The 181,010-nt window shown below is 31.9% G+C and carries 158 protein-coding genes (1 of these 158 only partly in view); 44 read left to right on the top strand and 114 right to left on the bottom strand.

Features of this window, described 5'->3' with window-relative positions; translation table 11 throughout:
* Positions 1-146 precede the first annotated feature (146 nt).
* The 10 genes from DK442_RS16550 to DK442_RS16505 form a co-directional block, all read right to left on the bottom strand.
* Entirely contained in the window at positions 147-1,232 is a 1,086-nt protein-coding gene (locus DK442_RS16550) for a serine hydrolase (protein ID WP_160114222.1), read from the bottom strand.
* A gap of 125 nt (positions 1,233-1,357) precedes the next feature.
* Positions 1,358-2,161: a helix-turn-helix domain-containing protein gene (locus tag DK442_RS16545; protein ID WP_109437003.1), complete on the bottom strand. Its 804-nt coding sequence runs from the start codon at positions 2,159-2,161 to the stop codon at positions 1,358-1,360.
* A 126-nt stretch (positions 2,162-2,287) separates the two neighbouring features.
* Entirely contained in the window at positions 2,288-2,815 is a 528-nt protein-coding gene (locus tag DK442_RS16540) for a hypothetical protein (RefSeq protein ID WP_109437002.1), read from the bottom strand.
* A gap of 102 nt (positions 2,816-2,917) precedes the next feature.
* A complete protein-coding gene (gene blaOXA / locus DK442_RS16535) occupies positions 2,918-3,757 on the bottom strand; it encodes a class D beta-lactamase (protein ID WP_109437001.1) in 840 nt (279 codons plus the stop codon).
* Between the two features lie 291 nt (positions 3,758-4,048).
* Positions 4,049-4,597 carry a hypothetical protein gene (locus tag DK442_RS16530; RefSeq protein WP_109437000.1) on the bottom strand — a complete coding sequence of 183 codons (549 nt, stop codon included), beginning with the start codon at positions 4,595-4,597 and terminating at the stop codon, positions 4,049-4,051.
* Between the two features lie 191 nt (positions 4,598-4,788).
* Positions 4,789-5,451 (bottom strand): class I SAM-dependent methyltransferase, encoded by a 663-nt coding sequence (locus DK442_RS16525; protein WP_109436999.1) that lies wholly within the window; start codon positions 5,449-5,451, stop codon positions 4,789-4,791.
* A gap of 145 nt (positions 5,452-5,596) precedes the next feature.
* Positions 5,597-6,727 carry a right-handed parallel beta-helix repeat-containing protein gene (locus DK442_RS16520; protein ID WP_109436998.1) on the bottom strand — a complete coding sequence of 377 codons (1,131 nt, stop codon included), beginning with the start codon at positions 6,725-6,727 and terminating at the stop codon, positions 5,597-5,599.
* An 84-nt stretch (positions 6,728-6,811) separates the two neighbouring features.
* Entirely contained in the window at positions 6,812-7,240 is a 429-nt protein-coding gene (locus DK442_RS16515) for a hypothetical protein (RefSeq protein WP_160114221.1), read from the bottom strand.
* 185 nt (positions 7,241-7,425) lie between these two features.
* Complete coding sequence (locus tag DK442_RS16510) at positions 7,426-8,928, bottom strand: S41 family peptidase (protein WP_109436996.1); 1,503 nt, start codon at positions 8,926-8,928, stop codon at positions 7,426-7,428.
* Positions 8,929-9,131: 203 nt separating this feature from the next.
* On the bottom strand, positions 9,132-9,569 hold the full coding sequence (locus tag DK442_RS16505; RefSeq protein ID WP_109436995.1) for a hypothetical protein: 438 nt from the start codon (positions 9,567-9,569) through the stop codon (positions 9,132-9,134).
* A gap of 395 nt (positions 9,570-9,964) precedes the next feature.
* Between DK442_RS16505 and DK442_RS16500 the strand changes: the two genes are divergently transcribed.
* Positions 9,965-12,670 carry a leucine-rich repeat protein gene (locus DK442_RS16500; RefSeq protein WP_109436994.1) on the top strand — a complete coding sequence of 902 codons (2,706 nt, stop codon included), beginning with the start codon at positions 9,965-9,967 and terminating at the stop codon, positions 12,668-12,670.
* Between the two features lie 243 nt (positions 12,671-12,913).
* Entirely contained in the window at positions 12,914-13,531 is a 618-nt protein-coding gene (locus DK442_RS16495) for a hypothetical protein (RefSeq protein ID WP_109436993.1), read from the top strand.
* A gap of 617 nt (positions 13,532-14,148) precedes the next feature.
* On the opposite strand, the gene DK442_RS16490 is transcribed toward DK442_RS16495, so the two are convergent.
* The 7 genes from DK442_RS16490 to DK442_RS16460 form a co-directional block, all read right to left on the bottom strand.
* The gene (locus DK442_RS16490; RefSeq protein ID WP_109436992.1) at positions 14,149-15,366 is read right to left on the bottom strand and encodes an MFS transporter; all 1,218 of its coding nucleotides are present in this window, start codon (positions 15,364-15,366) and stop codon (positions 14,149-14,151) included.
* Between the two features lie 162 nt (positions 15,367-15,528).
* A complete protein-coding gene (locus DK442_RS16485) occupies positions 15,529-16,056 on the bottom strand; it encodes a toxin-antitoxin system YwqK family antitoxin (RefSeq protein WP_109436991.1) in 528 nt (175 codons plus the stop codon).
* A gap of 174 nt (positions 16,057-16,230) precedes the next feature.
* Positions 16,231-17,235 carry a hypothetical protein gene (locus DK442_RS16480; protein WP_109436990.1) on the bottom strand — a complete coding sequence of 335 codons (1,005 nt, stop codon included), beginning with the start codon at positions 17,233-17,235 and terminating at the stop codon, positions 16,231-16,233.
* 191 nt (positions 17,236-17,426) lie between these two features.
* Positions 17,427-17,840: a hypothetical protein gene (locus DK442_RS16475; protein ID WP_109436989.1), complete on the bottom strand. Its 414-nt coding sequence runs from the start codon at positions 17,838-17,840 to the stop codon at positions 17,427-17,429.
* Between the two features lie 6 nt (positions 17,841-17,846).
* Positions 17,847-18,194, bottom strand: coding sequence for a hypothetical protein (locus DK442_RS16470; RefSeq protein ID WP_109436988.1), 348 nt, complete (start codon positions 18,192-18,194; stop codon positions 17,847-17,849).
* A gap of 119 nt (positions 18,195-18,313) precedes the next feature.
* Entirely contained in the window at positions 18,314-19,144 is an 831-nt protein-coding gene (locus DK442_RS16465; RefSeq protein WP_109436987.1) for a trypsin-like serine protease, read from the bottom strand.
* Positions 19,145-19,394: 250 nt separating this feature from the next.
* Positions 19,395-19,859 (bottom strand): hypothetical protein, encoded by a 465-nt coding sequence (locus DK442_RS16460; RefSeq protein WP_109436986.1) that lies wholly within the window; start codon positions 19,857-19,859, stop codon positions 19,395-19,397.
* 339 nt (positions 19,860-20,198) lie between these two features.
* On the opposite strand from DK442_RS16460, the gene DK442_RS16455 reads away from it, so the two are divergent.
* Complete coding sequence (locus DK442_RS16455) at positions 20,199-20,903, top strand: hypothetical protein (protein ID WP_160114220.1); 705 nt, start codon at positions 20,199-20,201, stop codon at positions 20,901-20,903.
* Between the two features lie 384 nt (positions 20,904-21,287).
* Here the strand turns inward: DK442_RS16455 and DK442_RS16450 are convergent, their stop codons facing one another.
* From DK442_RS16450 to DK442_RS16375, 16 genes are all read right to left on the bottom strand, one after another.
* Positions 21,288-22,355 carry a DJ-1/PfpI family protein gene (locus DK442_RS16450; protein WP_109436984.1) on the bottom strand — a complete coding sequence of 356 codons (1,068 nt, stop codon included), beginning with the start codon at positions 22,353-22,355 and terminating at the stop codon, positions 21,288-21,290.
* Between the two features lie 88 nt (positions 22,356-22,443).
* Entirely contained in the window at positions 22,444-23,388 is a 945-nt protein-coding gene (locus tag DK442_RS16445; protein WP_255412241.1) for a GlxA family transcriptional regulator, read from the bottom strand.
* A gap of 99 nt (positions 23,389-23,487) precedes the next feature.
* Positions 23,488-23,946 (bottom strand): hypothetical protein, encoded by a 459-nt coding sequence (locus DK442_RS16440; RefSeq protein ID WP_109436982.1) that lies wholly within the window; start codon positions 23,944-23,946, stop codon positions 23,488-23,490.
* Positions 23,947-24,061: 115 nt separating this feature from the next.
* Complete coding sequence (locus DK442_RS16435; RefSeq protein ID WP_109436981.1) at positions 24,062-24,676, bottom strand: hypothetical protein; 615 nt, start codon at positions 24,674-24,676, stop codon at positions 24,062-24,064.
* The gene (locus DK442_RS16430; RefSeq protein ID WP_109436980.1) at positions 24,666-25,163 is read right to left on the bottom strand and encodes an RNA polymerase sigma factor; all 498 of its coding nucleotides are present in this window, start codon (positions 25,161-25,163) and stop codon (positions 24,666-24,668) included. Before DK442_RS16430 ends, DK442_RS16435 begins: the two co-directional genes overlap by 11 nt.
* The gene (locus DK442_RS16425) at positions 25,156-25,995 is read right to left on the bottom strand and encodes an alpha/beta fold hydrolase (RefSeq protein WP_109436979.1); all 840 of its coding nucleotides are present in this window, start codon (positions 25,993-25,995) and stop codon (positions 25,156-25,158) included. Before DK442_RS16425 ends, DK442_RS16430 begins: the two co-directional genes overlap by 8 nt.
* A gap of 194 nt (positions 25,996-26,189) precedes the next feature.
* Entirely contained in the window at positions 26,190-26,897 is a 708-nt protein-coding gene (locus DK442_RS16420; RefSeq protein ID WP_109436978.1) for a DUF2490 domain-containing protein, read from the bottom strand.
* Positions 26,898-26,899: 2 nt separating this feature from the next.
* Complete coding sequence (locus tag DK442_RS16415; RefSeq protein ID WP_109436977.1) at positions 26,900-27,469, bottom strand: hypothetical protein; 570 nt, start codon at positions 27,467-27,469, stop codon at positions 26,900-26,902.
* Positions 27,470-27,492: 23 nt separating this feature from the next.
* Complete coding sequence (locus DK442_RS16410; protein WP_109436976.1) at positions 27,493-27,945, bottom strand: nuclear transport factor 2 family protein; 453 nt, start codon at positions 27,943-27,945, stop codon at positions 27,493-27,495.
* Positions 27,946-27,986: 41 nt separating this feature from the next.
* A complete protein-coding gene (locus DK442_RS16405) occupies positions 27,987-28,457 on the bottom strand; it encodes a nuclear transport factor 2 family protein (protein WP_109436975.1) in 471 nt (156 codons plus the stop codon).
* Positions 28,458-28,600: 143 nt separating this feature from the next.
* Complete coding sequence (locus DK442_RS16400; RefSeq protein WP_109436974.1) at positions 28,601-29,710, bottom strand: helix-turn-helix domain-containing protein; 1,110 nt, start codon at positions 29,708-29,710, stop codon at positions 28,601-28,603.
* Between the two features lie 61 nt (positions 29,711-29,771).
* Entirely contained in the window at positions 29,772-30,473 is a 702-nt protein-coding gene (locus tag DK442_RS16395; RefSeq protein ID WP_109436973.1) for a hypothetical protein, read from the bottom strand.
* A 172-nt stretch (positions 30,474-30,645) separates the two neighbouring features.
* On the bottom strand, positions 30,646-31,803 hold the full coding sequence (locus tag DK442_RS16390; protein WP_109436972.1) for an FAD-dependent monooxygenase: 1,158 nt from the start codon (positions 31,801-31,803) through the stop codon (positions 30,646-30,648).
* Positions 31,804-31,812: 9 nt separating this feature from the next.
* Positions 31,813-32,238: a DUF1330 domain-containing protein gene (locus tag DK442_RS16385; RefSeq protein WP_109436971.1), complete on the bottom strand. Its 426-nt coding sequence runs from the start codon at positions 32,236-32,238 to the stop codon at positions 31,813-31,815.
* A gap of 122 nt (positions 32,239-32,360) precedes the next feature.
* The gene (locus tag DK442_RS16380) at positions 32,361-32,684 is read right to left on the bottom strand and encodes a hypothetical protein (protein WP_143915267.1); all 324 of its coding nucleotides are present in this window, start codon (positions 32,682-32,684) and stop codon (positions 32,361-32,363) included.
* Positions 32,685-32,746: 62 nt separating this feature from the next.
* Positions 32,747-33,235: a hypothetical protein gene (locus DK442_RS16375; protein ID WP_109436969.1), complete on the bottom strand. Its 489-nt coding sequence runs from the start codon at positions 33,233-33,235 to the stop codon at positions 32,747-32,749.
* Between the two features lie 482 nt (positions 33,236-33,717).
* Between DK442_RS16375 and DK442_RS16370 the strand changes: the two genes are divergently transcribed.
* Complete coding sequence (locus tag DK442_RS16370) at positions 33,718-34,182, top strand: hypothetical protein (RefSeq protein ID WP_109436968.1); 465 nt, start codon at positions 33,718-33,720, stop codon at positions 34,180-34,182.
* Positions 34,183-34,358: 176 nt separating this feature from the next.
* Here DK442_RS16370 and DK442_RS16365 read toward each other — a convergent pair whose 3' ends face one another.
* The 12 genes from DK442_RS16365 to DK442_RS16310 form a co-directional block, all read right to left on the bottom strand.
* Positions 34,359-35,231 carry an ATP-binding cassette domain-containing protein gene (locus tag DK442_RS16365; protein WP_109436967.1) on the bottom strand — a complete coding sequence of 291 codons (873 nt, stop codon included), beginning with the start codon at positions 35,229-35,231 and terminating at the stop codon, positions 34,359-34,361.
* Complete coding sequence (gene modB, locus DK442_RS16360) at positions 35,228-35,899, bottom strand: molybdate ABC transporter permease subunit (protein ID WP_109437018.1); 672 nt, start codon at positions 35,897-35,899, stop codon at positions 35,228-35,230. The genes DK442_RS16365 and modB overlap by 4 nt, the downstream gene beginning before the upstream one ends.
* Positions 35,899-36,297, bottom strand: coding sequence for a molybdopterin-binding protein (locus tag DK442_RS16355; RefSeq protein WP_109436966.1), 399 nt, complete (start codon positions 36,295-36,297; stop codon positions 35,899-35,901). The genes modB and DK442_RS16355 overlap by 1 nt, the downstream gene beginning before the upstream one ends.
* A complete protein-coding gene (gene modA / locus DK442_RS16350; protein ID WP_109436965.1) occupies positions 36,294-37,076 on the bottom strand; it encodes a molybdate ABC transporter substrate-binding protein in 783 nt (260 codons plus the stop codon). Before modA ends, DK442_RS16355 begins: the two co-directional genes overlap by 4 nt.
* Positions 37,077-37,113: 37 nt before the next feature.
* Positions 37,114-37,767, bottom strand: a complete 654-nt coding sequence (locus tag DK442_RS16345; RefSeq protein WP_160114219.1) for a hypothetical protein — start codon at positions 37,765-37,767, stop codon at positions 37,114-37,116.
* Between the two features lie 276 nt (positions 37,768-38,043).
* Positions 38,044-38,946 (bottom strand): DUF1963 domain-containing protein, encoded by a 903-nt coding sequence (locus tag DK442_RS16340; RefSeq protein WP_109436963.1) that lies wholly within the window; start codon positions 38,944-38,946, stop codon positions 38,044-38,046.
* A 134-nt stretch (positions 38,947-39,080) separates the two neighbouring features.
* Positions 39,081-39,299, bottom strand: coding sequence for a hypothetical protein (locus tag DK442_RS16335; RefSeq protein ID WP_109436962.1), 219 nt, complete (start codon positions 39,297-39,299; stop codon positions 39,081-39,083).
* Positions 39,300-39,344: 45 nt separating this feature from the next.
* A complete protein-coding gene (locus DK442_RS16330; RefSeq protein ID WP_109436961.1) occupies positions 39,345-39,752 on the bottom strand; it encodes a hypothetical protein in 408 nt (135 codons plus the stop codon).
* A 15-nt stretch (positions 39,753-39,767) separates the two neighbouring features.
* Positions 39,768-40,301, bottom strand: coding sequence for an RNA polymerase sigma factor (locus DK442_RS16325; protein ID WP_109436960.1), 534 nt, complete (start codon positions 40,299-40,301; stop codon positions 39,768-39,770).
* 223 nt (positions 40,302-40,524) lie between these two features.
* The gene (locus DK442_RS16320; protein WP_109436959.1) at positions 40,525-41,277 is read right to left on the bottom strand and encodes a hypothetical protein; all 753 of its coding nucleotides are present in this window, start codon (positions 41,275-41,277) and stop codon (positions 40,525-40,527) included.
* A gap of 11 nt (positions 41,278-41,288) precedes the next feature.
* Positions 41,289-41,780 (bottom strand): hypothetical protein, encoded by a 492-nt coding sequence (locus DK442_RS16315; protein ID WP_109436958.1) that lies wholly within the window; start codon positions 41,778-41,780, stop codon positions 41,289-41,291.
* A gap of 309 nt (positions 41,781-42,089) precedes the next feature.
* Positions 42,090-43,289 (bottom strand): hypothetical protein, encoded by a 1,200-nt coding sequence (locus tag DK442_RS16310; RefSeq protein ID WP_109436957.1) that lies wholly within the window; start codon positions 43,287-43,289, stop codon positions 42,090-42,092.
* A gap of 232 nt (positions 43,290-43,521) precedes the next feature.
* Here DK442_RS16310 and DK442_RS16305 point away from each other — a divergent pair, with 232 nt between their 5' ends.
* Positions 43,522-44,553, top strand: a complete 1,032-nt coding sequence (locus DK442_RS16305) for a sensor histidine kinase (protein WP_109436956.1) — start codon at positions 43,522-43,524, stop codon at positions 44,551-44,553.
* Positions 44,543-45,310 carry a LytTR family DNA-binding domain-containing protein gene (locus DK442_RS16300; protein ID WP_109436955.1) on the top strand — a complete coding sequence of 256 codons (768 nt, stop codon included), beginning with the start codon at positions 44,543-44,545 and terminating at the stop codon, positions 45,308-45,310. Before DK442_RS16305 ends, DK442_RS16300 begins: the two co-directional genes overlap by 11 nt.
* Before the next feature lie 4 nt (positions 45,311-45,314).
* Here DK442_RS16300 and DK442_RS16295 read toward each other — a convergent pair whose 3' ends face one another.
* From DK442_RS16295 to DK442_RS16235, 13 genes are all read right to left on the bottom strand, one after another.
* A complete protein-coding gene (locus DK442_RS16295; RefSeq protein WP_109436954.1) occupies positions 45,315-45,689 on the bottom strand; it encodes a superinfection immunity protein in 375 nt (124 codons plus the stop codon).
* Between the two features lie 202 nt (positions 45,690-45,891).
* Positions 45,892-46,371 carry a nuclear transport factor 2 family protein gene (locus DK442_RS16290; RefSeq protein ID WP_109436953.1) on the bottom strand — a complete coding sequence of 160 codons (480 nt, stop codon included), beginning with the start codon at positions 46,369-46,371 and terminating at the stop codon, positions 45,892-45,894.
* 394 nt (positions 46,372-46,765) lie between these two features.
* The gene (locus DK442_RS16285) at positions 46,766-47,290 is read right to left on the bottom strand and encodes a GNAT family N-acetyltransferase (RefSeq protein WP_109436952.1); all 525 of its coding nucleotides are present in this window, start codon (positions 47,288-47,290) and stop codon (positions 46,766-46,768) included.
* 110 nt (positions 47,291-47,400) lie between these two features.
* Positions 47,401-47,580, bottom strand: a complete 180-nt coding sequence (locus DK442_RS16280) for a hypothetical protein (protein WP_109436951.1) — start codon at positions 47,578-47,580, stop codon at positions 47,401-47,403.
* A gap of 117 nt (positions 47,581-47,697) precedes the next feature.
* Positions 47,698-48,627: a carbon-nitrogen hydrolase family protein gene (locus DK442_RS16275; RefSeq protein WP_109436950.1), complete on the bottom strand. Its 930-nt coding sequence runs from the start codon at positions 48,625-48,627 to the stop codon at positions 47,698-47,700.
* 11 nt (positions 48,628-48,638) lie between these two features.
* Positions 48,639-49,142: an endonuclease V gene (locus DK442_RS16270; protein ID WP_109436949.1), complete on the bottom strand. Its 504-nt coding sequence runs from the start codon at positions 49,140-49,142 to the stop codon at positions 48,639-48,641.
* A gap of 40 nt (positions 49,143-49,182) precedes the next feature.
* On the bottom strand, positions 49,183-49,908 hold the full coding sequence (locus tag DK442_RS16265) for a sulfite exporter TauE/SafE family protein (RefSeq protein ID WP_109436948.1): 726 nt from the start codon (positions 49,906-49,908) through the stop codon (positions 49,183-49,185).
* A gap of 33 nt (positions 49,909-49,941) precedes the next feature.
* Positions 49,942-50,982 carry a zinc-dependent alcohol dehydrogenase family protein gene (locus DK442_RS16260; RefSeq protein ID WP_109436947.1) on the bottom strand — a complete coding sequence of 347 codons (1,041 nt, stop codon included), beginning with the start codon at positions 50,980-50,982 and terminating at the stop codon, positions 49,942-49,944.
* Between the two features lie 9 nt (positions 50,983-50,991).
* A complete protein-coding gene (locus DK442_RS16255) occupies positions 50,992-51,786 on the bottom strand; it encodes a hypothetical protein (RefSeq protein WP_109436946.1) in 795 nt (264 codons plus the stop codon).
* A gap of 2 nt (positions 51,787-51,788) precedes the next feature.
* A complete protein-coding gene (locus DK442_RS16250) occupies positions 51,789-52,598 on the bottom strand; it encodes an arginase family protein (protein ID WP_160114218.1) in 810 nt (269 codons plus the stop codon).
* A 4-nt stretch (positions 52,599-52,602) separates the two neighbouring features.
* Entirely contained in the window at positions 52,603-54,225 is a 1,623-nt protein-coding gene (locus DK442_RS16245; protein ID WP_109436944.1) for a M1 family metallopeptidase, read from the bottom strand.
* 57 nt (positions 54,226-54,282) lie between these two features.
* A complete protein-coding gene (locus tag DK442_RS16240) occupies positions 54,283-55,215 on the bottom strand; it encodes an alpha/beta hydrolase (protein WP_109436943.1) in 933 nt (310 codons plus the stop codon).
* A gap of 181 nt (positions 55,216-55,396) precedes the next feature.
* Entirely contained in the window at positions 55,397-60,475 is a 5,079-nt protein-coding gene (locus DK442_RS16235) for a Calx-beta domain-containing protein (RefSeq protein WP_160114217.1), read from the bottom strand.
* A gap of 434 nt (positions 60,476-60,909) precedes the next feature.
* Here DK442_RS16235 and DK442_RS16230 point away from each other — a divergent pair, with 434 nt between their 5' ends.
* Positions 60,910-61,203, top strand: coding sequence for a hypothetical protein (locus DK442_RS16230; RefSeq protein ID WP_109436941.1), 294 nt, complete (start codon positions 60,910-60,912; stop codon positions 61,201-61,203).
* 37 nt (positions 61,204-61,240) lie between these two features.
* Here DK442_RS16230 and DK442_RS16225 read toward each other — a convergent pair whose 3' ends face one another.
* Both DK442_RS16225 and DK442_RS16220 read right to left on the bottom strand, forming a co-directional pair.
* Complete coding sequence (locus tag DK442_RS16225) at positions 61,241-62,578, bottom strand: M28 family peptidase (RefSeq protein ID WP_109436940.1); 1,338 nt, start codon at positions 62,576-62,578, stop codon at positions 61,241-61,243.
* A gap of 80 nt (positions 62,579-62,658) precedes the next feature.
* Positions 62,659-64,395 carry an amidohydrolase family protein gene (locus DK442_RS16220; protein ID WP_109436939.1) on the bottom strand — a complete coding sequence of 579 codons (1,737 nt, stop codon included), beginning with the start codon at positions 64,393-64,395 and terminating at the stop codon, positions 62,659-62,661.
* 325 nt (positions 64,396-64,720) lie between these two features.
* Here DK442_RS16220 and DK442_RS16215 point away from each other — a divergent pair, with 325 nt between their 5' ends.
* From DK442_RS16215 to DK442_RS16200, 4 genes are read left to right on the top strand one after another with little or no spacing between them, the layout of a single operon-like run.
* Positions 64,721-65,470, top strand: a complete 750-nt coding sequence (locus DK442_RS16215; RefSeq protein WP_109436938.1) for a hypothetical protein — start codon at positions 64,721-64,723, stop codon at positions 65,468-65,470.
* A gap of 4 nt (positions 65,471-65,474) precedes the next feature.
* Complete coding sequence (locus DK442_RS16210; RefSeq protein ID WP_109436937.1) at positions 65,475-68,243, top strand: TonB-dependent receptor plug domain-containing protein; 2,769 nt, start codon at positions 65,475-65,477, stop codon at positions 68,241-68,243.
* A 4-nt stretch (positions 68,244-68,247) separates the two neighbouring features.
* Entirely contained in the window at positions 68,248-69,510 is a 1,263-nt protein-coding gene (locus DK442_RS16205) for a DUF4249 domain-containing protein (RefSeq protein WP_109436936.1), read from the top strand.
* A gap of 50 nt (positions 69,511-69,560) precedes the next feature.
* Positions 69,561-71,336 carry a hypothetical protein gene (locus DK442_RS16200; RefSeq protein ID WP_160114216.1) on the top strand — a complete coding sequence of 592 codons (1,776 nt, stop codon included), beginning with the start codon at positions 69,561-69,563 and terminating at the stop codon, positions 71,334-71,336.
* 99 nt (positions 71,337-71,435) lie between these two features.
* Here DK442_RS16200 and DK442_RS28455 read toward each other — a convergent pair whose 3' ends face one another.
* The 6 genes from DK442_RS28455 to DK442_RS16170 all read right to left on the bottom strand — a co-directional run bounded on the left by DK442_RS28455 (position 71,436) and on the right by DK442_RS16170 (position 81,929).
* Positions 71,436-72,962 (bottom strand): nuclear transport factor 2 family protein, encoded by a 1,527-nt coding sequence (locus tag DK442_RS28455; RefSeq protein WP_200825119.1) that lies wholly within the window; start codon positions 72,960-72,962, stop codon positions 71,436-71,438.
* Positions 72,963-73,187: 225 nt separating this feature from the next.
* The gene (locus DK442_RS16190; protein WP_109436934.1) at positions 73,188-74,552 is read right to left on the bottom strand and encodes a DUF4302 domain-containing protein; all 1,365 of its coding nucleotides are present in this window, start codon (positions 74,550-74,552) and stop codon (positions 73,188-73,190) included.
* Between the two features lie 13 nt (positions 74,553-74,565).
* The gene (locus DK442_RS16185) at positions 74,566-75,414 is read right to left on the bottom strand and encodes a putative zinc-binding metallopeptidase (protein WP_109436933.1); all 849 of its coding nucleotides are present in this window, start codon (positions 75,412-75,414) and stop codon (positions 74,566-74,568) included.
* Between the two features lie 26 nt (positions 75,415-75,440).
* Positions 75,441-76,922, bottom strand: coding sequence for a RagB/SusD family nutrient uptake outer membrane protein (locus DK442_RS16180; RefSeq protein ID WP_109436932.1), 1,482 nt, complete (start codon positions 76,920-76,922; stop codon positions 75,441-75,443).
* 12 nt (positions 76,923-76,934) lie between these two features.
* The gene (locus DK442_RS16175; protein WP_235010975.1) at positions 76,935-80,636 is read right to left on the bottom strand and encodes a SusC/RagA family TonB-linked outer membrane protein; all 3,702 of its coding nucleotides are present in this window, start codon (positions 80,634-80,636) and stop codon (positions 76,935-76,937) included.
* A 120-nt stretch (positions 80,637-80,756) separates the two neighbouring features.
* Positions 80,757-81,929 carry a FecR family protein gene (locus DK442_RS16170; RefSeq protein ID WP_109436931.1) on the bottom strand — a complete coding sequence of 391 codons (1,173 nt, stop codon included), beginning with the start codon at positions 81,927-81,929 and terminating at the stop codon, positions 80,757-80,759.
* 136 nt (positions 81,930-82,065) lie between these two features.
* Here DK442_RS16170 and DK442_RS16165 point away from each other — a divergent pair, with 136 nt between their 5' ends.
* Positions 82,066-82,602 (top strand): RNA polymerase sigma-70 factor, encoded by a 537-nt coding sequence (locus DK442_RS16165; protein ID WP_333968549.1) that lies wholly within the window; start codon positions 82,066-82,068, stop codon positions 82,600-82,602.
* 23 nt (positions 82,603-82,625) lie between these two features.
* Here the strand turns inward: DK442_RS16165 and DK442_RS16160 are convergent, their stop codons facing one another.
* The 3 genes from DK442_RS16160 to DK442_RS16150 all read right to left on the bottom strand — a co-directional run bounded on the left by DK442_RS16160 (position 82,626) and on the right by DK442_RS16150 (position 87,207).
* Positions 82,626-83,780, bottom strand: a complete 1,155-nt coding sequence (locus tag DK442_RS16160) for an MFS transporter (RefSeq protein ID WP_109436929.1) — start codon at positions 83,778-83,780, stop codon at positions 82,626-82,628.
* 199 nt (positions 83,781-83,979) lie between these two features.
* Complete coding sequence (locus DK442_RS16155; RefSeq protein ID WP_109436928.1) at positions 83,980-84,774, bottom strand: sugar-binding protein; 795 nt, start codon at positions 84,772-84,774, stop codon at positions 83,980-83,982.
* Between the two features lie 138 nt (positions 84,775-84,912).
* A complete protein-coding gene (locus DK442_RS16150; RefSeq protein ID WP_109436927.1) occupies positions 84,913-87,207 on the bottom strand; it encodes a starch-binding protein in 2,295 nt (764 codons plus the stop codon).
* A 620-nt stretch (positions 87,208-87,827) separates the two neighbouring features.
* Between DK442_RS16150 and DK442_RS16145 the strand changes: the two genes are divergently transcribed.
* The 3 genes from DK442_RS16145 to DK442_RS16135 all read left to right on the top strand — a co-directional run bounded on the left by DK442_RS16145 (position 87,828) and on the right by DK442_RS16135 (position 89,963).
* Positions 87,828-88,298 carry a DinB family protein gene (locus DK442_RS16145; protein ID WP_109436926.1) on the top strand — a complete coding sequence of 157 codons (471 nt, stop codon included), beginning with the start codon at positions 87,828-87,830 and terminating at the stop codon, positions 88,296-88,298.
* Between the two features lie 47 nt (positions 88,299-88,345).
* A complete protein-coding gene (locus DK442_RS16140) occupies positions 88,346-89,038 on the top strand; it encodes a helix-turn-helix transcriptional regulator (RefSeq protein WP_109436925.1) in 693 nt (230 codons plus the stop codon).
* Positions 89,039-89,165: 127 nt separating this feature from the next.
* On the top strand, positions 89,166-89,963 hold the full coding sequence (locus DK442_RS16135; RefSeq protein ID WP_109436924.1) for a hypothetical protein: 798 nt from the start codon (positions 89,166-89,168) through the stop codon (positions 89,961-89,963).
* Positions 89,964-90,036: 73 nt separating this feature from the next.
* On the opposite strand, the gene DK442_RS16130 is transcribed toward DK442_RS16135, so the two are convergent.
* From DK442_RS16130 to DK442_RS16080, 11 genes are all read right to left on the bottom strand, one after another.
* Entirely contained in the window at positions 90,037-93,960 is a 3,924-nt protein-coding gene (locus DK442_RS16130) for a T9SS type A sorting domain-containing protein (RefSeq protein WP_109436923.1), read from the bottom strand.
* 405 nt (positions 93,961-94,365) lie between these two features.
* Positions 94,366-95,898 (bottom strand): RICIN domain-containing protein, encoded by a 1,533-nt coding sequence (locus tag DK442_RS16125; protein WP_109436922.1) that lies wholly within the window; start codon positions 95,896-95,898, stop codon positions 94,366-94,368.
* A 302-nt stretch (positions 95,899-96,200) separates the two neighbouring features.
* Positions 96,201-98,012 (bottom strand): acyl-CoA dehydrogenase family protein, encoded by a 1,812-nt coding sequence (locus DK442_RS16120; protein ID WP_109436921.1) that lies wholly within the window; start codon positions 98,010-98,012, stop codon positions 96,201-96,203.
* A gap of 30 nt (positions 98,013-98,042) precedes the next feature.
* Positions 98,043-99,233: an acetyl-CoA C-acyltransferase gene (locus DK442_RS16115; protein ID WP_109436920.1), complete on the bottom strand. Its 1,191-nt coding sequence runs from the start codon at positions 99,231-99,233 to the stop codon at positions 98,043-98,045.
* Between the two features lie 12 nt (positions 99,234-99,245).
* Entirely contained in the window at positions 99,246-101,651 is a 2,406-nt protein-coding gene (locus DK442_RS16110; protein WP_109436919.1) for a 3-hydroxyacyl-CoA dehydrogenase/enoyl-CoA hydratase family protein, read from the bottom strand.
* Positions 101,652-101,668: 17 nt separating this feature from the next.
* A complete protein-coding gene (locus tag DK442_RS16105) occupies positions 101,669-102,124 on the bottom strand; it encodes a MarR family winged helix-turn-helix transcriptional regulator (protein ID WP_109436918.1) in 456 nt (151 codons plus the stop codon).
* Positions 102,125-102,317: 193 nt separating this feature from the next.
* Positions 102,318-104,090: a long-chain fatty acid--CoA ligase gene (locus DK442_RS16100; RefSeq protein WP_109436917.1), complete on the bottom strand. Its 1,773-nt coding sequence runs from the start codon at positions 104,088-104,090 to the stop codon at positions 102,318-102,320.
* Positions 104,091-104,546: 456 nt separating this feature from the next.
* Positions 104,547-108,233 (bottom strand): phosphoribosylformylglycinamidine synthase, encoded by a 3,687-nt coding sequence (purL, locus tag DK442_RS16095; protein ID WP_109436916.1) that lies wholly within the window; start codon positions 108,231-108,233, stop codon positions 104,547-104,549.
* 250 nt (positions 108,234-108,483) lie between these two features.
* Positions 108,484-108,924: a hypothetical protein gene (locus tag DK442_RS16090; RefSeq protein ID WP_109436915.1), complete on the bottom strand. Its 441-nt coding sequence runs from the start codon at positions 108,922-108,924 to the stop codon at positions 108,484-108,486.
* Between the two features lie 2 nt (positions 108,925-108,926).
* Positions 108,927-109,220: a hypothetical protein gene (locus tag DK442_RS16085; RefSeq protein ID WP_109436914.1), complete on the bottom strand. Its 294-nt coding sequence runs from the start codon at positions 109,218-109,220 to the stop codon at positions 108,927-108,929.
* A 136-nt stretch (positions 109,221-109,356) separates the two neighbouring features.
* On the bottom strand, positions 109,357-110,571 hold the full coding sequence (locus tag DK442_RS16080; protein WP_109436913.1) for an RsmB/NOP family class I SAM-dependent RNA methyltransferase: 1,215 nt from the start codon (positions 110,569-110,571) through the stop codon (positions 109,357-109,359).
* 76 nt (positions 110,572-110,647) lie between these two features.
* On the opposite strand from DK442_RS16080, the gene DK442_RS16075 reads away from it, so the two are divergent.
* On the top strand, positions 110,648-111,712 hold the full coding sequence (locus tag DK442_RS16075; RefSeq protein WP_109436912.1) for an oxidoreductase: 1,065 nt from the start codon (positions 110,648-110,650) through the stop codon (positions 111,710-111,712).
* Positions 111,713-111,763: 51 nt separating this feature from the next.
* Here the strand turns inward: DK442_RS16075 and DK442_RS16070 are convergent, their stop codons facing one another.
* The 8 genes from DK442_RS16070 to DK442_RS16035 form a co-directional block, all read right to left on the bottom strand.
* Positions 111,764-112,210: a hypothetical protein gene (locus DK442_RS16070; RefSeq protein WP_109436911.1), complete on the bottom strand. Its 447-nt coding sequence runs from the start codon at positions 112,208-112,210 to the stop codon at positions 111,764-111,766.
* A gap of 9 nt (positions 112,211-112,219) precedes the next feature.
* Positions 112,220-112,750 (bottom strand): hypothetical protein, encoded by a 531-nt coding sequence (locus DK442_RS16065; protein ID WP_109436910.1) that lies wholly within the window; start codon positions 112,748-112,750, stop codon positions 112,220-112,222.
* Positions 112,751-112,781: 31 nt separating this feature from the next.
* Positions 112,782-113,330, bottom strand: a complete 549-nt coding sequence (locus DK442_RS16060) for an RNA polymerase sigma factor (RefSeq protein WP_109436909.1) — start codon at positions 113,328-113,330, stop codon at positions 112,782-112,784.
* 1,240 nt (positions 113,331-114,570) lie between these two features.
* Positions 114,571-116,397 (bottom strand): ABC transporter ATP-binding protein, encoded by a 1,827-nt coding sequence (locus DK442_RS16055; RefSeq protein WP_109436908.1) that lies wholly within the window; start codon positions 116,395-116,397, stop codon positions 114,571-114,573.
* Between the two features lie 32 nt (positions 116,398-116,429).
* The gene (locus tag DK442_RS16050) at positions 116,430-118,160 is read right to left on the bottom strand and encodes a phospho-sugar mutase (RefSeq protein ID WP_109436907.1); all 1,731 of its coding nucleotides are present in this window, start codon (positions 118,158-118,160) and stop codon (positions 116,430-116,432) included.
* Positions 118,161-118,295: 135 nt separating this feature from the next.
* A complete protein-coding gene (locus tag DK442_RS16045; protein WP_109436906.1) occupies positions 118,296-119,243 on the bottom strand; it encodes a glycosyltransferase family 2 protein in 948 nt (315 codons plus the stop codon).
* Positions 119,244-119,246: 3 nt separating this feature from the next.
* Positions 119,247-119,771, bottom strand: coding sequence for a DUF4199 domain-containing protein (locus DK442_RS16040; RefSeq protein ID WP_109436905.1), 525 nt, complete (start codon positions 119,769-119,771; stop codon positions 119,247-119,249).
* Positions 119,772-119,966: 195 nt separating this feature from the next.
* On the bottom strand, positions 119,967-120,494 hold the full coding sequence (locus DK442_RS16035; protein WP_109436904.1) for a DUF4199 domain-containing protein: 528 nt from the start codon (positions 120,492-120,494) through the stop codon (positions 119,967-119,969).
* 329 nt (positions 120,495-120,823) lie between these two features.
* Between DK442_RS16035 and DK442_RS16030 the strand changes: the two genes are divergently transcribed.
* The 3 genes from DK442_RS16030 to DK442_RS16020 all read left to right on the top strand — a co-directional run bounded on the left by DK442_RS16030 (position 120,824) and on the right by DK442_RS16020 (position 123,610).
* Positions 120,824-121,291: a hypothetical protein gene (locus DK442_RS16030; RefSeq protein ID WP_109436903.1), complete on the top strand. Its 468-nt coding sequence runs from the start codon at positions 120,824-120,826 to the stop codon at positions 121,289-121,291.
* Between the two features lie 125 nt (positions 121,292-121,416).
* A complete protein-coding gene (locus tag DK442_RS16025; protein ID WP_027392055.1) occupies positions 121,417-121,668 on the top strand; it encodes a type B 50S ribosomal protein L31 in 252 nt (83 codons plus the stop codon).
* Between the two features lie 763 nt (positions 121,669-122,431).
* Complete coding sequence (locus DK442_RS16020; protein ID WP_109436902.1) at positions 122,432-123,610, top strand: GlmU family protein; 1,179 nt, start codon at positions 122,432-122,434, stop codon at positions 123,608-123,610.
* A 115-nt stretch (positions 123,611-123,725) separates the two neighbouring features.
* On the opposite strand, the gene DK442_RS16015 is transcribed toward DK442_RS16020, so the two are convergent.
* Both DK442_RS16015 and DK442_RS16010 read right to left on the bottom strand, forming a co-directional pair.
* Positions 123,726-124,799, bottom strand: a complete 1,074-nt coding sequence (locus DK442_RS16015; protein WP_109436901.1) for a hypothetical protein — start codon at positions 124,797-124,799, stop codon at positions 123,726-123,728.
* A 122-nt stretch (positions 124,800-124,921) separates the two neighbouring features.
* Entirely contained in the window at positions 124,922-126,547 is a 1,626-nt protein-coding gene (locus DK442_RS16010) for an ABC transporter substrate-binding protein (RefSeq protein ID WP_109437016.1), read from the bottom strand.
* Positions 126,548-126,685: 138 nt separating this feature from the next.
* On the opposite strand from DK442_RS16010, the gene mtaB reads away from it, so the two are divergent.
* Positions 126,686-127,996 (top strand): tRNA (N(6)-L-threonylcarbamoyladenosine(37)-C(2))-methylthiotransferase MtaB, encoded by a 1,311-nt coding sequence (gene mtaB / locus DK442_RS16005; RefSeq protein ID WP_109436900.1) that lies wholly within the window; start codon positions 126,686-126,688, stop codon positions 127,994-127,996.
* 79 nt (positions 127,997-128,075) lie between these two features.
* Here mtaB and DK442_RS16000 read toward each other — a convergent pair whose 3' ends face one another.
* Complete coding sequence (locus DK442_RS16000) at positions 128,076-128,378, bottom strand: GNAT family N-acetyltransferase (RefSeq protein WP_109437015.1); 303 nt, start codon at positions 128,376-128,378, stop codon at positions 128,076-128,078.
* Positions 128,379-128,679: 301 nt separating this feature from the next.
* Here DK442_RS16000 and DK442_RS15995 point away from each other — a divergent pair, with 301 nt between their 5' ends.
* The 3 genes from DK442_RS15995 to DK442_RS15985 all read left to right on the top strand — a co-directional run bounded on the left by DK442_RS15995 (position 128,680) and on the right by DK442_RS15985 (position 130,792).
* Positions 128,680-129,351, top strand: a complete 672-nt coding sequence (locus DK442_RS15995) for an alpha/beta fold hydrolase (RefSeq protein ID WP_109437014.1) — start codon at positions 128,680-128,682, stop codon at positions 129,349-129,351.
* A 64-nt stretch (positions 129,352-129,415) separates the two neighbouring features.
* Entirely contained in the window at positions 129,416-130,363 is a 948-nt protein-coding gene (locus DK442_RS15990) for a lytic transglycosylase domain-containing protein (RefSeq protein WP_109436899.1), read from the top strand.
* A gap of 60 nt (positions 130,364-130,423) precedes the next feature.
* Positions 130,424-130,792, top strand: a complete 369-nt coding sequence (locus DK442_RS15985; protein WP_109436898.1) for a sulfite exporter TauE/SafE family protein — start codon at positions 130,424-130,426, stop codon at positions 130,790-130,792.
* A gap of 8 nt (positions 130,793-130,800) precedes the next feature.
* Here DK442_RS15985 and DK442_RS15980 read toward each other — a convergent pair whose 3' ends face one another.
* The 3 genes from DK442_RS15980 to DK442_RS15970 form a co-directional block, all read right to left on the bottom strand.
* Positions 130,801-131,685, bottom strand: coding sequence for a hypothetical protein (locus DK442_RS15980; protein ID WP_109436897.1), 885 nt, complete (start codon positions 131,683-131,685; stop codon positions 130,801-130,803).
* Positions 131,686-131,825: 140 nt separating this feature from the next.
* Complete coding sequence (locus DK442_RS15975; RefSeq protein ID WP_160114215.1) at positions 131,826-132,635, bottom strand: redoxin domain-containing protein; 810 nt, start codon at positions 132,633-132,635, stop codon at positions 131,826-131,828.
* Between the two features lie 147 nt (positions 132,636-132,782).
* Positions 132,783-133,298 carry a hypothetical protein gene (locus DK442_RS15970; RefSeq protein WP_109436895.1) on the bottom strand — a complete coding sequence of 172 codons (516 nt, stop codon included), beginning with the start codon at positions 133,296-133,298 and terminating at the stop codon, positions 132,783-132,785.
* A gap of 178 nt (positions 133,299-133,476) precedes the next feature.
* On the opposite strand from DK442_RS15970, the gene rpmH reads away from it, so the two are divergent.
* The 19 genes from rpmH to DK442_RS15875 all read left to right on the top strand — a co-directional run bounded on the left by rpmH (position 133,477) and on the right by DK442_RS15875 (position 162,055).
* Positions 133,477-133,635 (top strand): 50S ribosomal protein L34, encoded by a 159-nt coding sequence (gene rpmH, locus DK442_RS15965; protein WP_081414554.1) that lies wholly within the window; start codon positions 133,477-133,479, stop codon positions 133,633-133,635.
* A 105-nt stretch (positions 133,636-133,740) separates the two neighbouring features.
* Entirely contained in the window at positions 133,741-136,593 is a 2,853-nt protein-coding gene (gene carB / locus DK442_RS15960) for a carbamoyl-phosphate synthase large subunit (protein ID WP_109436894.1), read from the top strand.
* 198 nt (positions 136,594-136,791) lie between these two features.
* On the top strand, positions 136,792-139,068 hold the full coding sequence (locus DK442_RS15955) for a glycoside hydrolase family 3 N-terminal domain-containing protein (protein WP_109436893.1): 2,277 nt from the start codon (positions 136,792-136,794) through the stop codon (positions 139,066-139,068).
* A 105-nt stretch (positions 139,069-139,173) separates the two neighbouring features.
* Entirely contained in the window at positions 139,174-139,731 is a 558-nt protein-coding gene (locus DK442_RS15950; protein WP_109436892.1) for an RNA polymerase sigma factor, read from the top strand.
* A 175-nt stretch (positions 139,732-139,906) separates the two neighbouring features.
* Positions 139,907-140,917 carry a FecR family protein gene (locus DK442_RS15945; protein WP_109436891.1) on the top strand — a complete coding sequence of 337 codons (1,011 nt, stop codon included), beginning with the start codon at positions 139,907-139,909 and terminating at the stop codon, positions 140,915-140,917.
* A 132-nt stretch (positions 140,918-141,049) separates the two neighbouring features.
* Entirely contained in the window at positions 141,050-144,502 is a 3,453-nt protein-coding gene (locus tag DK442_RS15940) for a TonB-dependent receptor (protein WP_109436890.1), read from the top strand.
* An 11-nt stretch (positions 144,503-144,513) separates the two neighbouring features.
* Positions 144,514-146,280 carry a RagB/SusD family nutrient uptake outer membrane protein gene (locus DK442_RS15935; RefSeq protein WP_109436889.1) on the top strand — a complete coding sequence of 589 codons (1,767 nt, stop codon included), beginning with the start codon at positions 144,514-144,516 and terminating at the stop codon, positions 146,278-146,280.
* 76 nt (positions 146,281-146,356) lie between these two features.
* A complete protein-coding gene (locus tag DK442_RS15930; protein WP_109436888.1) occupies positions 146,357-149,686 on the top strand; it encodes a VCBS repeat-containing protein in 3,330 nt (1,109 codons plus the stop codon).
* A gap of 126 nt (positions 149,687-149,812) precedes the next feature.
* Positions 149,813-150,166: a T9SS type A sorting domain-containing protein gene (locus DK442_RS15925; protein ID WP_109436887.1), complete on the top strand. Its 354-nt coding sequence runs from the start codon at positions 149,813-149,815 to the stop codon at positions 150,164-150,166.
* Between the two features lie 661 nt (positions 150,167-150,827).
* On the top strand, positions 150,828-151,346 hold the full coding sequence (gene gmhB, locus DK442_RS15920; protein WP_109436886.1) for a D-glycero-beta-D-manno-heptose 1,7-bisphosphate 7-phosphatase: 519 nt from the start codon (positions 150,828-150,830) through the stop codon (positions 151,344-151,346).
* A gap of 10 nt (positions 151,347-151,356) precedes the next feature.
* Positions 151,357-152,355, top strand: coding sequence for an ADP-glyceromanno-heptose 6-epimerase (rfaD, locus tag DK442_RS15915; RefSeq protein ID WP_200825118.1), 999 nt, complete (start codon positions 151,357-151,359; stop codon positions 152,353-152,355).
* Positions 152,352-153,725, top strand: a complete 1,374-nt coding sequence (rfaE1, locus tag DK442_RS15910) for a D-glycero-beta-D-manno-heptose-7-phosphate kinase (protein ID WP_109436884.1) — start codon at positions 152,352-152,354, stop codon at positions 153,723-153,725. The genes rfaD and rfaE1 overlap by 4 nt, the downstream gene beginning before the upstream one ends.
* Complete coding sequence (locus DK442_RS15905) at positions 153,722-154,285, top strand: SIS domain-containing protein (RefSeq protein ID WP_109436883.1); 564 nt, start codon at positions 153,722-153,724, stop codon at positions 154,283-154,285. Before rfaE1 ends, DK442_RS15905 begins: the two co-directional genes overlap by 4 nt.
* Positions 154,286-154,398: 113 nt before the next feature.
* The gene (locus DK442_RS15900; RefSeq protein WP_109436882.1) at positions 154,399-155,517 is read left to right on the top strand and encodes a glycosyltransferase family 9 protein; all 1,119 of its coding nucleotides are present in this window, start codon (positions 154,399-154,401) and stop codon (positions 155,515-155,517) included.
* The gene (locus tag DK442_RS15895) at positions 155,514-156,905 is read left to right on the top strand and encodes a radical SAM protein (RefSeq protein ID WP_109436881.1); all 1,392 of its coding nucleotides are present in this window, start codon (positions 155,514-155,516) and stop codon (positions 156,903-156,905) included. Before DK442_RS15900 ends, DK442_RS15895 begins: the two co-directional genes overlap by 4 nt.
* 7 nt (positions 156,906-156,912) lie before the next feature.
* On the top strand, positions 156,913-158,430 hold the full coding sequence (locus DK442_RS15890) for a glycosyltransferase family 39 protein (RefSeq protein WP_109436880.1): 1,518 nt from the start codon (positions 156,913-156,915) through the stop codon (positions 158,428-158,430).
* Positions 158,427-159,386 (top strand): glycosyltransferase, encoded by a 960-nt coding sequence (locus DK442_RS15885; protein ID WP_109436879.1) that lies wholly within the window; start codon positions 158,427-158,429, stop codon positions 159,384-159,386. The genes DK442_RS15890 and DK442_RS15885 overlap by 4 nt, the downstream gene beginning before the upstream one ends.
* On the top strand, positions 159,370-160,635 hold the full coding sequence (locus DK442_RS15880) for a glycosyltransferase family 87 protein (RefSeq protein ID WP_160114214.1): 1,266 nt from the start codon (positions 159,370-159,372) through the stop codon (positions 160,633-160,635). Before DK442_RS15885 ends, DK442_RS15880 begins: the two co-directional genes overlap by 17 nt.
* Entirely contained in the window at positions 160,628-162,055 is a 1,428-nt protein-coding gene (locus tag DK442_RS15875) for a B12-binding domain-containing radical SAM protein (RefSeq protein WP_160114213.1), read from the top strand. The genes DK442_RS15880 and DK442_RS15875 overlap by 8 nt, the downstream gene beginning before the upstream one ends.
* A gap of 163 nt (positions 162,056-162,218) precedes the next feature.
* Here DK442_RS15875 and DK442_RS15870 read toward each other — a convergent pair whose 3' ends face one another.
* From DK442_RS15870 to DK442_RS15815, 12 genes are all read right to left on the bottom strand, one after another.
* Positions 162,219-162,893, bottom strand: coding sequence for a methyltransferase (locus DK442_RS15870; RefSeq protein WP_109436876.1), 675 nt, complete (start codon positions 162,891-162,893; stop codon positions 162,219-162,221).
* A complete protein-coding gene (locus tag DK442_RS15865; protein WP_109436875.1) occupies positions 162,893-164,413 on the bottom strand; it encodes a radical SAM protein in 1,521 nt (506 codons plus the stop codon). The genes DK442_RS15870 and DK442_RS15865 overlap by 1 nt, the downstream gene beginning before the upstream one ends.
* Positions 164,410-165,087: an FkbM family methyltransferase gene (locus tag DK442_RS15860; RefSeq protein WP_109436874.1), complete on the bottom strand. Its 678-nt coding sequence runs from the start codon at positions 165,085-165,087 to the stop codon at positions 164,410-164,412. The genes DK442_RS15865 and DK442_RS15860 overlap by 4 nt, the downstream gene beginning before the upstream one ends.
* A gap of 135 nt (positions 165,088-165,222) precedes the next feature.
* Positions 165,223-166,101, bottom strand: a complete 879-nt coding sequence (locus tag DK442_RS15855) for a glycosyltransferase (RefSeq protein ID WP_109436873.1) — start codon at positions 166,099-166,101, stop codon at positions 165,223-165,225.
* Complete coding sequence (locus tag DK442_RS15850; RefSeq protein ID WP_109436872.1) at positions 166,098-167,783, bottom strand: ABC transporter ATP-binding protein; 1,686 nt, start codon at positions 167,781-167,783, stop codon at positions 166,098-166,100. Before DK442_RS15850 ends, DK442_RS15855 begins: the two co-directional genes overlap by 4 nt.
* 46 nt (positions 167,784-167,829) lie before the next feature.
* Complete coding sequence (locus tag DK442_RS15845) at positions 167,830-168,933, bottom strand: hypothetical protein (RefSeq protein WP_109436871.1); 1,104 nt, start codon at positions 168,931-168,933, stop codon at positions 167,830-167,832.
* Between the two features lie 4 nt (positions 168,934-168,937).
* Positions 168,938-170,254 (bottom strand): B12-binding domain-containing radical SAM protein, encoded by a 1,317-nt coding sequence (locus tag DK442_RS15840; protein WP_235010974.1) that lies wholly within the window; start codon positions 170,252-170,254, stop codon positions 168,938-168,940.
* 56 nt (positions 170,255-170,310) lie between these two features.
* Positions 170,311-171,102 (bottom strand): class I SAM-dependent methyltransferase, encoded by a 792-nt coding sequence (locus DK442_RS15835; RefSeq protein WP_109436869.1) that lies wholly within the window; start codon positions 171,100-171,102, stop codon positions 170,311-170,313.
* Positions 171,095-172,564 carry a radical SAM protein gene (locus DK442_RS15830; RefSeq protein ID WP_109436868.1) on the bottom strand — a complete coding sequence of 490 codons (1,470 nt, stop codon included), beginning with the start codon at positions 172,562-172,564 and terminating at the stop codon, positions 171,095-171,097. The genes DK442_RS15835 and DK442_RS15830 overlap by 8 nt, the downstream gene beginning before the upstream one ends.
* A complete protein-coding gene (locus DK442_RS15825; RefSeq protein ID WP_109436867.1) occupies positions 172,557-173,456 on the bottom strand; it encodes a nucleotidyltransferase domain-containing protein in 900 nt (299 codons plus the stop codon). The genes DK442_RS15830 and DK442_RS15825 overlap by 8 nt, the downstream gene beginning before the upstream one ends.
* 114 nt (positions 173,457-173,570) lie before the next feature.
* On the bottom strand, positions 173,571-174,107 hold the full coding sequence (locus tag DK442_RS15820) for a YceI family protein (protein WP_109436866.1): 537 nt from the start codon (positions 174,105-174,107) through the stop codon (positions 173,571-173,573).
* Between the two features lie 22 nt (positions 174,108-174,129).
* The gene (locus DK442_RS15815; protein ID WP_109436865.1) at positions 174,130-174,495 is read right to left on the bottom strand and encodes a hypothetical protein; all 366 of its coding nucleotides are present in this window, start codon (positions 174,493-174,495) and stop codon (positions 174,130-174,132) included.
* A gap of 123 nt (positions 174,496-174,618) precedes the next feature.
* Between DK442_RS15815 and DK442_RS15810 the strand changes: the two genes are divergently transcribed.
* On the top strand, positions 174,619-175,002 hold the full coding sequence (locus tag DK442_RS15810) for a hypothetical protein (RefSeq protein WP_109436864.1): 384 nt from the start codon (positions 174,619-174,621) through the stop codon (positions 175,000-175,002).
* Positions 175,003-175,034: 32 nt separating this feature from the next.
* Entirely contained in the window at positions 175,035-175,889 is an 855-nt protein-coding gene (locus DK442_RS15805) for a DUF5777 family beta-barrel protein (protein ID WP_109436863.1), read from the top strand.
* A 6-nt stretch (positions 175,890-175,895) separates the two neighbouring features.
* Here the strand turns inward: DK442_RS15805 and DK442_RS15800 are convergent, their stop codons facing one another.
* The 8 genes from DK442_RS15800 to DK442_RS15765 form a co-directional block, all read right to left on the bottom strand.
* Entirely contained in the window at positions 175,896-176,273 is a 378-nt protein-coding gene (locus DK442_RS15800; RefSeq protein ID WP_109436862.1) for a hypothetical protein, read from the bottom strand.
* A 75-nt stretch (positions 176,274-176,348) separates the two neighbouring features.
* Entirely contained in the window at positions 176,349-176,891 is a 543-nt protein-coding gene (locus DK442_RS15795) for an acyl-CoA thioesterase (protein WP_109436861.1), read from the bottom strand.
* Between the two features lie 76 nt (positions 176,892-176,967).
* Entirely contained in the window at positions 176,968-177,330 is a 363-nt protein-coding gene (locus DK442_RS15790) for a 6-phosphogluconate dehydrogenase (RefSeq protein ID WP_109436860.1), read from the bottom strand.
* Positions 177,327-177,641, bottom strand: a complete 315-nt coding sequence (locus DK442_RS15785; RefSeq protein ID WP_109436859.1) for a hypothetical protein — start codon at positions 177,639-177,641, stop codon at positions 177,327-177,329. Before DK442_RS15785 ends, DK442_RS15790 begins: the two co-directional genes overlap by 4 nt.
* Before the next feature lie 2 nt (positions 177,642-177,643).
* Positions 177,644-178,804, bottom strand: coding sequence for a serine hydrolase (locus DK442_RS15780; protein WP_109436858.1), 1,161 nt, complete (start codon positions 178,802-178,804; stop codon positions 177,644-177,646).
* 16 nt (positions 178,805-178,820) lie between these two features.
* Entirely contained in the window at positions 178,821-179,150 is a 330-nt protein-coding gene (locus DK442_RS15775) for a hypothetical protein (RefSeq protein WP_109436857.1), read from the bottom strand.
* Between the two features lie 360 nt (positions 179,151-179,510).
* Positions 179,511-180,860 (bottom strand): DNA recombination protein RmuC, encoded by a 1,350-nt coding sequence (rmuC, locus tag DK442_RS15770; protein WP_109436856.1) that lies wholly within the window; start codon positions 180,858-180,860, stop codon positions 179,511-179,513.
* Between the two features lie 79 nt (positions 180,861-180,939).
* Positions 180,940-181,010, bottom strand: the 3' end of a protein-coding gene (locus tag DK442_RS15765) for an MmcQ/YjbR family DNA-binding protein (RefSeq protein ID WP_109436855.1). It continues 289 nt past the right edge of the window; only the last 71 of its 360 coding nucleotides appear in the window; its start codon lies off the right edge, out of view — the gene reads right to left on this strand; its stop codon occupies positions 180,940-180,942.

Raw genomic sequence — 181,010 nt, 5'->3', positions numbered from 1 at the left:
TCGATTGCAGTATCAAATAAGTTATTGAAACAGGCTTTTGCAATAGCAAAAAGTGGATTGCCTTATGATGAAAATTATATTTCAAGATTAAACTAAAAAGACTTGCTTTTTAACTCAGTTCTTTGTTGGATGCAGTTTTTCAAATTTTAATCAATTAATTTATTGATAAGCTTTAAAATAAATGATGTTAATTGACCTTCAGAACTATTATTGGATAAAATAGCAACACCAATCATTTTTGAAGGAACAATAAGAACAATACTTGAACTACCATATGTTCCTCCATTGTGAAAATACATAGTTTCGTTTTGGATGGTATGGATACCCCAACCCAAACCTACTGCTTGTTCATTGTTTTTTAATTGATTTTCAAGAACAAGTTCTACGGTGTTTTTTATAGCCACAGGCTTTTTTAAATGTATATCTAGAAAACTTAATAAGTCCGGCATAGAAGTTTTAATACTACCTGAAGGACTCATTCCTGCCAAATGAATTAATGGCATTTTTTCTAATTTTCTGTGTGGGATAGCAATATCGGTTAAATACCTTTCTGGAACACTTAAATAAGTCGATTCCAGACCTTGGTTTTTGACAATATATTTCATAAATAAATCAGAAAAACTTGTGTTTTGAGATTTTGCCATTGCATAACCTAAAAGCCCAATCCCAAAGTTAGAATATCTTATTTTTCCATAGTTATTTAACGTATCTGTTTTTTTCAAAATATCTAACATAAAATCTTCTGTGAACAATCCATAAGGATCATTTTCATCGAATCCTTCAATACCGATTAAACTTTTTGTACTTTCAAATTGTGGAAGTCCAGAGGTGTGAGTGGCCAAATCCACTAACCGAACTTTAGAGCCCCATAATTTATCATCAGTAACTCCCTGTGGTAAATATTTCGATAAAAGATCAAAACGACTAATCTTATTTTCAGTCTCAAGTGAAGCTAAAATGAAGGATGTGTAAAGTTTAGTTACAGAGCCGATTTCAAAGAGCGTGGCACTATCAATATCTTTTAGATTATGAACGTATTTTCCACCATAATAATATTCTCTTATAGAATCATTTTCAATAATTCCAATACTCAATCCTACATTAGCACTGTCCTGAAAGTGTACTTTGGCAATGCTATCGACAAGAACTTTTATGTTTTGCGCAATAGTATTTTGACAACAAGCAAATAGTAGAAAGAAAGAAGCTTGCTTGGTAATTACAGAGATATTCAAATTTCCAATGTTTTTATATTAATGAATTTTTTTAAAACACCGTTGTATAGTGTTTACGTATTTACGACTGTATAAATCCGCATTCAAAAATAAATAGTCAAATGATTATGAAATTGTAAAAAATGTTACCGGACTATTTTTAGTTGCTCGTAAAAGAAGTTCTTACTTTTAGAAAATTTTGACGGTGTAACACCAGTAATTTTTTTCATATCCTTTATAAAATGGGATTGATCAAAATAACCGAATTTATAAGTTATATTGGTTAAAGATTCTTGAGGATTATTTGTACGGTAAGTCATTATCGCCCGTAATCTTGTATACAATGCAAATTCTTTAATTGAATTGTTAGTTTGGTCAAAAAACAACTGGTTTATTTTTTGTCTAGAATATGAAAATTGAGAAAGCATATCTCTAATAATAACATTCCCATTGTTTTGATAGATATAATTACAAATATATCTGCTAATTTTTGTGTTGGCTACATCTGGCAGTATTTGCTTACTGAAAAAAAGTTCTGCGTGTTTAATCTGTTCTTCAAAACTATTAGAATTAAAGATTTCACAATGAAGACTATAAATATCTGAATACAGTGTTTCTGATAAATCAGTTATTGATGCAATACCCTTAGGAAAAAAAAATGAAGATACCCAAGGTTGAAGCTTAATTGTAAAATAAGTCAACGTTGATGGTATTATTAATTTATATGGTTTAGGTAATTTACCAAATCCAAAGGCTTGTGGTAATTCTATTTCTGCACTATTGTGCTTAATGAGTATGTCTTTTTCTTTAACAAAAGAAAATTCAAATAAACCGTCTTCAATAACTATTCCTGTGTTTTTTTGTAATTCTTGTTGTTCAATTGAGCAAAAATGATAAGACTTAAAGATATCTTTTAATGTTTTAGTAGGATATGCTTTTAATACGTTCATATATTGTTCTTTACTTAGGACTAGGCATAAATTGCATACAACGTCTCGGGTATGTTGTCGTAGCTGATGTTAGGAAGCTATGCAATATACCCATTGTTGTGGTGTCGTTTTTATTCAGTTATATATTCAATCTTTAAATGGTGGTGGTGGACAAGTCTTAAAAAGATGTTTTTCAGGTATTTTTTTAATTAATTTACTTTCATAAAACCCAAAAGTTTTAAGCCACCAATTTTTCAAACTCTTCTTCTCCGTGAACAAGTATTGATTTTTCATTTTCGCATTATCATTTATAATTTCAAATGATACAATTGCTACAAAATAATAGAAGTTCTTTTTTTTGTCATATGCAAAAAGATTATAAGAGTAAAATTTTTCATCAGCACTTGGCATTAGTATTTCGCCATATATGATATTGTCGGAACCCAGTTGGTTTTTATATTCTTCTAATTTTGAATACAACCAAGTATCTTTTGGTGGATTTGCATTCTTCAAAGATTCAATTCGCCCTTGTTTAAGAGGCGTTGTAAACGATTTTCCTCCGTCATATATCTTTTCAAGAGTTTCTTTACTCAAATCTTGCGATAATGCAGGTTGAAGAAGGAAAATCAACATCAAAATTGTTAATATTTTTATATGTAGATTGTTAAAAGTCATTTGATCTTTAATCTATGATTTTGCGGTTTTATTAAAAAGCTCTAAACTTTTAGGTTAAGCACCAAAACCCGTATTAACTATAGTCATTGTTAGCACCAGTATTTATTTCAGAACATTCAATTTTCTAAGACCGAGAAGAGTTAAATCCAACCTTTTTTCAATAAAAGAGTCAATATCAAACTCTTTTTTAGGCTCCAGATTTGTGGCAAATAAGTATGTATTGTTTTTAAATTCAACAAACCCAACAAACCAACCATTGTATTTTCCGTTATTATTTGATAAACCAGATTTTCCACTAAGTTTATATTGGTCAGTTTCTTCAATGAGCATAATATTTCGCATTATACTCTCAGTTCTTTTGGAAATAGGAAGTTCAAAGTTGTAGAGCCTTTTCAGAAAGTCAATTTGTTCCATTTGACTTATTCTTGATTCTCCTTCTAACCAAAATTTATCGATGTTGGTAGAGTCAATTTCTAGATTTCCATAGTTAAGTTTTGATACATAATCATTCATTTTTTTTGAACCGACTTTTCTTGCAACTTCTTGATAACAATGAACACAAGAAAATTGAAAAGCATCTCTAAGAATTAAATCTTGTTCCCAATTTTTTAACCATTTCTTTTCCCCGTCCCATTTAAATATGATACTATCATTTTCAATCACGCCAGTTTCAAGTCCGATAATTGAATTTACGATTTTGAATGTAGATGCTGGTAAATTCCCCTTATTTGACCATTCAAAGTCATTTGAATAGTATATGGCCTTGTTTAAATCGTAAATTAATATTGAACCTTTAACATCAGAAGAATCAATAATTGACTGAAATTCAGGTTTTACTATTTTATTATTATCAGGTTTTTGTGTTTCAGTCTTTGCAATTTGACTTCTGTCTTTACAAGAGAAACATAGAAGTAACAGAAGTGTCAATGTGGTTATCTTCATTTTTTTATATTGTTGCTAACGTCTCGGCTATGATTAGTGCAGGCATTAATAAGCGATTAATTTCCGATTAAGCATTTATCCAAAACTTTTTATTTTGTTTTAATTTTTTCTATTTCAAGCCAAATCAAAAGATTTGGCGGACATTATAAAAGTACACTAAACTTTGGATTAAGTACTAAACCCGGTATTAATTATAGCTTTTGTTGTAATGTGCTTTTATATCTGTCTTTATTTAGCGTTTTTATCTATAGGTTCGTTCGTTAATTAATGAAAACATGAAAATTCATATAATTAATTTTTTACTTGCCTTTTAGTTTTATCCAGATCACTTCGTAATACTTTTCTTTTTGTAGTATAGCTTATACATCCTGTAGATATTGCTTTACTGTTAATTGTGATTTCTCTTTTTCCTCCTTTTCCTAATTCAATAGTTCCTATTTTTTTATATTCACCCAAATCTCCATTTGATTCAAAGCTTTGAACGAAATCTTGTACAAAGATATCATACGTGTTATTTTTTACAGAAATAGGTAGTTGAAAATCAAATATAATTTCATATTTAGCTAATTGACTTTCAAGTTTGATGGCATTTGGAAAAATTTCTGGTTCAGATTGAGGTCTTTCTGAATCAACTATCTTAAATGTTAAATTATTAAATTCAGAATTGTCTACTTCTATGAGTTTATTTTCTATTATTTCATACTGATATTTATTATAGCATTCACCGTTTTCTTCTTCAATCTCAATATACTTAGATTGAAAAATAGCACAACTTGAAATTAGGAATAATCCTAAAATCAAAAATGTAATAGATAATATGGATGTTTTTTTCAAATGCATTATAACGCCTTTTGTATATGAATGGTAGGGTAGAAGATAAGCATTACATTTCAGGTTTAATACTTAGCTAAATATAAATGTTTTGCTTTTATTTTCTGTTTAAATGCTAAATTTATATTTAGCGGGCTATGTAAATAAACACAGAACTTTGGAGGTAGTACAAATGCCCTATGTTTTTTATACATTGTTAGCTACAGTTTTTTAATTTTCACTACAGAATAAATTCTTTCGACTAATTCTCCTGACTTACTTTTTATTTTTTCAGACATATTTTCAGTTTCGATTATATTAAATCCTGTTTTTTTGATGAGTAATTTTAAGTCATTATTGTCATAAAGACTAAATTTATCCTTAACAAAAGGAAGCTTTTTCATGAAATCCTTTTGAGCAAATGTCAAAATCAATATTCCATTTGTTTTTAATACTCTATAGATTTCAATTATAAAATCTAATGGGTTTTCCCAAAAATAAATTGTGTTAACTGTGAATATTTTATCAAAATAATTGTCAGGAAAAGGTATTTTAATTCCGTCATACAAATAAAAACTAATCTGGTTATTTTGTAATAACTTTTTATTTATTCTTTCAGCTTCATATTTCATTGTTTCGGATATTTCTAACCCGAAATATTTAACTCCATTTGTGTCACGGTATATTTTTTCAAGATGTCCACAATTACCGTGACCAATTTCTAATAAAAAATCAGATTTAAGTAATTTCAAGGATTTAATTGAGTCAATAGTCATTTGAATATTAGACTCATTCATATTTTTAGCAATTTCAATTCCAAATTCTCCTTCTGGGTTTGATAATTGCTTTTCAATTCCTTTTAATTCGTCTTGAGTAAGTTTCATTTTGCAATTTTAGCTAACGTTCAGTATATGAAAAGTAGGCGATTTTAAAGTTCGGAACTTTTGATTAAGAACAAGTTTGATATAGGTCAAAACCCTTGAATTCATTGCTAATTCGCCTATTTTTTATATACATTGTTCACTAATGTTATTTAATATCAATTTTTTTTATTTTGTTTTTTCTAGTGAAATAAAAATGCCATACTTCCGTATCTCCTTTATCTTTATTTACAATAACGTTGTTATTATTTACAACCTTAAAACCACTTGTTTTGATCTGCTTCTTCTTTAATCCGTAATAGAAGGAAAGAAAATTATCAAAACTTGTTCCATTTTTATGTACGATTTTATAGTTCTTTATGAAAAAACTTATAAATTCATTATTGTGATTGTCATGGTCGCTACCTAACTCTTGTTGTAAGTACTTCATAAATAATTCCAATGTCTTTTTATGTTCTTCTTTGTTAGAACTAACATTAATATAATTTTTGTTATCATAACCAAAGGTGTTTTCTTCAATTATGCAGTTTTTAAAATTGATGTATGAATAACCCTTTAAAAAAGAATAAACCAGTTTTTTTGACTGATTATTGTTTATGCTACAATTCTTTAATGTTAGGTTACTTCTGTCTGAATAAATAAGCGACTCACCCCAGTCATGGTTGTCATAAATATCACAATCTTTAAACATAGTATTAGTTGTATTCACAGCATAAATACCGTAAAAAACATTGTTGAAAATTTGAACATTGTTGAATGTTATATTATCAGCCCCTATTAAATTAGCTCCAATACCTCCACTCCCATTTAGATTACAATTATTTACGAATACATTGTTGGATAATAGTATGGATAGTACGGCACCATTACATGTTGCTGGTGTGTGATAAATCGAAAAGCCTTCTAGTGTAATTCTTTTACAGTTCTTGAAAGTTAAAATTCTATCAGCTTCATTATTTGATATAATATTCGTGTGTTCCACACTTCTAATGGTTAAATTTTCATATCCATTTAATATTATTCCTGAGGCTATATAATAGCTTTTAGGTATTGATTTATAAGGTTCGTCATCTGTCCAGTGTTCGTAGAAATTCTTAATGTCTAATTCAACTTCTAAATTTTCTCTAGTAAAGTTTAATGTTTCACATTCAACGATAATTTCAGTGTTGTTATCCAACGCTTTAAAAAACTCTTTCACATTATGTACTGTAACTTGTTTGTTAAATGAATAGGTATAGAGAGAAGTAAATAATGTAATTATTATAAAGTATTTTTTCATTTTGAATATTTGCTAACGTTTAGTATAACAATTGTAGCCTGCCGAAGGCGGCTATGATTTGTTATACAGTGTTATTAGCTGTTTTTATTTCCATTTTTTTATCATTTGTCCAGAGTCATATTTTAATGAACTTACACTAAATCCCCGCTTTATAATATCCGAATTATATTCTTCCTGTTCTTTAATAGAACTCTTGGGGTATAAGTAGAAAATTCCAGCAAGTCTTTCAGAATCATAATCCCAAAATATCATAAAATGCTTGAATTCAGAAGTAACCCAATTCAACACTAACTTTTTAGCAGCACTCTTCTTTAAGTTTTCTACGGCAGATTCCCAATTAGATATCTCATCTTCTTTAAACTTATCCTTATTTATATCTTTTGCCATATTTAACCTTAAGTCATATAGACTAGTTAATTGTTCTTTTTCTTGTTCAAATCCTGGATTAAAAAGAACTTGTCTACTGAGCATTTCATTCAAACATTCTTGAGCAATAGAATTGTTCTTTTCCAATTTTAGATTTTTAATGGTGTTTTCGAAATTCATTTTTTCAAATTGCTCCTAACGGTCTAATATAAGAATAGTAGCGGATTTTATGCACTTACTTTTCTGTTTATTACTGTTAATTGATTTATAAAATTCATTTTCGTTTTAGCGACTTAACCGCTATTATTTTTATACAATGTTAGGCACAGTTTCTATTCCGTTTTTATTATTTCAATTAGTCTATTCAATTGATAATCTTCTTTTATGAAAATTTGTTCTAAACTTCTTTTGATTTTTATGTCTGGCTCTGTTCCAATACCATCTAATATTTTACCATTCTTTTGAAAAGAAACCATTGTACTTATTTTTCCACGAAGCCCTGAATTTGGTAGTTCAAATCTCTGACTGTTGCCACTCGAACCATCTGTGTTTACTCCAACTGTTTTTATGTTTGGTAAATCTTTAAACACAGAAACTAAAACAGAAGCTGCACTAAAACTTCTTTCATTTGCAAGTATATAGATTGGCTTATCGTAATGATATTTGTCTTTAGTAATTTTTTGACCGTTCAGAACATAGTAGTAATATTCGCTGAATTTTTCCGTACTTAAATCATACATTGGCTCAAATGAAGTCATAAACTTGTCAACTGCATTTTGCTCTATAATATTTAATTCATCTTTTGAGTATAAATAACGACTATGAAGTCTTTCTTTAAGCTCTATGCTTAATGGTAATTTTCCTCTTTGTCTGGTTGTGTTAACAACATAAATAGAATCAGGATGAATAAAATAACCAGCTAATTCTTGAATTAAATCACGTGTACCACCACCATTATCTCGTACATCAATAATTAGAGCATCAGTTTCTTTTGCTTTTTGCATAAAATTATTGAGAAACTCAAAAAATAATGGGCTGTCGTCTTTTCCAAGCATATCGACAATCTGAATATATCCGATATTGTCTTCTGTAGAAAAAAATTGTTTGATAATCTCTTTGTCTTTGAGCTTTTCCTTCTTATAAGAAAAGTAGAAGTTATTTTTATGAAATCGCTCGTCCCATAAATATCCCTTATTGTCATCCGTTGCTAATTTAACATTTAATTGTTTCTCAATTCCTTTTTCATTTGTTAGTGTTATAGGCAGTGGATTAGGTATTTCAATATTCAATATGCTAAAAACAGTTTCTATATCTCTCAATTCTCTTACTGCTCGAAGTAAGTATGATTTTTTTGGTGCAAGTTTTTCGTTAGGAAGGGTTTTTGATAAAATTTCCTCTATCGGAATATGATTGATAGATTTTAGATAGGGGAAATCTGAATTCCAAAATGCATATTTTTTATTAGTTTTATTATAATCGAGAACTAAAACTCTGTTTTTGTAGGGCGCAAAAGAAATTTGAAAATAAAGGGTTTCGGGTAAATCATAGCCTTTTATATATGAATGTCTATCTCCAATTTGTCCAATAGTTTTAGATAAGAACAGACCAAATTCGGATTCAGTAATTTTTATTCCATCAATTTGCTTTAAAAATTTATCAAAATCTAATTGGTAATCAAATCCATTTAGTCCTTGATATGAAGATTGATTCTTAAAGATGCTGTCAAGAAATTTTAAATCATTTTCAATTTCACTTTTTGATATGTATTCCGTTTTATTTTGGGCATTGCAGAATGTTGTGAAAATTAATAATAGAACTATGATGTTTAATTTCATTGACAATGTTGGTTTAAATTGTGCCTAACGTTTAGTATATATGTCGTAGCAGAGCAAATTGTAACCCTGTTTTCTGGTTTTTCTACGCATTGATTGCTAACTTTTACTTCCTGCAAGCATTGCGCCTTCATAAATATACAATAACCAATCGGTTGATTACTTAGTTCCTATGATCACATATATGTTGTTGTCTACAGTGTTTTTTAATTTTGAAACTCACCATACTTGCTATTCTTTTCCAACCACAAGAAATATTCACCAAATAAAGTTCCCGAAAATAATTCCGTTGTAATGTTTTCAACTTTTTCACCATTTATTGTGAGTCCAATACTTTCATTTTCTTCCAGGTTCTCCTCAATTTCACGTAAAAAGTTAAATGCGCTTGAGTCTAAAACACTTAGAATTATTCGCTTTAAAATTTCAGAATCCTTTTGACTTAAGCGATTTAAAAAATCAAATCTTTCATCCTGTAATTTTTGCAATTCTTTATCTAAGTTTGGATTTCGAGGTTTTTTCCAATATTTCTCAGAAGATATAGATTTTGCAAAATCCATACTTTTTGAAAAGGTCTCAAAATTTTCGTCTCTTAGTTTCCTTACAATTATTTCGGCAAGTTCTTTGTAGTTTTTTGAATTTTCCAATTGGTTAATAGTTAAGTTAGGAAATCTTTTTTTGCATTGTAGACAACCGTATGTATATAGTTACTAAAGGTAACTATATTTCTCCTACATGGAGTTGTAATTGTTTGTAACTAATTGTAAGTGCTTGTAAACCCATAAATGTTACCCTAAGAACTCAAAAATATTCAATCTTAAACTTTGATAGACTAAAGTTCGAACCATCTTGCCTAAATTTTAGCTTCTAAAGCCTAATGTTAGCCCACCAAAGGGGATTGCTAGATTCCCATTGTCCCCAAAACATCATATAACATCCCGTTTTTAACGTGGTTGGGCACTAATTGTTGGGTACTTTCTTTTTGTAAAGGTTTTTTGTTATAAAATAATATTCAAAAGTTCATACTAAAAAACCTTCTAACATGAAAAATCAAGTACAATTAATAATATCCACCATTATTATGGTATGGATGAGCCTGGCTGGATATGGCCAAAATGTAGGGGATCAATTTACGGTTGATGCTATTAAATATGAAATTACTTCAATCACTACACCCGAAATTAGGATTGTGGTTTATGAGGGTTCGGCCACAGAGGTGGACATCCCCGGAACGGTCCTTCATGATGGTGAAACCTACACAGTGACCCTCATTGGTGAAGATACCGATACTTTTCAGGGGAGTGTTATTCGACCTTTTATCGGAAAGGGACTGACCCATGTCACCATACCCAACACAGTGACCACTATTGGACTTGGGGCTTTTACCAACAATAAATTGACCGAGGTAGAAATACCGAACAGTGTCACTCATATAAGAAGGTGGGGCTTTTCTGGAAACAGTATAGAAGAGCTGACGATACCAGCCAATGTGGAATATATTGGGCCTGGGGCTTTTTTTGGAAGTCAAAACATTCCCATTGTGAGGTCCTATCGCAATCCACCACCAGAAATTGATGAAACAGCCTTTGGCCATCCTCTCGGCCCGAGCTTTATAAAAATGGATCTTGTGGTGCCCTTTGTTAGTATACAGGCTTATGAAGATGCAGGCTGGAAGGACTTAGGGTTCGAGAATATTACCTCCGGAGTCACCAACTTGGATGGCGTTAGGTACGGAATTATTAACACTCCAAACGAAGTAACGGTGATTGGTAATGCAGGTGGTGTAGGCTTTAATATGACCATTCCTCCAACGGTGGAGATTGATGGGAGTACCTATCCAGTGACCGCTATAGGAGATGGAGCTTTTCGTGGCATAGGTGCGTTGCTAACGGTTATCATACAAGGCAATGTAAAAAGAATCGGGTTTCAGGCCTTTCATTCGCCAGACCTTAATCGGGTGACATTGAATTCCACAGATCCACCAATGCTAGATGCAGATGCCTTTGAGTATCCACAACGTCACGACAAAATAAAGGTGATCGTGCCCAAGGGCAGGGTGCAAGCTTATAAAGATGCAGGGTGGACAGGTTTTAATGACATCTTTTCGCTCATTGGACAAGAACACAATAATAGTGGCTTTATATGGGAAGTCACATCGACATCCCCCAATGAAGTAAAGCTCAAAAATTATATAGGCCTTAGCGGAGTTCCTACCGGAGGTCATGTAGAAATCCCCTCAGAAGTCCATTACCTCCCAAACAGTGAGAATGACAATATATATACGGTCACGGCTATAGGGGATAATGCTATGCGGAATACAGATTCAAGGAGTTTTACGGATGAACCGGAACCAGTTGACAGAACATTAAACACCGTACAAATTCCCGAAAGTGTTACCAAGATTGGAGAAGGTGCTTTTGCAGACAACCAATTGACCCATGTTGATATACCTGATGGTGTGACCTATATAGGAGAGTCTGCTTTTGCATATAATCAATTAACCGAGGTAGACATACCAGGCAATGTTAAAAGTATTGGGAAAGATGCATTTTGGCAAAACCAATTGAGCGGTGTTGAGATTTCAGAAAGTGTGACCAGTATCGGGCAACGGGCATTTGGACATAACGAATTGACGGAGGTCATCATACCCGATGGTGTGACCAGGATTGAACAGTGGATCTTTTCCCGAAATAAACTAACAAAGATTACTATACCGTCAAATGTGGAACATATTGGTTACCAAGCCTTTTTCGACAACCAATTGACAGAGGTAACCATATCAGGTAGTCTGAAAAACATTGATTTGTATGCTTTTCAGAATAACCCAGACCTTCACTTGATGACAGTGGAGGCTAACGATCCTCCATCGCTCCATGAGGATACATTTACAAATCCAAATCGTGACCAAATAGACCTTGTTATACCCACTGGCAAGAAACAGGAGTATTTAGATAATGGGTGGCACGGGTTCAGATCCATCAGCAACGGAATCTTTACCGTGGATGACATAAAATACGGAATTACCTCTCGAACTGAAGTTATGGTGGTGGACTATATTGGCATGGCCAAAGACGTGAGTATTCCTGAAACAGTGGATCATAGTGAAGAGCCCTATATAGTGACCGCTATCAAAGAAAATGCTTTTCAAAATAAAGAACTGGCTAGTATTGAGATTCCATCCGCTGTAATCAGTATCGGAGAACTAGCGTTCGGTAACAACCAATTGACAGCTATTGCTATACCGAACAGTGTGGAACGTATAGATAGCCACGCTTTTTATAACAATCCTGACCTTAGCTTGGTAACGGTAGAAGCCAATGATCCACCAGCACTCGATGCCACTGCCTTCGCCAATGCAAATCGACACCAAATTGACCTTGTGGTACCCACAGGTAGAATACAAGCTTATAAAGATAATGGTTGGGGCGGCTTTAGATCTATATCAATATCAACGGAAAGTATCCTTTCCCAGCCTATTGCGGATTTTAATAGAGGGTTTTCACCCAACGCCGATGGCATTGCCGATACCTTAGTGATCGAAGATCTTGAAAAATACAAGAACAACGTGGTCAAGATATACGACCTGAACCAACGCTTGTTATTCAGTGCCCATTACGGAGGACCCAGTGATGCCTGGGATGGTACTTATAATGGCAGTATGGTACCCGTGGGCTCCTATGTATGTGTAATCGACTATAATGAACCTGGGTTGGACCACGAAGCAAAAATGATCTATGTTAATTATTGATGTTTTTGTTTCTCCAAATAACCGGGCTTCGAGAGCCTCAGCCCTCGTATCCGAACCCTGAGGCTCTCGAAGGGTAAGTAGTACTAAGCATTATCCCGGGTTTCGACTCCGCTCAACCCTCGCCTCGAACCCTGAGCCGCTGCACTGAGCTTGTCGAAGTGGTAGTCGAAGGGAGAGTTACTCCTTATTTCCAAAAAATGCCCCCTCACAACTTATATAAATTATAAACCATAAATAATACATATGTCCAAACAAAATTTTGAAAAGAAATTAACCGAATTAGAAAACATACCACAAGAATTAGTTAAAGCACCATCACAACCCGTAGATGTCACTACACAAGAAGCCGAAGACCTATTTGTTTGGGCGCAAGAAGATAAACAAGTACTAGTTAGTATAGGATTGGATTGGAGCAAATATGTAATAGATCTACCAATACGTACCGGAGCGTGCCGATATGCGCAAGCCATTTGGAACAAAGAGCGCTATAGCCAGGAAGAAGCTGCCAAGGCCTGGAAAGAAGAATCGCCCAAAGCTTATGAGTTTAGAAACGATCTGTTGGCTGATATGCGCTTTGCGTTTAGAAAACGTCCAGATCTATTAGGACGAGTACGCACTATTGCAGGAGGCGATGGCAATGCCGATATGATCCAAGACCTTATGGATATTAGCGTGCTAGGAAAAGGAAATCTTGCCGAGTTTGATGCAATTAAATATGACCTATCCCGCTTTGATCTTGCTGAGCAAAAATCAGACAGCCTGGCCGAGCTATTAGCCAAAGCCAATGGTACAACTTTAGACAATTCTAAAGCCAAAGACATTCGTGACCGTGCGTTTACGCACCTTAAAGAAGCAGGATGAGATTAGAGATACGGGTAAATATGCTTTTAGAAAAGATCCAGAACGCTATAAAGGTTATATAAGCCGTTATCGACGTAGGTGAGACTATTCATAGTTGATGGTTGATGGTTGTCCGAATTGAATACTTTTTAAGTTCTCATATTTTTTAAAAGCTTATTACCACTGGCCCGCGCACTGGGTTGGGGTCTCCGCGCCATGTGGACGCCTCACCTTGGTATGCGGGTCTCTTTTTACTCTGTGCGGAAGCATCGCTATATACTGCTGATCGATACATCTTGTGCGAGGAAGGGTGACCTAACTGTGCGGAGTAGCTACCGAGTGCCGTTGGTCGATAAAAATGTGCGGACATCAAGCCGTAACACAAATAAGAATAGTTCCTTTTTTTTAACCAAACTATAAATGCAAAGAATAAAGGTATTATCGCTGAAGTTACAATTGAGCCAAAAAGATATCTAAAAGACTAAATTCGTTTATGCATCTCTTCTTAAAAAATAAGGCTGAAACTCCAATAATGATTAAATCAAAAATGTAATTAACTTTTGATAATCTAAATCCAAATTTCTTTACTTTCATATGGTTAGTTTAAATGACGCACAACGTTTTGTATAAAAACCGTTTTAATGGTTTTTATACCTTGTTGTAGGTAGTTTTTCATCTATTATTATAAACCCAATTATTCCAATACTTACTAGAATCATTGCTATTATTCCAAATTTTACGCCCAAAATTGGATTGTCATAAATTCTCTCATGAAATAAACCAAAAATTAGAGCAAATATTTTTGTTGGAACAAAAACTAAACTAATTAAAATAGCAAGATATTTTGGGTTTGAATGTTTTGTCAAAATTGAATGAATGATTGGTGCAATATGTATTTCTGATATTGCTAGAAATAGCAATGATGCTATAAAATAAAATGTATGTTTTTCTTCTGGAACTTCTGGAATGAAAAGTATAATTCCGAATGCGATTGCCCCAAAGATGAATCCAATTAGTAGTTTGAAGAATTGAGAATTATAAAAGTAAGTCCAAACAATAATTGCAATTATACTAATTGGTAACGTTAAAGTAGAATTCAAGGATTGCCATATACTTTTCGGGATATCTAATGTTGAAATTTCAGCTAATTTAAGTTGTAAGTCAAAAATCCGAATATTGGATATTTCATAAACTCCCCAAAAAAGTCCAACAAATATAAAAGCCAATGCTATTGTTAGTATTCGCTTTCCAATTGCTGTTTTCTCCTTTTCTGGAAATTCCTCTTCTTTTGTTTTAAGAATCGGAATCAATGAAAGTAATGTCAATAAACCACAAATTACAAAGCCAAAATTGTATCCATATTCTTCTCCAGAATAACCGATTACTAAAGCACCGAGAAATGCACCTATATTTATAGCTAGATAAAAAATCGTAAATCCAGCGTCCAGTAATTGAGTTTTATTCAAATACGATTTGCCATAATTAGCAATTATATTTGGTGTAAAAAAACCACTACCTAAGGATACAAGGAATAGTCCTAGATAAAGTCCAGTTATTGAAGGTATACATAAACTAAATGCTCCAATTGCTTGAATAATTCCACCAATAATTACTGATTTTTTATTGCCAATAAGCAAGTCTCCAAAAAGTGCTCCGATGATTTGAGAAAAAACTAATGAAGCTGTAAGCCAACCATAGACGCTTAATGCTTCTGTTCTTTCCATTTTCAACGTTTCTCCAATCATGTACAGAACTACAAGAGCTCGAAGACCATAATAAGATACTCTTTCGAGCATTCGTGATAAAGCATAGTAAAAAGTTTCTTTTGTATGCTTCTGATTTTGAATTTTTTCCATTCAGTTTCTTGGATTGGTACATTACCTACAACGGTTTGTGTATGATTAGTTGCGAGAAAGTACGCGAGTACTTTCCGCCGTTGCTAAAGATAATTAATGTGAGTAAATTTCCGTTGAGGAAATTCCGCTGCAATTAATTCATACACCTTGTTAAGTACAGTATTATTTTTTAATTCCTTTTTCATAAAATTCCTCTTTTTTTATTTTCCCATCATTAAAGAATTCCAGTTGTTTTCCATGTAGTTTATTGTCTAGAAAATTTCTAATTCTAATCAGTTTTCCATTATCATTCCAATCTTTCCATTCTCCGATTCGTATGGAAGATTCAAAATGTTCATAATCTTTATATTCGTATTGATATTCTATTACTAAAATTCCTTTCTTGTTCCAGTATCTTTCGTATCCATTTTGTTCTCCTTTTAAGAAATTATATTCACTTAATTTACTTCCATCTAAACGAAACTGAATTGATTTTCCGTCCAGCTTACCGTTTTTTACTTCAAATATACTAGCAACTTTAGATGCATCTTCTTCAAAATAACTTATCCATTTTCCGTCTTCAGGAAATTGACCATATCCGCTTGGCGGAAATGCGAAAGGAGTGTTGTTGTCAATGTCTACAGATTCATATTTCCAGTAATCTTCTCCATTAAACGAAATATGTTTTATATGATTTTTTTGAGCAATCATATAAAAACATGAAAAGATAAATGTGAATAGAAATATTTGTTTCATATTGTACCTAACGGTCTCGTATAAGAATAGTAGCGGAATTTTATGCACTTACTATTCTGCTCAGATTGTTTTGATTTATATATTTGACTTTTCCTTTAGCGATTAAACCGCTATTATTTTTATACAATGTTAGATATTGTTTTCTGGGAGATCTCTTATTATTTTTTCTATGTTATTACTTTTTTGAGAATCAAATCCTGCATAAATTAAAACAAAGGGGATGTGTGAATCCTGATCAGCATATACCTCAATTCCCTCAGTTTGCTCAATTTCAAATAATGCCAATACAACATCTTTTAAATTACGATCAAAATTTTCCGTGGTAGTAGGAATATTATCTTTTGCCGTTAACATATCTGTAGCTGTAAGAATTATTTTGTCTATAAAATCATAAAAAGGAAGAATCACTGGGTATCCAATAAAATTAGCCCAAGGGGTAATTGTAATAATTTCAGAATCATATTCTAAAACTTGTGGTTTACTAAAATAAACTCCTTCTCCATATTCTTTTCTCAAATTAGCTTCCCCTTCAAGATATAAACGACAATAAGTCTCTTTATCTAGATGAGTCTCATCCCAATCTAGAAAACTAACGAACTTCCCTTTTTCTAGTACCAAAACTCTATTAGTTATTCTATTTTTTGAAGTATCATTATCAAACCAAATATTCCAATGTAATTTTAAGAATTCCTCATTAGGATTGGACGTGATAAAAATACTTCCTTTTCTTGCTATAGATATAAATATCTCGTTAGCATTTAATTTTTTATGAGCCTCTAACATTAGTTTTTCACTCATAAAAATTTCATTAGAGTATTCACATTCATTTACGGTTAATATTTCTTGGTTAGAAATAAAATATTCAAATTTAATTTTTAAAGCATTAAGATTCTTTATAGAGATTTCTTGAATCTCTGTTAAATTTCTATTAAACATTTCTGATGCTTCATTAATGGTAACTTTTAATGATTCAATATCATAACTATAAGTAACAACAAATGCCGGGTTACCTCCAGATGTATTGTATTCCAAAAGGTATAGGGAGTCAGAATAATCTTCAGATAGAATAGTTGAGGGTTTTAGAACAGGAAAAATTTTAGTAGACCTTTTAATTTTATATAAGATTTCTTTCATTTTTTAATGATATCTAACGTTTAATATATGTGTCGTAGCAGGGCAAAATGTTACCTTGCTTTTTGATTTTTCTGCGCATTGGTTGCTAACTTTTACTTTCTGCAAGCATTGCGCCTTACCAAAAATACTATAACCATTCGATTTATCACTTAGCTGCTATGATCACATATATGTCGTTGTGCGTTCGTTTTTTATTTTTCCACTGTTAACTTAATTTCTCCACATCCGATTCGGATTACTTTTCCATCCTCAAAAAACAACATTAAATCATCATTTTTTTTCGGTCTGACTTGAGGAATAATTCCATTGTTTATTTCTCGGAAATTGGCTGGGAAAAATGTAATTTCTCCAAGGCTTTCTGTATCTTCTTTCAAAGCTTCTGGATCTCCATTTTCGTAATATTCATAAGAGACATTTTTGAATTCAAAATTTAGGTTTTTAAACTCGTTACTTTTTATCCATTCGCCTTCTGTTTTTTTAAAATTAACTGAAATATTGTTTCCATTTTTAGAGAGTCCGATGTAGTCAAAATTATTATGAAGATCAATATGCGTTCCGTTAAATCGAACCGCATAGTTTTCTTCTATCTCAAAATTTGTTTCCATTCATTTTTATGTTTTAGAAATTACTAGAGGATAACTGATTTTAAGTATTTCTTCCACTTTCGGAGCAATTTCATCTAAATCTGGATTGTACTTATTCCAAAATGTATTTAAGTCTTGTTTTTCAAATCGATCTATTCCAATGGCAATTTTTTCACTTTGTATAGATTTTTTAATTATTTCTCTAGTTGAAAGAACCACTATTAATTTCACTTTAGCCGTTATAGCACCATCTGTTGAATTTAGTTTAATTCTATCATTTGTTGTTATTTCTCCAGATTTCACGAATCCGTGAAATACAGTACAAGTATTCCAAATAAAGAAACCTTCATCTGTAACAAATTCAAATTCATTCATAGAGTATATTTTAAATTAATTTTGGGGATGACGCACAACGTTTAGTATATGTTTAGTGGCTTGGCTGTAGCGTTGGCTTTTAGCGGCCATTGAACATATACAGTGTTGTATACAGTGTTTTATTTTTTTTCAATAACAGAGTCAATCCACTGGTTTGCGGTTGAAACTCTTGCTAAAGCCATTACGGCCCCATATTTTATTTGTCGATTTAGTGCCCCAGAAACTATTCCAACCAGATACGTTTCACCATTTTCTTCTATGAAAATTCCTCCTCCGCTATCTCCTTTTGAGCCTCCAATTTCTAATTCCAGTGGAATAGGTGAACCAAAGTGATTGGATTCAGCGTTATCAGGATTATCAAAGTCACAAACCATTACGTCTGTGCTGAACTTTCTATCCTCAAATGTCCCGCCAATAGCGTCTATAACGTTTTGACCTCCAAGTTTTTCTTGTTTTCTCGGGTTGTCCATTCCATCTTTTCCGTTACCTACATATCCATATCCAACTTTGGTTATGGTTTGTCCAAGTTCCTCGTTTCCATAATAGCGTTTAGCCGGGATAATATCCAAAACGGGTTTGTCCAGTTCTATTAATGCCATATCCCACCCATTCCATTGTGCTTCTTCAGAACCAGGTTTTAATTTGGGATGTTTAATTATTCGCTTGGTTTTATAAAAATTATCTCCAAACTTCCAGAAAGATGTGTCCTGTACAAAATGAGATGCAGTCAAAACCCATTTGGGCGAAATTAAAATTCCAACTGCATAATCATTGCTTTCTATGGATTCAGAATAGCGACCAACACAGTCATATTCTGGTTTATTTCCTAGTTCAATATATTTTTTAGTGTCTTTGTCGTGTCTTATAATTCCAAAGAGTTTTAAACTATCTTTTGGAAAAGTAAATGCGGTCAGTGTGAGAATGGGTATTAAAATCAAAAATTTTTTCATAGTTGGATTTAAAAGTGATTGATGAAATTATGACGATTAACTTTCTTGTTTGTTACATTTCTAGCATTGTATACAACGCCAAATATATGAATCGGAGCAAGGCAAGAAAGCCTGAACCAATCGATTTATCTGCGCATTTTTATTTCTTGTTAATTTATAAAAATTTAGTGCCACTGCAAAAAGGGAATGACCTTTCGATCTAGTACTAAACTTTTGCTCTGATTTCATATATAATGTTGTATGCAGTTTTTTAATGATGTAACGGTTCATTTTCCATTATGTGAAATCTCAGACTTGGTTTTCGTCCGTTGTAAAAGTCAGAGTAAATTGAGTCTGCATTTTTAATTCCACCAAAACTTTTGTCCAATTCTATTCTTTTCAGAGAATCAGCTGGTTTTTTATATTCGTAAGAGAGGAAAATCCATTTGTCCTTATCAAATTGCACGTTTTCAATTCGCTTTAATTCTGTATTTGAAACCTCAAAAATGATTTTGTGTTTTCCTTTAGTCAGTTTTTTATCCTCTATATATTGTAAATCAGGTGCTATATTTGAGTATTTAGCGTTTTGATCAAAAATTGTATCATTATCCACAATTAATCGCAAAGGAATTTCAGATTGGTCTTTACTTCCATTTGAGATATAAAAAATTCCATTAACTTTTGATTCGCAACCCAAAAGTGAAATTAACAATATAAACGGTAGTAGTTTTTTCATTTTTCAAATTGCATACTACAATTGAATATAGTTACCAAGGTAACTATATATCCTAAATATTAAAAATATAGTTACCATCAAAAAAGCAAAATAAGCTCATATCCTTACGATATACTCCCAGATCAACATGCATAATAGAAAGATGTGTTAGCCGCAGAAATCTATAACACAGTATCATTTGTGTTAGTATGGGGTTCCTAATACAAATATTACTTCTTTATAGACTCTTGTAATGACTCTCTTATACTTTTCTTATAAAAAATCTCAGTGTCGAAAAATGAAACTGGTATGCCTTATCCTTGTTTTTAAATTAATAATAACATTTTAAAATCAACAATGATGTCTAAAGACAATTTTGAACAAAAGCTCCCTGTATTTAATGCCATACCGGCTGATGAAGTAAAAACACCTAATATACCGGTAGATAACGTCCTGCAAGAAGCAGAAAACCTTTATGTGTGGGCTACTCATGATAAAAATGACCTGGTGAATAACTCGGGCTTAGCCTGGGATAGCTATGCAGAGGAGTTACCTGTTCGTGCTGGTGCATTACGTCATGCACAATCGGTATGGGTTAGTGAACGCTATGGGCAGGAAGAAGCCAATAAAACCTGGAAAGAAGAATCTCCAAAAGCTTATGACCTTAGAGATGATCTGCTAGACGATTTTAGATATGCGTTTAGAAAACGTACCGATTTGCTAGGTCGAGTACGTGAGATCGCCAATGGGAGTGGCAATGCCGATATGATACAAGATCTAAGTGATCTTAGTGTATTGGGAAAAAGTAATACCAAAGAACTTAACGAGGTAAAATTTAAACTTGCCAAACTAGATACAGCAGCAAATTTATCTAATACTATGGCAGAACTGCTGGCCAAGGCTAACGGAGCTATACTAGAAAACTCTTCTGCCAAATTGGTGCGTGATAAAGCCTTTACACATTTAAAAGAAGCAATAGACGAGGTGCGAGATGCGGGTAAATATGTGTTTAAAGATCAACCCGAGCGATTTAGAGGATATACCAGTAGGTATTATAAAAGGTAATCCCTTGATATCACTCGCCCCGGCAGTAGTTTACTGCTTCCCGGCATAGAGATGACCCCTCCCGGTGACTATCTCATGCCTCCCGGCAGTAGATTGATAGCTCCCGGCACTCTGGCTATACTTCCCGGCATGATGATGATGCGTCCCCGCTGCCGGGAAACTTGCTTTTGGTGCAGGGGTTTACTTTGCATATTCCGGTGAGTACTATATGGACTACAAGGGGGCTTAAGTATATCGCTGGCAAGCTTCTAATCGTCTCAGGAAGTATATCGACCTCGCTATTTTTTAGAAGCAATAAAAAGTTATCTCATCTTATACATTAGAAAATCGATTATATCACGAAGTGCTAATGTATGAGAAGGGTTGAATAATTTAAAATTATAATTACTTGCTTAATTTATGAAATAGGGTATTAGGGTGTTCTGAGGATGTAAAACCGGTGATATCTTTATTTTTATCCATTATAAAAGTAATTTCATGATCGGCTATATTTGTAAATGTAGTATTCTTTACATGAAAAATTGGATAGTTCATACCGTCGACTACAGCATAAAGTGATTTTTCTCTTGTATTCATTTTTAGTTCTACTGTAGTGTTGTTTAAGTATTTATATATTCCTGTGTAGGTTTCTAAATGTTTACTGTTTTTTATTTTTTCATATGGGTTGTCGTCTGATAGTATTAATCCTTCTCCAGGAGTCCATTTGTCATATTCCATATGATAGGCTATTTTTCTTGCTTCATTAAAACCTCTTAGTTTTGCTACCAGATGTAATGCTCCATCGATACCCGCAGAAATACCGGCAGTAGTGATTACTTTTCCGTTATCTACAAACCGTACATCTTTTCTAACATTGATTTCTGGGTATTCTTTTTCTAGTTTGTTTAATGCACTATGAAACGTAGTGGCCGTTTTACCATTTAAAACTCCTGATTTAGCTAGAGCAAAGGCTCCTGTACATACAGAGAAATGATACTGAGTTTTTTGTTGAGTCTTGATCCAATTAATTACTTCTGCATCATTAAAAGCCGTTGAGCTGTTCCCTCCAAAAAAAGCTAAAATATCAGCTTGAGGGGCATCCTTAATATCATAGTGGGGTAGTATCTTTAATATTCCTTGGGATACAATAGGGTCTTTGGTTTTAGAAACAGTAAATACTTCAAAATTGGCATAGGCAAATACTTCCATAGGTCCTGCAAAATCCAGTATTTCTATTCCTGGTTGTAGATAGAAAGCTATTTTTTTTCTTTTAGGGGTACTTTTTTTTAATTGTTCTTTTGAGATCAGTTTCATGTTACAGTGAGTACAAGTTCCTGGTTTTTTAAATTCTATAGTATCACAACTACTGGCACAAGGAGGACATACATAAATTTTATTTGGGTTCTGTACTGATGTTTGTGATAATACTGATATGCTGATAAAAAAGATGAATGATACGATTAACTTTGACATTGTTTTTTGATTAATTATTTATGCATATAAAGTTAAGCTTCTGCATACTCTTGTAGAAGGACAAGTATACGCAGTATTGGGACAGGTATTATAAAGAAGTAATACTTGTGGGTAAAGCGTTTTGATGTTTTTTTAGTAAAGACCTTAATTGATTGGTACTTTTTAATCCACAAAGATGAGCCACGTAGCTAACTTTATTTCCTTCTGCCAAAAGATGTATTGCTTTATCTACTCTTAGTTTTTCGTGGTAAGCTCCAATCGTTACTCCAGTAGTTTTTTTAAAAAGCCGAGTGAGATTGCGGCTGCTCATATGTATATCTTCTGCTAAATCTTCTAGTGTAAAAGAAGAATGTAAATGTTTGATCATATAGTCTTGCACATCATGAATGCGAGTATCCAAATGATTTCTATATTGTAAAAACACACTTAACTGAGGATCTGATTCTCCACGACGAAAATATAAAACCACCTCTTTGGCAATGTCTATGGCAAATTTTGGTCCGTATAGCTGTTCAAGGATATATAAGGAAAGATCAATACCAGAGCTTACTCCTGCACTAGAATATAAATTGTTATCGACTACAAAAAGTCGATTATTGATAAGTTCTACAGATGTAAACCTATTCTCGAATTCTGTTAAATATTTCCAATGTGTTGTACATGTATTACCGTCTAATATTCCGGATTCTGCAAGTAAAAATGTTCCGGTACAGACAGAACAAATATTAACGTCATTGTTATATTGCACTCTTAACCAATCAAAGAATGTTTCACTTTTTTGTATAAAAACAGGATCAGAGAGGAGTTGAAACTCTACTCCCGGGATAAAAATAAAGTCATTTTTTGTTAATGTAAATTGAGAAAAAGAAGAAAGTTTTGTGAAATATAACCCAGCGCTACTTTGAATTTCTTTTTGATTGTCTATAGAAACAAAATGAAGATCAATATCAGCACCATACTCTTTGGCTTCATAAAAAAGATGCGCCGGACCATTTATGTCCAGTAAATGTACTTTGGGCGGTATTACAAAAATGATATTTTTGATTCTCGGATTTTTAGTAAATATAAGATATCTTCAAAAAAGTGTTTAAAAATCTAAATATACACGCTCTTTAATATTTGTTTTTTTGTTTTACTCGCAGGGAAGTGCCTTAATTTCTGAAACGAATACTTCTTGAGTGACCAGAGGATTTAGATTAATAAAATTAGTTTCGGTATTATAATCGATAGAAATATCTCCATTACATATTTTTCCATTGTTGTCATTATCCCATTCGATATTTATATAATATGAGATATTTCTATTTGATGTATTAAGGTCTATCATAGACTCTGGATTAGGAGGGATGGTAAGGGTTATAGTTACCGGTAGTTGATTAGACTCAAAGTTTTGAGTACTGATCAGTGTAGCCGCAACATCTGCATAACTATTATCAAAGCCATAGACCAAAATGGTAAATTTTGGATTAGTAATGCCTATTGATGCTGCACTTTTTAACTCTAGTCTTATTGCACTATTGCCACCATCATCATCAGAATTACATGATGTACATATTAATGCTGTTAACAATATTCGAAGTAAAATTTTCATAACATAACAATTCGTGATGTGTAACCTGATTGTGCATTTTGGACATTGCCATCTAAAATGCACATTGGTTTATATACCATAGATGTGTGATCATATGAAAGGTTGCGGCTTATTTTTATAATGAAACTGTTTCTGTTTCTTCGACCATTTTATTTCTTAACTCAATAATTTCTAATAATGTTTTAATTTCTTTTTTAATACTTTTTCTAATAAAACTAATAAAGATAATAGCTCCGATAATATAGGAAACATCTATGAGAATCATTTTCCAGGTACTGAAATACAGACTAAACTCTGGAGTAATCATATAAAAGCCTATAGTGTATAACGCAAGAATAATAATGGTCACAGGGCCATGAATTTGTTTTCTAAATTTATAAAAAGCAATAGTGTTATTTGTTGTTTTTAATACGTTATCTATGATATCAATTTTCTTTGATTTTGATACACTAATACACTCTATAACAATCCTGGTTAGTAACCCTCCTATCATTAGTACGACTCCGATTCGACTTAAGATTTCTTGCACAGGAGCAAGGAAGTAGAAAAATGCAGCAATACCAATTAAAGTAACAGATAATACTGCGATGTTGCCATAATGAAACTGTACACTAGAATTTTTCTTTGTAGTGATAGCGGCTAAAGTTTCATTAATTATTTCAGTATTATTTTCAATATCTTTTTTTCCTTTTTGCCATTTGTTTTGTAATTCATCAAATTCATTTTCCATGGTCTAATATTTTTTTAAGTCTTTTTTTTATTCTGTGAATTTTTACCCTAACATTAGTGGGTTTGATACCCAAAATATTGGATATTTCATCATAATTCTGCCCTTCTAATACCATCATGATCATCAATCTATCAAGTTCTTCTAATTGTCCGATGGCTTTATATAATCCTTGTTCCTGATCAGGTTCTGGATTTTGAGATTCATCTACTAATGCATGTTCTATTTTATCTATAGATAATCGTTTCTTCTTTTTTTCTTTTCTAATGTATTGAAGGCATGTGTTTACAGTGATTCGATATACCCAGGTTTTATGGGTGGATTGTCCTTTGAAGTTAAGGAGCGCATTCCAGATATTAATAAATACTTCTTGCGAAAGATCATTAGCCAGATCAATATCTCCTTTCATAAAACCCAGGCACATCTGTCTTACCATAGGATAACATTCTCGATATACAGTTTCGAAAAGCTGTTGATTCTTTTTACTCATTTGTTAAGAATGCATTTACTTGTGCATAAAACCACTCTGGTTGATCAAACATGATGAAATGTTTACTATCTGATGCCATTTCTATCGTTTTGTTTGCTAAAGTAGCATATTGTTTTTCATAATTGGATTTTGCAATTTCTACAGTAGGGAATGATGCGCCTAAAATTAGAGTCTTTGCAGTCACTTTATCTAATACTTTTCTTAAATCTAATTTTAATAAATCGGTATATCCATATACATAGGTTTTACGATCTGCCTCCATAATCCAATGGATCAAAGTATCTACTTTTTCTTTTTTATTCGTCATATTTTGAGCCATCATAGTCGCAGTTTGTTTAAATTGTGCTTCTTCCATAGCAAGCATCTGCTTATTATAAGGACTTTCGTATTGTATATTACTTTCTGGGACTCCTGGCATCATAAGCTCACGCATACAGGGTATTGCATCTACGATAATCATACGAGTTATAGTATCAGGTAATGCTGCAGCAAGATCGGTAGCTAGATTTCCTCCCATACTATGTCCGATTATTTTGACATTAGTTAGGTTTTTAGTTTTGATATAGGTTATCAATTCTTTTTTTATGGTGTCATACCAAGGCATTGGGATAGGTTGATTACCATTAAAACCTGCATAAGAAATAAGATGAGCCTCATTTTTTGAAGTTAAATGATCAACAGTCTCCTCCCAAATAGATCCGGGAGTTGTAAACCCAGGTAAAAATAATACCGGAGTTCCTTTTCCTACAACTTTAACTTTAAAAGCTGATGTTTGACCAAATCCCAAACTAACGATTGCTAATAATACAATGGTGATTTTTAATGTTTTCATGTTTTTTATTGTTTTTAAGATTTATTTTTCCCTTTGATGCAGAACACAATGAATTGTTACACGCAAGAGTGAAAAAAAATAGAAAACATGTCGGTAAGAGGTGAAAGCCTGTGTTTACAAAGGAAAAGGAGAAGAAGAATTTATGAAGTAATAAATATTTTCCTTGTTGAGGTAAATAATACTAAGAATAAAAGTTATTTCTTTTTACGTATATCAATGGTATAGAGCCAATGTATACTTACCCAAAGTTTATGTTTGGTATCAGAATTAAAGAAATTACTAATTCGATAGTCTAAACCAAATTCAGTCTTACTTCTTCTATTGAACTCGTATCCCAGAAAAGGCAGAAGTCTGATTTCTAAATCTGTTTCATTTTGTTGATATGATCCAAGATATTCGTTACTAAACTTAAGATAGAATTCTTTGGAGTCAATTTGTTCTCCTGATAACGGTTTTTCATAGGTTACTCTATATCTCAAACGAAATTCTGGAGCTTCATTACTCGTAAAAGTTTGATCTGTTGCCAAGCGATGACCAATTCGGCCTACATGAAGTAGTTGAACATAATTGTACTGTTGAATTGTGCGATGAATAATCTCATCATCCTTTATTCTAAATAAATATCCACCATTAAGCACTCCATGAGCTCCAATTTTTGTAGAAATCAGAGAAGTTAAATCAGTAAGAATATAAGAATATTGAAATGAATTTTCTTCTGTATCATCGATGAATACTTGTCGTGATTCTATGGCATTAATTAATTTTGTACGATTAGAAAGTTTTGAAGATAATGTGAATTTGGGAAGTATACCACTTGAGAATTCACTTTGAGCGAGTATATCATGTGTTAGTAAATTGATACACAAAACTAGAAATAGAATTTTTATGGTGGTGTTATGCATGACTAAAACTGTATATTATCAGAATTACGCTGTACGATCTCAAGAAATTTTATAATAGTTCCCTTTGGATCAATTAAGACTTCATACAAATGATAATTTTTTTCTCTTTTACCTTTTATGACAATCTCATAAAGGGTGGTATAAGAATCTTTTGATGCTTTTTCCTGCATCAAACTTAATAATGTTTGTCGATCTGCTTTCCATTGTATTTGTGTTTTTACAATAGTATATTTGGTAAAAACAGAATCTAATGAATGAGTAATGTTTGTTTTTATTTCTTTAGGAAGTGTTTTAAAATGTATTGTTTTCTCAATATCGATAGGGTTTCCTAGAGTGTCAAACTCAATACTAAAACGTGCTCTGTTTTTTTTGGTTTTGGCTTCTATTGTTTTTCCATCTTGACTCTCTTCAACATACCATCTTATAGTGTTTTTGAAAAAACAACTATCTATAAATGATAATGCTTTTGGAGGTACAATATCTGGTTGGATTCGATATTCTCGTTCATACTTTGTCTGAGCTGTAGCAAATACAGTAAAAAACATTCCGAAAGCAACTATTATTTTTTTCATCAAAAAATGTTTTGAAACATAAATCAATGCTTAGAAGAATCATTAAATTGCCATAATACATTTACGATTTTCCAGGCTCCATTAATTTTTATGATGTGCATATAATCAACCCATTCATCTGCAATAAGTTTTACAGAAGCAGTTTTGTCAAAAATGTCTAGTATAATCACTTCTTTTTTAGGATTATCAGGGAACTTATCTCCATTACGATTATAAGACTCAGAAAGGAGTACCATAAAATCTGTAAAAGTCTCACGCAAATACTCTTTGTTTGTGGTTTTGTTTTTCCAAAATGTTCTTTTTACCATTCTTGGATGAGCAGCGCGTTCAAATTGCTCAGGTTTTACGTGATGTTGCGCTTCAATATAATCCAGAGCTACTTGTTTAATTGCCAAAGAGTCTTGTTTGGTTTGGCCATAGGTTTTAATGGTAATACATGAGATTATTAAAATGAGTAAAAGAGAATATGATTTCATGTGAATGCAATTATTAATAGTAAGAATATTATATTTTTAGGTTACCAATATTCGAATATTTTGGAGATTTTACCACTTTTAAATTCGAATAAAGCCATTTGAGCATCTCCTTCTTTTGTCCCAGTGTCAGTCTTATTAATAAACTTCTTTTCTGTAACAATAGCATCGAGTCCCGTAATCATATTGATTACTTTGATATCTATTACGCTTCCATCATAACCTCCCTTTTTTTGATTACGTACGTATCCATCATATAATTCTTGTCTGGTATATGTGCCTCCATATTTTGGATGTATATAGACAAAATCATCTGTAAATAATTCAAAAACTTCATCAATATCTTTTATGGTAGAGTTGGCTTTAAAGATTTTAATATTTATAGTATAGTAATCATTTACTAACTTAACAAGAACATCTTTTGGAGTTGGTTCATGCTCTTCTTGTGCATTGATATCATGAATAGCAATAGTACATAAAAAGAATGCGAAAATAACGCTACATAGATACTTCATTGAATTGACTGATTGTTTTTCAGTTCTAAAAATATAAGATATATGATAATTAAATAAGAAAGTTTTCTTAAATCTTAAAGATCAGTAAACTCACTTGAATTAAATGAATGAAGTTATCGTTTTAGTTTTTTTTGAATTTCTCTTTAGTTTTGCAGCGAAGTAAAATATTCTTTTGGTGAGGTTCCCATTAATTTTTTAAACGATTTATTAAAGGTCGTTTTAGAATTGAAACCTGCTTCTTGTGCAATCCCGAAAAAAGTAAGATTTTGGTTTTTTTCAGATTTTGCCAATTCTACAAATTCCTTAATACGATAATAATTGATATATTCGAAGAAATTCATACCAACATTTTCATTGAGTAATCGAGCAATTTCGGGACTACTCACTCCAAGCATTTCTGCAAGCTCAGCCTTTAATAATTTTCTATTGAGATAAGGTTTTTTCTCAATCATTAATGTATCTAATTGGGCTTTTAGTACATCAAGATCCTTTTTTGATAATTTTGATTGTGTATATTTTTTATGGATTGAAGGAGGGATAATTTTAAATAAATCGGGAGAAATCATACCATAATAAGCAATAAAGAGAATGATTAAAGCAATACTTAACCAGATAGTTTCTCTTGCCGTTCTTTCTATCATTTCAAATCCAAAAATACTAATGAAGTATACAATAACCCAGCATAGTAGACAAATACCGATTGCAATAAGAAAATTTAGAAAAAACTGTGTTTTTACGGTATAGCTTAACTCATCTCGAAGTTCTTTTTTAAATACAAAAAACAGATGCAGACTCATGGCCCAATATGTAATGTTGAATAGTAATCCTATGCCTATAAAAATGGTTATGGTACGAAATAATTCTCCGCTTTTTACTCTTAATCCCATTTCTTGATCTGTAGGAAGCATAAACATGAAAATCACAAAAATAATGTAGAAAACTCCTGGGATGTAATGTAACAGATTCTGATAAGAAAAACGTTTTTTTAATAAAGAAGATCTGGTAAACAAGTAAATTGTGGATCCAAATAAAAGTGTAGCAAATTCTGAAAAGGCAATAAATCTAAAATTCTTACCAAAAACTTCTGATATATAGATAACCCGTCCCGATAAACCTATCATAAGCACTACTACCAAAAAAGCGACATAACCGTTAATGTTTTTTCTGTTTTTTGGTGAAAAAAGATAAATAAAGAGTAAGAAGATACTCTGAAAATATCCAAAATACACAAGTTGATTTAGAAGTGTTTGCATAGGTGTTGGGTTAAGTAGGTGGTTTTTAATACCACCTACTTTTTTATATCGCTAAAAATAGTTACTTAATCTGAAACTGATTCACATGTTTTACCGAACTATGGTTCATTTTTAGATTCTCTGTATAGAATTTTTCAAAAGCAGCTTTATTTTCCCATGAAGTGATGACCAGATAATCTGGGTTATAATGATATCCAAATGGAGATGTACCTTCTACAAATTCTATTTCTATTTGGCCACCTGCCTTTTTACTTTTTTGTAACCACTCTTGCTTAAATTTTTTAAAGGATTGTTCATCTTTTTGCCAATATGCAGTGGTGATATTAAACCTTTCTGGATCGATTTTAAAAGAAAGATCTTCCTTTAATTCATAATACGTTAAACCAAAGGTTGACCAGATATTTCTTCTTTCTTGATGAAAGTCAGGCATTGTTTTTTCTATTTCTTGTAAAAATTTTTCTCGACCACTTAGCGTATCCCAATATCCAAAGACCATAACTTCGGGGTGGTAATTTCCTTGAGTCGGACTTCCTGATACTGCTCTTCCAGGTAATGGGTGATATCCCATTTTTTCGGCAACAGGAAATGCGGTTTTAAAATAGTTGTCTAATTTTTTTTTGGTGTCGGGTTTTGTATTTAGAAATATAATATCAAATACTTGTCCTTTTTTTTGGGCATATGATTTTATTTTTGATTGCGCCTGTAGATTTAAAAAATTAGTGATTAAAAATAAGGTTAATAGTGAGATTTTTAAAAGCTTCATATGTTTCTTTACTTTAATTAATGATTCTTAATTGATAAGACAAATGTAGAAGCTATATTCTGAGAACTAAAGTAAAATAAGGGCTTTGAAGTACATATACCGTATGCGTACTTATATAAAATACAAATATAACTGATAGTTATTCTTAAAAGAATAGATAATTAGAAAGTGATCATTTATTAGATATAGTTTTATCAATACTGTATAACGAAATCATCTGCTTTTTAAGCTTAGAGGAAGGAACATTTTTTAGCATAAAGTTTCTAATTCTACTGCCATATCTCATGTTACCAATTTTACCCATGTTCCAGGATTGGGATACTATCGAATTCACTTTTTTAGATCTTAATCTATAGAATTCTGAAAATGCCTGAATAATATCTTTTTGTGATGCAATTAGATTCGATAGATAATATGCATCTTCAATAGCTTGTGAACCTCCTTGTCCAAGATTAGGGGTCATGCCATGAGCAGCATCCCCAATTAAACATATATTATGATGATGCCAGGTTTTTAAAATTTTTAAATCATTAAGATCGGTTCTAATAATTTTATCAGTTGGTGTGTGTTTTATAAGTTGAATAACTTCTTCGTGAAAATCAGAAAATAAATCTATGAGTTTATCTTTTAAAAATACGGTATCATCTTTCAAATTAGGCTCACTTAACGCAACGGCAAACCAATATACTTGATTCTTTTGCAATCTTGAGATTCCAAACCTTAACTGATTTCCCCACATTTCTATTCCATTATGATCAAAAGTAGGATTCATTTCATATGCTGCAACTCCTCTCCAGCAAGTTTGCCCAGAGTACCGTAATCGACTTTTTGGAAAAAGTTGGTGCCTTATCTTAGAGTGAATTCCATCTGACCCAATAAGGTATGTTGTCGTAGTTTGTGTACCATCTTCAAATACAATCTCAATCTTTTGGTCACTTAAAGAAGTATAGCTTTTAAATGCTTTTCCCATAGTTATCTTTTCTTTGGGAATATTTTTAAGTAAAAGGTACTGTAGTTTCCCTCGATGAATTGCAATTGTAGAGAAGCCAAATTGCTCTTTTGCAAAATTTTGATCGGTGTCAGAAATAGGGTTTAGTTGTAAATCTGCTAATGTAATTCTATCTATAGAATTTCCATGGAGCTGAAGATCTTTTAAGATACTCGGATTGATCCATTCAATAACCTGAAGCGCATTTGGAGGCATCCAGATACCAGCACCAATTTCTTTTAGTTCTGGAGCTTTTTCATACACATGATATTCGATTCCTAGTTTTTCAAAAGCTAAAGCTGTGGTAAGCCCACCAATTCCTGCACCAATTATTGTAATCATACGTATTATTTATGGTAAGTCATCTGCAAATAAAATATTAATTTCAGAGAATCCTTTATCTCTATTTGGAATAAGATTTTGATATGCTTTACTATTCAATAAATTTATAACATTCTCTTTTGAAGGAAAGTCCATAACCAATAAAAAAACAAATTTTTGTTCTCCGTGATATACATCCTCTATTTTACTTCTTTTGATTACCGTCCCACCAATATCTAATAATAGAGGCATAACTTCTTTTACATACTTTTGTAAGGCCTCTATTTCGTCTAAATTTGGAGAAGAGGTTACAATTAAAGTTGTTTTTATAGGTGGATCTTGTTGAAGCATTTTTTGATGCAATGACTTTTGGTGAATACTATAAAATATATCTTTTGCATTTGAGCTATGTATTGTGGAAAAAACTATGATGATTAATAGTAATGCTTTTTTCATTTTTATAGAATATGCGTACTGTAAATGTAATACAAAAGCATACGAAGTCCTCTTAATCTAGATTAATAAATTGAATATAAATTAGGTGTAAAGATCGTATCAATCCACTTTCTGTCTTTCCATTAAAATTTTGATATATTTATACTCGTTTTGGTAAGTCTGCATTCACTCTTAACCAAGTCTAGGGTACATTCATATGTATATTCTTGTTCAGATTTATCTTTGCATTTATATCCTGTAACTCCTCCGGTATTAGTATCCAAACAAAACCAACCTCCCGTTTCCTCAAGACTTTCTAATTTTTTATTAAATCGTTTTTCAGTTACTTCAATATCGTTAATGAAATATTTTGTAGTTATTTCCTGATGTATAGCTTTTGTTGTGATATTGGTGTACGCAAACATCGTTGTGAACATCATGAATATATGTAGTATTATTCTAGCCAAGAGTTTAGTAGATTTGATTTATAACGTTTAATGTAAACTGCTTCTAATGAGTTTATATATTCTTAACTTTCTTTTTTAGGAGGCAATTCTATATCTCCATCGGGATGAATACGACAGATGACTTTACTCTTTTGATCAATTAGATTTAAAACAAACACTACCGGGCCATCTTTAGGTAATTTTTGAAACTCTATACTACCGGCAACAGACTGTAACCCTTTTAAAACCGCAGCAGAAGCATTTTGCAAACATTCTTCGATATATTCATCTTCATTACTTGCAAAATATTCACTTTGTTCATCAAGTGGAAAGAAAGAAGTTAAATCTATTCCACCGCATTCACTAAAACTTTCTCCTTCTGATCCACCACCATATCCCATAAATTCTAGATCTGGAGGAGAAGTGATTTCTCCCTGGGCAGAAAAAATAATTTTAGATACTGGTTTTAGGGGGTCATATCCTGTATATTCTGAATCTATAAAAAGAGTAAAAGACTCTAGTAAATCAGCATTAATTTGCTCTTGTATACTGTTGTTTTTTGTAGTACTCATAAGTCTGTTTTTTTATGATGTAATACAAAACTAATAACAATAGGAGAGGTGTAACTACCTGTTTTCAGTGAAAAATAATATGAAAATTAAAGAGCATTAGTATATGAAAAGGAGAGGTGTTAATACATAAAGCAACTAAATTATTATTTATAAACACATGGTAAGACTTTTATATTATGAGAATTAATAGTACAGAGTAAGGTATGGGTATACGAACTTTGTTAACTATAGGATAATTTTGAACATATTTCTTACATGTTTTCAAAGTAATCTGGATTTATCTAAAGTTATCTACTGACATGGGCTACCTTAGCAGTCAAAGTTTCTTTAGTTAAAGTTTTGATAATATATGTCCTTTACCAGATTTAAACTATTGGAAGTGTTTAAACTAGATTTTTCTTGAATTAATTTTAAAATAATTACTGCAACTTTTTATTTAAAGTATAGTATTATCTATGTAAACTTTTAAAATCAATATCACAATGAAAAAACTATTATTATTTTTAACAATTACCATTGCATTCTGTTATTCCTGTAATAATGATGATGATGAACCTAATGTTATCAAGCAAGAGTTCGTATTAGAAGAAGTAAATAATTCGGGAATCAAAGGTCTTGTTAGTATTGTAAAATCTGCTACTGATTACACATTTTTTACTATTATATTAGAGGGTACAAGCTCAGGGAATTTATATCCTACACATATTTATAATGATTCTTTGACTGATGATGGAAATATTGCTTTTTCACTTTCTGAAGCATATAGAAGAGAAGGAGATAAAGTTGCGATTTCTTCTACTCCATTTAGCCCGATTGATAAAGGTGATTCTTTTTTTGTAATGACATACGATGAACTAATCAATTTTGATGGCCACGTAAAAATCCTTAAAAGTGAAAGCGATCCAACAGTTGTAGCTCAAGGCAATATTGGAATTAATGCACAATAAGAAACTACTTTAATAGTACAAAAAATAAATAACGTTTGCTTTGTATCTTAATTTTGAATAATATGACCATTATATTCAAAATTAAGATACAATACTTTTTTTTGATATTCAGTGTTTTAGTAGAGGGATATGTGAGTTTTACAATTGACTTGTAATAAACCTCTAGTCTTTTTTACTTAAATTTTATATAAAATAGGATTAAACGCTTTGGAAGCAACAATAACCTTATCACCAATACTTAAATCCTTTATTTCATCTTCCTGGGCAATTACTTTTACAAAATTAGCATCTATTATGATGGTAACAATATAGATAACATCTTCCTTTTGTATTTGAACGATTTTACCAGAAAATTGAAATTTTCCACTTACTCGTTGATTTGTAAATATATCAATAGGATTACCTTGTTTGGTAATCATCCCGTTTTCTATAATCATCACACAATCAGACATTTTTACAACTTCACCTATATCATGACTAATGAGAAGGGTGGTTAACTTAAATTGTCTATGCACTTCGAGAATATAATCCTGTAATTTTGCTCGCATTTTTGGGTCCAACGCAGAGAGTGGCTCGTCTAATAATAAGATATCTGGTTTTCTAACCATTGCCCTGGCCAAAGCAACACGTTGTTTTTGTCCTCCAGAAAGGTGTTGAGGTTTTCTATTCTGTAAGTTCCCTAATTCTATAATAGCAATTAATTCATCTACAATTTTTTTATCTTGCCCTTTCTCTAATGCAAAAAAGAGATTTTCTTTTACTGTCATATTAGGGAATAAGGCATACTCCTGAAAAACAAGTCCCACTTTTCGTTGTTGTGGTTTTAGATATATTTTTTGTTCGGTATCTAACCATATTTTTTGTTTGACAGTAATTAACCCTTTGTCTGCTTTTAATAATCCAGAAATTATTCTGAAAATAGATGTTTTTCCTGCTCCCGATTCTCCATACAATGTCGTTAGTTTTCCTTCTTCCAAAGTAAAATCTACATCAAGAAGCATTTCTCCTTCTACGGCTGTTAATTTTTTTTGTACTGCAATATGTATCATTTCCAGAACCTTTTTAAATGACCTCCATTAACTAGATATACTAGTAGTAGTATACAAAAACTAATGAGAAACAAAATGAGAGAATACCAGTTTGCCGTAGAATAGTTAAGAGCTTCAACTTCATCATAGATTGCAATCGAAGCTACTTTGGTTTTACCCGGTATATTTCCTCCAATCATTAATACAACCCCAAATTCTCCAATAGTATGTGCAAAAGCAAGAACAACTCCCGTAAGTAATGAAGGTTTTATATTAGGAAGAAGAACTTTAAAAAGTGTTGTGATTTTTGATTTCCCCAAGACATAAGATGCTTCTGAGATGGTCGATGATAAATTCGAAAACCCAGCTTGTATAGGATGTACCATAAAAGGTAAACTATATAAAACAGAGGCTAGAACCAGACCTTGAAATGAAAAAATAAATTGTATTCCCAGAGATTCATTAAGCCAACTTCCAAAAGTACTTGAAGGACTAAAAACAACTAATAAATAAAATCCTAAAACTGTAGGAGGGAGCACCAAAGGCATACTTACTAAGGTCTCAGCTATTGGCTTGAACCATGATTTTGAATGTGCCAACCAATATGCAAGCGGAATTGAAACAATCAATAGTAAAAGTGTTGTAACAAGAGCTAATTTAAAAGTTAATACTAAAGGTTGCCAATCCATCATTCTGATAACATTATTTCATTTGTTTTAATCATAGCTGTGATTTTTTCATCTACCTGAAGGCGTAATTCCTGAACGGCATTTGTAGTGATGATAGATACTATATTTCCTACACCAATATCAATAGTAAGTTTACTCAATAATTCTCCGTTTTCTATGGTAAGAATTTTTCCGACTATTTTATTTTGCATACTTACGGCATGTTCTACACCCTTACCAATAATAACTTCTGTTTCTTTAAAAATAACCTTGACAATATTTCCTTTTGTTAAATAAGAAGCCGTATCGGGTGTTTCAACCACAATAGTTTTGAAAGAGATATTATCCACATCAATCTCTACTAATGAAAGATTTCCATTGGTTTTAACAGCGGTTATTTTTCCTTTAAGAATGTTCATTTATTAGTATTTACATCATATCCATAACCTTCCAGGATTCCCCTTGCATCAGAGGAGAATAAGAAGTTATAAAATTGCTTAGTATTTGCAGCAACACTATTTTTTTGTTTTATCATCACTACTCCTTGGGTTATTGGTGAATATACAGCTTTATCAATATCAACCCAATTTCCTTTATTTTTCATTTGAGAAGATAGTACTACCGACTTTGATGTAAAACCAATTTCAGCAGATTTTGAAACAATAAATTGATTGGTTTGTGATATACTTTCTCCAAAAACTAATTTATGCTTTAAATTATCATAAAGTTCATAATGCTCTAATATTTCTATTGTTGATGATCCATAAGGAGCTGTTTTAGGATTTGCCAATGCGATATGCTTGATTTGTTTGTTTTCTAGCATTTGCAATGAAGGAGTTATGTCATCGATCATGGTCCATAGGATTAATTTTCCATAAGCGTAAATCTCTGGATTTTTGGTTGTTAATCCATTCTCGAATAGCTCGTAAGGATATTTCATATTGGCAGAAATAAAAATATGATAAGGAGCTCCTTCTTTGATTTGAGCAGTTAATTTCCCAGAAGAACTGATAATCAATTCACAAACTATACCTGTTTTTTGAGTGAATTTTTTGGCAATATCCTCTATGGCATAACGCATATTGGAAGCTACTGCAATAGTAACTTTATTATTATCATCCTTTTGGTAACCACAAGCAGAGATTATAAATAAAGTACAACCTATCAATATAGAATTTAGTGTGCTAGTCCATTTCATCCTTATTTTCTTATTCGAGGAAAGTATCTTAATTAGATTACTTATTTTTTATTTCGCTATAAATTAACCCTTTCCAGAAAAGTTTTTCTTCGGGTTCTAAAGTATTTTTGAACTTAAAGTCAAAGACGGCTTTTATAATTCCTTGATTGAATACTATTCTATCTATAGTAATGGTTCCACTATCTAATGGAAAAATATGTTCTCCTAAATCTCTAATACTATTAAAATCAACCCAAACAGAACAATTGTCATTGTCGATATTTAAATTCAAACTGCTGTGTGTGGAGACATTATTGATGGATTGCCCTGTTATTGTATTCTTTTCTGTTTTTTTAAATTCAATGAAATTAGTTCCTGAATATTCATACATTCTGTTTTCTGATTTTAAAGAATATGGTACGTGAATGGTATCAATAATCTTATAAAATACTTGCAAAGAGTCTTTTAAGATTTTTCCGTTTTTATCTTTCATGTTGTCAACCTCAGGGGGACAATCCCAATCGCAGCTAATTTGTCCAAAGCTATTTTTATAGATACCTTCCTTATAACTCCAGTTTTTTCTAAATGAAAAATCTCCTTCTAAATTTTCGGTCCATTTAATTTTTATTCCTCTTGTCGTATCTTTTTTTTGCCCTGAAGTATGGCAAGATATAGCCATTAAGGATACTAAGATTATGAAGTTAAATTTCATTTTTTATGTTTTGATAGAAGGAAATATAGATGATTTATTCTATCAAAGATACAATACTCATTTAATAATAGTATGGGAATGAGTACAGGATAATTCTATGAATCGATAGGCTAGTATAAAGACGTATAATGGTATAGAATTATTTATTATGTACTTTCTCGAGCTAGAAATAATATCATAGTGATATTTCTATTATGATTTTATAGTAAAAGACACTAATGTATAGTCAATTATGAGCTTTATATCTGTGATAACATTATTTTATAGCACGATTTTCTATGTGTTTTGTACTAATGCTACAATTTTGCTAAAGTCATTATTTTTTAAATCATCTTTATCTATACAAAGATAGAGGTGAGCTCCATTTGCACTAAAACCATAACCTTCGTGCCCTTTCATCTCAAAAGAGATCAGGTTTATATACTGGTCACTTTTATCATCGTTACCAAAATGTTGTTCTGCCCATTCTTCTGAGATCGTATGTTGAACCGAAAATGGAACACCTAATAATAAATTGTGACTAAAAAGCGTATGCAAATCATTTTTTGGAGTAGGAGGTTTTAATCCTACCTGAGCCGCCATTTTTGTATGCATCTGAATTTTAATTGCGTCATCCATCATATTATTGGCAACTTGATCAATGCCATCGGCGTCATCTTCAGAAATAAGATCATCTTCTAATAAATCATAATTAAAAGGATATCTTGGAAGTTGGAAACTACTTTTAAAGTGAATTGTTCTAGGTGCTAATCGTTGATCAGGAGGAATGACTTCGGGAATATCTGCAAATATGAGATTTTCTGAGTCAGGAAAGTAGTATGTCTTAAAAGCATCTTCAACATCATACTCCCACATGATGTCATCTGTAACAGAAGCAAAACATAACAAAATTCCTTTATCCGGAAATTTATTCTCGATGTCAAAAGGTTTTATTTCCTCAAAATTGAGTTGAAAAAAGAAAGCCATTGGAGCCTTTTGCCCTAATGTTTGTATTGGCCACACAAAATTAGAAGGAACAGCAGGTTGACCACCAAATCTAGAATTTTTTAAATGATGCTCAGATTCTTGTTCATCAACTGAAAAAATAATATTAGGAATAATAGATTGAATTACACCATCTTCTTTATCCCATTCATATTCTTTTATTTCATCAATAATTAATTGCTTTAAATCGCTCATATCTTTATTTAGATCTTCTTATGTCAAAGATAAATACGATCTATGTTCTTTATCTGCCTGTTTTCAGTGAAATTATAATTGGATGGTTTATTTGGATTGCTATTATTTAAAAAAATCCTTTTACACCATGATTTTTAATCAGCTAAAGTTTCACAATAGAAACCATTGGTTTTTACTAAGTCTATTATGTCATTTTCATGTAAATTTTCGGTGGTTTCAATTCTTAAAACATTGTCAACGTCTTCTGTGTCAATAGACCAATTGATTATTGTTGATAAGCTATTTAATAAAGGTTTTATAGATTTAATTTTTTTCTTTGTTTCAATATCAGTTTTAAATATTAACAATTTCATGTATGTGGTTTATCTATTAGTGTAATGTACTTAGTTTTGTATTGATTATTCTTCGCTATCACTACTGGTGTCGTTGCTCATACGTTCTACATATTCTTTATATGCACGATCTCCTTCTTCTTTCCAAAAGTCATCATAGTATTTCCATTTAGAAAACTCGCTTTTAGGTTCTTTTTTACAAGATGATTTCGAATGTTTAGAAGATTTATGACTTTTACCACCACCTCCAGAACTTCCAAGGATAATTTTAAAAAGTATATATAAACCAACGGCTTGCCAGTAGGTGAGTAGCGGTAATCCAAAAATTACTGGCATTAACCAGTTCCAGAGCCACATGATGACAAAACCAAACAATATGGCTAGTCCCACTACTGCAAGTACTCCTAAAATTACCCACCCTATAATTTCTCCCAGGGATTTACTTCTCATTTTATGTTTAAAGAAATTTGTCATTTTTTTTGTTTTAGATTATGTTTTTTTTAGTTCAATTTTTTTATATAATAATGAAATAGCTCTATGCCGTCTGGACATCAAAGTGCCTTCTGGAATTCCTGTTTCCTGGCTAATCTCACGATATGTGTACCCTTCAAAATCTATCGCTATGATGATGTCTCGATATACAGGTTTTAGATTCCAGATGGTTTTTTTTAATTCACTTTTCATTTGTTCAGAGTACAAGTTATCTTGTGTGTCGTATACAATTTCTGCAAATTCGGCTAATCTGATTTCATTTTCATCTTTGTAGGCAGTTGACTTTTTATTAGACCTCATTACATCGATAATTTTGTTTTTAATAGAATGATATACAAAGCCAGCCACATTATTAATAGGAGAATACCTATCTGCTCCAGAAAACAATTTTAATGCTACATCCTGAAGAATATCCTCAGCATCACGATTTACACCAGCTTTTATCTTAGAATTGATATAAGCTTTAAGTGAAAGATATTCGTTGCTAAAAAACTCAGAGAGTTTTTTGTTATTTTCGGATTCCGAAGTCATTTAAAAACTATTTCGATAGGTCTTCATTACTAAAGACGAAACTTTTTAAAACCATTGCATTATTTTTAAAAGTAATTTTTAATACGCAATGTTTTTTACTTCTTAAAGAATAAAAAAAGTAGCGCAGGAGCTAAGTTGAAAGAAAATTGTACTTGTCAATTTTTTTTAAGAATGCAAAATATTAACAAGATGAAGTGCACTATGTTAGACTATAGTAGTGTAGTCAAATATTTGTTTTTACTTTGTTAGCCAACATTTCTGTATATTCGAACCCGTTGACATCTTTAATGCCATATAATGGATAATTCAAAGAAGCAGAGGCATGATCTCCATAAAAGAAGTTAAATAAAATACTGTAGTCATCCTGTTCTTTGTTTTTTTGATAGAAAACTTTTATAAAATCATATTTTTTATCCTTATGTATCTGGATAACACTTGTCGTTTGTTGTTTTACAAAGATTTCTTGATTCACATAATCTTCAAGTGTTCGTATTTTTGAATGGTTTAACCAATATATTGTACGATACACATATTCTAGGGTTCTTTGTTTTATACTAGCGGCATTATAGTTTTCACTTGTCCAGAAATACGGTGTACAAAAATTTCTGGTTACTAATGCATTTAATTTAAATTTACTATCAAAATCTGTCGTATACTGATTTGTCCACCCGCCCTTGAGATCATCGGCTAGATTTAAAACAATGTTAATGACTTCGGAATTTTGATTTTCATATTTGGTATTTAAATTTTTGGTAACTTCTTCAATTAACTCTTCAGCATTGATATTTTTTAATTCCCTTATTTTCTGAAGTACATGTTCTTTGGCCATAGGATTAAATCCGCCAATTGGTAAATCCAAATCTCCCTTTGTTCCCCCTTGAAGTTTAGAAATATAAGTTTTAAATCGCTCAGGGGATATGGGTTTATTATATAAATCTTCTATAAAAGAAAGTACAGGTATATTTTTAAATTTCATTTTGATTGATTTTAAAGCTTCAGATGCTTAATAATATCCTGAATGAATTTTGATGTGCCTTTTTCAATTTGTTTTGTTAACGTATCCAGATCATCAAAATTAGGATTTTCGACTACAATATGTTCTACTATAGAAACCTCTTTTTCTGTAGTAGTAGGGATGTAATATTTATCCCAATCACTGTTTTTAAATAGTGTCCAATATTTGGTTTGAATCTTTTTGTTATATCCTGCTAGCCAAATTTCGAACCTGATTTTCTCATGATTAAAAATCATAGCAATTTTTAACTTTTCTTTTTTTAAGCGTTCTGGAGTGAAAGAAAAATAGGTAATATCCATATAACCATGATGAATATTTCCGGATACAAAATAATCAGGGTACTTATTTTTAAAATAAGTTTTTAAACTCATCATATATTCAATCAAACCTTTATACGCCTTTTTGATATCCCCTTTTTCTAGTTGTTTTTTATATTCGGTAACATAATTGTTAAATGAGTTCATATATTGTGTTTTTTTGATTTGCGATATGAATTTTTATCTAAATAATAATTTAAACCTCTCATTTCCATCATCCTTCGAGAATTAAATAGCTTTAACTCCTGGCTTTTTATTGATTTTTTTAAAACATACAATTTATTTCTAATTTCAATTCATAAATATAAAATACAAGATGTTGTTTTATCTAAAATGTATATTAATTTTTAGATATCTAAAAGCTTGTTTTATGGATAAAGAACAGAGAAGATATGACAAAAGCCCATCAGTGAGATGAGCTTTGTTATTATATGTGATTGAATATCTAAATTGAAATTAGAGACCTTTTACGGCTTCTGCATTATTCACCAATACGATTACATCATATCCAAATATGATTTTTCTAAACGCCTTGGATAATTTTGCATATAGACCATATCGAAGAGGTACTAAATCCAAAATGTAATATTTTTTGGTAATTGATGGGATTATATTTTGAATCTCTTCTGGAAATTGTTTTGTATTATCAAATGACATTATAGGATCTGGAGTAAATGGATTTCCAGTCATCGTTTTTCCGTGAATACCCATAATTATATAATGTAGTGAATGCATATCGTTAGTAATTGCTAATTCACTACCCATATTAGCAATATCATAAATATGAGTACGAGTTAATCCTTTGGCTGCGTGATTCGCTCCTAATTTGAAGATTACTTTTGGAGTATTTTCATTTTTTTTCGCCTCTTTGTAATAACGCATAAAATTACTCTTCATTAATTGACCTCGTGTCTGATTGTTTTTATAATATTCTTTGGAAATAGTATTATATGCATATATTTCTTTTGTTTTCCAGAGTTGGTTTAAGATTTCAATTTCCTTTTTATTCGTGGTGAGAGCTAGTAACTCTTTATGGGTATTTTCATCATAGCTAAAGATATATGTTGCATTAAAATCTTTATTGGTAATGGCAGATGTAAAGGCTTCTTTAGCTTTTTTCTTTAACTCTATAAGTTTGTTTTTGAATGGTTTGTTAGAAGTGGTCTTCATCATATGATCAAAGTTTAATCCAAACTGAACCATAAAAGTTTGATCAATACCCCAGATCTCTCCATTTTTTTTAATGGTATTGGTAAACATATCATAATCATCTTGATTGCTATAAAAGGGAATAGAAAATGGAAACTCTTTATACAGACTTCTTGCTTCATCAATAGGAGTTTTAGAAGAGGCTATTGCAGTTATTTTTTCTGCGGCTAAAGCATCGGTTTCGATGCATAATGTTTTATAACCAAAAGGTTGTGCAATATCGTAGATGAACTTTGTAAATGTTCCGGCTTCTTTTATTCCGTGTTGTTCTCCCACAAAAACAAATTGACTGTTTTCTAAACTTTTCTGAGTAAGTGTAACAAATTTTTGATCTGTAAAATCATCGATTTCAAAACTATACTTTGCCAAATCGACCTGGTTTTGTGCCAGAAGCAGAGGTGAGGATAAAAAAGTGCAACTTAAAAGTAAACATAAAATTCTGTTCATCACATTTTGTTTTTTGATTGAATACTCAAAAATACCTCGTTTGGGAATTGGTTTTTAAATGATTATTATCAACTACGATATCTCATACATAAAACTTGATATAATGATTATGAACTGTGTTATTTTATGCATAAGCATATCGTTTTATCTATTGAAATGCTATAAGAAACGATAGAATACAAATACATTTTAGTAGTAATTACCTACATTTATTAATATAAAATATATAATTATGGAAATACAGACGGCAAAACTTCCTGTATTATGGCGATGTGCTATCGTTGTTATTCTTGGGGGAATTATGTTTGGTATTATAGCCATCGCTTCAAGGTTTAAGGAACCTCCTAAAGTTTATCCATTCTTCGCAGTATTATGGTTATGTATTATTTATTTGAGTTTTGAAGCCATTCGTCGTTTTCAGTTAAAAGTTATAAAAAGGAATCAAAAAAATATGGTTGTGTTTGTACAAAGTATTCTTTTGGGAACTTCAGTATATACTACACTGTTTTATTTTTATAAATGGTTAGATTATTTTATCCTAGGCAGTGAAAAACCCATGATACCACATATGGTATTCGCTTTTTTTACTGGGATCGCTATTTCTACCATTCTAAGCTTAATTTTACTGGCATTTAATTGGAGAAATCAATATTATATATCACATATTCAAAATGAGCAATTTAAAAGAGAAATTGTAAATGCTAATTTATCTATTCTTAAAAACCAACTCGACCCACATTTTATGTTTAATAACTTCAACACTTTATACTACCTTATCGATGAGGATAGTGTGCTGGCACAGAAGTTTTTAAAAAACATTGCTGCAGTATATCGTTATATCCTTCAAAATAATGAACAAGCAATTATACCAATCTCTCGCGAATATGAAATGGCACGTCAATACCTTTTGTTAATAGAACAACGTTATAAAACAGCTTTAAAAGTACATGATTCTGTAAATCTTGAGTTATTTAAATGTAAAAGCGTCCCACCTTTGGTACTACAACAATTGGTAGAAAATGCTGTAAAACATAATCGAATAGACCAGCAATCTCCATTACACATTCACTTTGAAGCAGATGAAAATTATTTTACCGTAAAGAATACAAATAACCCTAAACGATCTCAGCATACGAATGGTACAGGGTTGGATAATATTACAAAGAGGTATGATTTTCTAACTGATGATAAGGTAATCATTTCACATACCAAGGAAGAATTTATAGTATCTATCCCTCTAATATCTGTAATTGATGAAAATTAAAGCTGTTATTCTAGAAGATGAAGCCTCAGCCAAGGATCATTTGATAAAATTGATAAAACAAATAACTCCCGATATTTCTGTGATTAGTTCATTATCTACAGTAACTGAAGCACTACACTGGTTTCATACACAGAAACATCCTGATTTAATTTTTATGGATATCCATCTATCTGATGGAGTTTCATTTGATATTTTAGAAGAAGTTGAGATTGATGTCCCTATTATTTTTATTACAGCATATGATGAATACGCTATTAAGGCATTTAAAACTACTGGTATCGATTATTTGTTAAAACCAATTACCAGAGAAGATTTGGAAAATGCAATGGAGAAATTCTTAAAAAATAAAAATAAAATAAATGAGGAGTGGATTATTCAGAACCTTGATTTAGCACAATTGATTAAAAAACCAGAAAATGTGAAATATAAGAAGCGATTCTTACTAAGGTTTGGTAATAGTATGATTCCTGTAGTTATAGATGATATCGCATATTTTTATAGAGATGAACTTGTGTTTGCCAAACTAAAAGATAAGAGATCAATCCCAATAGACCATGCATTAAATCAATTACAAACCATGGTAAATCCTGAGCAATTTATTCGTTTAAATCGTCAATTATTAGTTAATATTAGTGCAATTAAAAAATTGGTTCCTTCAAAACCAGGGCAATTGTCCATAACATTATCCCCAGAATATCATACTGAAATACAGTTAAGTTCTGAAAGGTCTAGATGGTTAAAATTGGTTTTAAGTTAAGATATCAACTGTTTTTTAAAAGAACAGCTTTTTGTTGATCAAACTCGTCTTGAGTAATTGCACCCTCATCTAAAAGTTTCTTTAACTTGGTTAGTTTATCAATACCATCTTCTTCTGTTTTTTGTATAGGCTGCTGGTTGACAACAATTTTAGCAGGAGATACTTCACTAGATAAACTCCAAACCAAAGAGACTACCCATCCCACAATGCTCCATCCTAAAAATAAGTTTAAAGCAATGATGGCTACCGTATTACTTTTTCCTCGCATTAATGCAATTATAGAAGGGATAAAATAAAATATAGCTCCAACTATGATAAAAATAACAAAAACAACTCCAACAGTAGTGTCACTTGTATTAGATTGAAATAATAAATTCATAAAAGAATGTTTGATTTTTATTCAGTATTGATCATACATAAAACAGGAGGGGTTAGTAGTTTATGTATCTAAATGCGAAGCTACTGTATTTTTTTAAATATTCATATTAACCATAAATAAAGAAGGTGTAGATTTATAAATTTAAAGATAAAATTAACCTAAAATATAGCACCTATAAAATATAGTTCATGTAGAATTGAATTTATTTTATTTTGCCATCATGAAATCCTGCTCTTTTCCAATTACCGTTTTCTCGTACCCATATGTTTGTGACTCTAAACCCATTTTCTTGTAGATTACCTTGTCTTGTATTAGAAACTAATATTTTAGCCGTTACAATAGCGACATTATCATAAAATTGTACGGTTTCTTCACTCATCTCATAAGCATTAACAATTAGATCTCCGTTCTCAATATCTTTATTTCTCTTATGCAAATAATTGACCCAGGTGTTTTTATTAATTGATTCTGAACTACCGTTGGTATGAATATAGTTATCAGTAATCATCGCCTTTAATTTTTCTACATTACTATTTTTGAAAGCCTGATTAAATTCTGCTATGGTTTCCCAAAGTTTTTGTTCATCATTAACAGATGGTTTATTGGTATTAGAAGAACAACTTAGAAGAACTGTTAATATTAGAGTGAAAAAACTGATGTAAATAAGGTGGATTTTCTTCATGACAATTTAGTATAACATGTGATTACGCAATATATATACTATTCTAAATCGCAACAATTTTTTAAGATTCTTTTATATTCTTACAATTGTAGTGATTTTATGTCTCAAGAAGATAATCATTTAAATTTATCAAGTAGGAAAACCCCGGTCGACTAGGGATCGGGGTTTGGGTACGTACCTATTACCAAGCTAATACAGGTTAAGTAACTCGATATATTTCAGAAGAATTTTATTCTAGAGTATGTGTAAGAGTATCCTGTCATATTAAAGTTACAAACAAAATCAATATGTTGGTTACGGCAAAACAACGTATTTTTTATAGATAGAAAATAAAAAACTTAAATATAATATCGTTGATTAGATATTGTATTTCATTTTAAAGATCAATAGTTAATTAGTTTCTTGATTTTGAAAAAATAATATTATCAAGATTACCTTCATCTTTTCTTTCTTCCATAAGAATGAAGTTATGACGCGTCAAGAGTTTTTTTGAAGGGATATTTTCTCTATGTGTAAAGGCTTCAATTTGATCGAGTCGAAGTTGTTCGAATCCATAGTGTAGAATACAAGATAATGCTTCGCTCATAATTCCTCTTCCCTGAAAATTGGGATGTAAATCATATCCTACTTCGGCAATTTTTCTGTCTTCTGAGAAGTTCCATAAGCATATAGTACCAATTAATTCGGAGCTATTGTTTTCAGTAATACTCCAAAATAGTATATCATTATTGTCAATTTTTGTATTGATATTAGTAATGAAAGTAATTGCTTCCTCTATCGTATCGGTCTTTGCTCTTTTTATAAATGTATTTACAGCATCATGAGATCGCAGGAATTGAATGTTTACAGCATCACTTTCTTTTAATCGTCGTAGTAATAATCTTTTGGTGTATAATTCAGGAAATGTTGTGGATTTCATTTTTCATTCTTTATGCTCTGAAGCTAAAGTATTCAAATCAATTGTTTTGAAAAGCAAAAACCGCCAAAAACTTAAATTTGACGGTTCTTTTATTTTAATAAACCAAGGAATTAACATCCTTGAGTTTGACAATCTCCCGTTGCGCATCCTAAATTACATTCAAGATTTAAACTAGAATCGCATGCTGTACTATAGCCAGGATGTGTTCCTCCTCCTTGAATTTTTTCTGCGCCAATTTTAGAAATCGTGTTTTTGTTAAGCTTTAGCTTTTTTAGCTGTTTCTTTTTCATGATATATAAATTTAAATTGATTAATACTTCAATTTAGATAAAATGAAATCGGTTTATTGGGGACATAACGTTAATTAACTAAACCTTAACCAAGCACCAATAAAAGTCTTAATTGTATTAACTTTTTCGTTCTTGTTGTATTTCTGGTTGATCTTCTACGCTAAACTGAAAAATGTCATTTCGCGAATAATGACCAATGACGTCAAAGTCAAGTTTACTTTTGCTAATTTCATCCAAATCTAGTTCTGCCACTAAAACTCCTGACGTATTAAATAAAGGACCAGCAATTACTTTACCCAAAGGAGAAACAATAATACTGCCTCCCGGGCACATATCTTCAGGTTCATTTTCTACTAAAGATTGATATTTTTCTGGATACATTGATTTTGTATAGAATTGATTACATCCCAAAACAAAACACCTGCCTTCTAGAGCGATATGTTTCATGGTAGAAGTCCATTCTTCTCGAGAATCAGCAGTAGGAGCGATATAAATTTCGACCCCTTTTTTATACATAGACATTCTGGCTAATGGCATATAATTTTCCCAACAGATGAGGCCTCCCAGTTTTCCGATTTTTGTTTTGAATGTAACTAAAGATTCTCCAGCAGCTTCTCCCCAAATAATTCTTTCTGTCCCCGTAGGTTTTATCTTTCGGTGTACGCCTAATAGACCTTCATAAGGAGAGATATATAACATAGAACAATATAACGTTCCGTTCGTATCTTGTTTTTCAGTAGCTCCAATGACCAGGTAAATATTATTGGATTTAGATAATTTCTCTAGTCTTTTAAGATCTTCACTTTCGAGATCGATGCTGTTTTTAGCGTATTCAGCATAAAGAGCTCTTCCATCATCAGTTCTACTTCCGATTTTTGCTCCGAAAGAAAATCCTCTAGGATACCCAGGAATAAAGGATTCAGGAAAAACCAACAGTTCACACCCTTCTTTAGCATACTTTTGAGTAAGCTGTTCTATTTTTTTAATCGTTTTATCTTTGTCAAAAAAAACTGGACTATCCTGAACCAGGCCTACTTTTACTTTCATAGTATATAGTTTTATTTCTCTTTAGTCGTTGTATCTAATATTTGTAAGAGTGTTGGCATTCTATAATTACCATGCATTGATAGTATATGATTTTTTGCTTCTTCTAGATCGATTCCTACAGCAGTTACATAAAGAGGTTTTGTACTTTCCCCTCTATATACTTCATGTACATGTTTTTTATTATCATGAAAACTGGATTTTGCAACTCCGATTATTGGAATTTTATGATCCAATTCCTCATATAAATGCCCTCCTAAACCTAATTTTTTGTGATCATCGAGGTAAACATAACCATCAACAATAATACATGTAATATGTTTTAGATCAAATTCTTGTACTATTGTAGTGATGCAGGGAAGTTCTCTTTTGTAGAATTCTCCAGGAACATAAGGAGCAATGTCTTGTACTTCTTTCACTATAATATTAGTAGGGAGATCATCGTCCCAGTTATCAAAGCATACGCAAACAGATTTTGCATGAGTTTCATAGTATTGTACGTCAAATGCTAATTTCATTTATACTGTTCTTCTGTGTATTAGTATTCAATTATGATATTTATTTAAATAAAATTACAAGCCCTCCGATTGCGGTCATAATTAGGATAAACTTTCGATATTGGTGATCCTTAAATCTTTTTACGGCTTTAATACCAATAATGAAGCCTAATATAACCCCCGGAATTAAATATAAATCAATCGTTAGTGTTTGCAAACTTATAGTCTTCCAGCTAAAAACATGAAAAGGTAATTTAAAGAGATTAATGATAAAAAAAAGCCATGCAGCAGTGCCGATAAATTCATTTTTTGGAATACGAGTTGCCATGAAAAAAATATTTGTAAATGCTCCTGCCAGATTTCCAATCATAGTAGTAAACCCTGCGGCAAATCCTGTAGATCCAATAAACCATAGTTTGTTAGGAATATTCTTTTGATTATATCGATCTCCAAAAAACATAATGATTACACTAATGATGATAATTACAGCCATACCCTTTTTAAAGATACTTTCGGGAAGATTCTTTCCTATAAATACAGCGATAAGCACACCACCTATCATCCATGGAAGAAATCTCAAAAGATAATTCCAACGTGCATGTCTGTTGTAATAAATCACCGCCAAAATATCAGCAAAAATCAAGAGAGGTAATAATATTCCTGTAGAGGCTTTTGCACCATGAACTAATGCCATTAACGTTACAATAACAATTCCCATTCCTTTAAGACCTGATTTTGACATGCCTAAAATGAATGCAGCAATAAAGGGGATGAGGTGTGATATCATTTTATAATTTGTGGTTGCATATAATACTCATTATCAAAACGAATTAATCACTTGCATACCTTTATTATCAAAAGTATTCATATTGGGTAGTGCGGTAATTGCATCTTCTAATGTAATCGTTTTTTCTATAAGTTTTTCTGGATATAATTTACCATTTTTGATCATGTTCAACATCTCTGGATATTTATATGCTTGCATTCCATGACTACCTATAATTTCTAATTCATCAGAGAGTACCTTATCCATAGGAATTTTAGGATGTTGATGATCACCAGTCATTAAACCGACCTGGATATGTTTACCTCTTTTTCTAAGGTTAGATATAGAATTAAAACATGTTATAGCACTTCCTAATGCGTCAACAGATACATGAACACCTCCATCAGTAATCGATGTGATATGTTCTGGGGTGTAATCATGCTTTCTTGCATTTACAGTAGTAAAAGCTCCCAGGCTCTTAGCTAACGCCAATGTGTCTTCATTGATATCTATAGCAATTACTTGTGCTCCAAGAGCATTAGCAATCATAATAGCAGATAATCCAACTCCGCCACAACCATGTACGGCAACATATTGTCCAGCAGAAACTTTACCCTGTTCTACTATAGCTCTAAACGAGGTAATAAATCGACACCCCAAAGTAGCAGCGGTTACATCATTAATTTCATCAGGAAGTTTTACCAGATTCGTATCGGCATAATCGATACTCACATATTCTGCAAAAGAACCCCAATGTGTAAACCCTGGTTGAGATTGCGAATCGCAGACCTGATGATTTCCCGAAGTACATTGCATACATGTGCCACAACCACAGACAAAAGGAACGGTAACACGATCACCAATTTTAAAATTGAGAACATTTTTACCGATGGCTTCTATAACACCTGCCAGTTCATGACCAGGAATATGAGGTAATTCTATATCAGGATCATGTCCCATCCAACCATGCCAATCACTTCTACATAAACCGGTTGCTTTTACTTTAATGACCACTCCATTGTCTTGTGGAGTAGGATCAGGAACATTTTGGATGGTTAATGGCCCCTGAAATGATTCGTATACGACTGCTTTCATGTATAATTTTTATTGTATTGCATCTAAAAAAGATTTCATTTCCAGTATTTTAATATCATCACGTTTACGTAATTCCCGAAGAAACCACCCTTTATGACCAGCTCCATAAATAATAAGTATTCTTTTTCCTTTATATCGATGTTTTTCTAATGCCTTTTCAATATTCCAGTAATGCGCAATATTGATATTATCCCATCCTCCCAGACCTAATTCTACATTAAACAATTTGTTGTATACCTGTAAACTAATATCCTGAATGCTATCATAAGTATCTGTATGAATAAAGTAAGGGTCATTTACTTTTCCGGTTGCCTTGTATGCAGAATCAGAGCGTTTGTTTGCTTTCAGATATGCCTTCCAATCTACAACTCTCGAAGAATCTTTACTAATGGCTCTTAGCTTCTGGCTTCTCTCTTGTGCCATAGGTTGTGTCCATCCAGCAGTAGGTATAATTTCAAAATTCATTTCTTTGGTAAGTGGAAAAACTACATCTACATACTCAGGAAAACGCATTACTCTGGGTTCTGAGATACTATCATCTCTTTTAAAGCCTTTAACTGCTTCTTTAAAACGATCTGGTGGAATCTCAGCAAGGATATAATCGGGTTGTATTTGCCGTATTAATTTGTCCAGATATGCAATGTTATAAACACTATCAGTATGATGGCCACTATGAATCGTACCTAGAACTAATACTTCGTTTTTTTGTTTTTGTACTGGAGTGTTTTTAGATTTTGATGGATTACAATTTGCTATTAAACCTATACTAAATATAATAGATAAGTATTTTAGGATACCATTCATATTTAATTTCGGATTAACGAATTAATAATATTCTCAATAGGTTTAAGCTCTTTTTGAGCCGTAGTTATGGATTCTAATACGCTACTTCCTACAATAGTAAAATTTTCTTGTAATGCTTTAATACACATTTCGGCATCTTTGATTTTTACTCCATCAGCAACTTGATAGTATGTTTTGTTATAATCGTTAGGCTCTAAACAATCAAAATCAAAATGTAAATAAAGATGGGTTATATTTTTAGAAACTAAAGTCTGAATAAGGTCATCTACATTAATTTTCTTAGGTGCATATATACTATCAGTATCTATACGTTTTTGCTCTGTATCATCAATATCCCGTAAACCAATATAGTGAATTTGAGAAGCTAGAATAGTTGAAGATAGGAGTGGAGCCATTTTTTCCTCTCCCTCACCGAGTAATGTTCTTAGTGGCATACCATGAAAATTACAACTAGGTGAATCGCACGGCCGATTAATATCTGCATGGGCATCAAACCAGATTACACCTAGATTAGGATATTTTTTATTTAAATAAGATACAGGAACAATCTCCAGACCACAATCTCCACCAATAGTTCGTATTGTTGAAGGTTGAGAAGTATCGATTTCTTTCTTCAATCGAGATAATTGTTCTGTAATGGCATCATAATTATTGATATAATGCTTTTGAACTCCGTGTTCTCCGGCTGGGATTGTAGATAATGGAATGTTAATAAACTCTGGGTCATCCAAATAATCCAATATTGCTTTTGCTCCGGGTTCAATATTTTTACCCGAACCAGATCCTTGCCATTGAGGGAAATATATCTTCATTTCTTTATAAGGGTTTAACATTCACATAAAAATTAGGATCAACACGTAACGTATTTCCTTTAAATTCTTTTGTTTGCCATGTTGCATTGGGCTGTACCCATTGTGGAGTGTCATCAATAAAAAGACGAACAGGCATATCAAATTTTTCTATGATATTTACGTATCGATATTTCAACTTTCCTTTTTCAAAAGTATATTCGAGAGTTGGAATTTTGGTAGTTCTAAGATATTGATCAAAAAACTGAGTAAGATCGATTTTGGTCTCTTTACTGATATAATCTTCTATTTGTTGAGTAGTAATGGTTTGATGATAAAATGTGGAGTTAAGACCTCTTAGGATTGTTCTCCATTTTTCATCATCTTCTATCAATTGACGAAGGGTATGAAGCATATTTGATCCTTTAAAATACATATCACTGGATCCTTCTTTATTTACATCATAAAAACCGATAACAGGTCTGTCATTTTGAATACTTCTTCTGGTACCAATTACATATTCTGATGAAGCTTTTGATCCGTAGTGATAGTCTAAAAACAGACTTTCTGAATATGCTGTAAATCCTTCATGTACCCACATATCTGCCGCATCTTTATAGGTTATATTATTAGCAAACCATTCATGCCCGGATTCATGAATGATGATGAAATCAAATTTTAGTCCCCATCCAGAGGCAGATAGATCATTCCCCAGGTATCCATTTACATATTTATTACCATAGGTTACAGAACTTTGATGTTCCATACCCAGATAAGGAACCTCTACCAATTTAAAACTATCTTCATAAAAGGGGTAAGGACCAAACCAGTGCTCAAAAGCTTTCATCATCTTTGGAGCATCCTTAAATTGTTCTTTTGCTTTATCCAGATTATCTCTTAGTACATAATAATCCATATCCAAAGTGCCTTTTTCACCTTCATATTGCTCTCCAAAATGTACATAATCTCCAATATTAATATTTACTCCATAATTATTGATGGGATTATTTACAAACCAATGAAATGTTTTAGTGTTATTATCAAGTTCTTCTACTTTACGTAATCGGCCATTAGATACATTCATAAGATCTTTGGGAACATTAACACTGATCAAAAGACTATCTACTTCATCATACATATGATCTTTATTGGGCCACCAAACACTTGCTCCTAATCCTTGACAAGAAGAAGCTACAAAATGTTTCTTATTCTCGTCTTTTTTCCATGAGATACCACCATCCCAAGGAGCACGAACAGCTTCCCTGGGTTTACCACCATAAAAAATGGTTACAGATTTGATGCTGTTTTCTTGCTGAGGAGTTTCGAGTTTTATAAAATGTGCATTACCTTCAGATGTTATAGCTAATTCTTTTCCATCTTGAATCACTTTTTTGATTTTCAAAGGAGGTTGTAAATCAATTTGCATGACATCATGAGCTTTTACTACTTTGTAGAACACCGTATTTTTACCCGAAATTGTCTTTTTATCCGGGTCCACCTTTATATCCAGGTGATAATAGGTTAAATCCCACCATTCTCGTTCTGGGGTTATCGAACCTCTAAGCGTATCTTGTCGTGTAAATTTCTGCTCTTGTGCAAAAAGGAGATGTACTTGAAATGTAAGTACTATAAAAAGAAAGATTTTATTCATTGTTGTATTCGCATTATCTTTAGAATTGATGAATTTTTTGAATATCGATTTTGTATATTATTGTAAAAGAAATTCGAGAGGAATATGCACTCTATCGTTCCAGCTTTTTTCATTATGATCTGCTCCTTCAAACTTTTTTGTAATCCAGTTTGCCCCTTCTGTATATCCTTTTGCGCTCATTATAGAATCCACATGACTTTGAAACGGTTCATATTGTGCATCGTAGCCTTTTGTTCCAAAATCAAAATATATTTTGTGAGTAGACGGATCCGGAAGGGTATTGGGTAATGTACCAATATAAGCTTCTCCCAATACAGGAACTGGCCAATGCGTAGAGACGCAACCCGCTGCTCCAAAAACTTCTGGATAAGAGCAAATAGCATATAGGGATATGAGTCCACCCATAGATGATCCCATAATCGAAGTATCTTCTCTTTTGGTAGACACATTATAAGTCTTATCAATAAACGGTTTTAATTCTTCTACCAAAAATTTAAGATATGCATCAGAATACAAATCATCATATCCTGTGTTTTCCTTTAATGTAGCTTTAGCCTCAGGCGATGAGGTAAGTGCAGCTGGTGCTTTGGGCATATATTCAGAAAAACGCTTTTTTACAGTATTCCATGGAGCGACAACGATAGTTTTTTTAATTTTTTGTATTCCTAATAAGCTATCGATAGCTTCGTCTACACCCCAATCAATACCTGTATATGATGTTTTTGCATTAAATACATTTTGCCCGTCATGCATGTACAACACTTTATACTTTTCTTTTGAAGTAGCATCATAACCCGTAGGTAAGAAAACTTCAACATGGCGAGTATCTACATATTTTGACTCAAAGTTTTTGTATTCGATAACTTCACTTGCTGTAAAAGGTGTTTTTTCTACTGTTTCAACCAGTGCAATTTCTTCATGTTTTGGTTGTTGTTTACAAGAATATAAAATTAGGATACTTATACTAAAAATAAGTCTGTGCGAATACATAACAAGGATATTTGATTCTAAAAGTAAATAAATTATTCTTCTTTAGGACGTGTCTACCATTCTATACATATGATTTTATCATAATTTTAATAAGAAATGATTACGGATTAAATTTTTGAAACAATAAACCCCTCTATAAAAGAGGGGTTTTCTAATTAAATAAAAATATATAAACTAAAGATTAAAGTTTTATTAGTTTTCGTTCGATACTACCATTTATAGTCTTTATTCTGATAAAATATATACCAGAAGGAAGATCTGCAATAGAGAAAGAATTGTTCTTCGTTTCAAAAACCTTTTTTCCCGTTACGTTATAAACAAGTACCAGATTTAAAGGTATATTAATGTTTACTTCTCCCGCTGTTGGGTTTGGATATACTCTGATATCTAAATCGTCGTCATTAAGAATGGTGATTAGTGCACTATCTGTACTATTAATTTCTAGCGAAGTATTAGCTAGATTAGATAAAGTAACGGTTACAGTTTCATCAGATTCTGGAGTGGCATCTTCTGTAGGTAAAATAGTAAATGTTTGTGTCTCACCTGCATTTCCTGTAAATGAAAGTGTTTGATTGATAATTGCGGTATAATCATTATCATCTATTGTAGCTGTTCCATCAGTTGTGTTTACATCCACAGTAAAACCTCCAGGAACTTCATTGTCCAGAGTGGCGATTATTGTTATTGCACCATCATCTTCATTAGCATTTACATCTTCTATAGTAATGGTCGCAATATCAGGATCTGTTATAGTAATTGTTGCTTCATCAGTAGTCCCAATAGTTGCACTGGTATTATTAGTATTAGTCATAGTAAGGATTACAGTTTCGTCTAATTCTACAATATTATCATCAATAACTGATAATGGAATGGTCATAGATGAAGTATTGGCCGGAAACATAAAACTAGATCCTAAATCATCATAATCTGTTCCCGAAATAGCTGTTCCCATTGTTGAAATAGTAACCATAACAGGAGTACTAAACTCATTCGTGGTACTCACTGTATACACTCCATTAGTAGTGCCTTCTTCTGCCTGTGTTGTGGCTGTGATAGAAAGTAAAGCTACATCATCGTCTGTAATGGTAACAGTAGCATTATCTGCGCTACCAATAGTAACAATACCGTTGTTTGTTCCTGTTAATGTTACAATAACGGTTTCATTACTTTCAACCAGATTATCAGCAATCACAGGCACATTGATTGTCGCAGAATTGGTATTAGCAGGGAATATAAAGGTTGTACCCAAAGCAGTAAAATCTGTTCCCGAAGTTGCAGTTCCTGTTACTGAAAGATTGACTGTCACAGGAGTACTAAATTGATTTGTAGTACTTATTGTAAATAATCCATTAGTAGTATTTTCTGCTGCTTGTGTAGTGGATACAATAGAAAGTACTGCTGCATCATCATTCAAGATTGTCAATGTAGCACCATCGGTGATATTAATATCTCCTGAAGCAACCGTTGAAGGGGAAAGCCCACTCATTCCTATAATTACGGTCTCGTCTGGTTCAGAAGTTGCATCAGCCGTAGGGGTAATTGTGAAGGTTTCTGTTTCTCCAGCCGTTCCTGCAAAAGTAAGTGTCTGTGCTGTTACTGCAGTATAATCACTATTAACCGTTGTTGCTGTTCCATCTGCTGTGCTAACATCTACATCAAATCCACCATCTACTGCATTGTCTAAAATAACCGTAATGGTTGCTGTGCCACTGTTCTCATTCACAGCAACATCTGCTATCGTCACAGTAGCCTGATCATCATTGGTAATAGTACCGGTACCCGTAGCATCTCCTATAATGACATCTGTACCTGTTGGATTCGATAAGGTTAGTGTAAGTGTTTCATCTATTTCAACGGTTTGATCACCTGTAATGGTAATATCTACTGTTTTACTGGATTCTCCAGCGAGAAAGGAGAGCGTTGTCGTGCTAATGGCTGTATAATCAGAACCAGCTGTCGCAGATCCGTTTGAAGTTGCATAATCTACTGTAGCTCCTCCAGCAGGAGCAGGGGCATTCAAATTTACTGTAAATTGTAAAGTAGTCGTCCCAGTATTTCCTTCATCTATTGATGGATCATTAACCGATATTGATATATCGTCATCATTGAAGATTGTTAATGTAGCACCATCGGTGATATTAATATCTCCTGAAGCAACCGTTGAAGGGGAAAGCTCACTCATTCCTATAATTACGGTCTCGTCTGGTTCAGAAGTTGCATCAGCCGTAGGGGTAATTGTGAAGGTCTCGGTTTCTCCAGCCGTTCCTGCAAAAGTAAGAGTCTGTGCTGTTACTGCAGTATAATCACTATTAGCCGTTGTTGCTGTTCCATCTGCCGTACTAACATCTACATCAAACCCACCATCTATAGCGTTATCCACTATAACAGTCACGGTAATGGCACCATCATCTTCATTGCCGCTTACATTAGCGATAGTTACTGTCGCCTGATCATCATTGTTTATGGTCAGCGTAGCTCCATCTGTAACATCTATATCGCCAGAGGCAACCGTTACAGGGCTTAAGCCACTCATGCTTATGGATGTGGTTTCATCAGCTTCTACTTTGGTATCTCCACCAAGGGTAATATTAAAAGTTTCTGACTCGCCAGCCGTTCCTGCAAAAGTAAGTGTCTGAGCTGTTACTGCAGTATAATCACTATCAGCTGTTGTTGCTGTTCCATCTGCTGTGCTAACATCTACATCAAACCCACCATCTACTGCATTGTCTACAATAACCGTAATGGTTGCTGTACCACTGTTCTCATTCAATGCAACATCTGCTATCGTTACCGTAGCCTGATCATCATTGGTAATCGTTCCAGTACCAGTACTGTCTCCTATAATGACATTTGTACCTGTTGGATTCGATAAGGTTAGTGTAAGTGTTTCATCTATTTCAACGGTTTGATCACCTGTAATGGTAATATCTACTGTTTTACTGGATTCTCCAGCGAGAAAGGAGAGCGTTGTCGTGCTAATGGCTGTATAATCAGAACCAGCTGTCGCAGATCCGTTTGAAGTTGCATAATCTACTGTAGCTCCTCCAGCAGGAGCAGGGGCATCCAAATTTACTGTAAATTGCAAGGTAGTAGTACCAACATTTCCCTCAGCTATTGATGGATCATTTACAGATACTCTAATAATTGTATTTTTAGTCTCTGTATCTGTTGCTGCAGTACCGGTATTTCCAGCCATATCGTTTAGTGTAACACTTAATGTAATTGTTCCATCGGCTAATCCACTTAAATCAATCCCTGTAATCTGATCTGTAGCAGTTGCAATAGCGCCGCTATTTGTAACTATACCAGCTCCTCCGCTACTGCTAAATGAGTAATTATACGTTGCACCCACTTCTGCACCTGCAAAAGTGAAACTCACTGCATTGTCATTAGTACCTGTATTAATAGGTGATTGATCTATTGTTACACTGTATCCAGTTGGGGCTTCATTATCTAATGTATATGTTTGATCAGTAGCGGGTTCAGAATTTGGTAAAGCATTTCCTCCTAAATCTTGAATATTTTGTCCTGAAGATAAGTTTATCCCTACAGTCCCATTAAGGTTTGCAAGATCGCCAACACCAGAGACTGTAATATCATATGTTGTTCCTGAACCTGATACATTAGAAATACTTGTGGTAGTTCCTGTTACATCAAAATCTGCTGCATCTACAAATTGAACAGGTTCATTAAAGATGGCTCTAAACACAAGCCCATCTGCATTGGTAGGGTTTGTTACAGGGGTTTGTCTTGTGATACTTACAAAACTTGGGTCTATTATATCAGGCACAGTGCTAAATTGTATATTAGCTCTATTTGTATTGGAACCAAAAGAACTTAAAGTACACCCATCTGTATTATCTGTATATGAATATCTATTTGAATTACCGGTTGTTGTCGAATATTGTACTGATGAATTACCAATAAATGTAGTGTTGTTAAAACAAAAATTGATAATAATACCATTACCATCATACGTATATGGAGTATCGAAAAACATAAAGTCCCAACCCGGATTAGGGTCGTGATTTCCATTAAATACTTCTGTAAAACCTGTATTATCAAATGCAAATGTAGAAAATTCAGTATCGGTAGTGGATTTCAGCGAAATAGTTACTGCACTACTAGGGGTTACATCTGAAATTACATTAAATGCTAAACCATATAGTTGATCTCCATTAGATAACCCCAGTGCTAATAATTCTGATGCTGTAATTAAATATTGGCGTCTCCCATCTTCAAAAAATGTAGTCCAGGGAGTAATTGTATTGCCCGCAGAACTATTAGTATCTGTACCTATTTGAATGATTGGATTGGCATTAGGGTCAGTAATAGTAATATTTCTATCTTCAGTACCACTGCAAAGTCCTGGGGTTTCATACGTAACTGTATACATCCCCGGTGTACTTGCAGACACATCTATTGTTCCAGTATTCATATCGATAGATAATCCACTTGGAGAACTTGTAAAATCTCCTCCTGTAACTCCTGTAATAGTAGGTGTTGGATCTGCATCTGCAGGTAAATACGAAGCAGCTGAATAACTAAAATTAGCATCTTCACGAGCAGTGATAGTAATGGTATGCGATCCACAAGCACCTGGTGTAACGCCTCCTCCTTCTCCTCTAACAAAATATGTAATTGACCCTGATGCTGGAGGGGTAACAATTACCGAATTACCAGTTGTTGTGTCTATTTCAGTGCCTCCACAACTTCCTGTATATATATGCCATTCTGTAGCATCGTTTAAATTTCCTGTCCAAGTGAGTAATGCTGAATTACCACTACAAATAATAGGAGGGCCGTGATTCACTGAAGGCACGCTTGGAGGTGTAGTTAGAGAATTACCTGAAAGCGCAACCGAGTAGGAGGTAAGTACTCCTATTGTATTAAACTGTACACTCAAAGAATAAAAAGAACTTGCAGAAAGAGTTTGGGAAACTCCCGAAGATAGTGTAACCGAAGAAGGTGCCGTATTTCTTGCTGATGTGGCATAAGTAAACAACGTAACTACTACATCATCAGACCATGTTGCCATAAATGTACCACTGGAGCCATCTGCTATAATCCAATGATCTGAGGGGTCAGCAGTAGGACAGCCTCCAGCAAGACAAACATCACCAGTAATAGTGGTTGCTGATGAAACTGTTAGTACTCCTGATTGAAGCACAGAATTGTTAGGTTCTGTTTCTGTGGTTTGGGCACTAATAATTTGATTTCCCAACAGGAAAACAAAAGCAATGAGTAGTAGTTTTTTCATAAGCATATGTTTAAGATAGTGATAGATTATGGGGGTAATTTTTTTATTTTGATCTATGCAAAATCATATGGCATACTATACAATGATGAATAGTAACCTTATCATTTTGTAAATTATCTTATGTATAAAAGAAGAGCGTAGTTATTTCTTCATATAGCGTTGGTTTAGTGTTTTTTATAGTTTGAAAAAGCACTACAAATAAAAAGAAATTCTATATCAAAAGCAAATAAAAATGCATTTTATCGATTTTATATGTTCTTTGTCGGTGATTTGTGGTGTTAGAGATTAAATTTTGTGTTAAAAATCACATGAGAATGGATTTTTAAATTAGACATGTTTTATGGTGTTTAAGTATATGCTATCGTTGATTTTTATTAAGGTATAGTGATTCTCCTTATAGTGGATATTCAGGAAATTTCGATCGTTTCTTTTGGATGATTGAGGATTGTACCGACACGGTTAAGGATTTACCCTATAAAATTAACAGTTATACTAAGATAGCCAAGGCTCGTAACAACAGAGTTGGAAGTCTTGACCAAGAAGCTAACGTTCTTGACAACTTAGCTGATGTTCTTGACAAGAAAGCTAACGTTCTTGACGACTTAGCTGGTATTCTTGACAAGAAAGCTAACGTTCTTGGCGACTTAGCTGATGTTCTTGACAAGAAAGCTAACGTTCTTGACGACTTAGCTGGTGTTCTTGACAAGAAAGCTAACCTTCTTGACTAAATTTATGATACTATGTTGATGCAATGTGATGTTTCTGCTATCTAAAAACTTCTGATGGAAATACGACAGTGCTCTCATGGCCATTTTTTCCTACAGTGGCGATTCCGAAAAAGAAATTATCGATCACAATACCATCCAATACAAAGTTATCTACATCACCAACAAATCGACTATGATCCCATGTAGGGGATGTAGTATCTCTCCAGTAGATTTTATAACCTTTTACATTAGGGTTGTTGACTTTTTTCCATTTAAATTTTGCAGATGGTTCTACGATACCTCCAATTTTTACTTCAGATGGAGCAGGAGGTGCCCAAGCAAGACCAGCCAGGTTAATGGCATTTACAGCAGTAAGTTTTGCAGCATATTCAAAATTAACATGTTCTACCACATCACCATATTTGATTCCGTTTTCTTCTCTAATATTTTGATGTTGTTGTGTATAGTTTTCATGGGCTTCCATAATTCTGATTCCGGCATATCCTAAATCATTAAAGGGTCTGTGATGCCCGCCCCGACCAAAACGATCTAATCGATAAATCATCATTGGATTCATTTCTGGCATATAGGTTTTTACACTTTTATGTACATATCTTGCTAATTGACGAGAAATACCATCAACTTCACCTCCATAAAAACGTCTACGACGAACTTTCTTTTCATCATCTGTAAGATTGGTAGGTTCAGAAAATATTCTAAACGCTCTGTTGTCAATAACTCCATCTACTCCTTTGATATTACCAATCATGTCATTGTTAAGAATACCTATAATATCCCATCCTTGATCCTTGGCATATTTTGCTAATCCCCCACCACCAAAGAGTCCTTGTTCTTCTCCTGATAATCCAACATAAATAATACTACTCTCGAATGTATATTTGGATAACACTCTTGCGGCTTCAATAGTTCCTGCCATTCCGCTGGCATTATCATTAGCACCAGGCGCATCTGTTGTAAAATCCATGGTGTCACTTGCTCGAGAATCTATATCACCACTCATGATGATATAACGATTAGGATATTTTGTTCCTTTTTGTATAGCCACTACATTCACTACCCATGCATCATGTGGTACTCTGGTTCCCATATCTTTAGTAACGAAGTCTTTTTGATAAAATACATCCAAACAGTTTTTACAATCTTTAGAAATGGTTTCGAATTCTGATTTTATCCATCTTCGTGCAGCTCCGATACCTCTGGTATTTGAAATGGTATCACTAAATGTATTACGAGTGCCAAAATCAGCTAATTTTTTGATATCCGTTTCAATTCGATCTGCAGAAACAGCAGTAATGATATCATAGATGCGTTGATCGGTTTGTGCTGTTAAAATGGTAGATAATAAAAGTAAGCTTAAGGTAAAAAATGTCTTCATTTGTGTGAATTTGATCGCCTAATTTAGGTAAAACAGGGAATTAATAAATGTGTCTTAACAAATTTATATGATGAAAGCTATTATCTTAAAAAAGTCACTTTAGAAATTTTACCGTTTGTTACTTCATAAATAGCAATCACACTGGAGTACTTTTCTCCGAACCTTACATATTCACGATCTATAACTTTATTCCCTAATACGATGCGATTCTTAATATTACAGTAAAGGTTAGGGACTTTTTCAAACATGTCTTTAAAACGTTCACGCATCTTTTCTTTTCCTTCCATTGAGATTTCATCAGGGAAATTATAAATCTTGATGTCATCAGCATATGTATCCATGAATGCATCAATATTTCTGGCATTATATGCATTAACTTGTCGTTGTACTACTTGTTCAGGAGATTCTTTAATTAAATTTGAAATATTAAGAATTTTACCGCTTTTAATGACTTCATGAATAGTGTTCAAATTTTGAATATTTTCTAAAGGGTTCTTATTTAGAATCACCAAATCTGCCAATTTACCTTCAGTAACAGAACCAATTTGATGGTCTAAACCAAAACCTTTTGCAGCATTTATAGTAGATGCTTTAATAATATCATTAGGGGTAATCCCTGATTTTTGCATAGCTTCGATTTCTTGGATATAGGAGGATGCATGCATTGTCCCTATATTTCCAGCATCTGTTCCTGTAGCTATATTTATTTGTTGTTTTTGTAATTTTTGAAGGTTAAGATCTATAACACTATCGAATTTTTTAAAACGTAATCTTATAGCATCCTTTTGTTTATCACTTCCTCTAATTTTTCTAAATCTTTCGGGAATTAATCTTGAATCTAAACCTTCAAGATCGAATAATGAAGCATATGCTTTTGGATTTGCATAGTTGAGATCTTGTGGGTGCATACTTAACTCTGAGAAAAAAGTTTTAGTATAGTTATTAGAAACTATGAGAGTAGGTATATAAGTTACTTTATTTTTTTTAAGAATTTTTGCGAATTCATCATCAATTATTTCATCTCTAACACTATGAACTAATATATCTGCTCCAGCTTTAACAGCAAGTTTTGCAGTATTTAAATCGGTAGCATGTATAGCAAGTTTTAAATTGTTTTTATGAGATAGTTCTGCAATATGTTTTACAATAGGGAAATTCTTTTTTGCTGGATTATCCTTATTTACGATGTACCATATTTTTATGAAATCAGGCTTATACGGGAGCATTTTGTTAAACAATGCGCTGGCTTCTTCTAAAGTACTAATCTTTTCTATAGGAATATCTTCTAACTTAGAGAAAGCTTCTGGTTGATAAGGAGAGAACAAAGGACCAGTAACAAAAACATTAGGAGATAAGTTGTTTTTGACAATACTATCTCTGATTTTAAAATTGTAAAAAGGACCACCAACATCCATTACTGAAGTAATTCCTAATCTTAGATATCTTTTAAAATTATCAGTAATAATATCTTTCGCAAACTGAATTTCATCCTCATAAGACACTACTTTTCTAAGATCAATTACATCTGGCCTAGTATATAAACCGCCAGTTTGAAAAAAATGGATATGAGTATCAATCATACCGGGCATAATAAATTTATCAGTACCATTAATGATTGTAGTGCCATCTGTAGGAATATTTTTTTTAGAAGAAATAGATATTATTTTTTCATTTTCTATATGAATATGTTGTTGTTTTTTGATTTTTCCAGTTTCTACATCAATTATATTAATGTTTTCTATAAGTACTGATTGTGCTCCAATAGAAACTATATTTAAAATTGTAAATAGAATGACTGTAATTATGTTTTTTTTCATAATTGGTTCCTGTGGCTGTTTGTGATTATTAAATAAATGTTATCCAAGCGAGATTCCAAATTAAATAAAAACCAAGAATTAATGATGATGTCTTAACAAATTTATAATAGGATTTGTTATAGATAGGGATTTGAATCAAAATTAAAAATAAACTTCATTCTGATAAGGTTAAATGTGAAAATGATATTTATTATGTTAAAACGATTTATGTTTAGTTATAATTTATATTCTTTATGATAAATTTTACAGCACATTCACTGATTAAGTTTTAAAAATATGTTTACAGAATATTTGATAAGTGAAATAAATCATAAGGATATATAAAATGCATAAAAAGAAAAGCAGTGTTGTTTTTTTACTAGTACCATTTCTTTTTTTTGGGCAACTTAAAGAAGAAAGTAAATATTATAATTGGTTTGATCAGGTTTTGGGTCAAGAGCATACAGGTTTGCATAATGGGAAATGGTATCTTGATTTTGATGTCAACAGGATATATGATAATAGACATGCATTTTTTCGTTCTGATGAAGTGCTTATGGGATCAGTTACTTATAGCGGTCAAACCTACTATGATATAAAGATGAAATACAATTTGGAAATAGATAGGCTTTTGGTACAGTTAAAATCTTCTTCTACAGCTTCTGTTATAAAACTAATACCAGATAAAATTGATGAGTTTGTTATCGATGGTTCGAGATTTATAAGAATTGATGATAGAGAAGTAGAGAAGGCAGAAAATATTCTAAATACTATATTTTATGAGGTTCTATTAGAAACTGAAGATTTGTTGTTATTAAAAAGTAATAAGAAAGTTAGAAATAGAAGACTAGGAGATACTGGAGATAGGATGGTATATGAGTTTACTAGTGCAAATAGATATATTTTATCTTGTAATGAGAAGTATTATGTAGTTAAGTCTAAATATGATATTGTAAAAATTTACCCCGAACTAAAAAAAGAAATTAAACAATTTTATACCACTAATAAGATATTAAAAAAATCAGAACCTGATAGATTTATGAAAAGACTATTCGAAAAAGTTGTTCAACCTTCGCAATTAAATAAAGAGTTGTAGCACTATGAAAAAATATTTGGGGCTAATTTTTTTAATGTATATACAAACTCAAAGTATATCGGCGCAACAAAAAGATTCTTTATTAACACTTTCTTTTAAAAATACAGATGTACTATCTGTTATACATCTGATAGAAGAACAAACAGATTATCATTTTTATTTTATTGATTCTTGGTTGAAAGAATATAATGATGTGTCTGGTGATTATAAGAATGAATCGATTATTAATGTCTTAAATGGTCTTTTTCAAAACACAATTATTAATTTTTTTATTATTGAAAATGATAAGATCATTCTAACTCCCAATAGCATTATATATGATAAAGTTCCTGACGGTTTTTTTGGAAGAGATTCTACCGTAACCTATACAGAAAATACAATAGCTAAAACGAAATCATCATCTTCTGTATTTGCGAATGCTAAAAAGTCTAAAAAGAATAAAATCGAAACCATTAGAATAGGAAAAGCTAATGCAGACAATACAAAACAAAAATTTGTACTATCTGGATATGTTAAAAATAGACAGACAGGAAATCCTTTATCTAATATTGTTATTAACCTTAATGGAGTTGCGGTAGCAACAAACTCAAAAGGTTTTTATGAGACAGAACTAAACACTGGACTAAATATTTTAGAAGTCAAAGTTCTGGCAATGGAAAACGTTAGGAAACGTATTATAATGTATAATGATGGACAATATGATATTATACTTAACGAAGGAATCGAACAATTGGATGAAGTAGTACTACAGACAAAGACATATAATAATGTAGATGAGGTAGTAACAAAAACTAAGATTGATGTAAAAGAATCAAAAAATATTCCCTTGGCCTTAGGAGAACGTGATGTACTTAAGGTTGCCACAACCTTGCCGGGTATAACTACAGCTGGCGAAGGTGCTTTGGGGTACAACGTAAGAGGAGGTAAATCTGATCAAAACTTGATTCTGTTAGACGATGCAGTTATCTATAATCCACAACATTTCTTTGGGATTTTCTCAGCACTTAATCCATTTGCTCTAGGAGATGTAAACATTTATAAGAATAACATTCCTGCAGCCTATGGAGGTCGATTATCATCAGTTTTTGATTTAACTACAAAGGATGCTAGTGTTGAAGAGTTTAAAGGAGAAGCCTCTATTGGTCCAGTAACAGGAAATGTTCTTTTAGAAACTCCAATAATAAAAGGTAAATCGGGATTAATGGTTGGTGGAAGAGTAGCATATGCAAATTGGATTTTGGATGCCCTTGATGAAGAATCGCTTAAGAATAGCGAAGCCTCTTTCTATGATATTATCGCAAAATATAATCATCGCTTTTCAGAAAATTCAAAAATAGAAGCGACAGCATATATAAGCAGAGATGATTTTAGTATAACTTCAGATTCATTATATGTATATAATAATAGAGCATTGTCTTTGAAATGGAATTATAGATTTAATGATAAACATGCTGCAAAGTTATCGTTATCAAATAGCAGGTATGATTTTGACATAGAATTTGACGGAGATACGAATACTGATTTTGACATTGGATATAGTATTGATGAGAAAGATATAAAGCTACAGTTAAAATATCTATATAATGATAACATAAAATTTGATTATGGGGTTTCAAGCAAATTATATACAGTAAATCCAGGTTCTATTCAACCAACAGGAACAGAGTCTATTATTACTCCATTACGACTAGATGAAGAACGAGGTCTAGAATCTGCTATTTTTCTAGCATCAGAAATAGATATAACAAAAAACTTCACCTTAGATACCGGTATTCGCTACTCGGTATTTAATGCATTAGGAAAAGCTACTCAAAATGTATTTCAAGAAGGAGTACCTAGAAGTTTAGAAACCATTAGAGAAACTATCTCTTATGATGAAAATGAGATCATTAAAACCTATGGCGGCCCTGAGTTAAGAATCTCTGGGCGATATTTATTAAATGAAGATTTATCAATTAAAGCGTCTTACAATAAGACCTATCAGTTTATACATACCTTATCCAATAACACCACAGTTTCTCCAATAGATACCTGGAAACTTTCTGATCTTAATATAAAACCACAAAGCTCACAACAATATTCACTTGGAGTGTATAAAAATATGAGAGAAAGAGCATACGAATTGAGCTTGGAAGGGTTTTATAAATTTTCAAAAAACATTCTTGACTTTAAGACCGGTGCAGAAATCTTACTTAATGAAAATATAGAAACTGAAGTTTTACAGGGTAAGGGTAGAGCCTACGGAGTCGAGTTTTTATTGAAAAAACAAAAAGGAAAACTTTATGGCTGGTTGGGATATACGTACTCCCGCTCTTTTATTCAGTTAGAGAGTGAATTTAGAGAAGAACAAGTAAATAGAGGAGATTTTTTTCCTTCTAACTTTGATAAACCTCACGATTTTAGCATGGTCTTAAATTATAAATTCACCAAACGGTTTAGCTTAGCTACTAACTTTGTGTATCAAACAGGTCGACCTGTTACTTTTCCTATTGGGAGTTTTAGATTTGATGGGGCTGATTTTTCTGTGTTTAGTGAGCGAAATAAATTTAGAATCCCTGATTATTACCGATTAGATTTAGGGTTTAATATAGAGGGGAATCATAAACTTAATAAGCTTTCTCATAGTTTCTGGACGATATCTATTTATAATGTGCTGGGTAGAAATAATCCTTTTTCGGTATTTTTTGTTACCGAAGACGGAAAGGTTAAAGGATTGCAGAGTTCGATTTTCTCGATTCCTGTCCCATCAATCACTTACAATTTTAAATTTTGAACCGATGAAATTTGCCAATAAATTGATCAGATATAAAGAAAAAGGTAAAATTTTATTTTTGATATTCATTTGCCTGTTATTTTCTCAATGTGTAGAAGAGTTTGATTTTGAAACAGAAGATTTTGAAAGTATTTTAGTCGTTAATACTACAGTAACTAATGAAGTAAAACGCCAACAGGTTTTATTGTCCCGAACATTTAGGTTTGAGGATAATGGACCGCTTCTTGAGTCTGGAGCTACAATAAAAGTAGTTGAAGAAAATACAGGGATAGAATATCTTTTTGAAGAGGTTTCTTCAGGAACGTATCTTTCTGTACAGGAATTTGCTGCGATGCCAGATAAAAAATACCAATTAATTATCAATACATCTGATGGAAGGTCATATGTGTCAGAAAAGGTTATGTTACCTAATGAAATATCAATAGATAGAGTGTACCCTAAGAGAATGGCTAATACTAGAGGAGTAGAGGGTATTGGGATACTGGTTGATACTTTTGATCCTACAAGTACTTCAAAATATTATCGTTATAAATTTGAAGAAACGTATAGAATCACTGCACCATTTTGGTCACCACAAGATATAGTGATCATTACCGGAGAAGAAGATTGTATATACGACTTTATAGAAAGACCAGAAGGAAAAAGGGTATGTTATGCTGATAATTTTTCGAATTCTATTATAATAACAAATACTACTGCTTTTAATGAAGATAGACTTACTGGATTTTTATTAAACTTTTTACCATCTGATGATATACGAGTAGTAGATCGTTATAGTATATTGGTAAAGCAGTTCGTACAATCAAAAGAAGCAAATGGGTTTTATCAAATACTCAAAGATTTTTCTGAATCTGAGAGTCTGTTTTCCCAGGTACAACCTGGGTTTATTGAAGGAAATATCATTTCAGAAAACAATAAAGACGAAATCGTTCTAGGATTTTTTGATGTCTCTTCAGTCTCAGAACGGCGCATTTTTTTTGATAGCAATGATTTTATAGGTGACTTAACCAAATTTGATTTTGGATGTCAAGCTATACTACCTGTTATTGATGCAGAAAATGAAGAAACCAGGGAAGCATTTGAAAGACGATGGATTCGTGTTGCAAGTGACCGTTCTAATATGTTTGTCTCTATGGAAAGTAACGGCCCTCCCGAGCCAGAGGGGTGTAAGTCAACAATTGATGGTTTTACTTTTGTTACACCAAGAGAATGTGGAGATTGTACAGCATTTGGTAGAAGTGAGGTTCCTGATTTTTGGGAAGATTAAATTAAAGGACATAAACATAAATTTTAAATGACTATTATAAAATTATCTCTGTGAAAATAAGATCAATAGTATATATTATATTTCTTTTCGTTTTGAGTATGCAGGCGCAACGACAGTCGATATTAGAAACACCCGAAGAAGTCAACGGGTATCATATGATTCCTCAGGAAAAAATGTTTATACATTATAATACCTCTTTATTATTTGTAGGGGAATACCTTTATTATAATGTTTATAATTTTACGACAGATGATAATTTATTAAGCTCTATTAGTAAGATCGCATATGTGGTCTTGGTGAATGAAAAAGGAAAGTCAGTTTTTAAGCATAAAATCAAACTAGATAAAGGTTTGGGACAAGGAGATTTTTTTGTGCCTGTATCTATTCCTTCTGGAAACTATAAATTGATAGGTTATACACAGTGGATGCTCAATACAGAAGGATCTTTTTTTGAAGGAGATATAAGTATCTTAAATCCTTATCAGGTTGATCAGGACGTTATTCTATCCAAAAATGATTCCTTGATAAACCCGGTAGCCAAAGAATTAAAAAAAACCAGTCATAAGGAGGTTGATGCAAACATAAAAAGCACTATAAAATTATCTTCTGATTATGAAACGTATAAAAAGAGAACTCGTGTAGAATTAGCTATAGAAAATGAATCATTAGAGGGAGGAACATTTTCAATCTCAGTAAGAAGAAAAGAGGTTTTTAAAAATACTAATGTATTTACTTCAAAGGAGTTTTTAGATAAATATACTGATATTTCTAAGAAATTGAATTTATCTCCAGGTTCATCGGTTTTTTTACCAGAAATGCGTGGAGAGTTAATTTATGGTAAGATTATTCCAAAAGAACCTTCTTTTACTGTTTCGAACCAAAATATAGCGTTATCAATGCCAGGGAAATCAAGTGATATAAAAATAGTTTCAACAGATAAAGAAGGCAATTTTGTTTTTAATTTAAACAATAGAAATATTAAGAATGAAATATGGATTGAAGTTTTTGAAGAAGGAAGAGAAAATTATAACATAGTAATTGACGAAATACCTGAGATAGATTATAAAAATTTAGAATTTTACAAGTTTAAGATTTCTAAATCACTTAAGGATTATATAGAAAAAAGAAGTGTTCATAACCAAATTGAAACTAACTTTTATAGCGTAAAACCAGATACAATAAAACAACCAGATTTTGTACTTCCATTTTATGGAAATAAGGAGATCGAAACCTATGTTCTAGATGATTATACGAGGTTTAAAACAGTTAGAGAAACAATATTAGAAATAGTAGATGGAGTATGGATCAAAAAAGACAATAATAATAAATCTGTATTTGGTGTAAGAACTAATTATCCAGAGCAGAAAAAGGATAATTTTCCGTTATTATTGATTGTTGATGATGTAATTGTACAACACCATGAAGATGTTATAGCATACAGTGCCAGTAAAATAAAGAGTATAGGTTACATTAAAGATCGATATTATTTAGGAACTAGAGTTTTTGATGGAGTAATTATTATAAAAACTATAGAAGAGGATTTTTTTAATGCATTAAATTATAGTTCGGATTCACCTGTAGTATTAGCCGATTTGCAGGATGATAAACAATATTTTGGACAGCAATACGATAAAGATAAAATCTATAGTCGTATACCTGATTATAGATATCAGTTACTATGGAGACCCAATTTTACAATAAATAAGAAGAAAACAAATATTACGTTTTTTACATCCGATGTGGTTGGAGATTTCGAAATTTCATTAGAAGGTTTTACTACCAACGGAATACCAGTTTCTATTAAAAAAAATATTTCAGTTAAGTAGAGAAATAGCCCCTAACAGATGTAATGAATATTAATAATAAACTAGGAGATGGTGATACCAACTTTAAATCTAAATTGTTGAATGTATTAAAAAAGTGACCTACTGAATAAAAGTAACTTTAGCAATTTTTGTATTTTCTACTTCATAAATAGCTACAGCACTGTAGTTTTTACTCTTAATGGTTAAAAATTCTTCATCAATGATGGTATTACCCATTATAATTCGATTTTTGATTTTACAATTCAGGTCTGGTGTTTGTTCAAAGAAACCGGTATAATTTTTTTTCATCTTTTCCTGCCCCTCATATAAAAGCTTATTAGGGAAATTATATACTTTTATAGTTTTACTATACGTTGCTATAAAAGCACTGATATCTCTAGCATTATACGCGTCAAGTTGCTTTTGGATTATTTTTTCAGGGTTCTTTTTCTCATTTGTTTCTAAGAGAGGTCTAATGAAGGTAACTTTAATGATTTTTCCATTTTCTACTTCATATATAGCAGCTACACTTACATTTCTGTCTTTATAAGTGACATATTCTTCATCGATAACTTTGTTTCCTAATACAATACGATGTTTTATTTTACAATGTAAATTGGGCTCTTTTTTAAACTTTTCTTCATAATAGGTACGCATCTCTTCTTTTCCAGTAAATCGAATAGTATTAGGATAATTATAAATAGAGATATTGTCAGAATAGGTAGAAAGAAAAGCGTCAATATCACGAGCATTATATGCATTTACCTGTTTTTGAACGATGTGCTCTGGGGAAATATCAGATACTACGGTTAGTAAATTTCCGGTAATATTTGTTGCAATTCTTGTGATATTGCCAATTTCTTTATCGGTAAAAGAATGAAATGCACTCCACCTGGTATCAGTTTTTGGATTAAACTGAAAAATAGTATTTCCTTTCCCCATCAAAATAGTCCCATCAGGTAACCAACACATATCCTCTGCATCAGGAATTGTATTGATAATTTCCTGAGTAATTCCTGTCATAGGATGAATTGATTTTATTTTCCAGATTTTATTTTCTTTACTGATATAGCTTATCAGTTTAGAATTTGGAATTTTATGAAGTGATCTCCCTACTTTTTTCTGAAGAGTATTATTGCTTCCATCTTTTAGATTAGATACTATAAGTGACATTGCATTATCTTCGAGTACAGATGATACAATGATGTCTGGAGTATACCATGTATGATATCCAACTTTGAGACCTTCTAATAAAGCTTTGGATTCCCCTGTTTTGTAATTGTAACGATAAAGTAATTGTTTACCATCTCTATCCAAGCGAATAGAAGAAATTTCATCTTTGTTAGGAATCTTTGTTGGAGAATACTCACTTCCTTCTTGGGTTGAGGTAATCCAATTTGTTTTTTCTGTTTTTATGTGATAAGCTGCTATGTCGGTTTGCTTTTTTCTTGTGGAGGAAAACAAGACGGTATCATCAAAAAAAGAGGGTTGATTATCATACCCTTCATTATTAGAGATATTTCTTTTATTATCAAGAGTAATTGTTTCTCCTTTTTTGATAATATCAAATAGATATATTTCTGTATCGGTTTGAGAAAATAAAGATGATGTAATGAATATAGTAAGAAGAACAATTGTATTTCTCATTGTTTTTGTTTTCTAAAATACATTGAAATATTGAAGTTATTCTTAAGTATATGTTAATGTGATGTTGGTGTTGAACTTACGTTTTATTAGGAATTGTAGAAATCAAAAAACCCAGAACATTACATTCTGGGTTTTCGAAGTTGAGTTAGAAAGGCTATTGCTGGGGGGTCAATAGATTATTGTAAAATGAGATTCTTTCTACAACTGGGGTATTTAAAAAAACATTTAAAGGGTAAACCATAATCCATAAACTCGTTGAGATGGATTTCCAGCATTCACAAATGTTCCCGCTGTATTGATAAAAGTCTGAAAATTACCTGTTGTTGTATAATACATTCCAGCAGGATTTCTAAAAAAGTCTATTAAAGCTGTAACTCTAGTTTCAAAGAATCCACTATTACCTGGATTACCAAGTGTAGGGTTAGGTCCTTGATAATCTAGAACTAATTTTTTATCTACTATAGAACCTTGTAAATCATAAATACCATTAAATCTAGCTCCATCAGATGGTCTGTCAAATACGATTATAAGTAATGTGTCATTACCATCATCAGCAGGGTTTGTGACTAGCTGAAATTCTGCAAATACGAGTCCAAAACCAGCAAGTTCTGTATTTACCTGATCAATTATGGCATCAAATCCAAGGGACGTTAGAGGATTGGTTCCTAGGCTTGGGCGATATAAAAAGGTAGTGAAATCTACTCCGATATCAAATACGTCATTGGTAATAAATGGAGGCTCCTCTAAGAATCCAATCGTAGCCGTATTTCCTCCAACGGTCGAAATATAGGACATTGAAGTTTCATTAAAAACAAATGTTTCATAAGAAGTTCCATCAATTTCTATAGGTGGACTTGCAACAAGCCCATCAGTGGTATATGCAATACCATAAGAAATTTCGGTAACAGTACCATCTTCTGCTTGATTTGCAGAATTTATAAAAAGACGTAAACTGTCATAATCTAGTGTATATACGGTTTTATTACCAGAAGCATCTTCTATAGTAAGTCCTTGAAAAACTGAAGAGGTAGCAGTTGGTAAAAGACTTGATCTTCTTGCCAGAGAAGTGTCTACATTAGCCCAATCTCCAGCGGTAACAGGTTCAAAAATTATAACAGCTTCATTTCTAGGCTCTATAAAAGTAATATTTCCGTTTTCACTACTTATGTATTGAAAATTAGAATTTCCTTCATATCCAGATCCTATAAGTCCGGGGATATTACTATCAGATACCTTGTGGATATGATTACGGGTAGAAAACAATAGCTCAGTAGTTGTTCCCATTTTCACTTCATATCTACTCGTTGTAATGGCTGTTTCGCTATCCACATCTGATGTCATTTCGACTGTGCCATCACTATTAAACTTCATATAAAAAGTAAATCCTCCATATTCATCATTTTTTGTAAAATAAATGGCTCTATATCCATCAGGAGAAGCTAATAGTAAATTTTGTAACTCACTAATTCTTTGGTCTATTCTGGTACTTGGAGCTTCATTAAATAACTCCTCGTTATCATCATCGCTACAAGAGAAAAAAACCAGTAGTAATGATAAAAACCATATTTTCTTTAATGCTTTTATAGTCATTTCTGTTATTTTATTAATTAATAATATCCAAAGTATTTTGATTTACCAGTTCTTGCAACTCATAAAGATCAATGTTGAATTCATCAGTAAAATACTGAACAACAAATTGTTCTTTTGTTCTGATAAAAGCTTTGGCTTCATCACTAGTAATCCCATCTACAAGAGCATCAAATTCTGTTTTAGAGGTAGTCAATATAGCTGCTACCATTTCGGCAAAATCTTCACGTTCTTCACTTGAAGCATAGGCAGTAATGTATCCTAATTCTCTTGCTTCTGCATCTGTTCTGTTAAACCATTGTGCAGTATAGTCTTCGGGATTCACATTACCATAATCTGGATTATATGGTTTAGTTTGATTTAAGATATGAGCATACTCATGTTGTATTGTTTGGAAATACCTTCTTGTTAATGCAAGATCAGATAAATCTAATTGGTCAACATTAAAAAGAGTAATTTTGGTCCCTGCTTCTGCAATACCTAAAGTAATGGTTCCAGTTTGATTGAAATTAAAACCTCCAATTAATGTAAATTGCCTTGGAGAAATATTTCTAATAAAATTCTCTCCTCCTAGTTGAGTGTATGGTTCTATCCATACCGCCTGAACTACCTCTAGCAGAGGCTGAACATTTTCTTCTGTTGGAGGATATAAAAATCTATTTAAATCTACTTCATTCTCGTTCCATTTATATTGAATATCTATATTATAAGGTCCAATAAAATTGTTTCTTATCCATACATCAAGTTCTGATAAAAGAGGAGCTTCTGTATTGATTTGAGATGGTCCAACACTTTCTCCTTTGTCGCAGCTTATCATAACTAATAAGCTGGCAACTATAGTTATATATTTAATTATGTCTTTCATACTTATTGTTCTTAAATTATTTAGTATTATCTAGGATTTGGCTGTAAACCAAAGCTAAGTGCATCTGCAGGTATCTGTAATTGTTTTCTGTTATCAGTTTTACTTAGTGTACTTTCGTTTTCATTAACATCCTCGTGGATAATCTCAAGATTATGTCTTCTGATATCAAACCAACGTAATCCTTCATTATGAAACTCTCTTCTTCTGAATTCTGCTAATGCATGAATCAATCCTAATTTGTCTGCTTCAATGGTATAAAATGGAGTGTATATACCTTCGGCAACAGTATAAATAGTATTGATTTGATCAATAGTTAGTACATCGGTTGCGGCATCATATCCATCCACTTTTTTGGACAAGAAAGAATTGATGTCCATTACTGCCATATCTGTTTGACCTAACATAGCGTATGCTTCAGCTCTGTTTAACAAAACTTCATCAGTGCTTAAAAGAACAGAGTTTAGAAATGCGAATCCGATATTGGCAGCAGCATTCGTAGTTCTAAAATATTCTACATATTTTGGAATATTAAAGAATAAATCATTACCAAATACAGGATATGCCCATCCTTTTCCATTCACTTGCGAGCCATTAAAGAAAAGATTAGTTGCTAAACCTGAAGATAACTGGTATCTCGCACCAGCATAAAATCTAGAATATAAAGACTGCCCAGAAACAATAAGTAAATTTGAAATATCAGTAGTTGAAGAGTATTCATTACTGATTTCACTAAAAGTAAAGGCATCATAAGCACCATTCCAATCTCTTAAAAGGGTTGCCGGAGCATCTCCAAGAACGTTATTACTATATTGTATTACTTTTTCCCAATCTCCTTTGAATAGATAAAATCTTGAAGCAAAGGCATTAGCGGCATCTTTATTAAAATGAAATTTTGGGATGTCATAATCATTCGTTACCAGAGGTAACCCTTCAATAATATCAGCTTCTATTTTTTGATAAACTTCTTGTACAGAACCCCTGGTGTAATCTTTGATTACAATATCTTCTGGTTCTGTAACATAAGGAATCCCAAGATCACTAGATGCAGTAGCAGGATCATAGGTTTTTGACCAAATATTTACTAACATAAAGTGAGCATATGCTCTTGCCATTAAAGCTTCACCTTTTAAGTAGTTAAGTTCACTACCGCCACCCAATTCTTCTATTGAAGCTAATGCTTGATTTGCCTGCGCAATGGCTTCATAAGCTTCGTTCCAATAATCGGTAGGGAAGTCTGTGTCATTATCATTAACGTCTCTCCAGAAGAAAGATTCAGTATTTATTCTAACTTCATTGGCAGTTGGTCCTTTGTCTTCGGCATTATCTGTTCTTGGTTCTAAAAAAGGAGCATAAGTTGCAGCAGGATAGGCTAGTGTAAGTAATTCACCAATTTTCTCTGCAGTATCTATCTGTGTTCTATTATCTGGTATTTCGTCTAATGAATCTTCACAAGAGAATATTAAAATACTTAATAAACTTATACCAACTAATTTAAGTGTTTTTTTCATAATCATTTCTTTTTAAAATCCAAGATTTAGTGATACAGTATATTGTTTAGCAATTGGGTAAGCAACACCACCTGCTCTGAAAAATTCTGGATCTTGTCCGTTAAGGTTATCGTCAGAATATATTAAGAAAGGGTTTGTTGACTGAAATGTCATCTTAAGGTTGTTTAACCCTATTGCATCAATTGTCTTTTTTGGGAAAGTATAGGATAAAGAAATATTCTTCATTCTAATAAAATCACCATCAGCAATTCTCTCTGTAGAGAAGTTATATGCGTTATATGCTCGGGCAATTTCATTGGTTCCTACTTCGTTAATTAACCTTCGTGAAGGGATCACAGGAATGTTAGTTGTGTTTTCGTCTCCAGGGAATAACCATCTGTTTCTAAACTCTGTAGGGAAAACGGATAAATCACTATATGTAGAAGTGTAATAAGGGTCTAATCGAATTTTATTTCCGGCAGAAAAAGTTACGAAGAAACTAAGATCCCAATTCTTATAGGTAAAGTTGTTAGCAAATCCACCAGTTAAATTAGGCTCTACAGATCCCTCAAACTTAAGATAATCTTGTATGTCTTCTACCTCTTGGAAGTCAACTCCAGAAATAGGATCTCTATCATCACTAAAAACATAAGTTGGTAATCCTCTTTCGTCTAACTTATCAAATTGAAAAGAAAATAATGACCCTCTAGGAAAACCAACTGCGTTACCTCCTGTAGATGATACCAAATCAAAAACATTAGGTCTTTGTTGTAACTCAGTAATTTCTTGATCAAAATAAGCAACATTAATGGTTGTACCCCATTTAAAGTTAGGAGTAACTATATTTTGTGTGTTTAATTGAAATTCTACTCCATTTGTATTCATAGATGCATTGTTAGCCAATTTAATTGATTGTCCACCAATACCAGAAGTTCTGATTTCATCAATTAAATCTTCACCTTTTCTAAAATACACATCAGCTACAAGAGAAATTCTATTGTCAAAAAAACCAGCATCTAATCCAAGGTTAAGTTCAAAAGTCTTTTCCCAGGTTAATTCTGTGTTTTGTAATGCAGCAATATTAATTGCATTTTCTCGTGTATTAGGATTTAATCGATCTGTAACTACATTTCTAAAAACGGGTAAATTATTACTTACATTATCAGCAAGTAAACCAACAAGTCCATAACTAGGACGGATAGCTAATTTTGATATCCAATCAATATCCTGAATGAATTGTTCTTGATCAATGTTCCATTTAGCACCTACATTATAGGTAGGTAACCATCTTGCGCTAGAAGATTTACCAGCTCTGTTAGAACCTTCGTAGTTTCCTGTTACATTTAGGATGTATTTTTCATCAAATGCATAGGTTGCAGTAGCAAAGAAAGTAGCTCCGCGTTCTCTGGTTTGTTCTAAACCAAAATAATCACCACCATCTAATATAATCTTATCAATTATATCTGGATCTGTGAAAGGAACTCCACCTTTATCAAATTGATAACCAAATCCTCTACTAATACTTTCTTCTCTATTAGTAAACCTAAATTCTTGACCTAAGTATACTCTAATATCACTTTTTTCGCTAATATTAGTATTGAAATCTAATGTGTTTCTGAAATTGTAAGTGATAATTTTATTATCTCTTCTGGTGTATATACCACCAAAAGGAAGTACTACCTGTGGTCTGGAGTTAGGCCTGTCAGGATCTTGAAATAAGAAGGTATTTTGATCTTCTACAATAGTTGTTTCGTTAGCTCTGTAAGCAGCCGCAACGTTAGAGTTTTCTGTAGCTTTATGTTCATTTGCAGCAGTAGCATATCTTGCAGTACCAAGGAAATTATATTTTAATTTCTCATTAATTTTTGCTTCAAACTCACCTTGAATCTTTAAATCAAGAACGGTTAATTCTGTGGTGTTATTCTCAATCTCATTTAAGATGTTAAATGGAGCCCAGTTATATCTAAAAAACTCAAGATTACCTTGGTTATCTCTTGGTCTAAGCGCACGACTAGTATTAAGTGCATAACTAAAAGGGTTAATGTCAAAGTCCCTGTCAAATCCTCCATTTACTACATCAGATAATCTATCAAATGCACCTGGTGCATTTTGATCTCTATATGATCCTTGAATAAGAGTAGTTACTTTATATTTTTCTCCCAGGTAGTATGTGTTTCTAATATTACCAGTAAGCCTTCGTACACGATCTGCTATAGTAAGTCCAGGATCAGTAAAGTAACCAATAGATGAATAATGAGATGAGCTTTCACCACCACCAGAGAAACTTATAGAATGATTTTGTGTTAAGTTTTCTCTAAAAAGTGTTTTAAACCAATCCGTATTTGCTAATTCATATTGTTGTAAGAATCTAGCTCTTGCTTCTGGAGTATTAGTAAGGGCAAAAGAATTTGTTTCAGGGTTAAATGTATTAATTGCTCTATACATTTGATTATAAATACCTCCAAATCTACCTTGCAAGCTGGATGCTAGATTTAAAAAACCTTTTGATTCCAATTCTCTATAAATAGAAACAGTCTCTTGAGAATTAAGTAAATCATACTGACCGTAAGTTGGTCTCGCTCTTACTGCATATTCTGCAGAATAGCTAACCTTTGTTTTTTGATTTCTTTTACCAGATTTTGTAGTTATTACAACAACACCATTTAGCGCTCGTGCACCATAAAGAGCCGTTGCAGAAGCATCTTTTAATATTTCTATACTTGCAATGTCTGATCCATTTAATCCAGCTACTGCAGAACTTAATAATGTACTAGAATCTCCAGATACTAAATCGTTTAAAGATACATTTACGATTTCCTCTTGTATCGCACCGTCAATAATCCAGATTGGTTTTGTATCCCCTAAGATAGAAGAAGACCCTCGTATGGTTATTCTTGGAGTAGCACCAAAAGTACCTGTTACATTTTGTATTGATACACCGGCAGCTCTTCCTTCTAATGATCTAGAAATATCAGGAACACCTTCAAGTTTGATTTCTTCTGCTTTTAAAGATTGTGAAGCACCAGTAAAGAATTTTTTTCTAATATTTTGGTATCCTGTGATTACAATTTCTTCAAGGCCTTCTACTCCTTTGGATAGTACAATATTATAAGTCGTTTTATTTTTATCAGTAATTGCGATTGTTTGATTTTCGAAACCTAAACTTTCGATTTTTAACACATCTGCAACAGAAACACGAATTGTGAAATTTCCGTCAAAATCAGCAACCACTCCTCTTGTAGTACCTTCAATAGATATCGTAGTTCCAGGAACGGGTAGTCCATCGGGATCAATTACTTGCCCACTAATTTCAAAACCTTTTTGCGGTTTAACAAAAGCAATTTGTGGTTTTTTAGGAACATTATTCGTATTAATTAGTTTTTTTATTAATACAATTTGTTTATCAATTATTTTGTAAGATACATCAGTGTTTTTAAAGATTTTATCCAAAATGTATTCTACTCTTTTGTTAGATACTTTAAGAGATATCTTACGTTTGGTATTTACTTCTGCGTCTTTAAAAAATACTTTAAATTCTGTTTTTTGTTGTATCAAATCAAATACATTCTCAATTGTGAAATTTTTTACATCCAAGCTAATCTTAGTGTTTTGAGAATATGTATTTGCATTTATTCTAAAGAGAGACAGTATAATTAGTAGAACTGTTAGTCTCATTTTTAAATTAAATATTAATTTTACCGCACCAATTTTGCGGTTCTGTTTAATTTTTTTCATATTTTTAATATGATTTAATGATTGAACCATTGTTAAATTAAGCTTACTCTAAAATCGAGAGATGTTGCAGCATTTCTCGATTTTTATTTTTTATGGTTGATTTCTTGCCATATTTTGTTTTTAGGGGTTAATAATTATTTCATTTCCTTTGATGCGATAATTGAAGAATGTATTGCTTTTAAAAGTCTTTAATACATCTTCAACATTCTCAACATCAAAGCGACCAGTGAATTTTTCCGTTTTAATATTTTGGTAGTTGATTGTTATTTTTTTATCGTAAAATCTTTCAAGTTTTTTCATTACAGTTTCAAAACTCTCACTTTTGAATAATAATATCCCATCTACCCAAGCGATATAATTTTCTGTTTTAACATTGGAGATGTTTAAACTCTGACTTGATTTTGATAAACTAGCTTTTTGATTTGGGGATAAGATCTTATCTGTATTCTTATCAAACCTGTTTTTGTCCTTGAATACTCCTACACTACCTTCAACTAAAACAACTTCAGAAAAAGAATCATCTGCATAAGAAGAAACATTAAACTTTGTTCCCAGAACTTCAGTTCTAATGCCATTGGTAGAAACAATAAAAGGATCTTTTTCATTTCTGGCTACTTCAAAATAGGCTTCTCCTGATAGATCTACTTCACGTATTTGACCACTCAGGAATTTTGAAGGGAATTTTAAAGTAGAACCTGCATTAACATGAACAGTGGTACCGTCTGATAAAACTAATTGGATTTTTTTTCCGTAAGGAACTCTTAATGTGTTTATCACTACTTTTTCTTCAGAAGTAGCATTATTACCTTCGTTATTATAAACGATTTTGTTTTTTTCTTGGAACGCTAATATGGTTCCGTCTTCATTTTTAATTTCCTTAAACAATTCGTTATCCTGTAAGGTCTCAATACTTCCATCACCTTGTTGTAATGTTACTTCGGTAATGATCTCATTTTCATTAGAAATGTTTTTATTATATAAAAAAGTACCCCCTAATATTAAACCAATAAAGACAGCGGCATATTTTAAATAATTATTGTTTCTATTTTTGTTAGTTTTAGTAAGAGATTTTGTATTTTGTATATGTTTTTGGAATAGTGAAGAAGCTTTTTGACTATCAAAGTCATTTTTACTCAATTGTATATAATGATCGGTGACAATATATTTCTTAAATAAATTAAGATTTTTTTCATCTTTTAATAACGTTTCGAGCTCTATGATTTCACTCTCAGTCATTTCATTATTTAAGTATTTTATAATTTGATTTGTATCCAAATCCTTATTATTTTTCATGCGAATTATTGGCTTATTTATAGTTAAGACTTCAAAAAAATAAAAAACCCTTACTCTTGGAACTATTTTTTTTATTATTTATGTAAAGTTTTTGTTAATTGTTTCGGAATTGGGGTTAAAAATGGGTTAAAAAAGGATTGCTATAGAGAACAAAACTCAAATAGAAGAACTTAGGAAAGGGAACGAATTTGTATATAGGCGTTTATATGAAATGTACTATAACGAGCTGTGTGCCTATGTTTTTAGTTTATCAAGAGATAAACAGCAAGCTGAAGATATTGTACAGAACGTAATGCTTAAGATATGGAAGAATAAAGAAAAACTAAATATTAATACTTCTATTAAAAGTTATTTGTATAAATCTTGTTACTATGAATTGATTGATAGCTATAAGAAAAATAAAAAAGAACTGAATTATATAGAGCGAGTACAAAAAGAAGCTCTGGATTTTTTTATAGAAGAAGATAATGATTTTATTAATAATAGAATACGTTGTGTTAATATTGAAATAGAAAAACTTCCACCCAAATGCAAAGAAATCTTTGTATTGAATAAAGTACAAGGTTTTAAATATAAAGAAGTAGCAGAGCAACTAGGTATTTCTGTTAAAACAGTAGAAGCTCAAATGTCAAAGGCGATGTCTAGAATTAAAGAGGCGTTAGACGCTTTATAATATTTTGCTATAAAATTTTAAACTTATTTTCTTAATGCATATAACCCAAAAATTGGACCTATGCTTAAAAATAGATAAAGCATGGTATTGTCTATTTTTCCTGTTAAGAAGGATAATAGTTGAATGCTTAATATAGTAATTGCAAATCCAATACAATTGGTAATAGTAAGTCCTGTGCCTTTTAGTTCTGGTGGTGCAGCTGCTGCTACCATTGTAGAAAACTGAGGAGAATCAGAAATGACCAACATACTCCAAATGCTTAATGCAGTTAAGAATAACTCTGGAGGTAATTTAAAAAGCAGGGGAGAGGCAATACAAAATACTCCTGATATCAATAGCGAATTATAAGCAACTTTTCTGCTTCCGGTTTTTAAAGAAACAAGTCCTCCAAGAATACAAGAAATAGCTCCAATTCCTATAATTATAAATGACCAAAAGGATACTTGAAGTTGGATTGATTGAAGATCACTATAGGTTTTAAGAATGATAGGTATAAACCCCCAAAAAGCATATAGTTCCCACATATGACCAAAATACCCAAAAGCAGCTTTTCTAAAACTGGGAATTCCAAAAAGTTGAGTCACTATACCCAGTTGAAGTTTAGAAACTAATTTTCTATAGGGTCCATCGGGAACCAAAAACCACATTGAAAGTCCTCCCGTAAAAGCCAATATTGATGTACTTATAATAACTGCCTTATAATCACTGCTCCAAGAAAATTCATTGATTAAATGAGGAAATGCAGTTCCGAGAACTAATGCCCCAACGATATATCCTAATGCTCTTCCCAAACCATCCTTATAATAATCAGAGGCTATTTTCATACCTATAGGATATATCCCTGCGAGAAAAAAACCTGTTCCAAATCTGGCAGTCAATAAATTAAATACTGTAATATTAGGTATCAATAATGATAGATTTGACAAACCTCCCAAAAAAGCACAGATCATAAATATTCGAGATGGAGAAAAACGATCTGCAAGTGTTAGTAATGCAAAAGTAAGAGTGCCTATTATAAAACCAAATTGTACAAAAGACAGAAGATATCCTAAAATATTAAACTCTGCATTAAATTGTGTAGCAAGGTCATCAATAACAGCATTCCCGGCAAACCATAAGGAGGTACAAAAAAATTGAGAAATTATAATAACCGGGAGTATGTAAAATTTTGGTTTCAAAAAAACATAGGTTTTAATACATAAAATTGAAATAAAGGCTTTTATAAAAGATTTCTACTTTTCATAAGTAGAGAAATCAATAGATTTTAGCCAATAATACTAATTAATTGGGGTAAAAATATATGTTTTACATTACAAATGTACTTTCATTAAAGTACATGCTGATGTGATTTAAAAAGAGGTTTCTATTCCTATACAATTATTCCACCAACAGAATAGTGCCAAATACATCAGCATTAATCCAACCTAAGTTTTTTTCCTCACCTGGGATAAAAACCGAACCAATAAAATTTTCTCGTTCCTTACTACCATCATTATCATTATAGGCTATAGCAAATCCCAATTGTTGATCTTTCTTTAAAATTACAGGGTCATTGACTTTCCCTTCCTCATAAGTATCATCATAGACAATCATTTCAAATTCCCAAACTGAAACATCACCTTTGGTAACTCTTTTGGTAGTTACATGATTGTTATAGAGCAGCGGTTTCTTATCTTTTCCTAAGTCAACTACATTACCATCGAGAGCAACATGATATGCAAAAGCATTATTTGAAAATTGGTGATTACCTCCAGAATTGTCAGCATCAATAAATATTTCTACACAATCATCATCCCACCATAATGTTAATGGATCTTTATTTTGATCGTATAATTTATTGTCTTTGATTTCGACCAAAATATATAGTGCTTCTGGTGTCCAGACCATTTTATAGCGTCCAAAAAAATCATCAACAGTATAGTCTTCGCCTAACCATTTTTGATCCAATCCATACCAAATGACTTCTTTCCAAACGGGATCGTCCATATTTCCATCTAATTTAGGAACGATTGTAGCTTTTTTTACTTCTCTGATCTGATGATTTTTTTTAGTTGTCGTTTTTAATGTATCTTCTTGATCGGTTACAGCAAGTTGATTATTGGTTTTATCTGTAGTTTCTTTTCTACAAGCTACTAATGATAAGATAAGGTAAAGAAAAAATATTTTTTTCATGGTAAGAATTTAGTGTGGTAATAAAAGCTAAAAGTAATAAACATAATTTAAAAAGCGGTTGCTACTTCATTAAAAGTAACAACCGCTTGTCTGTTTATAACATAAATGCTATAATAAAATATATAATTTTTTAGCTTATTATTGTTTAATAGCTTTTACTTGACCAATTGTATTTTTATCAAGAGAAATGGTATAAAAATATATTCCTTGTTGGTCGGTTACACCGTTTTTAATATCAATAATTTGATTACCTGCTTGGGTTTCTTGATGATATAGTGTTTTTGTTTGTCCTAATATATTCGAAACTGTAACTTGTAGCAATCCTTGGTTTTCGGTTGTTACATATAATTTGGTTTGATCTGTAATAGGATTAGGAGAAATAGTTGCTTTATTAAAATTTTCTAGAGAATCTATTTTGTTTGTTGTTAGAAGTTGTGCTGCATTGCTTGTGGGGCAGTCGGTTGTACAATTTGCAGACCAGTTTCCATTTCTTTTCCCGTTTGTACTCCCGGTAACTCTAAACCATCCATTTATTCCTCTTGTTAAATCAACTGTTTGTTGGCCACTACCATTATTAAATACTACTCCAATATCATTGGTTGAAACACCGCTAGGAATAGTAAATGTATTACTAGACCATGAGGTACCACTGATATTACTCATTGATCGGCCGGGCCATCCCGGTGTACCTGTTAAAGTTTGATTGTTAGACTTATTGTAGAGATAAATTCTAGCAGTATTTCCCCATCCATCACCAGGTTTTAGGAAGTTAAGTGTTACAGAGGATGATGAATCTCCACCAGAGCCGCTACTAGAACAATTGCTTGGACAATTGTTAGACCATGTATTACCTCTATACCATCCATTGGTACTTCTTGATAAGTCATCGGTTTGGTTATTTCCATCATTAAAGATCACTCTTAGATTTGCAGCAGAAACGCCAGAAGGAGGAGTTACTGTAAATGAATACCAGCTTGTTCCTGATATATTGGTCATTTGTTGTCCAGGCCACCCACTGGTTCCAGGTAAAGTAGTGTTATTTCCTGCATCAAAGAAATATGCATTTACTGTATTATTCCAACCATTAGGTTTAAAGAAATTAACAGTATAAGGTGCGACTGTATCTCCACCTCCGGTATCGCCACCTTTAGTCCACACTGCATAATCTGTACCTGATGTTTTAAGAGTCCAACCACTGCCGTTTGGAGACCAGTTTCCATTTCCTAGTTTCATTGCTAGTGTTCCTGATTTTCCATCAATATATGCAGCATATAGATTACCACGTGCCTCTGCTATATTTATAGTAGATCCCGAATGTACTCGAACGCTTTTTCTTGCAGAGATTAAGTTTTTGATGGCATTTCTTACTCCCGAACCACCATCTATAAAATGAGTCCAGAATACCATTGGATTACCTGGATGGGTTAAAATATATGCATATCCTTTTCTAAGATTAGTTTCTCCTCCCGGAAAAACATAATTAGAGCCACAGCACTGCTGAGCAAACCCTGTATCATGGTTGTCTAGAAATGTTACAGATTTTGATGGATTTATGCCAATCATTCCTGATGGTTTTCCTTGTCCATCCCTTAAATAAGAAAGGTTATTATCTCTAATAGCATTTTGTAAACTTACTTTGGTATTAAAATCAAAGGCAGATGAGGATTGCTGTGTTCTATTCACAAAATTATTTGTCTGGACTCTACTACTTTCTAATAATTCTCCAACTGCAAAATATGGATTTGTAGCGTCATTATATTCTTTGTTATAAATAGGATCATATCCATGAACAAAATCATACCTCCAACCATCAAAACCGATATCATTTTTTAGGAATCTCATCCATTTAATGATTTCTGCTCTTACTGCAGGATTTTTATGATCAAGATCTCTTGCTGCAGCAAAAGCACCATTAGAACCATCAGATTTAAGACTAAATCCAGGTACGAAATCACCATTGATACTAAACTCTACAGGGCCATTAACAAAATTTCTTCCTTCGTCATCAGCAGTGATATAAAATGTTGGCCATGCTGGATTTGTAAATGTTACCGCATCATTGGTACCAACTCTATGATTGATTACAATATCACTTATTACTTTAATATCTAAAGAATGATATTGATTAATTAGATTTTTTAATTGTGTCTCTGTTCCATATGCACTATTGAGGTTGTTTAATTCTCTGGGTAAATATCCTTGAGGAGCTGCAGAGTTACTTGGAGGTGGCATCCATATGAGGTCAATGCCTGCATCGTTGATAGTATTTCTATTTTGTGATACAACATCATACCAGGTTTGCCCTGCTGGTTGGTTCTGTACATTCCAGTCAAATGCTTGAAATAATACGTCTTCATCTTGCGCTTGGATACCTAGAAATGGTAAACAAAAAACTAGAGTTAATAGAAAAAGATTTACATTTTTAATTTTCATTTTGCAATTTTTTAATTCAATTAAGAATAATTAGCGTTTAAAAAAATTTGTGTTATCCCGAAATACAGCAAGTATTTCAAGTAAAATATCTAATCATCTTCAGAAATAATTATGTATATATTTATCTATAGTTAAGAAAATGATATAGTTAGGGTAATAACTAATCATGCGTATATTGGGTTTTATTTCGAAAAGAAAACTTTTGATGTTATCTATGAATAATAAAAACTATACCGGTATAAAAAAATACATTATCATAAAGAAGATAAGAATCAGAATGGTGTATTATTTGTTGGTTTTATATGTTAGATAAAACGCAAAAAAAAATCTGATTTTTCGTTGGAGGAGAAGGTGATTTCATAATTAGTAGTTTTTTATTAATAAAAGTGTTTCTTGTGTTAAACTTTCACTAAGTTATTGTGAAATATTCAATTTATTAGATTGATAAATCTACTACAACGTTTTCGTGTTGATAAATTGATGATATTTTGAGAATTATATGGTGAGAATTGTAAAATAACCTATGAAAGTTATGGTGAAATAAAGATTTGATACTTCATTTCAGAATGAAACAAAAAAAGATGAAGTGTCTACTTTTGTATGCTACAAATATTAATTTTATGAACTCGATAGCACTTATTTTACTAAATCTTTCTGAAACAAGAAGAAGGAGTCTTAAACTTTGGAATGGGATTCCAGAAAAATATTTTAATTGGAAACCAGATAAAGAAGCTTTTACTATTATTGAAATGATAAGGCATGTATTAGAATGTGAACACTTATTTCATACCATTATCAAGAATAGAGGTAATTTAGGAGATTATGAATCCCCTTGGAGCGAATTAAAATACATAGATTTACAATATGAACTTAAGATAGCCGAACAATATCGAAGCAGTTTCCTTGATATGATAGAAAACCTTACCGAATTAGATCTTGAAAATATAAGAATAGAAAGAACAGAGGTTGGACAAAGTAAAAAACTTGGAGATTATTTAAATCGAATCGTATTTCATGAAGCGGTGCATATGGGGCAAATGTTAGATTATTTAAGAACCTTGGGAGTTGAGCGACCTAAGATTTGGGATTGAAATTATCAAATGTTTTTTATAAATAGTATTGTAATAGTGTACTTGTAATGATAGAAAAGTTTGAATACAAATTTACTCAGATTGCTTCTTTGTTAGGAGATAAATCTCGTTCTGTTATGCTTTGGTGTCTATTAGATGGAAGAGCTTATACGGCAATGGAATTATCTATTTGCGCAGATATTTCTGCACAATCTGCTAGTAATCATTTAAAAAAACTCATAGAGGCTAATTTACTTCAGGTTGAAAAACAGGGACGACATAGATACTATAGGTATGCTAACGCAGAAGTAGCCCAAGTAATTGAGTCTATGGCAGGTTTAGTGCCTTTGGAAGATAAATACGAGAGAACTAAAAAACCAAAACATAATGACATTACATATGCCAGAACTTGTTATGATCATTTGGCAGGTGAAATAGGTGTTAAGGTCACAGATGCATTACTGAAAAATGGAATCTTAGAGATTGAAGCAAAAATATATAGGGTAACCAGAATAGGAAAAAAATGGTTTCAAGATTTGAGTATTGATGTCGATTCATTACAACTACAAAAACGCTCTTTTGCTCACCCATGTTTGGATTGGAGTGAACGAAGACATCATCTCGCAGGTGCTCTGGGATCTTCTCTGCTAACAACCATGTTACATAATGATTGGATTAGAAGAAAGAAAGATTCAAGAGAGGTTGTTGTTACTGCAAAAGGTGAAATAGAGTTGAAAGCAAGATTGAATATAGAATTATAAGTGTTTTTTTAATTTTTTCTGAACAGTTGTCCATCCTTCAAATGGATAATAATTTGATAACCTTTAGGTTTTGATCTTCATTCATGCATAAATTATTTTAGTGAAACTAACTTAAATAATATATATCATGAAAAATGAATTAAAACTTGTCTTGTTATTTGTTTCATTATCTCTGTTTTTTACCAGTTGCGATAAGTCAGATGACAATCAAACCCCAGAATCTATTGGATTAGAAATTCAAGATGAAAACGTGTTTACAGGAAAAAAAGATATCGATGGTCATATCATTTCCTATAAAGTAGAGTCTAAAGAAGAGCTTACTTTTAATGTAGAAGTGACTATCGATAAAAATACCTTGTCTGCTTCTGTGGCTTATGGTGATGAAACTATAGATTTTGATGGAAACGATGTTGTATTAACTCATAAACAAAAAGAAATTCTATTAATGCTGGGAGAAGAGATTTCTCTCTTTTTATTTAAGGATAAATCTGCTGATAATTTTACAATGGCAGAGTATACATTATTAAGATTATTAGAATATTGGGCTAAATCTCCTAGTAATTATAAATACTCAAAAGTAAAAGTAAAATTTCCAAAAAATGTTATGACAGATTTAAAGAGTAGAAATGAGGGAGTTACTTGTATTAGAAAAAATACTGTTGTTACTGCAAATTATGATGATGATCGTGGTGATGTAAATGAAAACATATTGGTTAATGGAGATCGTTGTATTGGTAGATGCGGTTCTGGATGTCCGGGAACTTTTACAATAGCAAGTGCATGGACTAAAGATTGTTTGGATCATGATCGTTGCGGACGTGTAAATGGAGGAAGTACAAATCCTTTTGATAGAGAATGTGGTGATGAATATTTTGAAGCTGCAGATGATTATTTATTTGGAGTGATAAGAGGGTGCAGGGGATAGATGTCTTTTAGTTTAAATCATTATCCCCCTTGTAATAAGGCAAAAGGGGATAATGATTACTATAATCAAAAGCTTATTTAAGCAATATCTTTTTTACAAAAGTAGATTTGTTTTGTTTAATTTTAATAAAATACAAACCTGTGTTTATTAGTGTTTTTCTATCTATTTGAATGCTTTTGTTATCTGTCTGTGTTTGATAGACCTCTCTTCCTTGTGCATCATATATTCTTATGTTGGAAGTAATAAATTCTCCAAGATTGATCGTAAAGTTATCGCCTTTGGCCGGATTGGGATAAATAGTGATTTTATGGTTACTACCAATATTTTTGTCAACTTCAAGAAGAATACTTTCATTAATACTACAGTTTCTCTTATAGATATGATTATCATCTGTTATTATCCAAGGAATTTTATCAGAATCTACGGTAATCTGTCTAGCTCCGCCTGGTAATTGTTTAAATGCTCCATTACCAGTGTATAGATATATTTTCTTATCCATACTAGTTACGATCACCTGATCTCCATTAGGGTTTATGCCAATATCTAAGATTGTAAGTGATCCTTTTCTATTCCAGCCACTTCCATTCCATTGATAGAGTCCATTATTCATTCCAACTATCCAGGGAGTACCGTTACCATCTACATCAATTCTTTGTCCGGTTCCGCTAGGAAGTGTAGTATATTTTCCGCCACCTTCGTACTTTCTTATTCTATTGTCCAGACCAAGAATGTAAAAAACGTTATTAGCTACACCAATATCAATACCAGTACCATTTTTATCTAACCAAGGACCATTTGGATATTTATATTGCCATAGTTTATTATCTTCTCCAATTGCCCATACATCACCACTAGGAGCAACATCAATACGTTTTAGCTTTTTAGTATTATCGGTATTGGTCCATCCACCATTTCCATTGGATTTGTATAAATGGCCATTAGTTCCAATAACATATACATGTGATTTATTGGCTCCAATATCATTGGCTTTACCAGCTTGTATGTTCCAGGTACAACTTGTGGTTGAACCAACAGATATTGTCATAGTGGCTTCAGAGGTAGCTCCTAAGTTATCGGTAGCTACCAGTTTTAAAATATGGTTTCCTTCTTGTAAATTGGTCATTAATGGATCATATTTACTCCACCAAATATGAGTATTGGCTTGTGGGCTCTTTTTTACAAATTTGTCATCAAAATATAAGTCTACTTTCTTTATTGATCCATCTGCATCATCTGCCTTAGCTTCAACAGTAAGATTATCTCCTGCAGTAAAATTAGTTGCAGTAGGTCTTAAGAAAGATAGTGTTGGTGGCTTGTTAACACTAACTATTTTCCAGTTTTGATTTTTATTACCTTCCTGATAAGGCCATAGGTGCATCTTTTTTCCATTATTTCTATCCACTACTTTTTCGCAATGTAATGGCTGTAAGAAATAGTCATTTCCTACTTTAGTAATATTCCACCTTAAGTGATTTGCCACAACTTGCGTATAGGTGCCTAAATTAACATTAGGGTTTTGAGTATTGTCTCCTGCATTGCAAGCACCATATGGTACTTCTAAATATCTTCCTGTTTGTACATTTTTTAATGTATAATCATTAATGCTACCATCAATTTTAGTAAAAGTCCATTTAACGTCATTTCCAGAACCTGTGGTAACAGAAATATTTGCGCCATTAGTATTCTTAATTCTAGCACCTCCGGTTGGAGTTTCAATAAAATAGTTTCCGTTAGATAAATTAGCTGGGGGTCTTGTTACTACCACAGGAGGAGTTCCATTAATGATTAATTCTATTGTATGCCTTCCGGCTGGTATGGTTACTGTGACAGAATTTAAAGCGGAAGAAATAACAGTAGTGTTGGTTCCATTTAATTTTACTCCAGTGATACCTTGTCGGAAGAAAGTAACATTTGAATTTGAATTTGAATTGATACTACCAGAATTATTTTCTAATACGATACTTACCTGTTGAGAAGCTTGATACCCATAATCTACACCTTCAGTATCTCTAAAACTAGTTCCGTTAGTAGAAGAAAATTTAGTAGTCTTACCGGATTCTTTTCTGAAAAAAGTGGTATTGGCTTTAAAAGAAATCATACCGTAGGTATTAGATTTATTTTGATTTGCACCAATGTAATAGTCTTTGAAACTAGTACTATGTGAAATAATTGCTCCACTATAATTTGCATTTGAAATTTTAGAAATTGGAGGTTTCTTATGTGTTTTATCTTCTGGGAAAATCACCGTGGTAGCTCGTACATAACCATCAGAAGCAGCCTGATAAGTCGCTCTAATATTATCTGTTACAGGTACTTTTATTTCATTACATTTCCCTTTCGGGAACTCTCCTTTATAGGATTTTACTATAGATATCGAAGGTTGTGATGCAAAAAATAAATTAGCACTTTCACCATCTGCCTTGGTTTTAAATACAATAGAAGCATTAGCAGGTGCTGAGTACTCTTCATTTTTGGTAATAGTTTTTGTATCATTACGTTTGGTGTTTACTTGAAAATTTATATTCACAGGATCCTTAGAATCATTAGGCTTTACTTCATCGTGAATTACAAAGTATCCGTTAGATTTACCAGAGATTGGTTGTATTAAATGCATAGTCCTTTTGTGAGTTCCATTCTTAATGGCTGGACCTGCATCAGTAGTTCCAAATTCAATATTTCCTCCTACAAGTCCATCTACTAAACCATTTCCGTCTCTTTGGTCATGTTGTTTTTTATTGCCAATTAGCACTGTGTTATGAAGCGTAGCTCGGTTCCAACCTCCACTATCAGGAGCTTGTCCAGGATATCCTCCTCCGCATCCATTCGCATTGTTATATCTTACACCAGAATTCATTACTAAGTGTTGTCCATATCCCACGATACTAAATGAATTTGATTCTTCTAAGTCATGGGTTATGTTATCTATTGTGGGGTCATCTCTTTTAAGGCAATAAAGAATACCTTGTAATGCTTCTTTAGAGTCTGTTTTATCCCAAAGTGCTACTCCAGATTGCTCTTTGAGTAAAGAGATTGGCATAACAGGTTTGGGTCTATTATTACTTCTCATAAACAATAACATAAAGTTAGTTGAGTTGAAAGTAAGTGGACCATCGTTTCCTTTATGCCATTCGAAAAAGCTGGCGACTTTAGGGCCGTATTTTTCTGCATAATGAACATTAGATTGGTGACCAAATCTTCTTTCATTAAGACCTGTATCTCCAAACTTAGTGAATGTTCCAAAAGGAGTAAGTGCAAATGTAGGAGACCATTCAAAAGCCTTTTGCATTAATGGGTTGTTGTAGTAGTTGCCAATTCCCGTAAATTCCATCACGTCTATTATGTGTGTTTTTGACATACGAGTACCGTGAAGTCTAGCAAATATATACCCTGTAGATTGCCCCCAGGAACCATCATTTAAAATGGATTTGTCGAAGAGATAGTCATCATACAATTTTTTCCACTTTTTGATTTCAGGCTGATCATTTTCGTATATCGCAAATAATAAGTTTATACCATATCGCGCTAATTTTCTTCCTCCTTTATCATCAGCTCTGAAATAGTTTATATAATCTCTAATGTTTTTTTCAGCAATATTTCTTTGACTTGTAGTAAGGTCATTGTAAATAATGTCCAATGCAAGAATGGAATAAAACTGAGTAAAAGTAGCATTAACTAAAGCTCCATGACCATTGGGCTTTACAAACGTTCTGTTTTTTAAAATACTATATATTTTATCTTTGTATTTTTTTCTAGCAGAAGGGTTCGCTTCTAATATATATGCACTAATGTTATAGTTTAAAGTTGTATTGCCTTCTGGTCCATTCCATCTTTGAAATGCAATACTTCTAATAGAACCAAGAAGACCCGATTCGGCTTTTTTTCGTATTTCTGGATATTGGTTCTCCTTAACAATAAGGAAAGGGTGTTCTTGGGAATAACTTTTTAGTAGTGCTAAAAAAAAGAGTAGAGCACAGAAAATTGGTTTAAGAGTTTTCATGTTATAGTTGAGTTAAGTTAAGATTTGTTTTGTGATCGGGAAAAGAATGATTTGTCGACTACTGTTATTTCAAACGAATAGAACATGCTTTTGTTATTCTAAGTTTTAAAAAAAACCATTAGATAATGGTATATAAATAAGTTCTACGATTTTATTTTTAATTATATAAATGTAATTAGTACATTTATAAGAATAATGACTCTTTTAGTATTCGTTTTGTTTGTATTAGAATTCGTTTAATATAAATTTGATTTTTAAAAGCTAATAAATGAATATAATGTATAGCATTTTAGTGGTTTTTTATATAAACCACATTTTGATAAAAAAAGAAACCGTCTTTTTACTTTACAAAAAGACGGTTTCTAAGTTAAGTTGAATTATTCTTCGGTTTTGTATTATTTAGTTTTATTCTTTTAAAAATTTTATAGATTCGTCATCAATTAATAAGGTATACATTCCAGGGGTTAAACTACCAACATTTAGTATAACATCATCTCCACCAGATTTAACTTTATGTTCTAGTAAAACTTTACCATACATGTCGATTACTTTCAAACGATGAATGCCTTTGGGTAGTTTAGGAATGTTTAACGTTCCTTTAGTTGGGTTAGGAAAAGTAAATGAGCCTAAAGAGGCTGATTCGTTTGATTCAAACCCTATATCATGAGAAGATAATTTACCAGGACTTAAAATCCAAAAACGTTGATTTTGGTTAGATGCACCACAATCCCATTGTTGGAACTGTACATTATGGGCAATATTTCCTGCCGGTAAATCTATACATTTACCGGTTTTTCTATTTTGAAAAGCAAATAGCCCATTTCCACGATCAACCCTTTTCCATTGCTGATCTTGGTATCCTTTACAGTCCCATTGTATAATTTTAGTCCCGTTTGCAGGATTACCTCCAGCAACAGCTAAACATCTACCAGACCTGATATTTTTGATTTCAGAGTATCCATCACCTTTATCTACAAATGTCCATTTTCTTGCGTTTCCAGTTCCGTTTTGATGATTTACAACTTTTGCACCGTTATTAGAGGTTCCATTGATAGGTGAAATCCATTTATTAGATTTTACCGACTTAATGACATAGGAATTATCGGTATTGCCACCATCATTATCATTTACCAGTTTATATGTGTGTACCCAATCGACTTTCATGGTGTTAATGGTATTGTCATTTAAATGACTTTTAACCGCTACGCCACCAAGAAAATTTTCGTCATCAGTCCACAAATCCCAAATAAGATTTAGATTTCTAGTTAACGGTCTATTGGTTTTTACACTTCCGGCAGGTTCTCCATCAAGATAAAATTGTACATTATTAGCGTCTTTCCACCACATACCTACTATGTGATACTCTTCGTTCCATCGTACTCCTTTTTTAGGATTATTAGGAGATAAATTTCTATTGTCAAAATTTCCTTTATTTCTTTCTGTATTTCCATTAATTACCTGAAAATATTGAGAATTCATTTGCCACGGAAAATTTGGCTGACATCCGCAACTAGGCCTTGAATTGTTTTCAACAATATCAATTTCATCTCTATTATTGATATCTCCATTATTTAGCCAAAAAGTATTATAAGCCGATAGGTGAGCAGTTATCATCCTGCTTTCAGTGTACATTGGAAATTTGATTTGAGCTTTAGAATAGATTCTAGAACTTTGAAACCATAAAGGTTCAGGACCCAATGTAGCTTTAATCCATAAGTTTCCTTGAGATACTCCAGAATTTTCTTCGATCATCTTAGTCGGAGTGTTGGTATAATCCCACAGCACTTTTTGCCATTTATTGTTATCAAAATTACCGTTGAATTCATCAGAGAGGTTGTCTACTTTTTGCCATTTTTTTCCTGAAGGAGCGGTTGGTTGCGCATATCCAAAAAAGCATGCCAATAGCAAGCTAATACTTGCGATAAGATTGTTTTTCATGATTATTGGTTTTAAGAATAAATTTTTGTGATATTATAAATTTATATATTAAAATTTTATATAAAGACCCTCTTTGTGGTTGTATTTCTAATTGTCTATATATAGTCTAGTAGATAATAGAATATTATCGAGTGTAGAGAAAAAAGACTATATCTAAAAGATAGTTTTTTCTTAATTTGAAATTGTATCAAATTATAATTGGATAAAAAGAAACCGTCTTTTTACCCAATAAAAAGACGGTTTTTAAATCAAAATTAAACAACTCTCCAGTTTAATGCCTTAGAGCGGGCAGTTCTATAGGGTTACCCAAGAAAATATCCATTTTCTTGAGCAATTTTATCAGCGATTTTTGTTCTTAAAGCAACCACATTTGGTTGATTAGCATACTTAGTGAAACGCTTAAGTCCCATAAGCATCATTCGCTGCTCATCTCCTTCTGCAAATGAAACAATGGCTTCTTTTCCTTTTTTGATTGCAATGTCTACAGCATTGTATAAATACAATTGAGACATAGCTATCTGAGTTTCCTGAGCTTCTTCTCCAAAACGTTTTGCATTTTTCTCTGTACGTAGGATCGCAGATTCAGCCATATAAATCTCAATTAATATATCCGAAGCAGCCATTAATAATTGTTGATGTTCTTCTAATTGAGGTCCAAATTTTTGTACTGCAGAACCAGCAACCATTAAGAATACTTTCTTAAGTTTTGCAAGAATTTCTTTTTCTTCTGAAAATAATACAGAGTAATCTGGAGTATCAAAAGACGGAATACCAGTAAGTTCATCAGCAACTTTCATTGCAGGTCCAAGAAGATCAACATGTCCTTTCATTGCTTTCTTAACTAACATTCCTACAGCTAGCATTCTATTGATCTCATTTGTTCCTTCGTAGATTCTAGAAATACGAGCATCTCTCCAAGCAGATTCCATTGGAGTATCTGCAGAGAACCCCATTCCACCAAAAATTTGTACACCTTCATCAGTACAACTTTGTACATCTTCAGATACAGCAACTTTAAGAATAGAACATTCAATAGCATATTCCTCAACACCTTTAAGTTCTGCTTCCTGATGAGAATTTCCTTCCGCTTGACGGATAGCAATTCTATCTTCAATATTTTTTGCAGCTCTATAACTTGCAGATTCATCTGCGTAAGTGTTAGTAGCCATTTCTGCAATTTTAGATTTAATTGCTCCAAAATTCATAATTGGAGTTTTAAACTGAATACGCTCATTAGCATATTTGGTTGCTTCTCCGATTACTCTACGTTGTGCATCAAGACAAGCAGCTGCTAATTTGATACGACCAACATTTAGCGCGTTCATTGCAATCTTAAATCCATTACCTCTTTCTGATAGCATATTTTCTACAGGTACTTTGGTATTGCTAAAAAATACCTGACGGGTAGAAGAAGAATGAATTCCTAATTTTTTCTCTTCATCGGCCATAGAGATTCCATTAGATGGATCATTCTCTACGATAAACCCTGTAATATTTTTATCATCTTCAATACGAGCAAAAACGATCATTACATTACAGAATCCTGCATTAGAGATCCACATTTTCTGACCAGAGATCAAATAATGTTTTCCATCATCAGACAGGACCGCTTTGGTTTTTCCAGAATTTGCATCTGATCCAGCACCAGGTTCTGTTAAACAATATGCTCCCATCCATTCACCTGTAGCTAGTTTAGAAACATATTTTTTCTTTTGTTCCTCATTACCATACAATGAGATTGGCATAGTACCAATACCAGTGTGAGCTCCAAAAGCGGTACTAAATGAACCGGTAGCTCCAGAAATATAATCACATACTAGCATTGTAGAGACAAATCCCATTCCTAGTCCATCGTAAGCTTCGGGAACCGCAACACCAAGAAGGCCAAGTTCTCCAGCTTTCTTCATACAAGCTTCTGTATACGCATAATCTTTAGATTCGAATCGTTCCCAGTGTGCCCATAGCTCACGGTCAACAAATTCTTTTGCGCTATCACGCATCATTCTTTGCTCCTCAGAAAAATCTTCTGGAGTAAATACATCTTCACATTTAGTTTCTTTGACAAGGAATTGCCCTCCTCTAAGAATATCTTTATTTACAGTTTCTGCACTCATTGTTTTATATTATTTTTTCTTAGCTCGTTTTTAGTTTAAAAATTCAAAAATACCAGCAGCACCTTGTCCGGTACCTACACACATAGTAACCATACCATATTTACCTTTCATATCGCGCTTACGCATCTCATCAAATAACTGAACAGAAAGCTTTGCTCCAGTACATCCAAGTGGATGTCCTAATGCAATTGCGCCTCCATTAACATTTACTATATCTTGATTAAGACCTAATTCTCTCATCACTGCAAGAGATTGAGATGCAAAAGCTTCGTTAAGTTCGATTAGTTCTACATCATCTTGTTTTAATCCAGCCTGTTTTAATGCTTTTGGAATAGCTTTTACTGGTCCAATACCCATAATTCTAGGTTCGACACCTGCGGCAGCATAATTAACAAGTCTTGCAATAGGTTCAAGGTTTAACTCTTTTACCATTTCTTCGCTCATCACCAAAACAAAAGCTGCACCATCACTCATTTGAGAGGAGTTTCCTGCGGTAACACTTCCGCCAGCTTCGAATACAGGTCTAAGTTTACCAAGCACTTCTTTACTGGTTCCGGCACGAGGACCTTCATCTTTATTTACTACATATGATTTTGTAGCTTTCTTTCCGTTCTCATCCACATAAACCTGTTCTACATTTATAGGAACAATTTGATCCTGAAAACGGCCTTCTGCTTGGGCTTTTAAGGCCTTCATATGAGAATTGTATGCAAATTCATCCTGATCTTCACGAGATACTTTGAATTGATGAGCAACTGCTTCTGCAGTATTTCCCATTCCCCAATAGTAATCTTCATGTCCGGATTTTGCTAAATCATAATTGAGTTCTGTTTTATATCCTGTCATAGGTACAGAACTCATACTTTCTGCACCTCCTGCAATAATACAATCTGCCATTCCGGCCTGTATTTTTGCAGTTGCGATACCGATAGTTTCTATTCCTGAAGAACAAAATCTATTTACTGTTACTCCTGGAACATCAACAGAGTTTAATCCCATAAGTGAGATTAAACGAGCCATATTAAGTCCTTGAGATCCTTCTGGCATTGCATTACCAACAATCACATCGTCAATACGAGATTTATCGAGATTAGGAAGCTCCTTCATCATGTGCTCGATGGTCTCGGCTGCCAATTCATCGGTTCTTTTAAATCTAAACACTCCGCGAGGCGCTTTCCCAACGGCTGTTCTATATGCTTTTACTATATATGCTGTTTTCATTTTTTTCTTTTTCTAGTTTCTTAGAGGTTTTCCTTTCTTAAGCATATGCTCGATACGCTCAAGAGTTTTACGTTCTGTACAAAGTGATAAGAAAGCTTCACGTTCTAGATCCAATAAGTATTGTTCTGTAACCAATGTTGGTTCTGATAAATCTCCACCGGCCATTACATATCCTAGTTTATTTGCTATTTTATGATCATGCTCAGAAATATATTTACTGGCTTCCATAGAATCAGTACCTACTAAGAACATTCCAAGTGCCTGTTTTCCTAAAACTTTAATGTCTTTACGACGTACAGGTTGCGTATATCCTTGTTCTGCAATTAGTTTTGCATGAGCTTTTGCAGTTGCAATCTGACGATCTTTATTTACAACAACAATATCTTTTCCTTTTTGCAGTAAGTTGGTATCAAATGCTTCATATGCCGATGTTGATACTTTGGCCATACCTATAGTTAAAAAATGTTCTTGCAATACATTAAGTTCGATATCATCTTTTTTGAAGGTATCAGCAGCTCTTAATGCCATTTCTTTGGATCCACCACCACCAGGGATTACACCAACACCAAATTCTACTAATCCCATATATGTTTCTGCCGCAGCAACTACTTTATCGGCATGAAGTGAAATTTCACAACCACCACCTAAAGCCATACCATGTGGTGCAGCGATTGTAGGAATAGCAGAGTAACGCATACGCATCATAGAATCCTGGAAGTATTTGATGGCCATATTTAACTCATCATATTCCTGTTCTACAGCCATCATAAAAATCATTCCGATATTTGCTCCAACAGAGAAGTTCGCAGCTTGATTACCTACTACTAATCCCTGGAAATCTTTTTCAGCAATATCGATAGCTTTGTTTAATCCGGCAAGGACATCACCACCAATAGTATTCATTTTACTTTGAAATTCTAAATTAAGAATCCCATCTCCAAGATCTTCTACTACAACACCGCTATTCTTGAAAACCTCATTGGATTTACGAATATTATCAAGAATAATAAAGGCATCTTGTCCCGGAACTTTTGTTTGTTCTTTTTTCGGAATATCATATGAATGAGTTGCTCCTTCTTTTACTGTGTAAAAAGAAGTATTTCCCGAAGCAATCATATCATTAACCCACGCGGCTGGTTCTAAGCCTTCGGCTTTCATAATTTCGATTCCTTTTTCTACTCCAATAGCATCCCAGATTTGGAAAGGACCATGTTCCCAACCAAAACCAGCTTTCATAGCATCATCAATCTTATATAGCTCATCAGTTATTTCTGGAATTCTGTTTGAGACATATGCAAATAGGGCAGATAAGGTTTTACGGTAAAACTCACCGGCTTTATCTTTACCAGCAACTAAAACTTTGAAACGATCAACTACTTTATCTATAGTTTTTGTCATCTCTAAAGTAGCAAAAGAAGCTCTTTTCTTTGTTCTGTATTCTAAAGTATCTAAATCTAAAGAAAGGATCTCTTTTTTACCATCAGCAGCTACATGTTTCTTATAGAATCCTTGTCCTGTTTTACTTCCTAACCATTTGTTTTCCATCATAGTATTGATGAAATCTGGAAGTTTAAAAAGTTCTAAACGCTCATCATCAGAACAGTTATCGGCAATACCATTAGCTACATGAACTAAAGTATCTAAACCAACGACATCTACGGTACGAAATGTAGCAGATTTTGGGCGGCCAATTACGGGGCCAGAAAGTTTATCAACCTCTTCTATTGTTAGTCCCATTTCTTTTACCATATGGAACAAACTCATGATACTAAAGATTCCTATTCTATTTCCTATAAATGCAGGTGTATCCTTTGCAACTACAGAAGTTTTTCCTAAATATTGTTCTCCGTATCCATTAAGAAAATCCAAAACTTCTGAAGAAGTGTTTGGACCAGGAATAATTTCGAATAATTTTAAGTAACGAGCAGGGTTAAAGAAGTGTGTTCCACAAAAATGTTTTTGGAAATCTTCACTTCTTCCTTCGTTCATAAATTTGATAGGAATACCAGAAGTATTAGATGTAATTAATGTTCCTGGTGTTCTGTATTTTTCTAGATTTTCAAAAACTGATTTTTTGATATCTAATCTTTCAACAACAACTTCTATGATCCAGTCTACATCAGCAACTTTTGCGATATCATCTTCAAGATTTCCTGTAGTGATACGACTTGCAAATTTTTGATGATAGATGGGAGAAGGTTTGGATTTAAGAGCAGCAGTAAGCGAATCATTTACTAATCGATTACGCACCACTTTGTTTTCAAGGGTAAGACCTTTTGCTTTTTCCTTTTCGTTTAGTTCTCTAGGAACAATGTCTAATAATAGCACTTCGACACCAATATTAGCGAAATGGCATGCAATACCGGATCCCATAATTCCTGAGCCGACAACTGCAACTTTTTTAATGATTCTTTTCATTTTTTAACTTCGAGTTGTTAAGGTGTTATAGATTCTTGTTTTGAGTAAATTTTTTTAGATGATATGAGGTCATTTATGATTTGAAATACTTCTAAGAAGATATCTAGTTTTTCCTGAGGTACATGTTTTCTAACAGTACTATCAAAGGCAAAAACTACTTCTTTAGAAAAATTTCTCATTTCTACACCAAATGGAGTTAAGTATATCAATACACCTCTGCCGTCCTGGGGATTCTTCTTTCTAAAAATCAACCCTTTTTCTTCCATGGTTTTTAATGTACGTGATAGACTTGTGGCTTCCATTCCCATTTTGGGGCCTAATGAGGTAGAAGGAGTACCACTTTCTGGATCTATGCTTAGCAAAGCAAATCCGGTAGCCATTGTACTACCTTTTTTACCAGCCTCTTCATTATACATCTTAGCAACTGCCATCCAGGTGGCTCTAAGTGCATAATCAATTGTCTTTTCTCTCATTTAAAAAAATTATTGTGAATGTAAAGGTAAGAAAATTTATTATGCGTGCATAATAAATATGGTAAAAATTTAAGAAAAGATGAAGTAATTTACGTTTTTCTATTGAATTAATAAAAAAACTCCCCATAAAATGAGGAGTCTACTGATTAACAGTTAAACTATTATACAATTTTTTTGTAATCAGTCAATTGAATTAGCCATAAATTTTAGAATATAAATCTTGATATTTTTCTTTAATTATTTTTCTTCTTAATTTCATAGTAGGAGTAAGGTGACCTGCATCAATACTCCATTCTTCAGGAGTAAGTTCGAATTTTTTTACTCGTTCCCATTTTCCAAATCTTTCATTATGCTCATCTACTTCTTCTTGATAACGATCAATTACTTTTTGATTGCTGATCATTTCTTGAACAGTAGTGCCTATTTGTAAGCCTTTGCGTTCTGCCCAGTCTTTTAAAAATTCGAAATTAGGTTGTATAAAAGCGCCAGGCATTTTTTCTCCTTCACCAATAACCATAATCTGTTCAATAAAACGAGATTGTTTCATTGCATTTTCGATTAATTGAGGGGCAACATATTTTCCTCCAGAAGTTTTGAACATTTCTTTTTTACGATCGGTAATTTTTAAAAAGCCATCACTGTCAACTTCTCCAATATCACCAGTGTGGAAATATCCATCTTTTAATACTTCATTTGTTTTTTCCTCGTCTTTATAATATCCTTGCATGACTTGAGGACCTTTAATTAAAATCTCACCATCTTCTGCAATCTTAACTTCGGTATCAGGGATCATCCTTCCGACCGTGCCGATTTTAAAACCACCTTCTCTGAGATCATTTACAGATACTACAGGGGAAGTTTCTGTAAGACCATATCCTTCCATTACTGTAAGTCCAGCAGCGTTAAATACTCTTGCCAGTCTTGGTTGTAACGCAGCACTACCAGAAGCAATTACTTTTAAATTACCTCCAAGAGCTTCTTGCCATTTGCTAAATATTAACTTTTTAGCAATTCCTAATTTCCTTTCATAAAGCCAACCATTAGCTCCATAAGGCTCATATTTTAAACCTAACTCAACAGCCCAGAAAAATAATTTCTTTTTAATACCAGTTAAATCAGCTCCTTTTGCAATAATCTTGTCATATACTTTTTCGAGCAGTCTAGGAACTGCTGTCATTACATCAGGTTTAACTTCTTTAAGGTTATCACTAATTGTTTCGAGAGATTCTGCAAAATAGATGGTTACTCCAAGGTACTGATATAAATACATCAGCATTCTTTCATAAATATGACAAACAGGTAAAAAGCTTAAAGCTTTTGCTTCTCCAGCTGGTATAGGAAAACGAGTTCCTGAATTTAATGCATTACTTACTATGTTTTTATGACTTAACATTACGCCTTTGGGTCTTCCTGTTGTTCCTGATGTATATATTAATGTAGCAAGATCATTTTCTGATATAGAAGCCATTATTTTTTCTACTTCTTCTTGATTGCTATCATCTTTACCCAACTCTAAAACTTCATTCCAGCTTTTACAACCAGCTATGTCATTAAAAGAATATACCTCTTTTAATGATGGAACATTAGTATGAATATTTTTAACTTTTTGGAATACTTCTTCATCTGATACAAAACAGTATGTTGCCTCAGAATGATTTAAAACATATTCATAATCTTCTTGAGAAATAGTGGGATAAATAGGCACATCCTGAGCGCCTATTTGAAGGACACCTATATCAGTGATATTCCACTCTGTTCTGTTGTTAGAAGAAATGATTGCCACTTTATCATTAGGTTTAACTCCTAATCGTAAGAGGCCTCGACTAATCTGGTTAGCTTTTTCTACATATTCTTTGGTGGAAATAGAAATCCATTCTCCATCATATTTGGTTACTAAAGCCTTATCTAAATTAAATTTTTTTAATTGGTAATGTGGGAAATCAAATAGTCTAGTAATTGTTGTCATACGTTGTTTTATAATATTTCTTAATAACCTTTGAAGTCCTTGTCTTTTTATATTTATTTTTTAAAATGATAAGTTACTAAATTTATAGGTAAATCTGTTTAGATAACTAACATTTGTAAACTTCAAAAAATTATTATGCGTGCATAGTTTTGCAAATTATAAAAAATCTGATAATACGCAACTCTAATATATAAAAAAAGGAGCTTTAATTTGATAACTCCTTAATATTTTATTGTTTTTGTTGATATATTTAACTGTTAAATTAACTAACCTTTGAGTTTATTGGATTAAAACGATCTCTTTTTTAACATAACTTCAAAATAAAAAAGTTTGGGTTATGTATACTTTTTAGAACAATAAATTCATAGGCTAGCTATGTTTATGTAATTAAAAGACCGTTTTTTATTCCAGATATTACATAATATTTCAATAATGTCTATATAGTAGATATAAATTTTATTTTTTATCCAACCATTTTCTGGCATTTACAAAGGCTTCAATCCATGGGGATATTTCATCCTGTCTTTCTTTGGGGTAGTATGCCCAATTCCATTGAAAAGTAGAACGCTCGATGTGCGGCATCATTACTAAATGACGTCCAGTTTTATCTGTCATCATTGCTACATTGTAATCAGAACCATTTGGATTTGCGGGATAATTATCATATCCGTATTTGGCAACGATGTTATACTGGTCTTCTGATAATGGTAAATTAAATTTTCCTTCTCCATGTGAAATCCAAACTCCAAGTGTACTTCCAGCCAAAGAAGATAGCATTATAGAGTTATTCTCTTGTATTTTTACAGAAGTAAAACCACTTTCGTGTTTCTGAGAATCATTATGAACTAATTTACCATGTACCTCATGTTCTGGGTTGATTACCTCTAGTTCCATAAATAATTGGCAACCATTACAAATCCCAACAGATAAGGTATCTTCTCTTGCAAAAAAGTTTTTTAAGGCAGTATTTGCTTTTTCATTATATAAGAAAGCACCAGCCCATCCTTTGGCAGATCCTAAAACATCACTATTTGAAAAACCTCCAACGGCACCTATAAACTGAATATCTTCAAGGGTTTCTCGTCCAGAAATCAAATCGGTCATATGCACATCTTTGACATCAAAACCAGCCAAATACATTGCATTAGCCATTTCTCGTTCAGAATTACTTCCTTTTTCTCTAATAATTGCTGCTTTAGGTCTTTTTTTAGAAGTGTCAATAACTGGTTTTTTTCCTGTAAAATGTTTTGGAAATGTATAGTTTAAAGGTTGGTTTGCAAAATTCTTGAATCTATCCTGAGCCAGATTCTTATCAGTTTGCTTTTGATCTAGTAAAAAAGAGGTTTTATACCATGTATTTCTAAGTTCTTCAATATTGAGGTCAAAAGAATCATTTTGATTTTTTATTTGTAGAGAAGGTTTCTCTATAACTTTTCCGATGTTAAAAAACTGAATATCACGTTCTGATAGAATAGTATCGATATCTACATCAGAATTTGCTTGAAATACAATTCCGGCGTTTTCTGAAAACAATAGTTTTACGGAGTCAGATTCATCAATCGCAGATAAATCAATAGTCGCACCAAGATCATTATCAGCAAAACACAATTCTAATAATGTAGTAATGAATCCGCCAGACGCTATATCATGACCTGCTACAATTTTATCTTCTCGAATTAATTTTTGTATTGTATTAAAGGTATTTTTAAAATCTTTAGCATCTTTCACGTTAGGAGCTTCAGATCCTATTTTATTCATGATTTGTGCAAATGAAGAACCTCCTAGTTTATGTGTATCATTAGAAAGGTTTATATAATAAATACTTCCTCCGTTTTTTTGAAAAACAGGTTCAATAACCTTATTGATGTTATTACAATTAGCTGCTGCAGATATAACTACGGTACCAGGAGCAATCACTTCTTCATTTGGATACTTTTGCTTCATGGATAATGAATCCTTACCTGTAGGAACATTAATTCCTAAATCAATAGAGAATTCTGAAATTGCTTTTACTGCTTTATATAATCTCGCATCTTCTCCTTCATTCTTACAAGGCCACATCCAGTTTGCAGATAAGGAAACAGAGTGTAAACCATCCTTAAGTGGAGCCCATATAATATTAGTTAAGGCTTCTGCTATTGAATTTTTGCTGCCTGCTTCTGGATCAATTAAACCCGAAATAGGGGAGTGACCAATACTAGTTGCAATACCTTCTTTACCATTATAATCCAAAGCCATTACTCCGCAATTATTTAATGGTAATTGAAGAGGTCCTGCACATTGTTGTTTTGCAACTTTACCACCCACACAACGATCTACCTTATTTGTTAACCAATCTTTACATGCAACAGCTTCTAATTGTAGTACTTGCTCCAGATAGTTTTCAAAATCATTTACAGTATAGGAAATGTCATTATAATTACGATCAATAGAAACGTCATTCATAATAGTTTTGGGAGAACTCCCAAACATATCCTCTAATGCTAAATCCATTGGTGTATCGCCTTTTGTTTTAGACTGAAAAGTAAAACGATTATCACCGGTTACATCTCCTACCTGGTACATTGGAGAACGTTCTCTTTCTGCAATTCGTTGTAAAGTATCTATATCTTTTTTGGCAATAACCAATCCCATTCTTTCTTGAGATTCATTTCCAATAAGTTCTTTTGAGGATAAAGTTGGATCTCCCACTGGTAATTTATCTAGGTCGATTTTTCCTCCGGTTTCTTCTACAAGTTCAGAAAGGCAATTAAGATGGCCTCCAGCGCCATGATCGTGTATAGAAACTATTGTGTTTTCTTCGCTTTCTACCATACCTCTTATGGCATTGGCAGCTCGTTTTTGCATTTCTGGATTAGAACGTTGGATAGCATTTAATTCGATCCCACTGCTAAACTCTCCAGTATCTGCAGAGGATACAGCAGCACCACCCATACCAATTCTATAATTCTCACCTCCAAGAATAACGATCTTATCTCCGGTTTCTGGTTTTTCTTTAATCGCTTGCTCTGCTTTACCATATCCAATACCTCCGGCCTGCATTATTACTTTGTCAAAACCAAGTTTACGAGCTGTCACGGTGAGCTTGTCGAAGTGTTCTTCATGCTCAAAAGTAAGTACGGATCCTGTAATAAGAGGTTGCCCAAATTTATTTCCAAAATCTGATGCCCCATTAGAAGCTTTAATTAAGATATCCATAGGAGTTTGGTATAACCAATCTCTTTTTTGCATAGTTTGCTCCCAAGGTCGATTATCCTCTAATCGGGAGTATGAAGTCATATATACTGCTGTTCCGGCAAGAGGCAAAGAACCTTTTCCTCCAGCAAGTCGATCTCTAATTTCACCTCCTGATCCGGTTGCAGCACCATTAAAGGGCTCTACCGTCGTAGGGAAATTATGAGTTTCAGCCTTAATAGAAATGACACTATTAAATTCAGTTTCTTCATAAAAATCAGGTTTGTCAGCAGTTTTAGGAGCGAACTGAGTGACTTTAGGACCTTTTATAAAGGCTACATTATCTTTATAAGCAGAAACGATATCATTTGGATTTGTTTCTGAAGTCTTTTTGATTAGTTTAAAAAGTGAAGTAGGTTGTTCTTCTCCATCAATAACAAATGTACCATTGAATATTTTGTGACGACAATGTTCAGAATTTACCTGAGAAAAACCAAATACTTCTGAATCGGTTAATTGCCGACCGATTTTTTTACTCACTTCTTCAAGATATTCAATTTCTTCAGTGCTAAGGGCAAGACCTTCACTACTATTATAGGCAGCAATATCATCTATAGCGATGATTTGCTCAGGTTCAATATCGATAGTGTAAATATCTTGATTTAGACTACTATACTTTTGAGAGAGCATAGGATCATAATCGGTATAATCTTGAATAACCTTTTGAAATTCTTCTATTCGAATGATTCCAGGTATACCCATATTTTGTGTGATCTCGACTGCATTAGTACTCCAGGGAGTAATCATTGCGGCACGTGGACCAACAAAAAAAGCGTCAATAGACGCCACAGATAATTGAGGTTGGTTGCCAAATAACCAGATGAGTTTCTTTATGTTTTCAGGGGAGATTTCATTGTCTGTTTGAACGGCAAATACTTTCTCGTTTTGGTTTCCGAAGAAATGAATCATTTTAAGGTTGTTGTATTGTATTGAACAAGCGGCAAATTTACTATTTTATAACTTAAGTTTAGCATAAAATTATTGTTGAATTGTATAGTTATTCACCGAATTTTAAACAATATAAATAACTGAAAATGTTATCGGGATGCCTGAAGCTGATATAACAGTGCTACAACACATACTGCTAACTATTGGGATTAGAAACTTTTAAGTAGTATAATAGTAACGTTTTATGAAGGGGTTAATACAAATAAAACTACTATTCTACATCTGTCAAGATAAACGTATTACTAGCTTCTAAATCTGTTTTTTCTTGTAATACTTTATCTAATTCTAAAAGATCATCTTTTTCTAGAGCTTTGACCAGTATTTTGACTTTTTTTGATTTGTTTTCTTGAGTATTGTAATGCAGTTCAAGAGTTTTTTTAACAACAGAAAAGCTTGTGATTTGGTCATATTTCATGAGCTTTTTGGGTGCTATTATCCCTAATTTTATTTCCAGATATTGGGGATAAAGCTTTACTATTTTTAGATTTCTATTTGTTGCTCCAATGATCATGAATAAGATTCCAAATCCAATTAATGTACCATTACCAGCCAAAACTAATAAAACCAGACCCATTGCAAGTGCTACTCCTCCCATATATAAAGACTGATTCCCCATTTTTTTACTTAAAGTGAATTCTTTTATTGATTCCATATTTAAAGTGTTTCTAAAAATTTATCTTCTTTTATTTTGTTTAATACTTTTCTGGCACCCATTACTCCAATTAATCCTATTGGGACAAAAAGAATACTTCCTATTAAGAATAGAGTACTTCCTGTTTTTGGTTTTCCCAAAAGTATAATAATGATTCCGATACAGTTTAATATCAAAAAAGGAAGAGTCATCCAAAATATGATTAAACTTTCATCTTCATGGGAGTTGATAGTAAATAGGACAATCAATAATTGAATTGCTATCCATATCATCATTAAGGGATTGATCATTTTCATTTTAAGTTAGTATTGCAAGGTTAATATTTTAGGAATTTTTTATACCAGATTCAAAAATCAACTATTTTGATAATTTACAATACCTTGTTTTCAGTGAAATCAACTGCTTTTATGTATAAAGAAAATTATTTTTAAGTTAATCAGCTTTTTTTTCTAATAAAGCCATGTAAAATCCATCATAACCAGATTTGTGAGAAAGTATTTTTTTGTCTTTGATAAGCATGAAATTTTCCCCGATTTTTGTTGAAAGGAATTTTTTTACTTGATCTTGATTCTCTGAAGGTAAGATTGAACATGTTGCATACACTAATTTTCCACCAGGTTTTACCATTTTAGAGTAGCTTTCTAAAATTTCAGCTTGTGTATTTTTTATTGTATCCAAAAACTCTGGTTGTAATTTCCACTTAGCATCAGGGTTTCTGCTTAGAACCCCTAAACCACTACAAGGAGCATCTATAAGTACTCGATCCGCCTTGTTATGAAGCTTTTTAATATCTTTTGTGCTTTCAATAACTCTTGGTTCTATATTGTGTGCGCCAGCTCTTCGTGCCCTTCTTTTTAATTCCTTAAGCTTATTGCCATAAATATCCATGGCTATTACCTGACCCTTATTTTCCATTAATGCGGCCAAATGAAGTGTTTTACCTCCGGCACCAGCACAAGTATCGACAACACGCTGCCCCGGTTGAACATCCAGAAAATCTGCTACTAATTGTGAAGAAGCATCTTGGACTTCGAACATTCCATTTTTAAAAGCATCAGTAGTAAATACATTAGTTCTTTCTACAAGTTTAAGAGCATCAGAATATCCATTGATAAATTCAGTATCTATATTTTCATCTTCTAAAGCACTTCTTAACTTATCTTTTGTTGTCTTTAAAGTATTCGCTCTTAAAACAACCGGTGCTTGTTGGTTTAAAGCATTGATTTCTTTATCCCATAGATGCCCTAATTCTTTTTGACCTAGTTCATCCATCCAGTCAGGGATAGATTCTTTAAATTTTCTGATTTTACTTAATTCATCAAACCGACCTTTAATTCGCCGAGTAGGAGTAGGAGCTATTTGTTTCCAGTCTGGCAAAGAAATTCCTCTTAATGTTGCCCAAACAGCAAAAATCCGCCATAAGTTTTCCCTAGAATAAGGTTCTTTTACTTCTGCAATTTCAGCATATAAACGTTTCCATCTAACAATTTCATAAACGGTCTCTGCTACAAAGCTACGATCACGAGATCCCCATCTTTTGTCTCTCTTTAGTAATTTTTGTACAATTTTATCAGCATATGCTCCTTCATTAAATATTTCATGTAATCCATCTATAACAGCAAAGACAAGGTTTCTATGTAAACGCATTGTAGTATTTTTTTAAGGTTTGCAAAGGTATATGTTTGTAATCAAATACTGTTATATTTGAGTATAATTATTGAGAATGAGATTAATTACTATCATGCTATTAGTTTTGACCATTATTTGCTGTAATACAGAAGATAAGGTGATAGCTCATGATTTTTCTGAAATAGAAATAGAATACCTTTTAAGGGATTCTGTAAGTGTAAGAGCAATAGCAATATATAGCGATACATTATTAGGTTTTGGTTATAATAAAGGATATGGGTTTATCAACCTAAAAACTAATGAAAAAGACTTAATTAATTTTGAAATCACTGGCTCTAATGAGGAATATCCTAATTGGGTTGCAGAGCAACGTGCTGTGAGTTTTAATAATACTTCCTTTTTTAGTTTGAGTATAGGATCTCCGGCAAGACTCAGAAAAATTAGTATTAATAGCAAAGAAGAAAAAATAGTATATAGCGAAACCAACGATAAAGTATTTTATGATGCGATGGCCTTTTGGAATACAAGAGAAGGGATTGCAATGGGAGATCCAACTACTAATTGTTTATCAATATTAATAACACGAGATGAAGGAGAGACATGGAGCAAAGTTTCTTGTGATAATCTTCCTAAGGTTTTTGATGGTGAAGCAGCTTTTGCAGCTAGTAATGGTAATATTGCTATAATAGGAGATGAAACTTGGATCGTTTCTGGTGGTATGAAATCGAGAGTATTTTACTCTCCGGATAAAGGGAAGACATGGGATGTTTTTGCAACTCCAATTATTGAAGGGAAACAGACCTCTGGTGTGTATTCTGTAGATTTTTATGATAAAAATGTTGGAATCATTTATGGTGGAGACTATACAAAACCAAAAGATAATATAGCAAATAAGGCAATTACTAATGATGGAGGGAAAACCTGGAGCTTACTATCAGAAGGCAAAGGACCTGGTTATAAGAGTTGTGTGCGATATGTACCTAATGGAGGCGGTAAAGAAATAGCTGCAGTTGGATTCACCGGAATTTCAATTTCAAATGATTATGGAAAACATTGGAAAGAGCTAAGTAAAGAAGGGTTTTATACTCTAAGATTTATAAACGATAGTATAGCAATTGTCGCTGGAAAGGGTAGAATAGCTAAAATCATTTTTAAATAAAAAAAGAGAAACCATTAAATTTTCTCTTTTATATATTCAAAGCAATTAACATTATCCCTTTTTTCTTCGCTCTCGCATTCTTTGTAGAATACGTTTGTTAAAATCGGCTTCTGCCTTAATAAGGGTGATAATTTTTTTATTAGAAATGGTTTGTTTTAAATCTGTAATTAACTTCTTTCTGAATCTTGATTTTTTTTCCTGATTTTCAATGTGACTATTTAAAAAATCACCTGCTTGCTGATCACTTAATCCATCTGGTCCATCACTAGCTTCTCTTAGTGCTTTTAATTGTTTACGTTCTTGACGTTTAAGCTTATGAACTGTTTCTTCATAAGTATTATAAATAGGCCAGAATTTTTCTGCTTCTTTACTAGTCAAGTTTAATTTTTCTGTCAGATACGCAACTTTATATGCTTTCATTCTCTCTCTTGACCCATTTTGAGCAAGGGAGCTGAAAGAAACAAAAATTACAAAAACAAGTATTAATATCTTTTTCATGTGTATGTTTTATTCTACAAATATAATCTCATCGTCAATATCCTCCTCGGATAAATAGTCTAATATCTCGTCATCGTTTGCGAGTTCTTCTTCAAATACTTCTGTATAATTAATATCTTCATCTAATAAAGCAATCATTTCAGTAGTACTTAATTCGATATTTCCTTCATTAAAATAGTGGTGTATATCTGCTAATTCTATATCGTCAAAGTTTAATTTAGACTCCTCATATGTAGATAATGAAATAATAATTGCAATCATTGCTGCTATACCCGAAAAATATAAAATACTGCGTTTAGTGATTAATGAACGCACTTTGGTTTTGGATGGAGTCTCACTTACATTGTTCATTACATTATCTTCTAAAGTAGTAAAATAATCTTCGGGAATTGTAAAGCCGGAATCTATTTTGCTGCTTAGTATATTATCATTATCAGTAGGTCTAGATATTTTATCAAAAAGTTTGTGCTCAAACTCTTCAAAATAACCTTCGGGTACTTTAAAACCTCCATTGTTTTTATGTAGATTATCTTTCTTCACGATATATTAGACTTAAGATGTACATAATGGTTTAATCATTTTTTAAAAATTCTTCTATTTTTTTAGAGGCTAAGTGATATGATGCTTTTAGTGCACCTTCACTTGTTTCTAAAATTTCAGACATTTCTCTATATTTTAATTCCTGAAAATATTTCATATTAAAAACCTGTTGCTGCTTTTGTGGTAAAGTAGCTATTGCTTTTTGTAATTTTAGTTGTATTTGATCACCTTCATAATATACATCAGCCTCGAGGTTCTGAATCAATTGTTGATTTAACTCCTCATTGCTAATTGCGTATTTTTTGGCTTTTTGATTAAGAAATGTGATAGACTCATTTGTTGCAATGCGATATAGCCAAGAATACAATTTACTATCACCATTGAATTTTTTTATGTTTTTATAAACTTTAATAAAGACATTCTGAAGTACATCATCTGTATCATCATGATTTTTCAACATATTTCTTATGTGCCAATAGAGTCTTTGTTGATATAGAGTAACAAGTTCCCTAAAGGCTTTATCAATATCCTTTCCTGATTGTAATATATTGAGTAGGTCTTGTTCTTTTTTAGTATTCAAAAGATAAAATTAGTTTTATTATGGGATCTATATCATATTAGACTAATGTACAATAAAATGGTTTAATCAAGTATTAAAATAAAATAACTCTTTATTTTTTGTAGGAATTTGTAAGAATTAATGTTAAATATTACTATTTTTTGCATTTTTCATAGATAAAATACATTTTTTGTTTGGTGAATTGAAAATAAAGACTATCTTTACAGTGTGATAATAATTTAGTTCTTTCATTCCCCCCGAAGTGAAAGTTTTAATAAAAGTGAGTTTTAATTTTAGAATAAGCCCCTAAATTAAGATGATTTGTGTGAAGAGAAAGAGTGCGAAAGCACTCTTTTTTCATTTTATTACTTTTCGAAACAGTTTTAATAAATGTAGTATTAATACTACAATATTTTATTTTTTATTTTTGTTTTAAAAGTTAAAAAACATTTTTTTTAGACAAAATGCATAAAATGTTTGGTAAATTAAAAATAAATAGTATCTTTACAGTGTAATAATGAGTTAGTTCTTTCATTCCCCCCGAAGTGAAAGTTTTAATAAAAGTGAGTTTTAATTTTAGAGTAAGCCCCTAAATTAAGATGATTTGTGTGAAGAGAAAGAGTGCGAAAGCACTCTTTTTTCATTTTATTACTTTTTAAAAATGTTAATATAAGTAGTATATTTCTTACATAAAATATATTTTAGAGTTTTTTTAAAGTTTAAAAGCATTATTTTTAGATAAAAAGCATAAAATATTTGGTAAATTAAAAATAAGTAGTATCTTTACAGTGTAATAATGATTTAGTTCTTTCATTCCCCCCGAAGTGAAAGTTTTAATAAAAGTGAGTTTTAATTTTAGAATAAGCCCCTAAATTAAGATGATTTGTGTGAAGAGAAAGAGTGCGAAAGCACTCTTTTTTCATTTGCCCTTTTTTTTTATGTATAAGTAACTACATTATTTTAATATGCAAGCATTGTAAAAAGTAGGAAAAAGATTACTTTTTAGTATAAATTTGACTTCTATTATAGATAAAGTGTGCTTTTTTTAGATAAAAATCAAAATTTACTTGTTGTTATCGAATTTTTGATATATATTTACATCATAGTTAAAGAATTAGTTCTTTCATTTCCCCCAAAGTGAAAGATGTTAATAAGAGTGAGTTTTAATTTTAGAATAAGCCCCTAAATTAAGATGATTTGTGTGAAGAAAAAGAGTGCGAGAGCACTCTTTTTTATTTTTAAAACTATGTTTTTTAGTCATTTAGCTTTCTAGTGATTGCATGGTGACTAATTTTTGATACACACCATTTTTAGAAATCAATTCATCATGAGTTCCTTTTTCAACAATTTTACCTTTTTGCATTACAACGATTAAATTTGAATTTTGTATTGTAGATAGTCTATGTGCAATCACAATACTAGTTCTGTTTTTCATCATGTTTTCTAATGCAGATTGTACCAACCTCTCACTTTCTGTATCCAAAGCAGAAGTCGCTTCATCAAGAATCATAATAGGAGGATTTTTTAATACTGCTCTGGCTATTGATAGACGCTGTTTTTGACCACCACTTAATTTGTTACCACTGTCTCCTATATTGGTTTCTATTCCAGAGGGTAGATCTTTTACAAACTCCCATGCATTCGCAATTTTTAAAGCTTCAATGATTTCTTCATCAGAAGCTGTTTGATCACCAACTAATAGGTTGTTTTTTATAGTATCATTAAATAGGATAGAGTCTTGAGTAACTAACCCCATAAGATCTCTAAGAGATTTCTTTGTTAAATCTCTTATGTCAGTGCCATCAATTTTAATACTACCTTCATTTACATCATAAAAGCGAGTCACTAAGTTTGCTATAGTTGATTTACCACTTCCTGATTGTCCAACCAATGCAACCGAACTCCCTTTGGGAACTTTTAAAGAAAAATTGTTTAATACAAATTCATCTTCATATTTAAAGGAAATACTTTCTAATGAAATGTCTGTATTAAAATCATTCTTCTCTATAGCACCTTTTTTATCTTGTAAAGGAGAAGTTGTGTTAAGAATCTCTAAGACACGTTCTGCTGCTGCATTTCCTCTTTTTACTCCATAGCTAGCTTTAGAAATGGCTTTGGCAGGGGTGAGAATATTATAAGCAAGTCCCATGTAAACAATAAAAAGTCCTGGATCTAATGTTTTTTCGACTAATACCATCTGGCCTCCATACCATAATAGAATAGCAATCACAGTGATACCAAGGAATTCACTGGTAGGTGATGCGAGGTTTTGTCTGTTGAGCAAAGAATTTGAAAAACTATAAAAACGTGAGGTTGATTCCTGAAACTTTTTTCCAAAGATTTTTTCTGCAGTGAATCCTTTAATAACTTTAAGTCCACCCAAAGTTTCTTCTACTATAGAAAGAAAAAAACCTTGTTCTTGCTGTACTTTATCTGAATGCTTTTTTAATTTTTTTCCAACTAAAGAAATTAAAAATCCTGAGATGGGAATAAAAATAAACACAAATATGGTGAGTTTTAAACTGATTAAAAGCATAGTAAGTATTGTAAAAAGAATCATCAAAGGTTCTCTTACAATAAGTTCTAAAATAGATAAAAAAGAATGTTGAATTTCTAAAACATCGGTAGATATTCTGGCCATGGTATCTCCTTTTCGTTTTTCTGAGAAATATGATAATGGTAATTCTACGGTTTTGTCATATAATTCATTACGAATGTCTTTTAAAACACCATTTCGAAGAAAGGTAATAAAATACATAGCTAAATAGCTGAAGATATTTTTAAGAAAAAACATACCTATTACAAGGATGACCATAAAAATTAGGACGTCGTCATTACCTTGATCTGCTTTTTGGGTTACAAAATAATTAAGATAATCTTCTCCATATTCTTTGGCTTTTAATATACCTTCCCATTCTGGCTTAATCCGAATCCTTTCGGTTTTATCAAAAAGAACCTTTAACATAGGAAATAAAGATACCATGGATAATGTCCCGAAAAGTGCATAAAAAATATTAGAGATAATATTTAGTATTGCATATAGTTTATAAGGTTTCGCAAAGCGAAGAATTTGTTTAAAATAGTTCATTAAAAATATGGATTAACAGTCATTGCTGTTATTTAAGTTAGTTTTAAATCTTTTTTTATAGCTCCAATTCTGTCTTCTAGTTGTTGATGTACTATTGAAAAATTAGAAACTGTATCAAGATGTTCCTGAACGCTAATATAAAACTTGATCTTAGGTTCTGTTCCGCTTGGTCTTGCTGCAATTTTACTTCCTACTTCGGTATAAAATATCAAAACGTTTGATTTTGGAATATCAATCGTATGTTCTGTAGCATCCTGAATGTTTTTTACATTGCTGGTTTGATAATCTTCGATTAGGACCACTTTTTCTTCATTGATCAACTTCGGAGGATTATTTCTTAGGTCTATCATGATTTGTTTTATTTCTGCAGCGCCGTCCATTCCTTTTTTGACCAGAGAAACAAGATTTTCTTTATAAAAGCCATGTTTAGTATATAGCTCTAATAATGTATTGTAAAAAGAACTTCCATTAGCTTTAGCAAAAGCTACAATTTCGCAAGCAAGTAGGGTAGAGGTTACTGCATCTTTGTCTCTTACAAAATCACCAACCATAAACCCAAAACTTTCTTCACCTCCGCCTATAAATTTCTGTTCAGGGAAGTCTTTAATCAATTTTGCAATCCATTTAAATCCAGTGAGCACTTCTTTATATTCAACTCCATAGGCTTCAGCCATATTTTTCATCATTGGAGTAGATACTATAGTCGATGCTATAAATTCATTGCCTTTAATTCCAACTTTGTTTTTATAATGTTCTAATAGAAACCATGTCATTACAATCATGGTTTGGTTTCCATTTAATAACTGTAATTCATTATCATGATTACGAACTGCGATTCCTAATCGATCACAATCAGGATCTGTACCTATTACAATATCGGCATTAACCTTTTTAGCTAGTTCCATTGCCATGGTCAAAGCTTCAGGTTCTTCTGGATTTGGAGATTTTACTGTTGGGAAATTACCATCAGGTTTTTCTTGTTCTTTTACAATATGAACATTTTTGTAGCCCGCTTTAGAAAGTGTTTCTGGCACTGCTGTTATTGATGTTCCGTGTAAAGAAGTAAAAACAATTGTGGTGTTATCTTTGGCTTCTTGTGTAGCGGCAAAACTTCCATGTTGTACACTTTGTTCTATAAACACAGTGTCAATTTCGGTATCGATTTTTTGTATCAGTTCGGCATTAGCTTCAAACTTAATATCAGCATATTTTAGGCCGTTTATTTCTGTTATAATTTCATTGTCCTGTGGTGGAACCAGTTGTCCACCATCTTCCCAATATACTTTATATCCATTATATTCTGGAGGATTATGACTTGCGGTTAATACAATACCACAGTGACATCCAAGTTCTTTTACCGCAAATGATAACTCGGGAGTAGGGCGAAGACTAGAAAAAAGATATACTTTGATGCCGTTTGCAGAAAATACATCGGCTACAGTTTGTGCAAGTGTATCACTATTATTTCTACAATCATAAGCAATGACAGCCTTTGGTTGTACAGAAGAAAATTGCTTTAAAAGGTAATTACTAAGCCCCTGTGTGCTTTTACCTAAGGTGTATTTATTAATTCTATTCGTACCCGGGCCCATAATACCGCGCATACCTCCGGTACCAAATTCTAAATCCTTATAAAAACTTTCTTTAAGTTCTTCTGGATTATTCTTTAGTAGATTTTGAATTTCTTCTTGAGTGGTGGTGTCAAAGGTTGGTGTCAACCACTCCTCAGCTCTTGTCTTTATACTAGATTCTGTGATTTGCATGCTTATGGTTTTAATAACAAAAGTACTATAATTTGAATATTGTTGGAGGTAATTGATGTGTATTATTTGTGAATTTTAAGTTTTGTATTCATACTACTATTATGAAGATAAAATCCTTAAATGATTTGGGTTACATTATAAGTGTAAACGTTCTGCAATGCTGTATCTTTCTTTATCTCGTTTGCTTGTTAAAATGATTTCACCAAGAAATCCTGCTAAAAAGAACTGGGTTCCTAAAATCATAGAGGTAAGTGCTACATAAAACTCTGGCCGTTGTGCGATCAGTCTTCCTTTGGTTTCTATAAAAAGCTTGTCAATTCCCAGATATAGGGAAAAGCAAAATCCTACAATAAATAAAAGGGTCCCAATCAGTCCAAAAAAGTGCATAGGTCTTTTACCAAATCTGGACATAAACCATATGGTAACCAAATCCAAGAATCCATTAATGAAGCGACTCATTCCGAATTTTGTTTTACCATATTTTCGGGCTTGGTGTAGTACTACTTTTTCACCGATTTTGGTAAAACCAGCATTTTTGGCAAGTACAGGGATATATCGATGCATTTCTCCATGTACATCAATGTTTTTTACTACACTATTTTTATAGGCTTTTAGTCCGCAATTAAAATCGTGTAATTTGACACCTGATGTTTTTCTTGCAGCGGCATTAAATAATTTTGAAGGTAAATTTTTTGCGATAACAGAATCATATCGTTTCTTTTTCCATCCCGAAATAAGATCATAGCCTTCTTTGGCAATCATATCATACATCTCAGGAATTTCTTCTGGGTTGTCTTGTAAATCGGCATCCATGGTAATGACCACATCTCCATGAGCAGCGCCAAATCCAGCATGTAATGCTTGGGATTTTCCGAAATTTTTAAGAAAACGAATACCTTTTACATTGGTGTCCTGCTCTGATAATTGAGTAATGGTATCCCACGACCCATCGGTACTACCGTCATCGATAAAAATAATTTCATAAGAAAAAGAATTGGATTGCATAACTTTTGCAATCCAATGGTATAATTCGTTAAGTGATTCCTGCTCATTAAGCAGTGGTATGACCACAGATATATTCATAAATTAATATAAGTCTTGTTTTTTTCTCATGATTAACCCTGCGAAAAGAGAAATAATAAAACCAAAAAATAAGCTTCCTATGATAGAAAAAGCAATTTGTATATATGGACTGCTCATTTTTTCTGCAATAGCCATACTTTGATCTACTATTTGTTCTGTCATATCAGGATTCTCAAGTAATTTTTCTCGTTGAACCTCAAGCATTTGCTGCGTATAATTTGGTTCGATTACAGAGGTAAGTAAAAAAGTCCAGATGGCACCAATGATTCCCCCAATAAGAGCTATTCCTATCCCAACTTTTAATGCATCAGAAAGGTTGAGATATCCTTGATTAGCAGTTTTATATGCTTTTATCCCATAACTTATAACTCCTATAAGAATCAAGATTCCTGCTACAGAATATATCCAACTAGGATCTAGGTATGCATTAGTTACATACATTACAACACCCAGTAATACTGAAGTTATACCTAATATGATCCCGTAGTTTATGATAATTTTCTTAGTAGACGCTTTGTCATTTTCCATATGTGAAATAGTTTTGGTTATCTATAAACCATAAGTACACAAAGATAGTAAATTGTTACAGGTATAGAATAATAATATATGGTATTGATGTATTTTGAGATCTTGGTTCATCAATAAGTATAATATGTTTAAGTTTTGTTAAAGTTTACGTTATCTAATTAATTTTAGTTGAAATTTTTGAAATAATTTTGAAATCTAATATTCGTTTCGTTTTTTCTGCATGATGGCTCCGGCAAATAAAGAAATGACAAAACCTAATAAGGTGTCAGATACTAGTACGAGTGCTGAGGTTACATATAGAGAGCTAAGCTTACCGGCCATAGCCATGTTCTCATCAATTTGTTCTTGAGGCATGTTAGGGTTTTGATTTATTAAAACCTCACGTTCTGAAGCTAATATTTCATTCATCATATCCGGTTCAATTAAGGTTTTTAGTAAAATATTCCAAATTATAGCTAAAAAAGCACCAATTAAGACAATTCCTGTGCCTATTTTAATTGCTTGACCTAATTTAAGATAACCATTATTAGTAGATTTGTAGCTATATATTCCATAAACAATTATGCTAATTTGGATAGACAACTCAATAATTGAAAGCCCTAAGTTTCTAGTTGTAACATTATCTGTAGTATAACGAATAAGTCCATATGCTATCCATATAAGTCCAAGAACTAATCCGTAATTCACGATATATTTTTTGGTAGAAATAGTAGTTTCTTCCATAAGATAAAAATATTTTTTAGCTATTATAAAAACATTAGTTAACAAATATAATAAAATGTTACAGTTTGAATAAAGATAGCTTTTTATCGTCTTAATTTATGTTTTTGTCGTATATTTATCAGATTATTACGGTTTTTCCGTAATTAAAATAAGGTCTCAGCAAGCGTAAAATATGGGGATTCATGAGGAATGGACTTAAAATGTTAATCGTTTGAAATGTAATGTTTTATATGTTTTTTTTATAGAATAAAGTTAAGATGAGACTTTTTTTAAGACTAAATACTCCAATTTAAGAGTGTATAAAAAATATATTAACGAAATCAGGATTTATGAGAAAACTACTACTTTTTACATTTATAATTTCTTTTCTTACTGTTGGTTCCTGTTCTAGAGATGAGGGATCTAATGAGGTGTCATTGACAGAAAAAGAATATTTGGTTAAGCAAACTATTATTGAGTTTAATAATAGTGCAGTTAAAACTGGGAAATATCATGAGTTCATTAATTCTGTAGCTCAAAAATCGGCATCTGAACCTATAAGCCCTGAGAGGTTAGAAGCAATGATTCAAGAGTTTCTCGGTGATCAGGCGCGAGCATTCTTGGATGTGTATTATCAACTAAAGGCTTTAAATCTTACTTCAGAAGAATTTCGCAGTATAGCTAGTCAATTTGAATATCTTAGAATTAATTTTGAAGTGGATCCGAGCAAAAGTTTTGGATGTTGTCAGTTTGGGGGTGCTGGTAATTCTCGACTGCATGATTTACTTGATTTTGTTTGTGGTTGTCAGGCAGAATAACATTTTGAGCTATTCTCTTGCTTTTAGATTTTTAAATTCAATTTAATTTCTTTATTTCAAAAATTATTTTGCATTTAAAAAAATAGTTGTAAATTTGCACCTCGAAATTAGAAAAGATTATAACGATGAGAAAAGATATTCACCCAGATAATTATAGATTAGTAGCTTTTAAAGACATGTCTAATGATGAAGTTTTTTTAACAAAGTCTACGGCAAATACCAAAGAAACTTTAGAAGTAGATGGTGTTGAGTATCCATTAGTAAAGTTAGAAATTTCCAGAACTTCTCATCCATTTTATACCGGTAAGTCAAAACTTATCGATACTGCTGGACGTATTGACAAATTCAAAAACAAATACGCTAAATTCAAAAAGTAATTTAACGTTATATCATATTCAAAAGCCTTTCCATTTTGGGGAGGCTTTTTTTTGAACAAAAAAGTTGGCTGTAATAAAATTCACGTCAGTCAGAGATATCCAATAAAAATTTTATCCAGCGTATGGATTTGACGTAATAAGCTTGCTACGGCCTATCAAAAAGAACTTTGAAAATCAAGGCAGCAGCGAGGGCTTGAGGATGAAAAACTGTTTGAGCGATAGCGAGTTTTTTTCATCCGTGGCTGGGGGTGGCGTAGAATTTTGTTAAGTTCTTTTTGTAAGCCTAGACTTTTTTATTTCTTTTTTTGGCGATGAAAAAAAGAAAAGATGCTCAATCAAAGTGAATTAGATGAAATTTTAATTCATTATATCACTTTGAAAAACAGTATTATATAAAATCCGTCAATGGTAGTGATTTTCGATAGAAAATTTTATATCTACGGGCTCAGCAGAACTATCGAAGACAAGTGAATTTTTAATAGAAAGCCTAATTTTGACAGCTTCAATCAAGTTGAAGGAAGGCTAATTTTTCGTCTGTCGTGTCGAGCGGGGTAGAGAGGTTGTTATGAAAAATCATTCAATTTGACAACTTTCTCGTAAATTGGATCCTGAATCAAGTTCAGGATGACATACTTACTATGATGAACTATGAACATTTGATATTTTTTATTTTACAAATAAATTAGCTAAACAGCATGATTTTTATCATGAACGTCTTTATTTTTGCACCAGTTCAACGTATTAATTTTTTTGAGATCAAATCATGAATTATATTCTTTTTGATGGTGCTTCACGTAACGCATTACTACCATTTACATATACACGTCCTGTAGCCGAGATTCGAATTGGAATACTTACCATTCGAGAGAAATGGGAGAAGTATTTAGGGTATACTACTTCTACAGTTACAGAAGAGTATCTAAACGAAAAATACCCTATGGTAGAGTTAGAAGAAAATATAATGATTAATGCTTCTTATCTTCCATCAGAAAACCTGATAACGGCTATACAAAATCTACAACCTAAACAAGCTATTTTCTATGATGAAGAACCTATTGCTTTCTATGTTAAAGAAGATCAAGAGGTTGATTTTGATAGTTATGAGATTACTCATTATGATGAAGAGGTGTTTACGGTACAGTATACCTGGGATATTTTTTCTAAGAACGAACAAGCGATCAAAGAAGATTTTAAATTATTAACGAAAGACAGAGATAGTCAGCCTATCCCCGAAAGCAATAATGTTATTGCACCAGAATACATTTTTATCGAAGAAGGAGCAGTTGTAGAATTTGCAAGCCTTAACGCGAGTAAAGGTCCGATTTATATCGGAAAAGATGCAGAAATCATGGAGGGTAGTTTGATAAGAGGTCCTTTTGCACTTTGCGATCAAGCGGTAATTAAGATGGGAGCAAAGATTTATGGTGGTACAACCGTTGGTCCTTATTCTAAGGTTGGCGGAGAAGTAAATAATTCTGTGATCTTTGGTTGTTCTAATAAAGGGCATGATGGTTTTTTAGGAAACTCAGTGTTAGGGGAGTGGTGTAATCTAGGAGCAGATACTAATACATCTAATCTGAAGAATAATTATGCACCAGTAAGACTTTGGAGTTATGAGACAGAGAGTTTTGCAAAAACAGGATTACAGTTTTGTGGATTAATGATGGGGGATCATTCTAAATGCGGAATTAATACGATGTTTAATACAGGTACTGTGGTTGGAGTGAATGCTAATATTTTTGGAACTGGATTTCCTCGTAATTTTGTGCCGAGTTATAGCTGGGGAGGAAGTGGAGGCTTTACAACTTATCTCACTAAAAAAGCTTTTGAAGTAGCTAAAGTAGTGATGTCAAGGCGCAATATAGAATTTACCGAGCAGGATGAGAAAATTCTAGAGCATATTTTTGAAGAAACAAAGACATGGCGAAAGAGTTATGAATAGATAGAGCTCTTTTTAATTACTGCAAAAAATAGAAAAAAGCATTATATTTTTTGATGATAATAAACAAAAACGCCCTCTACATCAGAGAGCGTTTTTTATGTTACTTTATTTTAAATTACTTCGAGAAATAATACTCTAAATTAATGGTATTATCTGCTTCGGTTTCTACAATTTTTACAATTAAAGAAGAACCATCTACAACTGCATCACCATCAAAATCAACATATCCATTTTCTTCTACTCCTTCAAATACTTGATCTCCAGAAGCTTCAACATACTCAAACTCAATTAAGGTCATTCTTTTTTCTTCTTCATCATACGCCCAATTACCTTTAGAAATATAATAACTAGTTCCTTCTGGTTGGAAAACTGCGGTACAAGTTTCTGTACTGGCGTTAAAATCTAAGTCATTATCTGTTTCATCACTTCTATATTCATACGTTCCATCATTGTTGATTGTTAACTTAAAAGAATCTAATATATAGCAAAAAGCATTTTCTATAACTAGTTCTTGCTCATTGGCACAATTTATAGTTGTAGAACCACAATCGCTTTCTTCACCAGGGAGAATAGTTACTCCGTCTTCGATTAGCTTAGTGTAGTTCCAAGTGCCTACAAGAGCAGGATTTCCACCCCATGCTTCTATTTCAACACAAACTTCTACAGGATCGCTAATATTGCCTGCGTCATCATAAATACAAAGGATATAGCAAAATTTTCCAGGAGGTATTGCATCTCCAAAATTTACATCGATTTCTACATTATTATTGTCCATTTTACTGGATCTTGAAAAAACTCCTGTATTTTTTCTTACTGATTTAGATTTATTAGCAGAAACATCAAAGTAATTAGTGGCTTTTGTGCCGTCGGTAGAGGCTAGCTGTATATATGCACCAGCATAGTTAGCAGGAGCGTTAAAACTAATGTCAAATCCGTTTTTTAAGAAAGCAGATTGATTAGTGTTGTCCATCGTAAAGGCAATTTCGCCTGTAGGAGAAGGAGGAGTACCATTATTTACAGTGGCATTTTCAATAGTAATACCAGAAGTAACATCTGCTGGATTTAGTACAGTTTCTTCTTCTGGATTAGATGCAACGTCATTTCCTCCAGTTGGAGAATCGTCATCACTACTACATCCTATTATTACAAGCAGTAAGGAAGCAAGTAAAAAAAATGATAATTTTTTCATAAGATTCGGGTTAATTGATTATGTTAAAAATGTTAACGAAATGCGAATATATAAAAAAATAATCGATTAAATGCGGATAAGTAGGGTAAGGGGGCTTTATGGTGGGTTGTTATCTAGTTTCTTTAATTCTTTTTCTCTTTCCAAACTCGTTTTAAGACCAGAAAATTTTGTGGATTTGTAGTCATACCTTTTACATTTTTCTGTATAAAATGTGTGACTTGGTCATAATATAAAGGAACAATAGGAGCGTGGGCGATTATTATAGAGTCCATTTTTGCATAATGTTGCTCTCGTACTTTGGTGTCGGTGATCAAGAAACTTTCTTCATATAGTCTATCAAAGGTCTCATTTTTAAAGTGAGTATAGTTTGGACCATTTGGAGTATGGTTTTTGCTGTAATAAGGAGAAAGGAAATTTTCTGCATCAGGATAGTCTGCGATCCAACTTGCTCTAAATGTATCTAGTTTTCCTGCCCATTTCTTTTGACGTATTGTCGAAGAAGGCATAACATCTACTATAATGGTAAGCCCTATTTTTTGAAGCTCTCGTTGTATAAATTCACAAATACTTTGATAATTTGAGTCGGTCGCAATCCTGATAACGGGATCTGTATCTCCTGTTTGTTTGATGTAAGTCTCGACAAGTTTACGAGCTTTCTCTGGATTATATTCAAATCCTTTACTATTACTAAACCCGGGAATTCCTTTAGGAATAAAACCATTAATTGCGGGAGTTCCGATACCATTTTTCAGATACGTTATCATTTTTTTTCTATCAAAGCCATAATTAATAGCTTTCCTGATCAATACAGATTGTACTTCCTGGCTATCTCCATCTAGATAAAATCCTAGATATTCAGAATTTAGATAAGGGCCTTTAGAAATATGAATACGATCTTTGTAACGTTCTCTTAGCTTTCCTGTAGGGGTAAGTAGTTCGTCTTTGTAAGATGCATCAAGGCTGTTAAGAAAGTCAATATTCCCTTTTGCAAATTGAAGAAATTCACTTTGTTTTTCAGGTAAAAAAGTAATAGCTACAGCTTCGAGGTAGGGGAGTTGTTCTCCTTTCTCATCCTTTTCAAAATATAATTCGTTTTTACGAAGTACTAATTTTACATTCTCTTCCCATAATTTAAACTTAAATGGACCTGTACCGATTGGATTGGATCTAAATTGGTTGCCATAAAATTCTACAATTTCTTTTGGAACAACAGAACAATATCGCATGCTCATTAGTCCTAAAAAAGCAGGAAAAGGTTTCTTCAATTTAATTTCAAAAATAGTGTCATTGATAGCAGTGTATTTCTGCACATTTTTTAAAACCCAGTTTCCTGGAGATGCTACTTTGGGATCAATTAACCTGTTAAAACTATATACAAAATCCTTCGCGGTTACCACTCTGGTACTGTCTTTGGTTTTAAATTGCTCGTGCTTATGAAATTTTACATCATTTCTAAGGATAAAAGTATAATTCAACATATTTTCTGAAATCTCCCATCTTCTAGCAATGTCAGGTTTGATATGAAGAGAGTCATCAAGCTGTACCAGACTATTAAATAATTGATTTGTGGACCAGATATTGGCAATGTCCCTGGCAAATGTAGGGTCTAATGAACTAACATTTTCATATTGATTATAGCGAAATACTAAATGATCTCTGTTTTCGTGAGAGGATTCCTTACAAGATAATAATACAAGTAAAGAGTAAAGTGTTGTTAAGTAGTGAATTATGGATTTGTTGTGTGCTATTTTCAATTTTAGTAAACGAATTATTGTTGGTATATTTGCACCCTAAAAAAATATCCTAGAACGACTCAATGTTTTTGAGTATAGTTAAGGGTAAATATAAAGAGATTTTCGCCTTTGCGGAAATGACACTTATATTTTATGAGAAAAAAAGTAGCTTTTTATACATTAGGTTGTAAACTGAATTTTTCTGAAACCTCCACGATCGCAAGAAGTTTTGTTGATGAAGGTTTTGATCGTGTGGATTTTTCTGAAAATGCAGATATTTATGTTATTAATACATGTTCTGTTACAGAAAATGCAGATAAAAGATTCAAAACTATAGTAAAGCAGGCTCAAAAAGTAAATCCAGATGCTTTTGTTGCCGCAGTGGGTTGTTATGCACAATTAAAACCTGAAGAACTTGTAGAGGTTGACGGAGTGGATTTGGTTTTAGGAGCTACAGAGAAATTTAAGATTACAGATTATATCAATGATCTTTCTAAAAATGAATTTGGAGAAGTACATTCTTGTGAGATTGAAGAAGCAGATTTTTATGTGGGTAGTTATTCTATAGGAGATCGAACTCGTGCATTTTTAAAAGTACAAGATGGCTGTGATTATAAATGTACCTATTGTACAATACCTTTGGCAAGAGGGGTTTCAAGAAGTGATACATTAGATAATGTATTAAAAAACGCTAAAGAAATTTCGGAAAAAGGAATCAAAGAAATTGTGCTTACCGGAGTTAATATTGGAGACTATGGTAAAGGAGAGTTTGGTAATAAAAAGCATGAGCATACATTTTATGAGTTGGTAACAGCTCTTGATCAGGTAGATGGTATAGAAAGATTGCGAATTTCATCTATAGAACCAAATTTACTTAAGAATGAAACTATTGATTTTGTTGCAAAATCAAGAACTTTCGTTCCGCATTTTCATATTCCTTTACAGTCAGGTAATGATGAGATCTTAAAATTGATGCGTAGAAGATATCTTACGAATCTGTATGTGGATAGAGTGATAAAAATTAAAGAAGTGATGCCTCATGCCTGTATTGGTGTTGATGTTATTGTTGGTTTCCCGGGAGAAACCGATGATCACTTTTTGGATACTTATAATTTCTTATCTCAATTAGATATATCATATCTACATGTATTTACATATTCTGAGAGAGATAATACGGTTGCAGCAAAATTAGATGATGCTGTTCCTCAAAATGTGCGTAAGAAGAGAAGTAAAATGTTGCGAGGATTATCAGCTAAAAAAAGAAGAGCGTTTTACGAAAGCCAGTTGGGAACAGAAAGAACAGTTTTGTTTGAGTCAGAGAACAAAGAAGGATATATTCATGGGTTTACAGAGAATTATGTGAAGGTGAAAATGCCATGGAATCCATCATACGTTAACACCATGCACGATGTGCTACTGAAAGATATTGATGAAGACGGGATGGTGAGATTTGATTTTGTTTAAGAGTAACATTGTAAATATTAGAAAATAAAAAAAATCTGCTCTCAGGCAGATTTTTTTTATTTTTTGGATGAAATAGAGACTATATATTTATTCCTACTGGAAGTAAATCTTTGTATTTCCTTCGGTTTTTACGCATAAATTTAGCGATAATCGGACTTGTAGGTACTAATCTAATGTTGCGTTCCTGAATAACGTTAAATACAGCAACAATAAAATCTTCTCCATATCCTTTTTCAAGGTGTTCCTCACTCATTACAAGTTTAGTTAGGAAAATTTTTCTTTCCTGTTGAGCGTACTCGATCTTTGCTTTTTGATCTTCAATTGTAGTTTCGAATTGTCTTAGAAATTCATTGTCAATGATTTCTAATTCAACAGCACTCATGTTCTCCATAGTTTTTTTTAATTATGAGATGTATAATCAAGCATATACCAAGGTCTTATGCCTTGCTATTAAAATATAATCTTTGAGGAAGTAAGTATTTTAGGATCTAAATGACAATGATTGACTATCAAAAAAAAGATTCAATTTTACTTTTCCTAACTAAGATTTGTTAGTTCAAAATTTACTTTTATAAAAATTTAACATAGTGTTTCCTTTTTTCTAACATGGGAAAACTATAATTTTGAGATGCAAAGATAAGAAAATTAGAGTTTTAAACTTAACCCTCACTGTTAAAATACCTATGTCGCAGGAAGTTAGCTATGTTTATTTCGTTCCGGGGTTGGCCGCGGATGTCTCTATTTTTGAATATATCAAGTTACCAGAAGATAAATTTGTAACTAAAATGCTTCCCTGGAAAATTCCTTTCAAGGAAGAATCGATCGAAGATTATGCAAAACGAATGTGTGATGATGTAGAGCATAAAAAATGTGTTTTAATTGGAGTTTCTTTTGGAGGTATTATTGTTCAGGAAATGAGTAAATATTTAGAGGTAGAAAAACTAATTATTGTTTCTAGTGTAAAGAATAAGTTTGAGTTACCAAAGCGAATGAAGCTTGCAAGAAAAACAAAAGTGTATAAGTTATTACCCACAAGCTTGGTTTCAAAAATTGATGATTGGGAAAAATTGGCTTTTGGTGATTTTGCAAAAAAAAGAGCGGCAATGTATCAAAAATATTTATCAGTAAGTGATAAAGAGTATTTGGATTGGGCTATTGAAAAAATGGTGTGTTGGGACCAGAAAGAAACTATAGAAGGATTAATTCATATTCATGGGGATAAGGATATTGTTTTTCCTATTACAAATATAGAAAACTGCATAACTGTAGATAAAGGAACTCATGTAATGATTGTGAATAGGGCAAGATGGTTTAATAAACATCTACCCGAAATTATCAATGATAACTTGCATTAGTCTAAGTTTTTATGTTATATTGTATAAATTAAAATTTTATTCCCCAATAAAATCTACTGAAGTAATGAAAACGATTAAGAAATTTTTAGTCCTTCTAGGTGTATTATTTACATTTGGAATTTTAGTTAACGCTACGCAAGAAGCACCCGAAAAGCCGGTTGCGCAGGAAGTCCTCGAAGAAAAGCTGGTAAATGATTACAATGTTTATGCTATCCCAATGCCAGATAATCTCAATTTCTCAGGTGAACTTGTGCCGATAGAGAATCCGGATATAAGAGAAAGAATGGATAGAGAGCTATTGGTTAATACCTACTGGCAATCTAATGGTTTGCTCCTTTTTAAAAGAGCAAATAAGTATTTTCCTATTATAGAACCTATACTTAAAGAACAAGGTGTTCCAGATGATTTTAAATATCTGGCAGTTATAGAAAGTAGTCTTACTCAAGCGGTATCTCCCGCTAAAGCGACTGGCTTTTGGCAAATATTGAAAGGAACAGCAAAAGAACATGGTCTAGAGGTAAATCAAAATATAGATGAACGCTATCATATAGAGAAATCTACACTTGTGGCTTGTAAATACTTGAAAAAAGCTAAAGAACGTTTTGGATCTTGGACACTAGCCGCAGCTGCTTACAATGCAGGTAGAGCTGGTGTAAATAAACAATTGGTAAAGCAAAATGCTTCTTCATATTATGATTTGTTATTAGGCCAAGAAACTGGAAGATATGTTTTTAGAATTGTTGCAGTTAAAGAGATTTTAAGTAATCCAAAGCGATACGGCTTTAATTTTAGTAACGATGATTTGTATACACATATTCCTACATTTAATGTATTAGTGGACGAGCCAATTGCGGATTTTAATAAATTTGCTAAGCAGTATGATATAAATTATAAAATTTTAAAGCTTCATAATCCATGGCTTAGAGAAGCACATTTAAATAATACAACAGGTAAAGAATATTTAATTAAAATTCCAAGAGAGGGGTATTATAAAACTGGAGTAGGACAATAAAACTATTCATGGATTTAATAATATTTTTGCCTAAGTTAGCTGCTTATTTAAAAAGGCAGTATGAATACTTCAGTACTTATTTCGCTAATCTTAATAGGATTACTTGCAGGTTTTTTTAGCGGCACTTTGGGTATAGGAGGGAGTGTAATTATGATTCCTCTTCTTATTTTATGGGTGAATTTTTCTCAGCATCAAGCTCAGGGAACCAGTTTAGCTGTGTTGGCAGTTCCTGTAACTTTACTTGCTGCATATAACTATTATCAAGAAGGATTCGTAAATTGGAAATATGCCGTAATTATAGCAGTTACATTTATCATAGGAGGATATTTGGGGAGTAAGCTTGCAATTTCTATAAATCAAGCATTGCTTAAAAAGATTTTTGGCGGAGTGTTATTGCTTGTTGCTATAAAGATGATATTTGGTAAATAAGTATATATCTAATATGCTAAAATAGGCATGAGCTTACCATTTTTCTTCATATATAGTATTTTCCATTCCCATATATAACTATCTTCAGTCCTTTTAAAACTTGTGTAATAAGGCTTGTTTTTATGAGTTATGGTTGCTAGTTTTTTAGAATTAGAAATATGAACCATTACCTCGTCTTTTGGGATGTTTATTGGGATGTATTCTTTTCCTTTTTGAATAGCTTTAAAAGAATCTTTAAGATCATTTTCTATGCTTTTAAAAGAAAACGATAAATGGCCCATAGCATTCATTGTTTTTGCATATTCTTGTATTTCAATTTTGTGAAGGTCAATATACTTTTTTGTTAATCCTTTTTTGATAATCCGATCTCTTTCTACTACAAGAGCTGTAAGTTTTTTGTAATCAGAAGCTTTAAAATCTTCGCCATCATCCCATATGTGAGAGGGAATGTCATTTGTTTCAAAAGTAAAGAAACCGGGTTCATTTTCTTTGAGTTCAATCTTTATGTCTTCATCAGAGAGTTGTCCATGTTCAAGAATTTCATTTTGGTAAACTCCTATTTCATATTTGTTTTTTTGAAAATTTCCAATAAGCTTTATTGTATTGGTACCATTTACTAAAAGTTCATTAATAGGACGTGATTTGGATTTGGAACCTGATAAAGTGTCTGCTGCAGGTCTATGAATAACAGGTATTCCATTTATAAATATACTACCATGAGATTGATAATTAAAATGAATAACAAAATTATAATTTATCGCTTTGATTTTTTTTGCTTCTGTTTTGGTGTCATTTAACTCTATGTCTTTATTTTCTAAGAGGGTTTCTTCTTTTTTTGAAGAAGTAGAAAAGTTTATCAAAATCAGAAACGATAAAATCTTTAATAAATTCATAGTATTGCTATTGGAAATTCAGATATAGGTAATGATCTCTTATTGTAATTTTTGAAGTTAGTTACATTGATTTTTTGTATCTAACTTTCATGAAGAGTTTGTAATAAGGTGATTGGGTGAGTAAAGAAAAAGAATAGTGATTAACGATTATCCCTTTTTTTGCCATTTAGAGAATCCTTTTCTCTTTTGTATCGCTCATATTCTTCATCAATATCTCTTTCTTCATCAGTACGTTGATCTTCGTTTTCTTCTGCATTAGCTTCAGGAGAAATCTCTGAGTTTAAATCTAAATCCGCAATCAGAAGAGAAACACCTTTAGATAAGGAGTTAAAGTGAATATTGTAAGAGTTGCTTAAGGTTTCACTAGAATGATGTGTAACAATTTTTCTGATATCAAGAATTTTTTTATTGTTATCCATAAAATACATCATGGGAAAACCTAATGCATGTTTTAATTTGTTTATGATATATGAATCCTGATTGGTTTTTTCATCAATATGAACTAATTGTATATTCTCAGTATATTCTTTTGCTTTTTCCTTTAAGCTTTCTTTGTTGTCCCAGAATAGAACGACAAAATCAATTTGATCATGAAATTTATCTACTAAATCATTTAAAGCTGGAATTTCTCCAATTCCTGGAACGCACCAGGATGCATATGTTATTAAAAATACTGGTTTTTCATATTCTTCTAGTGATATGGGGTCGCCTTTTAGTGGATAAACACTAAAATCATCCATATATGTGCCGCTTAAATGATTTGTAACCAAGGAGTCGAATAAAAATTGAGCACGTTCCAAATCCTGATCCTGATATGCAGCGTCGATTCTTTGATTATACTTTGTAATATGAGCTGAAATAGCAACTGAGAAAGGTATTTTTCTTTCTTCTTGCGCAAAAGAACTGCTAAAATATAAAGAGAGTATTCCTAATACTAAAAATTTCTTCATCATAAATAGATTACGGTAGCTAATGTAATATAAAGCCATTAAAAAAAACATTTTTAGGTGTAAAACTTATCCCTTACTCTGATTACAATTGTCTTAATGGCAATACAAAACTATCATTAAACGTAATTTTCTATACAATTAGTATGCCTAGATTTTCTTCATCTGTTGTTTCATCATTGTAATCTGATCTTTCAACATATTATGTTTATCTAATTTTTTAGCCTCTGTTAATAGCATTTGTGCTTCTCTTTTACGGCGTTTGGTCATTGCAATACCTGCTAGGTTTAGTTTGGCAACGGCTAAATCCTGATTCATAGATAATCCTAGCTTAATGGCCTTTTTTAAATATTTTTCTGCCTGCGTAATATTGGTTTGAGATAGCATAATACCAAGAAGGTAGTTGTAGTATCCTTGCTGCTTTGTTGTAAGCGCACTTTCAGGATTTTTAATTCTATCAAGCCATTTTCTAGCTCCATCAAAATCTTGTTTACGAAGCCTCAGAAAAGCAAGAAGAATTAATTCATTTTTAAAATATAAAAAAACGAAAATTGCAGATAGTAAAATAAGCATAATTCCATTACCTATATATCCTTCAATCATTTGCCAAACTGCCACACCAATAATGATTGCTGCGATTATTAATTTTATATTTTTGTTGTACATTGAAATGTTTAATTATTAAGTCCGCGCAAAGGTAATAAAAACAATTAAAAATAATTTGATAATTAGGTTTGTCAAAGTAAAAACTCTTCGTATATTTGCCCGCAGTTTTGGGGAGAGTAAAAAAACCCGAAAAAATCAAATTTAGATATTTCAAGAAGATTTATAAAGATAGATAGCAATGAAAAGAACGTTTCAACCATCGAAGAGAAAGAGAAAAAACAAACACGGTTTCAGAGAGCGTATGGCTTCTGCAAATGGTAGAAAGGTATTGGCTCGTAGAAGAGCAAAAGGAAGAAAGAAGCTATCTGTTTCATCAGAATTAAGACACAAGCACTAATGTTGATGTGTGTTGAAAAATATTAAGGTGTTACTTTTATCGGTAACGCCTTTTTTTATATCTAATACATAAATTTTTAAGTAAAAACGTCAATACTTTTATTACATGCCTAAAAGAGAAAAACTAAAGAGTATACTAATTATAGGGTCAGGACCAATTGTGATTGGACAAGCGTGTGAATTTGACTATTCGGGAACTCAAGCATTGCGCTCGCTTAGAGAGGATGGAATTGAAACTATTTTGATCAATTCAAATCCGGCAACGATAATGACAGATCCTTCTATGGCTGATCATGTATATCTTAAACCACTAAACACAAAATCAATCATTCAAATTTTAAAGGAACATCCTCAGATCGATGCTGTATTGCCAACTATGGGAGGGCAAACTGCATTAAATTTATGTATAGAGGCTGACGAAAAAGGAATTTGGGATGATTTTGATGTAGAAATTATAGGTGTTGATATTGATGCTATTAATATCACAGAAGATAGAGAACAGTTTAGAGAGCTAATGCTGAAAATAGGAATTGGGATGGCTCCTCAAGCCACTGCAAATTCATATTTAAAAGGAAAAGAAATTGCTCAGGAATTTGGATTTCCATTAGTAATAAGAGCATCGTATACTTTGGGAGGTGCAGGAGCATCTTTTGTGTATAAAGAAGAAGATTTTGATGAATTACTAACCCGTGGACTTGAAGTTTCTCCTATTCATGAGGTGATGATTGATAAGGCACTAATTGGATGGAAAGAATATGAATTAGAGCTGTTGAGGGATAATAATGATAATGTTGTTATTATCTGTGCTATAGAGAATATGGATCCTATGGGGATTCATACAGGAGATTCTATTACTGTCGCTCCGGCTATGACGTTAAGTGATAAGACTTACCAACGTATGCGTGATATGGCAATCCATATGATGCGCAGTATTGGGGATTTTGCAGGAGGTTGCAATGTGCAATTTGCAGTGAGTCCAGATGAAAATGAAGATATTATAGCAATAGAAATTAATCCAAGGGTTTCTCGTTCTTCTGCTTTAGCGTCTAAAGCAACAGGATATCCAATTGCTAAAATAGCAGCAAAATTGGCGATAGGATATAATTTGGACGAATTAGATAACCAAATTACTAAATCTACATCTGCATTATTCGAACCTACATTAGATTATGTGATTGTTAAAATACCGAGATGGAATTTTGATAAATTCGAAGGAGCAGATCGCAGATTGGGGCTTCAGATGAAATCTGTAGGAGAGGTAATGGCTATAGGGAGATCATTTCAAGAAGCGTTACACAAAGCAACTCAGTCTTTAGAAATAAAAAGGAATGGACTAGGGGCTGATGGAAAAGGATATAAAGATTATGATCAAATCATAGAGAAACTTAGTTATGCAAGTTGGGATAGAGTATTTGTAATCTATGATGCGATTCAAATGGGTATTCCTCTGAGTAGAATTTATGAAATAACCAAGATAGATATGTGGTTCCTTAAACAATATGAGGAATTATATAATCTGGAAAAAGAAATTTCGACATATACTATCCAATCACTTACCAAAGAGCTCATATTAGAAGCTAAGCAAAAAGGTTTTGCTGATAGACAGATTGCCCATATGGTTGGGTGTTATGAGAGTGAAGTGTATAATAAGAGAGATGAGTTAGGAATTAATAGAGTATATAAGTTAGTAGATACTTGTGCTGCAGAATTTAAGGCAGAGACGCCGTACTTTTATTCTACATTCGAGGCCGAAGTGGAAACTCCTCAGGGAGAGGTTTATGTATCAAATGAAAGTGAAGTTACCGATAAGAAGAAAATAGTTGTTTTGGGTTCTGGACCTAATCGAATCGGGCAGGGAATTGAATTTGATTACTGTTGTGTACATGGGGTTTTAGCTGCTGCAGAATGCGGGTATGAAACTATCATGATTAATTGTAATCCAGAAACGGTTTCAACTGATTTTGATACTGCAGATAAGCTATATTTTGAACCAGTATTCTGGGAACATATTTATGATATCATAAGGCACGAAAAACCAGAAGGAGTTATTGTGCAATTAGGAGGACAAACAGCCTTAAAACTTGCCGAAAAACTAGATCGTTATGGAATCAAAATTATAGGTACTAGTTTTCAATCTCTCGATCTTGCAGAAGATAGGGGTAGTTTTTCTAAATTATTACAAGAAAACAATATTCCATATCCAGAATTTGATACAGCAGAGACTGCTGATGAAGCACTTGAGGTTGCAGATCGTCTCGATTTCCCTATTCTGGTAAGACCATCTTATGTCTTAGGAGGTCAGGGGATGAAAATTGTAATTAATAAGCAAGAATTAGAAGAGCATGTTGTAGATCTTTTGCGTAAAATACCAAATAATAAGCTACTTCTGGATCACTATCTTGATGGTGCTATCGAAGCTGAAGCTGATGCGATTTGTGATGGAGAGAATGTCTATATTATTGGTATTATGGAACATATAGAGCCTTGTGGAATTCATTCAGGAGATTCTAATGCAACGTTACCTCCATTTAATCTTGGTGAATTTGTAATGCAACAAATCAAAGATCATACATATAAAATTGCATTAGAATTAAATACGGTGGGACTAATCAATATTCAGTTTGCCATCAAAGATGATATGGTCTATATTATAGAAGCGAACCCAAGAGCTTCTAGAACGGTTCCATTTATAGCAAAAGCTTATGGGGAGCCTTATGTAAATTATGCTACCAAAGTGATGTTAGGAGAAAAGAAGGTGACAGATTTTGATTTTAAACCACATCTCGAAGGGTATGCGATTAAACAGCCAGTGTTTTCTTTTAATAAATTCCCTAGCGTAAATAAAAAATTAGGACCAGAAATGAAAAGTACAGGAGAAAGTATTCTTTTTATTGATGATCTTAAAGATGATCAGTTTTACGACTTGTATTCTAGGCGTAAAATGTACTTAAGTAAGTAATATAAACATATTAGTAATAACAGAAATATTGAAAAACAGAATAGTGAAAGCTATTCTGTTTTTTTCTTATAAATATTAAAAAAATGAAGCATTATTTTCATTAGAACACTAAAAAAAGCAAAAGTATTGTGTCTACGTTTGGTTGGTTTTTGACTCTTTAAAAACAGAGTATCTGAAATTAATAATACACAATCAATTATGAAAATTAGTGCAATTGTCACTATGCTGTTAAGTGTAGTTTTGTTATCGTCATGTTCTTTTAAAAAACAAGAAATTGAGACTTCTGATCCCATAGATGCGAAAGTTGCAGCACTACTGTCAAGTATGACACTGGAAGAGAAAATTGGTCAAATGACTCAGATCACAGTTACTGCATTGGAGCAAGATGGTGAGCCTGGTGTGTTAGATAAAAATAAGTTAAAGAAAGCTATTCATAAATATAAAATAGGGTCAATACTTAATGTCCCAAATCCTGGAGCTCCAAGCCCAGAAAGATGGAACGAAGTGCTGAATGAAATTTTAGAAGAAACAAATCAGACAGATAAAAAGATTCCAATTATTTATGGTATAGATGCTATTCATGGAGCCAGTTATACTGCTGGTGCGGTTTTGTTTCCGCAACAGATTGGGATGGCAGCAACATGGGATTCTGAATTGGTTAAGAAATGTACGGCTATTTCGGCTTATGAAACTAGGGCATCTTCAATCCCTTGGGTTTTTTCTCCAGATTTAGATTTACCAAGAAACCCCGCATGGTCTAGACTTTGGGAATCTTTTGGTGAGGATACATATTTGTCATCTCAGATGGGGGTAGCAATGGTAGAAGGTTTTCAGGGAGATGATATAGGTGAGTCGGATAAAGTTGCTGCTTGTATTAAGCATTATATAGGATATGGTAGTACGACAACAGGAAAAGATAGAACACCAAGTATAATCCCCGAAAGAATTCTTAGACAATATGATTTGCCAATATATGAGAAAAGTATAGAAGCAGATGCCAAAAGTATAATGATTAGTTCTGGCGAAATCAATGGAGTTCCTGTTCATGCAAGTAAGAAGATAATAAATGATCTTTTGAAAGAAGAACTTGGATTTAAAGGCTTTGTAGTTACTGATTGGCAAGATATTATTTACCTGCATACACGTCATAAAATTGCATCTACTATGCGAGAAGCAGTTAAAAAATCTGTCCTGGCAGGTATCGATATGAGTATGGTACCAGATAATTATACGTTTTTTGAAGATTTATTGTCTTTAGTAAATGATGGCGAGGTTCCTATGTCTAGAATTGATGATGCGGTAAGTAGAATTTTAAGAGTAAAATACGAATTGGATTTATTTAGAACACCAGTTACTGATCCAAAAGATTATCCTGATTTTGGTTCTTCATCTTCAATAGCGATGTCTTATATAGCTGCTTCTGAATCTATTACATTGTTAAAAAATACTGATAAAACGCTCCCTATATCCAAAGAAAGTAAAGTCTTGATTACAGGTCCTACAGCAAATAGTATGAAATACCTAAATGGAGGTTGGTCATATACATGGCAAGGAGAAAAAAGTGATCAATACGCAAAAGATAAATTTACAATTTTAGAGGCTTTCCAAGGTAAGATTGGGAAGCAAAATGTAGAATATGCTCCCGGGGTTTCAATTTTTGAGGAAATAGATATTGCTAAATCTGTTTCTTTAGCTAAAAATGTTGATTATATTGTTTTATGTTTAGGAGAGCATAATTATACAGAAACTCCTGGTGATATCAATGATTTGTTAATTACAGAACCTCAGGTTAAATTAGCAAAAGCACTTATGGATCTAAATAAACCAATTATATTGGTTTTAAACGAAGGGAGACCAAGAATTATAAGTCAATTTGAAAAAGGCATGGATGCTGTGTTGCAATGTTACTTACCTGGAAATGAAGGATCCAGGGCATTAGTAGATATCGTTTACGGAGATGTAAATCCAAGTGGTAAACTTCCATACAATTATCCAAGGTATGCTAATTCATTGCAAAAGTATAATAGAAAGTATACAGAGAGTTTAGGTGATGAAGAGCAGAATGATGATGCAGATTATCAAAAAAGTTATTCTCCGCAATATGAGTTTGGACATGGATTGTCTTATACTACTTTTGGATATAAAAATTTAAATTTTGATAAAGTGTTTATCAAAAAAGGAGATGCTATTAATGTGACAGTAGAGGTCCAAAATACGGGTACACGAACGGGTAAAGAAGTAGTGCAATTATATATTAAAGATTTATATGCGAGTATTACACCAGAGGTGAAAACACTTAAAAGGTTTAAAAAAATAGAACTTCAACCGGGAGAAAATAAAAAAGTTTCTTTTACTATTGATACAGACGACTTAAAGTTTGTAAATGAGGATAATAAGTGGGTTGTTGAGTATGGTGAATTTGAGATAATAATAGGAAATCTTAACAAAAAATTTGCATTAGAAAAAGAGTTATAAGTGTTTTTGGTTATATTTATAACCAATATTAATGTTAATTTAATATAAAACACACAATTTTAGAACATCTTTTTTAAGAATTCATAAATATGCAAATTACCTCACATGCAATCTATTAGATCTATTGATTCAATATTATGGACAAAGGTCAAATTGGGAGATTTGAACGCTTTTAATGAGCTATATGATAAATATATAGATTCACTATATGCGTTTGGTATTCAATATACAAATGATACAGGTTACGTTAAGGATTGCATTCACGATCTTTTTTTGGATATTTATAAATATCGAAAGAAACTTTCTGATGTGGATAATGTTAAATATTATCTTTTTACTTCCCTTAAAAGAAAAATTAATAAAAAATTTAAATCTAAACTAAAGTTATTTTCTGCAGATGATAAAAAAGATGAAATTGTTTCTTCATCAAAATCTGCAGAAGAATCGATTATTCAGTCTGAAAACTCCCTGGAAATTAGTGCTAAACTCTCTGTAGCAATGACTTCGCTTTCTAGTAAGCAAAGAAAGGGGCTATCATTAAAATTTGATGAAAAGAAATCTTATGAAGAAATTGCTGCCATTTTAGGGATTTCGATAGAATCGGTTAGAACTTTAATCTACAGAGCAGTAAAAAAACTACGAAATGAAATAGAAATCGAATAAAATTAAAAAAAAAGTGTTTTTTTTTTGTCTATGTTTTTGATTTCACTGCTTTTATATAATAGTAAGGCAATACACGTAACACTTGGTGTATAAAAACCTTACCATAAATATGGTATAATCATATGTTAAAAAGAAGAGTACAAAATATTGTAATGGATAGTAAACTCCCCAAAAAATGTTAACCAAAGAAGAAAAGGACCTTTTAAAATCCAGGATAGGTACATCTATTCTAGAATATCGCAATAAGAGGAGAAAGAGAAGACTTGGCTATATTGTCAGTATGGCAGCAGCTATTGCTATTTTAATGATTTCGATTAATTATACTAGTGGTTTTTATAATAATTCTTCAAAAATTAAGGATTATGTGCATACTACAGATTTAAATATTCATAATAATGGAGATGTGAAATTAGTTTTAAACGAAAAAGAAGAGATAAAAATTACCGAAAGTTCATCAAGTATTACATATTCTAGTACTGGTGATGAGTTAGATATTAATAGTTCAAAAAAAGTTGCTCAGTCATCAAAGAATACATTTAATACTATTATTGTTCCTTATGGTAAAAGGACAAAAATTACACTTTCTGAGGGGACAAAAGTTTGGCTTAATTCAGGGTCAAAGTTAACATATCCAGTAACATTTAATGGAGATAAAAGAGAAGTCCATCTTATAGGAGAAGCAATTTTTGATGTAAGGCACAATGCAGAACAACCATTTTATGTTGTAACTAATGACTATGATATTAAGGTTTTAGGTACCGTTTTTAATGTAAGTAGTTATGAAGATGATTCGTATACTAGTACAGCACTAGAAAGAGGTAGTGTAGAAATTAAATATCAGGGAAATTCTATTTTCGGGAAATCTAGAATTAAAATAAAACCAGGAACTCTAGCTGTGTATAACAGTAAAGTAAAAGGCATGAAAACCAGTAAAGTAGATGTTGCAAAATATATGGCATGGCGTGACGGTAAATTCATATTTAAGAAACAGAGAATGGATTTAATTATCAAGAAGCTTTCTCGATATTATAATGTAAATATTTCAATTGAAAGTGAAGAGCTTAAAAGTCAAACTTTTTCTGGACATCTTGATTTGAAAGAAAGTATAGAAAAAGTAATCGAAGTTATTAAACAATCTACAGATTTAAAATATAAGATAGAAAATGGAAAATTTGTAATTAATTAAAACAATCAACTATATGATATAAAAACATCACACAACCTTTTATAATAAAAAAGTCAGAAAATGCGGCAACATTTTCTGACCTAAATCAAAATATTGCGATATCGCAATACTTAATACGTAAAAAACAAAATTATGAATAAAAAAGCTAACGGGCTTTCTTTTTTATCCAAAAAGAAGAAAATCAATTTTTTATTGACTATTATGAGAGTTTTTATTTTATTCCTGTTCTTCGGATTAACTAGCGTTTATGCTAACAACTCTTATTCACAAACTAAACTCAATATCAATCTTAAAAATGCAACTTTTGAAGAATTGTTTGATCAAATTCATTCTCAAAGTGAATTTATATTCTTTTATAAAGATGATATTATAAAAACAAACAATACAATTACCCTTAGTCTTAAGGAATCTACCATAAATGAGATTCTAAATAGAGCATTTGTAAAAACAGATCTTACTTATAAAATATTGGATAGACAAATAGTAATATCCAAACAAAAAAAAGAAGCAATTACGAAAACGTTTTCAGACGTAGAAGTACCAGTTCAGGATGCTGTTACAGGTAAAGTTACCACAGCAGATGGAGGCCCACTTCCAGGAGCGAGCGTTATTGTAAAAGGAACCAATAGAGGAACTCAAACAGATTTTGATGGGAACTATCAGTTAGAAGTTGCTAGTGGAGAAACGATAGTATTTTCTTATGTAGGGTTTACTACAAAAGAAGTGGTATATTCTGGTCAAACCCCTATAGAAGTAGTTTTGGTTGAAGATGCGAGTGAGCTAAGTGAAGTTGTTGTTACTGGTTATACAAGACAGAATACCAGAAATATTACAGGGTCGGTTACAGTTGTACAATCCGAAGCAATAGCAGCAACGACTCCTACTAGTTTAGAACAAGCTTTACAGGGTCAGGCAGCTGGTGTAACTGTTGGTGTTGAAGGAGGACCTGGTGGGAATTCTGCAGTACGTATTAGAGGGTATGGAACAATTAATGGAAATGATCCATTATATGTAATTGACGGAGTACAAACTGGTCAAGGTCTTAGTGACCTTAACCCTGATGATATTGCATCCATACAAATACTTAAAGATGCTGCCGCAGCATCTATTTATGGAATTGGAGCTGCTAATGGGGTAATTGTAATAACAACAAAAAGTGGTAAAAAGAACAATAAGGTAACTTTTAGTTATAGTGGTTTAACTGGAGTCGATTTTATACCAGAATCCGTATTTCCTGAATTTGCAACACCACAACAGATAGCAGATGCTTATTGGCAAGCTTTGGCAAATGATGGGCAAGCACTTTCTCATCCTCAATATGGTTCAGGAACTAGCCCTGTATTACCAGATTATATTTTACCAGCAGGGGTTTCAGGAACTGTAGATGAAAGTACCTATAGTTTTCCGGATAATAGAATTACAAGAGCAAATAAAGGTGGAACAGACTGGTTTGGTGCATTTTTTGATCCTGCTTTTGTACAACAACATAATATTTCTGCAAGAGGAGGAGGAGAAAATTCTAAATTATATGTAGGTCTGGGAGTACTAGATCAAGAAGGAGTTGGTATTGCAACTAGCTTTGAACGTTATAATTTAAGAGTAAATTCAGAATTTAACATTACCGATAGATTTAGATTAGGAGAATCTGTAAATGTTTCATATTCAGAAAGAATTGGATTTATTGATCCAGTAGGAAGTTCAAGTAATCAGAATAATGAGGGGCAAATTGCTGCACTTTATAGAAGTAATCCTCTTATCCCAGTTACCGATATTGCTGGTAACTTTGCTGGTACAGCTACCATAGGTGGTGTAGGTAATGCTTCAAATGCAATAGGTGCAGCTCGAAGAAATGCTAATAATCCTACAGAAACGATTAGAGCGTTAGGATCTATTTATGCAGAATTTGATATTATGGACGGGTTATTGATTAAGTCTACATTTACAGCAGATATGATTAGCTCTGAATTTTCATTTTTCAGACCAGTAGATGTTGAGAATTCTGCAGCTAGACAAGTAAATTTGTTAAGGGAAACTTCTACTAGTCAGATTAATACAAACTGGTATAATATCTTGCAATATACGAAGACCTTAGGAGATGTACATAGTATTGATGCTTTTGTAGGAACAGAATTTAAAAAGAATAGATTTGAACAATTCTTTGGTCAAATCACAAATTTCCTTGAAGATACTCCTGATTTTACATTCTTAAGTGCTGGTACGGGCGCTCAAACTGTAGGAAGTGGGCAGAATAAATCATCTAGTTTTTCTGTTTTTGGAAAAGTAGATTATGCATATGATGATAAGTATTTGGTAAGTGCAACACTTAGACAGGATAATTCTTCTCTATTTGAAGCTGGTAATCAAGATGCTATTTTTCCAGCCATTAGTTTAGGATGGAGAGTATCTGGAGAAAGTTTTCTTGAAGATTCTTCAATAGTAAGTAACTTATTACTTAAGTTGAGTTGGGGAGAGTTAGGAAATAATTCTATTCCTGCATTTAGAGGAGTAACTTCCTTTGCTTCTAATTTAGATTTTTATGATTATAATGGACAGACAGGCTTTTTCTTAGCTAATATAGGAGACCCAGGTTTAACATGGGAAACAACGACTACCACTAATTTTGGTATTTCAGCGTCTTTATTTAATAGCGCCTTAGATATAGATTTAGATGTTTATAATGCAGTGACTAAAGATATGCTACTTGCTGTACCAACAGATCCAACAGTATTTGGAAATACGATCGGTTCGATATTCAAGAATTTTGGAGAAATGACTAACACTGGTTTTGACTTAGGAATTTCATACTCAAATAATTCGACAGCTGCTTTTTCATACTCGGTTGGAGTAAATATATCTCACTATAAAAATGAAGTGGATTTCTTGGATGAAAATAATTTAGACCAAGTAATAGCGAACCCAAATTTAGGTTCTCAAACAGGTTTCGAAACTACGAATACTGTAGCAGGAGAACCTATTTCTTCATTTGTTGGTTTCACTTGGGAAGGCATTGATCCTGCTACAGGAAGGGCTATTATCACAGGAGATTCTAGAGATATCATAGGTAGCCCTCATCCGGATTTTACATATGGGATCACTTTTGACGCAGAATATAAGAATTTTGATTTGTCTTTACTTTTTCAAGGTTCTCAAGGGAATGATATTTATAACCTAACTAAATTCTGGACAGATTTTTCAAATTTTGAAGGAGCTAGAAGCTTAGATTATATACAAAATTCTTGGACCCCAACAAATACAGGGGGCTCATTACCGGCTTACACACTTAGTGCGAATGAAGCGGTAGGATCTTCTTACTATATTGAAGACGGTTCTTATGTTAGACTCAAAAACATCTCGGTTGGATATACACTTGGAGAAAATATCAGTTCGAAATTAAAAGCAGATAAAATAAGAATCTTTTTACAGGGTAAAAACCTATTAACGTTTACGAGTTACGATGGTTTGGATCCTGAGATCAATTTATCAAACTATACCAATCAACAACAGGCAAACTTAGAAATAGGCGTTGATAGAGGAGCATATCCGGTTTCAAGGTCAGTAAACCTAGGATTGAACGTTTCATTTTAAAAATAACTGTAATGATAAAGATATTTAAATTGTTAAAAGCTAATAAAGCACTAATAGGAATTGGTGTTTTATTACAAATTGCGGTAGTTTTTCAGTCTTGTAAAGATGAACTAGAAATTCCTTTACAAGGACAGGTAAGTGCAGATGTAATTGTATTTGATAGTAATTGGGTAACGCTTCAATTAGCTGCAGCGTATGGGATGTTGGATAGAAACCTAGATACATCTGACTCTTGGCGTTCGGCTCCATCTAATTGGATTTATGGAGAAGTATCATCTGATAATGCCTATAAAGGAAGTGATCCGGGAGATCAGCCTGTTATTGATAATGTAGAAGCGTATACAGCTACGTCTTCTGAAAACAATTATTATGGATATTTGTGGAATGCGATTTTTGAAGGAGTTGCGCGAAGTAATGAGGCTATACGCGGGGTTAAAACAGGTTTAGAAGCGGGTGATTTAACAACTGCAGAAGCTGCTCAATTTGAAGCAGAAGCAAGATTTTTGAGAGCACATTATCATTTTGAAGCTAAAAAAGTGTGGGGTAAGATTCCATTTGTAGATGAAACCGTTGAAGAATCAATAACTAATGAAAGTGTAGATTCATGGGGGCTTATAGAAGCTGATTTTCAATTTGCAATAGATAACCTTCCAGAAGCATCAAGATTTGTTGGTGCAGGGAATAGCTGGGCTGCAAAAGCATATATGGCAAAGGTACATATGTATCAATTAGACTACGATGCAGCTAGACCAATTTTGGATGATGTAATTAATGCAGGACCATATAGTTTAGTAGCTAAATACTCTGACAATTTTAATGCAGAAACAAAAAACTCTAGTGAGTCTATATTTGCAGTACAGCATACCGTAAATGATGGATCATCCCAAGATGATAATTCTAATTGGGGAGAAGCGCTTAATTTTCCAAACGGAGCACCTGTGGGAACTACTGGAGGGGCATGTTGTGGATTTTTTCAACCTTCACAGAACCTAGTGAACGCATATAAAACAGATGCTGGAGGATTACCATTATTAGACACGTTTAATGATTCTGATGTTACAAATGATGATGGTATAGCAGATGCTGATCCTTTTACTCCATATGCTGGAGAATTAGATCCAAGATTGGATTGGAAGATTGGCCGTAGAGGTATAGATTTTAATGGTTGGGGTATTATGCCAGGGCAATCTTGGATTCGTAATCCCGCCAATGGAGGTCCTTATCTACAAAAAGTTTCAGTGTTTAGATTTAGTCAATTTAATAACCCTGCTGTTGACTCTGGAGTTGCGTGGTTTCCTGCGGCAAGTTCAATAAATACAAATATTATTCGATTTGCAGAGATATTGTTATGGAGAGCAGAGATTATGGCGGTACAAGGAGAAGGAGATTTAGGAGTATCATTAGTAGATCAAGTTCGTATGCGTGCTGCAAATACAGAAGATTTTGTAAAAGAATTAGATATGGATGGAATGCCCACGGCTACTCCGGCTGCTAACTATGTAATTAGCCCTTATGGTGCTTTTACAGGTCAAGCACAAGCTATTAAAGCAGTCGCTCACGAATATAGAATAGAAACGGCATTAGAAGGACATCGTTTCTTTGATTTGGTAAGAAGAGGTGAGGCAGCAACGGTATTGACAAATTATTTAGCAGAAGAATCTACAAAAAGATCTCATCTTAATGGGGTATCCTTCTCATTAAGAAGTCAGGTATATCCTATCGCTCAAAATGTAATTAGTGTGAGTGGTGGTGTTATCAAGCAGAATGATGGATACTAAAAATTGTTTATTTTGAATTAGTTTTTAAAGACAACGTGCTTTGGTACGTTGTCTTTTTACATAATAATACATCCATATGATATATAAATGTTTAGTTTTTTTTGTTGGTGTATTCTTTCTTGTTAGCTGCACAGAAAAAGAAAAGACAATAGTAAATACTACTAATAAAGTATTTGAGAATCTGGAAGCTTCCACAACTGGAATTGAATTCAATAATGTGCTTACAGAAAATGATTCTTTAAATTATTTTACGTATTCCTATTTATATATGGGAGGAGGAGTAGCAACAGGAGATATTAACAATGATGGCCTAATAGATATTTACTTTACAGGAAATCAGGTTTCAAACAAATTATATCTAAATAAAGGAAATCTAAAATTTGAGGATATTACAGAAAAAGCTGGGGTCTCGGGAGATGATAGATGGTATACAGGAGTCACAATGGTTGATATCAATGGAGATGGCTTTTTGGATATTTATTGTTCGGTAGGAGGTAAGTTTGGGCCAAAAAATAATCAACTCTTTATAAATAATGGCTCTTCGACAAGCTCAGGACAAGTAACATTTTCTGAAAAAGCATCAGAATATGGTATTGATGATATCGGAAATAGTGTTCAAGGAACGTTTTTTGACTATGATAATGATGGAGACTTAGATCTATATTCAGCTAATTATCCCCCAACAAGTTTTAACGCTCCGAATTTCTATTATACATTTAGAATGAAAAATATAAAAGATCATGAAAGTGATCATTTATATAGAAATGATGGAGGCACTTTTACAAATGCAACCGAAGATGCGGGAATTAAAAACTTTGGACTGACTTTAAGTGCAACCGTAGGTGATCTTAATAATGATGGGTGGTCTGATATTTATGTATCTAATGATTTTAGTACTCCAGATTATTTGTATTTAAATAATCAAGATGGGACTTTTAGAGAAGTAGTAAAAAAAGCAACAGCACATACCGCTTTTTTTGGTATGGGAGTAGATATATCAGATTATAACAATGACGGCAATCTGGATATTTTTCAGGTAGATATGGATGCCCAGTCAAATCGTCGTAAAAAAACTAATATGGCAAGCATGAATCCAAAATTATTTTGGAGCACCGTCAATTCTGGATTTCATTATCAGTATATGCATAATTGTCTACAATCTAATACAGGGGTAATTAAAGATGGAATACCTCAATTTTCTAATATTTCCAGAATAACAGGAACTTCTTCAACAGATTGGAGCTGGGGACCACTTTTTGCAGATTTTGATAATGATGGACGAAAAGATCTATTTATTTCTAATGGTACCAGAAGAGAAATAAATAACAATGATTATTTTAAAAGTCTAAATAAAACTAAAGACGTACAGGATAGTCTTTTACAAAAAAGTTTAAAGATTCCTTCAGAAAAGATCGATAATTTTATGTTTCGTAATGTAGGAGATTATGGTTTTGAAAAAGTAAATGAGAGTTGGGGAATTCAGTATGAAGGTTTCTCTAATGGAGTTGCGTATGCTGATTTGGATAATGATGGAGATTTAGAGATTATAACAAATAACATAGATGATTATGCGTCTGTTTTTGAGAATAAAAGCTCTGAAAAGAATAATTATATAACGATACAATTTGAAGGTAGCTCCAATAATACATTTGGATTAGGAAATCGAGTATATTTAAAAAATAGTGGAGAAACTCAAATGCAGGAACTTACCTTAACACGCGGATTTCAATCATCCGTAGCACCAGAACTACATTTTGGAGTTAATCAATCAAAAATAATTGAAGAAATAGAAATTGTATGGACAGATGGTAAGTCTCAGGTATTAAAAAATATTAACACAAATCAAAAGCTAATTATAAAGTATAGTGAAGCCTCTGATAAAGAAAAAGAAGTCGATAAAACGACTACGCTTTTTACTTCAGAAGAAAGCGAAATTTTTCCAGAGCATATCCATAAAGAGAATAGCTATGATGATTTTTCAAAGCAAATCTTGCTCCCTCATAAAATGTCAAAATTTGGTCCAGGAATTGCTGTTGGAGATTTAAACAATGATGGTTTAGAAGATTATTTTGTTGGAGGAGCACACAATTATTCAGGGAGTTTATTTTTTCAAAAAAATGATGGATTCGAAAAACAAGTAATTGAAGTTCTGGAAGAAGATAAGGCAAATGAAGATGTAGGTGCTGTTATTTTTGATGTTGATCAGGATGGTGATAATGATCTATATGTGGTAAGTGGTGGATACGAGTTTTCTTCAACTTCTGAAATGTTACAGGATAGACTATACATTAATGATGGTAAAGGTAATTTTAGTAAAGCAGAGGTAGGAGTTTTACCTAAGATGATCACTAGTGGCTCAAGAGCGTATCATGCAGATTTTGATAAAGATGGTAAAGAGGATATACTTGTTTTGGGACGTCAGGTTCCAGAAAATTATCCAGCTCCTGCTAGTAGTTATTTATTAAAGAACAGTAGTAAGAATGGTAATGTTAAATTCGAAAATGTAACCGACTCACAAGCCAAAGAATTTATAAATCTTGGTATGGCTACGAGCGCCGTAATTACAGATTTTGATCATGATAATTGGTTGGATATTATAATAGTAGGAGAGTGGATGCCCATTCGTGTTTTCAAAAACATAAAAACAGGGTTTAAAGAAGTATCAGAAGAGTTGGGGTTAACATTAGATACAACCGGGTGGTGGTGGAGTATTAAGGAAGGAGATTTTGATCAGGATGGCGATATGGATTATCTGGTTGGTAATAATGGTCTAAATTATAAGTATCAAGCTACAGAAGAAGAGACTTTTGATATATATGTAAGTGATTTTGATAAAGATAACAAAGACGATATTGTACTTAGCTATTATAATGAAGGAAAACAATTTCCGGTAAGAGGAAGGCAGTGCTCGTCTGATCAAATCCCAGGAATTAAGCATAAATTTAAAGACTACAAAAGTTTTTCTGAAGCAACATTAGTAGATGTCTATACCAAAAATTCTTTGGAATCATCATTACATTATCAGGTAAAATCTTTTGCAAGTGTTTATTTAGAAAATCAAGGCGATACCTTTGTTATTCATAAACTTCCGGCAGAAGCTCAACTTTCATCAATGAATCAAATTTTGATTGAAGATTTTGATAAAGATGGGAACCTGGATGCTATTATAGGAGGAAACTTATATGCTTCAGAGGTAGAAACACCCCGAAATGATGCTGGATATGGATTGTTTATGAAAGGTGACGGAACAGGGAAATTTGAACCAGTTTCTGCTTCTAAAAGCGGCTTGATGTTACAGGGAGATGTTAAAGATTTATCTTCATTGAACGTAAAAGGAACTAAATTTATTATTGCCGCTAAGAACAATGATTATGTACAATTTGTAAAAATTGGCACAGAACATTAAGTATACTTATTTATTCTATTTGTTTTCATAAATCTTTGCCAAGAAGAGTTAAATTTATTCCTATTTGTGTTTCCATTAACAGGGTAATAGTTTTATTATTAGTAAATTATAGTAAAACTATTAACTATGAAAAATATACTATTACTTTGCATGCTTTTTATAAGTATAACTTCATCATATTCAAATGATTGGAATGACGAAAAAAATACAACAACAAATGATAATACATTTGAGTTTGATATTCAAGCTACCTCTACTCCTCAATTTTTAAATATTGTTACGAATAGACCCAAAGAGTCAATTGAAGTAAAAATCATAGATAAATCTGGTTTTATCAGGATTAGAAGTAAATTACATCTCGAAAGAGAGATTGATATTTCAGAACTAAGAGTAGGTTTATATTTGATTAAAATATATTCTGGAAATCATATGGCGATAAAAAGATTTTATAAGGGAAGAGATGTGGTAACTAATAAATAGATGGATGAAATTTTAACGCAAATAGAAAAAAGATGCTTGGGAGAGCATCTTTTTTATTTAAAAAGCGATTTATTCATATTAAATGAATTAGTGTTTTTATAATATGAAGAAAATTTTGGGAGGACTTTTTTAGTGTATTATTACCGTAATTCTTCTTTTTGAACTATCCTATAGATTTTCTATTATAGATTTTTATAAATCAGAACTAAAAGCTTTAAATACAAATCTAATCGACTCGCCATCTGAAGTAGATTTTTTAGTTTTTAGAGATTCTTTTTCTGCTTCGAAGGATAATTATATAGATTTTTTACGTGATTCGATTAATAAAACCTTTATAAATTCTAGTATCCCTGGAACGGGTATTAAACAATTAAACCTAAAAATATTATATACCAAGTTTATGTGGGGAATGATCTTACCGATGTAAGCCATTTCACAAATTTTAGAACTTTGCCGATAATAAGAAACCTTTATTGGAGTGTGTCTAATAAAATATTAAATTATAACCATCAATGCAAAATGACTTCTGCTGATTGGGTTTCGAGTGCTCTTTCGATTTAAAAAGGTATATAAATTCATCCAAAAACATTTCTATATAGATTTATAACAAACGCATTTATAAAATATTTACTATGATTATTTATTTTTTATCTTTAGCTTAATGAAAACGGTATTTATAGACAGAGATGGAGTTATTAATGAGGAAGTCAAATATTTACACAAAATACAAGATTTTAAATTTATTGATGGAGCTTTAAGTAGTTGCAAATATTTGCAGAGTAAAGGATTTCATTTAATCTTGGTTACCAATCAATCAGGTATTGGTAGAGGATATTACAAAATGAAAGATTTTAATATTCTTAATGAGTGGATGTTAAGTAAGTTTGATAAACAAGATATTAATATTTTGGATGTTTTTTATTGCCCTCATATACCTGAAGATAATTGTTGTTGCCGAAAACCAAAAACAGGTATGTTTGATGAAGCCAACAAAAAATATCAAATTGATAAGAACAATTCTTGGATGATCGGTGATAAAGAAAGTGATATTAAGGCAGCGCATGATTTTGGTATAAGAAATACTATACTTGTTGAAAGCGGGCATAAAATTGAAAAAACAAAAAGTAAAGCCAAATTTATTTTGCCGTCAATCAGAGAGGTAAATAATTATATTTTATGACATTAGTTTAATGGAGATAAACTTTAATAATAAAACTATTTTGATAACCGGTGGTGCGGGATTTATTGGTTCTAACATTGCTTTTTATTTGCAAAAAAATTATCCAGACAGTAAAATTATAATTTTTGATGTATTTAGAAAGGGGGAGACCTTTGATAATGGTAATTTAAAAAGTTTTGGTCATTATAAAAATTTGATAGGCTTTAAAGGCGATATAATTTGTGGAGATATCAAAGATGAAGAAGATTTAAATAAGCTTAAATTTTATAAATTAGACTTTATTTTTCATTATGCAGCTATTTCTGATACACGAGTCTATGACCAAGAAATTATTATGAAAACTAATGTTAATAGTTTTTATAATTTATTAGAGGTTGCTAAAAAAAATGAAGCAGGAATGATATACGCAAGTTCTGCTGCTACATATGGTTCAAGTCCATCACCTCAAAAAATTGGTGATGATTCTCCTGAAAATGTTTATGGTTTTTCTAAGTACGCTATGGATCAGATAGCATATCGATACATGAAAGAATACTCAAATATGCATATCGTGGGGCTTAAATTTTTTAATGTTTATGGAGAAAAAGAATACTTTAAAAATAAGACTGCATCTATGGTAATTCAACTAGGGCATCAAATTATAGCAGGCAAGTCACCACGTTTATTTATAGGGTCAGATAAAATTATGCGTGATTTTGTTTATGTCAAAGATGTTATTCTTGCTAATATTTTAGCATGTTTTACTAAAAAAAATGGAATCTATAATATTGGTAGTGGGGTTCATCGTAGTTTCTATGACATTGTGAATATTTTGCAACAGGAATTGAATACAAATTTAAAAATAGAATATTTTGAAAATCCTTATAAAGGGTATCAGATGCATACCAGAGCTGATATTAGTCTAAGTCAGGAATTTTTAGGTTATAAGCCAAATTACACTTTAGAACAAGGTATTAAAGAATATATTCCTTATATCAAACAAACATTTAATTGGGATAAAAAACAATGAAAAAAATTTTGGTAATTGGTGATATTATGATAGATAAATACTTAATAGGTAGTATTGAGCGTATATCACCAGAAGCTCCTGTTCCGGTAGTTGATATAAAAGAAGAGAAATTAGTTTTAGGTGGTGCAGGTAATGTAGTTAATAATTTGTTGGCTTTTGGAGCTGAAGTTAATATTATAAGTGTGATAGGTGATTGTGAAAATACTTCGATTATGTATAATTTGTTAGAAGAACAAGGTATACTTACGGATTATATGGTTATTGAAAAAGATAGACTAATAACTAAAAAAACTAGAATACTATCGTCGTCTAATCAACAAATAGTACGTTATGATAAAGAAACTACAAAAGACATTAATGAAGATAGTACAAATAAGGTTTTTGACATCTACAGGAACATTATTAAAAGTCACGAAATAATTATTCTCTCTGATTATGGGAAAGGAGTATTGACAGATAATGTCACCAAAAAAATTATAAAGTTAGCAAACGAAGAAAAAATTAAAATATTAGTTGACCCTAAAGGTAGCGATTATTCAAAATATACTGGGGCTTATTTATTGACTCCAAATAAAAAAGAAGCAAGTATTGCAACAAACTTTGATATTAATAACAATCAATTAGAGTATGCTATTCGTACACTTAAATCAAAATATAAATTAGCGATTTCTGTTATTACACTTAATCAAGATGGTATTGCCGTTTTTGATGAAGAATTAAGAATATTCCCAACTAAAGCAAAAGAGGTTTATGATGTTACTGGAGCAGGAGATACTGTTATTGCTGCGATAGCATATAAATTAGCACAAGATAGTCATATTGATGATGCTATACAATTTGCTAATTTAGCAGCTGGTATTGTTGTTGCAAAAATTGGGGTGGGAACCGCTACAATTGATGAAATTTATGCCAAAGATCATAATATAAAAACAATAGATGAAATCAAAACAATTGTTAATGACCTAAAAGAACAAAATAAAAAAATAGTATTTACCAATGGTTGTTTTGATATCCTTCACTTAGGGCATATAAAATATTTAGAAAAAGCAAAAAAACTAGGAGATGTTTTAATTGTGGGAGTAAATACTGATAATTCAGTGAAAAACATAAAAGGGAATAAACGCCCAATTAATCCCGAACTAGATAGGGCCTATTTATTAAATGCTCTGAAATCTGTTGATTATACTGTATTGTTTAACGAAAATACGCCTTATGAATTAATTAAATCTATAAGACCAAATGTTTTGGCAAAAGGTGCTGATTATAAAAATAAGGAGATTATAGGTAGTGATTTTGCAGGAACTACAAAATTAATCGAGTACATAGATGGAAAAAGTACAACGGGTGTAATCAACAAAATAAAACAATGATCTCTGAAAATTTAAAAGAGCATATTCAAGTAATAGAGCAAACCATTAGCAAATATGAAGATGATATTAATTTTATAGCAAGCAAGTGTATAAAACGTTTAGAAGCTGGTGGAAAAATTATTATATTCGGTAATGGAGGAAGTGCTGCAGACGCACAACATATGGCGGCAGAATTAGTTGGAAGTTTTAGTGATAAAAAGAGACCTGCCCTAGCTGCAATAGCTCTAACCACAGATACATCTACTCTTACTTCGATTAGTAATGATTATTCTTATGACGAGGTTTTTTCTCGTCAATTAGAGGCTTTTGCTTCAGAAAAAGATGTAGTAATAGGTATTAGTACTAGTGGTAAAAGTAAAAACGTTATAAATGCACTTCAACTTGGGAAGGAAAGAAAAAGTTTTGTTGTGGGTTTAAGTGGTAATGATGGAGGCCAAATGAATGCAGTTTGTGATAAAAATATTATTGTTTGTTCGAACCACACCTCGAGAATACAGGAGACACATATATTTATCGAACACAGCATTTGTGATATACTTGATAAACATTTTTTTAAATAGATATATATATAATTATAATAATTTCTATTTATAGTAAAAGGTCTATAATAGAATAACGTTAAACTTATCCATCACTTTTGAAATTGGATGACAGTTAAAACCCTTATTATTCAATGAAATATCAGTTTTTAATCTTTATCGATGGATTGGTCAAACCATTTTACATGATGATGAATGCATTGAAATGGAGAGGGAAAATGAAAAAAAAGGAGCAACATTTTATTGTGCTAAAGTTTTTTGGATTAGGTAGTATAACTCGAATTGTTCATGTTATGAATACGATAGGTATCGAAAAGAAGCAGGTTACATTTGTTACATTATATAGTAACAAAGCGGTGATTGATTTGCTAGATTTGAACGTCATATACGTTAAAACAAAACATCCTTTCGTTTTAATGATTAGTTTATTTAAGCTTGTATTACAAATTTGGAAACAAAAAACCACCACAATATTGGATATGGAACGAGTTTCAAACCTGTCTGGCCTGTTTAGATTAATAGTTGGAATTGGAAAACATTGTAGCTCATTCTATTTTAAACCCAAGAATAAAAATACAAGAGTACAATCTTTTGTGTCGTTACAAAACAAACCTGCTACAAATGCTATTGCAGAAATGTTTAATAAAACCTATGCCTGCCCTTCAGTAAAGTATAATACAAAAGAGGGAGGTAATAATAAAATATTTATTAACATCAATGCAGGTAATTATCTTTTACAACGTAGGTTTACTTTATCAAAATATGCTTCCTTAATTAAGGAACTTCATGATAAAAATCCGGATTGGCATTTTTATTTGACTGGTGCAAAACCTGAATTTACATTTGTAGCATCGTTTAAAGAACGATTAATAAATCTTGGGGTTACGTCAAAAAAAATCTCAAATATAGCAGGTCAGCATAATTTATCCGAATTTGTTGAATGTTTAAAAGAAACAAAACTATTTATTACAAATGATTCAGGTCCTCTACATTTAGCCTATTTATTTGGGATAAGAACAGTAGGGATCTGGGGACCGACTTCATCAAAATTGGTAGGATATCAAGAAAACGAACAGATGCTCAATTTAGAATTGGATATGAGTTGTTCTCCTTGTTTTATTCATCCGAAATCACAAATAGCAAGATATTGTCAGGGAGATGTAACTTGCTTTAAATCTATGAATCCAAAGGAAATGGCTTCAAAAATAATTAGATTCGTTGAATCAGAAAAATATAAAGTCCTAATTGAATGAGTTCATCTAAGCGTATATTGTTTCTGAACCCTCCAGGAAAGAAAATCTATATTAGAGATTATTATTGCTCAAAAGTATCAAAAGCATACTATTTACCTCAACCTGTCGATTTATTAATGCAGTCCGCATTTTTTAATGAGCCAGATTATAAAATATTGGTAATGGATTGTATTGCTGAAAAGATATCAGAAACTAATGCTTATAAAAAAATAAAATGTTTCAAACCTAATTATATAATTGGTCAAATAGGTGCTGTTTCACTGATTGAAGATCAGCTTTTTTATAATATTGTTAAAAAAGAAAACCCAAATACTATAATCGCTTGCTCAGGAGATGCATTATTAGAAAAGTATGGAGAGAAATTTCAAAAATATAAGTGGTTAGATGCAATTATTACAAATTTTTTTAAGAATGGGTTTAGGCAATTAATAGAGGGGGGAGAAAAAATAGAAGGACTGGTTTATCGACAAGAAGGAGAATTTGTTGTTAAAGATAGCAAACGATCCAAACCCATGGATATGGCAGTACCTAAACAACATTTTTTTATGGGTAACTATAGAATGCCATTTGCTAATGCGTTTCCAATGGCGACAGTTCTAACGAATTATGCATGCCCTTATCCTTGTACATTTTGTATTATGTCTACCTTGCCTTATACAACAAGAACTGCAGCTTCAATTATAACAGAATTAAAAGAACTAAAAGCAAAAGGATACAAATTTATTTATTTCTCAGATCAAACTTTTTTTCAATCAAAAACAATTACTAGAGAAGTTTTAGAGTGGATGATTGAAGACAACTATGGTATAAACTGGATGTGTTTTTCGAGAGTAGATGTTTTAAATGAAAAAGAACTAAGGTTAATGAAAGCTGCTGGATGCACTTTAATTATGTTTGGAGTCGAATGGGCAGAAGATGATTTATTAACCCATTATAAAAAACACTATACAACCCAACAAATTGAAAAAACGTTTGCATTATCAAAAAAAATCGGAATAAAACGTTTAGGTACTTTTTTAATTGGTGTACCAGGCCAATCAAAAGCATCCATATTAAACACGATAGCATTTGCAAAAAAAATTGATGCAGACTATGCTTCATTTAATGTAGCTGTACCACGAAGTAATACTTCCTTCAGAACTGAAGCATTAAAAGAAGGGCTGATTGATGATTCGTTAGAGGTTATGGATCAGTCAGGAAACGAAGTCACAATAGGCACAGGTTTGTTGAGTAGAAAAGAATTACAACAGTTAAAAAATAAAGCATATAGATCTTTTTATTTTAGACCTAAATATATTTTGAAAAGATTACTTAGCTTAAGAAACTGGACTGAACTTAAAATTCATTTTAAAGAAGGATGGTATATTCTTAAATCCCTACTTAATTAGTTTGTTTATGGGATCAAACAATAATCAGTATTCTTTTTTTAATTATAAATCAATTGTTTGGTTACCATTTTTTCTTGGCATATTAGTAGTTGTTACTGTTGTGTTTTATCTTAATTTTCCATCTGGTTATAATCAAGGGATATACCATTATCAAGGTTTAGTTATAAAAAATGGAGGTTTACCATACACAGGTTTTATTGAAAAAAAAGGACCCATGGGTTTGTTAACTTATTCTCTAGCTGCTATTCTTTTTGGAGAAACGGTCATAGCGTATCGTGTTTTTGATTTAATCATTTTAGTAATCACCGGTTATTTTTTGTTTCGTTTAGTTCGATTGAATTATTCAAAGTTAACCAGTTGGTTAGTGAGTGTTTTTTGGCTTCACCATGTACTTATTGATGGACCAGGAAATACAGGAGATGTTACTAATATAATTACTGCATGTTATGTAGCTCTGGCTTACCATTTATTAGCCCCCAAGACAAAAAAATACTGTTTGGTTGCGGGAGTACTAATTGCACTAGCTTGTTGGGTTAAACCTACAGCATTACTTATAGCGATGCCACTTATTTTTTTATGTTTTGATAAAGATAAAATATGTAATTTTAATCAGAGTCATGTACTCAAATTTCTATTAGGGATGCTTATCCCGACTATTATTTTTATACTATATTTATTAATTTCTGGTACTTTTTATGGTTTTTGGGAGTCTGTGGTTTTAGATACTATTTTTAATTACACGGGTTACGTATCGCGATTTAGTACTAGAACAATATTAAAAACAGGATGGACATTCCTCAATGATCCGGTTTTAAGAATTGGAGGTGTATTGAGCTTGTTTATATTTTCTAAGAATTCAATTATTAAATTAATAGTTGCAGGAATTGGTTTGATGCTATTTGTTGAAGGACGATTATATCCTTATCAATTTAGTATATTATGGCCCTTTTTAACAATAGGAATAGTTGAAGGTTTTATAGTTTTAAGTCAGAGTTTTTCTGAAAAAAAACAAAAAATATTAGTTGTCTTATTTTGTATTATCATGACTTTTCCAGCTTTCAAAATCGGTTCGACTTTTATACAGGCAGGATTTCTAACAAGTAATTTTGATGTAGCCCAAACATTTATTTTTCCGGATTTTAGAGATATGTATAACCATAGAAAGTCCGTTGTTTCTTATTTAAAAAAAGAACTGAATACAGAAAATGAAGTATTAGTGTTGGGGCAAGATCCAAATATTTATTTGGAACTAGGTGTAATTACCACTTGTAGACTAGCAAGAGATGGGGCTGCACTTACAGGAAAGTTAACAGCCAGTACTCCATCTCATTTAATCGCATGGCAGGAAGAATTATTGAAATATATGAATGAAGTAAAGGCAGACTGGATAATAGTCTCTAAAACTCTTCCAAATTTCTGGATTGACTCTTACAAAAAGAGAATAAATAGTATCTTTTCTGAAAAATATCAATTAGAATATGAAACAGATGGGCATCTAATTTACAAAAAACGATACTATAAATGATAAGCTCTGAACCAATAGTAATATTATCTCCATGTTACAATGAAGAACTAAATATTGTTAATTTTCTTCATTCTCTTGAAAACGTTTGTAATGCGTTAGATTCTCTATTTGAAGTAGTCATTGTAAATGATGGGTCAATAGATAAAACTTCTGAATTATTAGATGGTTTTTTCTTTGAATCTAAAAATATCAGCTTGACTGTATTAGAATTAGATTTTAATGTTGGGCACCAACAGGCAATTTTTCAGGGACTTATTTATGCAAAATCTACAAATTCAAACCAATTTATTGTTTTAGATAGTGATGGACAAGATGATGTAAAACTAATTCCATCCATGATAGAACAAAAGGATTGTGATGTTGTTCATATCGTTAGAAAAAAAAGAAAAGAATCCTTTTTATTTCGATTTAGTTATAAAATTTATAAAATGATTTTTAAGACTATTACTGGGCAATCTATACATTTTGGTAATTATTGTTTAATAAATAGAAATATATTAAATAGGATAACAATGGTAGGTTTTGTTCATTTTCCAGCTTTTCTTTCCAAATTTGCATTGCGCAAAAAATATATTGAAGCTGATCGACAAAAAAGAGATAATGGAAAATCTAAAATGGGTATAACAGATTTGTTAGATCATGCGATTAAATCGTTTGTTCAATATGCAGAACAATTATTAGTTGTTTGTCTTTGGATATTTATATCTTTAGTAATAATACTAACAATTTTTGCAGGATATGTCTTATATAAAAAATTGTTTACAGATAGAGCAATTTTAGGATGGGCAAGCACTATTATTTTAGGATTATTTAACGGTGCGTTAATCGCATTAAGTGCCTTTGTTATAGGAACACAATTATTAAAAAACTCTTACAGTAATACTATAAAATTTACAGCTTCTACGGTAAAAAAGAATGGAAAATCTATAAATAGACGTAGTGAAGAACATAGTTGAAACATTAAAAATAATAAAATTTAAAAGTGCAATCATCGTTAAAGTATGGATTGTTATTGCTATAGGGATTGTATTACTTAAAGGAGTTATAGCAGGGTGGAGCAATACCGCTTCTGATTTTAATAATTACTATTTATCCGCCAAATTGGTTTCTGAAGGAACACCAATTCATCAGTTTTATGATAACGATTGGTTTACTAATAAAGCATATCAAATAGGTATTAAAGAAGGTGCTAAATTTTCACCTTTTCCTCCCATTACTGCCTATGTTTATTTACCCGTGACGTTTTTTAAACCACTGATAGCAAAAAGAGTCTGGTTAGTATTTAATGCTTTGATATTAATTGTTTTACCTTTTAGAATAAGAAAAATAACAAAGTGGTCTTTAAGTCAAACGACTCTATTTTTATCATTATTTATTATTCCAATATCAAGTTGTTTAAACTTTGGACAATTGTACTTGTTAATTGGTTTTTTATTACTTGAGTCATTAGGACAACTCTATATGCTTAGTAAGCCAAAGATATTGGGTTTTTTTATTGGTGTTTTGGCATCTTTAAAATATTTGCCTATTATTTTTTTAGGCTATATTATCCAACATGAAAAAAGGTATCTTATTCTAATTTTTACTTTTTTGGGAATAATTATACCTTCTTTAATTATCTATATGATAGATGACCAGGTACATGACATCTTTTTTCTAGATTTTATATCTCACCTAGAAGGTAACTTACCTGGACAAGGTAAGTATGCGGTGGAGTTTCAATCAATTGATTCCTTACTTAATAATTTATTTGTCTATGATCAATTTAAAAACCCGTTTCCACTTTTAAACCTATCGATTTTGAAACCAATTATTAAATATTCATTATTGGGAGTAACTATGGTGTTGTTATTTTATACTTTTAAAAGGAATCACTATCAAGTCACACCAATTATAATCTCGATTGGTATTATTGGAGTTTTTGTAATGATACCAGCATCAGCGTCATACCATTTTTTACTGTTGTTATGGCCAATACTGTGCATAATTGAATGGCTTATTTCTTTTAAATCAAAGAAAGCACTGGTTATTATTTCGATAATGATATTCTTAACTTTTACAATACAACAATATCATATTCCAAATTTAGATCAACTCTCTACAATCAATTTATTACTTCATTATCCAAGGTTTTGGAGCTTATTATGTGTATTTTTATTACTTAATTATTATCATATCAAAATACTTAGGAAGAACTATGGCTAAATTATTATTTCTTCAAAATTTGGATTATGAATTTCTTGGACCAATGTACATCTCATCTATGTTGAAAGATCATGGTCACGAGTGTGAATTGGCTATAGGCCAAACTTTCGAAGATTTTGAAGAAAGGATAGAAAAATTTCAACCAGATCTAGTTGGTTTTTCTATTATGAGTGGCAGTCATTATTGGGGAAAAAATCTAGCTGGGAAGATTAAGGAGAAATACGGAATAAAAAATATTTTTGGTGGCGCTCATCCTACTTTTTTTAAAGAGTTTATAGAAGAACCAGAAGTAGATTATCTGGTAAGAGGAGAAGGAGAAGAGACTATGAAAGAAATAATGGATAGGATAGATAGAAATGAGTGTTTCCATAATACTCCAAATTTATCGTTTTCTCAAAACAATGAAAAAACTCATAATCCGTTAAGAAATTTAAGACCTGATTTGGACGAATACCCGTTCCCAGATCGTTCTCTTTATAATGATTTAGATAAACTGGGAGAAAGAAAAGTACGAAATGTAATAACATCTAGAGGCTGTCCTTTTCACTGCTCTTTTTGTTTTGAAGATGCTATGCGTGACATGTATAAAGGAAAAGGTAAATATGTTAGAATAAGAGAAATAGATAGAGCTATAGAAGAATGCAAAAGACTTCTAGCAGAAACTAATGCTGAGATTATATATTTTGCAGATGATGTTTTTGGAATGAAAAAACAATGGCTTTATGATTTCTTAGAAGTTTATAAAAAAGAGGTCAATGTAGAGTTTATTTGCTTAGTGCGAGCAGATATTGTAGCTTCTGATGAACAATATGCTTATAAATTGGCAGAGGCAGGTTGTAAATCTGTTTTTTTCGGCATAGAGTCTGGAAACGAGCAGTTGAGAAATAAAGTGCTCAAAAAACAATTAACAGATGATCAAATTTTAAAAGCAGCTAAGTTACTTCATGATGTTGGAATAACGTTTAGAACGTATAATATAGTTGGCCTGCCAGATGAAACATTGGAAGATGCTTTTTCTACCGTAGAGTTAAACATAAAAATTAAAGCAGATTACCCATGGTGTTCTATTTTTTCTCCTTTTCCAGGTACAGAATTAACAGATTACGCTTTTAATAAAGGGTATCTGGGTAAAGAATTTGATTATGATTCTTTAGATAAATCGTTTTTTTTAGAAACCAAATTAGAGATTCCGCATAAACGAGAGATTCAGAATTTGCAAAAATTTTTCCAAACTGCCGTTTTATGGCCTTGGACTTATCCACTTATCAAGCGTTTGATTAAATTACCATCTAACGTAATTTTTAGAGCGTGGTTCGGCTTTATTTATTTTTTAGTATACATTAAATCCGAGAAGCGTAATTTTTGGGAAACTTTTAAATTTGCTATTAAAAATTATAAGCACGTTTTAGTAAAGGAATAGTATTAAGTTTAAAAATTAGAAATAAATCTTATGGCTATTGTCAATTATAAGATTGATATCATCATCATACTCTTATTTGATTTTTAAATTATATACAAAACTCAAAATAATCTCCAAAACAATTATGTAATTAATATATATCTGAATATAATACTGATGTATTTTAATTTACACTCCCACGTTGTATTATTTTGAAAATATAATTTTTTTCGCCGATTATTTTCTTCTCAAACTGGACATCAAAAATCAAGTCGAACTGTAAAGCAATATTTTTTATTTTTTTTATTTCACAATCTTCTGATAGAATCATGTAAGTATTTGTATTTTCCGAAATATAATTGGGAAGCTGTTGAAAAAGTCTTTTGAAATACTCAAAATTATTTCCACAAAACCAAGCCTTTTCTTTTATGTTTTTCGGTGTTTTAGGGTAATATGGAGGATTGATAAGTATATAATCAAAAGCCCTGTTCTTTAAGTTGTCAAATAGATCAGAATTCACTATTTCTATTGCTAATTGGTTTTTAGTAGAAGCTTTGTCTAAGTATTTTAGAGCAATGGGATTGATATCTGAAGAAGTTGTGGTAGCTCCTTTTTTTGATGTATATAATGAAATGATCCCTGATCCACAACCAAGTTCTAGTACTGTTTTTTTGTTTAACTCTATTGGTTTTAAAAAATCAAGGAATATCTTAGTACTTAATGTGAGGTGAGGAGGAAATACATCGGGGTGTACAATTACTTCAATACCTTCATAACTATATTTTCTAGGCTTCACATAATATAGCTGTAAGCCTAATCTTAGAAAAGGATGCGTTATTTTCTTAAGTAAATTTCTCATTATTCTGAGTAAAACCCTTGTATTTCTGGTTGTCGATATTTCCAGATTTTATGTAGAGCTTTTATTTCATAGGGATATTTGTATATCTGATTTTGATAACGCACCCCTGCAATGGTACGAAGTATTTTTTTCTTTAGTCCTCTAATTCTAAAATCTGAGGCGGTAGGGTAGTATCCATTAAGAACGGTTTCAAAATTTTTAATTTTGTCAACCATTTCAGGAGTAAGCCAAGGAGTCAAAGGATTTTTACGAAGATCAAATTTTTCCCACTCTGGATTTAACCAATCTTCAAGTTTTTTTGGAAAACTAAAACCTGCTTGTTGAATTTGTTCATATAATTCAGAACCTTCAGTAGCTACAGGACTATAGAGATAAATAATTATTTCAGAGGCAGGATTAAGGTCTTTAATCTCTCTTATAAATTTGATATCCCATTCAATCTGAGCCATTACTTTGTCTGGGGAATCTGCAGGCATCCCTAATACAAAAGAAAATTCCGGAATAATACCAATCGGAGCTAATCGCTTTGCGAAATCTTTAATAGTTTGTCCGGTTTGCGTCCCCCCTTTATTCATTTGTTTCAGGATATCATCATTACCGGTCTCTGCACCTAAAAATATCATTTTACATCCCGCTTTTTTCATAGTAATAAGATCTTCATCACTATATTTATTAATAGTGTCAATTCTACCTTCTCCCCACCAGGTGATACCATCATTCATAACCAAATTGGAAAACTCCACAACTCTTTTTCTGGAAGTGAAAAAGTTGTTATCATGAAATTCTATAGCATCGATACCATACGTATCTTTAAAATATTTAACATCATTATATACCGTTTGAGCAGATTTGGCCTTCCATCTTCCTTCGTAAATAGGAACAACGGCACAGAAAGAACACGTAAATGGACAGCCTAAACTGGAATGATAAGAAAATGTTTTTTCTCCCAAAAAAGTTCTACTGAGGTAATGTTCGAGATTATAAAACTGGTTTAAATGCTGATATGGGAGCGGAGGAAGAGTATCCTGTTCTAATAATTTTTCTTTAGGAGTCTGAATTATGATTCCCTCTTTATCCTGATAAATCAAATTTTTAATGGTATTGATTTCTGAATAATTATTATCCTCTAAAGCATCTAATAATGAAGGGAAAGCTATATCTCCGGGGCCATTTACAATATAATCTACAAAGTCAGATTCTATACAAGCTTTGAATTGATTAGAAGCAAAATAGCCACCCCATATGGTAATACATTTAGGGAACAACTCTTTTATATTTTTTGTATATGGAATTGCTTGTTTAAGTTGTGGTCCTGGCATTACAGTAGAACAGAAATATTTGAAATCCCCTGTATCAAAGTAGCTTTTGATTTTTTTCCAGGGAGCACTTTCCAAATTCCCATCAACAAAAACAAAATCATGTTTTCCATAAATCGAAGCACCAACCTGAAGTATAGAATTAGGAATTCTATGCTTTGCATTTGCACTTCTAGGGTTGAATATTAGGATTTTATTTTTCATAAATTTTTCACAAAAATATTACCATGTAATCTATGAACAGGGAGTTTCTTAACAATGTTAATCATTTCGCTACAAGAAATCCAATCTTTTAGTTCAAATTTAGGTTTTTCATTCAAATTAAAATTATAAATAGTTTTGGTTTTGTCAAGAAGTTTAATAATTTCTAGAGTGTTTTCAATGAACCCTCCAGTAAATTCAAATTCAATCATTGGGATTGTATAATCTAAATCAGAAAAAATTTCTAACTCATATCCTTCTACATCAACTTTACAGAAAAGGGGAACTCCAAAGGATTCAATTAAGGTATTTAATTTTTTGACAATAACTTTCTCAGTATGCTTCCATTGTAATGAATCATTTTGGAAATATTTAACGAATTCATTAGAGAATGTAGCAACTTCAATATGATTGGCCAATTGCAGTTCTCTAATCTCATTTTTGCTTCCTACAGCGTGCAAGTGATAGGTGAAATTAGTGTGTTTTATATTTTCTAAGTAGCTTTTGCATATAGATTGGGGTTCGAAAGCAATTACCTTAGCACCAAGTGATAGATATATTTTACTTTTCCCTCCTTTATTAGCTCCTATGTCAAAGCATAAATCGTTTTTTTTAATAAATTTAGAGTAAAACCTTCTTTGTCTAAATTTGTTTATATAGTTATTTATTTTTTTCACTCTATAAAAGTAATTGGGACCCTAAAATAAACCTAAAAACATAAATGTATTTATATTCTTATATGTAGTTGGATTTATAAAAGAATCTTGTAGTTTATTTTTTATGCTTTTCAATGAATAGATTTTATTATAAAGTTAACCGATATATTTTAATATTTTAGATTTTAAATACCATTTGCTAAAAATGGAAGAGTTCTTAGAAATAATATTCAAATATTTTATTCCTTTTTGTTTTTCATTCTGCTGAAAATAAAATTCAGCAATTTTATAATTCATAAAATTAGACGCTAATTGATATTGTTTTTTATTTAATAGGTTATTTTTTCTTAGCTTATCATATGATGTAATTGCATCCAAACAATGAATTACATCTGATTTTTTTGTGTAATTATTTTCATGCCTCCTCATTAATGTCAATGACTTGTTGAGGTAAAATATTTTATATTTAGTGGCTACTTTTAAATAATAATCGTGTTGCCCTTCTATAACATCTTCATCAAATAAGCCAATTTCATCCATAATAGAACTTCTCATAGAAAATATGGGGAATGCTAAAATTTCACAAATTAATATTTCCTTTAAAACATCTTTATAGAAGGAGTTTTTATAATTATAGAAAGGAGGTTTTAAATTATCAATTTGGGTAAAATGTTGGAGATTGTGAATTACAAATTTAACATCTTTCTGTTGTGCAAAAATGTTATACATTTGCTCAAGTTTTTCTTCTAACCATATATCATCAGAATCCAAAATAGTAATAATCTCTCCACTGGCTTGTCGTAATCCAATATTTCTCAGTTTGCTGGGAATACCTATTTTTTCACTTTTTATATATTGTATTTTATCTTTGTTTTTTTTTTGATAAGAAGTTATAACATCTTCTGTATGATCAGTAGAGCCGTCATCAATAATAAGTAATTCAAAATTTTGATAAGTTTGCTTTAGTATACTTTCTATGGTTTCAATAATAAGATTAGCTCTATTATAAGTAATTGTAATAATGCTGAATTTCATGATTTTTCTAAATTAACTATGAAACTGTATAAATCTTTTGTGTGTCTAATATCATGGGATATCAAAATGGTAGTTATGGTGTGTGTTTTTGCAAATTGATGAATAAAACGCAGTATTTTACCTTCTGAAACTTTATCCAAATTATTGGTAGCCTCATCCAATATCAAGATATTGGGGATATTAAGTAATGCCCTTGCTATACAGATTCTTTGCAATTGCCCTCCGGATAAATTTCTTGCTTCAGAACCGATAAAAGTTTCCATTCCATTTGGAAGGTTTAGAATAATTTCCTCAATCTCCAATCCTATAAGTATTTCATTAAGTAATTTTTTATCGTAATCTTTTTTCGTTAAAACGATGTTATCCAAAACGGTTCCTTCATAAATAAACGGTTTTTGAACCAAATAAGTGATTAAACTGAAATAGTTATATTTATTAGTGTCATTTATTTCTATTGAATCAATGTATATATTTCCTTCAGTAGGATCAATCAATTTTGCAATAATATTTAGTAGTGTTGTTTTCCCTATTCCTGATTTTCCGATAATTGATATAAAAGCCCCTTTTGGAATGATAAGATTAAAATTATTTAAAATCGATTTATTTTCTTTGAAATAAAATCCAATATTTTTTAAAGTAATTTTTTCCTTAAATGTAATAGAGGTGTTTGTGGTATTGATTTCTGTAGCTGTGTTTACTTTTTTTTCTATAATATCTAATGCATATAAATGAGAATTAAGATTAGTTACCCCTATGTTTAGTCTGTTAATAGAGGGGATGGCTTTAAAGAATAAAGCTCCAAAAACAGATAAAAAAGAAATCGCATAAGCTTTAGTAAAGGAAAAAAAATGAATATATGTAAATACGCTGCAAAGCAAAAGAACCATAATTATTTCAGTTTGTTTGCTATTGTTGATTCTTTTGGCGTGCAAAATGGAATAATTATGATTTAATCTTTTATTTGAGTTATTAAATTTGGCTAGAAAGTGTTGTAATAAATCAGGAGATTTTATGGACATATAACCATTTAGTAAATTCATAAGGTTATTTATATTATTATCATAATCCTCAGAACGGGTATTGTTAATTTTTTGTATAGTTTTTTTATTATAATATTTAGAAATGATTACAATTGAAACAAGAAAAAGTATAACAACCAATGTAATGCTAAAATAAAAATAGAAACCTATACAGGTAATCATAAGTAATAAAATAAATTCAGAAAAAATAGTATTCACAGATACTATTAGATTTCCTACAAAATCATTTGCGACAAAAATGATTTCTTTAATTATAGAAGACTTTTTTTGCTCTTTAAAGACTTGGTAATTACCCAAAATATAATGTTTTGATAGACGCAATGAATATTCAGAACCTAAATCATAAATCACTCTGGCCTGATATTTATTTATTAAAATGGAAACATAGTTTTTAAGAACAAAAAATAAAACAATACAGATTGTCATTAGATACTTGTTTTCCTGAAATAATTGTATTGTTAAAAATTTAATTTCATTATGTTGATCTAATAAAGAAATAATTAACGGAATAAGAATAAAAATTGAAAAAACATCTAATACTAATAACAGTAATGATAGTGCCAAAAATGGTATGGATAGTTTTTTATAACTATTAGGGATTACAGCATAAATTCTTTTTACAATATTAAAAAAAGTAACCATAGTTGTTTTAATCTGGTTTTATATTTATACTCCAAAACGGTTGAAGTTAAGGGTTTTTATAAGACTTTTCTCTAATACTAGAAGGAATTTCTGTAGTTTTCCAAGGTGCAATCTTATCTATTTCATTTCTGTTATACAGATCTCCCAGAAAATCAAATTCATGATGGCGGTGTGTTTTTAAATATTTTAATTTTTTTTGCAACTTTAGTTTGGAAATACCCCATTCATTAGATAAATGCTCTAGAGAAGGTTCCATAAAAGAAATGTATGAAATCTCCATGAGTGTATGTTGTTTTTTATCTTTCAAGGCTTTGTTCTTCCATAAACTATCTTGCACAAGCTTTAATTTCTTATCAAACTTTTCTAAAGAATCATTAAAAGTAATATATGGTAAATATCCAGTAATATTTTCTTGATCATTAAATAAAGGCTGTATGTTTACTTCATGGCACCACATACATTTAGCAGGTTTTCCAGCTTTGGTATGCTTTGGATCGGCTGATTTTTTTAATCGCCCATTAATATCATAAATCCCAAATTTTATTTGTCCATTAGACATGATTTCCATAGTTTCATATTCTAATATTTTCTTAGTTACAGAATCAATCTCAAACGAAATAAAAGCCTGATCTAATTCTTTTGAGGAATTAGAATATTGAATAATCCGATCTACATGAGAAACACTAGAATTATTGATATACCCTTTTATACTATCAAATTGATATAATTCATAATAATCAGAGAGTTTTTGAGGCACATCTACTATTCTATAATAGTGATAAGGACTCCCAATTGTATAAGCCATAAACCTTCCTAAGTCGATGGAATTATTATGTTTATACTCTTCTGATTGTTTTAGTTTATAGGAAAGAGAAGCTAGAAAGTTTGAAGCTTGATTATTAAAACCTAATTCTTTAATGTTCAATGATATGATTGAATCATTATAAGTTAACCCTGGACTTATAGAATCATTAGCAATTGTAGATCCAAGATAGGATAAACACCATTGCAGACCGATTAAGTTTTTGTTTAAAGTATCATCAGAATAAGATTTGTTCCATTTTAAGTTAATCTGATAATCTTTTTTAGGAGAACAATTAAGAATAAAAAGACTTATAATGACTATAAAAAAACGGTTGAATCTAATCATAATATTACTTGAATTTATAATATTTCATTAATACCAGAGCTGCAACAGATTTAAACTTTAATTTATATCTTTCTATAATGTTTTGTTGATTTTTAAAATAATTAACCTCATTTACAATCCTTCGTACGGCAAAATCATAAAATTTACGATGATAAGTACGTTTAAAATCAATATCTCTATCTGTAGAAGTATTCCAATCAGGTTGTATAGTGATGTCGTTTTCTATTTCGGTATATAATGAAGTTCCTTTGATAGGGTACGCGACGGTAATTGTAAAATGCGTTGGATTTGCAACTTTAAGATGATGTATAGTTTCTGCTATATCTTTTTCATCTTCACCTGGATACCCTACCATTATGAATGTTCCTGTTTCTATACCCAGTTGATTCGTTTTTTGGATTGCTTCTCGCACTGTCTCAACTTTTACACGCCGATCCATAGCGTCAACAATTTTTTGCGAACCACTTTCTGCTCCAATCCATATACGGTAACATCCAGCTTCTTTTAATTGTTGTAATACATCATCGTTTAATCTTTCTGCACGAGTAATACATTCAAAAGGTATAATTGCATCTTGTTTGATTACTTCATCATGAAACTCTTTTAACCACTTATGACTCACTGTAAATACATCATCAACAAACCATACTGTGTCTGGATTGTATTGTTTTTTTAGCATAACCAACTCTTGCGCAACCAAGCTTGCTGGTCTTCTTCGATAACTTTGACCATACACCGCTGTACTGCACCATTTACAGGTATACGGACACCCTCTTTGTGTGCTTACCGTCATAGAACTCTTACCATGGTTATTTTTCCAGGTATCAAGGTATTGTTGCATGTTTATAGCACTACGGTTGGGTAAGGGGAGAGCAGAGAGGTCTTTCATTTTGATACGAGCAGATGTCTTTATAACATCACCTTTATCCAAATAGGCTATTCCAGAAATTTGATGTATATCTGTTTTATTTATAATGGCGTGATATAGTTCAAGTAAGGTTTCTTCACCTTCACCCAGAACCAAGTATTGTGCACCTGCTTTTAGATAATTCTCACAATTATAGGTGACATCTGGCCCACCTAATACAATTTTTGGAAAACCATATTTAGCTTCATTTTTCAAAATGTAGATGAGTTTAATAACATCAACTTTAGTCATTAAATTTGCATAAATGGCAATGACATCAGGTTTCTTAGAAGCAATAAAATGTAATTGGTCCTCTAACGAGCTAAAAGTAGTGTCAAAAACATAATTTTCTATATTGTGTTCTTGTAAATATCCAGAGAGATAGAGTTGACCTAAAGGAGGATAAGGTTTCATAATCCGATGTTCTTTCGGATCTGAGCTAAGGTAATATGCATGGGTCAGAATAATGCTCATTTGGATTGTAATGAGATTAGATAGTGATCACTATATTTTGATAAAAAAGAAAAATGTTTAACAATACGATCTGAACGATTTAATAGTCTCAACAACCCCAATTTTTTTTTGAAAAAAGGCTCTAAATAAGATGGGGGAATAAAAAAACCAATAGGCCTTACTTTGTTAACGCGAAAGTTATTTTTAGAAAACTTTCTTATGTTTTTCGGGTTATAGTACCAAGTCTTCACTAAGTTTCCATCAACATTTACAGCAATAGAATTTTTGGTATTTCGTCTAAAAACATTTTTGAAATTCCTTTTTAATATAAAGTATATATTTTCAAAAAGACAATTTTTGGGCATTATTACTCCAATAATTTTACCTTCAGGCTTTAATATTTTAGAAGCTGAATTAAAAAAAGTATGGAGTTGTATAGGGGAAAGACAGTTTAATCCTCCAAAATTAGAAAATATGAGGTCAAACGAATCATCAAAATGGGTTTCATTCAAAGCATTAATATCAAGTTGTCTAAATTCTAATTGGTTTTGGTTAGAACTAAGTTTGGTTTTGGCAATGGTTATCATTTGCGAAGAAATATCTGTCGCTAATATACGATGTCCTTTGTTGGCTAACCATATCGCATCATGACCGGTACCACAATTGATTTCTAATATATTAAGATTTTTATGCGTAGAAAGAGTCTTAGCTAATGAATAATAGACTAATTCTCTTTGGTATTTACCTATATGGCTATGTGTAAAGACATCATCATAGGCTATGGCCGCTATATCAAAAGCTTCATTCATTTAAATGTTCCATTCTTTTTAAAATTTGAAAATCTAAAAATGCACTTGGGAAATAATACACCAAATAGGTGATCCTTTTTAGAGCTTTTGAGGATAATTTATTAGGGCTTTTTACAATTTTTTTGATGAATTGAATTCCCTGACTTTTTCGATATTCTTTATGGACATAACGATGTAATTTTTTATAATATTTAGAATTATATGTACCACTAAACATCATGGCTAAATCATCAGAATCTGTCCAATTAGCTTTTAATTGAAGATCATCTTTTACTTTATCATAAAATTTGGTTCCAGGTAATGGATATGATACCGATACTCCAAGATCATCAGGAAGAAGCTCTTTAATCATTTTTATTGTCTTAGAAATATCATCTTTTGTTTCTCCGAGATAACCAAATTGAATAAAGAATGCTACTCTAACATTTTTATCTTTTAGTAATTTGGTTGCCGTGTAAATCTGTTCTACAGTAGTTCCTTTATCCATAGCGTCTAATATAGATTGAGAACCACTCTCAGCACCTACCCAAACCTCTTGTAAACCAGATTCGGCAAGAGCATCAATAGTGTCTTCTTTTAATAAAAGATCAACTCTACTTTGAATATAATAACGCAAGCTTGTATTTGTTTTTTTTAATTCGCGATTAAAATCCTGTACCCAACCAGGTTTAAGTCCAAAAATGTCATCACACATCCAAAAACGATATACATTATAGTGTTTTTGTAAAAATTGAATATGCTTTACAATATATTCGGGTGAATGAGAATTGTACCGATTCCCATAAATAGGTTTTGCACACCAGTTACATTTAAAAGGGCAACCTCTGGTTGTAGCAAGATTAAGAGTAAATTCTTTACCGCCAGAGTTCCAGATGTTTTTGTATGCATTAATGTCAACTAAATCCCAGGCAGGTAGTGGTAATTCGTCTAAATCCTTTAGTACTTGTCGCTTTGGGTTTGTGATAGTTTCTTCTCCTTCATCCTTGGCATATACAATACCTTTAATATTGTTGGTAGATTGATCAAGTTGTATGGATTTTACTAGTTCCAAAAGGGTAGCTTCTCCTTCTCCCTGAATGATATAATCTGCTCCATTAAATAGGTATTTGGTATAATGATCTGTAGCATCAGAGCTGTTAATGATTACAATGCATCCATGACTTTTCCCAATCCGTATCATTTCGAATGCAGCTTGACGCATTGTTGTCAAACACATTTTGGTTAAATAATTAAAACCATCATCATATAAGACAAGATACTTGGGTTTTTTTTCAGAAATCTCCTTTTCTATATCATAAGGATTATCTCTTAAATTAGTATCGAATAAATCAACGTTAAAACCGTTCTGCCTCATTAATGCAGCAGCATATATAGTGCCCAATGGAGGATAAGGAGTCTTATTTTTCCATTGTTTTTGATCCAAAGGATAATAGTACGAATGTGAAAACAAAATATCAAGCATGTTCTTCTTCTAATTCAATATTATATCTAGTATAAAATTCCTTATATTTTTGATTGAGTCTGGCGATAACTCTTTTTTGAAAGTTTTGAGGATGATGTTTAGATACTCCACTTGTTGATTTCATTGCAATCTCAAAATCTTCTTTATTTAAAGTGTTAAATTTTAAGTTCCATTTTTTTACAGTTAATTTTAAAAAAATGTTGTCTAATAGATCACCAATTCTTGTATTTAAAATAGACTCGATCATTTTAGCCAACCAGTTTTTTTTACTGTTTTCATAAAAAGGAGATTTCCCTATTTCCATATTCGGTAAAAAGGTTGATACCCATTGATTCTTACTATAAAACAATTCAAAATCACCAGATACTGGTATCAAGGTTAACAATTCGGTCGCAGTAAATATGTTTTTTTCTGTTATTTCTAAAGAGTCTTCTGCAATAAAATAGTTTACACAAAAGAATTTTCTTGAATTTAGTAAAAATATTTTTTTATATAGCATCAAAAGTGTTCGCGCAATCCATAGTTTTTTTGAGGTCGTAATTACAAAAAAGTCAACATCACTGTTTTTATCGTGGTAATTCTTGGATAAGGAACCAGAAATCCCCACTGCTTTAATAAAAGGAAATTTTGAAATAAACACCCCTTTTTTTATAGCCTTATCCATAACAGCTTTTGCCATATTATTTCCTGCTATTCTTCGGGAAATAGTTTTTGTATGATTATCAATACAATAAAAATTTTTATCACTAAAAATTACGCCTTTTTGTTCGAGGTATTTTAATTCATTATTTACTTCGTCTTGACTATGAGCTGCAGAAAACAAATAAACTTCCTCAGCAGAAAGGGGATACTTAAACAAGGAAAAGTATAACAGCGCTTTAACTGAGTTCATTGAGTTTGTGAATTTTGTCTAATTAAATTTATGATTTTTATAAATAAGAAATAGTGAAATGATTATAGTATAAATCAATTAAATCATAGGTGTTACCTATTTATTTGACAATAGTTATTTTTTCTGTAAATCAAAATTTAGCGAGACTAAAATATCTTTAGCAATCTTTTTACTTACAATACCAGGGATTTTGATGTTAAAATCTTCTGGTTTGGTTTTAAAAGAAGAAGATATCAAAATTGTATTGTCTTTTTTACTTAATTTGCCTGTTACAGATAAATCTTTTGATTTTCCATGTAGCGTTAATATCCCTTTAATTGAGTATTCCTCTTTTAGGTTGTTTTTATCAAAATCGATCAGTTTACCTTTAAATGTAGCTTTTGGATAATCATCAGACTCAACATAATTTTCATTAAAATGCTCTTCCATTAGTGCATTTTTAAATCTGAAACCTTTCATCAATGCTAAGGCAGCAAACTCACCATTGTCTGCATTTAAAATAGCAGTAACAGTACTATTTTTTGCTTTAACTTCTTCAAATGAAGGTACTGATGCTTCAAACTTAATAATTCCTTTCTTGGTAATGTACTTTTCTTGACTAACAACAAATGAAGTGGTCAATAATAGGATAAAAATGATTAAATTTTTCATTATCAGTTATATGTTTTATTAATTATTGTTCGAGTAAACCATCATCTCTCCATTGAATGATGATATCTATAGTAGATTGTGGTAATCTTGGTCCTCCAGAAGGCATTAAAAAGTTAATATCTTCTGAGGATACCCTACCAATTAGATTTCTATTTTCTGCAGCTTCTTTTACCTGTTCAAAGGTTAGTAATGGCATTGGAGCAAAGTTTATTGGAGGATCATTATGGCAAAGAATACAATTACTATCTATTATATTTTTTACATTGTCATCATATGTGACTAAATTTACAGGAGTAACATCGATTAAATCACTTTCACTATCGTTTTCGCAACTAATAGTAATTAATATAAAACCAATAATTATAAACTTCAGGATTGATATTCTCATGCTTAGATTAAGTGACGTTAGAGAGTTAGAAATTATATCAAAATTTGCAGATATCCAAAATTAAATCTAAATAAACAGATAATTTTTATATTTTTAATACAGGTTAATTATAAAAAGATTACCATGAAAAAACTATTGATAGCCATATTAGTTATTGCTTTAGCAGGTTTTATAGGATATAAATATATATACCAATCTCATAGAGATATACAAAGCGAAGAGGCCAATTTTACTGTAAATGCTACAGATATAGCAATAGAATTTTCAAAAAATCAAGACATTTCCTCCGAAAAATATTTAAATAAGACTATTATTGTAGAAGGAGAACTTACAGAAATCGAAGAGAATTCTATAATGCTCAATGAAGCAGTATATAGTTCATTTGATACCAATGTAGATCAATCAAAGTATACTCTTGGGATGCCTCTAAAGATTAAGGGTAGATGTATAGGGTATGATGAGCTCTTAGAAGTCATAAAATTGGATCAAACTTCAATACTAGAATAGTTTTTGTTATACTAATTTATAAAACCTCTCTTATGAAAAAAGTTTTAATACTTTTATTAGCAATGCCTTGTATGTTATTTGCTCAAGATGATTTACTTGATGAATTAGAATCTGATGTGCAAGAAGATAATTATGTTGAGGCTGCTTTTAAAGGATTAAAAATTGTAAATTTTGAAACGACCAAGTTAGTCAATAAAAGAAATCTGTTTTTTATTGTAGCGCATAGATTTGGAAGTGTAGAGAATGGTATAGATGACTTTTTTGGGTTGGATCAAGCGGTAACGCAACTAAAGTTTATTTATGGAGTTACTGACGCAATTAATGTAGGTATTGCCAGAAGTTCTTTCCAAAAAACTTATGGAGGACATATTAAATACAGGTTGATAAGACAGAAGAAAAATGGATTTCCGTTTACGATAGTTGGATACAACCTTGTTACGATAAATACAGCTTTAGAAGAGGATCTATTACCAAATTTGGAGTTTAATAATAGAGTGTCTTATACTTCCCAGATTTTAGTTTCTAAGAAAATAACTAAAAATCTATCATTAGAACTAGCGCCATCGTATTTACATGAAAATTATGTTAGATTTGATGATCAAGATAATTCTCAGTTTCTTGTAGGTATGGGTGGGAGATATAAATTAACCAAACGCTTCAGTCTAAATATAGATTATGGAGTACACCTAAACAGAAGTACAACATCTACATTCAAGAATCCACTATCCATAGGGTTTGATATCGAAACAGGAGGACATGTATTTCAACTTCATTTTACCAATGCACAGCCTATGTTTGAAAATGGATTCTTAGGCCAGGCTTCTGGAGACTGGGGTGATGGAGACTTTTTCTTTGGCTTTAATTTAAGTAGAGTTTTTGATTTATAAGCAATCTTAATTTTCTAAAAAACCATCGGCTTCCCAATCTAAAATAATATCAATAGTTGCTTGAGGTAGTCTTCCACTTGGTGGCATTACATTAGCGCCAGAAGATTGAACAAAAAGGACAAGATCTCTATTTACACCATCTATAGTTTCCTGAAAATTACGCATAGGAAAAGTAGCTCCTTCTGCCAATGGAATAGTATGACAACGTAGACATTGTCCATCTATGATGGCTTTTACATCGGCATCATATGTTGTTATTTTGTTTGGATTAGGATTTGTGTCTGGACCTCCATCAGGCATAGGCTCAGTATCATCACTACTACTGCAGTTAAAACAAAAGATAACAGTTAACAGTAGAAGAAACTTCTTAGAGATATTTTTCATAGCATGGGGTTTTTTGATAGGAAATATACAAAGTTTTTGATAATTAGTACATATAACGTAATGATCACCGTTTAATTATAAATTAATTTTTACATTATATTCTTTAAGTACTTCTATATGAGATTCTAGTTCAAACTCTGAAGCTTTAAAACGATTACGTCTAATAGTAGCATCTTCTTTGCGTATAATACTTCTTACAAAACGGCGTATAGCGGTCTTGTTTTCTAAAATTAGACCGGGAATTGGAACACTTTTTCCTGTATCATTTTTGGCTACCATCGTAAAATAACTAGAATTACAATGTTTCATTTTTCCAGTTTGTATGTTTTCTGATTCTACCCGAACACCAACAACCATTGATGTGTTTCCTACATGATTTACAGATGCTTTTAAAGTAACGAGTTCACCAACTTCAATTGGTTTTAAGAAATCTACTTTGTCTACACTCGCCGTAACACAATAGGTTTCTGAATGTTTAGAGGCACAAGCAAAAGCGATTTGATCCATTAGGGATAAAATATACCCTCCATGTATTTTTCCGCTAAAATTAGAATGGGAGGGAAGCATCAATTCAGAAATGACTACTCTGGATTCTATATTGGTTTTATATTTTTTCATGTTGTGTATAGCTATATGTTTTATAAATATTGTCGCTAATAATCTATAAACTTTTCAGGCCTTATGTCATTGCTTTTTACTTATTTCTAAAATGGGGTGATTCTTCTTCTTCGACCTCTATGACAAAATACTTTGTGTCTCCAAGCCAAGATACTTTAGCAAAGCGCTCTTTATACTTTAGTTTTACATACCTACCTTGAAATTTTTCAAGTTTTTCTATTACTTTTTTATCTTCAACAGAAAAACTAAATATTTGAGCACCAGAGATACCTTGACTAATTTCTCCTTCCCAAGTTTTAAAAACTATTCCTTTATTACTAAACTTAATAAGTTCACCACTTCGAGTTCCTTCACTGTATGAAGCATAATATATAAAGGCATACCATCCTGCAAAGAGAGTTATAATTATGATGATAATTACTGCAAGTGCCTTTTTCATTTTTTCATTTTTTTGTTAATTAAACTAATTAACCCTATTCCAAATATTATAAATCCAATACACAAAAATATATCTATAGCATAATATAACATATCGGCAGAAGAACCATAATCTCCTAAATATGCATACAAGTCAATAGCAAAAAGAGTTGAACATATTAAATTTATAATACTTCCAATACTCATTAAAATTGCATCTATAGAACCAGATTTTATGAGGTAGTAAATAGAAATTATTAAGATAAACAGTTGAGGGAAAATAATAATACCTCCTCTAATTAACGTTAATATTCCAGAAAATTCTTGATCCATTTTCACAATGCATTATAAATTTTAGTTACAAATTCATCAATTTGACTTGGCTCTAACCATCTTGTGACTATAACCAGATTTTGTTTTTTATCAATAACGATAAAATTACCTCCAAAACCAGCGGCATAATACAAATGTTCTGGTAATCCTTCCCAATGCCTGGCCCCCTTTTGATTTAGCCACCACATAAATCCATAATTCGGATTTGCTTTTGAGGGCTGAATCGCCTCATCTATCCATTGTTTTGATATTAATTCTTTGCCGTTCCATTGACCATTATTCAAAAATAAAAGCCCAAATCTAGCATGATCCAAAGTATTTATAAATAATCCTCCACCAGAGTGACCTCCACCGCTTACAGATTGCATTTTTAGTCCGTCAATGGTTACCCATGAATTGTCATACCCATACCATCTCCAGGTAGTAGAGGCACCAATAGGATCCATAATATTTTCTTTAAGTACTTGTGGTAAAGGTGTTCGCCAAACATTAAGTAAAGAGTAAGCCAGCAAATTAACTCGAACATCATTATATTCAAAAACTGTTCCTGGGTCATTAAGTTTTCTATATTTCCACTCATCTATACCACCGTCTCTTGGAGGACGATCAGCCCAATCATATCCTCCCCATAATTGCCCAGACCAATCTGAAGACTGTGTGAGTAGATGTCTCCAGGTAATTTTCTTGTTATGGTTACCATCAAAAGTGTGATCCCAAATATGTTTATATGTAAAATCATCTACAGAAGGAATTAGCTTATGATCTAACGCTAAACCAGCCATAGTAGATAAATAACTTTTGGTGACACTAAATGTCATATCTACTCTCTCAACATCACCCCATTTGGATATAATATATCCATCTTTAATAACTAATCCTGCGGGACCTCCTCTTTTTTTTGTTGGACCAAGGATTTTGTGATAAGGCTCACGCCGAAAACCTTTTACAATTGCTTCACGAAGGTCTTTTGAACCAGAATACTCATTATCCTTAGCATACTGCACAGCTTCCTGAAGTTTTTGATTATTAATTTTGAAATCAGAAGGACTTTTTTCTTGCCAATTTCCGCGCTCCGGGAAATACATTTGTTGCGCAGTGATACTCTGAAAATTACTCCCAAAAAGAAATAATAAGAAAAAGCTTTTTATAAGTATTGACCTCATAAAATTACTATTTGAGTTATTGTTTTGCTTTAATAAGTTTTTGGATCATCATGTATAAACCTATCAGAAATAATATAGATCCAATAAAAGAAATACCATTTACTCCTGCATTGATAATGGCATATATATCAAAGCCCCACAAATCCACGAATGTGTATAAAAATTGATGGAGAATCGCTACAATTAGAATAAGGATATTGCCTACTAGTATCAGAACTCCTTCTTTTGTAGATCCCACTTTACTATTATAATATATAGCAAGAATAATAAAAAGTATAATAGGGAAAATATAAAATATAGCTCCAGTGAACCTAAGTAAAATTTCAGAAAAATTTGATTCTATCATAATTTTAGTTTTTTGATAATAGTGATTTATTTTTAATAGTTTTTCTAATTAACAGAAAAAAGCCAATTGCAAAAAGGATGGATCCAAAAAAGGAAAGCCCATGTGATATATATACTAACGTTTCATAAGAATCTATTTGTTCAAAATGGCTTATATAAGAGCTTGCCATAAAAATTGAAACACTGCATAATAATGATATTATACTTCCTGCAGCCAATAGAATACCTTCTGTTTTTGATGTTACTTTATATAGATAATATAAACATAGTATCACTATGATTATTTGAGGTAAAGAGGTCAAAAAACTTATGAAAATGTTTGTTACAACCTTTATAATATCCGACTCCATGTATTCATTTTTTAGTTATCGTTTTCTTCAGTTGCTCTTTTAATAATTGCTTCTGGCAAAGATTTTTTGGCTTTAGCCCCCATTTTTTTAAGCTTCTCTACGCTTGTGATTAGATTTCCTCGACCGTCTACGAGTTTATTCATTGCAGCAGAGTAATCCTTCTTAGCATCGTCTATCTTCTTTCCAACTCCGGTAAGGTCTTTTACCAACCCTTCGAACTTATCATATAATGCTCCTGCTTGTCGGGCGATCTCAATGGCATTACGTTGTTGTTTTTCATTGTTCCACATGGTATCGATAGTACGCAATGTAGCTAGCAATGTAGAAGGAGTAACAATCACAATATTTTTTTCAAAAGCTTGATTATATAATTTATTGTCTTCGTTAATGGCAATAGCAAAAGCAGGCTCTATAGGTACAAAAAGTAAAACAAAATCAGGAGACTCTATGTCATATAAATCTTGGTAGTTTTTTTCTGAAAGCTGATCTACGTGACGCTTAAGGGCATTGATATGTTCTTTTAGATAATTCGCTTTTAGGTCATCATTATCTTCATTTACAAACCGTTCGTAAGCCGTAAGAGTTACTTTAGAATCGATAACCATTTTTTTATTATCGGGTAAATAAATAACTACATCGGGTAAAACTCGCTCTCCATTTTCTTTGGTAAAGCTTTGTTGAACAAAATATTCTCGATCTTTCTCAAGTCCGGATTTTTCTAAAACTCGTTCTAGTACCAATTCACCCCAATTTCCTTGCATTTTATTATCTCCTTTGAGTGCTTTGGTTAAGTTGGTAGCCTCTTTACTCATTTGTTCATTAAGATCTTTAAGTCCAAGAATCTGTTGTCGTAAAGCTGCGTGGTAATCTATACTCTCCTTGTGAGTTTGTTCTACTTTCTTCTCAAATGTATTGATCTTCTCCTGTAAAGGAGTAAGGATATTTTTAATATTCTCTTTATTCTGTTCTGTAAATTTATTTGACTTTTCGTCAAGAATCTTATTAGCAAGGTTTTCAAATTCTTTAGTGAATTTCTCCTGTAATTTTTCTACTTCGTCTTTTTGTTCTTGATTTTTAAGTTGAAGATTTTCAAATTCAGCATTACGACGAGTAAGCTCTGTATTCAGGAAATCTTTTTCTCTACGAATTTCTTCTCTTTCCTTACCGATTTCTGAAAGTTGATTTTCTGACGTTTTTTTATATTCCTCTAGCTGAAATTGCAATTGGTTTGCTCTTTCGCTAACTGTACTTTTTTCACTTCTGTTTTTTAACGAAGCAACATATTTACCAATAAAAAAACCTGTGATAATTGATATGATAATTACCCCAATGGCAATAATGATCGGTGTGTATTCTGACATGTAATTTTTTGTTTACCCAAAGATAAAGATAAGGAATCAAAATAATGATGGAAGTAAAGGTAAGTTTTTCTTCTTTTTGTTATGATTCATTCAGCTTATGGCGTTCTAGAATAGATAGATTTTTGACTACCAAATCATAAGAGTCATCTA

The organism is Aquimarina sp. AU119 (assembly GCF_900312735.1).
Classification (GTDB): Bacteria; Bacteroidota; Bacteroidia; order Flavobacteriales; family Flavobacteriaceae; genus Aquimarina; species Aquimarina algiphila.
This window is presented reverse-complemented; position numbering and strand designations above follow the sequence as displayed.

Excerpts from the sequence above, each read along its gene's own strand:
- DK442_RS16545 (WP_109437003.1), bottom strand. The coding sequence starts at position 2,161 with ATGAACGTATTAAAAGCATATCCTACTAAAACATTAAAAGATATCTTT.
- DK442_RS16540 (WP_109437002.1), bottom strand. The coding sequence starts at position 2,815 with ATGACTTTTAACAATCTACATATAAAAATATTAACAATTTTGATGTTG.
- blaOXA (WP_109437001.1), bottom strand. The coding sequence starts at position 3,757 with ATGAAGATAACCACATTGACACTTCTGTTACTTCTATGTTTCTCTTGT.
- DK442_RS16530 (WP_109437000.1), bottom strand. The coding sequence starts at position 4,597 with ATGCATTTGAAAAAAACATCCATATTATCTATTACATTTTTGATTTTA.
- DK442_RS16525 (WP_109436999.1), bottom strand. The coding sequence starts at position 5,451 with ATGAAACTTACTCAAGACGAATTAAAAGGAATTGAAAAGCAATTATCA.
- DK442_RS16520 (WP_109436998.1), bottom strand. The coding sequence starts at position 6,727 with ATGAAAAAATACTTTATAATAATTACATTATTTACTTCTCTCTATACC.
- DK442_RS16510 (WP_109436996.1), bottom strand. The coding sequence starts at position 8,928 with ATGAAATTAAACATCATAGTTCTATTATTAATTTTCACAACATTCTGC.
- DK442_RS16500 (WP_109436994.1), top strand. The coding sequence starts at position 9,965 with ATGAAAAATCAAGTACAATTAATAATATCCACCATTATTATGGTATGG.
- DK442_RS16495 (WP_109436993.1), top strand. The coding sequence starts at position 12,914 with ATGTCCAAACAAAATTTTGAAAAGAAATTAACCGAATTAGAAAACATA.
- DK442_RS16490 (WP_109436992.1), bottom strand. The coding sequence starts at position 15,366 with ATGGAAAAAATTCAAAATCAGAAGCATACAAAAGAAACTTTTTACTAT.
- DK442_RS16485 (WP_109436991.1), bottom strand. The coding sequence starts at position 16,056 with ATGATTGCTCAAAAAAATCATATAAAACATATTTCGTTTAATGGAGAA.
- DK442_RS16480 (WP_109436990.1), bottom strand. The coding sequence starts at position 17,235 with ATGAAAGAAATCTTATATAAAATTAAAAGGTCTACTAAAATTTTTCCT.
- DK442_RS16475 (WP_109436989.1), bottom strand. The coding sequence starts at position 17,840 with ATGGAAACAAATTTTGAGATAGAAGAAAACTATGCGGTTCGATTTAAC.
- DK442_RS16470 (WP_109436988.1), bottom strand. The coding sequence starts at position 18,194 with ATGAATGAATTTGAATTTGTTACAGATGAAGGTTTCTTTATTTGGAAT.
- DK442_RS16465 (WP_109436987.1), bottom strand. The coding sequence starts at position 19,144 with ATGAAAAAATTTTTGATTTTAATACCCATTCTCACACTGACCGCATTT.
- DK442_RS16460 (WP_109436986.1), bottom strand. The coding sequence starts at position 19,859 with ATGAAAAAACTACTACCGTTTATATTGTTAATTTCACTTTTGGGTTGC.
- DK442_RS16455 (WP_160114220.1), top strand. The coding sequence starts at position 20,199 with ATGTCTAAAGACAATTTTGAACAAAAGCTCCCTGTATTTAATGCCATA.
- DK442_RS16450 (WP_109436984.1), bottom strand. The coding sequence starts at position 22,355 with ATGTCAAAGTTAATCGTATCATTCATCTTTTTTATCAGCATATCAGTA.
- DK442_RS16440 (WP_109436982.1), bottom strand. The coding sequence starts at position 23,946 with ATGAAAATTTTACTTCGAATATTGTTAACAGCATTAATATGTACATCA.
- DK442_RS16435 (WP_109436981.1), bottom strand. The coding sequence starts at position 24,676 with ATGGAAAATGAATTTGATGAATTACAAAACAAATGGCAAAAAGGAAAA.
- DK442_RS16430 (WP_109436980.1), bottom strand. The coding sequence starts at position 25,163 with ATGAGTAAAAAGAATCAACAGCTTTTCGAAACTGTATATCGAGAATGT.
- DK442_RS16425 (WP_109436979.1), bottom strand. The coding sequence starts at position 25,995 with ATGAAAACATTAAAAATCACCATTGTATTATTAGCAATCGTTAGTTTG.
- DK442_RS16420 (WP_109436978.1), bottom strand. The coding sequence starts at position 26,897 with ATGCATAACACCACCATAAAAATTCTATTTCTAGTTTTGTGTATCAAT.
- DK442_RS16415 (WP_109436977.1), bottom strand. The coding sequence starts at position 27,469 with ATGAAAAAAATAATAGTTGCTTTCGGAATGTTTTTTACTGTATTTGCT.
- DK442_RS16410 (WP_109436976.1), bottom strand. The coding sequence starts at position 27,945 with ATGAAATCATATTCTCTTTTACTCATTTTAATAATCTCATGTATTACC.
- DK442_RS16405 (WP_109436975.1), bottom strand. The coding sequence starts at position 28,457 with ATGAAGTATCTATGTAGCGTTATTTTCGCATTCTTTTTATGTACTATT.
- DK442_RS16400 (WP_109436974.1), bottom strand. The coding sequence starts at position 29,710 with ATGCAAACACTTCTAAATCAACTTGTGTATTTTGGATATTTTCAGAGT.
- DK442_RS16395 (WP_109436973.1), bottom strand. The coding sequence starts at position 30,473 with ATGAAGCTTTTAAAAATCTCACTATTAACCTTATTTTTAATCACTAAT.
- DK442_RS16390 (WP_109436972.1), bottom strand. The coding sequence starts at position 31,803 with ATGATTACAATAATTGGTGCAGGAATTGGTGGGCTTACCACAGCTTTA.
- DK442_RS16385 (WP_109436971.1), bottom strand. The coding sequence starts at position 32,238 with ATGAAAAAAGCATTACTATTAATCATCATAGTTTTTTCCACAATACAT.
- DK442_RS16375 (WP_109436969.1), bottom strand. The coding sequence starts at position 33,235 with ATGAGTACTACAAAAAACAACAGTATACAAGAGCAAATTAATGCTGAT.
- DK442_RS16370 (WP_109436968.1), top strand. The coding sequence starts at position 33,718 with ATGAAAAAACTATTATTATTTTTAACAATTACCATTGCATTCTGTTAT.
- DK442_RS16365 (WP_109436967.1), bottom strand. The coding sequence starts at position 35,231 with ATGATACATATTGCAGTACAAAAAAAATTAACAGCCGTAGAAGGAGAA.
- modB (WP_109437018.1), bottom strand. The coding sequence starts at position 35,899 with ATGGATTGGCAACCTTTAGTATTAACTTTTAAATTAGCTCTTGTTACA.
- DK442_RS16355 (WP_109436966.1), bottom strand. The coding sequence starts at position 36,297 with ATGAACATTCTTAAAGGAAAAATAACCGCTGTTAAAACCAATGGAAAT.
- modA (WP_109436965.1), bottom strand. The coding sequence starts at position 37,076 with ATGAAATGGACTAGCACACTAAATTCTATATTGATAGGTTGTACTTTA.
- DK442_RS16345 (WP_160114219.1), bottom strand. The coding sequence starts at position 37,767 with ATGAAATTTAACTTCATAATCTTAGTATCCTTAATGGCTATATCTTGC.
- DK442_RS16340 (WP_109436963.1), bottom strand. The coding sequence starts at position 38,946 with ATGAGCGATTTAAAGCAATTAATTATTGATGAAATAAAAGAATATGAA.
- DK442_RS16335 (WP_109436962.1), bottom strand. The coding sequence starts at position 39,299 with ATGAAATTGTTAATATTTAAAACTGATATTGAAACAAAGAAAAAAATT.
- DK442_RS16330 (WP_109436961.1), bottom strand. The coding sequence starts at position 39,752 with ATGACAAATTTCTTTAAACATAAAATGAGAAGTAAATCCCTGGGAGAA.
- DK442_RS16325 (WP_109436960.1), bottom strand. The coding sequence starts at position 40,301 with ATGACTTCGGAATCCGAAAATAACAAAAAACTCTCTGAGTTTTTTAGC.
- DK442_RS16320 (WP_109436959.1), bottom strand. The coding sequence starts at position 41,277 with ATGAAATTTAAAAATATACCTGTACTTTCTTTTATAGAAGATTTATAT.
- DK442_RS16315 (WP_109436958.1), bottom strand. The coding sequence starts at position 41,780 with ATGAACTCATTTAACAATTATGTTACCGAATATAAAAAACAACTAGAA.
- DK442_RS16310 (WP_109436957.1), bottom strand. The coding sequence starts at position 43,289 with ATGAACAGAATTTTATGTTTACTTTTAAGTTGCACTTTTTTATCCTCA.
- DK442_RS16305 (WP_109436956.1), top strand. The coding sequence starts at position 43,522 with ATGGAAATACAGACGGCAAAACTTCCTGTATTATGGCGATGTGCTATC.
- DK442_RS16300 (WP_109436955.1), top strand. The coding sequence starts at position 44,543 with ATGAAAATTAAAGCTGTTATTCTAGAAGATGAAGCCTCAGCCAAGGAT.
- DK442_RS16295 (WP_109436954.1), bottom strand. The coding sequence starts at position 45,689 with ATGAATTTATTATTTCAATCTAATACAAGTGACACTACTGTTGGAGTT.
- DK442_RS16290 (WP_109436953.1), bottom strand. The coding sequence starts at position 46,371 with ATGAAGAAAATCCACCTTATTTACATCAGTTTTTTCACTCTAATATTA.
- DK442_RS16285 (WP_109436952.1), bottom strand. The coding sequence starts at position 47,290 with ATGAAATCCACAACATTTCCTGAATTATACACCAAAAGATTATTACTA.
- DK442_RS16280 (WP_109436951.1), bottom strand. The coding sequence starts at position 47,580 with ATGAAAAAGAAACAGCTAAAAAAGCTAAAGCTTAACAAAAACACGATT.
- DK442_RS16275 (WP_109436950.1), bottom strand. The coding sequence starts at position 48,627 with ATGAAAGTAAAAGTAGGCCTGGTTCAGGATAGTCCAGTTTTTTTTGAC.
- DK442_RS16270 (WP_109436949.1), bottom strand. The coding sequence starts at position 49,142 with ATGAAATTAGCATTTGACGTACAATACTATGAAACTCATGCAAAATCT.
- DK442_RS16265 (WP_109436948.1), bottom strand. The coding sequence starts at position 49,908 with ATGATATCACACCTCATCCCCTTTATTGCTGCATTCATTTTAGGCATG.
- DK442_RS16260 (WP_109436947.1), bottom strand. The coding sequence starts at position 50,982 with ATGAAAGCAGTCGTATACGAATCATTTCAGGGGCCATTAACCATCCAA.
- DK442_RS16255 (WP_109436946.1), bottom strand. The coding sequence starts at position 51,786 with ATGAATGGTATCCTAAAATACTTATCTATTATATTTAGTATAGGTTTA.
- DK442_RS16250 (WP_160114218.1), bottom strand. The coding sequence starts at position 52,598 with ATGAAGATATATTTCCCTCAATGGCAAGGATCTGGTTCGGGTAAAAAT.
- DK442_RS16245 (WP_109436944.1), bottom strand. The coding sequence starts at position 54,225 with ATGAATAAAATCTTTCTTTTTATAGTACTTACATTTCAAGTACATCTC.
- DK442_RS16240 (WP_109436943.1), bottom strand. The coding sequence starts at position 55,215 with ATGTATTCGCACAGACTTATTTTTAGTATAAGTATCCTAATTTTATAT.
- DK442_RS16235 (WP_160114217.1), bottom strand. The coding sequence starts at position 60,475 with ATGAAAAAACTACTACTCATTGCTTTTGTTTTCCTGTTGGGAAATCAA.
- DK442_RS16230 (WP_109436941.1), top strand. The coding sequence starts at position 60,910 with ATGATTGAGGATTGTACCGACACGGTTAAGGATTTACCCTATAAAATT.
- DK442_RS16225 (WP_109436940.1), bottom strand. The coding sequence starts at position 62,578 with ATGAAGACATTTTTTACCTTAAGCTTACTTTTATTATCTACCATTTTA.
- DK442_RS16220 (WP_109436939.1), bottom strand. The coding sequence starts at position 64,395 with ATGAAAAAAAACATAATTACAGTCATTCTATTTACAATTTTAAATATA.
- DK442_RS16215 (WP_109436938.1), top strand. The coding sequence starts at position 64,721 with ATGCATAAAAAGAAAAGCAGTGTTGTTTTTTTACTAGTACCATTTCTT.
- DK442_RS16210 (WP_109436937.1), top strand. The coding sequence starts at position 65,475 with ATGAAAAAATATTTGGGGCTAATTTTTTTAATGTATATACAAACTCAA.
- DK442_RS16205 (WP_109436936.1), top strand. The coding sequence starts at position 68,248 with ATGAAATTTGCCAATAAATTGATCAGATATAAAGAAAAAGGTAAAATT.
- DK442_RS28455 (WP_200825119.1), bottom strand. The coding sequence starts at position 72,962 with ATGAGAAATACAATTGTTCTTCTTACTATATTCATTACATCATCTTTA.
- DK442_RS16190 (WP_109436934.1), bottom strand. The coding sequence starts at position 74,552 with ATGACTATAAAAGCATTAAAGAAAATATGGTTTTTATCATTACTACTG.
- DK442_RS16185 (WP_109436933.1), bottom strand. The coding sequence starts at position 75,414 with ATGAAAGACATAATTAAATATATAACTATAGTTGCCAGCTTATTAGTT.
- DK442_RS16180 (WP_109436932.1), bottom strand. The coding sequence starts at position 76,922 with ATGAAAAAAACACTTAAATTAGTTGGTATAAGTTTATTAAGTATTTTA.
- DK442_RS16175 (WP_235010975.1), bottom strand. The coding sequence starts at position 80,636 with ATGAAAAAAATTAAACAGAACCGCAAAATTGGTGCGGTAAAATTAATA.
- DK442_RS16170 (WP_109436931.1), bottom strand. The coding sequence starts at position 81,929 with ATGAAAAATAATAAGGATTTGGATACAAATCAAATTATAAAATACTTA.
- DK442_RS16155 (WP_109436928.1), bottom strand. The coding sequence starts at position 84,774 with ATGAAAAAAATATTTTTTCTTTACCTTATCTTATCATTAGTAGCTTGT.
- DK442_RS16150 (WP_109436927.1), bottom strand. The coding sequence starts at position 87,207 with ATGAAAATTAAAAATGTAAATCTTTTTCTATTAACTCTAGTTTTTTGT.
- DK442_RS16145 (WP_109436926.1), top strand. The coding sequence starts at position 87,828 with ATGAACTCGATAGCACTTATTTTACTAAATCTTTCTGAAACAAGAAGA.
- DK442_RS16140 (WP_109436925.1), top strand. The coding sequence starts at position 88,346 with ATGATAGAAAAGTTTGAATACAAATTTACTCAGATTGCTTCTTTGTTA.
- DK442_RS16135 (WP_109436924.1), top strand. The coding sequence starts at position 89,166 with ATGAAAAATGAATTAAAACTTGTCTTGTTATTTGTTTCATTATCTCTG.
- DK442_RS16130 (WP_109436923.1), bottom strand. The coding sequence starts at position 93,960 with ATGAAAACTCTTAAACCAATTTTCTGTGCTCTACTCTTTTTTTTAGCA.
- DK442_RS16125 (WP_109436922.1), bottom strand. The coding sequence starts at position 95,898 with ATGAAAAACAATCTTATCGCAAGTATTAGCTTGCTATTGGCATGCTTT.
- DK442_RS16120 (WP_109436921.1), bottom strand. The coding sequence starts at position 98,012 with ATGAGTGCAGAAACTGTAAATAAAGATATTCTTAGAGGAGGGCAATTC.
- DK442_RS16115 (WP_109436920.1), bottom strand. The coding sequence starts at position 99,233 with ATGAAAACAGCATATATAGTAAAAGCATATAGAACAGCCGTTGGGAAA.
- DK442_RS16110 (WP_109436919.1), bottom strand. The coding sequence starts at position 101,651 with ATGAAAAGAATCATTAAAAAAGTTGCAGTTGTCGGCTCAGGAATTATG.
- DK442_RS16105 (WP_109436918.1), bottom strand. The coding sequence starts at position 102,124 with ATGAGAGAAAAGACAATTGATTATGCACTTAGAGCCACCTGGATGGCA.
- DK442_RS16100 (WP_109436917.1), bottom strand. The coding sequence starts at position 104,090 with ATGACAACAATTACTAGACTATTTGATTTCCCACATTACCAATTAAAA.
- purL (WP_109436916.1), bottom strand. The coding sequence starts at position 108,233 with ATGATTCATTTCTTCGGAAACCAAAACGAGAAAGTATTTGCCGTTCAA.
- DK442_RS16090 (WP_109436915.1), bottom strand. The coding sequence starts at position 108,924 with ATGGAATCAATAAAAGAATTCACTTTAAGTAAAAAAATGGGGAATCAG.
- DK442_RS16085 (WP_109436914.1), bottom strand. The coding sequence starts at position 109,220 with ATGAAAATGATCAATCCCTTAATGATGATATGGATAGCAATTCAATTA.
- DK442_RS16080 (WP_109436913.1), bottom strand. The coding sequence starts at position 110,571 with ATGCGTTTACATAGAAACCTTGTCTTTGCTGTTATAGATGGATTACAT.
- DK442_RS16075 (WP_109436912.1), top strand. The coding sequence starts at position 110,648 with ATGAGATTAATTACTATCATGCTATTAGTTTTGACCATTATTTGCTGT.
- DK442_RS16070 (WP_109436911.1), bottom strand. The coding sequence starts at position 112,210 with ATGAAAAAGATATTAATACTTGTTTTTGTAATTTTTGTTTCTTTCAGC.
- DK442_RS16055 (WP_109436908.1), bottom strand. The coding sequence starts at position 116,397 with ATGAACTATTTTAAACAAATTCTTCGCTTTGCGAAACCTTATAAACTA.
- DK442_RS16050 (WP_109436907.1), bottom strand. The coding sequence starts at position 118,160 with ATGCAAATCACAGAATCTAGTATAAAGACAAGAGCTGAGGAGTGGTTG.
- DK442_RS16045 (WP_109436906.1), bottom strand. The coding sequence starts at position 119,243 with ATGAATATATCTGTGGTCATACCACTGCTTAATGAGCAGGAATCACTT.
- DK442_RS16040 (WP_109436905.1), bottom strand. The coding sequence starts at position 119,771 with ATGGAAAATGACAAAGCGTCTACTAAGAAAATTATCATAAACTACGGG.
- DK442_RS16035 (WP_109436904.1), bottom strand. The coding sequence starts at position 120,494 with ATGGAAGAAACTACTATTTCTACCAAAAAATATATCGTGAATTACGGA.
- DK442_RS16030 (WP_109436903.1), top strand. The coding sequence starts at position 120,824 with ATGAGAAAACTACTACTTTTTACATTTATAATTTCTTTTCTTACTGTT.
- DK442_RS16025 (WP_027392055.1), top strand. The coding sequence starts at position 121,417 with ATGAGAAAAGATATTCACCCAGATAATTATAGATTAGTAGCTTTTAAA.
- DK442_RS16020 (WP_109436902.1), top strand. The coding sequence starts at position 122,432 with ATGAATTATATTCTTTTTGATGGTGCTTCACGTAACGCATTACTACCA.
- DK442_RS16015 (WP_109436901.1), bottom strand. The coding sequence starts at position 124,799 with ATGAAAAAATTATCATTTTTTTTACTTGCTTCCTTACTGCTTGTAATA.
- mtaB (WP_109436900.1), top strand. The coding sequence starts at position 126,686 with ATGAGAAAAAAAGTAGCTTTTTATACATTAGGTTGTAAACTGAATTTT.
- DK442_RS16000 (WP_109437015.1), bottom strand. The coding sequence starts at position 128,378 with ATGAGTGCTGTTGAATTAGAAATCATTGACAATGAATTTCTAAGACAA.
- DK442_RS15995 (WP_109437014.1), top strand. The coding sequence starts at position 128,680 with ATGTCGCAGGAAGTTAGCTATGTTTATTTCGTTCCGGGGTTGGCCGCG.
- DK442_RS15990 (WP_109436899.1), top strand. The coding sequence starts at position 129,416 with ATGAAAACGATTAAGAAATTTTTAGTCCTTCTAGGTGTATTATTTACA.
- DK442_RS15985 (WP_109436898.1), top strand. The coding sequence starts at position 130,424 with ATGAATACTTCAGTACTTATTTCGCTAATCTTAATAGGATTACTTGCA.
- DK442_RS15980 (WP_109436897.1), bottom strand. The coding sequence starts at position 131,685 with ATGAATTTATTAAAGATTTTATCGTTTCTGATTTTGATAAACTTTTCT.
- DK442_RS15975 (WP_160114215.1), bottom strand. The coding sequence starts at position 132,635 with ATGAAGAAATTTTTAGTATTAGGAATACTCTCTTTATATTTTAGCAGT.
- DK442_RS15970 (WP_109436895.1), bottom strand. The coding sequence starts at position 133,298 with ATGTACAACAAAAATATAAAATTAATAATCGCAGCAATCATTATTGGT.
- rpmH (WP_081414554.1), top strand. The coding sequence starts at position 133,477 with ATGAAAAGAACGTTTCAACCATCGAAGAGAAAGAGAAAAAACAAACAC.
- carB (WP_109436894.1), top strand. The coding sequence starts at position 133,741 with ATGCCTAAAAGAGAAAAACTAAAGAGTATACTAATTATAGGGTCAGGA.
- DK442_RS15955 (WP_109436893.1), top strand. The coding sequence starts at position 136,792 with ATGAAAATTAGTGCAATTGTCACTATGCTGTTAAGTGTAGTTTTGTTA.
- DK442_RS15950 (WP_109436892.1), top strand. The coding sequence starts at position 139,174 with ATGCAATCTATTAGATCTATTGATTCAATATTATGGACAAAGGTCAAA.
- DK442_RS15945 (WP_109436891.1), top strand. The coding sequence starts at position 139,907 with ATGTTAACCAAAGAAGAAAAGGACCTTTTAAAATCCAGGATAGGTACA.
- DK442_RS15940 (WP_109436890.1), top strand. The coding sequence starts at position 141,050 with ATGAATAAAAAAGCTAACGGGCTTTCTTTTTTATCCAAAAAGAAGAAA.
- DK442_RS15935 (WP_109436889.1), top strand. The coding sequence starts at position 144,514 with ATGATAAAGATATTTAAATTGTTAAAAGCTAATAAAGCACTAATAGGA.
- DK442_RS15930 (WP_109436888.1), top strand. The coding sequence starts at position 146,357 with ATGATATATAAATGTTTAGTTTTTTTTGTTGGTGTATTCTTTCTTGTT.
- DK442_RS15925 (WP_109436887.1), top strand. The coding sequence starts at position 149,813 with ATGAAAAATATACTATTACTTTGCATGCTTTTTATAAGTATAACTTCA.
- gmhB (WP_109436886.1), top strand. The coding sequence starts at position 150,828 with ATGAAAACGGTATTTATAGACAGAGATGGAGTTATTAATGAGGAAGTC.
- rfaD (WP_200825118.1), top strand. The coding sequence starts at position 151,357 with ATGGAGATAAACTTTAATAATAAAACTATTTTGATAACCGGTGGTGCG.
- rfaE1 (WP_109436884.1), top strand. The coding sequence starts at position 152,352 with ATGAAAAAAATTTTGGTAATTGGTGATATTATGATAGATAAATACTTA.
- DK442_RS15905 (WP_109436883.1), top strand. The coding sequence starts at position 153,722 with ATGATCTCTGAAAATTTAAAAGAGCATATTCAAGTAATAGAGCAAACC.
- DK442_RS15900 (WP_109436882.1), top strand. The coding sequence starts at position 154,399 with ATGAAATATCAGTTTTTAATCTTTATCGATGGATTGGTCAAACCATTT.
- DK442_RS15895 (WP_109436881.1), top strand. The coding sequence starts at position 155,514 with ATGAGTTCATCTAAGCGTATATTGTTTCTGAACCCTCCAGGAAAGAAA.
- DK442_RS15890 (WP_109436880.1), top strand. The coding sequence starts at position 156,913 with ATGGGATCAAACAATAATCAGTATTCTTTTTTTAATTATAAATCAATT.
- DK442_RS15885 (WP_109436879.1), top strand. The coding sequence starts at position 158,427 with ATGATAAGCTCTGAACCAATAGTAATATTATCTCCATGTTACAATGAA.
- DK442_RS15875 (WP_160114213.1), top strand. The coding sequence starts at position 160,628 with ATGGCTAAATTATTATTTCTTCAAAATTTGGATTATGAATTTCTTGGA.
- DK442_RS15870 (WP_109436876.1), bottom strand. The coding sequence starts at position 162,893 with ATGAGAAATTTACTTAAGAAAATAACGCATCCTTTTCTAAGATTAGGC.
- DK442_RS15865 (WP_109436875.1), bottom strand. The coding sequence starts at position 164,413 with ATGAAAAATAAAATCCTAATATTCAACCCTAGAAGTGCAAATGCAAAG.
- DK442_RS15855 (WP_109436873.1), bottom strand. The coding sequence starts at position 166,101 with ATGAAATTCAGCATTATTACAATTACTTATAATAGAGCTAATCTTATT.
- DK442_RS15850 (WP_109436872.1), bottom strand. The coding sequence starts at position 167,783 with ATGGTTACTTTTTTTAATATTGTAAAAAGAATTTATGCTGTAATCCCT.
- DK442_RS15845 (WP_109436871.1), bottom strand. The coding sequence starts at position 168,933 with ATGATTAGATTCAACCGTTTTTTTATAGTCATTATAAGTCTTTTTATT.
- DK442_RS15840 (WP_235010974.1), bottom strand. The coding sequence starts at position 170,254 with ATGAAACCTTATCCTCCTTTAGGTCAACTCTATCTCTCTGGATATTTA.
- DK442_RS15835 (WP_109436869.1), bottom strand. The coding sequence starts at position 171,102 with ATGAATGAAGCTTTTGATATAGCGGCCATAGCCTATGATGATGTCTTT.
- DK442_RS15830 (WP_109436868.1), bottom strand. The coding sequence starts at position 172,564 with ATGCTTGATATTTTGTTTTCACATTCGTACTATTATCCTTTGGATCAA.
- DK442_RS15825 (WP_109436867.1), bottom strand. The coding sequence starts at position 173,456 with ATGAACTCAGTTAAAGCGCTGTTATACTTTTCCTTGTTTAAGTATCCC.
- DK442_RS15820 (WP_109436866.1), bottom strand. The coding sequence starts at position 174,107 with ATGAAAAATTTAATCATTTTTATCCTATTATTGACCACTTCATTTGTT.
- DK442_RS15815 (WP_109436865.1), bottom strand. The coding sequence starts at position 174,495 with ATGAGAATATCAATCCTGAAGTTTATAATTATTGGTTTTATATTAATT.
- DK442_RS15810 (WP_109436864.1), top strand. The coding sequence starts at position 174,619 with ATGAAAAAACTATTGATAGCCATATTAGTTATTGCTTTAGCAGGTTTT.
- DK442_RS15805 (WP_109436863.1), top strand. The coding sequence starts at position 175,035 with ATGAAAAAAGTTTTAATACTTTTATTAGCAATGCCTTGTATGTTATTT.
- DK442_RS15800 (WP_109436862.1), bottom strand. The coding sequence starts at position 176,273 with ATGAAAAATATCTCTAAGAAGTTTCTTCTACTGTTAACTGTTATCTTT.
- DK442_RS15795 (WP_109436861.1), bottom strand. The coding sequence starts at position 176,891 with ATGAAAAAATATAAAACCAATATAGAATCCAGAGTAGTCATTTCTGAA.
- DK442_RS15790 (WP_109436860.1), bottom strand. The coding sequence starts at position 177,330 with ATGAAAAAGGCACTTGCAGTAATTATCATCATAATTATAACTCTCTTT.
- DK442_RS15785 (WP_109436859.1), bottom strand. The coding sequence starts at position 177,641 with ATGGATCAAGAATTTTCTGGAATATTAACGTTAATTAGAGGAGGTATT.
- DK442_RS15780 (WP_109436858.1), bottom strand. The coding sequence starts at position 178,804 with ATGAGGTCAATACTTATAAAAAGCTTTTTCTTATTATTTCTTTTTGGG.
- DK442_RS15775 (WP_109436857.1), bottom strand. The coding sequence starts at position 179,150 with ATGATAGAATCAAATTTTTCTGAAATTTTACTTAGGTTCACTGGAGCT.
- rmuC (WP_109436856.1), bottom strand. The coding sequence starts at position 180,860 with ATGTCAGAATACACACCGATCATTATTGCCATTGGGGTAATTATCATA.